This window comes from Aquiluna sp. Uisw_065, assembly GCF_047731275.1.
GTDB lineage: Bacteria > Actinomycetota > Actinomycetes > Actinomycetales > Microbacteriaceae > Aquiluna.
Genome location: NZ_CP159836.1, coordinates 1,151,575 through 1,379,125, shown reverse-complemented (window position 1 = coordinate 1,379,125; position 227,551 = coordinate 1,151,575). Strand labels below are relative to the sequence as shown.

Genomic DNA, 227,551 nt, shown 5'->3' with positions numbered 1-227,551 from the left:
GTTTAGAACCGGTGCCCACATGTAAGGACCAAAGGCGCTTCTGGAGTTCAGGACCTCGCCAAAAACCGAATATATCCCGTAGAAAAACAACTGAGGCAGGCACCAGTAGGCAAAGGCGGTCGCCAGCGCCAGCTGCTGCTCGGTCCACCCGGCCGTGTAGAGCCGAACTAGGAACGGGGCCGCGATGGTAAGAATAAGCCCGACGACAAAAAACACGGTGATGGCCAGTGTGACAAAGCGGTCGATGTAGCCCTTGCCGCCGTCTTTGGCGGCGCGCGCTCGAACCAACTGCGGGACTAACACGGCATTCAAAACGCCACCAACGATTATTGCGTAGACGCTATTTGGCAGCTGATTGGCGACACCGAAAGCATCAGCAGCGTCGGTAGTGACACCGATTGTGGCCGCCAGTAAGACCGCGCGCGCAAAACCCAGTAGCCGGGACACAATTGTTCCGCTTGCCATGATCAGCGAACTGCGGGTCACTGAGGGGTTGATATCACTCACCGGGCTGCCTTCGAAGCTTCGAGGTGGTTCGGATCACACCAATAACAATCAGTGCAAACATCGCCACACCAAAGCTAACCAGCAAAAACAGCTCAATGTCGTAATTTACGATCACTTCTACAATCACTGTGTCGCCGATTTGGTTACCCTCAATGCTCAGCCACACCGAAATTTCGAGAGGCCCATTGGCGATTGCCTTGATTGGAAGTTCGGCAACGGCGCTTGACCTTGCCGGGACGATGAGCGTGGCGCTCTCAATTATTTCTAGGCGAAAGCTGTTGCTTGCCGCCATAACCGTGACTTCCATGTCTTGGTCGGTGGGGTTCGTGACTGTTACCGGTATGCGGGCATCCCTCGCCACAACGTTTATGTTGCTGCCTGGGACAATGCTCGGCTCAGCCGCGATGGCGGCGTTTGGAATGAGTAAAAGCGCTAGCACCAGAAGCCACGCCCGTCTCACTGAATCAGCCTCTGAGCCTTCTCCGCGATGCGCTTTTCCGTGGCGTGAGCCAAAACATCTCCAACCTCGCTGAGGTCGAACCACCGAACATCAACCACTTCACCGGTCGGGTCATTAGTGGCAGAAAGTTCGCCCCCTGTGTGTCTAAGCAAATAGTGATGAACTGTTTTTTTAATTCTTTTTTTACCGACCGTAAACCCGTACTGAATTTCGCCAATTTTAGAGACCACTTCGCAGGCTAAGCCGGTTTCTTCCTCAACCTCGCGTTTAGCGGTTTGCTCTAGGGCCTCGCCGGGTTCAACGTGACCCTTTGGGATTACCCAGTCCATGCCACCACCGCGGTTCCGGTGGCTAATCAGTGCAACTTCGTTTGGGTTTGTGGCGCTAATAACTAAACCTCCCGCAGAGACTTCCGTGACAGTTCTATTACTCGGGGCACTCATAACCCAACTCTACTTGTCGACTGTGGCAAGCTATTGCGCATGCAACAAGTGGCGGATGCTCTCAAGAACCTGACGGACAACACGGATAACCCGTTGTTCACTGTCCTGGGCGAGGCCTTTGCGGCAGCTGGCGAAGAGCTAGCTTTGGTCGGGGGGCCAGTCCGGGACGCCATTATGGGTAGGCGCTCAATTGACTTAGATTTCACTACTAGTGCTAACCCAGACAAGATTCTTAGCATCGTCGGACCTTTGGCGAGCGCAACCTGGGATATCGGCAGAGCCTTCGGCACAATTGCCGCTCAAATCGCTGACGAAAAAGTTGAGATTACAAGTTACCGTGCGGACAGCTACGAGGCCGGCTCGAGGAAACCAACCATTGAATTTGGTGACAATCTAGAGGACGACCTGAAGCGCAGAGACTTCACCGTGAACTCAATGGCGCTTCGGTTGCCATCCAGAATCTTTGTTGATCCACACCAGGGTCTTCGCGATTTGCTTCTGGAAACTCTCAGAACTCCCTCAGCCCCGGAGATTTCTTTCTCGGACGACCCGCTTCGCATGATGCGGGGGGCCAGGTTCGCATCGCAGCTTGGGTTTGAACTGGATCCGGAGGCTTTCACCGCAATGCGTGGCATGGCTGAGCGAATCGAAATCATCTCCAAGGAGCGAGTTCGCGATGAACTGAGCAAGCTTCTGCTGTCAGATAACCCGATTCCGGGTCTGGAGATCTTGGTCGACAGCGGTATTGCAGAACTTGTTTTGCCGGAGCTGCCGGCTCTAAGGCTAGAAATAGACGAGCACCACCATCACAAGGATGTTTATCAACATAGCCTCACCGTTGTTTCGCAGGCAATCGAGCTGGAAGCCGAGTACGGGCTAGAAAAAAACCTCGTGCTCCGGCTAGCAGCGCTGCTACACGATATTGGTAAGCCAGCGACCAGAAAAATGGAGGCCGGAGGCGCGGTCACTTTTCATCACCACGACGTGGTCGGGGCAAAGCTTGCAAAAAAGCGTCTGAGTGAACTGCGCTTCGATAACGACACCGTCAAGGCGGTTTACCGTTTGGTCGAGCTCCACCTAAGGTTCTTCGGGTATTCGGACCAGCAGTGGAGTGACAGCGCGGTCAGGCGTTACGTGAGAGACGCCGAGTCCCAGCTCGCCCAGCTACACGTCTTGACGCGCGCAGACGTCACAACTAGAAATAAGCGCAAGGCTGATCGGTTGGCCCACGCCTACGACGATTTGGAAAAACGAATAACGATTTTGAGCGAACAAGAGCAGCTCGATGCAATTCGCCCCGAATTAGACGGCGCGCAAATCATGGAACTTTTGAAGATAAAACCCGGTCGCGAGGTTGGAATTGCTTACGATTATTTGTTGGAGTTGCGCTTAGATCAGGGGGAGATTGGCCCAGACGAAGCAAAGAAACTCTTGCTCGAGTGGTGGTCGAACCGCTAAGGTTGGAAGGTTGCTTAGGCAATTCCAAAGTAAAAAAAATGCTAATACCCTCCTGTCACGGAAAGACCGTGGCCGTTTTAGACCGAAGGAGGTGGGTTATAAATGCATAACTACGAGCTAATGGTCATTATGGACCCCTCACTAGACGAGCGCATTGTCGCTCCAACACTCGACAAGTTCCTAACGGTAATCACCGCAGCTGGTGGCACCCTGGACAAGATCGACATTTGGGGCCGACGTCGCATGACATATCAGATCCAGAAGCACTCCGAAGGGCTCTACGCGGTGGTCAACATGAACACCACTTCTGCAGCCGTGCAAGAGCTTGACCGTCAGCTAAACCTGAACGAGTCAATCCTTCGCACCAAGGTGCTCCGTCTGGAAGAAGCAATTTTCAGCATCAACCCAATTGAATTCGTTCCCGAAGAGAAGCCTCCTCGCGCAGGCCGTGGCGGCCCTCGTGGTGGCGGCGCTCGCGGCGGCAAGCGTCCAACAGGCGCTAAGGCCGACTAATGGCAGGCGAAGTAGTCATAACGATCGTTGGCAACCTAGCTGATGATCCGGAACTTCGCTACACGCAGGCCGGAATCGCCGTGGCCTCAGTCCGCGTCGGCTCAACTCCGAGAACCTTTAACCGTGCGACAAATGAGTTTGTTGACGGCGAAACCGTTTGGATTCGCTGCACCGCTTGGCGCGAGGTTGGCGAGAATGTTGCTCAGACCCTCACCAAAGGTGCACGAGTTGTGGTTACCGGTCGAATGAAGCCGGCTTCTGCTTACCAAACGGCTCAGGGCGAAGCCAGGGCTTCACTTGAGTTAGAGATAGACGAAATTGGACCATCACTTCGCTATGCAACAGCAACTGTTACAAAGCGCGCCCGTGAAGGCTCTGCTCAGGTTGAATCCCCATGGGGTGGAGCTCAGGCAGAAAAGAAGCAGGCTAATTCTGGAGCGGATGCATGGGCTAACCCAGCAGAAGCCCCATCCGACGAAGCACCTTTTTAGAAAAGACCTAGGAGAAAAACAATGGCAGGAAAGTCAGCTGACCGCCGCAAGCAGATGAACAGTAAGTTCGACAAGCTTGCTCCGGCAAAAACAATCAAGATCGAATTCATCGATTACAAGGACGTCGCAACATTGCGCAAGTTCGTAACCGAACGAGGCAAGATTCGTGCTCGTCGCATCACTGGTGCGACTCCGCAGGACCAGCGCAAAATTGCTAAGGCCATCAAGAACGCTCGCGAGATGGCGATAATGCCATACTCCGGTGCTGGACGCTAGAGGAGATTCACATGTCGAAATTAATTTTGACCAACGAGGTCCAAGGTCTCGGCTCTGCCGGTGACATTGTTGAGGTTAAGAACGGTTACGCACGTAACTTCTTGATACCAACAGGACTGGCAGTTGTCTGGAGCCGCGGTGGCGAGAAGCAGGTCACCCAGATCCGCGACGCCCGCGACGCCCGCGCCATCGCATCTGAAGAAGAGGCATTGGAGATCAAGAGCAAGCTCGAGGGTGCTCTAATCACGATCAATTCAAAGGCCGGCACCAACGGCCGTTTGTTCGGTGCAATCAAGACTTCCGACTTGGCTGAAGCCATTCAGGCTCTTGGTTTCGGTGAGGTTGACAAGCGCAAGATCCAGTTTGCATCTTCAATCCGTACCGTTGGTAACTACGAGGCAAGCGTTCGTTTGAACTCTGACCTTGTAGCACGGGTAAAGCTTCAGGTTGTCGCTGCCAACTAGCACAATTTTGTGAAGAACAACCCACACTTTTTTGTGTGGGTTGTTCTCTTTTAAGTGGGGTGTTCTCCACAACCTTAAGCCTGAGCTTGAGGCTTTTCAGAGTTTTATTTATCCACAGGCGAAACCCAGTAAAACACTGGGCAAAAGCCAGATGTCAATTTATTTATCCACAGGTTATCCACAGGCCGAGACTAAAATCATCGGCGTGTTTCCACAGGGTTATCCACAGTTATCCACAGACTCATTTGTATGCAATGTGTCACTGCCCCAAGCTATACATGTCTTATCTAATTCTGGAGGAATACTATGTCGATGTTGTCAACCGTTACAGCATCTGACCCACGAGTAGCACCGCACAACCTGGAAGCAGAACAATCCACTCTCGGTGGCATGCTGCTGAGCCAAGAAGCTGTCGCGGAAGTTGTTGAAGAAATAGCCGGTGTTGATTTTTACGCAGGCAAACACGAACTTATTTACAACGCAATCTTGAACTTGTTCGGACGCGGTGAGCCAACCGATGTAATCGCGGTTACCGATGAACTTAATAAGCAGGGAAACTTACTGAGAGCCGGAGGCTCCGACTATCTGCACTCCCTAGCCAGCTACGTGCCAACTGCTGCGAATGCCGGCTACTACGCGAAAATCGTTGGGGACAAGGCTATTTTGCGCAGACTCATCGATGCCGGAACCAGAATCGCTCAATCAGGGTATGACAGCCAAGGCGAGGTAGAGGATCTTGTGAACCAGGCCCAGGCAGAGGTCTATAAAGTTTCCAGCCAGTCTTCTAAAGAAGATTACGTGGGCTTGAGCGACTCCCTAGAGGCTGCAATCCACGATATCGAGTTGGCGCAGAACCGTGGCGGGGAGATGACCGGAACCCCAACCGGCTTTACGGATCTCGACGCCTACACCCACGGACTACACGCAGGACAGCTAATAATCGTCGCCGCACGGCCGGCGGTTGGTAAGTCGACCTTCGCGCTGGACATCGCGAGGAACGCGTCAGTTAGGCACAATCAAGCAACTATCTTTTTCTCTCTGGAAATGGGTCGTTCCGAGATCGCAATGCGTATGTTGAGCGCAGAAAGTTCGATTTATCTCCAAAGCATGCGAAAGGGAACAATCTCTGAGGGCGACTGGACCAGGCTCGCAGCCGTTCGCGGTCGAATCAATGACGCTCCGCTATATATCGACGACAGTCCAAACATGTCCCTGGTCGAAATTAGAGCCAAGTGCAGGCGTTTGGCTCAGCAGGTTGACCTGAAACTCGTGGTTATTGACTATATCCAGCTGATGTCCAGCGGCAAGAAGGTTGAATCTCGTCAGCAAGAAGTTTCCGAGTTTTCAAGGGCGCTGAAGCTCTTGGCCAAGGAGCTCGGCCTTCCAGTTGTTGCGCTTTCGCAGCTGAACCGTCAGGCAGAGCAATCAAAGGATAAGCGCCCTGAACTTTCTCACCTTAGAGAATCGGGATCGCTGGAGCAGGATGCTGATGTCGTTGTGCTGCTGCATCGAGAGGGAATTTACGAGCGCGACCACCCCAGAGCCGGCGAAGCGGACCTGATCCTTGCCAAGCAGCGAAACGGACCGACCGGAACTGTCACGGTTGCTTTCCACGGGCAGTACTCACGCTTTGTAAATATGCCAAGCTAAGCCAGTGCAAATTCTCTTTGGCCTAAGGGCCACCATCTCTTTTGGTCTAGGTGTCTTTATAACCTTTAGCCAAGCCCACACTTTCGTTGTCGGCACGGCCGTTATGACCGGTTTTGGACTGGCAGTTGGTCTTATTTCGCTGGCATGCATTTTCATTACCAAAAATCAGAACCAACTCATTCCATTGACGCTGATTGCAACGCTCATTGGCTTATTGAGTGCAGGAACTTTTTTGAATCCAGACATCCAACCACTGGTGTTTTTACCACTGGTTGCACTGTTCGGCCTGTCTTTCGCAGCGTTTGAGGGTTATCTGGCCAAACGGGAGGGATTTCGGATCGGAATCGGCCGAGATTTCGCGGTGAGTGCGGGTTTCAACCTGGTGCTTGGGTTGCTGTTCCTTATCGCTCCACTGGATGAGGTCAGTGCCGTTGGTTTCTTGGGCGCGTATCTGGCGATTAGCGGGGTTTTCTGGGGTATCGCCGCCGCAACACCACAACCGAAGTAGGCTTGGGGCGTGAAGAGATTCGGAAACCTTAAAGGTTATATGGTTATGTCAACCATTGCCGCCCTGTTTGTTGGGGTCATCGTTCTTTTCGGAACCAGATTTGTTGAACAGGCGATTATTTGGGGTCTAGTGACCTTTATAGTCTCGCTTGTAATTATTGCCACGCTTGATCTCAGTTTCAAGCCCGATGACCCGGACCCAAACAAGCCGCGTCTTCGATAACTGCCTCGGGAGCTTAGCTCTCTAGGTGCTTTGTGAGAGCCTCGGCGAGGCCTACGTAAGTTTGCGGCTTGAGCTTTAGCAGTCGGGCTTTTGTTGTTTCGGACACCTCTAGGTCATTAACAAAGGCCAAAAGCTCATCTTCGCCAACACTCTTGCCCCGCGTCAGCTCTTTCAGAAGAGCGTAAGGGTCGACAATCTGCGACTCGCCGCGAGCCACATCAGCTCTTATCGCCGTTTGAATGGCCTCGCCCAGGACTTCCCAGTTTTCAAGAAGGTCAGCCATGAGCACACCTTCGCTAATGGCTATTTCGTCTAGACCGCGGTTCACATTGTCGATTGCTAGCACTGAATGGCCAAAACCAACGCCAATGTTTCGCTGAGCACTGGAATCAGTTAGGTCACGCTGCATTCTTGAGGTGACAAGGGTTTGAGCCAGAGAATCAAGCACTGCGCAGGAAAGCTCGAGGTTCGCCTCGGCATTTTCGAAGCGAATCGGGTTTATTTTGTGGGGCATTGTTGATGACCCAGTGGCCCCGGCAACCGGTATCTGCTTGAAGTATCCAATCGATATGTAGGTCCAAACATCGGTGGCAAGGTTGTGGAGAATTCTGTTGAAGTGGCTGATGGTTGCGTAAAGCTCAGCCTGCCAATCGTGGGATTCGATTTGGGTTGTGAGTGGATTCCAGTCAAAACCTAGGTGTTCAACAAATTCTTTTGATTCTTTGGCCCAGTTAACATTCGGCGCTGCGGCTAAATGGGCAGCGAAAGTTCCGGTTGCTCCGGAAAACTTACCCAGAATCTGCTGACCAGCGGCTTTTGTGGTCTGTCGTTTGAGTCTGTGGGCGAATACCGCCAGCTCCTTGCCCATCGTGGTTGGGGTTGCGGGTTGTCCGTGAGTCCTTGAAAGCATCGGAATGGCTGCCATTTCCTTGGCCATCCTCGAGATCTTTACGATCGTGTCCTTGGCTCGCGGCAACCATACGCGCTCGAGGGCATCGTGGACGGTTATTGCGTAGCTGAGGTTGTTTATATCCTCTGAGGTGCAGGCGAAGTGAACCAGTTCTGCTAGATCGTCACGCTTCATAGCCGTTAGAGCGTTCCTCACGAAATACTCCACTGCCTTGACGTCATGGCGAGTAGTTGCCTCGATTTCGGCGAGTTCCGTGACGGAGGCGTCTGAAAAATTTGTCACTAAATCACGCAGTTTGGTTTTTTCTTCGAGGGAGAGCGTTTTACCTGTTCCGAGAAGATCCCTCTCAACCAGCCAAATCAGCCACTCAACTTCGACTAATACCCTGGCTCTGTTGAGACCGGCCTCACTGAGGTGCTCGCCGAGCTCCCTAACCTGAGATAGGTAGCGGCCATCCAAAGGGCTTAGGGGTTGCGAAGAAAGAGTCACGGCTCTATTTTGCCGTAATTGGGGACTGAGCACACTTCAAGTATCCAAGTGTTGGTTATTTTAAGAGCCCAATTGGCTAGCGGATTTTCAATACCTTCAGTACTGCCCTGGTGAAGAAGCTCGCAATACTCATGACTATCGCAGCCAAAATTGCCCAACCCAGGGACTCAATTTCTAGACCTTCAGAGGTGAATCCATCGATGCTGAAGACATCCACCCCAATTACGGTGCTTAGCCAAGCCACGAGTAACAGCAGAGCGCCATTGATAACAAAAGCGATAAGGCCAAAGGTGATGATGTAAAGCGGGAAGGCAATAATTTTTATTACCGGAGAAATAATTGCGTTAACCAGCCCAAAGACCGCGCCAACCATTAGGAACGAACCTGCTATGTTCCAGAAACCACTGCCGCCGTAGGGGGTTAGTTGAACTTGTGGGACCACCGAGGTGGCAACCCATAGACCGACGGCATTAACAATTGTGCTAACCAGAAATCGCAACATCGGGCAATTCTTTCAGTAAAAGAGCTAAATTAGGGGGCGTGAACCTCGAAAATCAGCCACCAATGTTGCAGCTTTTAGCTCCCGACGGAACCTACGGCGTGCCCAAAGGCTATGAGGCGTACGGAAAAATAATTGAGGGGCTTGATCAAGACACTCTCAAAATCCTCTATACCGACATGGCTCGCATTCGCAGGTTTGACATCGAAGCAACCGCTTTGCAACGTCAAGGTCAGCTGGGTCTTTGGGTTCCAGCCATTGGCCAAGAGGGCGCTCAAATTGGTTCAGGCCACGCCGTCGGTAAAAATGATCACATCTTTCCAAGCTATCGAGAGCACGGTGTCGCTCTGACTCACGGAGTTGAACTGATCTCGATTCTGAAAATGATGCGTGGAGTTAACCACGGCGGTTGGGACCCAGAAGAAACCCGTTTTCACCACTACGCGATTGTTCTTGCGACCCAGGTTCTGCATGCGGTCGGCTATGCAATGGGCGTGAAGCTGGATGGCAAAGTTGGCACCGGAGACCGCGACAAAGATCTAGCCGTCATCTCTTATTTCGGAGACGGCGCAACCGCAGAGGGCGACGTTTCCGAAGGCTTATTGTTTGCAGCGGTCAATGAATCCCCGATTGTCTTCTTTATTCAAAACAATCAGTGGGCAATTTCTTCTCACATTGACAGTCAAACCAAGGTTCCTCTTTACACCCGGGGCGAAGGCTTCGGTGTTCCAGGAATGCGCATAGACGGCAATGATGTTTTGGCCTGTTACGCGGCAACCAGGCTTCACATGGATAACGCTAGGTCCGGACAAGGCCCGTTCTTGCTGGAGGCACTCACCTACCGAATTGGTGCCCACACGACATCGGATGACCCGAGCAAATATCGGGAAGAAGCAGAAGTTGATGAGTGGAAAGCTAAGGATCCGATCAAGCGATTCGAAATCTTCTTGCGCAGGCAAGGCATCGGCGATGACTTCTTCGAAGAGGTAAAAGTCGCTGGAGACGATCTAGCGAAAAAAATTCGCGCAGAGACCTTCGCTCTCGAGGATCCCCCACTAGGAAATATCTTCAACCACGTCTACACAGAGCAGCACCCCGAAATTGACAAACAGCGAGCCTGGCTCGAGGCTTACGAGGCCCGTATGGGTGACCATGAGTAGCTACAAGGACATGGCAATCTCAAAAGCCCTAAACGCAGGCCTTCAGCAGGCGATGATGAAGAACGAAAAAGTTCTAATGTTTGGCGAAGACGTTGCAGAACTCGGTGGAGTCTTCCGGGTTACCGAGGGGCTTTATAAAGAGTTTGGCCAAAGCAGAATATTTAATACCCCCATTGCGGAGTCTGGAATCGTTGGAACCGCAATCGGACTGGCCATGCGTGGTTATCGCCCAGTTGTAGAGATTCAGTTCGACGGTTTCGTGTTCCCAGCCTTTAACCAGATCACAAGCCAGCTCGCGAAACTCACCTACCGGTCCGAGGGTTCAATGCAGATGCCGGTGGTTATTAGGATTCCTTACGGCGGTGGAATCGGCGCTGTTGAGCACCACTCTGAGAGCCCAGAAGCATATTTTGCCCACACGCCTGGCTTGAGAGTTGTCACACCCTCGAATCCAAACGACGCCTATTGGATGATGCAGCAGGCTATCGAGTCTTCGGACCCGGTGATCATGCTGGAGCCAAAACGCCGCTATTGGCAAAAAGGCCCGGTAAATCTTGATACTGCGCCAATGCCCCTTCACAATGCAAGAGTCATGCTCGAGGGCACCCAGGTCACGCTTTTGGCCTACGGACCGATGGTCACGGCTGCACTTCAGGCTGCGGAAATCGGCGCTGAAGAAGGCGTGAGCATCGAGGTGATTGATCTCAGGTCACTGTCTCCTATTGATTACCCAACAATCATGGCTTCGGTGAAGAAGACTTCAAGGGCGGTAATTGTCCACGAGGCTCCAACGAACGTTTCGCTCTCTAGCGAAATAGCGGCTCGTATTTCCAACGAGGCCTTCTACAACCTAGAAGCTCCGGTAATACGCGTCGGTGGTTTTGACACTCCGTATCCACCTGCGAAGCTAGAAGAAGCTTTTTTGCCTGATGCAGACCGTATTCTTGAGGCTATCGACAGGTCTCTGGCCTACTAGGGAGTTTCAAAATGACTATTGCGAAGTTCCCACTGCCTGATGTCGGCGAAGGGCTAACCGAGGCCGAGATGGTTAGCTGGCTCGTAGCTCCGGGAGACCATGTCACGATCAATCAGACGATCTGCGAAATAGAAACCGCGAAATCAATTGTCGAACTGCCATGTCCTTTCGAGGGTGAAGTAGATGAGCTCTTGGTTCAGGTTGGCGACACCGTCGAAGTTGGCACCCCAATCATTTCAGTCCGAGTCACAGGCGATTCGCCGATGCTGGTGGCGGACAAGCCAGGCCCCCATCCTGCGCTTGCTCAAGTAGAGGACACCGGAGCCGAATATAAGATCCCAACTTTGGTTGGCTACGGAGATGCTGGCGAAGCCAAATCCCGCAGAGGACGGCCCGTAAGGCCAGCCGCCACAGCAACTGCGGTGCCGGTGGCTATGGTGAGCGCCGCGGCTATGGCTTCGGACGCAATCATTGCCAAGCCACCAATCAGAAAGTTAGCCAAGGAACTCGGCGTGAACTTGGCGGTAGTTAACGGCTCGGGAACGCGGGGTGAAATAACCAGGGATGACGTTGTTTCCAGTGCTAGTCAGGCCAGCGTTTTCAAAAACCTAACCACGCCGGCAGTTTCCTCCGAACGAGAAGAGCGGATCCCAGTCAAGGGCATGCGCAAGGTGATTGCCTCCGCAATGGTCAAAAGCGCATTCACTGCTCCCCACGTGAGCATCTTTGTTGATGTAGATGCGACTAGAACCATGGAATACGTAAAGCGCCTAAAGGCATCGGTTGATTTTGCCGGCGTCAAAGTAACACCACTTTTGATCATGGCCAAGGCCATAATCTGGGCCGCCAGAAGAAACCGAATGGTGAATTCGACATGGTCAGACACCGAGATTATCGTTCACTACTTTGTGAACCTAGGCATCGCGGCGGCAACCCCGCGGGGTTTGATAGTTCCGAACATCAAAGACGCGGACGCAATGAACATGATCGAGCTCGCAACAGCAATCGAAAAGCTTGCTGCAACTGCCAGAGAAGGCAAGACCACGCCTGAGGACATGCAGGACGGGACAATCACCGTCACCAACATCGGTGTTTTTGGTGTTGACACCGGAACCCCGATTTTGAACCCGGGTGAGGTTGGAATTGTTGCCCTTGGCTCTATTCGCAAAAAGCCATGGGTTGTTGACGACGAGATTGTGGTCCGACAGGTGACAACTATCGGTGCGACTTTTGACCACCGGGTCGTTGATGGTGATGTTGCTTCCAGGTTCGTGCAGGATGTGGCCAGCGTCATGGAGGAGCCAGCCCTACTGCTTGACTAAATGGTATTGACAATCGTTTTCATTAGGCGCTAGTATCGCACCATGAATCCGCTAGTGAAGAAAATCATTTGGGCCGTTCTTGCAGCTGTAGCCGCCCTTGCCCTTGTCATTTCAGCACTGACCTTCTTTTCCAATAGCGAGGAGCCTGAAGCTTCAGCAACCCCCGACCAGGACTCAAGCCTGACTAGAGAGGGAATGACCGGGACCATCAAGGTTGTGGCATCCACCAACGTTTGGGCAAGCATCATAGAGATTATCGGCGGTGACTGGGTGGAAGTAACGGCAATTATTGATAACGTCGCCCAAGACCCTCACTCCTACGAGGCAACCGCCAGAGACCAGCTGGCAATTCAAGATGCCGAGTTAGTAATTGCCAATGGCGGCGGCTACGACGAATTCATGGAGCAGTTAGTTTCTGCAACCGATGGCGACAGAATATTTTTGGAACTAGTTGAAGGCGAGCATGGTCACACCGAAGATGACCACGAAGCCACCGATGCTGAGGCTGCTGAGGCCGCTGCGGTCGATACACATGAGAACGAACACATTTGGTATGACCTTCACGCTGTCGCAGAGGCTGCCGATTTGATAGCCGAGGCGATCAATGAACTCAGACCAGAAGCCTTTGACGATGTGAATCAGAACTACGATTTCTTCGCATCCGAGCTTGAAAACCTTCAGCTTCGAGTCGATTCACTAAGGGATCGAGCTTTGGGCTTAGGTGTGATTGCAGTTGAGGGCGTTGGAAACCTAATGCTTACTGATGCCGGTTTTGAAAATTTGACTCCGCAGAGTCTTGCCGATGCAATTGAGGAAGAGCGCGATGTTCCTCTAACAGCCGCCGATGAGGCCAGAACCTTGATAAAGAACAAGCTTGTGGTGCTACTTGTCACCAATACTCAGGTTCAAGATGCAGTTTCGGCGGACCTAGTGAAAATGGCCGAATCGGTCGGGACTCCAGTTGTTGCACTCAGCGAAGTAATTCCGAGTGAAGACCTGGACTACTTGGATTGGATGGCATCAGTTATTGATCGACTTCAACAGGCGATTTACTAAATGACAGCAGTCCTAAGCGTCCAAAATGCGACTCTCCGGTTCGATGATCGGGTTATCTGGCAAGGTCTAGATTTTGCTATCGAGCCCGGAGAGTTCATTGCGCTAATTGGGGCAAACGGATCCGGCAAGTCGATGCTCTTGAAATCGATCCTTCGCCAACAGGGACTTACCTCGGGCTCGATTGAGTTTCTTGGGAAACGCTCCGCTGCGGGTAGCACCAAGATTGGCTACATCCCTCAACATCGGTCCACGGATTCCCAACTACCGCTTAGAGTCTTCGACTCTGTTCGTCTTGGCCTAGACGGGCATCGTTTTGGTTTGCCACTGTCAAGCAAAAAAACCAAGCAGCTTGTTTTAGGCGCTCTTGAACAGGTCGACGCCCTAGACCTAGCGGACAAGCCAATCGTTGAGCTTTCCGGCGGCGAGACGCAAAGAGTTCGGGTGGCGCAGGCGATTATTTCTAAGCCCAAACTGATCCTGGCCGATGAGCCGCTTAGTGCGCTAGATCTAAACCATCAACAAATAGTTAGCGGTCTGATTGCCGACCAGGCTAAAAAGCAGGGCTCTGCGGTGCTGTTTGTGACCCACGATCTGAACCCAATTGCAGACTATGTCGACCGGGTTCTTTACTTAGCGCAGGGGCGATACGAAATCGGAACAACCGATGAAGTAATGCAGTCCGAGGTGCTCTCCAATCTTTACGGAACCGAGATCGACGTAGTTAGAAACCAAGGACGAATCGTGGTTCTTGGGGCCCACGATCACAACCACCACGATGACGAAGAGTGGTTGTGATGGAGTTCTCCGACGTTTTTGACTTCTCAGACTATGACCGGCTAATCCCGCTGGTTACTAACTCGCTGTGGGCGGGGGTATTGCTGGCCCTTGTGGGTGGCCTGGTTGGTGTTTTTGTAATGAACCGAGAGCTGTCCTTCGCCGTCCACGGAATTTCCGAGCTTTCTTTTGCCGGAGCAGCGATTTTCTTGCTGTTTGGTTTTGACGTGGTATTCGGATCGGTTATCGGGTCGATGATTGCGGCGCTGATTCTTTCTCTGTTGGGAGACAAGTCAAAGGATCGAAATTCAATTGTGGCGGTGCTGATGCCCTTTGGCCTTGGTATCGGAATTCTTGCTCTGGCTCTTTATCCGGGTAGAGCGGCGAATAAATTTGGTTTGCTTACAGGTCAGATAGTTGCCGTGGATGACCCAAAGCTTGCCTCCCTTACGGTCATAAGTGCCGTGGTGCTTACCTTGCTGGTGATTATGTGGCGGCCGCTTTTGTTTGCAACGCTCGATGCCGAGGTTGCCGCCGCTAGGGGGGTAAACACCAAGGCTCTTGGAATTGTGTTTGTGCTGGTTCTAGGTCTTGCTGTTGCAGCTGCGGTTCAGGTTGTCGGGGCGCTGTTGGTCCTCGCGCTCCTTGTCACGCCGGCTGCAGCCGCGCTTCGATTGAGCAAGAGTCAGCTCTGGGTTCCGGTCTTAAGTGTTTCATTCGCACTGGTGGCGATGTTGGGTGGAATTCTGCTTGCCCTTGGCGGTGGATTGCCAATTAGCCCTTACGTGACGACCATTTCGTTCTTGATTTACCTGATTGCACGCCTGATAGCTTTCGTGAAGTCCAAAGGGGTAAAGGAGAAGGCAGTGGTGCGAGCATGACTCAGCGAAGGGCCACTTGGCAGAAAACAGCGGTCTTTGAGGCCTTGAACCAAGATCAAGTCTTTGTTTCCGCCCAAGAACTGCACCACAAACTTTTCTCATCAGGTCAAAAATTGGGACTAACAACGGTTTACCGAGCACTGACGGATCTGGTCGAAGCTGGTCAGGCTGATGTTTTGGCCGGCGAAGACAACGAAATGCTTTATCGGGTCTGCAGTAACGAGCACCATCACCACTTGATTTGCCGAAAGTGCGGAACCGCAGTGGAATTTGACCTTGATGGCTTTGAGTCTGAAGTGACCGCTTTAGCTATCAAACACGGCTACAAAGATGTTGCCCACAGCATCGAACTTTTCGGTATTTGTGAAAAATGTGGCATGTCGGCTTGATTTTCTTGATTCAGGACTTGCTTTTGAGTGCCCGAGCCTCCTAAACTTGCATGGTTGCACGGGCTCCGGCCCGCTCAAACCCAAATCATTAGCTTCGGGAAAACACGCCCTTAGGAGGAAACATGGCAGCGTACTGCCAGGTGACGCAAACAGGACCGCAGTTCGGTCACAAAGTTTCGCACGCCCAGAACAAGACCAAGCGTCGTTTTGACCCGAACATCCAAAAGAAGACTTACTTCGTTCCTTCATTGGGACGAAAGGTTACTTTGACCCTTTCTGTGAAGGGCATCAAGACAATCGACGTTCGCGGTATCGACTCGGTAATCTCCGAGATGGTCTCTCGCGGCCAGAAGATCTAGGAAGTAATAGATGGCCAAGGATAAGGACGTACGTCCAATCATCAAGCTGAAGTCCACTGCGGGCACAGGCTTTACATATGTAACTAAGAAGAACCGTCGTAACGACCCAGACCGAATCAGTCTGAAGAAGTACGACCCAGTAGTGCGTAAGCACGTCGAATTCCGCGAGGAGCGCTAAACACATGGCAAAGAAGTCGAAGATAGCTCGTAACGAGCAGCGCAAGGTAATTGTTGAGCGCTACGCAGTAAAGCGTCTAGAACTAAAGAAGGCTTTGGTTGACCCAGCCTCAACCGTCGCGCAGAAAGAAGCAGCCCGAGTGGGGCTTCAGAAGCTTCCTAGAAACGCAAGCCCAGTGCGCGTTCGTAGCCGTGACCTAATTGACGGTCGTCCACGCGGAGTGCTATCCAAGTTCGGTATCAGCCGTGTTCGTTTCCGCGATATGGCGCACAAGGGTGAGCTTCCGGGTATCACCAAGTCAAGCTGGTAAATACTTTTCATAACTAATCCCGTCTGCCTAGGCCAAAGCCAAGGTGGACGGGATTTTTTGTTTTAGCCGGTGGGCCCGTTGGCGCAGGAGGAGCGGAAACTACTTCCGAATCTTGGTAGCTAAATCCTGAGCGGGGGTAATTTCTCTCCAAAAAGCCATAAAAGTGCCTACATCCCCTAAAACTGGCGGAAATCTAAGCGCGCAACACGCCGAGGCGAGAGCATTGACACCGGCGCAGGGGCTATAAGTTGATTAGGACATAACTGTCCACAAATTGTCCAGGAGGACCATATGAACAAGAGCGAGCTAGTTGCCGCAGTTGCACAACACACCGGAGAATCTCAGGCAGCAGTAAGCCGAGTTATCGACGCAATGTTTGACACCATCGGCGCATCAATAGCATCAGGCGACAAGGTCACCATTCCTGGTTACCTAAGCGTCTCAAAGGGTCACCGTGCAGCACGTGCGGGCCGTAACCCACAGACCGGCGCAACCATTCAGATTGCAGCAGCTAACACCGTAAAGGTTTCAGCAGGCAGCAAGCTAAAGGCGTCAGTCAAGTAACTCAAGTATTTAACCTAGAAGCGGCGTCTTTGATTAGGCGCTGCTTTTTCGTTTCTCTGGAATAGGCTTGTAGGCATGAATAGCAAGTCTCGCTCCTACACTTTGGTTTTTATGCAATTCTTGCTAATTGCGCTGTTGTTGTTGTCACCCAGACAAAGATCTCCTTACGGCGCTGCCAGTGAAATTATTGGCGTGTTTGGAGTGACCCTGATCTCTCTTGGCTCAGGTGTGTTGTTGGTTAGCTTTATCAGTCTGGGCAATTCTCTAACCGCCCTTGCGATCCCTAAAGACAATGGGACCCTTGTTACCCACGGAATCTACTCACGGGTTAGGCACCCGATTTATTTTGGTTTACTTGTGATGAGCCTTGGAGTGATGCTCGATGCCGGCTACTGGCCACAGATCATTGTCGTGATGCTGCTTTATGTGCTGCTTGGAAACAAGGCGGATTTCGAGGAATCGATGTTGCGCGAGCGATACCCAGAATACAAAAAATACTCCGAGAGGACACCGCGGTTTTTCCCGAGGCTCGGTAGGTGACGCTAAAAACCTCTAATCACGCCCTGCAGGCAATAGCTGTCGTCCTTGCTGCGGGTCTACTAAGCGTTGTTGTTGGCCTGGTCATTGCCGGCGGTGCGGGTCCACTTCAGTTCTCTGACCCAGGTCCTGTAGTTCGCTGGGGAGCCCCATTTGCCAAGCTGGTTATGAACTTTGCGATGGCAACCACAGTGGGGTCTTTGGTGCTTTCAGCATTCGCCGGGAACGAAGAGGAGCGGTCGAAACTATCTCGAGTTGCCAGCGCGGCTGCAGCCCTCTGGGTAGGTGCTGCCGCTGTCAACTTCGTTATGACCTACCTAAGCGTCTCGGGCTCAGCTATTTCCTACGGCTCAACATTTTCCGATGGCCTGTGGTTGTTTGCAACCGAGATTGAACTTGGGACACTTTTGGTTTGGAATCTAGGTTTTGCGTTTCTGCTGAGCCTTTCCACACTTGCTTTTAATGGCCGACGGATGAATGCGGTGAATGCAGCAATCGCCATCGCGGGCCTTTACCCCTTGGCTGCATCCGGGCACGCTTCTGCCGATGCGGGTCACGCGCTTGCGGTGAACTCGCTTTTGATGCACCTGGTCGGCATCAGCATTTGGGTTGGCGGGCTTATTGCCTTGTATGCCGTTTTCAAAGGCGATAACCAGCGAACAGCAGTGCTGGTTTCTAGATACAGCACCTTGGCGTTTGTAGCGTTCATCATGGTCGCGGTTTCCGGAGTGACCTCAGGCATCATCAGGCTCTACGAGCCAGCAGATTTATTTTCTAGCTACGGGCTGCTACTGATGCTGAAAGCCTCGCTGTTGGTGGTACTGGGGCTCTTTGGAGCCCGACACCGGCTTGGGCTGGTGAAGAAGCTTGCTGAACGCTCAGTTAGTTTTTGGCGACTGGCAATTTTCGAGTTGGCGGTAATGGGGTTGGCGGTTGGAATGGGGACGGCACTAGCCAGAACCCAGACTCCGCTGGACGCTGCAGAGTTTGTGCCACTAACTCCGGCCGAGATCCTCACCGGTGACACATTACCTCCGGAGCTCACCGACCTTGCTTGGGTCACGGTCTGGGATATTGATGTGTTGTGGATGAGCGTGTCCCTTGGGGCAATTGCGCTTTATCTCTACGGCGTCAGCGTGCTGCATAAGCGCGGGGATAAGTGGCCACTGGTTAGAACTATTTCTTTTGTCTCCGGAATGCTGGTTTTGCTTTATGTAACTAACGGTGCGATGAACGCTTACCAGGAGTACCTATTTAGCGTTCACATGGTTGGGCACATGGTCCTATCGATGATGGTTCCTGTCCTGCTGGTTCCAGGAGCTCCTGTCACGTTGCTATCCAGAGCACAGGCTCCGCGTAAGGATGGCTCATGGGGCATGAGGGAGTGGGTGCTTTGGGCTGTTCACACACCTTTTGCTTGGTTTGTCTCCCACCCATTATTCGCTGGTCTGAACTTCGCACTGTCACTCGTGATGTTTTACTACACGCCGCTATTTCGGTGGGCAACAGAAGAGCACATAGGACATCAGTGGATGTTGATTCACTTCTTGATTACCGGCTATCTTTTCGTGCAGTCTCTGATGGGTGTTGATCCTCAGCCACACAGAACCGGTTATCCGATAAAGCTAATGCTCTTGATCGGAACAATGGCTTTTCACGCTTTCTTTGGGCTCGGTCTTATGAACGAAAAAAGCTTGCTGCTGGCCGACTGGTTTGGCGCGATGGGTAGAACCTGGGGCGATGACCCATTGGCGGATCAGGCCATTGGCGGCGCTTTTGCATGGGGAGTCGGTGAAATACCTACTATCGTCATAGCCCTGATAGTTGTCACCCAGTGGTCAAAGTCTGATGATCGAGAGCGCAAGCGACTAGATCGAGCATCTGATCGCAGTGGTAACCGGGACCTTGAGGATTACAACCAAATGCTTGATAGTCTGAGTAAAACGAGAGACAAGCACTAGTGATTATTGATTTGAGCCAAGAGCAACAGTCTCTTTTTGAATACATCGAGCAATCAAGCAGTAACGTCTTTGTCACCGGCCGCGCCGGCACGGGCAAATCGACCCTTCTTTCACACCTGACAGCCAATACCGAAAAGTCTTTCGCGGTTTGCGCTCCAACCGGCGTAGCGGCATTGAATGTGGGCGGAGTTACCATCCACTCGCTATTCACTTTCCCAATTGGCCTGCTCGGTGAAGTCGAGATTGCAAGGCACCTGAATAAGCGAACTCGTGAAATTCTTCGAGCGTTGGACATGCTGGTAATTGACGAAATTTCAATGGTGTCTGCCGACTTGATGGACGGGATTGACCGGGCTCTTAGAATCGCAAGGGGTAGGAAGAACGAGCCATTTGGTGGCGCCCAAATAGTGATGTTCGGAGACCCCTACCAGCTAGCCCCCGTCCCACCTCGTGATCCTTCGGAAAAAAACTACATCGCTGAGAATTACCAGTCACTTTGGTTTTTTGATGCTCATGTTTGGCGAAACTCTGAACTAGAGCGATTCGAGCTGTCTGAAATCTTCCGTCAGTCGGATGACGACTTCAAAGAAATCCTTAATGCAATCCGAGATGGCTCGGTTACCCAAGCCATGCTGGATGTTTTGAATAAAGCTGGCAACCGCTACCCGCCGCACTTAGATGTAATTCGACTGGCAACAATCAACGAGACCGTGAATGCCGTCAACCACCAGCGCATCGAGCTGATAGAAACTGACCCGAAGATCTTTAAGGCTGTCTACTCCGACGGCGCGGCAAAAGCCTTTGGGCGGGCACTCCCTGCGGAGACAGAATTGACTCTCAAGGTCGGCGCTCAAGTGATGTTTATTAAAAACGATGACGCCAGCAACAATAAGACCTCAAATGGTTCAGCGATCAGACGCTGGGTGAATGGGACCATTGGCCGAGTTGTTGCACTTCCGAAGTCGGGCTTGGTAGTAGTTGATGTTGACGGCGAGCAACTAGAGGTTGGACCTGCGACCTGGGAAAAGATTCGCTACGAGGTCGAAGAAGGCTTTAACGAATCAACAGGCGAGGCCAAAGAGACGCTAGTGCCGGTAACGCTTGCCGAGTTCAAGCAGATTCCGCTTCGCTTAGCATGGGCGGTCACTATTCATAAATCTCAAGGTCAAACCTATGACGAGGTTCAGATCGACATGGGCAGGGGGGCATTCTCACCGGGTCAAACATACGTCGGCCTTAGCCGAGTCAGAACATTGGGCGGTCTCTATCTAACTCGCGCGGTTCTGATTAGAGACGTGATGGTTGATTCAGATGTGGTCCGGTTTATGTCAGGGGCTCAGCTCGAAGCCACCAGTTCAGAGCATCTGCCACCCTTCTAGACCAGTAAAGCTCGTGATGCCCGCTGTTTGGGTAGATTCCGCCAATTAGGTCATCCGGCTCCCGGTAGCCTCGGTCCCTGAGGGCTGCCATTGCCATGTTATGAAACGGTGGGTAGTGCTGGTCCAGTTCAATCGTGCCGGTGTCTGTCCAAACCCGATGCTCTCCGGGCTCCGGCAATAACCCAACGAGTTCCTTCACCATTAGCTCGCTGCCGAATATCCAATGCGTGGAGAAGCAGATCGCGGTGCCAAAGACATCCTGCCGCTTGGCCATGGCATAAAGCGACATCAGTCCTCCCATGCTTCCCCCCATGACCGCAGTGGTCTTGAAGTTGGGTGTGATTCCGTAACGGGTTTGAACAAAAGGCACGATTGCATCGGCCAGCAACGAAACATATTGATCACCGAAGGAGTCTCTGCCAGTGGTCGCGTATCTCTCTGGGACATGTTCCCAGCACTTATTGGTATTTGATTCAACTATTGACTGCGGGCTTAGTTCCCTAATTCTGGTGTCGTCGCTGAGCCCCCAGACCCCAATTACTATCGGGGGGTTCCCCCTCAATTCTTCGCGCAAAGCTGTAAGCATGCCCCAGGTTTTGCCGGTATGAGAATCACCCTCATCGAAGATGTTCTTGCCATCGTGAATCACCAGAATCGGTGTGGAAGGGTGGATTTCCCGTGGCGACCAAACATCAACGCGGTGGTTATCAAACTCGAATTTCTCCATTGAGCCGCCGGCAAGGCGGCGCTCTAGAAGTTTTCTTTCCCTAAAGGCCATGAACAAAGGGAAAGTAAAGGCCATTGCGGTGATTCCCGAGAGCAGGAAATAAAGCCAAACCCGCTTCATGCCCAAACGCCTTGCTTCAACCAACATGAAGGTGATGACCGCGATTCCAACCACTAGCAAATCTAGAGACAGCACCCAATCCACGTAGGACCCAAACCAGGCATTGAGGTAGTCTGCTTCTTGGGTCACCGCGAGTGCATTCAGCACCCAGGCGGTCACTAGACCCAAAGCGGCAACGGCGAAGTAAATTCTTGATCGAACGATGTGTTTTTTGAACATGCTGGAATCATTCCACGAACTACAAGGCTTTATCTTCAAACAAAAGAAGTAAAGGACCAAATGATCTCCCTGGCTAACTTCATTGTGCGTCGTGCCAAGTTTGTACTCTTCGGGTTTATAGCCCTTATAGCGCTCAGCAGCGTTTGGGGATTCCAGGTTTTTGGCAACCTGCAAGGTGGCGGCTATGACGACCCTAACTCGGATTCGGCAACCGTCAGTGAACTCCTTGGCACTGAGTTTGCTCTAGATCCGGCCGAGGTAATAGTCCTAGTTGATTTACCAGGTAATGCCAACGAACTAAATTCCAACGGAGCGCCAAAGTATTTTGAACTGGTCACGGAACTAAGTGATGATCTGGCAAAAATAGATGGCGTTATCTCGGTTGATAACTACTACTCACTTGGTTCACCAGACTCACTTGTTTCTACTGACGGCAAGTTGGTCTATGTACTAGTGGATCTTCAAAATGGTATCAGCCAATCTGTTCCCACTGCCCTGATCATTGATGAATTCACTGGCGATTACCTGGGTGCAGAGGTTCACATCGCCGGCTTCGGCGCCGTGACAAAAGCAATCACAGAAACCATTGAGCAGGACCTAATTAGGGCCGAAATCATTGCAATACCAATTGTGCTTTTGCTGCTGCTGTTTGTCTTTGGATCTCTAGTTGCAGCCGGATTACCGTTATTTGTTGGCGGGCTTGCAATCGTCGGATCGTTCTTCGTGGTCTGGGGCGTAAGTGAGTTCACTGACGTGTCGATCTTTGCAGTGAACTTGATCACTGGTCTCGGTCTCGGTCTCGGCATCGATTACAGCCTGTTGGTAGTGAACCGTTTTCGTGAGGAGCGAGCGGCCGGAAACAGCGTTGAAGAATCAACGGTTGTAACCATTACCACTGCCGGTAAGACCGTGATTTTCTCTGGTCTCACCGTCGCACTGGTCATGATTTCAATGGCGTTTTTCCCACAGTACTTCCTGCAGTCCTTTGCACTTGCCGGGTTCACGGTTGTGACACTGGCGGTCATCGGAGCGGCGATCGTGATTCCGGCTCAGTTAGTCCTTTTGGGCGACAAGGTCGATTCGATAAGAATCTTCAAGCGCAAGTTAGCACCATGTGACAAGGGCATTTGGGAGAAAATTGCTCGCTTCACGATGCGCAGGCCATTGCCAATTTTGTTCGTAACGATTCTTGGTCTCTCAGGCATGTTCTCGCTGTCAACCGATGCCGTGTTTGGTCAGGTGGATGACCGAGTATTGCCCAAGGGTAGCCCTGCTTCGGTTGCCTCTAACCTCTTGAGAGAGCGCTTTGATGGCCGAGAGTCTTCGCCGATAGAAATACTTGTTCAGGGCAGCGATGAGGCGATAAATGACTATGTCGTGCTGGTGCAAGCTCAGCCAGATATTGCCAGGGTCGCTATCGTCCCGACTCGGGAGGACACCTCTTGGGTCAGGATTAATGCGATCACTCTCGTTGAGCCCAGAAGCCCAGCCGGTTACGATCAAACGGTTTTACTAAGGGGTCTTGATTCCGATCTAGATCAAGTATTAATTGGCGGCGGCGGGGCTTATTACACAGACTCGCAGCAGGGCATTGAAGATGCGCTGCCGCTTGCGGTGCTGTGGATATTTATAACCGCATATGTGCTGCTGTTTCTGTTTACCGGCAGTGTACTTTTGCCGCTCAAGGCAATTGCACTTAACGTACTCTCGCTTGGCGCCGTGGTCGGAGTGTTGAGTTACATATTCCAAAACGGTCACTTGCAATGGCTGATTGGCGAGTACTCGGTCACCGGAACCCTCGACACTTCTTCGCTGGTGATGGTCGCGGTCGTGGCATTTGGTTTATCAATGGACTACGAGATGTTTTTGCTCTCAAGAATCAAAGAGCAGCACGACGCCGGCATGAATACCGAGAACTCGGTCGCAATTGGTTTGCAGCGCTCCGGCAGGATTATCACTGCCGCAGCATTTATTTTGGCCGTTACCTTTGGGGCGTTCGCGTCGTCGGGAGTGTCAATAATGAAGATGCTCGGATTTGGAATTGCCTTCGCGATTCTGCTCGATGCCACTGTGGTCAGGGCTCTGTTGGTTCCGGCACTAATGCGGCTATTTGGAGCCGCAAACTGGTGGGCGCCTAAGTGGCTCAAGGCAGTTCATAAAAAAATCGGCCTGAGTCACTAACCTTAGAGCCATGCTGCTTTCAGATAGAGACATCAAAGCCCAAATTGACGCCGGTCGTATTGCTTTAGATCCTTTGGATTTAGGGCTAATGCAGCCAAGCAGCATTGACGTGAGGCTAGATCGATTCTTCCGGTTATTTGATAACCACAAGTATCCATTTATTGACCCTCGTGAGCAGCAGGATGACCTAACCCGTTTGGTTGAAGTGAAATCAGATGAGGCTTTTATTTTGCACCCGGGTGAATTCGTGTTGGGATCGAGCTTCGAATACGTGACCCTGCCGGATGACATTGCAGCAAGGCTCGAAGGCAAGAGCTCGCTTGGGCGTCTAGGTCTCTTGACTCATTCAACCGCGGGCTTTGTGGATCCTGGCTTTCAGGGCCACGTGACCCTGGAGCTTTCAAACGTTGCGAGTCTGCCCATAAAGCTTTGGCCGGGCATGAAGATCGGTCAGCTGTGTTTTTTCCAGCTTTCGAGTGCCAGTCAGAATCCTTACGGGAGTTCGGCTTATGGATCTAGGTATCAAGGACAGCGCGGCCCAACCGCTTCCAGGAGCTACCTGAACTTTCATGTCACCGACACCGGCAACAATCCTCTGTAAATAAGCGTTGCTTCCCTACCTGAACTTGGACCTAGCTTCGATCAGGTCCTTCGAGTAAACACGGTAAATGGCGTATTTATAGGCGCTCAGTTCGCAGAGCCGGTCTATCTCATGAACCAGGGCCCTAGACGCTACAACCCAGGGAAATAGTCGATAAAACAAATGTGCGAACCGCTTTAGGTCTTGGTGACGAAATTTTATGTGCCCGTATTCTTGTCGCATGATTGCCGCGAGTTGTTTGGCCGGTAATTCAAAAACTGACTTGGAAAGATAAATCTGCTTGTCACGGGTTAGCGCAAAGTAACCAGAGACATCTAGCTCCATGATTTGTGCCTTGCGGTAGGCCATGATTTGTCTAGCCGTTCGATCTGCCAGTGGGTCCAGTTTGTCTTTCATGGCAAACAGTGGAGCAAGTCGCTGGTTGGCCAAGGCCAGCAAAATACCCGCTGCACCAAGCAGCACCCAGGGCGCGAAACTTGCTAGCAGCGTTATGCCAAGGTTTTGTCCAGCGGCAAGATTTTGCCAAGTCGTAAAGATCGAGGCCGTGGCAATAACCAAGGAAACAGCAGTTGCCAAAACCGCAGAGATCAGGATTGTGAACCAAAACCAGATGCCGATGTTTGGCGTCTTATTGAAACGACCGGCAAAGAACAACGGTCCGGCGACCGTTACGAGCATTACCCACTCGATCAGAATAATCAGCAGGTATAGAGGAATCTCCATCTTGGAAGACTACTTGGCTAAAACATCTTTTAGTTTTTGAAGCTGGTCTGCTGAGAGCGAGCTTGCAAAGTGGGAGAAAACCAGCGCCGAGCATGGAGTGAACCGTCGAAATGGTGTTGATAGCTGGTTCATCATCGCGCAATATCGCCGAAATCCGTATTGAACTAAGGCCCTCTGGTCGATCCCATAGGCGGCCTCTCGTTGCCGATTCCAGTCTTCCTCAATTGCGCTTTGACATTAGTTAGATGCTACGAGCTGAGGAAAAAGCCTAGCTAGCTGCCGCAGGGGCTGCTATTGCCCTAACGGATATAAGCAGCAGCAAACCAACCACCAAAATCAACATCAAACCGAGAATCCCATAAATTGGTGAGAACAGTCCCACGAAGATTGCCCAGGCCGCTGGCGCCAAAAAGCTGACGGCTCTTCCGGTGGTGGCGTAAAGCCCGAATGCTTCGCCCTGCTTGTCATCGGCCGAGAGCCTAGACATCATCGTTCGAGAAGCTGCCTGAGCAGGACCCACAAAAGTGCAAAGGAACAAACCAAAGCTAAAGAAGGCGATTGTTCCGGCGCTTTCAAAAATAAATACCCCGAAGCCACCGACTATCACTCCAACTAGAGATAGAAAGATAATTTTCCTGGAGCCAACGCGGTCTTCAAAGAACGACCCAACGAATGCCCCAATGCCGGCAACTATGTTTGCCGCAATTCCAAACAAAATTATTTCTGTTAGGTCCAAGCCAAAAGCAATGCCACCCAGCACCGCACCATAGGCAAACACACCGTTTAGGCCATCGCGGTAGACAGCCGAGGCGATCAAGAACTTCAAAAGGTTTGGGTTTTCTTTCCGCATGGTTACAAGCGAGCGAATCAACTTTTTGTAGGCAAGCAGTACGCCTTCATTCTCGGTGCCAGCAATCGGCTTCGCTTCTGGAACCTTCAGCATCAAAGGGATCGAGAAGATAATTACCCAGAACATGCTGATTACCATCACTACTCGTACCGACAGTGCATCAGTGTCCGGGATGCCCAGCAGTTCGGCTCCGCCGAACTGAATGATCCAGAGCGCCATCACCAGCAGGATGATTCCACCGATATAGCCAAGGCCCCAGCCAAACTGGCTTATTTTGCCGCGCTCATGAGGTCTGGCGACCTCATTCAGCATTGAGTTGTAGTTCACGGTTGCAAACTCGAAGAAGATGCCTCCTGCTGCAAGGAGCACCAGGCCAAACACAAAAAAGTCACTTGAGGGTGCCACGAAGAACATCAAACCGATAGTGCCTGCAAATAGATAAGTGTTGACCATCAGCCAGAACTTCTTGCGTCCCGAGGTGTCAGCCCGGCGACCCACAATCGGAGCGATGAGAGCGATTAGCACTCCGGCTACAACGCCGGATATCCCTAGCCAAAAGGCCGTGTATTGGCCGGCTTCCGCAAGCGAGTAGCCAGCAGGAGCGAAGAACTCACTTGTTATGTAGCGGCCGAAGATAAAGGAGGTGACAACTGTAGGGAAGGCCTGTGATGCCCAGTCCCAGAGTGCCCACGAGAATGTTCCTTTTGGCCTAGCTGCTGCAACATCTATGTTGGTCATGGCCCGAGATTACTCCTAAAGGAAGCGTAGCTATGCCTCAACAGACTAAAAATTCACTTTTTGGCAACCAGTTCAGCACGAACTATTTGACTGTTTTCACCCTTATTTGGGGCGAAAACAGCAATCGAGGCAACTCCCTCAAGTTTTACCCAGAAGACAGCGCCCGTAATCGCCTGATCGGCTCTATGGTTCAAGCGATACTCACAACCAAACTCGAAAAGCTAAAACCGCGCTACTCGAGGACCAATTCACCCATAATCTTGTCGCCACCGAGAATCTTGGGTGCAACCTCCAACCAAAGCTTTTCAAAACGTGCCTGAGTAATTAGCCCAGAGTCCCTTAGAAGCTTGGCCGCCAATGCTGGAGCGGCCCGCAAATTGCCATCGGCAATTTTGATTGCCAGCGCTTCTCCGGTTTCTAGTCCGACAACAAAGACACCCTCTGCGCCGATCTTGGCCATGAGTCCATGGCGCAGGAACACCGCATCTGCGGTGCCATGGTCTCCAATTACCCAAGGGTTGGCCTTGGCCGCTTCAAATAGAGAGGCACCCTCACTCATGAACCCGGCAATGGATCTGGCAAGCCCGAGAGTTGAAATGGCGAACAATGGCGCCCCGCAGCCATCGGTTGTAGTCAGTGCAACCTTCTCGCCTACCAACTGCTCGATTTTCTGTTTCATGCCTTGTTGCAGCGGGTGCTCAGGGTTCAAATAGTCGGAGGCACTCCAGTTGTTTATCTTGCAGGTAGCCAGAAAGCTGGCGTGCTTGCCGGAGCAGTTCATGGCCAACCTGGATTTTGGGTCACCCTTAGCGCTCGGGCTAGCCGGATGGGAAATCGGGCACTGTAAATCCGTTTCACTAAAGCCATATTCGGTCAACAGGCTCGCAACTAGTGATCGGTGCTCGGTTGTCCCTAGGTGGCTGGCCATCGAGAGAACTAAATTCTGGCCAGATAGCCACAGACCCATTTCCCGCATGGCAACGGCCTGCACCGGTTTTAGTGCGCTTCTTGGAAAGATCTGCGCCTTGGCGTTTCCAGCTTCCTTCAAGATGTTGCCGTCGGTAGCGAGCAATACCGCAACACCGTGATGAAAAGACTCGGCCATGCCCCCTCTATACAGGGTTGCCAAGGGCGCTAGGTCGTTGAATGCTAGAGGGTTCACGATAAAACTCTACCCTTGCCTCAAAGTTGAGTCATTAACACTCAACTCTCAGCTAACCATTCTTGACAAGCATTCGGCGCTAGGTCAAACTTGAGCACATGTGGCTCAACTTGGGCCATAAGTTCACGAGTTTCGAAAATAGCTTTCACAAAGAAGGAGCAACAAATGGGAAGAGCAGTAGGCATTGACCTAGGAACCACTAACAGCGCGGTTACGGTGCTGGAAGCTGGCGAACCAAAGGTTATCTCAAACGCAGAAGGTTTCCGCACCACCCCATCGGTGGTTGCTTTCACTAAGGATGACAACGTCCTAGTTGGTGAAACTGCGAAGCGCCAAGCAGTCACAAACGTTGACCGCACCGTTTCATCGGTGAAGCGTCACATGGGTACCGACTGGAAGTTCAAGGTCGAAGATAAGGATTACACCCCACAGGAAATCTCAGCGCGTATTTTGATGAAGCTTAAGCGCGATGCTGAGACTTACCTTGGCGAGAGCGTTACCGACGCGGTTATTACTGTTCCAGCATATTTCAACGACTCTGAGCGTCAGGCAACCAAGGAAGCCGGCGAGATCGCAGGCCTAAACGTGCTTCGCATTATCAATGAGCCAACCGCGGCAGCACTTGCCTACGGCTTGGACAAGGGTAAGGAGGACGAGTTGATTTTGGTGTTTGACCTTGGTGGTGGAACATTCGATGTTTCTCTACTCGAGGTTGGCAAGGATGATGACTTCTCAACCATCCAGGTTCGCTCAACCAGCGGAGACAACAAGCTTGGTGGAGATGACTGGGACCAGCGCGTAGTCGACTACTTGGTCAAGAAATTCAAAGAAACCACCGGTGTTGATGTTTCAAAGGACAAGATCGCGTTGCAGCGACTAAAAGAAGCTGCTGAGCAGGCAAAGAAAGAACTGAGCCAGTCAACGACTACTCAGCTTCAGTTGCCATACCTTTCCTTGACTGATGCGGGTCCCGCGAACCTAGATGAAACCCTCACCAGGGCTCAGTTTGAAGACATGACTTCTGATCTACTCGAGAGAACCCGCAAGCCGTTCCTAGACGTAGTAAAGGAAGCCGGAGTGAAGGTGGCTGACATCGCTCACGTTGTCATGGTCGGTGGATCAACTCGTATGCCAGCGGTTACCGAGTTGGTAACCAAATTGCTTGGCGGTAAAGAGCCAAACAAGGGCGTGAACCCGGATGAGGTTGTTTCTGTCGGAGCAGCACTGCAGGCCGGCGTTATCAGAGGTGAGCGTAAAGACGTTCTACTTATTGACGTGACCCCACTCGCACTTGGTATTGAAACCAAGGGTGGAATGATGACCAGGTTGATTGATCGCAACACCGCGATTCCAACCAAGAGAAGCGAAACCTTTACAACCGCTGATGATAATCAGCCAAGTGTTTCCATTCAGGTTTTCCAGGGCGAGCGCGAGTTCACAAGGGATAACAAGAGTCTTGGAAACTTCGAACTAACCGGTATTGCGCCAGCACCACGTGGCGTCCCACAGGTTGAGGTCACTTTTGACATTGACGCTAACGGAATTGTTCACGTGTCTGCCAAGGACAAGGGAACCGGCAAGGAGCAATCAATGACTATCACCGGAGGCTCCTCGCTATCCGAAGAGGACATTGAGCGCATGGTCAAGGATGCCGAAGAGCACGCTGCCGAAGACAAGCTGCGTCGCGAAGAGGCAGAAACCCGCAACCAAGCAGAACAGCTTGCCTATTCAACCGACAAGTTGATCAAGGAAAACGACGAGAAGCTACCCGAAGACGTGAAAACTGAGGTCCAGGCCGACGTTGACGCACTAAAGGCGGCGCTCGCGGGTGATGACGCTGATGCGGTCAAGGCTGCTCAGGAGAAGCTGTCAACCTCTGCCCAGAAGCTTGGTGAAGCAATCTATGCCAACCAACCGGCTGAAGGTGAAGAGCAGGCAGCTCCAGAGGCAGAAGAGGACGTAGTGGACGCTGAAGTCGTTGAAGACGATGAGACTGAAACACCTGCTGCAAAAGACGCTCCCGAAGATGACGCTCCAGACGAGAACACCAAGGACAAGAAGTAATGTCAGATAAGAATCCAAACCCCGAGCACAACGAGGGAGATCAGGCCGAAGAGATGAAAGAGGAGGGCTCCCCGGTGGAGTCAACCTCTGATTCTTCGGCCGATACCGACACTGACGCCAGTGCAGATGTAAAGGATGAAGCAAAGGACGCGGTTGACCGCGAACTAGAGATCTTCCAGGACATGCAGCGCTTGCAGGCTGACTTTGTGAACTATCGATCACGCGTTGAGCGCGACCGAGGTGCTGAACGTCAGTCCGCTATTTCGGAAGCGATTAGAGCATTCCTACCTGCCCTTGATGACCTAACCAGAGCGGAGTCGCATGGCGATTTGCCTGAGGGTTCGCCGATGGCAGCAGTTGCTCAAAAGCTAAGAGCTGCCGGTGAAAAATTTGGGCTTGTAACCTTCGGGGCAAAGGGCGAACGTTTTGACCCGGAGCTCCACGATGCTCTTGTTCAAAACCCAAACCCTGAGGTCACCGTGGCTGAAGTGGCAGATGTTATTGAGCCCGGCTACAAGATTCAAGATCGATTATTGCGACCCGCCAAGGTCGCCGTGTTCTTACCAGCCGAATAAGGGATGAGTTAGATGGCGTCGCAAGACTGGATTGAAAAGGATTTTTACAAAATCCTTGGGGTCACCAAGGGCGTTAGCGATGCCGATCTCAAGAAGGCATATCGAAAGTTAGCTAAAGCCAATCACCCTGACCTGCACCCGGGAAACCAGGCCGCAGAGTCAAGGTTCAAGGACGTCTCCGAGGCTTACGACGTCTTGTCCGATGTCACTGAACGCAAGGAGTATGACGCTGTTCGTGCAATGGGCGGCGGTGCTCGGTTCCAAGCCGGCGGGCGTGGAGGTCAAGGCGGCGGCTTTGAAGATGTGTTTTCAAACTTCTTCGGCGGCGGCGGCGGCGGCTTTGGCGGCGGCGGCTTTGCTCCGCAGCGCGGCCAAGATCTAACTACTTCCTCGAGCGTTGACTTTATTGATTCGATTCACGGCACCAACATCAAGCTAACCGTGTCCGGAAAACCGGTGACCTTGAAGGTTCCGGCTGGTATTCAGGATGGTCAAAAACTAAAACTCAAGGGCAAAGGACAGCCGTCGCCAAATGGCGGCCAAGCCGGAGATCTTGTCGTGACCATCAAGGTCAGACCTCATCCAGTTTTCACTAGAGATGGCGACAATGTCCGAGTGGTGGTGCCGGTTACTTTTGCCGAAGCAGTACTTGGCGCAATTATTTCAGTCCCAGTGCTCGGCGGGGAGCCAGTGAAGCTAAAGGTTGCTCCCGGAACACCAAACGGCAGGACACTGCGCGTAAAGGGTAAAGGCGTGCAGCACGAATCTCACCAGGGTGATTTATTGGCCTCGGTAGATATTCTGGTTCCAAACCGAATCAGCAAGAAAGCCGAAGAGGCGCTTAGGGCGTTCGACAGCGAAATACCGGTCGAAGACCCAAGAGCGACACTTATCAGTAGGGCAGGACTTCTGTAAGGAGGGGTTGTGGATATTAGCCAGGACACACCGCTGTTTGTGATTTCAGTGGCCGCAGAGCTTTGCGGCATGCACCCACAAACTCTTAGGCAGTATGACCGAATCGGATTAGTCTCCCCCACCAGAACCTCCGGCAGGTCGCGTCGCTACACAATGCAAGACGTAGCTCATCTCCGCGAAGTCGCAAGGCTAAGTGCCGAGGGGGTTTCTCTTGAGGGCATTAGACGAGTCCTAGAACTCGTTGACCAAAACACTGCCCTCAATGCTCGCGTCAGAGATCTCGAGCGCGAATTAGCAAATCAAGTAATGAGTCAACCGGGGAACCGGGTGTTTGCCGCTGGCGAGCAAGGCGTAATCAGACTCAACCCCGGACAGCGCCCTGAGCGCTCGGGCTCTGTAGTGCTGTGGAAGAGGCGTTAGATGAGTAAAGAGCAGCAGGGGCAAGAACGGCAAAAAAGTGCTCTTGAACTATTTGGGATTGATCTGACAGCAATTGCAAGATCGGGCAAGCTTGATCCCGTTATCGGCAGAGATGCCGAAATCCGCAGGGTTAGCCAGGTGTTATCGCGAAGGACCAAAAACAACCCTGTGCTAATCGGTGAACCAGGAGTTGGAAAAACAGCAGTTGTCGAGGGCCTGGCCCAAAGAATCGTGGCGGGTGATGTTCCGGAAAGCCTAAAGAACAAGGCCCTGATAAGCCTTGATCTATCGGCAATGGTTGCCGGCAGCAAGTTTCGTGGTGAGTTTGAAGAGCGCCTAAAAGCAGTTCTTAAGGAAATCCAAGATGCCGAGGGCGGCATTATCACTTTCGTTGACGAGATTCACACTCTGGTCGGCGCTGGAGCGGCTGACGGCGCAATGGATGCTTCGAATATGCTCAAGCCAATGCTTGCGCGCGGTGAACTTCGCCTAATTGGCGCAACCACGCTTGATGAGTATCGCGAGCGGATTGAAAAAGACTCCGCCCTGGAGCGCAGATTCCAGCAAGTTTTCGTGGGAGAGCCATCGGTAGAGGACACGGTTGCGATTCTTCGCGGCCTGAAAGAGCGCTACGAAGCACACCACAAGGTCACCATTGCAGACAGTGCCCTGGTTGCAGCAGCCGGGCTTTCCAACCGCTACATCACCGGTCGCCAATTGCCAGACAAGGCAATTGACCTAGTCGATGAGGCAGCTTCGAGGCTCCGCATGGAGATTGACTCTGCTCCGGTTGAGATCGACGAACTTAGGCGGTCAGTTGATCGGCTAAAGCTTGAAGAGCTTGCTTTGAAAAAAGAGAAGGATGAAGCGTCCAAGAGGCGTCTAGAAAAACTTCAAGAGGATTTGGGCGAGAAACAACAAAAGCTTGATTCTCTAAATGTCCGCTGGGAAAAAGAGCGAAGCGAGCTCAATAAAATCGGTGATCTCAAGACCAAGTTGGACTCCCTAAGGATTCAGGCAGAGCGCGCTCAGCGCGAGGGAAACTTAGAGGCAGCTTCCAAGCTCCTCTACGGGGAGATTCCAGCCCTTGAAAAAGAACTCAGCGAAGCAGAGCGAGCAGAAACCGAAACGCAATCTGCCGACAGGATGGTTGGCGATCGGGTTTCCGAAGATGAGATTGCAGCAGTTGTCTCCGCTTGGACCGGCATTCCAACCGGAAGGTTGCTTGCTGGAGAGTCCAAAAAGCTACTGAATTTGGAGCGAGAGCTTGGCAAGAGACTCATTGGCCAATCGAAGGCGGTCAAGGCTGTTAGCGATGCTGTTCGCAGAACTAAAGCGGGCATTTCCGATCCAGATAGACCAACCGGTTCTTTTTTGTTCCTAGGTCCAACCGGCGTTGGTAAGACTGAGCTTGCAAAGTCGCTAGCGCATTTCCTGTTTGACGACGAGCGCTCCATGGTTCGAATCGACATGAGCGAGTATGGCGAAAAACACAGCGTCAGCCGTCTGATCGGAGCACCTCCGGGCTATGTCGGATATGGCGAAGGCGGGCAGTTGACCGAAGCGGTTAGACGCAGACCATACTCGGTGATCCTTTTTGATGAAATCGAAAAGGCCCACCCAGAGGTTTTTGACGTGCTGTTGCAGGTGCTGGATGATGGTCGGCTAACCGATGGTCAGGGCAGAACCGTTGATTTTAGAAACGCGATCATGATTATGACTTCAAACCTGGGTTCACAGTTCTTGATAGATCAAGAGCTATCTGATGACCAGAAGTCACGGGCTGTTATGGACTCGGTGCGAAGTGCATTCAAGCCAGAGTTTCTAAACAGGCTCGATGACATCGTGCTGTTTGATGCACTAAGCGTTGAAGAGCTTGGCTTCATTGTCGATCTCAACATTGAGAAGCTCACCGAAAGGCTTGAGGATAAGCGCCTAACACTCGGTGTAACGCCGGCTGCAAGATTGTGGTTGGCAGAAAACGGTTATGACCCTGTTTATGGGGCCAGACCTTTGCGCAGACTTATGCAGCGTGAGATCGATGACCGGTTGGCAAATCTCCTGTTAGCCGGAGGGCTCATTGACGGCTCGCAAGTGCTTGTTGATGTCTCTCAAGACAAGAGCTCTTTGGTTATAGCTGCTAACTAATCGTCAAAATCACAGGAACGTGATCGCTTGGGAGCTCTCCCTTGCGCTCATCCCGCTCAATTGTGGCGGCGGTGATGCGCTCGGTGAGAGCTTCTGAGGTGAGCATGAAGTCGATTCTCATGCCTTTATTCTTTGGGAAGCACAGCTCTTTGTAGTCCCAGTAGGTATAGGCATTGGGGACTAGTTCACGGACCTTGTCGGCAAGCCCAATTTGCTCAAATGCTTCAAAGGCTTCTCTTTCGGGCTGAGAAACGTGAGTTTCGAACATGCTCAGGTCATAAACGTCTTCATCTAACGGGGCAACGTTGAAATCCCCCACCACCGCAATCTCGAGGCTTGGGTCCATTTCAAGCTGCTCGGCCATCGTCGCTGCAAGACGGTCTAGGAATTCAAGCTTGTATTGCATGTGAGGGTCATCAAGCTCTCGGCCATTCGGCACGTAGATTGACCACACTCGGACACCATTGAAGGTTGCCCCAATTGCTCTGGCTTCCTGGACGTCTTTGAATTCGGGCTGTTGGTAGAAAGAAGTTTCAACATCTTCTGGAACTAAGTCTTCACGGTAGGCAAAGGCCACACCGTTCCACTGGTTTAGCCCGTGAGCCAAGACCTTGTATCCGATTGCTTCGAATGCTTCATAGGGAAACTGTTCGGGTTTGCACTTAATTTCCTGCATCGCAAGCACGTCAACCTTGGTGCGTTGTAGGAATTCGACAATGCGGCCTTGTCGTGCTCGAGCGGAGTTTACGTTCCAGGTGGCGATTTGCATCTCTAAACTCTAACTATGACCATGAACTCAATTCACCTGCCACGTCTAGTTGAGCTGATAAAAGACCTTGCCATTGTCCACGGCAAAGTCACTCTTTCCTCTGGGCTCGAGGCCGATTATTACGTCGATCTAAGAAGAGCAACCCTCCACCATGAGGCGGCGCCACTTATCGGTAAGGTCATGCTGGAACTTCTAGAGGCAAACAGCTTCGGCAACATCGATGCCGTTGGCGGCCTCACAATGGGCGCCGACCCCGTTGCAACCGCTCTGCTTCATCAGGCTGCAGCCAGAGGTATTGAGCTCGACGCCTTTGTTGTCCGCAAGCAAGCAAAAGCCCACGGTATGGCTCGGCAGGTTGAAGGCCCAAGTGTTGAGGGCAAAAGAGTAATTGTCTTGGAGGACACTTCCACCACTGGAGGCTCGCCTTTGACTGCAGCCGAGGCACTGGTTGCAGCCGGTGCGACGGTGGTCGGTGTCGCAACGGTAGTAGATCGTGATACCGGAGCGCGCCAGGCGATCGAGGCGGCGGGGTATCCTTATCTAACAGCAATCACGCTAGGTGATCTCGGTCTGTAGAAGAAGGTGGAAGTGCAGCGTCGCGTTGCGCCCTTTGTCCTAACCCAACTTGCAAACTTTATGAGTGTGACCGCGGGTTCGATGGTGTTTATTGCCATTCCTTGGATAGCGCTTGAAATCAGTGGTTCAGCAGCTCAAGCCGGCTTAGTTGTATCTCTAACAGCGATACCAGGCTTAGTTGTCATACCTGTCATCGGTTCGATTATCGATAAGTACGGCAGAAAACGAGTGGCCGTATGGGCTGAGCTAATCACCGGAGCACTTACGCTGCTCCTGCCTTTGGTTGCCAGTCTGTGGGAGCTAACAATCGCTTGGCTCATAGTGCTTGCGACTCTCAAAAACGTTCTCGCGGCAGCGGGGCCCACCGCAAGAAAGTCTCTGGTTCCAGACATCGCAGTCCCTGCCCGGATGACACTTGACCGCGCTAATTCAATACACGAGGGTGTCTTTGCGACCGGCTTTGCTTTCGGTCCTGCCCTAGCAACCTTCTGTATTGCTGTAATCGGGTCAGCTGAAACTTTCATAGTGGTCGCCGCCTTTGCATTAGCAAGCGGCTTGACGGCGTCGTTCGTGAGAGTTGTTGAACAGCACGAGCCAAACGATGCAACTGAGAAAGAGCCTTTTTATCGCTATGCGTTGCAAGGCTTCAAGATTTTGTTTGCCACCCCTTCTGTTCTGGTGATGATGGTGGCGATTTCGATTTTGGCTGTTATTTATCTTCCAACCGAGATGGTGGTTTTGCCGGCCTATTACAGCTCACTCGGTGACCCAGCAGGCCTAGGCCTGCTGATTTCCGCCATGGCGGCAGCATCGATTATCGGAGCACTGTTCTTCGAACAGATTCATAAGTTCTTGAGCTACTCGACTATTTTGAGAATCGGCATCCTCGGTGTTCCGCTGGCGATGCTGCCAATGAGCCAACTCCCAGCTCAGTGGGCCATGTTTGTTGGGGCATTGGTTTTGGGTCTGGCCTGGGGTCCGCTGTTGCCGCTTCTAAACACAGTTATCCAGCGCAAAATACCAGCCAACAAGCGAGGCCGCGTATTTGCACTTGAAATGGCTATTTGGAATGCCGGACCACTTATCTCAATGGTGGCGGTTGGTTCGGCCGTGGATGGATTCGGGGTTCAGCCTACATACACTGCGTTGGCTGTAACGGTTTTGATCGCTGGCCTACTTGTTTCCTTCAGTCGACACATCAAGTCGATTAACACCTTGGAAGAAACCGCTATAGAAGATTCGCCACCGAATCCATGATTTCGGTTGGGCGGAACGGGTACTTAGCTATTTCCGCGTCATCCGAGATGCCGGTTCTTACAAGAATCGTATGAAGACCGGCCTCAATGCCTGCAACGACGTCGGTGTCCATGCGGTCACCGATCATTGCCGTGGTTTCTGAGTGTGCACCAATTTTTCGCATTGCGGACCGGAACATCATTGGGTTTGGCTTGCCAACAATGTATGGGTCTTTGCCGGTAGCCCTAGTTAGAAGCGCAGCGACGGAGCCGGTTGCTAGCAGAACGCCGTCTTTGCTTGGACCAGTGGCATCCGGGTTGGTAGCGATGAACTTGGAACCTGCGTTTATGAATCTGGCGGCCTTGGTCAGGCTGTCAAAGCTCAAGTTTCGAGTCTCGCCGAGCACCACATACTCAGGCTTCGACTCGGTGAAAACATAACCAATCTCGTGCATTGCGGTGATTAGTCCGTTTTCGCCAATTACGTAGGCTGTGCTTTTTGGTGACTGGTGGTTTAGAAAGTCAGCGGTCGCCATTGCGGAAGTGTAAATCAGGCTTTCCGGAACATCTAGGCCGCCCGATTTCAGGCGAATGGAAAGATCATGAGGCGTGTAGATCGAATTATTAGTCAGAACCAAGAACTTAGTCTCGGCTTCCAACCACTTTTTTATTAGCTCCGGTGCCCCCGGGATCGCCTTACCTTCGTGCCAAAGCACACCATCCATGTCGGTAAGCCAGCTAATAATTTCAGTTCGTTCTCTCATAAGTACAACCATAGCTTTAGGCTTTAGCCCGTGAGTGATGAAAACGTGACCGGAACCCAAGAGCAACCTACCTGGGGAGTCGGACCTTGGCCAGGTAAGCTACCCGGTCCTGGGCACCCGGACTTTGAAAAGTTTGATTTAGAGCTACTTCAGAACGGCGACACCAGAAACGTAGTGGACGAATATCGGTATTGGACCATGCGCGCAATCGTTGCGGACCTTGATACGAAGCGCCACCCGTATCACGTTGCAATTGAGAACTGGCAGCATGATCTAAACATTGGTTCGATCGTCAGAACCGCGAACGCATTTCTAGCAAAAGAAGTCCATATCATCGGCAATAAACGCTGGAATCGTCGCGGTGCGATGGTTACGGATCGCTACCAGCACGTTAGGCACGTGCCCACCATCGAAGAGTTAGTGGCCTGGACAGAGACTGGAGCAGCCGACGGAGGTAAGTTACCGATTATTGCAATCGATAACGTCCCAGGCTGCAGGCAGCTCGAAAATGTAAAGCTGCCTGCCGAGTGCCTTTTCCTGTTTGGTCAAGAAGGCCCAGGGCTCAGTCAATTAGCGCTCGATGCAGCGGACATGGTTTTGGAAATTACCCAGTTTGGTTCGACTAGGTCGATAAACGCCTCGGCTGCGGCCTCAATAACTATGCACACCTGGGTGATGCAGCACGTTTTTGGGTAGACTTGAAAAAGGGTCGATAACCCGAATCTCCCCCTAATTTTTTAGAAAGGGGCCTTCTATGCCTGCAGTAGTTCTCGTTGGAGCCCAATGGGGCGACGAAGGTAAAGGTAAGGCCACCGATTTACTTGGCAGCCGCGTTGATTACGTGGTTCGCTACCAAGGTGGCAATAACGCTGGCCACACCGTAGTTATCGGTGACAAGAAGTTCGCTCTTCACCTCTTACCTTCTGGAATCCTGACCCCCGCCTGCACCCCGGTAATTGGAAACGGCGTGGTCATTGACCTAGAGGTTTTGTTCAAGGAAATTGACAACCTAATCGAAAAGGGAGTCGACACCTCAAAGTTGTTGATATCGGCAAATGCCCACATCATCACGCCATATCACGTCACCGTCGACAAGGTTTCAGAGCGCTTCCTGGGCAAGCGAGCCATTGGAACAACCGGTCGTGGCATTGGCCCGACCTATGCCGACAAGATGGGCAGACTCGGCATCAGGGTTCAGGATCTTTTTGACCCAAGCATTCTTTTGCAAAAGGTCGAAGCCGCTTTGGCTCAGAAAAATGAGCTCCTTGTAAAGATTTACAATCGCGCTGCGGTTAAGCCTGAGGACGTTGTTGAGCACATGTTGTCCTTCGCCGAGCGCCTGCGCCCGATGGTCGCCGACACTTCGTTGGTTTTGAACCAGGCAATCGATAAAGGTCAGACTGTTTTGCTTGAGGGCGGACAGGGCACACTTTTGGATGTAGACCACGGAACCTATCCTTTTGTGACCTCCTCGAACCCAACGGCCGGTGGCGCGACTACCGGCAGTGGTATTGGGCCGACAAAAATCAGCGGTGTCATTGGCATCCTGAAGGCCTACACAACCAGAGTTGGCGCAGGTCCTTTTCCAACCGAGCTATTCGATGACATGGGTGAGTTCCTAAGAACAGTTGGACACGAAGTTGGAGTGACAACTGGTCGCGACAGGCGCTGCGGCTGGTTCGATGCTCCGATTGCTCGGTATGCAACCAGGGTGAACGGCCTTACGGATATCTTTTTGACCAAGCTTGATGTCCTAACCGGCCTCAAGGAAATTCCGGTGTGCGTCGCGTACGACGTTGATGGAACAAGGGTTGAAGAGGTTCCGGTTTCGCAGACCGATTTCCACCACGCGAAGCCGATTTATGAAATGTTCCCGGGTTGGGAAGAGGACATTACCGGCGTGAAGAACTTCGATGATCTTCCAAAGAACGCCAAGGATTATGTCTTGGCTCTGGAAAAGATGTCCGGCACCAGAATCAGTGCCATCGGTGTTGGGCCAGATCGGGATGCGACTCTGGTCCGTCACGACATGCTTGGTTAGCCAGCAGCCGAAATAAAAAAGCTCTTTATAAGCCTGCTGCAAGGGCACTCTTTGGTAGCAGCGCTCAGCCCTTATCAGGCTCGGAAGAGGGTCGCGTAACCGTCGCAGCGCGTTTGCTCTTTTGCTACGTCAGATGAGGACTTTGTATCGGCCTTGCGTTGTTGTGTTTTATTCGCGCAATACCAAAAGAAGCAAATAGGCCAAGGAAGACAACGATTTCCACAATTTCTCATTTTTCAGTTTAAAACTGACCCAATTGGAAGACAATATTAAAGATGAGCAATCCAACGCCTGAAGAACTGGAGCAAATCCCTTACCCGGATGAGGCCTTCAACACTTGGGGTGCCGCGGCTATTGGCGTTGATCCACTTCTTGCTAGCTTCACTTCCAGGCCTTATCAATCGGTTCGTCCTCACGTTCCTTTCTATCGCTTCGCTTCTTACCCGGACATTCTTGACTTGCGTAAGCACGGCTACGAGATGGAACGGTTTGTCCCGATTTTCGATCGTCTTGAAGATGTTCGCTACCGCCAGGCGCTAGAGCTAAGCGACATGTTGCACTACCCAAACCCAATGACTCCTTGGAACCCAAGAAGAGCCAAGGAAATTGAGTTTGAAGTTAGGGCCCAGCTGCATGAGCACGGTTTTGGGGACATGCCAACCCTTCTTCGACGGTTCCTAGGAAAAGCCTTTCCCGGAGACACAATCAGTTACTTGAGCGTTGATCTGATCACGATTTTTTTCTGGGCAGCGATGGCCGAATTGGCTGATGATTTGGCCTGGCGATCAGATGCTTTGCGCTGGAAAGCCGCCTATCTTAGGTTCCCGCTTCTCACCCTGGACTAGCCTGAGTGCTTAGGGACTGATAGGTAGGCACCAACCATGGCAGCAATGAAGCGGGCGCTAAATTCGTACTTTGACAAAATAGAGCCCGTTTTGCTGGTTCTGGGGTTTTCCTTTCTTGCCGTCTACGCCTATCAAGTACTGGCTCAGCCCACTGGTGCTGCCTACGATGCGCTGAGCATCGCTCAGGTTTTTATCTACGCTGTCTTCCTTATCGACCTAGTCCTGCGCCTTATCGGAGCTGGCAAGGAACTGCTCACTCTTGCTGGGTTTCTGCAGTTTTTGAAGCGCAACTGGTTGGCGATTGCCGCCGCTATCCTGCCGGCATTTAGGGCATTCAGGGTCTTTGGTGTGCTGCTAGTCATAAGAGGGGTTGCGCCGCTATTCAGAACCAGAGCGTCAAAGGTTGGCCTAGTAGTCGCGGTTAGTTTGCCGCTGACTCTTTTCACCGCAGCAATCGCGGCTCTGGAGGCCGAGCGCGGGGTTGCCGGCTCGAACATAAACACCTTCGGGGATGCGATTTGGTGGTCAATAGCATCGGTCACGACCGTGGGCTACGGGGATAAGTTTCCGATTACCCCGGATGGACGGTTTATCGCAAGCCTTCTGATGGTGGTGGGGATCGCCCTATTTTCTGCGCTCACAGCACTCATGGCAGCGTGGGTGATGGGAGAGCGTAGGTTAGAACTTGAAAAAGAAAGGCAAAAGAATGAGTAATTGGACCCTGAAGCTACCGGGCAATGAACACAAACTGACTACCGAAGAACTCAAAACATGGGCAAGCGCCGGAAAAATTACAGGCGAATCAATAGTGGCTGATGCAAATGGGGAGCATTGGAATGCCAAGCAGATCCCGGGAGTGTTTTCTAAAAGAGAATGGCTAATTGCTCTTTTGTTGTCGGTGATAATCGGGACGCTGGGCGTTGATCGTTTCTATCTTGGCAAAATCGGCACTGGAATCTTGAAGCTAATCACGTTCGGTGGCCTGGGTATCTGGACAATCATTGACATCATTTTGATTGCGGTCAAGAAGCTAGACGACAAAGAAGGCTTCAAGCTGGCCTAACAAAAAGGCATTGTTAGCTTTTTTACCGCGGGCAAATCGGGAGCCGCCCAATCCAGGCTAGACAGCTCCGTTTCTTTCAGCCATCGAATTTCAGAGTGGTCGCTGGATCCGGTTGGCCTCGGGCTGACTAGAACCGCGCTGAAGCAAACAAGGTCTATTTCAATATCGTCGACAATTGTGGTTGAGCGATCAAAGATACGCAGTGGTTTGACTTCAATCGCGAGTTCTTCTCTGAGCTCACGAATCAAGGCGTCTTCGAGAGGTTCGTTTTCTAGAGGCTTACCCCCTGGAAACTCCCATTTGCCGGCGGCATCTTTCCAGTCTCCGCGCTTAGCGCAGAGCAAGAGACCTTCAGAATCCTGAACGATCCCTGCCACCACCGTTATTGCCATGAGGCAAGATTAGCGCGGCAGGTTTGCCTCAATGGCCGCGATGATGTCTTCTGAGTCCGGTTTGGTTTGTGGCCTAAAGCGCATGATTTTGCCATCTGGCGCCACTAAGAACTTTTCGAAGTTCCACATCACTGGACCGGCAAGACCCATCCCGTCTTTGGCTTTAACTAATTCTTTGTAAAGCGGGTGGCGCTTGCGTCCATTCACGTCAGCCTTTTCAAGCATCGGGAAGGTGATACCCCAAGTCGTGGAGCAGTATTCAGAGATATCTTCGCTGTTTTTTAGTTCTTGCATAAAAGATCCAGACGGAACACCCAGCACGGTGAACCCACGTGAGGAGTACTTCTTCTGCATGGCCTCGAGAGTTTCGTACTGCGGCGCAAGTCCGCAGCGTGAGGCAACATTGACCACCATAAGAAGGTCACCGGAAAATTCGTGGAGGTTCTTTTTAGAGCCATCCAACATTGTCAGTTCGTGATTTATAAGCATGTCAATCAACAACAGCGCTGCGGGCAAACTAATTTCATTACCGCTACTTGCTGACGGAGCCAATTCACCAGCGTCGCCTTGCGGCCTGACCGGATCACCTTATTTACTCCGCCTATTTACTCGACCTACTTACTCGACCTATTTACTAGACCTAGTCGAGAACATCATGCGGCACGGAATCACTCGTATCTGGGTATGTAAGTCTTGGCGGTGGATCCGCTGGCACCTTATGGTTACCCAGACTATGAGCTAGAAGTTCTAAGCGCTTTCGCTATCGCAAGCCTTAGCCCCAGCACGATAAAGCCCAAGATAATAAAGGCAACAGCAATAATCGCAATGTAGGTGAGCATGCCAATCACTCCACCTTCGCTTCCTGGGTTTATAAACCAGTAGGGCCACCAGCCATCATTTAGACCGCGAATAATCGAGAGTCCCAGCCAGGCAAGTGGATAAAGAACTACCCAGAGCGCTTGGCGCAACCTTGGCCTTGGGCCCTTGAGTGAGAATAAGTAGTCAAGCGCAATCAGAACCGGTGCGTAGGTGTGGATTATCGCATTCGGAATCCTTGGCCAGTCATAGCCGACGTCTCTTGGGTCCAGTGCTGTATCACCAAGCAGTGCGTGGTAGACAACCCCAACAATGATCATTGAGACAACCGCAATCAGGCGAATTATGTTCAGCCGCTCAGATTCATTCTTGCCCTGAAGTAACACCAGACCGCTAACCACCAGCACGAAACCAGCGAAGACAGCCGAGGTAATAGAGAAGTATGCAAAGTACTCGGTTGGTCGAAATAAATCGACTCGAATCCTGTCAGCAACCTGCCAGATCACGCTGCCAACCAGCGCCAGCCCAAGCAGGGTTCTTAGAGCCCCAAACACACCTTTAGTAAGCATCTCAAAAACTTACCGCTACTTTGCCAAGAAGCCGATTACCAACTCCACGAACTTCGCTGGCTTTTCTTCATTGGGTACGTGGCCGGAGTCAGTAACAATCTCAAGGGTTGATGCCGAAAGCTTTTTAGAAAGCTTCACTGAGTCAGCGGTTGCAACGATCTCATCGTTGTCACCGGTGATGATCAGGGTTTCCACATTTAGCTCACCAAGCCTTTCTTCTAGCTTAGGTGAACGGGATGCCCTACTGAATTCCAAGAAGGCTCGCTCCCAACCAAGCACAGCTAACGGGGCGGTGTAGTTGGCTATGACCTGGTCGGTGATCAAGTCCTTATTGAAGAAGCTAAGGTTCAAAACCTGCAAACTGCTAGTTGCAATCGAAGAAACTGCCAACGGCCCCAAGTGGTCAACTTGTGGAATATCAAAAATCCGGTTCAACCACTCTGGCGCACCATTAAACCCATAAACAGCCGGCGCCTCAAGAATCAATTTGTCAATTTTGTTTGGGTTGTCAAGCGCGTAACCTAAGGCCAAGGATCCGCCAGCGCTGTGACCAACAACAATTATTTTTTTCCCTGCACCATATTTTTCAATAATTTCATCCAGAACTTGCAGCTGACCGGCTGCAGAGTATGGGTTTATTTCTCCAATTTCAGAAGGTCTTTCGGTGAAGCCGAAAGCCGCCCGGTCATAGGCAACAACAAAGCCAACCGCACTCAGAGGCTCTAGAACCTCTTTCCAAGTAAGCGAACTAGCACCAAAGCCGTGAAGGAGAACGATCAGAGTGTCGGAAGCCGGATCGCCCCTAGTCACCAGATGGACGCTGTGATCCGCAATGTCAACAAACTGCGATTCCCTGCCCCAGCAAAGAGCCGCAGCCTTTTTATTAGAAAGAGTTCCAGAGGTCCTCACCGGAATCGCAAATGGTCCAAATAGAACTACCCCGGCAATGATGCCGAGGATTACTTTGGTCCGAGTTTTCATGTTAGAAGCCAACCACAAAAACCTAGGGTTAGGTTCTTGTGAGTAACTGATTAGGGGCAGGGTGTTAGCTCCGCTAGCATCTAACTAAGACCCAAGGAGACTAATTGTCAAAGACCCACGCCCTCATCGTAAGTGCACCTGGTGCAGCATTTGAAAAAGCGGAAATGCCAGTTAGAGAGCTAACTGCTGACGCAGTTGCTATCAGCATCAAGTACTCAGGAATCTGTCACTCAGATATCCACCAGGCAAGAGATGAGTGGTTCGAGGGCATCTTCCCAATGGTTCCAGGACACGAAATTGTCGGCGAGGTAACAGCCGTTGGTGACGCAGTCACAAAGTTTAAGGTTGGCGACCGAGTGGGCGTTGGAACCTTCGTCGATTCTTGTGGGACCTGTGAGCCTTGCAAGCAAGGCATGGAAAACTACTGCCGAACCGGCAACGTTCAGACCTACAACGGCCGTCACTATGACGGCGAAGAGTCTTACGGCGGTTATGCCAAAGACGTCGTTGTTAAAGAGGCCTTCGTTCTGAGGGTTCCAGAAAATCTTGATTACGCAGCAACTGCCCCATTACTCTGCGCCGGAGTCACCGTCTACTCTCCATTGAAGCACTGGAAAGTAGGACCGGGCATGAAGGTCGGGATCATGGGTCTAGGTGGCCTTGGCCACATGGCAGTGAAGTTTGCTGCAGCAATGGGAGCCGAGACCTATGTTCTTGGGCACAGCTTGTCCAAGGCGCAGGATGCAAAAGACTTCGGTGCCAAGGATTACCTAATGACTACTGAAATCTTCGAAACCCACAAAGACTTCTTCGATGTGATCCTGAACACCACCAGCACCGACCTTGACCTTGATTCTTTGCTTGGCATGTTGAAAGTCGGAGGAACCTTTGTGACCGTCGGGATTTCCCCAAACAAGCAGGAGTTCCACCCATTTAGCGTGGTTACCGGACTGCGCTCAATTGCAGGGGCAAATACAGGCAGCATTGCCGCCACCCAAGACATGCTCGATTTCTGTGGTGAGCACAACATTGTTTCAACCATCGAGATGGTTGATGCCAGCGACCCAAAGACCATTGATAATGCCTACGCAAGAGTTGTGGATAGTGACATTCGCTATCGTTTTGTGATTGACGCGAGCACCATCTGACCCGCACTTAGGAGCCACTAAATGAAGCAGCAAAGGCTTGGTAACAAAGAGGTTTCAGCCATCGGCATCGGTTGCATGAACGTTTCGTGGATTTGGTCGAATGGCGCAGCCCTGGATCCGGTTCAAAGACTCGAATCTGCAATTCCTGCAATCCACGCAGGCCTAGATGCCGGCATTACCCTGCTGGACACAGCCGATATCTATGCCCCCACCTGGGACGATGTTGGCCACAACGAAGTCTTTGTTGCTGAGGCGCTCAGAACCTGGTCTGGCACTCAGGAGCAAAAGGCCAAGGTTCTCATCGCCACTAAGGGCGGAATCACTAGAAGTGAAGGCGAAGCCTGGGGTCGAAACGGAAGTCTTGATTATTTCCTGCGTGCAGCAGAAGCCTCGGCATTTCGACTCGGGGTTGAGCAGCTAGATCTTTGGCAACACCACAGGCTAGATCCAAACATTGACTTCGAGACCCAGTTTGAAAATGTCATGGTCTTAAAAGACCGCGGGCTTGCCAAGCAGGTCGGCGTCTCAAACTATGACGCTAAGCAGCTTCTAAAAGCCATTGAAATAGGCGGGACACCAGACCAAGGTGGCCTGGTGTCAATTCAAAATGAATTCAGCCCCCGCTACCGCCACGATCTGGATGTTCTGGAGATCTGCGAAGAGTATGGAATTGCATTCTTTCCCTGGTCACCGCTCGGCGGAGTAAAGACCAAGGCCGCTATTTCCGAATCGAGCGCGTTTGATGAAATGGGACGCAAGTACTCAGTCTCGGCCTATGCAATTGCTCTTGCTTGGGAGATGAAGACCTCTTCATCGGTGCTACCCATTCCGGGTGCAACAAGGGCAGAGAGCATTCTGGATTGCATCACCGCAACAGAAATAGAGCTCTCGAATGCTGACTTTGATTATCTAAATCAGAACTTGCCAGCAGAGGCCGTTGTTTCTAATGAGCTAACTCCGAAACCTAGTCACCGCGCGTAGCCGACAGGTTCGCAAGCAAACCACGCTCTCAGTCGCCTTGCTGTTCTAGATGCCATTGGCGGAAAAGTAACCCGCCTTGCCAGAATCGAACACCATTGCAAAGGACTTCGCCGGGCATTGAGGAAACCGATCAGCTATTTCTTTACACCCATTCCAGCCAGGACTATCTGGTAGAAGAAATAGATCGATACCACCACGGTTATTCCAATGAACCACAACGCTCCAACGAGGAAGCGTGAAGAAATGTGAATCACAGCACCCCCGGGCGTTACCGGCTGGGTTTTCTTTGAGTCCGTCCAGTAATCGCTAAAGTTTCTAAACATTCTTTCCATGTCTTGATTCAAGTGGAGGGTACTGACACTTTGATCGGCTCTAGAGATCAAAATGTCGGTGCCCCCAGCTAGCTTGTTTATCGAAGGGGGCAACATAATGGGATTTCTAAATTGGATATTTGGCACTTCTAACGAAGAAGCCAGGCGACTAATAGCACTCGAGGTCAAAAAGCAACAGGAACTTAGGCACAACTCTGGTCCGGTGGAACAGATGGACCAAGGTGACTATCACTCCGGGCCAGAAGGATATTCACCTAACACCGCATACCCGGAGACTCAATATGGTTCTGCGTTCGACGAGGATGCCGACTGGAACGAAGAGCACTAGGGCCTGTAGCCTCAGTGCTGCTGCTTTCCGGCTGCACCGCTGCCGCCGAACCTGACCCAGTAGTTGTTGAGCGGTTACCGGTTCAAGGCCTATGCAGCGATCCAGCCGATATGGCGGATCACGTCTACTGGGCTGAACAGGTGACCTAACAAATTCTCTGTGGTGATACTGCCGGATTTGGCTTCGGCATGAGCTCCAAGAGAGATGGCGTTGAATTCGACTTCATAGTCACCAACTACCACGTTGTCGAACAATGCTTGGATGGTAAAGAGATAACAGTGCTGGACAGCTACTACAACGATTTCACCGCCGAGGTCATCTCTGTCGCTTACAGTGAGGGCAGCTATGCGCCTTCTGAGCGGGCAAACGATCTGGCATTACTTCAGCCAAATGTGGAGATCTTTCAGACAATCTCCGACTATTTATACGCTCAACATCTCGGCTCCTGGGTGACGGCGGTTGGGTTTCCTGAAATCTCGAATGCAGTCAAATCAATGGTGATGACCACAGGCGTAATTCCATCCAAGGCCGAGCCCGTCGGTTACACCACCACAGCAGTCATAAACCCCGGCAGCTCAGGCTCCATGCTGACGAATGCTCGGGGTGAAGTAATTGGCGTGGTCTAAGCAAGCTATGAAACCGATCAAGCCCAAGGCACTCGTGTGTTTTTGCCTTTGACCAGAGTCGCTGAGCTGTTGAACGACTTTGAGGGGCGCAAATGATCAAACAATGGAAAACAGAAAAATCGCCGAATTTGACAGACGTATTTTAGATGGGAAAAAAGGGATCAGATGAAGCCAGCAAACTGAACTATCTGGCTGAGATCCCACGGGGTAACCTCGAAGGCTTCTCGCTCTAAGGGTGCCTCGGACTCTAAATTTCCTCAGAAAGAAGAAAAATCTTTTCTAAATTCCCATTGGTATTCTTGTCCTCCCGAGACCAGCCTCTATTAGGCGAATGAAGTCAACCCCGCCAACCTACTTACCGACTTCACATCCTCAATCGACCTAAAGCTTGCTGACAGCAGGTGCTTTGAGAAAACTAGGTAGCAAACACTCTTGCCTCTACTGATTGCAACGTTGAGTCGGTTTCTATCAAGCAGGAAATCAAGACCTCTTGGTGCATCATCGGCTGAGGAGCAGGCGAGACTAACGATTACGACCATTCCCTCTTTCCCCTGGAACTTGTCTACCGTGCCGACCCTGACTTCATCAAACCCTGCCTGATCAAGTGCCTTGCGGAGGGCATTCACCTGGTTGTTGTAGGGAGCAACGATGATTATTTCTCCTGTTCCAACATCAGCAATGTGCTTACCAACAAGTTTGATCACCTCCTCAACCTCCTCTGGGCTGTGGGTCGAGTTACCAGTGTGATCAAGCTCGATCGGGTGCAATCCAGGCTCAACGCCTGGAACGATGTTGAGCTTTGTTTTGTCGATCGAGCGAAGCCGACCCTCATAGGAAAGCCAGGAGACTGCCTCGCTTAGATTGGAGTGCATGCGTCTTGTTGCCTCAACGAAATAGCCAAGGTCATCGGGCAAGATCGCGTGATCTCCGATGAAGTGTCCCAAGGCCGAGTTGTCTACACCCCCTGGGTGAACTGCTTGAACGACCTGAGCGAGTTGTTGGGGGTCGCCAAAGAGGATGATATTGTCCGCAATGCCTGAAGCTGCGATTAGATCGACCAGGGAGTACTGAGCTGCCTCATCAATGATGAGGTAGTCAAAATGATGCTCTCGAATATCCTTGTTGCAAAGACCAAATGAGGTTCCCCCCATCGCAAGACCTCCGCTACTGCGCTTGAGGGCGGTGGCCAGTGTCGATGCGCTCTTGTATGCGCTCCACTTATAGTCGTCTGGTGATCCTGAATTCAGAACCTTGAGAACCTGAAGGGGTTCCATTTTCGCAGCGATGCACTCGTCAAGGAGGTTCTCATTCGCGTCATGGGAGTTGGTCCCGACTGCTACTCTCTTGCCTCTTTCCACAAGGTGCTTGATAAGTCTTGAGGCTAGGTAGGTTTTGCCTGTTCCTGGAGGGCCTTGAACTGCAATGGCTGAACGGTGCATTCGATCGGCAGCGTCAATGAGGGCCGGAAGATAGTCTTCTTTGCCAGGTTGCATGAGCGGCATTAAGTCAACAAGTTCTGGGGGTCTCCTCAGTAGCAGATCGAGAATCGGGTAACCACGCGGTGGTTCTGCGAAAGGGCTGCCCCAAACCGAAGTTATCTCCCTTGCGGTTTCAATGAGGGAATTCTCTTTGCCGACGGTGTTGTAAGTAGTGACGTCAAAGATTGCTGTTGGCCTGTGTTTTAGGTTCTCCGGATCCTTTGGGTTCCATGCAAATACAAGTACCCCAGCCTCTAGGGAAATTACCTTGCCAAACTCCCAGCGAACTATTCCAGGCTCTATCTCGTAGCGGACTGCAAGTGAGGTTCCGGTCTTGGGCTGGAAAAGTTCCTCAGGATCCATCTGGAGCTGGTACTGACCTGAGTGCCCTGCTGTTATCTCAAGGCCGTCAATGCCGACCTGTGTCGCCTCGGTGACCAACATCGCATCGCGATCTTGGGCAATGTCCTCATCGTCTAGAGTCATGCGAACGTTTAGGTCTGCCCAGAACATCACGTCTTCACGCCGGTAGAACAGGACTGAGTGAGCTAAAGCCTCCCAGGCGGCTACTTGAACATCTAGCGCTTTGTCGAGACTCTTTTCATAATCTGCAATTGGGTCAAATAAGTAGGAGGTGATTCGCTCTAGCTCCATCAGCTTCATTTGCTTTGCAGTTAGCTGGCCCGATTCTTCCTCTTCTGACTTGTAGAAGATTGACTCCCAGGGTTTTGTGGCAGCACCATCGAATTTCAAAAGCCAGTCATATAACTCCATGGTGGATTTGACATCCTCGATGTTGTATTCGCGGATGCGATTAAATATCGCCTTTGAGTCGTCAATCGTCTTGGCGCGGTTTTCAATTTCAACGCCGGAGGAGAGCTGCTCCTCAAGATCTCGCCAGTTGACGAACTCCTCAATACTCTCTTCGCCTCCTTGCACGCCGGCTCGTTCGTCGAACCCGTAGTGCCTCTCAAGGTTCTTGATTGAGTACTTCGGTTCTCCGATCCGGACGCTCTTTGTGACCATGGGATAAAGATCAACAAACCTGTGTTCAGCCTCGAGCTGCATCAGCTCTTGCTCCATAACCGCAAAACGGTTGGCGAGTCGTTTTAGTGCAGTTCTCTCGTATGACGCGTAGTGATAGACGTGCGCGTTCGGGTTTTCCATCATGCGCTTATAGAGCCAAGTCATGAAGTTGATGAAGGCAATTTTCTCTGTTCTGCGATCTACCGCCCAGAACTCAACAAACTCTTGTTCTCTCACCCAGTTTCCAAGGAGATACTCAAGGCCCCCTTCACTGAAATATGGGAAGCCCTCCATGTCGAAGAACACGTCGCCATCATCTGGTTTCGGCAAGTATTGAAGCATCGGGTTCGCAAGCGACTCACTCTCAGGACCCTCACTCCCGAGACTCTTTAGCTGCAGTGTGGCCTGAAGTTTTAGTTTCTCAAAGGTCCGTTGAGAGACGTCCGGAACCGAGGCCAACTCACTACTGGCAAGCATCTCTAGGTCCGTGATCTTTGCCCTGATCAGCTTGTCGCGCATGTTTTTGCCTAGCCCTGCAACCAAGAGCAGATCTGAGGTTGCCTCTCGATCGTCCTTGCAAAGCTTTGGATACTCGCAGATCTCGCACTGCTTGTTTCCCGCGCAGTGCCATGTGAAGTTATCGAGCAGCTCAGATCCGTTGCTCGACTCAACTTTTCTAATCGCCTTTTCAAGCTCGGCTCTAGCGAGCCTGGTCGCGGGGACAATTTCTGCGTCTTTTAGGGGAAACAGCGTTCGGTTTCCAAGTATCAAGCCATGGTTTGCGTTAGGTTCGAGGAAACCCACCTGGGATAGGGCCTCTATGTAGATTGCCACTTGAAGGGCATATTCTGGTTTTGGGTGGCTGGAGTACTTGGCATCCCAAACCGTGTATCCGTAGCCAGTAGCCGATGAAGCTTTTCTTGCCGCTAGGCCTTGATCATCAAATAACAGTTCCCAGCCAGCTAGTACTAGGAAGTCTGGCTTCCCACGGAAGACTGTTCCATCTCCGCCGTGTTCTAGGCCTCCCTGGTAGATGACAGGCACCTTTGCCTTCATCAGTTCAAGCGTTTGACCAAAGTCTCCATCTTTTTCTGGTCTGGCAAATTGAGCTGGTTCAAGCTGATCCATAAGTTCTTTGGTTAGCTGAGCCTCAAACTCATCGCCATAGCGCTGGGGCAGACTTTTATCCTTGCCCAGCTCCTTTTCCTTCTTTTGCTCATCAATGTATTTCTTGAGCCTTTCTTCAACGACTGTGTCTTGAAGAACGTGAAATACGGACAGCGTTGTGCAGTGGTCGCAAGTTGAAGCTCGCATCAGATCGCGAGTATTGAAAGACCACACATCCCCAATTTTGTGCATGGCTAACTATTGCACTCGCCACCGACATATTTCTAGTTTCTGTCGGGAGGTTTTTCGTGTGAAGCGCATTTGGCCTGAATTTCAGGACTCAGTGAGGCTAGAGCCTTGAACAAAGGTTCCAGTAATCTCGAAAAATGCGTTTGGGGATAACGATGAAAACTTGCATTGCGTGTGCAGAGGTAATAAGAGAGCGCGCCTTGTTGTGCAGATTTTGCAATACGAGGCAGGATGACCCTTCCTTTCAATCAAGCACAACGCCCTCGTAGAGAACATTGACGAGAGCGAGATCTTGATGGCAGTGGCCCTTGGTCACTTTTAAGCGATTCACTCATCACTAACCTCTTACCCAGTAGAGCTCTAAGGAGAAATAAATGGTTTACATAAACGCAGAAGGCGATTACCCGCTGTACATTTGTCAAAGCCGCAACATGGCATAGACAGCTAAGAGAAAGGCGCACCTAGCTAGTCCTATGTATCAGTCACAGACTAAAAATGTCACCCCCTCCCTTTATGTTTTCTAAATGGGAGGCGCAACGATATGAAATCGAAGACACTGAAGGCACTAGGCAAGACTCGTAACGTTCATTTGATCGATATTGAGAACCTGTGTTGTGAATCAAATTCAACTCTGGAGCACGTGAAGCAGGCTAAGGCTGCCTACTTTGAAGAAGTGGAGCCCGGTGAGAACAATCTGTTCTTTGTAACCGTGAGCTCAAAATCAAACTTAGAAGCCGCCGTATTTGGTTGGGGCCAAGCATCCTTTAGCTGCCTAGAGGGTCACGATGGTGCCGACATATTGCTTGCCAAGATGATGACTGAGGATGACCTTGTAAATCGCTTCGGCAAGGTGTACCTGGCAAGCGGAGATGGGGGGCTCGCTCCGTTTGCCAGGTCTCTGATTGACAGTGGGGTTGAGGTTGAGATTGTCGCTGTTCCAAGGACAATGTTCTTCCAGTACAGGCTTCTAGGAGCCGAGGTCAATTACCTTTGGCTTGAGTTTGAATTGGCGGCCTAAACATGGCATTTCTTATCTCAACCAAGAAAGGCTTCATAAGCGCCTCGATTGAGCCTCAGTTCCAAGCCCATGGAACGGGGTCCATGGTCACAATTCAGCTGTCTGATCATGACGATGTTAGAAAGCTTAAGCGCCATCTGAAGAGCGACATCTTGTTTGATCAGACGAACGACATGTTCCCTTTTACGAGCTTCATCTACTTCGATGACCTGATTAGTGAATTCAAGCGCAAGAACCTGTGGTCTCGACTTCAAGACCACAAGGTTGATTTTTCAAAACGTCCGGTTGCCTATTACTGGGAGGCTTATTACACCGGTGAAAACGCCGATGAAGACGAGGAAATTGATACGAGTCTTTATTGGGGGCATGAGCTTCCCCCGGAGATTGAACACGCAAGATGGGGGTTTGAGCGCACTCCTGACGTATTTCTCGTTTATCCCCTCCATCAGACCCCTAAAGAGCTTGTAGGTGAGGCAATGGCTCACCCAAAGTCATAGCAAGACAAGGGGCCTTGCACTAGCTCTCATTCGGCTCGTAGTGGTCACCATTGAGCACAAGAAGTTTTCTCGATAGCGCAAACTCGAGAGCCTTCTCTGTTCGAGCTCGCACAACTGAACTCAAAGTCCTGTGGCCGAATGCGAGACCGGTTTGCCTGAGCAACTCTTCCTGCTGAAGACCGTGAGTCCTCCTGCACAGATCGACCATAGAGTTGCCAAGTTCAGTGAGTGAGATTAGCCTCAAGTCCCTTGGGTCTCCTGATGTTTTTCGCTTCCACGATGTGAAGGTTGCAACGGTCTTACCTTCCGGGAAGATAAATCCCTCAGTGTCCCGTTGGAAAGTATTGATTGGTACCACTCTGACAATCTCAGCTGCTCTCTCAGATCTCACGTGAGATAGGCCGAAGCACTTGGCAACGAAAGACACTAGACGATCTGGGTGCACTGGACCCTCAATCTGAGTTAGAACTCTAGTCAGGCTCACTATCGAGTCTCTAACCCCTGAATCGTGAACCTTGTGAAGGTCGTCTTTCCCATACGTTACGGCTCTAATTGGAAGCTCAGAGAAAGGCTCGATGTCGTCGACATTTACGCCGACCGAAAGCGCCTTTGTCGGCAATTCCTCGCGAGAATTCTCCACCTGAACGCTAGAAACCAGGTCTCCAACATCGGGAAGTTCGTCGAGGTCGACCTCGGGCGGATTGTCAGCTGCTCGCGACGCCTCACTCATAAGCTCCTCGAGACGGGTTCTAATCCTCTGCTTCTCTCCCTCAGTGTCCCTAATCCAGACGGGCATCCAAATACGCTCGACAGCGTTCCAGCCCATGTTCCTCTCAAGCACACCAACCGGAAGAACATCTCTGTCGTTCGCTGCCGGGCGACTCTTCCACCCAGGTCCGTCTAGAAGAATTGCGAGAATGAACTGGCCTGGCCTATTTGGATCCTCAACAGCAATGTCAACCTTGAAACTTGAGCGACCGTAGTTCTGGGTGACCCTGTAGCCCATAGTTTGAATTTCTGACGCCACATTGATCCTGTGACGGTCGGGCTCTTCAAACGTGGAGCGGTTTCCAATTGACCCCTCTCCATTTAGGTCCTTCGCAAACTTGAGATACTCTTTCAGCCCCTTCATGCCCTCGGAGCTTGTTTCAGATAGCAGCATGTCTTCCGGATCAAAGGAGCAAAAGACATAAACCCTCTTTCGAGCTCGGGTTATGGCAACATTGAGACGCTTCTCGCTGCCGGGCTTCGTAAGTGGCCCGAACGTCAAAGGCAGCTTTCTCTTGTCGGGATCCTTGGGATTAGGAATTGATGCGAACCCAATCGACATGATTATGATGTCTCGTTCGTCACCCTGCACTTTTTCCAACGCGCGAACAAATATGTGATCGTTGCTTTGCTTGGGGTCCAGCATTTTCTTGAGGTCATCATCTGCAGCTTTATCCAGAAGCTCAGCGATTTTTCTCTTCTGACTCTCGTTCATGGTTACAACACCTAGGTTCAACCTGGGTCCGTGCTCCGCGTAGAGCTTGAGAATTAGGTCTACAACCTGTTGAGCTTCTTTGGCGTTCGTGTTTGTTGTAGGAGTGTCAGGGTCGCCCCCTTGGGCTTCACTATCGACGGGGGGTTGGTCCGCGTTTTTAGGGCCGGGTTTTTTGGATGAACGAATGTATTCGGCGCCTTCGACGGGCACAAGAACAACTGCTCGGTCCTCACCTACCTTCTTGGATGGTGAAGGGAACGAGGCCAAGTTGCTGTCGTAGTAGTGGACGTTCGAAAAATGAATCAGGGCCTCATCCTGACTGCGATAGTGCCACTGCAAACGAACAGACGGCAGCTTTGAATACTCAGCCATTGTGAGGATGCTCTCAACATCCGGTTGGGCCAAGTCAGCATCTTCGTCGTACTCATCATCAGAGGAAGAGGCAGCAAAGAATGAGGTTGGTGGCATCTGCTTCGAGTCACCAACGATGATCGCTGACTTACCCCTACCAAGCGCACCAATGGAGTTTGCAACCCTGAGCTGGGACGCCTCGTCAAAAACAACGAGATCGAATTTCGCCAGATTAACATCTAGGAAGCGAGCAACGGAATCGGGGCTGGCTGCAACGCAAGGAGTGATCTCCGTGATCGTGTCCCAGTATTTTTTCATGAGTTGGCGAACCGAGATCTTGCCCTTTTGCTTGTTTATTTCTGCTCGCAAGGCACCCGCCCGACCTGCGATCGCAGTTGGGTCGAAGGAGCGAGCCTTCACAACTGAGCTAGCAATTGTGTCTCGGTTATAAACCCGAAGAGCCTCGACGCTTCGAGTCAACTTGGCAATGCTTGCGGCCTGGGCGCCAGAGTCGAAATTTGTTAGTTCGTGATCGTCTATCAACTTCTCAAGAAGCAGCGAGAGCCGTGCTTTCTCAAAAGACTTGGGCGCGTCTACGAACGAGATTTCACCAGAGAGAATTTGTCGATAGCCATCTATCTGACCTGAGGTCTTCAGGTCCTCAACAAGCCCGACGGTTTTACCCCAGCGGCCAACAGCCAGAAACTGCCCGTCTTGCCAGGCTTGATCCCAAGACTCAACCGCATCTGCGAGGCGACTTCCAAAACCCCCTCCTGCTAGCCATAGAGGAACGGAGTCTTGGTCGGCGGAAAGTGCTTCGAAAAGTTCCAACACGCCTCTGCAGAGGGATATCAGGGCTTTCTGGTCTTCTCCTTGAAGCTGCAGAACTCCACGAATTGCGGAGTCAGGAGAGTCGAACGCCCCACCTAATTGCCCCATTCTCTCGCCAGCGGTCAGGCGGGCCCCAGCAGTGCCGTCAGCGAAGAGTGCAGATGCCTGAACCATGCCAAGGCCGGGCAGGCCAAGGGAGCTCTCCTCAATGCGACGAGCCAAATCGTGCATCTCTCGAACCTGCTGCAAAACAGTGCCCAGCGAATCAGCCGTTACTTTAGACGACCAGAATGTTTGAACTTTGCCCGCCAAGGCATCCAGCTTCTTCTTTTTGAAGAGCTTGGCCTCTCTCGCGACCCGATGCTCGGCTTCAAGATCCGCCATCGGAATTTGCCCAAAGTTGCTGTTCGCCGTCTGACCGCCGCTGAGCTTCATGCTCAGTAACTGAAGCAACTCGAGGTGAGCCCTTAGTTTTAGCTTCACATCCGGCTGGCTAGCCGCAGCCAAGTCCACCGCGCTAGGAAGATCATCTGGTAGTTGAGCCACCTGAGTCAGCCCGGAAAAATCTCGCAAAGAATCAAGCAACGAAAGTGCAGAATCGTGCTGTCTAAGCAACTTGTAGCTGGAAACTACCGCCCGGGCTTTGGATTTCAGGGTATCGCGAAGCTCAGTGCTGGGTGCTTCAACTGCATTGCTAAAGCTCCATGGGTTCTTTGAGGCAATGTTGGAGTCTTGCCCGACTAGCTCAATGTCACGCATGTATGACATGAACCTGACCAGAGCCTCGCCATGGAAATAGCTGAGGGATGCACGACTCAGCTTTAGAGGCTCTACCTTTTCAATTTTCAACAACTTGTCTCGGACTGAATAAACAGACTCTCCGTGGACGTCGTCGACTCGATGGAGACGCTCGGGATACTTCGACAACGCTTTTGTGGCAACATCGAAGTCAAACGCCTCTGCCTCTATGCCAACCTTGTCAACTCTTGGATTCGCGTCTAGAGCTGCCAGCAGCTGTCCTCTAATAGAGTCTGAACTGGTGTTCTTGCTGTGCAGGTCCAGAACAAAGCTGCCAAGGCGGATGTCATCGAGCCGATTCTTGACAACCTGCAAAGCGGCAGGCTTTTCCGACATGAACAAAACCTTTTTCCCCTCTTGCAAACTGCGAGCCAGGAGGTTGGTGATGGTCTGAGACTTTCCGGTTCCCGGAGGGCCCTGAATAATGAAGCTCTCACCACGAAGAGATCTCACGACAGCACGAAGCTGCGTTCCGTCTGTGGGAACTGGCACCACGGCTAGCTCCTTGTCCAACTCCTCCTCGGTAATCTCCGCATCGCTCGCGTTTGGATCCTGGTAGGCAGCAGTGCCATCAGTCTCAATCAAGTGCTTTACAAGAGGAGCTTGGCTGAGTTGTTCCCAGTTGTCATTCAAGTCTTTCCACATGTGGAAAGTGCTGAAGTCGTAAGTGCCAATGGTGGCATTCTGCTGGACAATCCAGCTTGACTGCTTAGCTTCATCGATAGCTATCTGAACGGCATTTATTAACCCTGGAATGTCGAAGCCAGCTGCATCCTCTGCGGGTGCTGTGAGTGCTGGGATAGAGATGCCCCACTCCTGATAGAGCTTCAGAGCCAGAGTCTCATTGGTCGCTACATCGTTTGAATCATCCAACGACACTGCCCACATTCGGCCACGATCAATGGCCCTTAGGGTGACCGGAAGCAAAATCAGTGGAGAGACGGTGTATTCACCCTCTGCCCCTTTGCCATCGTTGCGCTTCCAACGCAAGGAGCCAAAGGTCATGTAAAGGTTGTTAAGGCCTGTCTCATCAATCGAAGTTTTAGCTGCTCGACTCAGACTCCTGACCTTGTTTGTTGACGCTTTAAGAAAGGTCTCCTGGTCTTTGGCGTAAGCACGCTGAGGACCCTCGTATAGCAAGGTCCGGTCTGATTTAAATTTCCCGTCCAGTTTGCTCTGCAATTCGGGGGGTACGACCCCATCCTGTCGGACGCTCGCCGAGGTGAAAGTGCCGTCTTGATCTTGAAGTATGGCCGGGGAAAGTTTGAGTTCACCCTTGTCTTGCTGAAGAAAATCCTCGATTTCACCAAGGCGACCCTTTGGGACAAATAGCTTCAGCTGACTTGATCGCCTTTTCATGTTTAGCAGGGGGTTATTGAACGTCAAGTCAAGAAGTTGACTCTTCCAGTACTGAACTCTCGGAGGAGAGGTGTCCTGACCTAAGCCTACTTTTGCGACCTCGACCTGAATGTTCAGGTCGACTGGAGCGTTTTTGATTTCATACTCAATCACTGAGCTAGTGCCATCGGAGTTTTTAATTCTCCCTGCAAGGGGTCTGTACCCTGCCTGCCGGGCTGACCTAATATCTATAAGTCGCCAGTCCTCCAGTTGCCTTTTGTGGAGAACGTTTCGGTCTTCATCGCTTAGGTTGAAGCCTTTCGCCTCGTATTGTGCGATTTCCTGTTCCGCGTTAGCGGCTCTTGTCAGCGATCCCAGAATTCTTTCTGATGCCAGAGCAACTGCGGCCTCAAAGCTTTTTTGATTTGGGCTGGTGCACATGGTGGTAGTTTCGACGAATAAGAGGTGAGGATTGTCTCTCGCCATCAAGGCGACACCCTCCTCGGCTGGTGCAACCATACTGCTAAAGCTCTTTCCTGAGCCCGTCGTGGTCCAGAATCCAATGAACGCGTGCCCAGGAATTAGGGCGATTATCGGTCGGATGTTTATGTTCTCTAGGAGTGACGCAAATAGAACAGTGCTGTCAAGGCAGGTCGCAGCCTTCGCAAACAAGATCTCCTCGTTGGTGCGAATAAGTTGGCCATGAGTCCAGTCCTCTGAACCAGGGGGGTTTGAGTAGTGAATTCCAGACGATTGGACAGCCTCGTATAGCGCCTTAACCTCAGCAAACACCTCTTCGTCATTACCTTGGTATCCGCTGGTGTTTGGGCTAAACGGACGATCCTTGGAATCCCTGTAAGTGCCCTTTAGTTCACGTGCTTTTGTAAGTAGTCCGTCCAGGCTCGGATCACGAGGTCGAACAAATGTGCTGAGCAGCAGTGCTGCTGAACCAAGCTCGCCTTCATCGGCAAACGACCAAAGCTGCGGCGGAAAAACCTCGGTAGGGATTTCCTGGTAAGCAATCTCCTCTGTACCATCAAGAATTGAAAAGACGAAAGAAGCCGGAGTTGCCTCACGGACCTCAAACAAAAACTCTCCATCTAGTTTGTAAGAAATCGGGGACACATCCCCGTCATAGGAATTACCCAAGGCCACAAAACTTGGCTCGCTGATATCTCGACCTTGGCAGCGAAGCACAACCCGAAGCGTGTACTCGCCAAACTCGGGCTCGGAGAGAATTTGGGATGCAAACCTGACACCATGTCTGGCACTCACAAGACGCTGATTCTGATAATGGGCGTAAGAGACATACGAAGGGGCAATTGCCTCTACTCGAACTTGTCCGGGAGCATCAATTACGGCTGTGCGCTGAACGAGTTTGTTCAGCCCTTCAGGCTGATACTGCGACGCCTCTGAGTTTTCTTCACTCACCTTGTTACCCCCAAGCTAATAACAAATAGTTTATGGCGTTTTGCCGAGGCAGCAGTCAAAGATAGCTGGGTTGCTATGCACAGATGCAATCCTGGCAATTGGATAGTGTTTCCACCTACTATTATGAGGATTCGGGGGTGAGCTATGCGTCTTGTTCTTTACTTTTTTACCTGGTCAATATTGATCGCGACACTGAGCGCTTTGGCACAGGCTGATAGTGAGAACTTTTTCACAGGCCTCTTTCTTTCCGTTCCTATGCTTTGGTGGTCGAAAGTCGTTCGAGACAGGCGCAGACGAAAGCTCGGACTCGATACGTACCCAGTAAAAGTGAGTGATTCCGGTTCGAAGCTCAAAAGAGCAATGCAGGCTGCGAGGATCGAGTGGGCGCGTGTACCAGTCCTTCCTGGCGAAGAAACCAGAGGACCAGTGGGCGGTTTCGATCTGCGGCAAGCTCAAACCGAAGAGGTGAGTGAGAATCTCGCGATAAGTGACCCTCATCAAGAGACGAATTCCTAACCGCCGAACCAGAGCGTTCGGAAGAGATAGTTCAGCCAGAGCCTGTCGCACCACAAGTGGCAGAAAACAAGGTGGAGCCGGACACTTCAGCGGGAACCGATCCAGAGTCAAATGTGCGTGACACGCCCGATGCTTCGACGGGCAACGCTCAAAATCTAGAGTCTGAGGAGAAGCCAGCACCTGCGGGAAAACGTTGGCAAGATGCCAATGGTAAAAGCCTTAACGTCGGAGCTCAGGTTAGCTTCTTGGCTAAGAGCAAGGGTCAGTCTGTTTCAATCCCCGGTTTGCTATTAGGGGAAAGGGAAGGCAAGGCAGCAGTCGAGGTTCAAGGAGGAGCGTTGCTGCCAGCAAACGAATACCTAATTCCTTGGCACGTTGTCAGCTACAGGGCCTGAAGCCTAGTCATCAAACCCGAGTAGCTTCCCGCCCTCTTTATTAGGGTCCGCCCAGTCGCGAAGACTATACAAAGTGGCCGGTTTACCAGGCCGCTTTTGGCGCTCTACCTTGATGCTGCTCTCTGCAATGAAGCTGGACTCGTTCAAGATGTTTCTGCGGAACTGATCAACCTGAGATCTCTCGCCACGACAGATGTCGTTTAGTTCTCGCAAGTCACTCAACCTGAAAGCCTCTGGAAGCGCTGTTGCACCTAGAGACCTAAACGGATCTAACTTTCCACCAAACGCGTACCTAAGTTTGCGCCAAGACAGCAAAACCATCTCATCGTGGTCAATGTCGAGCAACGGACCCCAGCCAAGTTGGGTTGCGGTTGCTAGCTCATGGCCACTTGATTCACCTGGCAGGTAACGTCCACCAAACCGGCAAAGTCCATCAAACTGCTCCAGCCTTCCATCCTTGGACCATCGGTCCAACATGGAAGAGCTGTGAACGATCTCTAAACCAACCTGTTCCTTTCCTCCGAGAACAGGAGCAACGTCTTCTAGGTTGGCAAAGCCCCAGAACGTAATAGAGATGACTCGTTCACCCTGCTGCCTCTCCGGGTTGTCAAAGATTCTTTCTTGACGCAGCTTCACTGGAGCAAAGATCCCCAGCTCTTCGCGAACCAGTCTTTGAGCTGCCTGTTCGATGCTCTCGTTTGGTCTTACGTCGGAGGCTGGCAGAACACGTTTTTCTGTGACGCTTCGTACCGCATCCTCATTGGACTTTCTCGTCACGACAAACAAACCCATACCAAAGCGCTCGTCTTTCGGGCTGCCAATAGAGACCAGCGAAGTGGGGACGGTGAATAGGTTGAAGTCTTCCAAGACGGTGAAGAGTGCAACGGTTACTACGAGTTTTGAGCTTTCCATGCCTAAATTATTGCATAAAAGCTGCTATTAGGGGCGGTTCCCGACCAACTTATTATTAGTTTGCGCAAAAATGACCTAACTCCTGCTATGATAAAGCTCAAGTTCATATTGAAAGGTGAATTATGAAGCACATCGCTCGGTTAGAGGTCCCCAGAATCAAAGCTGGCGCGACCCACAAGATCGGCCTACTGGTCGAGGTGAAAGCCCCAGAGCTTTCCAAATCCAACCTGGTGCGCAAGCCACAGGCCATCATCTTTGTTGTGGACCGCTCTGGCTCCATGGGGGACGGTCGACTTGAGTTAGTAAAGAACACCATTGGTGAAATGGTTGGTCGTCTAGCTCCCACCGACTACCTAAGCATCGTTTCCTTTGACACCGAGATGGAGATCCATGTACCCATCAAGGAGGTCAAAGATTTAAACCCACAGGCCATAAGGCGCGAACTGGTAGCACTCCAGCCAAGAGGTGGCACAAACATCGAGCTCGGGTTCGCAGCTGGCATGACTCAAGCCGGCATGGTGCCCGACGGTGTTGAGTCAAGACTTGTTCTTCTGTCAGACGGTCACGCCAACAGCGGTCACCAAGACCCAGCCGCATTTGCAAAGCTGGCAGCAAATGCGACAGAGCACCTGGTTAGAACTTCTGCCATTGGTATCGGGGAGGGTTATGACGAGCGCATTCTTGATGCGCTCGCCGGAGCCGGTCACGGAAACCACTTTGCTGCCGTGCAACTAGATGAAGCGGTTGCCGGTCTGCAAGATGAGATCGACGGACTCCTTGAGCGCTCCCTAAAAGACATTGAGATCAAGGTCACCGTTGCTGGTGAGATAAAGGGCCTACGAATCAAGCCAGTTGGTTATGTCCGTAGCGTCGAGAGTCTGAGCTCTGGTGTACAGGCCAAGGTTGGCGACCTGGTTTCAGGTGAAACCCGAGGCTATGCCTTCTTGGTATCTCTGCCAGCACTCAGAACCGAACTTGGCACAAGCCTCACCTTTGACGTTGAGGTTGCTGCAATGTCTGTCGAGGGTGAAACCAAGCTCAAGCAGGCCTCTCAGCTGTCATTGGAAATTGCGGAAGCCGCAGGCTTTGTCGCACCACCAAAGGACGAGGATGTTAGCGCAGAGATCATGGCCTACAGGCTCACCGAGATCAAGAACGCTGCCGCAGATGCTTCATATGGAGGTGACCACGAGGGCGCCAAGCGCATCATCCTTGGTGCTCAAAGAGACATCGACGACATAGTTAGAAACATTGGTCGACTCTCTCCAAGACTCCAGGCCCGCATCCTGGCTGAGCGCACGGAGTTGGCTGACATCTTGAACTACCAACCCGGTGAGTTTTCAAAGCGGGTTAGCGAATCGAGCTTCCGCTCGGCACGCTCCAAGTCAGACCCTAGAAGAAAGTCCTAGAGAGGAAATCATGAAAAACACTGACTTCTCCCCCAAAGGGGGCTACGGCCACAACAACGATTTGTGGAGTGAAATCCTCCCTGGTCTTTGGATGGGTGGCACCAGTGACCAAGCAACACTTGGTCACTCAGACGCGAAGCTGGAGATCACCCCGTTCCACTTCGACACCGTCGCAACTCTGTATGCAAGTGCAGTTCCGGTTGACTGGTACGTCAAAGAACTCAGACTTGGGTTTTATGACCACGACCAAGTCGACATAGATCAGCACGATCTAGACCAGCTGGTTGCCTCCCTTTATAGCGACTGGCAGGCCGGAAAGCGAGTTCTTATTCGCTGCCAAGCTGGCTGGAACCGCTCCGGGCTAGTAACAGGACTGGTTCTGATGCGTGAGGGCTTTAGTGCACAGGAAGCAATTGACCTGATTAGGCGCATGCGGTCACCAAACGCACTTTGTAACAGCACCTTTGAGCAATACCTAAAGGAACAGGAGTCCAGCAGTGTGGGTGTTTAGTGGAACCGGCTTTGTCAGTGCCGTTAGGAAAACTGACAGACCAGATGTCATCACCGTGCGCTCAAGGGACCGCAAGTCCCTTGAGCCACTGGCCTCAAGGGCCAATGTTGAAATCAAGGTTTCGCCCTATGGCGACTACCCATACCGGGCCTTTGTTGAACCAGCAGTCTTCACCGAGTGGGTGGGAGAGCAGACAAATGGCATCGACTACGACAACTTCAAAAACCAGGTGTCCCTGACTAGGGGACACCAATACACGAGAGCGCTTCACGATGTTTGGGCAGCAATGCTCGAGACTGAAGATGCCACCCGTGAACAACTAATCGCAAAACAAAACAACTAAAAAAACAGGAGAAGAAAATGAGTAAAGAGAAACATGTGGCAGGTCAGATCAAAGTAAGTGATGGAACCATCACCTTTGTTGATGTAGTTATCAAAGACGCAGTCATAGCCGCCGAATTTACCTCAGCAATCGAGGCGGGAGTCGACCCGGTCGAATTCGCCTATTCACTTCTAGACATTGGTGCGAGAACCGCCTCTCTAAGGAGCAACACTGCTGGAGCTGAAAAGATTGAGGCGTCTATTAACCAGGCGAAGACATCCATCTCCGAGACGGCAAAGACCTTAGAAGAAGCAGTTAAGAAGCAAGTGAAGGACCTTGCCGCGGATGATGGGGTTTTGATCAAGGGCATTCAGTCAATCATTGACACCTACCAAGAAGAGGTTGAGGAACTTGCTTCTGGCGAAGACTCAGAACTTCGTAAGGCCATGCTCAAGTTACTCAAAGACGCCAAGGAAGAGATTTCAAAAGACGTCAAAAACACGGTGGATGCTCAGCGCAAGGCGATTGGCGAGCTACTGGACCCAGCCAACGCCACTTCTCCGCTAAGGTCGCTCGCAGAAAAGATGCAGGGCGTAGTTGATTCAATTGAAGACATCAAGCGTGAGAGCGCAACAGAGGTTGCTGTTGCCGAGGCGTTGGAGACTGGGATCACGGGTGGATTGGATTATGAGTCAGTTGCTGTGAACGCCACTCAGCAGGTTGCCTCTCTAGCCGGGGATGACTGCGAGCACACAGGCGGATTCACCGGCCGAGTTCCCAGAAGCAAAATGGGCGATGGGGTTGTCGATCTCAAAGTTGGCGGCAAGGTCTACGGTCGCATCGTGGTCGAGGCCAAGAACTCCAAGCTCACTAAAAAGGACTGGGAGGCAGAAGCCAAGGGGTCAAAGGAAAACCGCGGAGCAAGTGGCTTCATTGGTTTTTGTAAGCACCCCAATGACATGCCAAACAATTCCAAGATCCTGATTCTCGATCCTCAGACCATAGTGATTCAGTTCAACCCTGAGTTTGAGGACCTCACCTTTCTGGCTCTCGTCTACCAGATTGTAAAAATGAACACCTTAAACAACGCTGGAAAGCTAGATGGCCTGGACATAGCCGAAGTCAACATCAGCCTCCAGGAGGCAATCCGCGCGCTTGGCGAGTTCGATGAACTGAAGAAGACCGCCTCCTCCATTGAAAATGGAGCAAAAAAGGTCAAGAAGCAGGCAGACTCCATCCGGGATGGTGTTCAGGACCGCATCAACAAAGTCCAGCAGGCGATTGCCAAGGAGTTTGAATCTCAGGCACTTGAGTCAGGTACCGACCCTCTCGAGATCGAAGAGTAATCTGCCGCCGCGTCGCTGAGAGCTCGGCGAAAGAGAGAATTCCCCCGCCTGTTTTTACCCCTTTTCAGGCGGGGGATCCCAACTAACATCAAAAAAAGGTCTAGGGGGCCAATCTCGCATCTCCAATGAGAAGGCTCAGGCCGTCAACATCAAGAGGCTGACCAAGAACAATTCGACTATGGCGACAGAGTTAAGAAGATTAGGTCTGCATAATGTCCGGCCCCCGAGCCATGTTCGTAAATGCATCAAGAATGGCAACGCTAAGAACTGGCTAGTTGTCTAGCAACCCGGTCCCACGACCTCGGGTGCTCCAGTAGTAGATGCGGCTCTAGAAACCTCTAGAGCAAGGCGTGGGGCTAAAGCCCCTCAATTACAGGAGGCATCATGATTAACGAAAACACCAGGTATGACCCAAAGCACTGTGGGCTCTATAAGCCAGGCCACAAAACCCACTTTGTGCAGTGCAATGTAATGAGAGACAAAAAGCGATACCCAGCAGAGGTCGAACTTGTGTCCCCATATTCAGTGAGGGTAAAAACCGAAGTGCAAGATGAAATCCTTTACTACCACGATGCAGTGAACCTAGTTCTCAAATGCACGGTGGCAGTGGATGACGATATTGCGTTCAGCCCAGAGGCTCAGCTTCTCTATGTGAAGACCGATGGCCCCGAGGAGGGGATCAAAGGCGCTTGGTTCCCTGCCTACCTAAGCAAAGATGAGCTGATTATGTGTGATGAGGTTGATCGAGATAGCGGATATTTCCAAGTCAGGGGCCATGAGGGTCAGTAGTAAGGCAGCCGAACAAGTCGGCAGTCTTACGAAGATTGCATTGACCGTTGTCGACTGACTAGATCGCAAGCCCGCCAATGAGGTGGGTCGTGAGCAGCCTGAAATAGAAAATAGTTATTTTTTGTGAAACAACAGCGTTGCTGTCAGTACCCATAACTGCAATCAAGATGTTCCGAGCTGAGCAAGATTGGTCCCGAGCGGCTCTAGCTGAAACCCAATTGGCCTACTCGCTCATTTTTCGAGATCTCGAAGTTCAGAATCTCGAAGCCAACAAGATTCTTGACCGAGTAGCCAGTTACTTTGAAGCCGCTGGTGAAATACCAAACGTTTTGCAAGTGAACTCAATCGGGGCGGAGCGACTCATGATCGCCGGTGAATACTCCGAAGCCGCTGCAGTCTGGAGCGACATCCTGCAGCAAGCGCTAGACATCGAGGACCACTACAGCACTCGCTCTGCTCGAGTGAACCTAGCCGAGTGCCTGCTGGAAGCTGGCGAAGTCCAAGCTGCCCAGGTGCAGCTTGGACTAATTGAAGCTACCGACTGGGGAGAGAACAACCTTGAGCTTCAGCGGCTTGAGAGAGTGACGAACCTGATGATGTCAAAGCTCGAAGAGTCGCTAAACATTGAGGTAAGTAAATGACTCGGACAAAAAGTGCGATGAACAGTGAACTTAAACCTAAGGAGAGTAAATGACTAACTCTGCGTGGGGGTCAAAGCCGAAAGCCCGAGCCAGTAAAGGCGAAAACTCGGCAGACTTGACCGACTGGCCTGAGCTGGTTGCTGTGCTGCTCGAGCGGAGCCAATTCCTTGACCCGGTCGATGTATTTACCGTTGAGTTTCGAGATGGTAAGAAGTCAAACCCCCTTGGGGACCACCTATCGTTGATGATCGGCAGAACCCAGGGACTTTTCGATGAGAACTATTCAGCTGTCGAGTACTTTCTCCATGCTGTTGGCGCTCCTCTGCAAGCGAAGGGCGAAACTCAGGCGGAGCTCTCTTGGGAGGGCATTGGGTTCTCCAAGTTTGATAGCAAGGGTAAGGTCTCATTTGCCGTCGGGCCTCTGGAGGAAAATGATCTGGTTAGTAATCTCCACGCAGCTCTTAGTGTGTTCGAGCTCTTCTATGGGGTGGGCAACGAGACGATAGTTCAAGCGATTGGGGACCCCGAGTTAGAGCGCATGCTCGCCGAGTTAGAAAAAGGAACTAGTGTTTCATTTAGTAGAATTCGGCAATAGGGGGAGTTGTGTCGGAGCTGACCACCTATCAGGCGAAGTACTTTGCCCACGAACTTAGGCGAAGTTATGCCAACGATCACGTGGGAAAACTAGCCGGGTTGCTATTCGATGCGCAGGTTGAGCCAAAGCCTTACCAAATTGATGCTGCTCTTTTCGCTTTACAGACGCCATTCCTGAGAGGTGTCATCATGGCCGACGAGGTAGGCCTGGGCAAAACTATTGAAGCTGGCATAGTCATCACCCAGTACTGGGCTGAACGCAAGCGCTCCATCCTAATCGTGACCCCGTCTAGTCTTCGCCAACAGTGGAAGCAGGAACTATTCGAAAAGTTCCTGATACCTGCAAATATTCTGGACACCAAAAACAAAGATACGCTGCTGGTCAGCTCCACCTCAGGGGGGTCCGGAGTCCTGATCTGCTCCTATGAATTTGCTCAAAGATACGAATCAACCTTGCTTCGTGGCTGGGATTTAATCGTTGCGGACGAAGCACACCGTCTAAGAAATCACTGGACCGGTAAAGGCAAGACTGCCGAGGCAATGAGCCACATTTTTGCCGGCTCCCACAAATGCCTATTGCTTACAGCAACTCCACTCCAAAACAAGCTAGAAGAGCTCTACGGGCTGGTTTCTGTCGTTGATCCCGACTATTTCTATTCTCTCAATGCTTTTCGAGAGCGCTACATCAAAGCTGGCAGCATGAGTAACGGCGATGACTTGGCCGATAGAGTCGCGATGATCGCGAAGCGAACCCTCCGCAAGGATGCTGAGAAATACATCCACTTCACCAAGCGAAACCCACTCACGGTCGAATTCACACCGAGTGAGGACGAACGAAGACTCTATAGCTTGGTAAATGAGTACTTGCAACGGGATGCGCTGTTTGCTTTTAGCGGCAGCCAGCGTCACCTCGCCGCACTGATAATCCGCAAGCGTCTTGGATCATCAACATACGCAGTTTCGAGCACTTTGGAGCGCATCTCTAACCGCCTAGAGGCGGAGGCTCTTGAGGGTGTAACTCGAACTAACTCGGGAAAGCTAATTACTGCGGACTTTGAGGCCGAGGACCTAACGGACGAAGAGTTAGAAGAAGCTGAAGTTCTAGAGTTCCGTCCTGGCAGCGCAGAAACAGCACAAACAAAATCAGCCCGCACTGCGCTGATGCTTGCAGAGGTGGCCGAACTTCGTGAGTACTCCGCACTTGCCCGATCAATCACCGTGAATCAAAAAGCGGTAAAGCTCTCTGAGGCGCTTGATAAGGGGTTTGCTCGTCTAAATGAACTAGGTGCTCCCGAAAAAGCAATAATCTTTACTGATTCGACCAAGACCCAGGAGTACATCGCTAGGTCCTTGAAGGAAGATGGCAAAGGCGAAGGGATTGTTCTATTTAACGGTTCGAACGCCGGCCCAGAGCAGACGGCGATATACAGGGCTTGGTTAGAACAGAACAAAGGAAGTGACCTGGTCACGGGAATTCCGTCGTCAGACAGGCGAAAAGCACTTGTTGACTACTTCCGCGATACCGGCAAGATCATGATCGCAACTGAGGCAGCTGCCGAAGGAATCAACCTGCAGTTTTGTTCAATGCTCGTTAACTACGATCTGCCATGGAATCCACAGCGCGTGGAACAACGTATCGGCCGTATCCACCGTTATGGTCAGAAGTTTGACGTGGTCGTTGCAAACTTTTCCAACAAGGGAAACCTTGCAGAGCAAAGAATTCTGGAACTACTCTCAAACAAGTTCAAACTTTTTTCTAGCGTCTTCGGTGCTTCAGATGAAGTTCTAGGTGCCATCGAAGATGGTTTTGACTTTGAAAAGAAAATCAGTGAGATCTTGAACTCGAGTAGAACTGATGCCGAAATCGATTCAGCATTCCACGCTCTTGAGACCCTGTTCGCCACTGACATTACAAAAGAAATGGCCAGCGCAAAAGCCAAAGTCTTTGACGTTCTTGACCCGAATGTCCAGGATCGACTCAAAGCATATGATGCCCAGTCAGGCGATGTTCTAAATAAGTTTGAGCGCTTGCTCCTTGATCTCACCAAGCACGAGCTCTCAGAGGTGGCAACGTTCGAAGGCGACGGCCGCCACTTTGTTCTCAACGAGTCCCCTGTCAAGGATGCAGAACCTGGGCGCTACTTCTTCAAGAGCCAACCGCTAGACAACGCACACCAGTACAGGTATTCAAGCCCACTCGCTCAACATGTCCTGGACTCTGCAATCGCATCAGACACACCTTCCAAGGAGCTAACATTCTCACTATCCGAGTCAACTAGAGCGAGCACATCTGTGAAGGCGCTCGCGGGAGAGAGCGGAACGCTCCAAGTCGATCTAGTGACCTACTCGATGAAGGCTCGGGATGAGAACATCACTGAGTCCTACTTCCTAGCCGGGGCGCTCACCACAGGGGGCCGGTGGCTCGACTCAGAGTATGTTTCAGACATTCTTGAACTTGCTTGTGTAGGCGAAGCCGAACTGACTTCGCCTGTTGCGGTGGGTGGCTTTGCCACTCACCTGGATAAGCAGCGCGAGTCACTCGAACGAGAAGTCCAGGCACGAAACTCTAGGTATTACGACCAACAAGAAGAGCTTGTCTACCGGAACCAACAGGACCGTAAGGCTGAACACGAAGGTCAGATCCGAGAGTTTCGGGCAAAGGAAAAGGAAGCCCGAAAGGGCGCAAACTCCTCGGATGATCCAATGGGGCAGCTGAAACTTAAAAAGGAAGCCAGGCGTTGGGAACAAAAAGCTGAAGATGCCGACGATGAATTTAGAATCCTAAAGAAACAACTTCGCGAAGAAGCCGATAAATACCTTGAGCTCATTGAGCAGTCGCTGAAAGGCACCCAGCACCTCGAGAAGCTGTTCACGATCCGGTGGAGGGTCGACACATGATCTATACAGGAACGATTTCAACCAGAACTATTAACGCGATGATGGAGAACGACCAATGAACGATGATATCTACGAAACACCATCAACCACACCAAACTTCCAGACCGAGCTAGCCGCACAACTGGCCGACCTGATCCCGGAGGCCATCGCCGATGGCAAGGTGGATGTCGCCAAACTTCAGGAGCTACTTAGCAAGGATGCCGCCGACGGCAGCGAACGCTTCGGACTGTTCTGGCCGGGTAGGAAACGCGCCCTCCGTGCCGCCCAGGAGCCAACGACCGCTACCCTGCGTCCCGCCTTTGAGAACTCGGAGAACTGGGACACTACGCAGAACGTCTTCGTTGAGGGCGACAACCTCGAAGTACTCAAGATCCTGCAGAAGCATTACCACGCCAAGGTCAAGCTGATCTATATCGATCCGCCCTACAACACCGGCAAGGACTTCGTCTACCCAGACAACTTCAAGGAGGGGCTTCACACCTACCTTGAGTGGACGCGGCAGGTCAACGAGGAGGGCAAGAAGGTCTCGTCCAATTCGGAGACTGAGGGGCGTTACCACTCCAACTGGCTGAACATGATGTACCCGCGACTCAAGCTTGCACGGAACCTGTTGACCGATGACGGCGTGATATTCGTCTCTATCGACGATCACGAATACGACAATCTCAAGAAGTTACTTGACCTTGTCTTTGGTGAAGCTAACTACCTCAATACGTTCGTCTGGGTGAGCAATTTGAAGGGGAGACAGATTTCGGCCAGCGGTGCGGCCGGGACGAAGGAGTACATCCTCTGCTACGCCCGGCGCGGGGATGAGGCCGGAGAGTTCCGCGCTTCATCCACTCGCTTGAAGGCTTTGATGCCCACCATCTACAAGGGATTCAACTACGTCACACAGAGCGACGAGCGTGGCCCTTTCGTGCTGAAGAATGAGCTTTACAACACAAACTCTGCGTTCAACGAAGTCACTCGCCCCAATCTCGTGTTCGATATTTACTACGACCCGAAGACCGGGGATGTGAAGACCGCGCCGGTTTCTGATATTCACGTACATGCCGAATACATAAAGATCGCGCCAAGGCGAAACAACAACGGGACGAACAAATATCACGCATATCGGTGGAGCACGAGGAAAATCGAAGCCGAGTCCTACGATCTGGAGTTCCTCAAAACGCCAGGAGGCTGGAAGGTTTATACAAAGGTTCGTGACGTGGACTCAACCTCGCTCAAAGACGTTGTTATGGACATAACCACGAGTGAGGGCTCCGCTGATATCGAGCGAATTGGGCTCAATCCCAAGTGGTTCGATTACCCGAAACCCGTCAACTTGATCAAGCTCCTGGTTGAGGCGGGAACCGAAAAGGACTCGACCGTTCTTGACTTCTTCGCGGGCTCTGCGACGACCGCTCATGCTGTAATGCAGCTCAACGCTGACGATGGAGGTAGTCGTAGGTTCATCCAAGTTCAGCTTCCGGAGCCCCTTGACGCCAGCGCGGAGGGCCGCGAAGCAGGATTCGAGACAATCGCAGACGTGGCATTGGCACGCATCCGCGCGGCCGCGAAAAGCATCTCAGGGAAATTGAACGGTCGTCTCGATGGAGGCGAACCGGCGGACATCGGATTTCGCGCTTACAAGCTCTTCGACACCAACTTCTCGAAATGGCGTGTCGCTAGCGACATCGAAGATAACGCCCTCCAGCAGCGCTTCCTTGAGCTCCGCGATAGCAGTAGCGCCGACGATGCGACGTCCGACGACCTCCTTGTGGAGATCTTGCTCAAGCAGGGCTACTCGCTGAATGAGAAAATCGTTTCATCTGCAATCGCAGGCCTCGATGTGCGGGTAGTCGGTGACCAACTCGTGATCGCGTACCTGGACGAGCACGTCAAACCGACCCTCGACCAGCTCCGAGTCATCGTGGGTCAGGACCCGGCCCGCATTATCGTCCTCGAAGATGCCTTCCAGGGCGACGATGAACTCAAGACCAACTTGTCCCAGCTCTGTAGGAGCAAAGGCATAGAGCTCTGGACCGCATAATGTCATCGCATGAGTGTCATTTTGACGCATCTCAGCAACACCAGTTAGATACACTCACTTCTGTGTTCGGACTATTTGACGGCCAACTAAAAGACGTCTATCGACTAGTTGCGAAATTGGCGGGCGCCTGCAAGGTATCCAGAACACCCAGCAGCTGTTCACGATCCGGTGGAGGGTCGCACATAATCGATATACGAACGACCACAACTAGAACTACCAACGCAATGACGGAGAACGACCAATGAACGACGACATCTACGAAACATCTGCAACCACACCAAACTTCCAGACCGCGCTAGGCGCACAACTGGCCGACCTGATCCCGGAAGCAATTGCCGACGGCAAGGTGGATGTCGCCAAACTGCAGGAGCTGCTCAGCACGGATGCTGCCGACCCGACCGAACGATTCGGGCTGTTCTGGCCAGGCAAGAAGCGTGCCTTGCGCGCCTCTCAAGAGCCGACCACCGCGACGCTTAAGCCAGACTTCGAGAACAGCAAAAATTGGGACAACACCAAAAACGTCTTCATCGAGGGAGACAACCTCGAAGTTCTAAAGATCTTACAGAAGCACTACCACGCGAAGATCAAGATGATCTACATAGATCCGCCGTACAACACGGGCAAGGACTTCGTCTACCCCGATAATTTTAGGGAGGGCCTCGACACCTATCTTGAGTGGACACGTCAGGTCAACGAGGAGGGCAAGAAGGTCTCAACCAACGCCGACACCGAGGGTCGCTACCACTCGAACTGGCTCAATATGATGTATCCGCGACTCAAGCTCGCACGGAATCTTTTGATGGCAGACGGCGCCATTTTCATCTCCATCGATGATTCGGAACTTGACAATCTAAAACGCATGGCCAATGAGGTGTTTGGCGAGAACAATTTCGTGGGAACGATGATCTGGGCTGCTGGTCGCAAAAACGACTCAAAGTACATCTCTTCCTCTCACGAATACATCCTCTGCTTCGCTCGAAACCTGGGCTATCTAAAGGAGAGCGGCGTCGATTGGAAGGTCCGTAAAAAAGGACTCGATGTCATCTACAAGGAAGCCGAACATCAGGTTCGGATCCACTCTGGAGATCTTGAGGCCGCTTCCGCAGGCTTGAAAACGTGGTTTAGGACACTGCCAGACAACGATGAAGCTAAACGCAATAGCCATTACTCGCGTATAGATCCACGCGGGGTCTACTTTGCGGACAACATCTCATGGCCCGGGGGAGGTGGACCAAAGTACGAGGTTCTGCATCCTCTTACTGGGAGACCGGTACGCATTCCGTCGCGAGGATGGCTTTTTCAGCCGGACACGATGAAAAAGCACATCGATGCTGACCAGGTGCTATTTGGTGCTGATGAAAACGCGGTTCCAACATTCAAACGCTATTTGAAGGACACGGAGTACGAAGCGCCTTATAGCGTGTTTTATCAGGACGGTCGTGCGGCGACGAAGCGTCTAAGAACCCTGATGGGTGAGAAAGTATTTGACTATCCAAAGGATGAGTTGGTTCTTCAGTCTCTCGCAGAAATGGTGACTTCAGATGAAGACATCGTGCTGGACTTCTTCGCCGGATCTGGCACTACTGCTCACGCGGTGATGGCATTGAACGCCGATGACGGTTGTTCGCGTCGCTTCATTCAGGTTCAGCTCCCGGAACCGACTCCAGGTGACTCGGACGCACGCAAGGCTGGCTTCAAGACGATCGCTGACATTTCTCGCCGCCGCATATCGCTCGCTGCACAGGAGATTGCGCAGGCTCAGGCCACGCAGCTCTCGACTCGCGAAGTACCACTCGATCTCGGCTTCCGTGCCTACAAGCTCGGCGATACCAACTTCTCGAAGTGGCGAGTAACTAGCGACGTCGAGGCGGACGCCTTGCAGCATCGGCTGCTTGGCCTGCGTGATAGCAGTAGTGGCGACGAAGCTACGCCAGATGACCTACTCACTGAGATCCTACTCAAGCAGGGCTACTCGCTGACCGAGAAGATCTCTCCGACCGAGATCGCCGGCCTCGACCTACGTTCCGTGCGCCAGCCAGACGGTGATGTCGCTGTTCTCGCACACTTGGATGAGCACGTCAAGCCAACGCTCGAGCAGCTGCGTGCGATTGTCGATGCCGATCCTTCGCGGATCGTGATCCTGGAGGATGCGTTCCAGGGCGACGATGAGTTGAAGACCAACTTAGTGCAGTTGGCGAAGTCAAGAGACATTGAACTGTGGACAGCGTGATGAGGGGCTCAGGATTTCAGTTCGACCCGAGTCAGCCCTTTCAGCTTGATGCCATCGCCTCGGTAGTAGATCTCTTCGACGGGCAACCGAAGGATGCGGACAAGCTGGTGCTTACCCTTCGCGGTCAGGTTGAATTGAAGGACAACGATCAGGTTGCTTTCGATCTCGATCTCACCCAGGAAGTGGGAGCGGTCGGCAACAACCTTGTGCTCGACAAATTCACCGTGCTAGCTAACCTGCAGCGTGTGCAGGATCGAAACGGCTTGGAAGTTGGGGGCGATCTTCTCGGCGACGCACTCGACTTCGATGTTGAGATGGAGACCGGAACAGGCAAGACCTATGTCTACCTCCGTACCATCTTCGAGCTGGCGCAAAAATATAATTTTACAAAGTTTGTGATCCTGGTGCCTAGCGTAGCTATTCGTGAGGGCGTCACTACCAGCATTCGGCTGATGCGGCAGCACTTCAAAGACCTCTACCCGGGCTATCCATTCGATGCCTCCGTGTACAGCGGTAAGAGCGCCGAAGAGGTGCAGTCGTTCGCCACGTCAACGAACGTGCAGATCATGATTATGACAATTGACTCGATCCGTGGCAACGCGAACACTCGCATCATCCACCAGACCCGCGACAAGCTTAACGGCTTGCGTCCGATCGACTATCTTAAGGCCACGCACCCAGTGGTCATCATGGACGAGCCGCAGAACATGGAGTCGCAGCTCTCGCAGTCGGCCATCGGTGAACTCGATCCAGCATTTACCCTTCGTTACAGTGCGACGCACAAGAAGCAGCGAAACGTTGTCTACCGACTCGACCCGGTGGATGCCCATGACCTTGGCCTGGTTAAGCAGATCGTGGTGGCCGAAGTTCAGCAGCAGGGTGCCGATGCGACTCCGTATATAAAGCTGGTGGGGGTTAGGCGGGAGCCGACGTGGACTGCCCGGTTGGAACTGTCGTGTCGTAAGGCCGATGGGTCGCTGGAACGTCGAGTTGTTACCGTTAAGCCCGATCAGGAGCTGTCTGATGATCGTCTGACCAACAACCCGATCTACGGGGGTTGGCGTGTAAATGAGATGAACATTGCGCCTGCCTTCGTCAATCTGACGATGCACGGGTTTCTTTACGAAGGCGAGAGCATCGGCGGCTCCAGCGGTGCGATATTTAAGGAGATGATTCGCGAGACCGTTCGCGAGCATCTGCGTAAGGAATGGATGCTGCGCGACAAGGGCATCAAGGTGCTCAGCCTGTTCTTCGTTGACAAGGTTGCCAGCTTCCTGGGCGACGGTGCAAGCAACGACGATGCCAACGGAGACTTTGTGAAGTGGTTCGATGAAGTGTTCATCGAGGAACGTGCCAAGTCTGCCCGTTACCAGGAACTGCTGCCTCAGGCACCGAGCGAACTACGACGGGCCTACTTTTCACAGATAAAGCGTGGCAAGACTAAGAGCTTCCAGGACAGCACCGGCATCACAAAAGCCGACGACGATGCTTATGAACTTATCATGCAAGCCAAGGAACGGCTGCTCGACGAGTCCGAGCCAGTGCGTTTCATCTTCAGCCACTCCGCACTGCGCGAGGGCTGGGACAACCCGAACGTTTTCCAGATCTGTACCCTCCGTGAAATGGGTGCCGAGGTTGAGCGGCGACAGACCATCGGCCGTGGACTCCGATTGCCTGTCACCAAGACCGTCGACGGCTTTATCCGTGTGGCCGACCGTGACATCGCCACCTTGACCGTGATCGCCAATGAGTCGTACCTGGCATTCGCTAAGAGCCTGCAGAACGAGTACAAGTTGGCGGGCGTGGAGATCGGCCGAGTGCGTGTGAGCGAGTTCGCCAAGATTCCTCGCCACGCCCAAGATGGATCGGTCACCGATGAGCTATTTGGCTTCAGGCGGTCGAAGGAAGTCTTCGACCACCTGACCTTGAACGGGTTCCTGGCCCACGGTCAGGTGACGTCAAAGTACCTGCCGAACACTTTTGAGTTCTCTTTGGACCTGCCCGTGTATCTCAATGAGTACGAAGCCCAGATCATCGACCTCGTCGGCCGGACGAGCATCGAACGGCACGTCAAGCCCAAGAGCAGTCGCCACCCGCGTGTGCTCAATAAACAGCTCTACGCGACTGCAGAATTCGAGGACTTCTGGCTCGCCATAAGCAGCAAGACGACCTATCGGGTTAGTTTTAAGCGGGACGAGATCGTCGAGAACTCGCTGAAGGCAATCCAGGAGTCGCCCAAGATCGACGCACTTCGCATTCAGATCACCCGAGCCGGGTTGAAGGTCTTGCGTGGCGGCGCGAAAGGCGCAGAGCTTGGCGTCCGGTCAGCGGACCTCAAGGGCAGCTACGACCTGCCGGACATCATTACTGAACTACAGGACGCAACGTCTCTCACGCGCAGGACTATCGTGGACATTCTCATAGGTTCAGGACGTCTCGACGAATTCATAAACAACCCGAACGACTTCATTGCGATGGTCAAGCGTGCCCTGAAAACAGAACTCGCCAAGATCGTCGTCCAGGGAATTCAGTACGAGAAGATCGCCGGCTCGGTCTACGAGTTGCGTGATCTGCAGGCTGACGGTCTGGAGGAGAAGGAACGCTTCCTCGACCAGATGTATCAGGTGCAGAACCGGCAAAAGACCGACTTCGACTACGTTGTCTACGACTCGGATGTCGAGCGCCAGTTCGCCGAGAAGCTCGACACTCGCGAAGACATCAAGCTGTTCATGAAGTTGCCTGCCAAGTTCAAGATCGACACCCCCGTCGGTCCCTACAACCCAGATTGGGCGATTATCAAGCGTGAGGATGGGGAGGACCGGATCTACATGATTCGGGAGACGAAGAGCACTCTCGATGACTCGAAGTTACGCCCGAGCGAGCTTGCGAAGATCAAGGCGGCTAAGAGGCACTTCGCCGCCATCGGCATCGAAGACTACGGTCGCTCCGTTCCAGAGAAGTGGAATCTCTAGTGCATATCGCGGCCGTCACTATTGGACATTATCGACCTGAAGGATGTCACGATTCAGGTTGATAGCTGCGGTGCGTTCATCAGAAACAATTGTCGGTTGCTGCGCGCCCTTTGGGCTGAGAAAACGTCGTGAGCAAGCCGCTCGAGTTGTTGAGCATTCTCAACCTTTATGCATGCATGGAATCTTAGTGGAAGCGGAAGACTAGTTGGATCCAACTGCTTCATCCGGGTTTCGACGTCGTCCGCCGCTTTGAAGCGTATTTTGATGTAGTCGGGCATGGCATCATTCGTGAGAACATAAATTTTTCCTGGCGTTTGGCTAGGTTGCTTTCAACAGTTTCAGTTTGTGAAAATTCATTGCGCTTTAGTGGAGCAAGCCTCCAACAACTCCACTGAGACACCCTGTCGCAGTTCGGAACGACAGTTGAAAGTTACAGTCGCCACTTCTCGAAAAGGCACAGGCGTCCAGGGGTCTAAATCTCCTTTGGATTGATGGCGTGAGGGATTCAGTACCATCGCTTGCTACCTATGGTGGGCTTGTAGATGAACCGAATAATTAGCAAGATGGCGACCAGAATCGTAATCACATACACAGAGATGATCAGTGCGCCTATCAAGACCACTGAAATGATTAGAAACTTTGCCGCAAACCACAGAAAATCAAGCCACAGTGGCATTGGTTTAGGTTGCTGCCCCGAGGATTCAGGTGAGTTGTCATTATTGGTCAAATTTGCCCCTAATTTCTTTTGTCCTACACATAAACCTCATAGCAGTTGGTGACACTGTCACAGGGGGCTAGAAGTAAAAAGCTCTAGTACTCGGTCGCACAGGGCCTGATTAATGTCGATTCGATAGCAGCCAAGCCCCCACCAAATAAAGCTCCCAGTAAACGGTCGGCGTTGTCGGTTAGGCTAAATGGAGAGCGAGAGGGACCGAAGTGACATTAATCTGGCTGGGAGTTATCGCAGCACTGGTAGTCATCGAGCTAGTTACCTACGGCTTATATTTTGCGGCTCTTGCTGCAGCGGCACTAGTTCCGCTGGTGCTTTCTCTTCTTGGTCTCGATATCTGGGTTCAGGCGCTTGGCTTTCTAGCCGCCGCCGTTGTCGCACTGGTATTTGTTAGACCGGTAATCACAAAGCTGCAGGGCGAGAAGCCAGAAACAATGACGAACGCAGCCGCAATGGTTGGCAAACATGCGTTTGTCCTCGAAGAAGTGAGCCAAATCGCCGGTTACGTGAAAATCCAGGGAGAAACCTGGGGCGCAAGGACTGGTTCAGGCACCAAAGAGGTTGGATCCAAAGTAGTCATCGAAAAAATCGATGGCGTGACGTTGATAGTGAGTTGAAATGATAGACATTCTAAATTCCTTTGATTTTGGGAGCTTGGTAACCGCAGTTGTGCTGATTGTTATCGCACTGCTCTTGATCCGATCGATTCGAATCATTCCCCAGGCAACTGCCGGGGTTGTTGAGCGCCTAGGCCGCTTCCATAAAGTCCTAAATGCCGGTGTGAACCTGGTCTTTCCTTTTATCGACGTGATTAGAAGAACAATCGACCTGCGCGAACAAGTCGTTGATTTCCGGCCGCAGTCGGTTATTACCGAAGACAACCTTGTTGTTTCCATAGACACCGTCATCTACTACCAGGTGACCGATTCAAAGTCCGCCACCTACGAGATCAACAACTTTGTTCTCGGTATCGAACAGCTGACTGTCACAACGCTGCGTAACGTAGTCGGAAGCCTTGATTTAGAAAAGGCCCTGACATCCAGAGACACTATTAATAAAGCCCTAAGAAGCGTTCTGGACGAAGCCACTGGTAAATGGGGAGTCCGCGTGAACCGTGTCGAAATCAGGGATATCGTTCCACCGGAGTCAGTTCGTGACTCCATGGAGAAGCAGATGAAGGCAGAGCGAGAAAAGCGTGCCTCAATTTTGCTTGCCGAAGGAACTAAGCAAGCATCAATTTTGACCGCTGAGGGAAATAAGCAGGCGGACATCTTGCGCGCTGAAGGTAGCGCCAAGGCAATGGTTCTAAACGCCCGTGCCGACGCCGAATCTCAGGCATTGGTTGCTGACGGTGAAGCCAAAGCAATTCAAAAGGTCTTTGATGCTCTAGCGGAGGCGTCAGTCACTGACCAGGCTCTTGCCTATAAATACATTGACCAACTCAAGGAGTTGGCACAGGGCGATTCCAATAAGGTCTGGTTTATCCCAACTGAGCTTTCTGCAGCAGCAGCAAGCTTGGCAAGGGCGTTCGGGCCAAAAGCGTAATCGTCAATTTCTTGCTGCAGGCAACGAAACTGGTAATCGAGGGCCTTCGGGACTCGGTTCGACGAGCCAAGCATTTTGGTTTGTTTAGATCTCCTAAAAACCTAATTCAAGCAAAAGCCGAACTGCAAAAAGACATTCACCTGATTGAGCGCGCTCTGGCGCTGCCGCAACCCAGGAGGCCTTTTGGTAATGCTCCGGTAAGGCGCGTTGAGGACATAATCGCAAACTACGGGGATCAGCTAGGAAAGAACCTTTTGTCCCAGGCTAAAACTGTCTTAGACAACCGGAATTCTTGGAACGACAAGGGACTAAGGCCAAAGCAAATAACTTTGCCAGCGGCAACTGGAGTTGAAAAGTTTCTTGTTTCTAGAAGCTCAGTCCGAGCCTTCGGGTCTGATAAGCAGATAAGCGATGTTGAGCTGGAGCGGGTAATTTCACTTGCTGTTCAAGCTCCTAGTGTTTCAAACACTCAGAGCTGGAGCGTTAGGGCCTATCGAGATGCCCAAGACATAAGTGACATTTTGAAGCTTCAGAATGGAAACGTTGGTAACTCACCTATTCCGGTGTTGCTTGTAATCACGGTGGACATAAGAAACTTCACCGGGTCCAATGAGAGAAACCAGATGTGGATTGAGGGTGGCATTTTCTTGCAGCAGCTACTGCTATCAATTCATGCCTTAGGTTGGGCTAGCTGTCCAATGAACTTCTCTTCCACCAACAGCCAAGCCAATAAGCTTCGCGAGCTTGCAGACATCGCAGACTACGAAGAGATCGTTTGCTTTGTATCAGTCGGCGAGGAAGACCGGAACATCATCCCGGCACCATCTATTAGGAAACCAGTTCAAGACGTTCTTCGAATTGAGAGGCTTAGGAACTAGTTAGTTCGCCAAGGACCTGTCGAAAAACTCGGCTAACACGTTGGCATAGCGATCGGTCTCGGTGAGCATGCCCTCGGTGTGATCGGCGTTTGCAAAGCCTTCTAATTCAATGTCAGCGCCTACCGATTTTGCGTAGTCATAAAAGTCCACCGAGCTTTGGTAAGGAAGTCTTTGGTCAATTTCGCCGTGCAGGATGAGCATTGGCCTAGTTCCTGCCGAATCGATACCTTCTTGAGCTGAAGTTTCTGAAAGGTTAGTGCCGTGGAAAACCCGTGCGGAAATGAGTGCAAACTGCCACAGGAACCCAGGGAAACCCTGGAATTCAACCTCCTGAGTGGCAGCGGCATTGAAATCAAAGATCGTGCCCTCCATCGCGAAGGCTGAAACATTATTTGATTTCGCTGGAACCAGCGAGGTGGCGATCGCTCCCCCAGAAACACCAAACATACCTATGTTCGCGGCCGACAGGCCTTTATTGGCGATCAGCCAATCGGCGACCACTGCAAAGTCGCTGGATTCTTCTTGGCCTGCTGAGTGACGACCATCTACGCAGGTGGATTCGCCAGCATCTCTTTGATCAACCAGCAGCACGTTGAAGCCGTTTTTCACAAGCATTGCAGTTGGCAACAATGTGTTGAAGTCTTGTTTAGAAGTGCCGATTCCGTGGGTGACCATGACGGTCTTATTTGAATCGGGGTTCTTGGCATCGATCCACCAGGCGGCTAGCTCGACTTCGTCGGGAACCGGAATTCTTACCGAGTCATACGGGTAATCCTGTAGCCACCAATTGCTTAGGTCATAGCCGACCCACTTTTCCCAACCTGGTCCTGGGTAGGGGCCTTCGCCAGAAGGAGCAGTGAAGAACTGCTCTGGAAAGTTGTTTACATCGTCCGCGTTGACGGCGCAGGCAACTTCAGTACCGGACGTATATACATAGTCGCCAACAGCCAGAGCACCGACGCCTGTTACAACAAGTAAAGAGGCTGCGGTGAAGCCAAGAACACGTTTTACTCGCATTGGTCGAGATTATCAGAGGAGTCAAGTGCGTCATTGCTTGCAGATTCGCTATTTTTGTGTTTTTAGTGTTCTGTGTCTCAGAACAGCAACGAGTTCTGTAGCATGAGAGACACGAAGAGCACCGAGAGGTCTAATTTTGACTGTTCCAGAAGAAGCGCAGCACTGGCGTCGTTCTGGCGAAAACCTTAGGGTTGCCAGAGAGGCATCGGGCGTTAGTGTTCGGGAGCTCTCCAGAAGAATTGAAGTTTCGGCGTCGCACGTTTCTCAGGTTGAGAGAGGCTTAGCCTCCTTCAGTGTTCCAACTCTCTATCGGGTCGCCCAGGAGCTCGGCATTTCAATAGACAGCCTGTTTGAAGACCCGAGCAAACCAAAGGCTTCGGTCGACTTCAAGGAAGAACAACGCGCGGCAGCTGGAGAGGTTTCTCTTGAGGAAGCCGGCGTCATTCAGCGCGTGGAATCAAGGCCAAAGCTTGATCTGACAACCGGCCTGACCTGGGAGCGGCTAACCGGCAGGGTCGAAACAAATGCAGAATTCATTGAGGTTGTCTACGAGCCTTCTGTTCACAAATCCAACCCTCCAAGCGAGGTTGTTAGGCACGTTGGCAGGGAGTACGGAATCGTCATTTCCGGTGAGCTGACTATCCAAGTCGGTCTGAGTATTTCGGTGCTAACCGAAGGCGATTCAGTTGCTTTTGATTGCAGCATCCCGCATCGTTTTTGGAACGCAACCGATAAGCAAGTAAGAGCGATCTGGTTCATTTCCGAACAGGGTGGCGCTTCGAATCCGAGTGCAGCCGAAGCAATGGAAGCGCGACACATTTACTAACCCTTTGGCCTTTGCTTAAAAGCGCCTAAGTCCCTAGTGTTCTCCCAGAGATAACAATTCAGTCACATAATGGTCTCCATTTAACATTGTGTTCTCTCCTTGTTTACACTTGTGAACAAGTTCGAACACCCGGAAAAAGGCAAAGGAGCCGAATCTATGACTTCACCTGTCATTGAGGCGAGAAACATCGTCAAGAGTTTTGGGGGAGTAAGGGCGGTTGACGATGTATCAGTCAGCGTCATGCCAGGGGAAATTCACGCAGTAATCGGAGAGAACGGCGCTGGAAAGTCAACGCTGATGCGAATCCTTGCCGGCGTTGAGACACCAGACAGCGGCTCAGTCCGCATTGACGGTAAAGAAATTGAGAACAGTGCCAAGGCGTCTATTGATGCCGGTATTTCACTTGTTCACCAGGAGCTAAGCCTTATTCCAGAAATGACCGTTGCCGAAAACATCATGCTCGGCGCGTTCCCCACCAACGGTGGTTGGACCAAGACCAAAGAGATGAAAAAGATTGCCGCTGACACCTTGAAGGAAATCGGTGTCGAGGTTGATCTAGATGAGCGCATCTCAAGGCTTTCAGTAGCACTTCGTCAGTTTGTGGAGATAGCACGAGCGGTTGCAAGAAAGCCAAAGGTTCTGATTCTTGATGAGCCAACCGCAACCTTGACTCCCGCCGAAACCGATTACCTATTGAGCATGCTTCAGCGCCTAGCTTCCCAGGGCCTAGCAATCATCTACATCTCTCACCGCATCCCCGAGGTCTTCAAGATCTGTAACAAGGTGACAATTCTTCGAGATGGAAAGTTAGTAACGAACGATTCAATCGGAGATCTCACCCCAGACAAAGTTATTGACCAGATGGTTGGACGTGAACTGCATTTAGACCTAACACAGCGCAGGCCAGCACGAGAGTTGGGCGAGCTAGTCCTGAGCGCCAAGGGCATCAAGGCTCCAAAGGTAAACGGCATTGACTTAGAAGTAAGCAAGGGTCAGATTGTTGGCTTAGGCGGACTTGTTGGAGCAGGAAGAACAGAGCTACTTAGAGCCATCATCGGAGCGGACCCAAGAAGTGCGGGTCGCGTGACCATTACCTCAAATGGTAAAAAGCGCGTTATCACGGGTTACCTATCCGCGATCAAGGCTGGAGTGGCCTATGTTCCTGAAGAGCGCAGGACTGACGGTCTCGCGCTAACCATGACCGTTGCCGAAAACATATTCCTTCCAAACCGCAAAGAGGTATCGCCAACCGGTGTTATGCCCAAGGGCAAGATTGCTGCTTTTGCCAAGGATCTTTCGGAAAAGGTAAATCTTCGACCTCCAGAGGTAACCCGCGAAGCCGGACAGTACTCAGGTGGAAACCAGCAGAAGATTGTTATTGCTAAGTGGCTCGGACGTAAGCCTTCGTTCATCGTTCTGGACGAGCCAACAAGAGGTGTTGATGTTGGTGCCAAGGCCGAGATTCACAAACTGGTCAAGGAACTTGCTGACGAGGGCGCTGCGGTTCTTGTAATCAGCTCCGATCTTCCAGAGCTCTTAGAGCTTTCAGATCTTATTCACGTTGTTCGAGACGGCAAGATTGCCGGGACCCTAACCGGGGCCGAAGCTACCGAAAAGTCAGTTATGTCACTGGCTGCAGGCGAGAAGTTGGTGGGCGCATAATGGCAAAAGAAACTTTCACAGAATCAATGACTGTTGCTAAGGAGCCGCAGGATTCCAAGATCACGAAGCCGAAGACCTCATTTATTGGCTTTATCGCCGACAAGGGCATCTTCGTCTTCACCGGTATTTTGGTTTTGATAGCCGTGCTGTTCGTAGATGGCTTTGCATCGTTGCAAAACGTCACGGACGTTTTTCACCGGGCAGCTCCCATCGGGATCGTTGCTTTGGGCATGACCTTTGTGGTTATCACGGGTAACTACCTGGATCTCTCAGTTGTTGCCCAAGCAGCAGCAGCCGGAGTGATATTGATTGCAGTCAGCAATGCCTACAACTTGATTATCGCTTTCGCAGTGGCATTCGTAGTTGCGATCATCTTCGCGCTTGTAAATGGAATCGCAGTCGGTTATTTCAAGGCAAACGCTGTGATCGTCACGCTCGCGACCACCTATATCGGCTTAGGTCTCTTGCGGTTACTTTCTGGCGGAAGCCAGGTATTTGGTCCAGCAGATGGACCGATCGCAACCTTCGGAACCAGTAAGCTCGGCCCTTTCCCTTACTCAGCTGTTGTTCTAGTAGTAGTCACATTGATACTGACCTTCGTGCTAACCCGAACGAACTTCGGTTTTCTGATTCGATCGTTCGGCGTAAACATTAGCGCAACCAGGCTGGCGGGAACCAACACTGGCTTGATAGTTATCGGGGCCTTCATGGTCACTTCAATGGCTGCCATGTTCGCTGGTTTTGTTCTTGCTGCGTTCTCAAATACTGCCGTCTCAAACATGGCAACGGGCTTTGACTTCCAAGCGCTTGCGGCAATCATCGTTGGTGGAACCAGCGTATTTGGCGGCAAGGGAAGCGTTCCTAGAACACTGCTGGGTGTTGTGTTCGTGAGCATCCTGTCTAATGTCTTGGTGCTAGTTCAGGTTAGTTATGGGTTCCAGCAGGTAGCGATTGGGTCCTTGATTGTGCTCGCAGTCACTGTGGACGCACTCGGCAGAAGGGTGTCCAAGAAATGACCAATCAAACCGTAATTAAGGTCGGCTCAACGGCCACAGGCTTCTGGGGCAAGTTCAGAAGTGTGTTGGCCAGGCGCACTGAAGGCCGCGCGGTCGTATTGTTTGCGATTATCGCGACGTTCGTTACCGTCTCCCAGCCTCTAGTTTTCACCGCATACCAGGTAACACTTGGAAGAATCGCACTTATCGGCCTTGTGGCTCTGGGTCTAACAGCTGTGATTCTGATGGGCGAACTGGACCTTAGCGTTGCTAGCACTCTGGCTGTTTCCGGTGTAATTGCCGTCACGGTGGCAAACCAGACCAACATGGCAATTGGAGTTCTGGCTGCACTGGCCGCCGGAGTCGTCGTTTCGCTCATCAATGCTTTCTTCGTAGCGATTGTTGGAATCAATTCATTCATTGCGACCCTTGGAATGCTTTTCGCGCTCCGAGGAATGGCTTTTGTTATTTCTGATGAGGCGCCCGTGAAGCTTCAGAACACCGACTTGGGAATCGCCTTCGGTCAGCCGCTTCTTGGACCTCTGACTCCTCGAATCCTGATCTTCTTCCTGATTTTCATTGCAATCCAGATTTTTGTTTCTCGCGTCAAGGCAGGTCGAGAGTTCTTGGCTGTGGGTGGTAACCGACAGGCTGCCTACGATGCTGGAATCCCAGTCAAGCGAAGAATCTTCACCGGTTTCATTATTTCCGGGGTCGTAGCTGCAATCGCTGGAATCATCAACGCTGTTGAGCGAACCAGTGCCGATCCAACCTCAGGCTCCACCGTTTTGCTTGCCAGCTTCGCTGCGGCAATCATCGGGGGTAATTACCTGAAGGGTGGAAAGGGTTCGATTATTGGAACCTTAATTGGTGCTGCGTCACTTGGAATGCTCCAGGTTGCGCTGACTATCTCCGGTGTTCAGATTCCGATTCAGGAGATCTTCATCGGTGGCATCTTGCTCATTGCTGTCATCACTGACCCGAGCAGCCTGCGAGCTGTCTGGGGCTCGCTAAGCACCACGTTCCAAGGGATAAAGAATTCTCTAGCCAAATAGGCCAGAGAAAAAAGATCGGCGCCGTCGATCGTGAAATTAAGTGAAGGAAGAGGCAACTATGAGAAAATCTCGTCTAGTACTCGCTCCAGCAGTGATGCTGGCCGCGGCCGCTTTGGTTCTATCTGGCTGCGCAGCAGCTGAAGAAGAGACAACCACAGACGCAGGTAGCACAACCGATTCAACCGAAGAAGTAGCGGAGACCTACGAGGTTTACGCATTGCTTCCTCAGGGTTCAGACCAGGCATACGGTACCTTCTACGTTCCAGCAATGGAAGCAGCAGCAGCCGAGCTAGGTATTAACCTGACCATCACCAACTCACAGTACGACGGTGACAAGCAAGCTTCTGAGTGTGAAATTGCCGTTGCAGCAAAGCCAGACGGAATTATCCTTTGGCCAGCTGTTGGTGACTCTGTTCGTCCATGTCTAGAGGCAGCTGCAGCTGCAGGTATTCCTGTAACCGTAACCAACTCTGACCTATTCGACGCTGACAAGGCTCTATCATTCGGTTACTCAGGACCAGACACTTATGGCCAGGGCGTATCTTCAGCCGAGATCATGTGTGAGCTTGTTGGAGACACCCCAGTAAACATCATTCAGCTAAACGGTGCACCTGGTAACGCAACTGCTATCGACCGCGACAATGGTTTCACTGACACCGTTGCAGCTAACTGCCCTAACGTAACCATCTTGCAGGAAGAGTCAACTGACTGGACCAAGGCTACTGCTCAGCAGGTTGCCTCAGAGATGATCACTGCTCAGGGTATCGACAACATCGGCGGCATCTATGCAGCTGACGACTCAATCGCAGCTGGTGCAATCGCAGCTCTAGAGGCACGTGGCGTAGTCGCAGCTGACTACTTCATCACCTCAATCGGTAACACCTTCCTAGGTAACCCACTTGTTATTGCAGGCAGCCTAGACGGAACCGTATTCCAGTCATCCTCATGGGATGGCGACAACGCGACTCGTTTGATGTATGCAGTACTAACCGGCGAGATTGCTGCTGGAGAGCGTGAAGTTAGATTCATGCCTTCTGTAAAGGTAACCGCTGGCAACGCATCTGACGCTGACGTAGCGCCAGAGTGGTAAACACTAGCCACAAATAGTTTCAAAAACTAAGTAGTTGCAAACCCAAACCGGGCGGGGTCTTGAAAAAGACCTCACCCGGTAAGGGTGCAGCAACAAAAGCAACGCAAATAGGCAGCAAAGCACCAACGAGTTTCTATCCCGTTTTTCAAAATCAGTATTTTTAATTGGAGATTTACATGAGTGACACCGCGTTCGAGCCAAAACCTTTGGTTCCTGCACTCGACTTTGATAACCGCATGATCCCGGCTCACGGAACGACTTCGGTCGATTTTGAAGAACGGGTTGATTACAAGCGCCTCCGCGCCTACCGCTTGGCCCGCGCGATGAAGTCCCTCGAGGGAACCGAGTGCGGCGCGTTTTTGCTTTTTGACTTTTACAACATTCGCTACACAACCCAGACTTGGGTTGGCGGAGCTCTTGGCGACAAAATGTCTCGCTACGCTCTCCTCACACGCGACGGCAAGCCGCACATCTGGGACTTTGGTTCTGCGGCCAAGCACCACCAACTTTTTGCACCCTGGATAGAGCCAGGTCACTCCCACGCCGGAATGCTTGGACTCAGAGGTGCCATCCACCCAGAGGTTGGACTAATGAAGGACGCCGTCAAGACCATCAAGGGCATGCTTGCTGATGCTGGTGTTGACCACCTTCCAGTTGGCGTTGACATCGTTGAGCCAGCATTCTTGTTTGAAATGCAGGCCCAGGGATTGCTGGTTATTGACATTCAGCAGGACATGCTTGACGCGCGATCAATCAAAAATGTTGACGAGATCATGCTTCTGTCTCAGGCCGCTGCAATGGTCGACGGTGTTTACCAGGACATCACCGATGCGCTTAGGCCAGGCATCAAGGAAAATGAAATCGTTGCTCTCGCTTCCAAGAAGCTATTCGAACTTGGTTCAGAGCAGGTTGAGGCAATTAATGCGGTCTCTGGAGAGCGTTGTAATCCTCACCCACACAACTTCACCGATCGCATCATTCGCCCAGGCGACCAGGCGTTTTTCGACATCATTCACTCCTACCAGGGCTACCGCACCTGTTACTACCGCACCTTCTCGGTCGGTCGCTCCACTCCTGCGCAGCATGATGCCTACGCCAAGGCCAGAGAATGGATGGATGCTGCAATCGACAAGGTTGCCGACGGTGTCGGAACCGACGAGGTTGCCAAGCTATGGCCAAAGGCCACCGACATTGGCTTTGCCAATGAGATGGATGCTTTCGGTTTGCAGTTTGGTCACGGACTTGGTCTTGGATTGCATGAGCGCCCGATTATCTCGCGTCTAAACAGCTTGAGCCACCCGGTTGAAATAAAGGCCGGTATGGTTTTCGCTCTTGAAACTTACTGCCCATCACCAGATGGCATTTCGGCAGCCAGAATCGAAGAAGAAGTCGTTATTACCAACAATGGAGCTCAGGTTATAACCAAGTTCCCAGCTGAAAAGCTGTTTGTTACCAACCCTTACTAGTCCTAGCTGTTGGTTCTTAGAGTTATTTGCGCCATCGCGGCCCAGTCTTGATCCGCTAAGGCTGGGTCTGCAATTGCTGCGTTCATTATCTCCATCAAGACGCTAGCTGTTGGCATTTCTAGTTGAGACTCCGCCGCGCTGTCCATGGCCAATTGAAGGTCTTTTCTACCGAGCTCCATTGAGAACATGACCGGCTGATACTCCCGATCTGCAATCTGTGCTCCATAGCCTTTGTAGACGACTGATGAAAAGAGTGTTGAGGTTAGTAGCTCCACGAAGGCTTTGCCTGAAACGCCATTTCTTTCCACGAGAGCCACCGACTCGGCAATAGCTTGAATGGCGTGCAGGATGTTGTAGTTAACGGCAATTTTCACAAGATTGGCTGTGGCCGGATGATTGGAAATATTCCATATTTTGGACCCCATCGCCTCCAGTAACGGCAGCGCCTGTGTGATGGCGGATTCATCACCGCCGGTGAGGATGTTAAGTTCTCCGGCTTCGGCTACATTCGGCCTGCCGAGGACAGGGGCTGAAACATACTTTGCCCCGGCTTCCAGAAACCGTTGAGAAAGCTCAAGGCCCTTTGCTGGAGAGATGCTCGCCATGCCAACATGAATGGTTCCAGCGGTGAGGTTCTCGGCTGCTAAAACGGTGTCATGAACGTCGTCGTTGGCAAGCATTGAGAAGGAAATCGGTTGAGACAGGGCTTCTTTGGCAGACTCGGCAGCGTCACCGCCGGCAGCGACAAGTTTCAGAAGGGGTGACTGGGAGCGGTTCCACCCGAGAACTGGGTGACCTGCCATGACCAAATTACTGGCCATTGCGAGCCCCATAGTTCCAAGGCCAAGAAACCCGACCCGCGGCAAGCGGCTAAGCCTTCCAGACAGTTTTTAGATTGCAGAACTCTTTGATGCCGGCATCGGACAACTCGCGCCCAAAGCCTGAGTCCTTGATTCCACCAAACGCTAGCTCCGGATAAGAAATCGTCATGCCGTTTACGAAGACAGCACCTGCCTGAAGGTGCTGAACAAAGTAGTCCTGCTCGGCAGTGTCCTGGCTCCAAATAGCGGAGGAAAGACCAAAGGTTGTTTGGTTGGCGATTTTGATCGCCTCTTCCTTGTTGGCGACTTTGTAGATGCTGGCAACCGGGCCAAAAGCCTCTTCCATGACAAGCCTCATGTCATCAGTTAGACCATCAATAACGGTTGCTGGATAGAAGAAGCCCGGTCCCTCTGGAGTTTCGCCACCGCAAAGAATGTTTGCCCCTTTGGCCTTGGCGTCTTCGACTAGCTCAATAATGTCGCGCTTTCCGTTGGCTGTTGCCAGCGGTCCTAGCTGGACTGTCTCGTCCATTGGGTCGCCCATCTTCAGCGCGCTCATCTTTGATACAAAACTTTCCACGAACTGGTCGTACACGTCCGCAAAGACCAGGAAGCGCTTTCCTGCGATACAGGATTGGCCGTTGTTGTTGATTCTGGCGGCTACGGCGGTTGTGGCAGCAGCTTCGATGTCCGCATTTGTCGTTACAACAAAAGCATCAGAGCCACCAAGCTCCATAACCGAGGGCTTGATCTGTCGTCCTGCGCGCTCAGCAACTGCACGCCCGGCGGGCTCGGAACCGGTGAGGGTAACGGCCTTTATGCGCCAGTCGTCAATCACGCTTGCAACGCTGGATGCCGAGATCATAAGGGTTATGAAGGAGCCCTCAGGGAAGCCTGCGCGGGTGAAGATGTCATTCAAGTAAAGGGCAGACTGCGGAACGTTTGAAGCATGCTTCAACACTCCAGAGTTTCCAGCCATTAGTGCTGGACCTGCAAACCTAATTACCTGCCAAAGCGGGTAGTTCCAGGGCATAACGGCCAACACGACACCTAGCGGCTGCCAAATGGCCATCGCTTGGCTGGCGTTAACCGTCGATGGGTCCGCTAGCACCTGCGGTGCTAGAAACTCCTCTGCCTTTTCAGCATAGAAGCGCATGCTCTTGGCGCACTTGAGAACTTCTCCTCGGGACTGCGCAATTGGCTTACCCATTTCACGGGTAAGCATGATTGCTGTCTGCTCTACTTCGCTTTCAATCAAGTCAGCGGCTTTGATCATCAAGGCAGCGCGCTCGGCATAGCTCATGGTTCGAAGAGTCTCGTGGGCGGTCTGCGCCAGGGCAATGCGGGTCTCTACCTCGGCCGGTGTGTGAAGGTCTACTTCAAATTCAGTTTCGCCGGTCGTCGGGTTGATGGTTGCCATTGCCATTGGGGCCTCATTCTGGGTAGAGATGGTTTTTCACATGAATTTATCTGTTGCCAGTACCCAACCTACCAACTACTTACTGCAAGTTGAAATCAAGCAATTGGATACATTTTAGCTAATGCAAAGCCTAAAGTCGGCTGAATTGTAGAAAAAATGCAAGGATTGTATGCAATCGAACACTCAATCCAGGCTCATCGTTGGCGCGGATGGTCCAGAAATGGTAGACAGATGAGACTAGCAAACAAGGTAGCGATTGTGACTGGTGGCTCCAGAGGCATTGGACGTGCTACTGCAGAGCTTTTTGCTGAGCAGGGGGCAAAAGTTTATGTCCTCGACCTGAGCCTAGATGAAGCTTTTACTGACCTCGAGATCAGCTTTGTCCCCCACGACGTGACAGACGGTATTGCCTGGGAAAGCGTCGTACGCCAGATCATAGAAGAGGCCGGGCAAATAGACATTTTGTTTAATAACGCGGGCATTGTTGGGTCATACGAAGGTATTGAAACTATTGAGCTGAACGACTGGACCAAGATTTTGGACATCAACCTAAATGGTGTGTTCCTGGGAACCAGAGCGGTCTTGCCACACATGCGTGCTGCCGGCAAGGGGTCAATTGTTCACAACTCTTCTATGTGGGGAGTGGTCGGTGCAGTCGGTGTTGCGGCCTATACGGCATCCAAGGGAGCAGTTCGGGCTCTAAGCAAAAATGTCGCTCTCACCTACGCACCGGATGGTATTCGCTCTAACTCAATTCACCCAGGGATCATCGAAACCCCTCTGGTGATGGCACAGGATAAGTCGATGACCCAGGAGATTGTCGCCAAAACTCCTCTTGGTCGCCTTGGTACCGCGAGGGAAGTCGCTTTCGGGGCATTGTTTCTCGCGAGCGACGAATCCAGCTACGTAACCGGAACCGAGTTGATAATCGATGGCGGCCACACTGCTCAGTAGCTAAGGAGTAAGTAGCTAGATATCTCAGCCAACTGAAGAGGCTAAGATTCTGTCTGATAACCGAAGGAGACCAGCGTGGAGGAAAAAGACCGAGGCTCAAGCGAGAAAATCGCCAATGAGCTCCGTGCGCAAATTCTTTCCGGCGACCTACTTCCGGGGTCTCGAATCTTGCAAGAGCAATTGGCAGTCGAATTTGGTGCCAGTCGGCTACCGGTCCGAGACGCACTGCGTCGTCTGCAAGCAGACGGACTGGTAACAATCGTTGTCAACACCGGTGCCTGGGTATCTAAACTCAATAAAACCGAGTGCGAAGAGGCCTATCTCATTCGCGAGAAGCTGGAGCCGCTTCTCGGACGCAGAAGCGCAGAGCAGATGCATCCAGACACAATTGTCGAATTACAAAAACTCTTAGAGCAGATGGAATCCTGTGACGATGTCGCTCAGTTCCTCAGGCTCGACAGGGAATTTCATCTGCTTTCCTACTCGCATGGACCTGCCGGAATGATCAAAGACCTAGTGGAGCGTCTGTGGAACACCACTCAGCATTACCGTCGAGCATTCGTGAAGCTAAGCGGACTCGAAAAAGACAGTGTCACTCACTTAGAGCACCGATTAATTCTGGACACTTTGGTTCGCGGCGACTTGGATGAGCTAGAAGTAATTCTGGGCGCTCACATTCGACGCACCCGCAAGTCGCTGGTCGCACACCCTGAGATTTTTGACTAAAAATTCGAATCCGATTCCAGGCTTTTTGCAGTCCAACCGGCGACTGAAATCCTAATTTTTCCCTCATTGCATACGGTTTACTAGACTTCAACGACTGTCTCGTTTATCCGATTTTGAGAGGAAGCAATGGCTAGTACTCCGATAATTATTGCCGATACCGGCTCCCCCAGTCAGATCCACGGCGTTCACGGCGGCCGGGGCGTCCTTCGTTGGAAGCGCTTTGTCACAGGGCTGATGATGCACGCCGCCTGGGATTCCTTCGAGCACAACCGTCTTGAGCCGGGCGCAGCGGTCGGCGAGCACGTTCACTCTCGAACCGAAGAGATTTATTTCATTATTCGCGGACGCGGAATGATGAAATATAACGGTGAACACTTTGAGGTTGGTCCTGGGGATTTGATTATGACCCCGCTTCACGGCAAGCATGCAATCGAGACCATTGGCGATGAGACTTTGGAGTTCTTCGTTGTTGAGGCGCTGCCGCCGGAGATTGTGAACGCACTTCCTCAGTACAGCCCTTCCGAAGAATCGGAGCACTAGTCATGACTTATAGCCCGCGAGTAAACCTCTACGAGACCGATGTGACTAACATCACTGAAATCATGGCGGGGCCCTGGAAGGCCATAAAAGTGGTTGACGTAGCTTCTGGTGAAACCCTTGAGTTCTCAACCGACGGTGAAGAGCACGGTGTTTTTGTGATTGAAGGCTCATTTGTTGCGACCATCCCGGATGGCTCAACGTTCGAGTTCAAGAAAGACATGTCGATGACCCTGGCCAGTGGCGGGGCCGCTTCGGTTGTTGCAGGCCCAGAGGGCTTCAAGATCTGTCAGGTAACAATGAGGGTCGACTAAGAAATTACTCCGCAGGAGTCTTTGGAGACCACAGTTTCACCGGAGCAGTCGTCTCGTAGTCCTTACCGTTTGGGTAGCTGACAAGTTCGAACTGCATACCCCAGGGGGCCAAGAAATAAATCCAACGCTGACCGGCGGCAAATGCCTTGCTTGAGATCGGTTCACCCAAAACCTCAACACCATGAGACTTCAGGTGCTCAATTGCAAGATCTAGGTCGTCCACATAAAAGGCAAGGTGGTGACCACCGGCATCGCTGTTTTTAGGCTGAGGCATCGGGGTTTGATCTACCGATTGGTATTCGAAGATTTCAAAGTTGGTGCCGTGGCCTAGACGAAAGTGACGATTCTGCTTGATCACTGTTCTGGGGTCAACGTTTAGTTGTCTTTCCATCCAGTTATCATCGGACTGGAAAGGACCCAGTTTGTAGATGTAATCGCAACCGATTACCTCGACAAAAAACTTGGTTGCCTGCTCGATATCCGGCACGTTGAAACCGACGTGGTCGGTACCCCTTATTCCAGGAATTCCCTTTTTCATGACATGCCCATCTGCTAGCTATTGGATACAAACTACTGATAAAAGGCGCTTTTTGCACGCTTTTTTGGGTTAGTGGTTGTAGTAATGTATCCAATCACGCTAAATTAGTACCAATAGCCAATCAATATTCTTTACGGAGTCATCGATGACCGAACGCATTCAGCTAGATCCCCTCGAGCCATGGGTTGAGATCAAAACCACCAAGCAGGACTATCAAAACGCCGACCCCAAATTACTCGAGACCATGCTCGGTCAGCTACACCTAATCAGAGCATTCGAAGAGGCGATTCTTGACATCGCCGGTGAGGGTCTGGTCCACGGTCCCGCTCACTCGTCTGTCGGTCAAGAAGGTGGAGCAGTAGGTTCCATCGTCGGTATGCGTCCAACCGACGCCATCAATGGATCCCACCGAGGCCACCACCAATTTTTAGCTAAGGCAATTGCCTACGTAGCACCTCAACTAGATGTGACCAACCTTGTAACCAGCCAAGTCCAAGAAGTTTTGCAGAAGACCGCCGCCGAGATCCTTGGGCTCGCCCAAGGATATTGCAAGGGCCGTGGTGGCTCGATGCACCTTCAGTGGCATGAAGCCGGAGCACTGGGAACCAACGCGATTGTTGGCGGCGGTGTTCCGCTTGCAGCTGGTAACGCATGGTCACAGAAGCGAGCTGGAACAACGGATATGACAACCAGCTACTTCGGAGACGGAGCCGTAAACATCGGCAGCGTGCTTGAGAGCATGAACCTAACTGCCGCCTGGGATGTCCCACTAGTGTTTTTCATCGAGAACAACCTCTACGCGGTTTCGACCACGGTTGCCGAGGCAACCAAGGAAGATCGCCTAAGCGGTCGCGGAGTCGGTTTTGGTATTCCTAGCTGGCGCGTAGACGGAATGGACCCACTCGCCGTTTGGCACGTAATGCAAGAAGTTGAGGAGCATGTTCGTTCGGGCAAGGGCCCAGCGGTTGTTGAAGCAGAGGTCTACCGATTCTTCCACCAGAACGGAGCCTTCCCAGGAAGCGCCTTCGGATACCGCTCTAAGGAAGAAGAAGAGCACTGGAGAAGCCGTGACCCACTGGACAAGGTTGCCAACGAGATGATCGAACTCGGTTTGATCACTCAGGAGCAAGTCGCTGACACCAGGAAGCAAGCAGTTGCCGCAATGGAGCTAGTAGCACTTGAATTGCTAGAACCAGATCTTGACGGAAAGCCGGGAGCTAGAAAAATCAAGGCTAACCTTTGGCCTGACGCCGGTTTCGTTGACGTCGGACTGCGCTCGGATCTTTCAGAGCTTGCTGGAGCTAAGACTCTGGAGCAGGACTCTTACACCGGAGAAACAACCGACATTCGTTTTGTTGACGCCATGGCCAAGGGCATGGATCGTCAAATGGAACTTGATGACCGAATCATTATTTTGGGTGAGGATGTTCATCGCCTAAAGGGTGGAACCAACGGTGCGACCAAGGGCCTGCCAGATAAATATGACGGCCGAGTACTTGGAACCCCAATTAGCGAGAACGCCTTTGCGGGCCTTGGCGGCGGAATGGCCATGGACGGCAGATTTCGCCCAGTAGTTGAGTTCATGTATCCGGATTTCCTTTGGGTTGCAGCCGACCAGGTCTTCAATCAAATCGGTAAGGCCAGGCACATGTTTGGTGGTCAGAACCCAGTGCCATTGGTTCTAAGAACCAAGATTGCAATGGGCTCGGGCTATGGATCCCAGCACCTAATGGATCCAGCAGGCATTTTTGCTACCGCCCCTGGTTGGCGAGTAGTTGCAGCCAGCAACCCGTTTGACTACATCGGCCTCATGAACGCTGCGCTAAAGATGGAAGACCCAGTTTTGATGATCGAGCACGTTGATCTCTACACCCAGCGCGGTCTGATTCCAGCCGACGATCTTGACTACCACATCGAATTTGGCAAGGCACGAGTTGTTAGAGAAGGAAAAGACACCACAATTCTCAGCTACCTAAACATGGTCAACATCACCAAGGAAGCACTTGACCAGACCGGCCTAGATGGCGAACTGATCGATCTTCGCTGGCTAGATAGAGCGAGCATTGACTGGGACACCATCGGTGAGAGCATCAAGAAGACCAACAGTGTTGTCATAGTCGAGCAGGGCGTTCAAGGCACCAGCTACGGTGGGTGGCTGTCCGATGAGATACAGCGCAGGTTCTTTGACCACTTGGATCAGCCAGTTCAACGAGTTCACGGACGTGAAGCATCACCAAGCATCTCCAAGGTTCTAGAGCGAGCATCTATCGCAGGCCTTGAAGAAGTGGTGGCAGGCTTGAACCTCGTGAAGGAAGGGTTTGGCAAAAACTAATGGCCACACAAATCAAACTTCCCGAGGTTGCAGCAGGTGCAACTCACGCAGTCATCTCTAGCTGGCAGGTCGCCGTTGGCGACCAGGTTGTCGTTGGCCAGCAAATAGCCGAAATCGAAACCGATAAGGCAGTCGTAGAACTTTTGGCAGAAACCGCCGGAACTATTTTGGAGCTCATTGGCAAGCCAGGCGATGAAATGGAAGTCGGTAGCACCATTGCCATGGTTGGTGAAGCAGGCGAGACTGCTGCTCCAGAGCAAGCGACTTCGGCTGCAGAGGCACCAGTGCCAGCAGCCGCATCTCCGGTTGCTAGCCCTGTCGCTAGCCCGGTTGCGGAGCCAGTCACAACTCCAACTGGCACCGCCGCAGACGCCTCAGCAGCTGTTCCAGCTGAAACCGTTCAGGCTTCCGGGAGACAGCGCGTGTCTCCTATTGCCAGAAAACTAGCCAAGGACGCTGGCGTCGATGTGAGTCAGATCACCGGTACTGGCCCAAGTGGAAGGGTTGTCAGACGCGATGTCGAAGCGAGCGTCGCAAACGCACCTGTTGCGGTTGAGCCAATGGCTGCACCTGTTGCAGCTAACCCAGTAGCCGCACCTGTTGCAGCTAACCCAGTAGCCGCCCCTCAGGTTCCAGCTCCAGTGAGCACCAGTGCTTCTAAGGAGCTTGCGAGCCAGGAGTACTCGTCTACTTACTCAACGGTTCCTCACACTTCGATGCGTAAGGCAATCGCCAGAAGGCTTACTGAGAGCAAGAGCACTGTTCCGCACTTCTACCTAAACGCAGACTGCAAAGTGGATGAACTGCTTGCACTGCGTAAGAAGATAAACGAAAGCTCACAGGTCAAGATATCGGTCAACGACATGGTTGTTAGAGCCGTGGCTGCAGCGTTTGAGGATGTCCCAGAAGCGAATGTTGTCTGGGGACCAGACGCCATGATCAAGTACGAGTCAGTAGACATATCGATCGCAGTTTCAACCGACGGTGGTTTGCTCACTCCGGTTATCCGAGGCGTTGAAAAACGGTCACTTAGCAACATTGCCAGGACCATCACTGACTTGGCCGAAAGGTCACGAGCAGGCAAGCTACGCCAAGAAGAACTAAATGGTGGAAGCTTTGCTGTCACTAACTTGGGCATGTACGGCACCTCAAGCTTCTCGGCGATCTTGAACCCACCGCAGTCAGGTATTTTGGCCGTCGGTGCAGCTGGGCCGAAGGCCGTGGTTGTGGATGGCGAGATAACTATCGCCACCATCATGAGCGTGACGCTATCTGCTGACCACCGAGCGGTTGACGGTGCGTTGGCTGCTCAGTGGCTAGCGGCCTTCAAGGCAAGGATTGAGAATCCTCTAACAATGCTTATCTAGCGCATAAAAAATCCCCCCTAAGGCGGCTACCTTTTGGGGGGATTTTTTTATGGCTTTCTTACGACTTTCGGTTATCAAGTAATGCGAAACACCAACGGCACCGTGGTTTTTGCGACGTTGCCGTTGGTGTTAGTGCCTAGGATCTGATTGTTGGGGCTTTGACTAGATGGCTGTGTAACCACCGTCAACGACGTGCTGCGATCCGGTGATGAAGCTGGCCTTGTCCGAGAGCAAGAAGACCACGAGGTTCGCAACTTCCTCGGCTGTTCCGAGACGGCCAATGGGGTGCAGGTCCACCATGGCAGCGTGTGCTTCCTCTGAAAAACTCGATAGCAGTGGAGTGTCGATGTAGCCGGGGTGCACCGAATTGATGCGCACACCGTCAGCTGCATAGGTGAGCGCTGTTGCCTTGGTGATTCCAGAAATAGCATGCTTTGTAGCAACGTAAGGCGCCATAGTGGAAACGCCTACAAGGCCTGCCACTGATGACGCATTCACGATGGCACCGCCACCGGCCTTGATTATTTCAGGAACTTGGTACTTTAGTCCGTAGAAAACGGAATCAACGTTTACTTCCATGAGCTGCTTATAGTCGTCAATGTCTGTCTCGTGAACAGGGCCTTGTGGGCCAACAATTCCTGCGTTGTTGAACGCCAGATGAAGGGCGCCGTAGGTTTCGACAGCCTTGTCGACGGCTGCTTTTACATCTTCGGGCTTACCGACGTTGCCGGCAACCGCGGTAGCTTTTCCACCCGCAGTTACAATTTCGGTGACGACCTCTTGAGCAACCTCAAGCGTTAGGTCGTTAACTATTACATTGGCACCTTCTGCTGCCAGCCCATGGGCAACAGCCCGTCCAATACCAGATCCTCCACCGGTTACCAGTGCGGTTTTATCTGTAAATTGCTTCATCATAATGTGCTCCTTCTTTCCCATTGTGTGGTCGAGATGTGCACTTTCAGCGTATTCCAACCCAACGTGCAAAGGCCGTTCTCCCAGTCAATGCGGAGGTTGAACCCCTCCCAAAGCCCTGTTTTACGGACTTTTCCCTACCCCGGAGCCGCAGCGAGATCGTGGCTTCTCCTCCCCGGAAGAGTCGCCACAGCAGCTTCAAAACAACGGGTGAAGGCGCCAGGAAGAACTAAACGGCGGCAGCTTTGCTGTCACCAACTGGAGCATGTTCGGCAGCTCAAGCTTCTCGGCGGTGTTGAACCCACCGCAGTCGAGAATCCTCTAATAGTGTCTTTCTAGCGCAAAAAAATCCCCCCAAGGCGGCTACCTTCCGGGGGGATTTTTTTATTGTCTAAATTACTGGATTACCATTCCGCCATCGATCATTAGAAGCTGACCGGTCATGTAGTCAGACTCTGGGCTGGCTAGGAACGAAGCAGTTCCAACTACGTCCTCTGGGTAGCTGTAGCGCTTCATAAGAATCATGTTCTCAGCGATGTCATCCATTGACTGCCCTCGCTTCTCGAACTTGCCGATTTCGACTAAGTCCTTGTCTAGCTGCTCCCACATCTCGGTGCGAACAACTCCTGGGCCGTAGCCGTTGACGGTGATGTTGTGCTCAATAAGCGACTTGGCGCCGGCCTTGATTAGACCAAGAATTGCGTGCTTTGTCATTGTATAAACCGTGACGTCATCGAAAGCCTCGCGAGAAAGAATCGAGCCAACATTGAGAATCTTGTATGGATACTCGCGCTTGCCCTGATCCTTCATCTGCTGAGCAACCTTCTGCATAACGTTTAGGGATCCCCAGGTGTTGACTTTGTTCAGTAGGTCGAAGTTTTCCTTGGTGATGTCCAAGAAGAACAGTGGCTTGTTGATGCCTGCGTTGTTCAGAAGAAGGTTGATTTCGCCAAAAGTGTCAACGGTGTGCTGAACAGCTGCCTTGGCGTCTTCCTCGCTGGCAACATCAAGTTTTATGTAGGTGGCCTTGCCTCCATCGGCAATGATTTCATCGGCAACGGCCTTGATGCCCTCAATGTTTAGGTCGCCGAGGCAAACTTCCGCGCCTTGTGCTGCCCAGTGCTTGGCGATTGCGGCGCCCATTCCTTGCGCAGCTCCCGTAATAAGGGCCTTTTTACCTGCCAGTCTTGTCTTATCCATCGTTGTTCCTTCCTCATTGAAGCTCGATCATTGTGGCGTAAGAAATCTAAGTTAATTTTTACGACGTTTCGGGAATAGTGTAAACCCTTACAGAACAACAAGAGGCTCTCAGAGAACAAACTTTAGGGAATTGTTACCTGTTTTTGAAGGTCATAAATCGCGCAAAAAACCGCGGTCGATTAGGCCCGAAGTCTACTCTCGAGATTTTGCAGTTCCACCTTCAGCTCCTCCGGCATTTTGTCGCCAAAGCTCTCAAAGAAGCCCGCAATTTCAGCGGCTTCGTGGCTCCAAGTGTCCCGATCAACCGCAAGCAATTGAGCAAGCTTCTCCTCTGAGAGCCGCAGGCCTTCGGTGTTTAGCGCCTCGGCTTTTGGAACCATGCCAATTGGGGTTGCGATCGAGGAGTCTTTGCCCTCAATTTGCCCCACGACCCACTGCAGAACCCTCATGTTTTCACCAAAGCCTGGCCAAATGAACTTGCCGTTTTCATCTTTTCGGAACCAGTTCACCTGGAAGATGGTCGGTAAGTTGGCAGGATCTAGTTTTTCGGCGAAAGACAACCAGTGACCGAAGTAGTCACCCATGTTGTAGCCGCAGAAAGGCAACATGGCAAATGGGTCGCGTCGAAGGATTCCAATTGGTCCCTCGGCAGCGGCAGTTTGCTCACTGGCAATGGTTGCCCCTAGGAAGACGCCATGCTGCCAGTTCAGGGATCGAACAGCCAGCGGCACATTGGTAGCTCTTCTGCCACCGAACAAGATCGCGTCTAGTTCGACACCTTCGGGCTCTGCCCAATTGTCACTAAGGCTCGTAACCTGATCGATTGGAAGGCAGAACCTAGCATTTGGGTGAGCGGCAGCTTTTCCACTGTCCTTGTTCCAGGGGTCACCCTTCCAATCAGTCAGGTGGTCTGGGGCTTCATCGGTAAGACCCTCCCACCAAACGTCTCCGTCTTTAGTGGTGGCGACGTTGGTAAAAATAGCGCCCTCGCGCATTGAGTCAACCGCAACCTTGTTGGTGGAGATTCCAGTACCCGGCGCTACTCCAAACAAACCGTTTTCCGGGTTGATTGCGCGGATCTTTCCTCTATCGTTTGGCGCCATCCAAACAATGTCATCGCCTAGGGTCTCGACTTTCCAGCCTGGCATTTGAGACTGCAACATCGCAAGATTTGTCTTACCGCAGGCGGAAGGGAAGGCGGCCGCCACGTGGTACTTCTTTTTTTCAGGGGTGGTAATTCTGATTAGTAGCATGTGCTCTGCCAACCAACCTTCGTCGCGCGCAAGGACCGAACCAATGCGAAGCGCCATGGCCTTCTTGCCAAGCAGTGAATTGCCGCCGTACCCAGAACCGAAGGACCAAATCTCTCGGGTCTCCGGGAACTGAACTACGTAAACGTTTTCCGGGTTGCAGGGCCAGGGGGTATCGGCAACGGTGTTTCCTTGGTCATCAATCAGTGGTTGACCAACCGAATGAATCGCAGGGACCCAGTCGGCACCTGCAGCAATCCTGTCTACAATCTTGTCGCTGACACGGGTCATTATTCGCATCGATGCCACGACATAAGGGGAGTCTGTTATTTCAACTCCGTAGCGAGCAAGCGGTGAGTTGAGTGGTCCCATGGAAAACGGGATCACATACATTTTGCGACCACGCATCGAACCTGCAAATTTCTCATTGAGTTCAGCGCGCATTTTTGCCGGCTCAACCCAGTTGTTTGTTGGCCCTGCGTCCTTTTCTTCCTCAGAACAAATAAACGTTCTGGACTCGACTCTTGCAACATCGGCAGGGTCAGTACGTGCAATAAAGCTGTTTGGTCTGATCTTCTGATTTAGTTTCTCAAAGGTGCCATTTTCAACAAGCAGCGCGTTGATTTTTTGGCCTTCGGGATAAGAGCCGTCACACCAGACTATTTCGGTTGGATCGGTTAGATCGGCAACCTCAGTTACCCAACGCTTCAGTGTCGACAGTGACATAAAAAACTTTCTTGTGCTTCTACGTTTATGCTAACGCTTGCGATAAATGTGTTTGCCCGGGTCAGGGCAGCTGTTTGAGACTCGCATTTGGGTTTCGCGAGATAGAAAAAACCTTTGGGGTTAACCATTATTGTATCCAATCGGGGTCAAAGATTGCAAATATAGGCAGCAATACCAGTAAAAAGGCTTTGGTTGTATACATGAGAACCAAAGGCTGGTGAGTTGCTGGAGTGTTTTACGAGTGGATCGTTGGCGACTAAAGCGCCTTTAAACGGTCAGAAGACCCAAATTTTGATATCGTTTTGCGACAAACGCCCTGGTGGTAAATGAAGGCGCTACTTTGGCCGCGTAAATGCAGCTGGTTTTTGGTGCGCCCGCGGCTGTTGACAGGGAAAGACATTGACTGATCATTTGGCCCCCACAATCATCTTTGATAAAGGTATGACGCAAGTATGCCAGCTAAAACTTCTGAGCCAACTATTCCTCAAGGCACGTTGGTGAATTACCAAAAAGCACATCGACCTAGGTCTAGGAGGTCCTTAAAGTGACTTCAAAACCGCAACCCTTTAGACTTTGGTCCAATGAGAACTATTAGTTGTAAAGAACTCGGCGGGGCGTGCAGTCAAGCGTTTCGAGGCTCTACCTTCGAGGAAGTGGCCAGCCAGAGCCAACAGCATGGTGCTGAGATGGTCGCTTTGGCAGATCAACCGCACCTTGATGCCATGTCAGAAATGATGACCATCTTGGAATCGGGCCACGTTGAAGAGTGGATGAACGCCAAGATGGAGCTCTTTGAGCTTTTGCCCGACGATGGTGAGTAGCTAACTCGAAACTTTACCCAAACAAACCAGACATCACACCAGACCAGCCCTGACGAATATCGTCAAGCTTCAGATCTGCAATGTCTTTGATTTCTACTAATCCTGAGGTTGCATCGGTAACACCGATTCGAAGGCAAGGCACACCTCTTGCTTCACAGAGAGCTTGGAACTTTACATCGTCTTCTCTGCCAACGCTGACTAGCACCCTGGTTTGAGACTCTGAGAACAAAGCTGCTGTCTGGTCGATGTCATCGCGATCAAGAATGTCGCCGAGCCAGATTCTGGCACCGACGTTGAATCGAAGCGATGCTTCTAGTATTGCGATGCCAAGACCACCCTCGGAAAGATCGTGAGCGGATTCAATAAGGCCCTGGATACTTGCCCCATGCAAAAGGTCTGCGAGCAGTCTCTCTTTTGCCAAGTCCACCTTCGGCGGTTGCCCACCTAGGTGGTCATGAATGTCTTTAGCCCAGGCTGAGCCATCCAGCTCGTCATAAGTGGCTCCGAGAAGATAAATGTTGTTTCCATCATCTTGCCAACCGGACGGGATTCTTCTCGCGACATCGTCAATAACACCTAGGACACCGACTACCGGAGTCGGGTAGATGGCTACATCACCCGATTGGTTGTAGAAGCTGACGTTTCCACCGGTGACCGGGATGCCCAGTTCAAGACAAGCATCTGCCAGTCCGGCGGTGGCTTCTTTGAATTGCCACATCACTTCTGGGTTTTCAGGAGAGCCAAAGTTTAGGCAGTTAGTCACCGCTCTTGGCACTGCTCCGGTGACTGCAACGTTCCTATAGGCCTCAGCCAATGCGAGCCTGGCTCCCTCGTAGGGGTTCAGGTAGGCGTACTTGCCGTTGGCATCCGTTGCTAGCGCAACACCAAGGCCCGATTCCTCAGAGACTCGGATCATGCCGGAATCATCCGGCATTGAAAGCGCCGTGTTGCCGCCCACGTACTTGTCATATTGCGCCGTGATCCAGCTCTTGTCAGCCTGATTGGGGGTGGCAATTAGCTGCATGAGCTGAGTTGCCAGCTCGGCTGCGTTTTTAGCTCTTGGAAGCTTTGCCGAGCTGTTTTCATTCAGTTCGTTTTGGTAGGCAGGGTAGGCGACTGGGCGCTCATAGACCGGGCCATCGTGGGCAACGGTTCTCGGTGGGACATTGACGATTTCTTCGTGACCCCAATTAATGTATAGGCGATCTTCGTCGATGACGTCACCAAGTACTGAGTACTCAACTTCCCACTTGTTTACGATGTTCTCGAATTCTTTTAGGCGCTTTTTAGGAACCACTGCGCACATGCGCTCTTGGGACTCTGACATCAGAATCTCTTCTGGAGTAAGCGATTCGTCCCTCAGCAGCACATTCTTTAGCTGCACTCTCATGCCCTTGCCACCGTTTGAAGCAAGTTCTGACGTGGCGCAGGAAATTCCGGCACCACCCAGGTCTTGAATTCCAGCAACTACTCCCGCATGAAACAGCTCAAGGCAGCACTCAATTAGGACCTTCTCGGCAAATGGGTCGCCGACCTGAACTGCTGGCCGCTTGGTTGGGCTGGTTGACTCGAACGTTTCCGAGGCTAGAACCGAAACGCCGCCGATTCCATCGGCGCCAGTTCTTGCTCCGAAGAGAATCACTAGATCGCCTGGGTTTGAAGCCTTGGCAAGTTTTAGGTCTTCGTGCTTCATTGAGCCAATGGATAGAGCGTTCACAAGGGGATTGCCCTGGTAGACCGAGTCAAAGACTGTTTCTCCACCGATGTTTGGAAGGCCTAGGCAATTACCGTAGAAGCTAATGCCATCGACTACGCCGTGGACGACGCGCGCAGTGTCCGGGTGGTTAGGAGCACCGAAGCGAAGCTGGTCCATGATTGCAATTGGTCTCGCGCCCATTGACAATATGTCACGGACGATTCCGCCAACACCGGTTGCTGCGCCTTGGAAAGGTTCTATGAAGCTGGGGTGGTTATGGCTTTCAACCTTGAAGGTGACCGCTAGGCCTTCGCCGATGTCCACTACTCCGGCGTTCTCACCCATGCCGACCATGAGGTATTTTTTCATCTCGTCAGTTACTTTTTCACCGAATTGGCGAAGATAGATCTTTGAGGACTTGTAGCTGCAGTGCTCGGACCACATAACTGAATACATGGCAAGTTCCGAGGAGGTTGGCCGGCGGCCAAGGATATTTTTTATTTCTTGATACTCGTCTTGCTTGAGGCCAAGTTCTTGCCAGGGCTGTTCTTTATCTGGCTCGGTACTGGCATTATCTGTTGTGTCGACGCCGCTTGGCTCTAATGTTTTTGAGTTAAATAACTTCAAGAATTCACCACCATTTTTAGGACGCTTTCAAAGAACAAAAGCCCGTCTATGCCCGAGCGCATCGCCGTTGGAGTGTCTGGACCAAAGCCTGCTTCAACCGCGTGCTCTGGGTGAGGCATCAGACCAACTACGTTGCCGCGTTCGTTTGTGATTCCGGCAATGTCATTCATTGACCCGTTGGGGTTGTTCTCCACGTAGCGGAAGGCAATTCTGTTTTCTTGCTCCAACATCTTTAGGGTGTCGTCGGTTGCGATGTAGCCACCCTCACCGTTTTTAAGCGGGATTAAGATTTCCTGGTCTTTTTCAAACAGGCTGGTCCAAGCAGTTTCGTTGTTTTCAACGCGTAGCTTTTGGTCACGGCAAATAAAGTGTTGCTTTTCGTTCCTGATTAGCCCCCCGGGCAGCAAATGCGACTCAACCAAAACTTGGAAGCCGTTGCATATACCAAGAACCGGCAGGCCCTTTGCGGCGAGCCGAATGACCTCTTTGGTTGCCGGTGCCTTTGCGGCAATTGCTCCGCAGCGTAGGTAATCGCCGTAAGAAAAGCCACCCGGTAAAACAACCGCATCAACTTTCTTTAGATCGTCATCGTCGTGCCAGAGCGGAACTGGTGTTCCACCGGCAAGCCTGATTGCCCTTTGAGCATCGCGGTCATCAAGGGTTCCGGGGTAGGTGATTACACCGATCTTCATCTGTCTTAGTCCTCTTTGATTATTGCGATGACATCTTCGATGACATCGTTTGAGAGGAAGTTTGCGGCTTGATCCTTAGCCATTTCTAGGTCCTGGTCGGTAATCTCGCGATCAAAGTGCAGTTCAATGCGCTTGCCGATGCGGACATCTGTAATTTCCTTCTTGCCCTCACGGTGCAGTGAATTTGCAACCGCTTTTCCCTGCGGGTCAAGCAGATCCTGTTTCGGCATGATCTCGACAATGATCTTTGGCACTTTTCCCCTTCGGTTTTCTTGGGCTGATGCCAAGTTTCGGGTCGGATTGTTGGCTGCTTGCAACCTCGCAACTACCAATAGTTTATCGCCCGATTTGGCATGAATCTAATCGCGCGTATTTGGCCAGGCGGATTGGACCCATTAGCTATCGCTTGAGGTAGCCGGCTGCTGCCTCCAGAACCAGAAGGGCACCGAGTCGTATTGTTCTTTGGTCTTCGGCATCTCTCGATGCATCGATCTCGGTTATGTCTAGACCACGAACTAAGGAATTTGCAGTCAAGAGCCTTGCGGCTTGGCGAAGTTCAAAAGCCGAGATGCCGCCAGGCGCAGCCGCTGGGCAGGCAGGAACCACACTTTGATCACAGACATCGACATCGAGGTCAACGTGAATCGGACCCAGGCCGGCACCCGCGATTTCTAGAGCTTTCTTGCACGCATTAGCTATTCCAATGCTTGCAACCTCGGTTCTAGTTATTACCGTGATGCCGAGTGAATGAGCTAGCTGTTCGTAGTCAGAGGAATTGGAAAAGTCGTTGATCCCGATCTGAACTATTTGTTTAGGGTTTAGTCCGGCCTCGATCAGTCGTCTCACTGGGCTGCCGTTTGAGTTGCCGTCTCTTAGGTCGTGGTGAGCATCGAGGGTAATTAGCCCAGCGGTCGAAAGTCTTTGTCCATAGACACCCAAAGCGGCAGCGTAGGTGATCGAGTTGTCGCCACCCAGAGCGATAACTAGTTCTTTGTTTGCGGCGTTGAGGGTGTTTATTGTCTGCTGTTCGTTTTGCTCTGGGTCTGCTATTTCACCCAAGTCCTGAATCGATTGAACAGCAATGTTTTTGTCTGCGGTGTAGGAGTGGGTGGAAAACCTTCGCAGTGCTTCCCTTATTGCTTTTGGGGTCAGGTGCGCATTGGTTTGGCTAATTGACAGCTTGTGGGCAGGGATGTCAATCAGGCCAATAACTGATTCGGAATTGGTGATGAGCGAGCTCGCTCGCTGCCACTTGGGATCTTCAGCCACTGTGACCAAACCTTCCGGATAGCTCATCGGCTGCTCTTGAGAGTGCCAGAGCTAATTGGTCTAACTGTAGCTTTTCTAGCTCTTGAGATTGCAACGTGATTGCCAAACCAGCGATCGGATGATTTAGGCGATCCAGGATTGCAACCCCAACTGAGGCGTAACCCAGGGTCACTTCATCAACCTCCAGGGCAAAGTCCGATTTTGCTTCGGTTGCAAGCAAGCTGGTTAGCTCCTTGAGGGTTTTTGGTCCAAGTGAAGTTCTTTTAGAAAGCTCACCGCTACCAAAGGTGGCGATGAGCTGTTTTTGATCCAGGTGGGCCAGCATCGATCTGCCGGAGGCTGTTAGGTGGGCAGGGAGCCTCACGCCGACTTCGGTGACCAGCTTGAGGCTTCTTATTGGCCGCTGTTCGATTAGGTAGAGAACATCGGAGCCATCTAGCACGCCAAGATGGCCAACTACGTTCGCTCGTTTGGAAAGTTCGTCCACGAGCTTGGTAATAACTGGTCTAGCAAGCCTCTCTAATGGTTCGTGTCGCTTGTAGGCGCTTCCAAGCTCCCAGGCGGCAAGTCCCAACCCCCAACGCTTGTCTTCGGTGAAGTGAATGGCGAAGCCTTGAGATTCAAGAACCTCCAGCAACTGGTAGCAGCTGGACCTTGGAATTTCGAGCTTTTGGGCGAGGCGGTTTGCCGTTGTCGGCTGGCCCAATTCGGCCATTAGCTTCAGAAGAGACAGGGTTCTGGTAGCCGCGGGGACTTTGCTCATGTTTCAAGTATGTCTGAAATCTCAGACACAACTATTGTTTCTTCGATTGAAGTTATCGGCAGGTAGCGGTGAACTTCAGTTATGAAATCAATGGCGCGTACCGTAAGGGCAGCAACCGGTAATACTTTGACCACTCAGGGCTGGCAGCAAGAAGCTGCACTGAGGATGCTCTACAACAATCTTGATCCCTCGGTGGCCGAGCACCCCGAAGAACTTATTGTCTATGGCGGCAGCGGAAAGGCCGCTAGAAACTGGGAAAGCTTTGATGCTCTGGCCAACACTCTCACCCACCTAAAGAATGATGAAACCATGCTGGTGCAGTCGGGTAAACCAGTCGGTGTCTTCCAAACTCACGAGTGGGCACCAAGAGTGATCCTTGCCAATAGCAACCTGGTTGGTGACTGGGCAACCTGGCCAGAATTTAGAAGGCTCGAGAAGTTGGGCCTAACGATGTATGGGCAGATGACTGCTGGGTCCTGGATCTACATCGGAACGCAAGGCATTTTGCAAGGTACCTATGAAACCTTTGCCGCGGTGGCGGAGAAGAGATTTGGCGGCAGCCTCGCAGGAACAATCACTCTCACCGGAGGTTGCGGAGGCATGGGCGGCGCCCAGCCATTGGCCGTGACCATGAATGAGGGTGTTTGTCTGATTGTTGACATCGATGAGTCAAGACTTCAAAAGCGAGTGCAGACCAGGTACCTGGATGAAATCGCAACCGACATCGACGATGCCATCGAGCGAGTCACCAGATATAAGAGCCAGCGCAAGGCAATCTCGGTTGGGCTGGTAGGCAATGCCGCAACAATCTTCCCCGAGTTACTAAAGCGCGACGTCCCAATCGACATAGTCACCGACCAGACCAGCGCTCACGATCCGCTTTATTACATTCCTGAAGGCGTTGATTTATCAGACGCCAAAGAATATGCCGCAATAAGCCCAGCCGAATTCACCGATCGTGCAGAAACCGCGATGGCCAAGCAGGTTGAAGCGATGGTTGGTTTCATGGCCAAGGGCGCCGAAGTCTTTGACTACGGAAACTCAATCCGCGACGAAGCAAGAAAGGGCGGCTATAAAGACGCGTTTAAGTTCCCGGGCTTTGTGCCGGCATATATCAGGCCACTATTCTGCGAGGGCAAGGGTCCTTTCCGGTGGGTCGCGCTTTCCGGGGATAAAAAAGACATCTATCGAACCGACCAGGCGATTCTCGAGTTGTTTCCAGAAAACAAGCACCTCCACCGCTGGATCAAGCTTGCGCAAGAAAGAGTCGAATTTCAGGGCTTGCCGGCAAGAATTTGCTGGCTGGGTTACGGCGAGCGCGATAAAGCGGGCGCTGCATTCAATGAGCTAGTTCGAACCGGAGAGGTTTCCGCACCGATTGTTATCGGTCGCGATCACCTTGATTGCGGCAGCGTCGCATCTCCTTACCGAGAGACCGAGGCAATGCTAGATGGTTCAGACGCGATTGCCGACTGGCCACTACTAAATGCGATGATCAATGTTGCTTCTGGCGCCAGCTGGGTATCAATCCACCACGGTGGCGGGGTTGGTATGGGCCGCTCTATTCACTCCGGTCAAGTTTCGGTTGCCGACGGCACCGCGTTGGCGGCCCAGAAGCTGCAGCGAGTTTTGACAAATGACCCCGGCATGGGTGTTATTCGTCACGTTGATGCCGGTTACCCGGAAGCCAAAAGCGTTGCTAGGGAGAAGCACGTCCACATTCCAATGCTGGATACCGAATAGATGGCAACCTGCTATCGAAAAATCGCCACTCTTGTTTCGCCGGCCGAGGCAATAGGCGAGCTCACTGTAATTACCGATGCTGCAATGGTGGTTGATGACGGTCGGGTCACTTGGCTGGGTAAAAATAGCGAGGCGCCAGCTTGTGAGACCGAGGTCGATCTAACTGGAAAGACCGTCATCCCGGGTTTTGTTGATTCGCATTCTCACTTGGTATTTGGCGGCGAGCGCTCCGAAGAGTTTGCAAGTCGAATGACCGGAAAGAAATACGAGGCCGGAGGCATCAATTCGACTGTTAGCGCAACAAGGCGCGCAACCGCCGAGGAACTTCGAGCTAACACGGCAGGGTTAGTTCAGGAGCTCTACGCGAGCGGAATTACAACCTTCGAAATCAAATCCGGCTACGGTCTAGATACTGAGACCGAGAAGCTATCGCTTGAAATCGCAAGCGAGTTCACCGAGGAGGTAACTTTTTTAGGTGCTCACGTTGTGCCAGCAGGGAGCGACCCTGATGAATACACCGATCTGGTTGCCGGCAAGATGCTGGAAAGTATCACTGCCAAATGGGTCGATGTGTTCTGCGACACCGGAGCTTTTACTGTTGCCCAAGCCAAAAAAGTCCTAACTGCTGGCATTGCGGCTGGGCTAAGGCCCAGGATGCACGCCAACCAGCTTTCCAATATCGGAGCAATCGCTCTGGCGGTTGAGCTTGATTGCGCATCGGTTGATCACTGCACTTTTTTGGATGACGCGGACATCGAACTTCTAAAAAACTCTAATACCGTGGCGACCTTGTTGCCTGGCGCTGAGTTCAGTACAAGAAGCCCCTACCCACAGGGCGGCAAGCTTATGAAAGCAGGCATTGCTGTTGCGCTTGCAACCGACTGCAATCCCGGTTCGAGCTTCACTACTTCCATGGTTTTTTGTATTGCGGTAGCGGTCAGGGACATGGGTTTTAGCGTTGATCAAGCAATTTGGGCTGCCACCAAGGGCGGTGCGATGGCTCTTCGCGGTAATCAGGGAGTGCTTGAGGTTGGCTCAATAGCTGACTTTGTGGTGCTGGATGCACCAAATCACATCTACCTGGCTTATCGGCCAGGGGTCGCAATTATAAGCCAGACCTTTCTGCAGGGCAGAGAGGTCTACGAGAGGCGCTAAATGAATCAGATAGAAATTTCAACCACTGGGCTGAAGCTTGAAGACGTGGTCGCTGTTGCAAGGTTTGGCGCAAAGATCACTATTTCTGACGCGGCCATTACCGCCATGGATGCTACTCGCAAGCACATCGAAGAACTAGCGAATGCCAAGGAGCCGGTTTATGGAATCTCCACCGGGTTTGGGGCGCTAGCTCAGCGGCACATTCCGCAAGCAGACCGGGTGCAATTGCAGAAATCGCTAATCCGCTCGCATGCTGCAGGCATGGGAGACCCGGTTGAAAAAGAAGTTGTTAGGGCGCTAATGCTGCTGCGACTTAAAACCATGTGCTCGGGTCAGACCGGAGTCAGGTCGGTAATCGCAACAACTTACGCAGCAATCCTGAACGCTGGCATCACACCAAAGGTCTTGGAGTATGGGTCTTTGGGTTGCTCCGGGGATCTAGCGCCACTTGCCCACTGTGCTTTGGTGCTGATGGGTGAAGGCTCTGCTTATGGCCCGGATGGTCAAGAGAAGCCAGCAGCAATGCTCCTGGCAGCCGCCGGCATCGAGCCCGTGGAGCTTAGGGAAAAAGAGGGTCTGGCACTGATAAACGGCACTGATGGCATGCTCGGCATGCTCATAATGGCCTGCCATGACCTGTCAGTTTTGCTTGATCAGGGCGACTTGATTGCTGCAATGAGCGTTGAAGGTCAACTTGGTACAGACCAGACGCTTCGAAGCCAGCTGCATCAGGACCTTCGTCCGCATCCTGGCCAGGCCGTGAGTGCAGGCAATATGTTCAGAGCGCTCTCGGGAAGTGAAATTATTGCTTCACATCGCCACGGCGATGGTGTTGTGCAGGATGCTTACTCGCTTCGCTGCGCGCCTCAGGTTTCTGGTGCTGTCAGGGACACGCTTGCTCACGCTCAGCTAGTCGCAGGCCGCGAACTTTCCGCGATTATCGATAATCCGGTTGTGCTATCCACCGGCGAAGTCAGCTCCAATGGCAATTTTCACGGCGCCCCGGTTGGTTATGTGCTCGACTTTTTGGCAATTGCAGTTGCAGATCTTGGGTCCATTAGCGAGCGCAGGACCGATCGGTTCTTGGATGTTTCCAGAAACCGAGGCTTGCCGCACTTTTTAGCCCATGACGCCGGTGTTGATTCCGGCCTAATGATTGCTCAATACACCCAAGCCGGAATGGTATCTGAAAATAAGCGGCTAGCAGTCCCTGCCAGCGTCGATTCAATTCCCTCTTCAGCTATGCAAGAGGACCACGTCTCCATGGGTTGGCATGCCGGCAGAAAACTAAGGAAGTCCGTCGATAACCTTCGTAGGATCATGGCCATCGAACTTGTTGCCGCCGCACGAGCAGTTGAGTTGCGTGCTCCACTTGCTCCAGCAGGTAAAACCGGAGCGGTTATCTCCTCGTTGCGTGAACAGGTTATGGGCATGGGTCCAGACCGAGAGCTAAGCGTCGAGCTAGAAGCCAGCAATCAGTTTTTGATGAACGGCTTTAGCTGGAAGGCGTCACACTAGGGCCGCTACTTAATTTATCCACGGCTAATTTGACCATCGGGTTAGCAGCCCACGTTCTCACAATGCAAATGGTCGCGAAAATCATAAATGATCAGTTGGTTCTAGGGGCTAGCTAGTCATGAAGCTCTCGATAGGAGGGCAGGTGCAGGTGAGGTTTCTATCGCCAAAGGCACCATCGAGTCTTCTAACCGGAGGCCAATACTTACCCTTTGACTGTCCAGCAACCGGAAACACAGCGGTCTCTCTCGAGTAGGGGTGGTTCCAGTCACCGGTGAGCTGGCTTGCTGTGTGAGGGGAATTTACCAGTGGGTTATCTTCAAGACTCCAGGTGCCGTCTTCAACCTTCTGGGCTTCCTGCCTGATTGCCAACATCGCATCGATGAATCGATCGAGCTCTTCCAAAGGCTCAGATTCGGTCGGCTCAATCATTAGAGTTCCGTTTACCGGGAAGCTCATTGTTGGGGCGTGGAATCCGTAGTCGACCAATCGCTTCGCAATGTCATCATTGCCAATTCCAGTCGAAGCCTGCAGCGGTCGAATATCGATAATTGCCTCGTGAGCAATCAGTCCGTTTTTCCCCGTGTACAAAAGCGGAAAGGCTCCAGAGAGTTTCTTGGCCACGTAATTTGCGCTGAGGACCGCAACTGCGGTTGCACGCATCAAGCCTTCGCTACCCATCATCTGAACATAGGCCCAGGAGATTGGCAGGATGCTCGGGGATCCAAATGGAGCACCGGAAACCGGTCCGTAGTTTGGAAGCTCGATCTGAGCCATTGAGTGCCCCGGCAAAAACTCTTGAAGGTGAGACCTGGCAACGACTGGTCCGACACCTGGTCCGCCGCCGCCATGAGGGATGCAGAAGGTTTTGTGAAGGTTCAGGTGCGAAACATCGCCACCGAACTCACCGAACTTCGCATAGCCAACAACTGCATTGGTATTTGCACCATCGATGTAGACCTGGCCACCCGCGGCATGAACAAGGTCGCAAATTTCAACAACCGCTTCTTCGTAAACACCGTGAGTCGATGGATAGGTAATCATCAAGGCTGCAAGCTTGTCGCCAGCTTCGGAAATCTTTTGTTTTAGCTCAAGAACATCAACGTTTCCCTGAGCGTCGCAGCTGACAACAACTACTTCCATGCCCGCCAATACAGCGCTAGCTCCGTTTGTGCCGTGGGCAGAGGATGGAATCAGGCAAACATTTCTCTGGTAGTCACCTCTAGATCGGTGGTAGCCACGGATTGCAAGCATGCCGGCAAGTTCGCCCTGGCTGCCTGCGTTTGGCTGCAGGGAGACCGCTTCGTAGCCGGTGATGTCGCTTAGCCAGCTGCTGAGTTCTTTGATGAGCTCCATGTAGCCCTGGGTGTCTTCGGCAGGGGCAAATGGATGTAGGTTAGCAATCTCTGGCCAGGTGACAGCTTCCATCTCGGTTACAGAGTTGAGCTTCATGGTGCAGGAGCCCAGTGGGATCATGCCGCGGTCAAGAGCGTAATCGTAGTCAGCCAGCTTTTTGAGGTACCGCATCATCGCGGTTTCAGAGTGATAGGTGTTGAAGACGGGGTGCTCGAGATACGCGCTAGTCCGGTGGTTTCTCAAGCGATCGGTCGCATCCTCTTGCTTAGGAGCCTTGGCCCCAAAAGCGCCGGCGAGTTCCGCCAGGTGATCCCAAGAGGTGCTCTCATCGACTGAGATGCCGATTGTGGTGTCATCAACCCGCAGGACAGTGAGCTCTTTGGCTCGAGCGGCCTGGTAGAACTTTTCCGCATCGGTGTCAGTGATTCTTATGGTGTCGAAGAACTTATCGTTCTGAAGAGTGAAGCCAACTTCTTCCAAAACCGTTGCAAGCGCTGAAGCCTTGTGGTGGATTTCTAGGGCAATCGCCTTCAGGTTTGTTGGACCGTGGTAGACCGCATACATGCCAGCCATTACTGCCAGCAGCACCTGGGCGGTGCAAATGTTGCTGGTTGCCTTCTCGCGTCTAATGTGCTGTTCTCTGGTCTGCAGGGTAAGGCGATAGGCAGGGGCGCCTTCGGCGTCCACTGAGACTCCGACGAGCCTTCCGGGCAACGTGCGCTCCAGCTTTTCACGAACCGCTAGGTATCCGGCGTGAGGGCCACCAAAGCCCATTGGCACACCAAATCTTTGACTGGTACCGCAAACAACGTCAGCACCGGCTTCGCCGGGTGAGCGCAACAGGGTAAGCGCCATTAGGTCGGCGCTCGCAATTGCTAGACCGCCAAATTCGTGGATCTTTGCAAACAGACCATCAAAGTCGATGATGCGGCCGCTCGCTCCTGGATACTGGACCACTGCGCCAAAGCACTCTTGGTCTAGTTGGTCAAGTTTGGTTGGGTCAAAGTAGGTAATGACGATGCCAAGCGGTTCTGCTCGGTGCTCGAGCAATGCCTTGGTTTGTGGGTAGAGATCGTTGTCGACGAAGAAAACGCCTGAGTCGCTGTCGGAGCTGCGCTTAGCCACCATCATCGCTTCAACCACCGCGGTTGATTCATCAAGCATCGAAGCGTTAGCCGTCTTCATGCCTGTGAGTTCGGTGACCATTGTCTGGAAGTTAAGAATTGCCTCAAGTCGGCCCTGGCTGATCTCCGGTTGGTAAGGGGTGTAGGCGGTGTACCAGCTTGGGTTCTCCAGCACGTTTCGCTTGATAACCCCAGGGGTTCTGGTTCCGTAATAGCCCAGACCAATGAACGTCTGAGTTATGTGGTTTTTCGAAACTATGCCCTTCAGGCGGTCAAGAGCCTCGTCCTCGCTGATGGCATCCGGAAGAGTGCTGCCACCGCGGAAGTGAATTGCTTCTGGAAGCGCTGCTTCCATTAGCTCCGCTAGGTCTTTGATCCCAAGGTAATCAAGCATGTGTTGCTGCTGGGCGTCGTTGGGTCCTATGTGGCGGTTACGAAAGTTATGGTGATCTAACAACAGTTACTCTCCAACTAATGCGTCGTATTCGGTCGATGAAAGAAGATCTGGTAAAGACGTATAACGGATTTTTATCAACCATCCATCCCCAAACGGGTCCTGATTTACCTGATCGGGCGCTTGGTCCAGCGCGCCGTTGACCTCGGTGATCTCGCCGTCCATTGGTGCGTAGAGTTCGCCCACTGACTTGGTTGACTCAATCTCGCCACAAATCTTCATGTGGGCGGCAACGCTACCGACCTTCGGAAGGTCCACGTAAACGATTTCTCCAAGCGCGTCAGCCGCATACTTGGTGATTCCGACGGTGGCGATATCATCTTCGATAAGGATCCACTCGTGTTCCTTGGTGTATTTCAGGTTCTCAGGATTTGCCATTTTCTTATTTACCTTCCGCGCTTATAAAACGGTAACTCAACAACTTTGTAAAAAACTCTCGTTCCGCGAACGTCTGCCTCTACTTCAGAGCCAATCTCCAAACCGGCATCGGCGTTTAGAAGCGCTAACGCGATTGGAACTTGCAAGGTTGGTGACAACACTCCAGAAGTAACCATCCCGATTGACGCAGTTTCGCCAGGCAAAAAGATCTCGTAGTCGGCTCTTGCAGCTCTGCGGCCATCACCCTGCAAGCCAAAGAGTTTTTGATTCGGGAGTTTTTGTTCCCCTAGAGCGTCTTTACCAACGAAGTTTGGCTTATCAAAACGGATGACCTTGCCGAGGTTTGCAGCGAAAGGTGTGAGGTTTCTATTTAGTTCGTGACCATAAAGCGGCATGCCTGCCTCTAGTCGAAGAGTGTCCCTGCAGGCCAGGCCGCAGGGCGATACTCCATCTTGAGAAAGCAACAATTGCCAGACATCGCTTGGGTCTCCTTCAACAAAGATTTCAAAGCCGTCTTCGCCGGTGTACCCGGTGCGGGCTAGAAAAACATCTTTGCCATCTAATACCGCACTGGCAATCGAGTAATACTTCAGCACCGTCAGATCAATTTCAACAAGACTCCCAAGTATCTCTTTGGTCTTTGGGCCTTGCATGGCGATAAGAGACCACAGGCCAGATTCGTCGACGACCTTGGTGTCTGGAAAGTTTGCTAGGCGGCTATTTAGCGCCTCAACTACTTGGTGCTGGTTGCCTGCGTTGGCTACGATCATGAACTCGTCATTATCGAGACGATAAACGATTAGGTCGTCGATGATGCCGCCCTGATCGTCACAGATCATGGTGTATTTCGCGCGGCCGTTCTCGATTTCGGACAGCTTGGAAATTAGCGCGTAATCGAGGAACTCTTCGGCCTGGCCGGTCACTCTGATTTCTGCCATGTGGCTGATATCAAAGAGGCCGCAGCTGTTTCTGACGCTGTGGTGCTCGTCGATGTCCGAGCCATATCGCACGGGCATTTCCCAGCCACCGAACTCGGTGAAACTGGCGCCCAGCTTGTCATGCTCTGGTTTTAAAAGTGTATTCAGCACCTAAAAAGAATAGCCACTTTTTCGAAACTAAATTCAGTCTTCACCGAGGTTCCCAGTCAACTTGCCGTGAAGGCGTTCGCTGGCCTTGTTCATGCCTTTGATGTACACGTTTTTATTCATGTTTTCGTACTTTGTTGTGATCGAATCTAGGGCCGCAATTGTCGATGCATCCCAAATATGTGAATCGGTGACATCGATAACAATCTCATCGGGGTCATCGGAGTACTCAAACAAAGTAGTTAGGTCGTTACTCGAGGCGAAGAACAGCTCGCCCTGAACCGTGTAGTAGGCCACTGACACTTCATCATCTCCGCCAACTGTTCTAGTTACCGAGGCGAAGTGGGCAACTCGCCTGGCGAATGCGATCATCGCAACAATCACGCCGACTATCACGCCTATTGCAAGGTTGTGAGTCCAGACCACAACCGCAACGGTTGCGAGCATGATTGCTGTCTCGCTAACAGGCATGCGCTTTAGCGTGCTGATTTGAACGCTGTGCCAATTAAAAGTTCCAAAGGCAACCATCAACATGACCGCTACCAGAGCAGCCATCGGGATCTGGGCCACGATGTCTCCGAGGCTGACCACCAAGATCAAGAGGAACACACCAGCTAAGAAAGTCGAGATTCGGGTTCTGGCGCCGGAGGCCTTAACGTTGATCATGGTTTGACCGATCATTGCGCAACCGCCCATGCCACCAAAGAAGCCCGAAAGAATGTTTCCAACACCCTGAGCCAGCGACTCTCTCGTCTTCTGGCTGTGAGTGTCAGTAATCTCATCAACCAACTTGGCAGTCATCAAGGACTCCAATAAACCGACCAACGCCATGGCAAGGGCATATGGGGCAATGATGTTGAAAGTCTCAAGAGTTAGTGGCACGTTTGGAGTCAATAGCTCAGGCAGTGACTGAGGCAGTTCACCCTCGTCGCCAACGGTAGGAACCGTGATGGCCATTATTAGAACCATTGCGCTAACAAGAACGATTGCAACCAGTGGCGCCGGAATTACCTTGGTAAGTCGTGGCATGCCGATCATTACAAGCAGCCCAAGGGCCACCAACCAGTACACCGCGAACGGCACTCCAATTAGGTGCGGTAGCTGAGCCATGAAAATCAAGATTGCAAGAGCATTAACGAACCCGAGCATCACGCTTCGTGGGATAAAGCGCATTAGCTTCGCGGCTCCGAGAGCGGCTAGCACCAGTTGAAAGACCCCACCGAGGATCACGGTTGCAAGCAAATAGTCAAGGCCGTAATCTCTGGCGACTGGGGCAATCACGAGCGCAATCGCGCCGGTTGCAGCTGAAATCATTGCTGGCCTACCACCGAGAATCGAAGTTGTGATTGCCATTACGAAGCTTGAAAAGAGTCCGACTCGAGGGTCGACGCCGGCCAAGATGCTGAAGCTAATTGCCTCTGGGATTAGCGCAAGCGCAACCACTAAACCAGCCAGGGATTCTCTAAGAAGCAGCTTTGGGCTTCTTAGGGCCTCGCGGACAGTTGGGCGCGGACGATAGCGAGGATCGGGACGCGATACAAGCGCACTTAGCTTTGTTTTTAAATAGTTCAAATTCTGGGCTTCTTCGGTTGCCGGACAGGGTTGGGCGCACGAATTTGCGCCTCGATTAGATGCCAGTCTACGTTAGATGGCTCCCAGACGGCTAGAGAGCTCTTGGTACTTGGCGGAAGTTTCACTAACTATTTGACTGGGCAACACCGGCGGAGCGGTCTTTAGGTCCCAGTTTTCCTTGAGCCAATTTCTAACACCTTGCTTGTCAAAGCTTTGGTCTCTGACTCCTTGGGCCCATAGTTCCTTGTCCCAATAGCGCGAGCTGTCGGGTGTCAGGACCTCATCGCCGAGAGTGAGAGCACTGGTTTCCGGGTCATCGCCAAATTCAAACTTTGTGTCGGCAAGAATCAGCCCAGCGTCACTGGCTATCTGACTTGCTTTTTCGAAGATTTTAGGCTGTATTCGCGAAGCCTTTCGGCAATTGCCTGGCCCACCAGGTTGACCGTCTCTTCGAAATTTATGTTTTGATCTTTTTCACCGAGCTCAGCCTTGAAAGCCGGCGTAAAAATTGGCTCTGGGAGCTTGTCGCCAAACTTGAGGCCTGCTGGCAGTTCGACATCGCAAATGGTGCCGGTGTCCAAATACTCGTTCCAGCCTGAGCCGGATATGTATCCTCGGACGACGCACTCAATCGGATACATGTCCAAGCGCTTGGCAATCATCGCCCGTTCTTTTACGATTTCCGGAACTGCTAGTTCGTCGCTTCTGTGATTTGCGACATCGAGCCGGTCAAACCAAAAGTTAGTGAGCCTCGTTAGGTTTTCGCCTTTGCCTGGAATTTCAGGCGAGTGGACAGTGTCAAAAGCGCTGATGCGATCGCTTGCAACTACAAGCACCAGATGTTGGAGCTCCGGTGCCTCAGGGGTGTAAAGATCTCGAACTTTGCCCGAGTAAAGATGACTAAAGCCTGGAATCTCCATTTAGCCGGCAGCTTTCGACTCGACCTTGAGCGCAATGTCGGTTCGGAAGTGCGAGCCTTCCAGTTTGATTCTGGAGACGCCTTCATATGCAAGAGCCCTTGCTTCTGGAAACGAATCGGCGAGGCCAACAACCGAAAGCACTCTCCCAGTGTCACCGGCCTTACAGATTTCAACATCGTCCATGCTTTCGGCACTTTCAATGCCGGTTACTTCACGAATCGGCGCAGTTGTTCCTGGGTATCCTTCGGAGGCCAGCACCACTGTAACCGCCACCTTGTCTGAAAACTCAGCTACCGGCCCAACATCCAATTTGCCGCTGGCAGCACTCATCAGTAACTCGGCAAGATTTGTTGTCAGCCTTGCCAGCACAACCTGAGTCTCCGGGTCACCAAATCGAGCGTTGAATTCAATGACTCTGATTCCGCGGTCTGTAATTATCAGTCCGCAGTAGAGCAGGCCAATAAATTCGGCGTCTTGTTTTTTTAGCTCGTTGATCGTGGGCTGAGCAATTCTTTTTGTTACTTCCTCGACGAAGCCCTCGGGCAGCCAAGGAAGTGGCGAGTATGCTCCCATGCCACCGGTGTTCGGTCCTTCATCATTATCAAATGCGCGCTTGTAATCTTGGGCGGGACTAAGCGGCATGACGCTCGTGCCGTCGGATAGGAAAAACAGGCTTACCTCTTCGCCCTCCAAAAACTCTTCTACTAAAACGCCTTCGTTGAGAAACTTGGCTGCGTGATCAAGAGCTTCTTGTTTGTCTCGAGTGACAACAACGCCTTTTCCTGCCGCAAGTCCATCGGCCTTGATTACATAAGGAGCGCCAAACTGGTCCATCGCGTCCGTTACTTCAGACATCGTGTCGCAGCGTCTTGACATTCCGGTTGGAATGTCCTGGGCGGCCATTACCTCTTTAGCGAACTGCTTGCTGCCCTCAAGGGCGGCAGCCTTTTGATTGGGACCGAAAACTTGAATACCTTGAGTTCGAAGGGCGTCCGCCACTCCTGCAACCAGCGGCGCCTCCGGGCCAATAACAGCCAAGTCAACTGCTTCTTCCAGCGCTATCCTCGTGACCGCAAGCTTGTCGCAGGCGTCATCCAATGCGCGAACCTCGACCTGTTTTGCAATGTATTTGTTGCCTGGAGCACAAACGATGTCCCCGGCGTCGGTGCCGGTTCTGATAAGCGCCTTGATGATCGCGTGCTCTCTTGCACCGGAACCTACGACCAAAATCCTCATTTGCAAGAGTTTACCAATTCGAATAAGCGCAGCCATAATCGCCATAATTGTTTGATGGCAGGAAAACAGATTTCGCAATTGGACGGTCAGGCTGCCTTAGCCGATTTACCGGCACAACTGCCAACTGCAGTTCGATACTTGCTGCAGCGGATTGAAAAAAATCACCGCGGTGGAACCGTCGAATTGCGAGTGCCTCCATTTGGGGCAATTCAATGTATTGAGGGCATGAATCACCGCAGGGGAACTCCGCCAAATGTTGTGGAGCTTACTCCCGAGGTTTTTATCGCACTTTGCTCGGGTGACATGACTTTTGATGAGGCTAGAGCCACGCTTGGCTGCCATTTCTCCGGCGAAAAAACTAATGAATTAGCAAAGGTTTTTCCAACCAAAAGTTAGTCGTTTAATTCTGATTCGGTAGCGAGCGGCAATTGCGTGATTATATTGAGCCGTGGCCAAAAAAAATCAAGATAACTCTGAGGAAGTAGAAATCCGTCGCGCGCCCAAGGTTTTAGCCTTCGCGCTGACCGGCGCGGTGCTTGGAGTTTTACTAGCTTTTGGCTTGAACCTACTTATTCCGGATGCCACCAGATCTAATGCAAACGTCCTGGGCTTGTTGCTTGTGGCCCTCGGAAGCCTCGGCCTCGGCTTAGGTGTTGCATTTGCAATCGCCTTTGACCTAATTTCTTCGCGTCGCACCAAACGGGCAGTAGTCAATAGAGAGGTCCAGTGATGCGCGGCGACGGAAAGCTAAACCATGACATTCTCCCCGGGGAGAAGGGTCCTCAGGACCAGTGCGGAGTTTTCGGCGTCTGGGCGCCCGGCGAAGAAGTTTCTAAACTTACATACTTTGGTCTTTATGCCCTCCAGCACCGCGGTCAGGAGTCTGCCGGCATCGCGACTTCCACCGGCGAAAACATCTTGGTTTATAAAGACATGGGTTTGGTCTCACAGGTTTTCAACGAGGCAGCACTGGAATCCCTTAAGGGCCACATTGCCGTCGGCCACACACGCTACTCAACCACTGGAGCTTCGCATTGGAGAAATGCTCAGCCAACCCTAGGTAGGACGGCATACGGGACTGTCGCGCTTGGCCACAACGGCAATCTAACCAACACCGCTGAGCTATTGGAACTCCTCGATGAGCGCTACCCGGACCACGAATCAGAACTTCGCGGGGGCAATACCACTGACACCGCTGTGCTGACTGCCCTTCTAACCGGAAACCCGGATAGCTCACTGGAGCAAACTGCCATTGAGCTGCTACCAAAAGTTAAGGGCGCTTACTGCCTGGTGTTCATGGATGAATCAACTTTGTATGCGGCAAGAGACCCTCAAGGCGTCAGGCCGCTTGTTCTTGGCCGGCTGGAGCGTGGGTGGGTAGTTGCATCCGAGTCAGCGGCACTCGATATCGTTGGAGCTTCTTATGTTCGCGAGGTTGAACCTGGCGAACTGATTGCTATTGACGAAAACGGACTGCGCTCTTCTAAGTTTGCCGAGGAAAAACGAGCCGGTTGCGTTTTTGAGTATGTCTACTTAGCCAGACCTGACACTGCTATCAGCGGTCGCGTAGTCTACGAAGCAAGAGTTGAAATGGGTAGAACCTTAGCCAAAGAGCATCCAGTCGAGGCCGACTTGGTAATGCCGACCCCAGAGTCTGGAACACCGGCTGCCATCGGCTACAGCGAGCAGTCTGGGATACCTTTTGGGCATGGACTGGTAAAGAATGCCTATGTCGGTAGAACTTTCATTGAGCCCTCTCAGACAATTCGCCAATTGGGTATCAGGCTGAAACTTAATCCGTTGAAGGCAGTAATTGCGGGCAAGCGCCTAATTGTTGTGGACGACTCAATCGTTAGGGGTAATACCCAGCGTGCTCTAGTAAAGATGCTTAAAGAGGCTGGAGCAGCTGAGGTTCACGTTCGAATTTCTAGCCCACCGATCACTTGGCCATGTTTTTACGGCATCGATTTTGCATCGAGGGCGGAGTTGCTAGCGTCTGGTCTTGCCATGGATGACATTAGGCAATCAATCGGAGCGGATTCGCTCGGTTACCTTTCCAAGGACGGCATGGTCGAGGCCACCAACCAGCCGGAAGAAAAGCTCTGCACCGCATGTTTCACCGGCAAATATCCAATAGCTCTCCCCGCCGCTGATCGCTTGGGCAAGAACTTATTGGAACGCTCAGTTGCAACGATCGAAGCAGAGGGGCATGTGCACAAGTCATGACCAATCCCTATGCAGCCTCTGGAGTTGACACTGAAGCCGGTGACAGGGCAGTAGAGCTTATGAAACAGGCCGTTTCTTCCACCCACAACAACTTAGTTCTAGGTTCGTTTGGCGGCTTTGCCGGCATGATTGATGCCAGCATCTTGAAATCTTACGACCACCCAATTCTTGCAACCTCCACAGATGGTGTTGGCACAAAGGTTGCCATTGCCCAGGCAATGGATAAGCACGACACCATTGGCCAAGACTTAGTCGGCATGGTTGTTGATGACATCGTGGTAACCGGCGCTCGCAGCTTGTTCATGACCGATTACATAGCCTGCGGTTTATTGGAGCCCACTCGAATCGCAGACATTGTTAGAGGAATCGCTAAGGCCTGTAAAGCTGTCGATGTGGCCTTAGTTGGGGGCGAAACGGCCGAACACCCAGGGCTACTAAAGCCGCACGAGTATGACGTGGCGGGAGCCGCAGTCGGAGTGGTTGAAAAGGACAAGATTCTTTCTAGTGAAAAAGTCCAAGTTGGAGACGTCGTTTTAGGACTGCAATCATCGGGCCTGCACTCAAATGGATACTCATTGGTCCGAAAGATTGTCGCTGATAACAACTGGCAATACACCGATCTGATTGCGGAGTTTGGAAGAACTTTGGGCGAAGAACTGCTCGAGCCAACTGCCCTCTACACCGGAGTTCTGAACAAATTGCTTCAAGATATTCGCTACCAAAATAAGTTTTCAACCATGAGCCACATCACCGGGGGCGGCATTGCGGCAAACCTTTCTAGGGTACTGCCCGCTCACGTCTCCTTGGATGTTCAGCGTTCAACCTGGCAGCCACAACCGGTCTTCCAGGTCCTTGCCGAGTCGGCCGGTATCAATTTATTTGACTTGGAATCAACTTGGAACTTAGGCCTTGGCTTTGCGATTGTGGTTCGCGAGGACAGCGCAGCGTCAATCATCGGAAGCCTGAGAGAGCTTGGTGTTTCGAGCTGGCAACTAGGTGTCATCGAGCCAAAGCCTGAAAACGCAGAGTCCAAAGGCTATTTGTCATCGGCCAAAGGCACCCACGGTGGTTCGGTCCGACTAGTTGGGGAGTATGCCAAATAAACAAACTGCCGTTGTTGCAGTAATTGGCCTGTTGTTGGCTTCGGCCGCATTTGTCATTGGCCTCATAACCGGCGCAAGCAACGCTTCAGTCTCAAGCGTTCTCGATTCTCCTAACGAGCTTTGCTTCATTGACACCAGTCCCGATCAATTCTCCGAAAAGCATTCCGAGACCAAGCTAGCCGGGTGCCAAGTAGTTGGAATGAGCAAACAGGAAGCAATTGCTTATCTAAAGAGTGCGGATTTGACGGTTCGAATTGCCTCTGAAGAGGGTGAAAGTTTTCCCATGACCGAGGACTATTCAGATTCCAGAATCAACCTAGAGATTTTAGTTGGGCTGGTCGTTGCTGCAACTGCCTGGTAATTAGGCAGGCTCTTCTTCGGTCTCTTCATCGTCATAAAGGTCAGCCCATTTGTCTTCGTATTGAGGCGTACCCTCTGTTACCTTGCTGAGCTCTGCTTCGAGCGCAGAGTAATCAGTTGCCGGGCTGAAATACTTGAGCTCTCTGGCAACCTTGGTGTTTTTAGCTTTTTGACGGCCACGCCCCATGGCGAGCCCCCTTTTTCTCTAACGAATCTGGATAAAACCGCTACCCAGGGAACCTGTGGGATTATGTCCTCAAATTCTAACAGGGCTAAGTGAACCTCAAGGCCAGTGTGAGGGTAAGTAGTGGAACAACTATGCTGATCGCGCCGGTCAGGAGCATTTGGGCTATTCGGCCACGATGATAAAAATCAAAGCCAGCCCTAGCAATCCCAGAGAAGGTAGATAGGCCGCCAGCAAGGCCAACAATGCCGATAACCAGGTAATCCTGAGCGAGGTTTCCCGCGTGGATGTATCCAACTAAAGCCGCAGCGACGCCATTGGTAAGGAAGAGGCCAAAGGGTAATACTCCGCCCCACCGAATCATAAACACTCGTGCGATGCTCCCAAGGCCACCAAAAATGCCAATCAAAAGCGTCATCAAGAGTGGATTAGTCATTTTGCATCAGCCCTTTGCTGAATCCTTCTGCCAAGGTGCCAACCGGCGCCGTAGCTAGCGATGCCGCCGAACATCATTGCGAAAATCTCCCAGGTCAGCCCGTTTATGTCTGCAAAGAGCGTCACAGCGCTCATGGTGGTAAAGCCACCGGCGAATCCGTAGGCCCAAAGCCACTTGCACCATAGGGTTTGAAAGTAGGGAAGCCTTGCGGTTAGCCCTAAAAAGTGAGCACCAAGTAGGTTAATCGTGGTCAGGGCTATTAGTTCACCGGTAGGAAATTCGGCGCTAACGGAAATCGCTTCCGATAGAAAATACCGAAGCATTGTTCCTAGGGCGCCTCCAATGAAGACGTAACCCGCCATTCTCCAGTTGGTAGACACATTCAAAGCCTAGCCAATGAAAAACGCCCCAGTTATGCCAGCGGCACCTTTGATTTTCTTCCAAGCTTGAAGGTTGACAGGAAGCCCAAGAATAAGAACGCACTTGCCGCCCAAGCTGCCAGTTGAACGCCCTGGGTAAAGGCCTCACCGGACTGGTAGATGACTTCGTCAACCACCTGCTGGGAAACCTGCTGGGGCAACAGAATATCATCGAGTACTGGTATTGCCCCACCAGCCGAGTCAACCACAAGCTCAATAACCTGCGTCTGCTGCTGGGCAGTCAAACCGGTGTCCTGCAATCTGGTTTCCAAGTTCCCCTGAACCCCGGTAAATAGCATCGATCCGAGGACTGCGATGCCCAAGGCTGAACCAACTTGACGGACGGTTGATTGTGATCCAGAGCCTTGACCGTTCTGGTCCATCGGTACATCCTGCATCACAACTCCAGTGAGTTGGGCCGTGGCTAAGCCAATACCTATTCCATAGATAAGCAGCAGCGGAGCAACCGCCACCCAGCCACTTTCGGTGCTGGCTAGGAGTGCGATGCCGATCACGGCTACTAACTCAAGCAGCACACCAGTCTGGACGGCTCTTGCCGGAGGTAGTTTGCCGGTCATTGCGCCACCGATAGCGCTTGCCGAGAAGGCGCCAAAAGCAAGCCAGAGCAAAACCAAACCCGAGCTGACTGGGGAAAGACCGATAACGTTCTGCAGCCAAAGCGGAAGTGCGAACAAGATTCCAAACTCACCCATCGAAATGATTCCCGCAGCGATTGATCCGTTCCTGAATGAAGTAATCGAAAATAGACCAAGATCCAGAATCACGTTTTTGTGGGCTTTTTCTCGCCTGATTTCCCAGCGCACAAACGCAACGCTTGCAATTATCGAAATAGCAAGCGCAACCGGAATAATCGAAATTGTGTCTGCCGGCCACACAAGGTCACCAAGACTGAACTGCTTTTCAGTCTGTGTCCACCAGCCGTAGATGCGTCCCTCAATAAGGCCAAATACCAAAGTTGAGAACATAACCACGGAGATAACTGCTCCGATCCAGTCGATGCCACCGGCACGCTGTGGAGACTTTGACTCTGGAATTAGCCACAAGAGCCCCGCCAGGATAATGATTCCAAGCGGCAGGTTGATCATGAAGGCCCAGCGCCAAGTAAACTCCGTTGCCAGCCAGCCACCGAGTACGGGACCAACGGCCACCATGCCACCGATAGTTGATCCCCAAATTCCAAATGCGATGCCGCGTTCGCGGCCCTGGAAGTTTGCGTTCACTAGCGACAGCGTCGTTGGGAGCACCATCGCACCACCGACACCCTGAGCAACTCTTGCCAAGATCAACTCGGTTGCCGACTCGGTGAGACCGGCCCAAACCGAAGCGATGATGAAAACCACGATGCCGAGGTTCAAAATTCGCTTTCTACCGAATCGGTCGGCAAGTGAGCCAAAGACCAACAGCAAGGAAGCAAAAACCAAAATGTAGCTTTCCTGAACCCACTGAACCTCAGTGGATGATAAGTCAAGCTCATCGATGATGGCTGGGAAAATTGTGTTGACGATGGTTCCGTCGATGATCACCAGGGAAATAGCCAATGAGATAAATACAAGGCCGATCCAACGCTTGCGCGAAGAGGTTTGTGATGTCATGTCGCTCTTTCCTTTTTCATTATCCGATTGCCAGGAGCGCACATGCCCCAAGAGCCAAAACTATTCCTGCCCCCTGGGATAGGGCAATTCTTTCTTTAAGAAACACTCGTGCCAACAATATCGTTCCGACTGGATAAAGAGCGGTCAGCACCGCGGCCACTGCGAGAGCGCCGGATCTTGTAGCAACCAAGAAGGTCACGTTACCAAGCACATCGCCGAGCCCGGCTAATAACAACAGCCCCGCTAATTTATAGTCGGCGACTCTCTCTATGAAGGCATTCTTTGGTGCCCGCAGCCAAAGTGCAAAAAGACCGCCAAGGAGCAGCACCAGCCCAACTACCTTCATCACAACCAAGACTGCGAGCCCCGAATCCGCAGCTGCAGAATCAAGAAATAAGAAGATGCCCGAAAAACCGAGGCCAGCACCAACCGAATAGGCAAGAGCAAGTGGTGAGGGGAGCTTCACATTTTGGCCCGGGACAAAACCAACGAGGACCACCGCGATCAAAATTAATACCACCGCAATGACCACGAAGTTTGACAGTTCTTGCCCAGAGGCAACATCCACCATGACCGGGATGATCGCCGAAATCACTGCAGTCAGCGGGCTAATGATGGAGATCGGACCGATGGCCAGTCCCGCGTAGAGGCAGCTCAGTGCGACGGCTGCCGCGATGCCGGCTAGAGCGCCGGCCTGAATTGTTTGGGTGGAATACTCAGCACCAACAAACAGACTGAAAATGATTGCGAGAACTAGCCCGACGCTAAAAGAGTAGGTAGTTGCTGCGACTGCCCGAATTCGTCTGGCGGCAAGAGCTCCAACGAAATCTGCGTAGCCATAAGAAAAGGCGGATAGTAGGCCAAAAATTATGGTCACTATCCGCCTTCTTCCAATGTGGCTCCGACCGGCGTCGATCCGGTGACCTAACGATTTTCAGTCGTTCGCTCTACCAACTGAGCTACAGAGCCGTGGGGTAATACCCCCCATTCGCACTAGGCGAAGCGACCCTGACGAGACTTGAACTCGCGACCTCCGCCGTGACAGGGCGGCGCGCTAACCAACTGCGCTACAGGGTCAAAATGGTGCTAATGACATCGCCTGGTGACCCCAACGGGATTCGAACCCGTGCTACCGCCGTGAAAGGGCAGCGTCCTAGGCCGCTAAACGATGGGGCCATGAAGTTGGCAACTTCAAAAGCACCGAGGTAAACATTACTGGTCAAATAGCGAGTTGGCAACACACAGAAAACCTTCAGTCATTAGTTGAGGCTTTCAGGTAACCTATTTTCCCGGAGGAATTTTGAAAATAGGTCGTAAACAAGTAGTCGCAGCTCTTGCTGGAGTGGCTATTTTGCTCACCAGCATCGCGCTGGCTCCCGCCTATGCCGTGCCAAGCTATCCAACCGCAGGCGAGGTTGCAGCAGCAAAAGCCAACGTCCAAGAGAAACAAAAAATGGTCGAGCGCATTGAGGGCATTCTGGAAACCATTCGGATTGAGGCAGACGCCCTAGAAATAATCGCTCTTCAAAAAAACGAAGAGTACAACCAGGCGATTGAGGAAGTCGCACAAATGGCCGCCAAAGTTGATGGCCTGCAGTCCAAGGTTGAGCTGGCAGCAACAGAAGCCGAAGACGCGAAGGTTCAACTGGCGCAAATAGTCGGCAAGATGTATCGCGACCAAGCCAGTGGAAACACTTCTCTAGAGTTATTTTTTAATCCCGGTAACGCGGAAGATTTGCTTTATCAGCTGACAATGCAAGACATGCTTGCTCAGCGGACTGGGGCAATCTACGAGGCAGCAATCGATAAGCAGACTCAAGCCAAATCATTGGCTGAGGAGCTATCCAGCGCGAAGGAAGAATTGCAGGGCTTCGAAGTCGAAGCGGAAAAGATATTTGCTGAGGCTAAAGCGGCAGCAGATGCAGTCATCGCCAAGGTAAAAGAGTCTGAGCGCCAGCGCGCCAACATGATGAGCCAATTAGCGACCCTAAAAGACACCGCAGATGATGTTGAGCGCCAGCGTATCGAGGGCCTAGAGGCCGAGCGCAGACAAAACCTAGTGAAGTCCGCACCAACTGCCCCAGAGCTCTACAGCGTGGCTGAGCCAGATTGGTCAAAGGTTGAAACTGCAATTTCCTTCGCCAACGAGCAGCTTGGTGAAAGATATGTTCTTGGAGGCTCTGGTCCAAATGTTTGGGACTGTTCGGGAATCACGATGAAGGCTTATTCGGCAGCCGGCGTCTATATCGGTTGGCACTCAGCCACTGCCCAATTCAACGTGCTGGCCAGTGCGAAAAGACTGGTTCCGTTCCAAGACGTCCAGCGTGGAGATCTAATTTGGTGGAGCAAGGAAACGGCATTTTCCGGCGACAAATATCACGTTGCAATTTACCTAGGTGATGGCATGATGCTGGAAGCTCCAAACCCAGCTAGAACCGTGAGAATTGTGCCGGTTCGCTACGGTGAAATTTGGCCCTATGCCGGAAGACCAACTGCCTAAGGCAACACCAAAGCTTTCGAGTCGCTGGGCCGCAGAGCCTTTATGTCAAGCCGCAGCGTAAGGGCCATGTGCGGCACCGTCAGCGCCCAAATAACGACCAGTAGATACCAAAGCAGGTCTTGCCCAAACTCAAAGCCTTGAACTAAACCAAGCACCACAGTGAAAACGATCACTATGAATAACGCTGGCACTCCTGCCCAGATTGCCTGTCCAAGAGCGGCCATTGGCTTACCCAGCTCGTGGAGTTTGGCCGATGTCTTTAGCTCGAGAGAAAGTCTTCCAGTGTGACGAAGCGCGTGCCAAAAACCAAAGTAAAAGGCAAACGCGACTAGCGGCGGTGCCACCAGTGCCAAAACCAAAAGCAGGCCTAGGTCCAGAGCCTCTTGTTTTCGCTGCCTGACCAGCATCCAAATGATGCTCACAAGAGAAATAGTTACCAGGCCAGAAAAAAGTAACGGTGTTATCGACCCTGCCCAATTCACCAAGGCGGGATTTACCTCATTCAATGCCGCAGCGCTTTCAGAATTTGACAGTGGAATAACCACCGGCGTGAACCCCGAGGCGATTATGTAGGGCACCTTGGGAAACTTCGATTTGTTTTGCTTCCGAGCATCCAGTTCTGAGATAAAAGCTGCATCCCCAATGCCGAAGTGAATCGCGCTCATCAAAACAACGATTTGAAACCCCAAAAGATTAGCGCTGAGAATAGCCCAGATAGCAACCCCAACGACGCTTAGATAACCAATCAGGAACAGAGCCATTCTGCCGCTTGCAAACTTGGGAACTGAGATTATGTGATCTGCGGCACCGTGCGGAATTCCGACTGTAAGAGCGATCAGGGCAAGTGCTACCTGCCAGCCAATTGGCAGTCCGCCAAATCCTAGAAACACAAGCGAGGCAAGGATGCCAAATAAAATGCAGTAGCGTGAGAATGCCCTGAGGTTTTTCATCAGTCTTATCTCGGAAGTCACCATCATTGAAAGCCTAGCGCTGGAGGAGAAGCCGAGTTGTTTGGAGAGTGGTCCTATCTCGCGATGCTTGGGTTCGTTATTCTCGCTTCGTTTTGGCTGGAATTTGTATTTCGTCTTCGTGTGCTTCGGGACCCCAAGCGGCTCCTAAAAACCATCGCACTTGTCGCACCCGTGTTTGTACTTTGGGACGCTTTCGCTATTGCAAACAACCACTGGTTTTTTTCGGAGGAGCTTACTCTGGGCATTTACGGACCCTTTGGGATTCCAGTCGAAGAGTATGGATTTTTCCTTATCATTCCGATTGCCGGCATCTTGACTTTGGAAGGGGTAACAAACTTCTTCCCCACGGTTAAAAGTTGGATCGCCCGCATTAGAAAGGTCAGAAAATGATTACTTATTCGCTGCTGGCAGGGATCGCAGTGATTGTCGTGTTTGTCTTCGGCATAGCCGTAATGAAATCTGGCCTTATTTCTAGACCGCAATTTTGGATTTCGTGGGCGATCATAAGTTTCTTCCAGCTACTTACCAACGGCTATTTGACCAGCCAAAAAATCGTCACTTACAACTCCGAGGCAATTACTGGGACCAGAATCGCCTACGCCCCAATTGAAGATCTCTTTTTTGGATTTGCACTCGTCACGCTGACGATGCTGATTTGGGAATGGGTTGGGCCGACCGCAAAATCTCCTAAGCGGCGATCAGCGCCCCTCAGCTAGCGTTGAAGAATTATTCAGAGATGCGCGTCCGCAAGCTCCCCTGGATCGCTTTGCGGATCGAATCTTTGGAGGGGCTGCCAGCTATCTTTTGGCCATCGCGGTAAATACGACAAGCCAGGTTTGTGGTCTGTTCCGTTCCTGGGACGGCGTCAAGTCCGTCGATTAGGACAGTGGGCGATCCCGCGAATCGGTGCTTGGCGGCCTCTGCCGGAGAGCTAATCAGTGTGAGGGTTACGACGATGTGGCCAAGTTTCAGCTCTGCTAGTAGCTCCGCCAGGGAAGACTTAGTGTCCTCGAGGTTTGGGCACTCATCAATGTGAAGCACTTCTATTTGCATTTGAAAACCCTTCTTCGAAGACGTTACTGGAACTACGCGCGCCAAAGTCTTTAATGCTAGCCCTTGTAGTTTGCGTAAGCTGCGTCGATGACTCTTTGGGTCGCCTCTTTATCTGCCCAGCCTTCAATCTTTACCCATTTGCTTGGCTCTAGATCTTTGTAGTGCGTGAAAAAGTGCTCAATTTCATTTTTGGTCTGAGAAGGAACATCGCTTAGATCCTGAATGTGGTCCCAACGAGGATCCTTGGCAGGAACGCAAAGTACTTTTTCGTCCACGCCTCCATCATCTTCCATGACTAGCATGCCTACAGCTCGAACCTTCACGCCGACACCAGGGAACAGTGGGTGCTCAAGCAGAACGAGGGCGTCCAGTGGGTCGCCGTCGCCCCCGAGGGTTTTTTCAAAGTAGCCATAGTCGGTCGGATAGACAAATGGGGTGAACAAAACCCGGTCTAGGAATACGCGACCCGTTTCATGGTCGATCTCATATTTGTTTCTGGAACCGCGCGGAATCTCAATAACTACGTCGTATGACAATGCTTCTCCTCAATAGGCTTAGCTAAAAGATTAGCGAATTGGGAGCGATGGTTATTAGAAACCGACTGACTCCGGCAGTTGCCGATGTTCGTCGAGCCGTGCGGAACAGTCTTGATGCGCTAAATCTTGAACCAGACTCGAGAGTTCTGGTGGCTTGCTCCGGTGGTCCAGATTCCATGGCGCTAGCCGCGGCATTAATTTTTGAAGGTCCAAAACTTGGCCTTCGGGTTTCGGCAGTCGTGGTTGATCATGGTTTGCAAGAGGCGTCCAGCAAGGTCGCGCAGTCGACAGCTGCAAAACTGGAAGAACTTGGGGTTGACCCAGTTGTGATTGAAACTATTACTGTTGCCGAATCCGGCAACGGCCCGGAAGCAGCCGCTAGGACGGCAAGATACGAGGCCCTCGAGCGTGCTCGAAAGCTGGTTAGTGCCGAGGTTATATTTTTGGGCCACAACCTTGAAGATCAAGCCGAGACTGTTTTGCTTGGACTTACGCGTGGCTCGGGTTTGCGCTCAATTGCGGGCATGCAGGATTTTGATAAAAACAAAAAGCTAGTCAGGCCTTTGCTTGGCATCAAGCGCGAGGTGCTTTTGCAATCCTGTATTGATCAAGACATCGAAGCCTGGCAGGACCCTCACAACAAAGACCCTAAGTTCACAAGAGTGCGTATTCGACAGCTACTTGACACGTTGGAATCCGAGCTTGGTCCGGGGTTCGCGAGCGCTCTTGCCAGAACCGCCGAACTTGCTAGTGAGTCAGATGATGTTTTGCTTTCCATGGCTAACGAGCTTGCTGAAGCGGCAACCGTCTCAAGTTCGAGTAGTGAAATTAGGTTATCGATTGCGACACTCACTGAAGTGCTGCCGGGGCTTCGCCGAAGGACGCTGTTTGAAACGGCAATTGCCGCCGGCGCAAAGACTGTTTCTCGATCTCAAGTGATCGGAATCGATGAACTCATTACTAATTGGCACGGACAAAACAAGCTGGTTCTTTCTGGTATTACAGTAGAGCGAGTAAGCCAAGAGCTTGTCTTTAAGGGCGTCTAGCCATCTATCAATCGGGAGCCGTGAATTGCACCTAAATCACCCAGACATTACGACGGTGCTAGTCACTGCAGATGAAATTGCCGAGAAGGTTTTAGAGCTTGCTGGCGAACTTGATTCCTACTACCAGGACAAGGATCCACTTTTAGTAGGTGTTCTAAAGGGTGCAGTGCCGTTCGTTGCAGACCTTTCCAGGGCAATGCAGCTCTCAACCTCCCAGGACTGGATGGCGGTCTCTTCCTACGGTTCTGGAACGACTTCTTCGGGAGTTGTAAGAATCCTCAAGGATCTCGATACTGACGTGACCGACCGACATGTGTTGATTGTGGAGGACATCATCGACTCCGGGCTGACTCTGTCTTGGCTAACCACTAACCTTGCCAACCGAGGCGCAGCCTCGGTTGAGGTAGTAACTTTGCTTCGTAAGCCCGGTGCAGCAAAGGTTCAGATAAATGTCAGGTGGGTGGGGTTTGATATCCCTAATGAGTTCGTAGTTGGTTACGGGCTCGACTACAACGAGCGTTATCGATCACTAGACGGGGTTGGCGTGCTGTCACCTTCGGTTTACTCTTAAACGAATGGCATTGAATAAAGATATGGCAACTAAAAAAGACACTGCTCCTAAAGAAGACACTGCACCTAAAGAAGACATGACCGAAAAAGACGAAGCTAAACAAGACGAAGCTAAGAAAGACGAAGCTTCTCTAAAGGACATGGCCTCCAAGGACAAGAGCAAAGCGAAAACACCCATGACTTTCAAGAAGTTTTTGCGTGGCCCGTGGCTTTGGATAGCGCTCGCGTTGTCCGTTCTTCTGATCGGAACAAGCCTTATTGGCGCACAGCAGTTCACAAAGGTAGACACCCAGGTTGGTCTGGAGATGATTCAATCTGGCGCCGCTGAGAAAGTCACCATTTTGGACGGCAACCAGCGTGTTGACGTAGTACTGAGAGACGCGGATGCTGAGTATGGCAAGAGCGTTCAGTTCTACTTTGTGTCTGGCCGAGCCGTCACTGTTGCCGAAGTCGTTGCTGATTCTCCAATTTCTGAGGGCTGGACGGACGAAGTGCCCTCTACCCCCTGGTACCTAGCAATCTTGGGCACCTTGCTGCCATTCATCATTATTGGTGCATTGTTCTGGTTCCTAATGAGCTCTATGTCTGGCGGCGGCCGAGGGGTCATGCAGTTTGGTAAATCCAAGGCGAAGATGGTCACAAAAGAGACCTCCAACGTCACCTTCGAAGATGTTGCGGGAATCGAAGAAGCGATTGAAGAGCTCACAGAGTTGAAAGATTTCCTAAAGAACCCTAAGAAGTTTTTGGACATGGGCGCAAAGATTCCGCGAGGCGTGCTTCTTTACGGACCTCCGGGAACCGGAAAGACTCTAATCGCAAAAGCAGTGGCCGGCGAAGCCGGTGTTCCATTCTTCTCGATCTCAGGTTCCGACTTCGTAGAGATGTTCGTAGGAGTTGGTGCTTCTCGAGTTAGAGACCTGTTCGAGCAGGCCAAGCAGGCTGCACCCGCAATAATTTTCATCGACGAGATCGACGCAGTTGGTCGTCACCGCGGAACTGGAATTGGCGGAGGTAACGATGAGCGCGAGCAGACACTGAACCAATTGCTGGTCGAGATGGATGGCTTTGACACCAACGCCAGCGTCATTTTGATTGCGGCAACAAACCGACCGGATGTTTTGGATCCAGCCCTGTTGCGACCGGGCAGATTCGACCGCCAAGTGGGCGTGACCGCACCTGACCTAAAGGGTCGCGCAAAGATTCTGAAGGTTCACTCAAAGTCCAAGCCGATTGCCGAAGACGTCGATTTGAGTCTGATTGCAAGACGCACACCGGGGTTCACTGGTGCTGATCTTGCGAACGTGTTGAACGAATCCGCACTTTTGGCTGCGAGGCTAAATCGAACCGAGATAAATGACGAAATTATCGATGAGGCAATTGACCGCGTGATTGGTGGGCCTCAAAAGAAGTCCTCGATCATGAAAGATCAAGAGCGCCTTGTGACCGCATATCACGAAGCTGGTCACGCACTTGTTGCTGGTGCAGGAAATTACTCGGATCCGGTCACCAAGGTCACGATCTTGCCAAGAGGGCGAGCTCTCGGATACACCATGGTGATGCCGATGGAAGATCGATATTCAATTAGCCGCAACCAGCTGCTGGATCAGATCGCCTACGCAATGGGAGGGCGCATCGCAGAAGAAGTTGTGTTTAAGGACCCAACCACCGGAGCATCTAACGACTTTGAGAAGGCAACGAGCATCGCCCGCCAGATGGTTACCCAGTTTGGTATGAGTCAAAAGATTGGCGCTATTTCTCTTGGCAGCGGAAACAATGAGCCATTTTTGGGCCGCGAACTGGCGACTCACTCGAACTATTCGAACGAAATGGCGCAGCAGGTGGACGCAGAGGTCAGTGCAATTCTGGATCGTGCTCAAGATGAGGCCTATAAGGCCATCACGCTGAATAGAGTTGTTTTGGACAAACTTGCTAAGTCACTGCTTGAGCAGGAGACCTTGAACCAAGACGAAATAGCAAAGATCTTTAAGGCCGTAAAGAAGGTTCCAGCAAGGACCGCGTGGCGCTCCTCAACCAAGCGCACCGGAATAAACAAGGGTCCGATCCCGGTTCCAAAGCGCAAGGCTGTTCAACTAGAGGCTCTTGAAGACAAAACAGAACCGGAAGCAAAAAATGCAGACTGATCGCATCAAGGCGGCCGTTATCGAACTTCTCGAGGCAATCGGCGAAGATCCTAATCGTCCTGCCTTGAAAAATACTCCAACCAAAGTCGCAGAGGCCTACACGTCCTTCTTTCGCGGCATCGGAGTTGATCCTCAAAGCGTTATTGGCGATATGTTCGAAGCAGTCAATGCCGAGGCCGTGATCCTCAAAGACATCGAACTGGTTTCAATCTGCGAGCACCACCTGCTTCCTTTTACCGGTGTCGCTCATATTGCTTATCTGCCGAACAAAAAGCTAGCGGGTCTCGGCAGGCTCGCCAGCGTTATTGAGGTTCTGGCAGCAAGACCCCAACTTCAAGAGAACCTAACCGCCGAGGTGGCGGACGCGCTGGAAAGTGCACTGGATGCCAAGGGCGTTTTGGTTGTTGTCGAAGCAAGGCATCAGTGCGTCGCATCTAGGGGCGCTCGCCAACCAGATGTAAACACCGTGACCTTGGCCTCAAGAGGCCTCTACACAGAGCCCAGCTATCGCGCTGAGGTTCTGGGACTAATAAACAAGAAATCATGACGGACTGGACCAGGCCGCTACTAATGGGCGTGCTCAACGTAACTCCCGACTCTTTCAGTGACGGGGGGCAATTCTTAGACCCGGCGCGAGCTTTGGAGCAGGCGAGCATGCTAAGCGCTCAGGGTGCACAAATCATTGATGTCGGTGGCGAATCGACTAGGCCAGGAGCCGTGAGGGTTACTCCGGCCGAAGAGCAGGCAAGAATTCTTCCGGTCATTAAGGCGATTACGGGCGAACTGAGTATCACCATCTCGGTTGACACAATGAACGCCGCCACAGCAAGAAAGGCTGTAAAAGCTGGTGCAAAGATAGTCAATGACATCTCTGGCGGACTTTCGGATCCTCAAATGTTTGCTGCTATTCAGGACCTAGATTGCAAGTATGTGCTCGGTCACTGGCGGGGCCACGCGGACAAAATGGAATCTATGGCTCAGTATTCTGATGTGGCACGAGAGGTTGTTGCGGAGCTCGCAGAACAAGTCGCCATGGCTGTAGCTTCCGGAATCTCGAGAGATCGGATTGTCGTTGATCCGGGCCTAGGTTTCGCCAAGGATATTTACCAAAACTGGGACTTAGTGAATCGACTGGATGAACTGGAGCAACTGGGTCTACCGGTTTTGGTTGGAGCCTCCAGAAAAGGCTTTTTAGCGCATGCATTGAGCGCTCAAGATCCTGCCTCAGTTTCCATGCCGAGGCGAGATGTTGCCACTGCGGTCTTGACAGCTTTGTTGCTTCAGCGAAAACTATGGGGTGTGAGGGTCCACGATGTCCAAAGCACCAGCGACGCAATCGCCATCGTCTCCTCCTTGAAGAACTTCCAGGAGACCAAATGATTTACAAAATCAGAATCGACGGCCTATCGGTCTTTGGTTATCACGGTGTCCAGCAGCATGAAAAGGACTTCGGGCAAGAGTTTCTGATTGATATTCACCTGGATGTGAATTCTGGTTTGGAGGATTCCATTGAATTTACCGTTTCCTATGCGGCTATCGCTGATCTGGTCACTGAGCTATCAACAAAAATGCGATTTGATCTTATTGAGTCACTTGCGAGGGCTCTGGTAAGTGCGTGTTTGAAATATGATTCACGAGTTCTTCGTTCAACAGTCACTGTTCACAAACCAAATGCCCCCCTAACCCAAAAGTTTCATGATGTGTCAGTAACTCTGGCTGGATCAAGAGATGAAAACTAGGGCCGTCATAGCTCTGGGAGCAAACCTGGGCGATAAGGAAAAAACTATCTCTAAGGCTCAAAAAGAAATCGGAAAACTTCGCGGCGTTGAACTAATTGCGAACTCAAAAAAGTACCGCTCTCAGGCAGTCACCGAACAAGGTGTCGATCCGAGCGAGCCGGAATATCTAAACGCGGTAACAATCATTGACACAACCCTGTCTCCGAAAAAGTTACTCTCGAGGCTCAACGAAATCGAGAATAAATTCGGCAGGATTCGCTCAGCTAGATGGGCAGCGCGAACCCTCGATCTTGACATCATCACATTTGGAACCAGCGTCGTTGAGACGACATCGCTGGTCATTCCGCATCCGAGAGCTCAAGAAAGAGCGTTCGTTCTGATCCCCTGGCTAGAAGTGGACCCTGAGGCGGTGCTCACTGGTGCCGGCCCAGTCAAGGAACTAGCAAAGGGCATGGATTCGATGGTCTGGGTAATCCAGTGAATGGATCGATGGGCAAAGTAATCTTTGGATTTTCAGCTGTCGGTTTAGTCCTAGGCCTGGCTTTGTCACAGCTCTCGGCAGGGTTTGGCTATGTGTTTCCTGCCAGTCCCGCTAGCTTGCCAATAAGTTTGCTTGTGCTGGCGCTTGCAAACCACCTGTTCAGTTATCCGATTTACCGATATCGCAAACAGCTTGGGGGCTATAAAGAAGGGATAAGGCCGGAAAGGCCAAATCCCTTTTACGCCGTTCGAGTCTTAATTCTTGCAAGAGCGTCGGTTTTGGCCGGGGCGTTATTCGCCGGCTGGCACGCCGGCCTGATTATCTGGCTCTTAAGTTTTAGCGTTGCGCCGGAGAATTTGGTGCTTAGTAGCTCCTTTGGGCTAGTCGGAGCCGTAGCCTTAACAGTCGGAGGATTGGTTTCGCAGTGGAACTGCAAAACTCCACCGGGTTCTGATTCGGATTGAAACGGGAAGGCTAACCAGATGAAGATTGGTGTTGTTGGGGATGACCCAGCCGGTCCGGTGCTTGCCAAGGCTTGGGCTGCAGCCGGGCATGAGCTAATCGGAGTATTCGTTGAAAGCCCAGAGGCTATTCAGCGCATCGAAGCACTGATCCCCGATGTGCCGATTGCCAATATGGCCGCGGTTGTTGAGGATGCTGATTTGGTTTTGCTCGCAATCCCTTCCAGTGACTTGGAAATAACTTGCGCGGGCCTGGCCGATCTTGGATTATTTGGACCAAAGAAAATAGTGGTCCACCTTTCGCCACTAGTTGGGTATTCGGTATTAGCGGATGCTGCAAGATTTGGGGCAATCCCAATCGCCATGCATCCGGTCATGCACTTTACTGGCACCTCAATGGACCTAACGGTGCTAAAGAACACTTCAATCGCGGTGAGTGCCCCAGAGCCACTCACTCCTATTGCAGAGGCCTTGGCTATCGAGTTAGGTGCCGAGCCAATGGTGATAACCGAGGACCAGCGAGCTGCCTACGCAGAGGCTTTTGAGGTGGCCAATAGCTTCTCCTCTTTGGTTGTTCGACAAGCTCTTGGCATTTTGGAAGACGCAGGAATCCAAAACCCCGCCAGACTAATAGCACCGGTAGTTAGAACCGCTGTGGAGACCGCGCTGTCGCAGCCGGTTAGCAAGATTGACCCGAAGGATGCGCTCTGATGCAGCTAGCTCAAAAGATTGTGGAATTGCAACAAGCGTTGGCAATCGCCGATGCCGATGGAAGACGAGTCGGATTTATCCCAACCATGGGAGCACTTCACAAAGGGCACCTGTCTTTGGTGAAAAAAGCTCAGGACCAAGGTTTGTTTATTGTGGTTTCGGTTTTTGTGAACCCAAGACAATTCGGGGAAGGCGACGATTTAGAAAAGTACCCGCGAACCCTGGGCGTTGATGCTCGAGTGCTGAGTGACGCTGGTGTCGATGTTTTGTTCGCCCCCAGTAGCAATGAGGTCTATCCGGCCACTGGTGTTAAGGAAATATCCGCCGGTGAACTAGGGAGTCTGTTTGAAGGAACAGTTAGACCAGGCCACTTTGACGGCATGTTGACGGTTGTCAACCGGTTGTTCAATCTTGTCCAGCCCGATGTTGCGTTCTTCGGCTCTAAAGATGCTCAGCAGTTGATACTGGTCACCCAGATGGTTAGACGACAGGTTGCCAACGGGGATCGCGAGCCAATAAAAGTAGTTGCCTGCGATACGGTTCGCGACGACGAGGGCTTGGCCCTGTCAAGCAGGAATCAGCGAATCCCAAAGGAGCTAATTCCTGCCGCGAGGACACTCCATAAAGCCCTGACCGCGGGCTCAAAAAAGAAAACAAAAGTCGACTGCATTGAAGCTGCAATGGCGCAGCTCGATCCAATTATTAGACTTGACTATCTAGAACTAGTTGACCCGGAAACTTTTGCGGTCACCGAAGGCGTAGAAGGCGCCAGAATGGTGATTGCCGGCTGGGTCGGAGAAGTTCGTTTAATCGATAATTTATTAGTAGGTGGTTTCTAAAGTGGGCGAAGAGTACGAGGAGATAGACCTCCCCGAGCAAATTGCAGTGCGCATGGACAAGCGTGAGCGACTAAACGCTCTGGGCTCCGCCTACCCGGTAACGCTGCCAATCACCCACACCATTGAGGCCACCAAGGCCCACTACCCAAATCTTGAAGAAGACATCGCCACCGGTGACCAGGTTGGCCTGGCCGGAAGAATCATGTTTCTTCGAAACACCGGCAAACTTTGCTTTGCCACCTTGCAGTCTGGCTCTGGAGAGCGAATCCAGGCAATGATCAGTCTCGATAGAGCCGGCCAAGAGCAACTTGACAGCTGGAAAGAATTCGTCGATTTGGGTGACCATGTTTTTGTTGAGGGTGAAGTTATTACTTCGAAGCGAGGCGAACTAAGCGTCTTGGCGACCAAGTGGTTGATGGCAGCAAAGACTCTTAGGCCACTGCCTAACCTCCACAACGAACTGGGTGAAGAGTTTCGCGTTCGACACCGCTACATTGATTTGATTGTTCGTGACCGGGCTCGCGAGGTAGTGAAGATTCGCGCTGCAGTGATGCAGTCAATTAGAAACACTTTTGCTAAGCAGGCCTTTATTGAAGTTGAGACACCGATGTTGCAGGTTATGCACGGCGGTGCATCTGCAAGGCCGTTTAAGACCCACTCGAATGCCTTTGACACTGATTTATATCTTCGAATTGCGCCAGAGCTATTCCTGAAGCGCGCGGTAGTCGGCGGTTTGGAGAGAGTGTTTGAAATAAACCGAAACTTCAGAAACGAAGGCGCCGACAGAACCCACTCGCCTGAATTTGCGATGCTCGAAGCCTACGAGGCATACGGGGATTACCACACCATGATGGATTTGACTCAAGCCCTAATCCAGAACGCGGCATCAGATGTTCTGGGAACCCAAGTAGTTCAGCTCGAGGACGGCACAGTGAATGACCTGAGTGGCACTTGGCCAAGGGTTTCGATGTACGAATCTCTTTCTGAGTCCTGTGGTGAGGCAGTCACACCAGAAACTTCAGTCGCGGAATTGAAGAAGCTGGCAGACACTGTCGGCATCGAAATCGATCACCCGCTGCATGGCAAGTATGTTGAGGAGCTCTGGGAGCACTTTGTAAAGCCTGGGCTAACCGGGCCCGCTTTTGTAATTGATTTTCCCGTGGACACTTCGCCTTTGACTAGAGACCATCGCAGTAAAGCCGGCGTTGTTGAAAAATGGGATCTCTACATCATGGGATACGAGCAAGCCACTGGCTATTCCGAGTTGGTGGACCCCGTTGTCCAGCGAGAGCGATTTGTGGCTCAAATGCAATTGGCAGCAACCGGAGACCCGGAGGCCATGAAGCTGGATGAAGAGTTTTTAAAGGCGTTGGAGTTTGGGATGCCACCATCCGGTGGCTTAGGGCTTGGTATTGATCGACTCTTGATGTCGCTCACCGGCCTCGGTATTCGGGAAACTATCTTGTTCCCCTTGGTGAAGTAGGTGGAGATGACTGCTTGGGAGACCTTGCTCGATGTATTGATTTCGCTGATTCCACCAGCCGCAGTCGGAGTGATATTTTGGATCATGATGCGCTCCATTTTGCGTGCCGATAAGGGTGAGCGCGATGTTTACGCGAAGATCGAAGCTGAAGAACGGGCTAAACGCGCTAACGCCTTGGGCGAACAGCGCTAGTTTTGTAGCGAGCACCCACGTAGCATTTTGATTACGGATTTTGAAAGGTGCTTACGTGTTCGAGAAATTTACAGACAAGGCTCGCAGGGTCGTTGTGCTTGCCCAAGAAGAGGCAAAGCTTCTAAACCACAACTACATCGGAACTGAGCACATTTTGCTCGGCCTGATTCACGAGGGCGAGGGTGTTGCTGCGAAGGCGCTTGAGGCGCTGGGCATTAACCTCGAGCAGGTTAGAGAACAGGTCCAAGACATCATTGGTCAAGGCCAGCAATCGCCATCTGGGCACATTCCATTTACCCCAAGGGCCAAAAAGGTTCTTGAGCTGAGCCTTCGAGAGGCACTCCAGCTCGGTCACAGCTATATCGGAACCGAGCACCTACTTCTTGGCCTAATTCGCGAGGGCGAGGGTGTTGCCGCTCAGGTACTAACCAAGCTTGGAGCTGACACAAACAAGGTTCGCCAGCAGGTTATTCAGTTGCTATCTGGTTACCAAGGCAAGGAAAGCGTTTCAGTTGGCGGAGAAGCCCAGCCTCAGGCCAAGGGCTCCACGATTCTTGATCAGTACGGCCGGAACTTAACGCACGCTGCCGCAGAGGGAAAACTTGATCCAGTTGTGGGTCGTGAAAAAGAAACCGAACGCGTAATGCAGATTCTTTCTCGCCGGACCAAGAACAACCCAATTTTAATCGGTGAGCCAGGAGTTGGAAAGACTGCTGTTGTCGAAGGACTGGCTATTGCAATCGTGGCCGGAAACGTGCCGGAAACTCTTCGCGGCAAGCAGCTTTACACGCTTGACATGGGAAGCCTGATCGCGGGCTCACGTTACCGTGGTGACTTTGAAGAGCGACTAAAGAAGGTAACTAAGGAAATCCGTACCCGCGGAGACATCATCACGTTTATCGACGAAATCCACACCCTCGTTGGTGCCGGAGCCGCCGAGGGCGCTATCGATGCGGCTTCAATCTTGAAGCCGATGCTTGCCAGAGGCGAGCTTCAGACCATTGGGGCGACAACCCTGGATGAATACCGTAAGCACTTTGAAAAAGACGCTGCGTTGGCCAGAAGATTCCAGTCCATTCAGGTTGCAGAGCCATCCCCGGCACTTGCAATCAGCATTCTCAAGGGACTGCGCGATCGCTACGAGGCTCACCACAAGGTCTCGATAACAGACGGTGCAATTGTTGCAGCGGTCTCAATGTCCGATCGTTACGTGACCGACAGGTTCCTGCCGGACAAGGCTATTGACTTGATCGATGAGGCCGGTGCCCGGTTGAGGCTCAGCTTCCTTTCAGCCCCTCCAGAGCTCAAGGCGATGGAAGAAAAAGTGGCTGTTGTTCGACAGGCCAAAGAGCAGGCGATTGCTGATCAGGACTTCGAAGCCGCAGCTACCAAGCGCGATGAGGAGAAAAAGCTCACTGCCGAGAAGGTTCGCATGGAGAAGGAATTCCGCGATGGCAGCTTAGACACCCCAGGTGTTGTTGACGAAGCGCTTATCGCCGAAGTTATTGCTCAAGCAACTGGTATCCCTGTATTCAAGCTAGGTGAGGACGAAGGCGCCAAGCTCATATACATGGAGGACGGTCTTCACAAGCGAGTCATTGGCCAAGAGCAGGCAATCGCCGCGCTTTCAAAGACTATTCGCCGCCAGCGTGCAGGGTTGAAAGATCCAAAGCGCCCATCTGGTTCGTTTATCTTTGCCGGACCGACCGGTGTTGGAAAGACCGAATTAGCCAAGGCTCTTGCGGAGTTCTTGTTTGAGGACGAAGACGCACTGATCGCGCTAGACATGAGTGAGTACAGCGAAAAGCACACCGTTTCTAGGCTATTTGGAGCCCCTCCGGGCTTCGTGGGCTACGAAGAGGGTGGCCAGCTGACCGAGAAGATTCGCCGCAAGCCATTCTCTGTGGTGCTGTTCGATGAAATTGAAAAGGCCCACCCAGACATCTTCAACTCGCTGTTGCAGATTCTCGAAGAGGGTCGTCTGACCGACGGCCAGGGACGCGTTGTGGATTTCAAGAACACAATCATCATCATGACCACCAACCTAGGTACTAGAGAAATCACAGGCAGCACGCTTGGATTCTCTCTTGAGGGTGACAGTCAGAACGACTACACCCAGATGAAGGGCAAGGTGAACGAGGAGCTGAAGAAGAATTTCAAGCCCGAGTTCCTGAACCGAGTTGATGACGTAATCGTCTTCCCACAGCTAACTCGTGAGGAGCTAATGCAGATTGTTGATCTGTTTATTTCGAGGCTTCAGCTGCGCCTGGACGACCGCGATTTGAAGTTGACCTTGACCTCATCGGCCAAGGAGAGACTAATCGAGCTTGGCTATGATCCGACCATGGGAGCGAGGCCGCTTCGAAGGGCTGTGCAGCGTGAAATTGAAGACGCAATTTCCGAGCGTATCCTTACCGGGTACATCGGTAACTCTCAGGACATCTTGGTTGATTTCCTTGAGGGCGAGTTTAGTTTCGTTGCGAACTCCAGAGAGATCGAGTCGATAAATAAGGCATGACCAAGGTTCAAAAGTATGAGGTGGTGAAGTCCTACAAGGACTTTGAAGTGCGCAATTATGCGCCCTTCATCACCGTCTCTACTCATGAGTCTGGAAACATACTTTCCGCCGGAAATCAGGGCTTTAGAAAGCTTGCGAATTTCATATTCGGGGGCAATGCGGAGTCAAGGCAAATCCCCATGACCACGCCGGTCACCCAAGTTCCTATTGATAACGGATATGAAGTTTCTTTTGTAATGCCTCATGACACGGCGATGAGCGACGTGCCCAACCCCTCTGGAGATAACCTACAAATCGCTGAGCATCCGGCAGTAAAAATGGCGGCCATCAGGTTCTCTGGAACGGTGGGCGACAACACGTTTTCAAATAATGAAAAAAAACTCAAGGATCTGCTCTTGGCCCAAGGGATTGAGTTTGAACCGACGCCTATTTACGCTCGCTACAACGCACCAACAACGCCGTTCTTTCTGAGGCGCAACGAAGTATTGCTGGTCATCGACAAGTCCTAGTTTAAAAGGGTTAGGCTCAATTCTTCAAGTAGGCTCTAGGAAAACAGCCCAAACTAAGAGGATTCGACAATGACGTCCAACCTGTCTCAAAACTGGGACGATGATCTCGTAACCGCCGAAGAACTCATCCCAATCATCGGCCGGCTCTACCGCCAAAACGGTGTGGTTTTATCAATCCACGGGCGCAGCCTAATCAACCGCAGCCCGATCGAATTACTTAAGGCACATCGCTATGCCAGGCACATCGATGGCCGCCCACTGGATGTTTCAAAGTGCTCAACCCTAGTCAGGTTGCTAGATCAGTTGAACCTGGGGCCAGCCTCAATCGACGTCGCCAGACTGCTCGCTACAAACACTGGAGATCTTGAGGGATTTGTGCGCCAGGAACTGGCCTCAGTGATTGACCACAGCAACGATGCACCGCAGGAAAATGACGTTGTGCTCTATGGATTTGGGCGCATTGGCCGTTTGGTGGCGCGAATTCTGATCGCCCAGGCCGGCGACCACCGAGGTTTGAACCTGAGAGCAGTTGTTGTTCGCCGGGGAAGTGAAGACGACCTGGTCAAGCGGGCAAGTTTACTTCGCCGAGATTCGGTGCATGGACCGTTCGAGGGCACCATCACGGTTGACCAGCACAATGACACGATAATCGCTAACGGAATACCAATTCGTGTGATCTACTCCGACAGTCCAGCCACCATCGACTACACCGCCTATGGCATCAACAGCGCCCTGATCATCGATAACACCGGTCGTTGGCGAGATGAGCAGGGATTGTCGCAACACTTGGAGAGCAAGGGCGCCGCCAAGGTTTTGCTCACGGCACCGGGTAAGGGCGAGCTGCCAAACATTGTTTATGGAATCAACCACGACGAGATAACCCCCGACCAGCGAGTCATTACTGCGGCTTCCTGCACCACCAATGCAATCACCCCGGTTCTGAAGGTTATAGATGATGTCTTCGGAATCAACTTCGGCCACGTCGAGACCGTTCATTCATTCACCAACGATCAAAACCTGATCGACAATTTCCACAAAGGTGAGCGTCGAGGTAGATCAGCGGTGCTGAACATGGTGATAACTGAGACCGGGGCCGCCAGTGCTGTTGCCAGGGTGCTGCCGAGTTTTGCTGGAAAGCTAACCGGTAATTCGATTCGAGTCCCCACCCCGGATGTCTCGATGGCAATTTTGAACCTGACCCTCGACAAGACTGTTACCAAGTTGGAGCTAAACCAAGTCCTGCGGGACGCGTCACTGGAATCCAGCCTTCGAAATCAGATCGACTACATAGAGTCCCCGGAAGTCGTCTCGACCGACTTTGTTGGCTCAAACCGAGCTGGCATCGTGGACGGGCTGGCAACTATTGGCCAGGGCAATCACGCCGTGGTGTACATCTGGTACGACAACGAAAATGGCTATTCCCATCAAGTTCTTCGAGTTGCCCAGGCGGTCGCCGGTGTCAAGCGTGTTCTGTTCCCGCGATAACAAGGCGAGTGCTGCCAAGTTCTCGGTTTAAATTGCCGCAATCAGCGGCCAAAACACCCAGTTTTTCTAAGAACACCCTAAGTTCTACTTTCTGCAACCGGCTAATTGGTTCATAATTACCTAATGTTCCAAATCCGATCAGCCAAAACTACTGACGTCCCAGCCATTAGCAAAATAGCTGCACCCTTGGTCGATAGCCGCGTGCTGCTGGGCAAGGAAATGGTCGAGACCTACGAAGCAATTCAAGAGTTTGTAGTTGCCGAGCAAGATTCCAAGTTGCTCGGCTTCGGTGCGCTTCACGTTATGTGGCAAGACTTGGCTGAGGTCAGGACTTTAGTCGTTGACGAGGAAGCAAAGCGCCAGGGGATCGGCAGAGCGCTTTTGTTAGAACTTGAAGTCAAGGCGCGAGCTCTTGGCGTCACAAGGGTGTTTTGTCTTACATTTGAAAAGGAATTTTTCTCTGCAAATGGCTATCAAGTGATTTCCGATGTTCCTGTCGACCCAGCCACCTACGCGGAGCTGGTTCGTTCGCACGATAACGGCGTCGCCGAATTTTTGGATCTTGCAAGAGTTAAGCAAAACACGCTGGGAAACTCGCGCATGCTCAAGCAGCTCTAGCTAGATTTGTCCCATGGCCCAATTAGACCCAGTGATTATTAGACGAAGAAGACTAGCTGCCTTGGGCATTCTGGCGATTTTAGTAGTCACAATTTGGTCAGTATCTCAGTTTGCAGTGGGCCAAGACCAGGCCGAAGTTGACGCTGGACCTCAGGAAACCGAAGTGGGTATTGCGGCTGAAATCACGGATTGTGCGCCAGGCGTAGTTTCTTTGACAGCAATGATCGGAACCTTCGACGAGGCGACAAAGGCCAACGAAACTCTAAACAATTTCGCAGAGGGTGTGGTTCCCTACCTTTGGTACGAAGTAACCAACACCGGTTTGGTGGACTGCAGGTTCAATGTTGGATCAAGAGTGACTTTTTTCACCATCACATCGGGTGAGCAAACCTACTATTCGTCCAGGGATTGTGATCGGTCCGAAAGTAATGATCTGACAGTTCTGCTTCAGGCAAACGCTCCGCTGAAGGCCGAGCCGTCGGCTTGGGATCGGGTCTACTCATCTTCTGAAGGCTGCAGCGCAGCGCAGGGGCTGCAGGCTGTTCCGGGCGGCGGAGCTACTTACAAGCTAAAAGCTGAGCTCAATGGAGTTATTTCCGAGGACGTTCGCTTCATCCTAAATTAGCTTCGGGCTGAGACGGGTCCGATTGGGCCAGTGCTTGAGTGAGGGCCTTTTTGAGCTGCCCACTTTTTGAATCAATAATTGTCTTGTGACCAAGTCGACTTGCCTCATTGGTTCGTTGCGAGAGATTAGCTACCCCGCGAACCTCTCCTGAAAGCGAAATCTCACCGAAGGCTGCGACTTTGGTTGAAACAGGTTTGTCGCTCACTGCAGAAGCAATGGCAATTGCAATGGCCAGGTCGGCGGCGGGCTCAGTGATCCTCATGCCGCCAACCGTTGAGACATAAACGTCCTTGTCGCTAAGTGAAATTCCTGCTCGGCGCTCTAGCACAGCGAGCAACATTGCCACCCGGGAGCTGTCCACGCCGTTTGTGACGCGTCTTGGTTGCGGGGAGCTGCTCTTTACAACAAGTGCCTGAATCTCCGCCCTCAGCGGGCGCCTGCCTTCGACCGCAACGGTTATGCAGGTTCCAGATACCGGCATGGTGCTGCCGGAAACGAAGAGTGCGCTCGGGTCGCTAACTTCCACGATGCCCTCACCGGTCATTTCGAAACAGCCAACCTCATCGGTTGGGCCAAACCTGTTTTTCAAGGTTCTTACGAAACGAAGTGCTGTTTGACGGTCGCCCTCAAAGTGACAAACAACATCAACCAGGTGCTCCAGCGTTCTAGGTCCGGCAATGGAGCCGTCTTTAGTGACGTGGCCGACCAAGATAACCGGTGTCGAATTCTGCTTGGCGAGTCGAATCAGGTTGGACGCAACCTCTCTGACTTGCGCCGGCATTCCAGCGGCACCATCAATGTCATCAGAGCTAATGGTCTGAACCGAGTCCACGACCATTAGCTCAGGCTTTACCTGTTCGAACTGCCCAAGTACGTGACCTAGATCAGTCTCTGCTGCCAGGTATAGATTCTCGCTCAAGGCATTGGTTCGTTGAGCACGAAGCCTTACTTGGCTGGCGGATTCTTCTGCGGAAACGTAGAGCACTTTTTTACCACTCTTGGCAAGCCTCGAGGCAACCTCCAGCAACAACGTGCTTTTACCGACTCCGGGCTCACCTGAGAGCAGTATTGCGGCGCCGGCCACCAGGCCACCACCTAGTACTCGATCAAATTCAGAAACCATGGTTTTTTGATAGCCATCGGTTACAACTGCCACCTCGGTTATTGGCCTGGCTTCATGCCCGACCGAGATTCTGGCGGCCTTTGCTTTGGTGGTCTGTGCCGCCTCAGCGACTGTTCCCCAGGCTTGGCACTGACCGCACTGGCCCGACCACTTTAGAGTCGTCCATCCGCAATCCGAGCATCGATAATCAATTTTTGTCTTGGCCACAGGAACAAACTACCTTGGGTCACCCCCAGCTAGATAACCTAAGTGAATAAGACTTAAAATTTAGCTTCGAAGAGTTAGGGATCAGATGCGCAAACACTCGCAAGAACTGTGGCTGGTGCTGATGGTCTCTCTCGGTGCCAGCGCGATCTATTCGATTCTTAGTCTTGCCAGAAAACTAACCAGCACCCAAGGTTTAGCCGGCTCAGTAACGACTATCAACCAACCGCTTGCAAAAACCCCTTGGCTAGATTTAGTCAGCCAGCTTGCCTCGATCTCCCTGGCATTAGTGCCAGTGCTACTGGCTCTTTATTTTTTACGGATGGACAACATAAAAATCGGTCTTATCCCGGTAAAAAGGGACTGGCTTATCGGCATCTCGCTGCCTTTGATTATTGGAATTCCCGGCATCGCTCTCTACGCGGTTGCATTGAATCTTGGGCTAACTTCTAGGATTGTGCCGAGCTCTTTGGGTGACTACTGGTGGACGCCGGTCGTGTTGGTACTTGCCGCTCTGCGATCGGGCCTGCAGGAAGAAATTATCGCGGTTGCATTCTTTGCCAAAAAGCTAAAAATCATCAGACCGGAAATAACAATCATTTCGGTAATCATTCTGTCCAGCTTGTTCAGGGCCAGTTATCACCTGTACCAGGGTTTTTCTGCGTTCATTGGCAATTTTGTGATGGGCTTAGTCTTTGGCTACTTGTTCATGAGAACTGGCAGGGTTGCTCCGCTGGTGATCGCCCACACCATTATGAACACTGCAGTTTTCATAGGGTTTCCTCTGGTAGCCGGCTTCTTCTAGTCCTCGTAAGATTTGAAGATGGAGAAACTAAGAGTTTGTTTTTTGGGGACAGGGTCGATGGGCTCAGCCGTGTTAACCGGTTTGATTGCCAGTGGCCACCCGCTAGGGCTAATTTCCGCTACCACTAAGTCAATACTCTCCGCCGATGCCTTGCGCGCCAGGGGAATCAGCGCGATGGCGATCGAGGAAGCGGTTGACGCTAATTCCTTGCTAGCCGGCGATGCCGATTTGATTGTTCTGGGGGTTAAGCCTCATCAAATCAAAGATGTACTCGCTGAAATAAAAGATGAAATTGCCCCAAATGCGGTGGTCATTTCGATGGCTGCAGGAATCAAGCTTGCTTCAATGGCCGAGGTCTTACCGGGAAACCCCAATCTAATTCGCACTATGCCTAACACTCCCGCGCTTGTGGGGATGGGAGTCACAGGGGTGGCACCTGCTCTTAGCGCGTCAGCCGATGCAGTGTCAGCCACCATGGAGCTATTTGACTCTGTTGGCGCAGCTTTGGAGATTAGCGAGGATCAGATTGATGCCTTGAGTGCAATCTCCGGCTCGGGCCCGGCATGGGTTTTCTATATCATGGAACAGTGGGAGCAGATTGCTCAAAACCACGGCTTCACCAGGGAGCAAGCGGCTGTGATGGTTCGCGGCACTTTGGCCGGGTCCATCGACCTACTGGCTCAAAGCGACGAGGAGCCTGGGACATTGCGCTCCAAAGTCACAAGCCCCGGAGGTACTACCGAGCGCATTATCGATACTTTAGAGAAAGCCGACTTGCAGAAAATATTCGAAGCCAGCCTTCAGGCAGCACTTCAAAGGGCTGACGAAATCTCTGCCAGCTAGCTCTAAGCTGTAGTCATGGCAGATATTTTTGAAGCAGTTGCAGACCCTACCCGTCGCAAGCTCCTAGAAAGCTTGCTGAACTCCAATGTTGGTGGCTCCGGTGAGCTCACGGTTTCACAACTTGTTGAAATCACCGGGCTTGGACAACCTACGGTTTCTAAGCACCTAAAGACCCTTCGCGAGGTTGGCCTAGTCTCCGCACGCGAAGAGGGGCAAAAACGTTTTTACTCGGTCACCCCTGAACCACTTGAAGAGATTGAAGATTGGATGATTGACTTCTTGTCGCTTGACTTTGAAAGCGAAGATGAGGTGGTCGATGATCTAGCTCACAGTCTTGCTGGAGCTGGCGAGCAGCTTGGCCACTGGCTAACCGAGCGCTCCAGCTGGCTGACTGGTCAGCTAAAATCAAGGGCCTCCGAGGTCGACATCGACTTCAATGCGGCGGAGATGGGGCGCCGACTGGGTCGCAAGCTCGCCGATGCCAGGTCGGAAGCCGAGAAGTCGGTTAAGGATTTTGAGCGCATTGCTAAGCAAAAGGTTGAAGAAGTTATCGACGATGTGAAATCAGAGGCTCAGCACTTGGCCGAAGAGGTTCGCAACCGAGCTTCGAAGAAGTGACATCATGGCAAAGGGTGCTCAAGGCGACATAAGAGACTTTGCCAGACAACAGCTTAGGAAAAAGCAGGGGTTCAGGACATATCTGGCCGTCTACGCAGGAGTCACAGTTCTGGTCATCGCAGTTTGGTTTTTGACTACTCCAGGGAGTTATTTTTGGCCAATCTGGTTTATTTTTATCATGGGAATCGGAGCGGTGGCGACTGGCCTAGATGCTTATGGGACCAGTTGGTCGAAGCCCATCACCGAAGCAGATGTTGATGCAGAGGTTGAGCGTCTTGGCCGTAGAGGCTAGACTGTTGAGGTTGACCATTCGGGCAATCACAAGTTTTATGAGGTTTTAATGGGTTCAGTTATAAAGAAGCGCCGCAAGCGTATGTCGAAGAAGAAGCACCGTAAGCTACTTCGCAAGACTCGACACCAGCGTCGCAATAAGAAGTAAGTATTAGTAACGAACCCGCCTTCGGGCGGGTTTTGTTTTAACCGCGTTTCAGGTCTCGCTTTTTGAATCTAAGAATGTCCCAGTTCGCTGCTTCGGCATATCTTGTGAGTGCCTTATCAGGATTCACAGCTACTGCGTGCTTTACAAGAGTCAGAAGTGGAAGATCATTTACCGAGTCCGAGTAAGCCCAAGACCTACTCAGGCTAATCCCACGCTCAACGGCTAGTTTCTTGGCGGCATTGCGTTTTGCTCGCCCATGAAGCGCTTCACCAACAAGTTCACCGGTCAACACTCCGTTGTTTCTCGCAACCACGGTTCCAAGCGCTCCGGTGGCACCCAAATCCTTAGCTATTAGCTCTGCAAGTTCGACCGGTGCGGCAGTTATCAACCAGACCTCGTGCCCTTGGGCAAGATGCTCCTTCACAGCGGCAACTGTTTTCGGCCACAGTCTCGGCTTTATTTCGGATTCGTAGACGGTTTGCATCAGCGGTTCAAGAGAGCTTAGGGAGTACCCCTTGGTGACCGAAAGCGCGCGTTCCTTGAATCCAGCCAGGGAGTTGTTTTTCTCTCCTCGACGAATAAACATCATTTGCTCAAAAGCAAATCTCCAGATGTCTCGACGCTTTATGGTTCCATCCCGAAAGGCAATTTTGCCAAATAATATGGTGGTTGCACCGCGGACCAAGGTGTTATCAACATCAAAGAATGCCGCAACTTTTTTCTCATTATTTGTTTTATTTACGGCCACCGCCACAGTCTATTGCCCTAAGCATTTCTAGTAGTGTTTGGGCGTGAACTCAAAAATCAGACTTGAGCTAATTACCAGGCAGGGTTGCCACCTATGTGATGAAGCCCAGGACGCACTGGCCGGGGTAATAGCAAGGTTTAGTGATGAGCACCCGAGCGCTTCATACATCGTTGAAACCGTTGACATCGACCGCAGTCCAGAGCTTCTAGCTAAGTACTCCGAAGAGGTACCGGTACTGCTACTAAACGACGAGCAAATTTCATTTTTCCGTATCGATGCTGACCGAGTTCTAAGAAAACTCAAGGCGCTAGTTTGACCACTAGAGACGGGTTTCCTGACGCCCTGAGGGGCTTTGCTCTCATTGGTATCGTGCTTGTTAATGCGCCTTTCTTTTCGGTAAACACAGTTCTGGGCCTTGGCGGGGCTGATGTCTCCAATGGCTGGAACTCAGTTCCAGTTTTTTTCATCACGAGTCTTGCTTTGGGTAAGTTCTACTTGCTGTTCTCCTTTCTATTTGGCTATAGCGCGGCTTATATCCTCAAGAGCGATAAGGCCAACGTGAGGCGCTTTCTTGCCAGGGCAGTGGTTTTGATTTTCTTTGGTGTTCTTCACGCAGTCTTTCTTTGGCACGGAGACATTTTGTTCATGTATGGAATTCTGGCGATTCTGCTTTTAGCCCTTTATTACCGGAGGGAAAAAGCTATTCGCCTAACGGTTAAAGTTGTCTACATTGTTAACGCGGCGCTACTTTCGCTACTGTCTTTGTTGCTATTTGCAGGGGAAATGTTGGGTGAGGATCTTGGCGAAACGGCAACTTCCAGTTCGCTTGACTCCTCGCTGGCAGTGGGGTCATTTCTGGATAACGCGGGCGCACGCTCCGATTTATGGCTCACCGGTCTACCGGGTAGCTTCGCACTTCAGGCACCCTTTGCTTTCGCGGCAATCTTAGTCGGGGTGTTGGCGGCCAAAAAGCGATTGCTGGCGGATGGAGCTAACGCTTTGACTATGAAGAGGCTTGCGGTGTGGGGTTTTGCTATTGGCCTTCCACTGCAGCTGATTGCAGCTTGGTTCTCACTTGTAAATCAACAGTCGGTCAATTACTCCGTTGGAGCAGAACTTGGCTGGTTCACAGTTACATTCGCCTCCGCTCCTGTCTTGAGTGCGGGGTATGTCGGGGTACTTTGGTTGCTAATGCAGCGTCACAAGCGCGGCTTTGGTTTGCTGGCAGCAGCCGGACGCCATTCACTTAGTGTTTATATCGGCCAGTCGGTTATTCTCGCGTTTGTCTTCTCGGCCTGGGGCCTTGGTTTGTTCGGGATGCTGAACCTAACTTTGGTCACGTTGATTGCTCTTGGTGCTTGGCTGGTGCTTGCTGGCCTTGCGCGTCTGAATTCGAGGTATTTCTCATCGGGTCCGCTGGAGTGGGTCTTGAAAAAAGCCACAGAGCCATTTAGGGCAAGAGCATGAACTTAGAACAGCTCGGATTATTCGGGGTCTTTCTTGCGGGAGCCATTCCCTGGCTAGAGGCAATCGGTGTTGTTCCGGCCGGAATTCTGATAGGGCTGAATCCTTCTCTAACTGTTTTGTTTGCGGTCACCGGAAACGCGATAACAATCTTTTTGTTTGCCTTTGGCGCCAGCAAGCTTCGAAGTGGAATGCGGAAAAGACGCCTGGCCAAGGGTAAGACCGAAGAGTCGCCCAGAATCATTAAGGCCCAACGTTCCTTTGACCGCTGGGGTATTTACGGGCTGGCAATCCTCGGACCCTTGTTCATTGGTACTCAGTTTGCGGCTCTGGTTGCAGTGGCTGGCGGCGTCAAGCCGCTAAAGGCATCAATTGCAATAACTGCTGCGACTATCTTGTGGGCAGCACTAATTGCCCTTGCCTTTGTAGCTGCTGGCTTCGATTGAATTCCCGGTTTTGACGATCCGAATAGCTAGTTGGATTCGGTCCGTTGGGCTTTTTCTAAGGTTCTAGTCGGTTTGGACCGCGGAACAAGAAGCTAGCCTCGCGGATGTTGGAAAGGTTTAGGAGCAACATGACCACTCTTGTTAGGCCCATGCCAAAACCACCGTGCGGCGGGACGCCGTAGCGGAAAAAGTCAAGGTAGGAATTCAGGCCCTCTGGTTCTAGCCCTTTTTCCTTGATCTGCTCTGTCAGAACCTCAACGCGGTGCTCTCGCTGAGCTCCGGTCGTTATTTCGGTTCCCTTCCAAATCAAGTCATAGCTCTTGGTCAGGTCCGGGTTGTCAGCATGCCTCATGTGATAAAACGGGCGAATGTTTTTTGGGTAGTCGGTTAGGAACACAAACTCGTGGTCGTGAGTCTCTTCCACGTGAGCGGAAATCTGACGCTCGCCCTCTGGGTCTAGGTCTCCGTCTTGGCGCGGAACCTTATAGCCGCGTCCCTCGACGATTGAGTGAGCTTCTGCCAGTGGAATTCTCGGAAACGGGATGCTCGGGACCTTTACTTCGAAGCCGTATAGCGCTTCGATTTGGGCTCCGTGCTCGTCTTTGACGGCCTGGATTGCCTTGACCATAAGTTGCTCTTGGAAGTTCATCACGTCTTCGTGAGAATCAATCCAGCTCATTTCCATGTCGATCGAGACAAACTCGGTCGCGTGGCGTGAGGTGAAAGATGGATCGGCACGGAATACCGGTCCAATTTCAAATACTTTGCCGAGGCCTGCGGCCATTGACATCTGCTTATAAAACTGAGGACTCTGAGCGAGGTAGGCGTGTGTTTCGAAGTACTCAAGCTTGAATAGCTCGGCATGAGATTCAGATGGTTGGCCCATTAGCTTCGGGGAGTGAATCTCAACGAAGCCATTTTCAAGCCAGTGCTCGCGCCAGTTTTTTTCGATGGTGGTTTGAATTTTTAGCATCAATGCAACTTCTGGTCTGCGGTAGTCGAGGAAGCGCCAGTCCAATCGCTTGTCGATTGAGGTATCATCCGCAATTGGGCTATCGGCCGATGATGCTCCAACAACCTCTAGCTCTTCTAGCAAAATCTCTACTCCGCCAAGCTTCACGCGCTCATCGTGCTTTAGCTGGCCCTTGATAATTACAAAGCTGCCGTGGCTAAGCGCACTGACTTGATCAGCAAGTGCATCTTCATCGGCCGGTCTCGGGTAAGTCACCTGGACGCTACCGGACTCATCGCGAATGATGATGAACTGGATTCGCTTCTGGTCCCTTAGGGTTTCAACCCATCCGCCGATTGTGACGGGGCCGTCTTGGCCTTGACTAAGTGCGCTGGTGAGTGTGCGGTCTAGCATTATTTAGAATCCTCTGAGTATCTGCAGTCTGGACTAACTAACCCCAGTTTAGCGAGGGTAAACTCGAAGCTATGCCCGCTTCGCGCCTTCATCTAGTTCGCCACGGAGAGGTATTTAATCCTTCCGGTGTTTTGTATGAGCGGATTGAGGGCTTCGAGCTTTCCGATTTAGGCCACGAAATGGCCGAAGCGGCAGCAAAAGCGCTTTTGGCCCAGGGCCGAAAAATCAAGCGACTTATCTCTTCACCGCTTATTAGAGCCCAGCAGTCAGCTGCTCCAATTGCCAAGCAATTTGATGTCGCTGTTGATTTAGACGAGCGAGTTATAGAACCATGGAACAAGTTCAAGGGGATAAAGCTTGCGCCAGTGGCCTTTCTGAAGCGCCCGAGTCTGATTCTAAATCTTGCAAATCCGAAGCTTCCAAGTTGGGGTGAGCCCTACGACGAAATAGCGGCTCGCATGCAGGCTGCAGCCCTAGACGCTTGGGATTCAGTCGATGGCGGAGATGTCGTGATTGTTTCTCATCAGCTACCGATTTGGATGCTTTATCGATCAAGCGCCGGATTAGAGCTTCCTCACAGCCCAAAATCCCGCAGGTGCTCTCTATCCTCTGTAACAAGCTTCGAGATTATCAACGGGAAGCTCACCGAGGTTTCGTATGCCGAGCCTGGCCTAGCTCATGCCGCTAACGCCATCGATGGTGGTGCAGTATGAATCTAAGAACAATCCTCAGAACAGCGATTGGCTTTGGGCTAATCGCGACGCTGCTTGCAGGTTGTGCAAGCGATCCACTGGCCGACCAGTTTCGAGCCGGAGACAATAAAAATTACATTGCGGGCGATGGAACAGTCACTGAGTTCGCCCTAGGCTCCAGGCCGGGGTTTGAAGCTTTTGCCGGTCTCACCGAAAGTGGTCAAGTTTTAGACAGCTCGGCTTTTGAAGGCAATGTCATTGTTATGAACTGGTGGTATTCGGCCTGCGCTCCATGCCGGGCGGAGGCCGGCGATCTGGCAATGCTAAGTGTGGAATTTGAAGACAGCGTTCAGTTTGTCGGCGTGAATGTGCGCGATACCGCGGAAACGGCGTTGGCTTTTGATCGAAACTTTGGAATTGAATACCCATCTTTGATTGATGCTCAATCCGGACAGGTTTCGCTCGCATTTACTGGCGTCGTGTCACCGCAAGCGGTGCCGACAACAATCGTGATTGATCGCGATGGCAAGGTTGCCTCTCGTATTTTGGGTCGAATAGAAGCCTCGATCTTGCGAACGCTTATTCAAACGGTGGTTGATCAGTGAACCCAGGCGAGATTGCACTGAACGGGTCGATGCTCATTGCGGTTCCAGTCGCGCTATTGGCAGGGATAGTCACCTTTATTTCTCCTTGCGTCTTGCCTCTTGTACCCGGTTATCTGGGCTATGTCTCAGGTTCCGCGAACACGAAGACTCGGGTTATGACTGGGGCGATCCTGTTTGTTTTGGGCTTTAGCGCGGTATTTGTCTCGCTCGGTGTGCTGGCAGGAACAGCCGGTCTGTTGGTTCTGGTTAGAAACCCTTGGATACAGGTGGTTTTGGGTTTGATGGTCGTTGTTTTTGGCTTTGCCATGATCGGTCAACTTGGTTTCTTGCAGCGTAACTTTAAGCTCAAACTAAGCCCGAAAATGGGCTTGGCTGGAGCTCCGTTTCTCGGCGTGGTTTTCGCGCTTGGCTGGACTCCTTGTATTGGCCCGACCTTGTCGGCGGTTCTGGTTCTAGCTTCTGACACGGCGGACCCGTTGCGCGGGGGAATCCTAGCCACCGTTTATTCGTTAGGAATTGGGATCCCGTTTATTTTGATTGCGGCTGGGTTTGATTGGGCTAAAACTTCAGTTGGATTCATAAAGCGTCACATCAGAACCTTCAACTTAGTTGGGGGAGCAATGCTGATTGTGGTCGGAATTTTGCTTATGACAGGTCTTTGGTTGCGTTTCAATAATTGGCTTCAGGAGGTGACAAGTGGTATCCAGCTTCCTCTCTAGGCTTTCGTTCTGGCCTCGATTCTTCTGGCGCCAGCTGACCTCGATGCGCAACGCGCTAATACTGCTGCTCTTGCTAGCCGTCGCAGCGGTGCCAGGCAGCGTTTATCCGCAGCGAAGTGCGGATCCAAACGGCGTGAAAGTGTTTTACGATAATGAGCCGGAGCTTGCAGCTGTGCTCGATCAGCTGCAGCTGTTTGATGTGTACACATCCGTGTGGTTCTCGGCTATTTATATTTTGCTTTTTGTTTCGTTGGCTGGCTGCGTGATGCCAAGAACCAAGATTCACTTTGCAGCCCTGAGAGCTCGTCCGGTGCTGACCCCGAAAAATCTAGAGCGGATGCCTGAGTATCTGAGCGAGGCTGGGGATTCATCAGTTCTTGAGAGTGCCATGGTGGTTCTGAAAAAGCGCGGGTTCCGAGTTGATCGCAAGCAAGATTCGATCAGCGCCGAGAAGGGGTACGCAAAAGAAACTGGCAACTTGGTGTTTCACTACTCGCTGGTTGGGGTCCTCTTGGCCGTTGGTTTTGGCGGTGGATTTAGCTTCTCCGGTCAGCGAGTTCTGGTCGAGGGCGACACATTCGTGAACAACCTAGCAAGCTACGATTCATTTTCACCGGGCGCCCTATTTGACGAGGGACAGCTGGAGCCTTTCAGCCTGACTCTAGACGAGTTCGATGTGGTGTATGACCTTGCTAATCGGGCAAACATTGGCCAGCCAATCGATTTCGTCGCTTCGGTGTCTGCAGATTTTGGCCAGACACAAACGGCCAGCGATATTCGAGTGAATTATCCGCTGGCGGCCCCCGGGGCGAACGTGTATTTGACCGGCAATGGGTTTGCACCCGTCGTAACTGTGTTTGACGGCGATGGCAACATCTCTTACCAGGGACCAATTGTGTTTTTGCCGCAGGATTCAAACATGACCTCGCTTGGAGTCATCAAGGCACCAGACGCTATTCCTGAGCAGCTGGGAATTATTGCCTTTTTCTATCCCACTGCAGAGAAGCTAACAACCGGTGCGTATACATCCATTTACCCCGACCCAATCGCGCCGCTGATGACCATGAACGTTTATACCGGAAACTTAGGGTTGGATTCGGGAATCCCGAGAAATGCATATGCGTTGGATACTACAAACATGGAAATGATTGCTGGTCGTGACGGGCCAGTGGCGGCTATCGAGCTCGAGGTCGGACAGTCGGCCGATCTACCAGACGGCCTGGGTTCCGTAAGGTTCGACGGTCTATTGCGATTTGCATCACTGGATGTTGCCCACAACCCGGGCGGAATCTGGGTGTTGCTCTTTGCGGCATTGAGCTTGGTGTCGCTAACGATGTCGCTGATGGTTCCTAGAAGAAGAGTGTGGGTGAGACTGATGTCTGGTGACAGAATTGAGTTCGCAGCTTTATCAAGGCGAGATGATCCAAACTTGCCTCAGATGCTAGAAGAAATAGTTCAAGAAATTAGATCAGGGAGCAAGAAATGACCGAAGTCGTCCTAAACGAGCCGCTATCGCAGGTGTCGCTGCTGTTTGTCTCATCGGCGCTAGCCTTCTTGGCGCTAGCACTGGTGCTTTTTTCCTTTCAGCTAGTGAAACTTTCAACCGTGGAGGCAGTCAGTTCGGAAGCTAAGGCCGCGAGTAGTGGCTCAACGATGGTTATCGAGAAAATCGCCGCTGACAAAATGACCGCCACTGAGCGCGCGGGCTTTATTCTCCTTTGGGTTTCGACCGCCATCTTGGGCGTTGGGGTTGTGCTCCGAGGAGTCGCCGCTGGCCGAGTGCCATGGGCAAACATGTACGAGTTTTCCATCAGCGGTGCTTTTTTGATTTTGCTGGTTTACCTAACCGCTCTAAAGATCAAGGACCTGCGCTTCATTGCGACCTTTATTACGGGCTTTGCTCTCATCACTGTTTTTGCCGCAGTCTCGCTGTTTTACGTAGAGGTCCAAACAATCATGCCGGCGCTACAGAGTTACTGGCTGGTGATTCACGTAGTGGTCGCGATTATGGCAACCGGATTCCTGGCGGTTGCAGCCGGGATGCATATCGCTTACCTGTTGAAGGCGTCCGGTCGCGGAAAGAAACTATTTAGCCACTTTCCGGAGCTACTTCAGCTCGAGCGAATTGCGTATCGGTTTAATGTCGTGGGGTTCGTGCTGTGGAGCTTCACTTTGATTGCGGGTGCGGTCTGGGCCGAGCGCGCATGGCACCGCTACTGGGGTTGGGACACCAAAGAGGTCTGGACTTTCATTATTTGGGTACTTTACGCCGGTTACTTGCACGCAATGGCCACCAGGGGCTGGAACGGCAAGCGGGCCGCATGGCTTGGATTGGTGGCTTTCTTGTCTGTGATTTTCAACTTCACGATTGTTAATCTATTTTTCAAGGGACTGCACGTCTACTCGGGCCTATAAAAGCTTCAGGCAGCGATCTAATCGTTGTTGCCACCAGATCTTGCGCTCGCTGTCAACCGCTAGCTCACTAAGCAGGCCGGGATCAACGTCTGGTTCGTCAAGCCCTAAGTGACCATTTACTGCAACCAGGGGATTACGAGTTATGTCCTTTGCCATCAGTGATGCAGTTCCAAGGCCGCAGTCGTAGTGAAGGTTTGGCAAGCTGGCCGCTAAGTGTAGACCGTGTGAGATGCCGATGCTGCTTTCTAGGGCCGAGCTAACGACACTTTCCAAGCCCGATTCTGAGGCAATCGCCATCGATCTTTTGATGCCACCAAGCGGTTGGACCTTCAAAACCGCTATGTCGGCGGCACCGGCTGCTGCCACTTGTAAGGGGTCGCTTTGTTTGCGAATTGACTCATCAGCGGCAATCTTCATTTGGATTTCGGCCGTAGCTATTTGCCCGCGGAGTTCCACCAGTTCATCGATGGTTGCCACGGGTTGTTCAAAGTATTCAATCGGCAAATGGGCAATTGCCTTAATAATTTTCATTGCTTGTGCCACAGAATAAGTTCCGTTGGCATCGAGTCTGAGACGCGCATCGGGATAGCTTTTGTGGGCTTGGGCTATTCGAGCTAAATCCTGCTCAAGGTCCTGGCCGGGTTCGGCAACTTTTATTTTTATGGTTCGAAACTGGCCGAAGGGTTTTAGGGTTTCGACAACCTGATCGGGCCTGACCGCTGGAAGGGTCGCATTTATGGGTATCAGCTGTCTTACCGGAATTGGAAGCGGATTATTTGCAAACTCGAGAGCCGCCTTCAACCAGGTCGAAGCCTCATCATCGCCGTATTCTAAAAATGGGGAGAATTCGCTGTAGCGCTGGGAGCCTTTAAAAATAAGCGCCTCTCGGTACTCGATTCCTCGAAACCTAGAGCGTAGCGGCAGTCTGACTACCGACACTTGAGTTATTTGAATGCTCTCCACGAGGATTAGTCTAGGTCTATGACAAAATCCGTTTCAGAGCTGTTTGACCCAGAAATCTGGATGACAGTACCGGGGTTCGAAGACCTGACCGACATCAGTTACCACGCGCACAAGCAATTTGGCGTTGTCCGGGTCGGTTTTTCTAGGCCCGAGGTCAGAAACGCTTTCAGACCCCAAACCGTTGACGAGCTTTACCGAGCACTTGATCACGCGCGCTGTCAGGCAAATGTTGGAGTGGTGCTACTTACCGGCAATGGCCCGAGTCAAAAAGATGGCGGCTGGGCTTTCTGCTCCGGCGGCGACCAGTCGGTTCGCGGTAAAGCGGGCTATGAGTATGCCGAGGGCTCTGCGGGCAGACTGCACATTTTGGAAGTTCAACGGCTGATTAGATTCATGCCCAAGGTTGTAATCGCGCTGGTAAGCGGTTGGGCAGCCGGTGGAGGACACTCCTTGAACGTGGTTGCAGATCTTTCAATCGCATCCAAGGAACATGCGAAGTTCAAACAGACTGACGCCGATGTTGGGAGCTTTGATGCCGGCTATGGGTCGGCCTACTTAGCCAAGCAGACTGGCCAAAAATTTGCCCGAGAGATCTTTTTTCTGGGTGCGACCTACGATGCCGACCGCGCCTATGAAATGGGCGTTGTAAACAAGGTGGTTGCACATGCTGATCTGGAGACCGCAGGCCTGGAATGGGCAAAAGAAATCCTTGGAAAGTCACCGACAGCAATTCGAATGCTCAAGTACGCAATGAATGCCGTAGATGACGGACTAGTTGGTCAGCAATTATTTGCTGGTGAGGCTACCAGGCTCGCTTACGGAACCGACGAAGCAAACGAGGGCAAGAATGCCTTCTTGGAAAAGCGCAAACCTGATTGGTCCTCTTTCCCCTGGCACTACTGATGAAGCCCACCCTTACTACTAGCGCGAGTGATCCGTTTGCGGTGCTGAAGATGATGACTCGAGTGGTTGACGGTCAGGTAGCGGGTTTTGTTTCACCTCCGGAGATAACGGGAATTGGCGTTGATTTTGATCCGGTTCCAACTCAGGTCTCTGAAGATGTCGGCTTGATTGTCGAATCATCCGGGTCAACCGGTAGACCAAAGCGAATTGAAATCTCCTTGGCTGCGCTTATCGCAAGTGCTAACGCGTCAGCAAAGTTCCTCGGTGGCCATGGTCAATGGCTCCTTGCACTCCCAGCCAATTACATTGCGGGGGCAAACGTGCTTTTTAGATCTGTCGTCGCAGACACCCAGCCGGTGATCCAAAACACCCGAGTGCCGTTCTCAGCCGAGGGTTTTCTAAACTCGGTTTCCCTAATGCGAGGCGGCAAGCGCTACACATCATTGGTTCCAGCACAGCTTGATCGATTGGCGGCCCTTATCGACCTTGAATCTCAAAACAGTGGGATCATCGCCGCGCTTCAAAGTTTCGATGCGATTTTGATCGGGGGGCAGCTACCAAACCCCGCGACCCTTGAATCCCTGAAAAGTCGTGGCGTGAAGCTAGTTGAAAGCTACGGAATGGCCGAAACAAGTGGCGGGTGCGTTTACGACGGCCAGGCTCTTGAGGGAGTAAATCTTGAAATCATCGACGGTCAGGTCGCAGTTTCCGGGCCAGTACTTGCAAACGGGATTGGCGAAAAGTTTCTAAGTTCCGATTTAGGCGAAATAGTAAGCGGGCGCCTGAAGATTATCGGTAGAGCGGATCGAGTAATAGTGTCTGGTGGCAAAAAGGTTTCACTCGATGATGTCGAGGCCAGGGTAGCGGCCGAGGAGGGTGTCTGGGACGTCATTGCGGTTGCACTCGATTCAAAGTGGGGTCAATCTGTCGGTCTGGTTTTGGCCGTGAGTAAGGGTTTCGATGAGTCGAAGCTTCAAGGAATGCTTTTGGGCCCGGCGAAACCGATTGCGGTGCAAAAAGTTAGCCAAGTACCGAGGCTGATAAGCGGCAAACCTGACTATCAGGCGGCCAGGGCGCTGTTGGCAGATTAGTCTTTATAAAATGTCAACTGTAAAACTTTGGATTGAGGGCGCCAGGCTCAGAACGCTCCCGCTAGCCATCGCACCAATCATTCTCGGAAGTGCAACCGCGGCATCGCTTGATTCTTTTGACCCACTTCTTTCGATTCTGGCTCTACTTGTTGCACTGTCTTTGCAGGTCGGCGTGAATTACGCGAACGATTACTCCGATGGTATTCGCGGTACCGACGAAAACAGAGTTGGTCCGCTCAGGCTTACTGGATCGGGTTCGGCGAAACCGGGATCGGTAAAAATAGCCGCCTTTGCAAGCTTTGGTTTTGCAGGTCTCGTTGGTCTGGCAGTTGTGTTACTGACCGGCCAGTGGTTTTTGGTTTTAATTGGGCTTGTTGCAATCGTCGCTGCTTGGTTCTACACCGGTGGTAAAAACCCTTATGGCTACGCGGGCCTCGGCGAGATTGCCGTTTTTGTTTTTTTTGGCCTCGTTGCGACGGTCGGAACCAATTTTATTCAGACCGGTTTTCTTGACCCACTTGCGGTTCTAGTGGGAGGCGCATATGGCCTCTACGCATCGGCCGTCTTGATGGTCAACAACATTAGAGACATAAAGACTGACAAGGAATCTGGAAAAATCACAGTTGCCGTGAGGTTGGGGGAGAAGAATTCTCGCCGGTTGTTTATCTGGATGCTTTGGATGCCAGTTCTGATAAACCTAATGCTGGTCCTGGTCTACCCGGCAACACTCTTGGGGCTTCTGAACCTGTTACTTGTTATTCCGGCAACATTGATTGCACTCGATGGAAGAGGGGCAAAGGAGCTTATTACGGCTCTGAAACTTGCCAGCTTTGCGGGCCTAGGCTTTGGGGTCTTGGTCGGCGCCGGGATCTTTTTCGTCAGCTTCAGCTTCTGAATCCATTAGATCGTTCTCGAGGTCGTTCTCTTTATCCTCGTAGGTTCCGGATGAATTTCGAGCCAGCTTTTCAGCCACAGATTGGCTCATGGCTTTCCGCTGTCTATCCAAAAACACAAGAGAAATTGCAAAAGAGACCGCCGCGGCAATAATTGCGGCAAAGAATGTGTTGAACTGCAAAGCAAGAAGGGCGAGAAATACGCCTGTAAATAAGCTGAGACGAATTAGTGTGTAGCTGAGCCAAGGGTTTTTCACCTCATCAGTTTAGGCTCAGCTTGGTGAACTAGGGTGGAGTTATGACGAGAGTGGCTATAGGAACGTTGGGATTTTTAATAATCTGGACTATTTTCACGACGGTTTTTGCAGCAAGTGCAGACAAGTCTGAAGTTAGGTTATTGCCGAAATGGGCTTGGGTCGTTCTTTGCGCCTTGCTGCCATTTTTCGGTGGACTTCTTTATCTAATGGTAGGAAGACCGTTGCGAAACAACCAGGGACCATCGTCGGGTGGCCGAGGACGAGTAATTGCCCCCGATGACGACCCGAATTTCCTTAGGGACATTTCAAAATTTATGCGCAATAAAGATCAAGACGACAAAGACAAGAAGTGACCAATCCGTCACAAGAGTTTGCCGCATCGCTAATTGCCGAATTTGTTTCAAGAGGAGTAAAAAACTTCTACCTGGCTCCAGGTGCAAGATCTCAGGCGCTGGCAATTGCCGCGGGCCAACTCGCGCAGGCTGGGAAACTTTCTCTGACTATTCGTCTTGATGAGCGGACACTAGCGTTCACAGCGCTGGGAAGGGCAATGGCAACTGGAGAGCCAAGCGTAATAATTACTACCTCCGGAACTGCCGTTGCTAATTTGCACCCTGCGGTCTTAGAGGCTCACCACAGTGGGGTTCCACTTATTTTGCTCACGGCTGACCGACCGGCTGAACTCAGGGGTGTCGGTGCGAATCAAACTACCGATCAAGTCGGAATCTTCGCTGATGTCCTTCGGGGCTCCCATGATGTTCCAGCGCCAAGGCCGGGCAGCAACCTTTCGACGAGCACATTGGTCGATACCGCCATTTCGCAGAGCTTGGGATTATCCAAACAGTCGGGCCCAGTCCAGCTGAATCTTCAGTTTGTTGAGCCGTTGAGTGCGAGCGAGCCAAGTGCTCTTGGTGTCCTTTCCAAGCTAACTGCAAAAGCTCTGCCAGTAGCGACTGTCTTTCAAGAAGAATTAGAAATTGAAGTCGACAACCACACCGTGGTTATCGCAGGGGCAGGCGCAGGGTCAGACGCGGTCCGCTTTGCTGAAAAGGCGAATCTTCCACTTTTTGCTGAGCCATCTTCAGGCGCCAGGTATGGCTCAAGTGCAATCACTGATTACGTGCAAGCTCTCGGCTCTGATTTGGCGAATCAGGTTCGCAGGGTAGTTATCTTTGGAAAGCCAACTCTTTCTAGGCCGGTCATTGCGCTCATCAAGCGCTGCAATGTCTACGTTGCTAATTCGCGACAGTTTGGCAAGTTCGACGTCGGTAATAATGCTATTGCGACTGCTTGGCAGCTGATCCCAGGCGGCCGAGCCGATAGCGATTGGATTGCCAGCTGGAAGAACTTCGAACCACCAACTGACCAGCGAGCGTTATTGGCCCAAGCGGTTTGGGACGCCACCAGCTCAATACCTTTGCTATTTGGTGCGTCAAACCTGATCCGCGTTGCCGACAGGGCTGTCAAGCCTGCCGCAATAAAAACCTTTGCTAACCGAGGCCTATCTGGGATCGACGGCACCGTCGCCACCGCAATTGGAATTGCTCAGGCCGGAAACGGCGTTCGAGCACTGATAGGCGACCTGACTCTCATTCACGATGTTGGATCGCTAAATAAATCTGGACTTAGAAATCTGAATGTTCAACTAATTGTGGGAAACGATTCGGGTGGTGAGATTTTTAGAGGCCTTGAGGTTTCAAAGAATATTCCGAGCGAGCTATTTGAACAGCTGTTTATTACCCCGCAGCAGTTATCGATAGAAGCGCTGGCCAAAGCCTTTGACTGGGAGTATTTCGAAGTTCACACAGTAACGGAGCTCGAAAAGGCCATGAAGGCCGAGGGTTTCGTGATTATTGACTACAAGCTTTCAGCCGCAAAGGCGTAGCGCACTGCTTTAAATTTCAGGTCAGTTTCGGCAAGCTCTGCTTCGGGGTCTGACTCAGTAACTATTCCGCAACCTGCGATGGCTCTAATCTGATTCGGTTCGATGATTCCGCCGCGAAGGGCTATTGCCAACTCGCCGTCACCGTTTGAACTCAACCAACCAACCGGTCCCGCATAACCTGCTCTGTCAAAAGGCTCCAGCTCATCGATTAGCGCCTCCGCTAATAGAGTCGGGGTTCCGGCGACCGCTGCTGTTGGATGCAATTTGGCTATAGCATCCAGAAGTGTCACTCCATCTCGAAGCTCACCCTTGACATCGGTGGCAAGGTGCCAAAGGTCGGGTAGGGCGAGTGAGAACGGTTCTGAGTCTGCCTGAACAAAATCGCAAAAGGGCTCTAGCGCCTGCACCATCGAGTTGACAGCGAATTCGTGCTCGTGTCTGTTTTTCTGGGAGTTGGCGAGGCCCTCGGCGATGGCCCGGTCTACATCCGGGTCGGTGCCGCGGCCGGCCGTTCCGGCAAGCACTCTGGCTGACACCTCGCCGTTTTGTGCTCGCAGCAGCAGCTCTGGAGATGCTCCGAAGACATCTCCAACCGCGTATGTCCAGCAATCCGGGTATCTTTCGTGAAGTCTTTTTAGCGGAACCGCCAGGTTCGGCCGGGAATCAATCGGCATTAGTAAATCTCTGCCGATCACCACTTTTTCTAAGGTCGTTGTGCTGAACGCCTCAAGGGCTTTGCCGACCGCCGCCTTGAATGCCTCCGCACTGAAACTGCCGTCTTGAAACGACCCAAGCACCGGCTGCAGATTTTTCGGCAAGGCTTCGGCGCCCTCGATTGTCACTTCGAAGCCAACGTTCCCGCGATGAACTCTTGTAACCATTGGGACGTAGAGCACGCTGTCTCGGGAGCTGTTTTCTGAAAAAGTGATTGAGGTAAGCGCAATTAGGCCGGCGCTGCTGATGCCTGATTGATTGTCTATTTCAGCAGTGGCAAGTATCTCTTTCCAGCCAGCTGCCAGCTCTGCAACTCGGTTTTTACCCTTCGCTGCGATTTGGATTGCACTGCCCGTGCCAATAATTTGCTGATCATTACGCAAAAACACCGAGGAACCGGCTAGCTCTAATTGATCCGACGCAGTTATCTTGCGGATTAGTGCCTTCAAAGCCATGGGTCCCTTTGCTCACAGTTCACTGAGATTATGCGAACCAGTAATGCGAGAAATAGATTTCCTCTTTAGTCTTATTGTTCAGTTTAGGTCAGGTGATGAAGTGTTAGTAAGGGTGGTCGCGCTTTCTCTGCTAGCAATGCCCTTTGCCGTCGCTGGATTCGCGGCTGAAGGCGACGATTTGAAGCTGGAAGAGGACTCCCACGTCCAGCATGTAGTTCCACCGACCATGGTCGACACGCAGGTCGGAACCTTTGACAGCAAACCGGTGGATTTCAGTCAGGTTGAAATCACGACCCTTACTCCGGCAGACAAGTATGTTTCTGCAACAACGCCGCTGGTAGTGGGGTTGATGCTCGGGACAGTATCACTGGTGGCCTATACCCTCGTGAGTCAAAGTAACCCCAGCACTCGCGATTAGACTAGGGACGTGTCTAAAGCCGACCTATCCAAATCACCCGAGCAAGTTTCGAAGATGTTCGACGACGTTGCCCATGCCTACGACAAAACCAATGATCTTTTGTCTTTCGGTCAGGCCAAGCGTTGGCGCAAGAAACTAACTGAAAAAGTTGACCCGCAGTCAGGCGAAAAAATTCTAGATATAGCTGCCGGGACTGGGACCAGCTCCATGGCGCTAAAGCTACCGGGGGTTGAAGTTATAGCCGCTGATTTTTCTAAGGGCATGCTGGCCGAAGGCAAAAAGCGCTATCCAGAACTTGAGTTCGTCTTCGCAGATGCAATGAAATTACCTTTTAAGAACAATGAATTTGACGTTGTCACAATGTCATTTGGCCTACGAAACGTTCAAGATCGAGACAAAGCTCTTGGGGAATTCTTGAGGGTTCTGAAGCCGGGTGGCCGATTGGTCATTTGCGAGTTCTCGCACGTGCCCGGGCTGCTGGGCGTTTTCTACCGCGCTTACCTAACACTGATTTTGCCTCATGTCAGCAGATTGGCTAGCAAAACCCCTGCCGCCTATAGCTATCTTTCCGAGTCAATTGTCGCTTGGCCAAAGCAGGCTGAATTAGCTAAGGACATCACTAAAGCTGGCTTTTCTAAAACTCAATGGAAGAACTTGAGTTTCGGCGTGGTTGCTATTCATTCGGCCATAAGGGAGAAATGAAAATCGCACTGCCCAGCCAGCTCAAGTTGGTAACTGACAAAGCCTTGCTTTCTAGCCTCGAATCAGACCTAGCAAAAGTGGAGCAAAGGATTATCGAAGCCACTGCACACGCTGAAGTAATGGTTGAGTCGATGACGAGTCACTTGGCAAGAGCCGGCGGCAAAAGGATGCGTCCAGTATTGACTCTTCTAACCTCACACCTTGGAACCCCTGGCGGTGAAGACGTCCTAGACGCAGCAGTCGTAATGGAGATCACTCATTTAGCAACCTTGTATCACGACGATGTTATGGACCAGGCTTCTACCAGACGAGGCGTAGATACCGCCCACATTGTTTGGGGTAATAACATTGCAATCTTGACCGGCGATCTGCTATTTGCACGGGCATCGAACCTGGTGTCTGGACTCGGCCAAGAGGCACTCCAATTGCAGGCAAAGATTTTTGAGCAACTGGTTCTTGGACAGCTGCACGAAACTATCGGGCCAATTGATCAAGAAGACCCGGTGGATCATTACATTCAAGTGTTGAGAGACAAGACCGGATCACTAATTGCTCTGGCCGCGCAGCTTGGCGCCATGCTCTCGGGCGCCGATTCGTCTTTTCAAAAGCCACTCGAAGAATTTGGGCAAAGCATTGGCGTTGCTTTCCAGCTAATCGATGACATCATCGACATTGAATCCACCGAGTCACAAAGCGGCAAAGTTTCTGGAACTGACCTACTCGCGGGGGTTCCAACGCTTCCTGTGCTGCTTCTCGCCAAGCACGATGACTCTGATTCAGTCAAGTTGCTGGCGGATATTTCATTGGGACTCGATGCCGCTTCGCTTCCGGAGGTTCTTGTGAGGCTGCGAAAGCACCCGGTCATGGAGGAATCCAAATTAGAGACCATGCGTTGGGCGGAGGCGGCGATAGCCGCTATCGCACCGCTCCCAAAGGGCAAGGTTCGAACAGCACTCGAGGCATTTGCATTAGCAGTTGTCGAGCGCAAGGGTTAAGTTACACGGGTTAGAAAACACAGGTTAGAAAACACGGGTTAGAAAACACGGGTTAGAAAACACAGTAAAAAAACAAGGATTAGAAGAAGGAAAAATAAGTAATGTCAAAGCTACGGCTCGCCATAATTGGCGCAGGTCCCGCCGGTATCTACGCGGCAGACTTGATCTTGAAGGCAGAGCGCGACTTTGAAGTATCGATCGACTTATTTGATCACCTTCCTGCCCCCTACGGGCTCGTTCGCTACGGAGTTGCTCCCGATCACCCGAGAATCAAAGGCATCATAAATGCTCTCCACGAGGTTCTTGATCGCGGCGACATTAGGTTTTTTGGCAACGTCCGATACGGCCAAGATGTAGATCTAGAAGATCTAAAAAAGCACTACAACGCAGTCATATTTGCAACCGGCGCCATCAAGGATGCCGCGTTAGCGATACCGGGCATCGATCTTGATGGGTCCTATGGAGCAGCTGACTTTGTCAACTGGTACGACGCGCATCCGGATGTAGCAAGAACTTGGCCTCTAAATGCCAAAGAGGTAGCAGTAATCGGCAATGGAAACGTTGCCCTTGACGTGGCTCGCATGCTTGTAAAGCGCCCAGATGACCTTCTGGTTACAGACATTCCAGATCACGTCTACCAAGGCCTTAGGAACTCACCAGTGACCGATGTGCACGTGTTTGGTCGCCGTGGTCCAGCCCAAGTTAAGTTTTCTCCTCTGGAGCTGCGCGAAGCACTACACATCGAGGGTGTTCAATCAATCGTCTACGACGAAGATTTTCAGTATGACCAGGGTTCTCAAGATGCCATTGCTGGCAATAACCAAATTCGAGTCATGGTGAAAACCCTTGAGCAGTTGCGTGAAAACCCACAGGAGCCTCAGGAGCGTAGGCTCCATCTGCACTTTTTCGCGAGCCCCGTTGAGGTTATTGGCCAGGACGGCAAGGTTGCTTCACTGACCATCGAAAAAACCAAACTTGACGGCTCCGGAGGCGTTGTTACAACCGGGGAAAAAACGAGCTTTCCAATCCAATCCATTTATCGGGCGGTCGGTTACCTTGGCTCACCTGTCGATAAGATCCCTTTTGATGCTAAATCCGGGGTAATACCCAATGATGCCGGTCGGGTAATCGGCGAGGATGGTAAGAACCTGCAGGGTGTTTATTGCACCGGTTGGATAAAGCGCGGACCAGTCGGCCTTATTGGCCACACCAAGGCAGACGCCATTGAAACTATTGGTAACGTCCTCCAAGATCGGGATCGATGGTGGCAACCGGAGTTTGCTGGCGAGGACCAGATTGTTGAAACTTTAGAGAGTCGAAATGTTGACTATATGGACTGGGCTAAGTGGTTGAAGGTTAATTCCAAGGAAAAGGCTATCGGGGAAGCCCTTGGACGCGAGAGAATGAAGCTGTTCGATCGCGACGAGATACTCGAAATCTCCAAAGGATAGATAAGTGAACCGTCTGCCAGGTGCCAGACTGCGGCAAGCGCAGATCGCCACCTTGGCAACCTTCGTGGCCATGGGTCACGCAGCCTTATCTTCGGTGGCTTGGGTGCCGGAATATATTGCTCGTCTGGATGTCTCATTCGCCACCTGGGGAACCATAATTGGCTTCGGTCTCATCGGTTCAATAACGCCACTTTTGTTCGCGTCGAGATTGATTATGAGATATGGCTCTAGGGCGATTATAAGATTTTCAAACTACGGAGCCTTGGTTTTCCTGGTGACGCTTGCCTTTAGTAACGACCCGCTAGTTTGGTTTTTCCTAAACGCGAGCTTCGGCTTTTTCATCTCGCTGATGGGCGTGAGCGTAAATGCCGCTGCGGTCATGCTGCAAAAGCAGATCAGCATCAATGTCATGGGCAGAATGCACGCCGGCTGGAGCCTGGGCGCGGTCGCGGCTGCCATAAGCGGCGGTCTTGGAACTGTTTACCTCAGCCTAGAAATCTACTTGCTGATTGTCGGAGTGGCCACACTCATAATTTTCGAATTCAATCTTCGTTGGCTGCTGTCTCCAACCGAGGATGGGCACCTCGAGGAAAAGGCCAACAGTGTCAAGCGCAGGATATATCAAATGCCGGCTGAGCTTCGCTTACTAGCGGTCGGTCTGTTTTTTGGCATCTATCCAGAGGTGGCGATTATCGACTGGGCGGCAGTGTTTGCCAAAGATGTCCTGAATGCCGACGTGGCACTTCGTTCCATCCCATTCGCAGCCTTCATGACCGGCATGATCGTCGGGCGTTTGTCGATGACTCGCTTGGCAAGAGTCTGGCATCCTCACACAATGGCGTCCCGCGGTGCGTTCTTGGCAGCCATTACTCTTTCAATTTCTGCATTGACAGCGGGTCAGTTGGCGGCGGTCAATCCCGAAATTGGTTTGATAGCCACCGGTATTTTCTGGGGTCTAGCCGGCCTAGGTCTCGCTCCGGTCTCGCCTGCTTTTTATTCGGCCGCCGGCCACATCCCAGGAGTTTCAACCGCCTGGGCAGTTAGCAGCCTAAGTCTTTTCAACGCTGTGATATCGATCGTGGCCAAAACTGTGATGGGTGCACTGTCGGAGGGCATTGGGTTGTCCTTGGCGTTTTTCTTCCCGATTGTTATGGCGGTCGGGTCCGGCTTTATTGCGGCGAGTGTTGTGAAACGGGCTCGCCGTAGCGAGCTCGATGCCGCCTACCCTGCCACTGGTCCGATCTCAATTATCGCCACCGAAGATGGTGCTAGGTAGGTTGGTAACGTGACTATCTTTCGGTTGACCAATGAACCTAAGGCCTACGTTTGGGGCTCGCTTGAACTGATTCCAGCCCTCAAGCGAATCGACTCAAACGGTCAGCCGCAAGCCGAGATTTGGTTTGGCTCTCATCGATTAGACCCTTCAGAAGTTGATGATCACATTGGTGGCAACCTGCTGGAGAGAATCGGAGAACTTCCTTACTTGGTGAAACTGTTGGCGGCTGCCAAGCCGCTGTCGATTCAGGCTCACCCATCGAAACAAAGAGCGATGGAACAATTTGCTCTGGGTGCGCCCGGTTATCAGGACAGCAACCACAAGCCCGAACTAATCGTTGCAGTTTCAGAGTTCAAAGCACTTTGTGGCTTTAGGCCGATTCTGGAAGTTGCCCAGGACATCACCTCGTTAGCAAACATCAACGAGATTTTTTCGGGCTGGCTTCAGGCATTTAATAACGGGGGGCTCAAGGGCGCTACTCAGTGGGCTTTTGATGCAAGCCACACTGAAGTCAATCAGCTTGCTGCATCGAAAGATGTGCTGGGTGAGGATCGGGCTCGGCTGATCGCCGAACTTGATTTGGAGTTTCCAAATGACAATGGGCTCTTGGTGTCGGTTCTGATGAATCAGGTCACCTTGCAGCCGGGTCAAGCGCTATTTTTACCGGCTGGCAACATTCACAGTTACCTGTCCGGCCTCGGGGTCGAAGTCATGGCGGCCAGTGATAATGTGCTGCGTGGGGGTCTTACGAAGAAGCCAATTGATCTTGAGGAGCTAATGCAGTTGCTCATATTTGAGCCTGTTATGGATCCGCTGGTGCAGACCAAAATGCTGTCACAGGGCCTGGAGGAGTATCCGGTGCCGGTAGAGGACTTCAGTTTTTACCGAGTTGCGCCAAGTAGTGACTGCATGCTGGTTGATTTGGCGCTCAATGGTTCCGCAATTTTGGTGTGTGTAGCCGGCGAAATAACGCTGTCTAATTCACTTGATGAGTTGATTCAGCTGGCCCCCGGAGAAGCAGCGTTTATGCGTGCAGCTAACTTCTTTTCGATCACCGGAAGCGGAACTGGCTACCTTGCAATGGGCTAGTCATAACTTGACTAGCGGTAATTTACAAACTGCAGATCAAGCGGGAAGTCCGCACCTCTTAGCAATGCAATTATTTCTTGTAGGTCATCCCTAGATTTGGAGCTAACCCTTAGCTCGTCGCCTTGGATTTGGGCTTTGGCGTTCTTAGGTCCCTCGTCGCGAATCAGCTTCGTCATCTTCTTGGCATTTTCTTGATCAATCCCAGCCTTGAGCGTGGACTCAATTCGGTACTCCTTGCCAGATGGGAAAGGATCACCAGAGTCAAGCGCCTTCATGGAAATGCCGCGCTTGATTAGCTTGGTGTGGAGGACATCTAGAACAGCCTTGGCACGTTCTTCGGAGTTAGCCTTAATCATGATCATTTCTCCGCTCCAGGCAACGCTGGCATCGGTGTTTTTAAAGTCGTAGCGCTGCTCCACTTCTTTGGCTGCTTGATTTAGGGCGTTGTCAGCCTCTTGGTGGTCAACCTTGCTTACTACGTCGAATGAGGAATCTGTCATTTGTCTACTCTAACTAGGGTGCGTGCCCTGCCGTGGTTCTTCTGGTAAGTAGCTGAATCGGCCAGTGGATGATTCCTCTAAATCGTCTGGGTATTTTTTGGTCTTACATTGGAGCAGCACTCCCGGTGGCGGAAAGCGGTTGCCCCGCTGCCTGAAATGCCGCTGCGGATGCTGGAGCCGGCGGAAGGAAAAAATTTCGAATGCGCGATTGATCAGCGCAATTGTTGCGGTGAAACGTTAGTAAAGCAGGACCCGCGATTTCAGTTGGGCATAAACGACCAGGTTTCCAAGGTAGGCAGTTTTACTTGCATTTGGGCCGCCGTCCGTTACAAGGGCAACTCCCTCGTAGCTGAGGTTTGAGAAGAGGCGTGCGGTCGGAAAGTCAGACTTCCGATAAAGCGTCACCTCTGTCACTAAAAAGGTTTTTATCGAATGAACCACGTCGGATTTACTTCGAATCACAATTAGGTCGCCTACAGTTACCTGCCTAAGCTCCCAAAACACTCCGGTGTCGCCCCTGAAGTCGACGGCACCGACGATGACCGTTCTGCCTACGCCGCCGGGTTTTGAGCCTCCTGCGTACCACCCGGCAACATGAGGATCTACAGGAGGGGCCAGCGATTCGGTTTCATCTAATCCGATACTCACAAGCGCTCCCGAGAGCTGAACCCGGTTTATTGAGATGGTGAGCGTTTCAAGTTCGGCTACGTAGCTTTTGTCGGCAGAAGCGGGTGCCACATTTGCGAGCAGGACTATTGCGAGCACAGGTTTTAAGAGCACTTTTCTTTTACGCCTTAGCCACTGCCAATATCTCGTTGCAAAATGACTCACACGCGCCGAGGAAAGAGCTCGAGTTGACTTCATTGCTCCAGATTAGTACTGAGCTGCACGCGATGCGTCTCCGCCCGCTATTGGCCCTGCAGGGACCACAGCGATTTGGAGCACAACATTCTCCAGAGGAGGAGTTATTTCAGCCTCGAGTAAACTTGGGGTGGGAGCGAAGGTCATTTCGGACTTAGGCCCATAGACCCTCACTTCTTCGGCCTCAGCGGCCACTGCCTGCTGCTGAACTAGAGCAGCCTTCTCGGTCGCAGCCGCAGCCGCAGCCGCAGCCGCAGCCGTAGCCTCAGCCTCGGTGGCCTCCGCCGCAGCAGCCTTCGCGGCCTCCGCCTCGGTGGCCAGATCTGCCGCCTCTAGGGCAGCCAAGGCATCGGCAGCCTCTAGAGCAGCCAAGGCATCGGCAGCCTCTAGAGCAGCCAAGGCGGCTATATCGAGTGCATTCCCAGCGGCCAAGGCATCCCTAGCCGATTGAGCGGCAGCGGCTGACGCAGCATTCTGAGAGGCCTGCGCGGCAGCGGCTGACGCGGCATTCTGAGCGGCCTGGGCGGCAGCCTCAGCATCCCGAGCGGCCTGAGCCGCCTGAGCGCGAGCTACTGCGTCATAGCTGAAGATTTTGCTCCTGGCACCCACAGCGACGGCTCCATTAATGCTGAGAAGCCTTCCCCTGACCGTCGAGTCCGCCCCAACGGAAATAGCACCATTAGTTATGACTGTTCCGGCGAAGTCGACGTCGGCAGCAATTGTTGTAGCGCCGGCAACGTGCCAGTAAACATTATCCGCGGAGGCACCGTTTGCATAAGTAACAGTTGCGTTCGCACCAATTGATAAAGCGCCGTCTGTTCGAATCAAGAACACCGCGTCAGGATCGTTGCCGGCGTCAAAAGTTAGGTTTGCAGCTGCTGCATATGCCAGTGCGGCCGCCTGATAATAAGACCCAGGAGTAAAGGTAGTTGGGCTAGCCGTGATGACCGTTGTCGTAATAAAGACTGACTCGGCTGCGGTGTGGACGGCCTGAAGACCTGTCATAGCTTGGGTGTACTCGGCGTCAGCGGGGACGTAGGAGTTTCCCGTCTGAGTGGCACTGGTGAATGCACCTGAGGACTCACCAATGTCACCTAGGACGTTGGTGTCTAACCCGTTAGTAAGGGCTCCGCCGGCAAGAATCGCGTAAGAGTCGGCGTCGGCAAGATTCATTGTCGAAGCGCTCAGGGTAATGACCGGTGGGGCATAGCTGAAGATTTTGCTCCTGGCACCCACAGCGACGGCTCCATTAATGCTGAGAAGCCTTCCCCTGACCGTCGAGTCCGCCCCAACGGAAATAGCACCATTAGTTATGACTGTTCCGGCGAAGTCGACGTCGGCAGCAATTGTTGTAGCGCCGGCAACGTGCCAGTAAACATTATCCGCGGAGGCACCGTTTGCATAAGTAACAGTTGCGTTCGCACCAATTGATAAAGCGCCGTCTGTTCGAATCAAGAACACCGCGTCAGGATCGTTGCCGGCGTCAAAAGTTAGGTTTGCAGCTGCTGCATATGCCAGTGCGGCCGCCTGATAATAAGACCCAGGAGTAAAGGTAGTTGGGCTAGCCGTGATGACCGTTGTCGTAATAAAGACTGACTCGGCTGCGGTGTGGACGGCCTGAAGACCTGTCATAGCTTGGGTGTACTCGGCGTCAGCGGGGACGTAGGAGTTTCCCGTCTGAGTGGCACTGGTGAATGCACCTGAGGACTCACCAATGTCACCTAGGACGTTGGTGTCTAACCCGTTAGTAAGGGCTCCGCCGGCAAGAATCGCGTAAGAGTCGGCGTCGGCAAGATTCATTGTCGAAGCGCTCAGGGTAATGACCGGTGGGGCATAGCTGAAGATTTTGCTCCTGGCACCCACAGCGACGGCTCCATTAATGCTGAGAAGCCTTCCCCTGACCGTCGAGTCCGCCCCAACGGAAATAGCACCATTAGTTATGACTGTTCCGGCGAAGTCGACGTCGGCAGCAATTGTTGTAGCGCCGGCAACGTGCCAGTAAACATTATCCGCGGAGGCACCGTTTGCATAAGTAACAGTTGCGTTCGCACCAATTGATAAAGCGCCGTCTGTTCGAATCAAGAACACCGCGTCAGGATCGTTGCCGGCGTCAAAAGTTAGGTTTGCAGCTGCTGCATATGCCAGTGCGGCCGCCTGATAATAAGACCCAGGAGTAAAGGTAGTTGGGCTAGCCGTGATTGCCGTTGTTTCACTGAACAGTGAATCGGCTGCGGTGTGGGCGGCCTGAAGACCTGTCATAGCTTGGGTGTACTCGGCGTCAGCGGGGACGTAGGAGTTTCCCGTCTGAGAGATACCGGTGACTGTGCCCGAGGACTCCCCAATGTTACCCAGAACGTTGGTGTCTACTCCGTTGGTAAAAGCCCCGCCAGCGAGAATCGCGAAGCCATCAGCTGCGCCGAGTGAAATTGGTTCGACCGCTTGACTCGAATCCGAGATCAGAAAAGTGGCAGGCATAACTAAAGAAAGAGCAACGACCGTGAACATTGACAATCTTGAAGCTCTGGTTCTCCGAGGAAGAGCGTGAATTCTCATGAATTCCTTCCGGCAGCTAGGTCTATCTCGCGACACTCGCGCACAATTTCCCTGCTTCGAAAGCCTACAACACTTATCCCCACTTTGGGGGATATTTGTCCCCTAACCGCCCCACATCTATCCACCAACCAGCCGACACCCGTCCCCCAAGTGTTGAAAAGGCCCTGCTGGCCCCCGGTTCTGCCGCGGCAAATAGCCCCGAAATTCCATGGTTTGTCCGATGGGGATTTTCCTATAAACTTTTCCCGCAACGCATTTGCCTCCACGCAAGTGCGTTGCACTGGCAAGTTACCCAAGCGGCCAAAGGGATCTGACTGTAAATCAGCTGTCATCGACTTCGTGGGTTCGAATCCCTCACTTGCCACCAAGGCCCAGTCCTTCAAGACTGGGCCTCTGAACTTTTACCCTTGGGCTTGTGGCCCTGTAAACCGATCAGCAGGATTCTCAATTTGAGGGCTTATTGGTCGTGAGCTCTGGTGCCGGTTGTCATGGACCATGTAGTTATCGGAAATCAAGTCTCAACTTCCATGCATTTAAGAACGCTCTCTACCGACTCAATGGAGGCTGTGGATTGAAAAACGCATCCTGTTTGTGGATGTTATTGTTCAAAGCAAGCGTTCCCGTGTCGAAAGGGGCTTCATTGAAAACGACTCGAACCGGCGCGCTCCGTGTTTTTGCATCGGCCATTATTTCTTCACTCGCATTTGCTGGATGTTCGTCTAACGAACCAACTCCAGTCGACTCTCAGGCCAGCTCAGGAGCAGAAACCCAAAGTGAGGTTCTTACTGTTTGGTTAGACGAGTCAGAGGCGCTTGGTCTTGAATCAGTGGCACTGCAGTTTGAGGCCGATACCGGGAACAGGGTTGACCTTGTAGTAAAAACAGACATAGCCAACGAGTTTTGGGGTGCCAGTGATAATGCTCCTGACATAGTGCTTGGCCCTCACGGTCTGCAGCGAGGATTTTTATCCGAAGGCCTGATTGCACCCTTTAGCTTGGAAGGTGCTGGGACAGGGTTCAACTCCGGTGCAGTGCAAGCTTTCAATCATGGCGGGCAACAGTATGGTTTGCCCTACGCCCAAGAGAGCATTGCGCTTGTCTGCACGGAGTCCGCGATGCCCAAAGCGCCGGAAACTTTTCAACATGTCGTCGATGTCGGACTTGCGATTTCTCTAAATGATGGAACCGGTGACCCGTATCATTTCTACCCGCTCCAAACATCTTTTGGCTCGAGTGTTTTCGTAGTCGATTCAACCAACCCTGGAATTTTGAATCTAGCTTTAGGCAATGAAGAGGGACTTGCCTTTGCAAATTGGCTGTCTAAAAATGCTGCCCTTTTTGATTTAGAGAGCAATACCGAACTTATCAAGCAACAGCTTGTTGATGGCGCAAAGGGTTGCTGGATAACTGGGCCTTGGAGTGGATCTTGGTTCTCCGCAACCTTTGGCGAGGAAGGCTGGAACGCCTATGAAGTTCCTTCGGCCGGCGGACAGGCAGCAACGCCCTTTCTGGAGGTGCGGGGTGCCATGTTGAGTGCGAGAGCCAATAACCCAAGTGTCGCGATCAAATTCATTGTTGACTACCTGGGAAGTGACCCCGGTCAAATCGCAATGTTTCAAGCAACCGGGCGCACTCCTTCTAATCTGAAGGCCCTAGAAAACGCCAAGGATTTCAAGATCCCATACCAATTTGGCATGGCAGGTTCAAATGCGGTGCCGAGGCCGGTGTCATCAAAAATCGACTCTGTGTGGTTTCCGTTGGGAGAGGCTCAAATGGCAATTTTGCGTAAAGACGATGCCCCAGACCTGCTTTGGAAAATGATGTCAGACGAAATAGCGGAAGCGATCCGAGACTAAAGTCCGATTATCTTGTTGGTTTGTCCCCACATTTTGAGGTTTTCATTGTGCACATCCTCACGCCTGTCCGGCATTCGGCAGGGTAGTTTGTAAGCATGCCCGAACTAGATTTGCAACCGCACCACGATGGCTCGGCACTTTATGTTGCAAATCAGCGCCCGAAACTCGGCGACAAATTAAAGATTCGCATCAGAATCCATAATTCGATCGGAAAACTGAAGCAGGTACTGATTCGGCAAAGCGAATCGGGCCAAGCAGTTTTCTCCCCGGCGCTCAAGCCTCTTGTCCATCGTCACGGCTGGGATTGGTATGAGGGATTACTTGCCATTTCGAACCCGGAAGTGAATTACAGGTTTTTTCTAGAAACCACTAGCGGCGAGAGTTTTTGGTTAAATGCCACCGGGCTTCATGAGCTAGACCAGCCAGACCGCGATGATTTCAGAATCAATGTTCACAACAACGCCCCTAAGTGGGCCACCGGGGGCGTTCTATATCAGGTTATGCCCGACCGATTTTCTCGTTCGACCAAGGCTGATGATCGCGAGGTGCCGGCCTGGGCGGAGCCTAAAACTTGGAATAGTGCAGTGAAAACTAGAGGCACTGGGGTGAACGAGCAGTATTTTGGCGGTGACCTAAAGGGCATTGAAGACCGTTTGGCACACCTGAAAAAAGTTGGCGTCACGATTTTGCAGCTCACACCGTTTTTTCCGGCTGACTCCAGCCATCGGTTAGACGCGACGAGTTTCGACCAAGTTGACTCGGTGCTTGGTGGGAATGCCGCTCTGGCTAGCCTCGTTTCTAAGGCTCACGATGCCGGCATCAAAGTCATCGGGGATTTGAATCTGAATCACTCGGCCGACACCCACGAGTGGTTTACAGCCGCGTTCAAAAAGCCCACTGCTCTAGAGAGTGAGTTTTATTACTTTTCTGAGGGCAACGAGAGCTATGACTCTTCGCGCGCAAGTAATACCCAACCTAAATTCAATTGGGGCTCTGAGGAAATTAGAAAACGTCTGGTCGAGGGCAAGGCATCGATTATTGCCAGGGGCCTGAAGGCACCTTTTCAGCTTGACGGCTGGAGGGTAGCAGCGGCAGGAGCAATTGGTAAAAACCGAATGGATGACTACAACCGTGAGGTTGTAAACCTGGTTCGAGAAACCATGAACAGCTCGAACCCAGATACCTTGCTAATAGGTGATTTCGGCTCGGATTCGGCCGTTTATGCGCAGGGTGATAATTTTTCCGCCATCTTGAGCTTCGCCAATTTCACCAAGCCGACTTGGCTCTGGCTTTGGAACACCAAGCAGAATAAAGAAGAGTCCCAGATTGGATTCGGTCGTAAGGCGATTTCCGGAGATCAATTTCGTCAAACTCACAACTGCCAGTCCGGCACTACCCCTTGGCACTTGAGAATGCATGCTCTCAACGCTCTTGATACTTATGAGACCGGAAGGTTCAAGACCTTCGCTATTTCGGGTGCGCAGCGGGTTGCCGTAGGATTGCAGTTCACCTTCCCCGGAATTCCTCATGTTTATGCCGGAGATGAACTGGGTCTAGACGCCGAAACTGGTCAGGGTTCAAGAACCCCAATGCCTTGGAACGCAGAGCGGGAAACTGACCCCCAAATGATTGAAACCTACGCGAAGCTTTCTCAATTGAGAAAGCACCATCGCGCTTTGGCCGAAGGGTCAATGCGTTGGCTTTACTCTTCGGATGAAGCGATCGCTTTTGTTCGAGAATCAAAGACCGAGTCGGTGCTTGTAATCGCCTCTAGGGGAAGAGATCGGAAACTTCAATTCTCGAGGGACGCCATTAGTGGCGCTGAGGGCGCGAGAAATCTTTTTGGCAATGGCTTGCTTCGAGTGGTGGGTGGAAAAATACGCTACGACGCGGCAGAATTAGATTTACAAATTTGGCGTTTGCCTAGCGCTGTTCGCTAGTGCTAATCTTCTTCGGTTGCAGTTATGGCAGCGCCCCGATAGCTCAGTGGTAGAGCACTTCCATGGTAAGGAAGGGGTCGACAGTTCAAACCTGTCTCGGGGCTCGGTCTTAGGATCAAACGCGGCGGGGTAGCTCAGGTGGTTAGAGCGCACGACTCATAATCGTGAGGTCGCGGGTTCGAGTCCCGCTCCCGCTACCAAGGCATTACCCTTGTATCCATGGTTAACCCAAACATTCAAGGCAAGCGATATCCCAGGTCTGCCGCCTACCTAGTGGGCCGAGAAAAAATTCGCGAATTTGCAAGAGCGACGTTTGCATCCGAAGAATCAATCGATATGGCCGCAGCAAAAGCCGCCGGTCACAGCGACCTAGTGGCTCCTCCAACTTTCCCAATAGTCCTTCAAGAGTTTGGTTTGAAGCTTGTTATTGGGGACCCGGAGGCCGGGCTCGATTTTTCTAGGGTTGTCCACGGCGAACAGAAGTTTGTTTTCCAACGGCCAATCGTTGCCGGTGACCTTTTGACCAGCGAATTATCGATAGCAAGCGTGAAGTCCCTTGGAGGCAACCACATGGTGGTTTTTGACACTGAAATTTTTGATGAGAATCAGGCACTCGTGTGCACAGCTATTTCGACGCTCGTTGTTAGGGGCGAAGATGCCTGAGATCAGTGAACTAGTTATTGGCGATGTAGTCGCTGAAAAAAACTTCAACCTGGACCGAGATTCCCTAGTTCGATACGCCGGGGCCTCAGGAGATTTCAACCCTATTCACTACCGCGACGATGTCGCAGCAAGCGTCGGATTACCTGGGGTGTTGGCTCATGGAATGCTCACCATGGGGCTGTCAATTGACCCAGTGGTTAGTTGGCTTGGAGATTCTGGAAAAATTCTTGAATACGGTGTGAGGTTTACCAAGCCGGTCGTGGTCCCTGCGAAGGGGTGGGCAGTCATAACGGTCGTCGCAAGGATCGCCGAACTAGACCTAGAGGCCAAAAAAGCAAGAATCGATTTGCAAACAAGCTTCGATGGCAACAATGTTCTTGGCAAATCACAAGTTTGGGTTCAGCTTTGAGTAACGCTCCAGTAAGTCTTTCCACGCTCACCACGATGCAGGTTGGCGGAGTGCCAAGTCGGATTATTAGCTGTGGTAACACTCAGCAGTTGTATGACGCAGCTATTGAGCTCTGGCGTAGCGATGAGAAATTCCATGTTCTAGCAGGTGGATCTAATACTGTTTTTGCCGAAGACCTAGCTGACCTAACCATTGTTCACGTGACTAACCGCGGTGTAGAAATTGTTTCCGAGGACGCACAATTTGTTGTTGTTCGAGTTCAGGCGGGGCATTCTTGGGACGAATTTGTGGCCTGGTCGGTAGCCAACGATTATGCGGGCATGGAGGCCATGAGCGGAATACCGGGCAGCGTCGGTGCGACCCCTGTTCAAAACGTTGGCGGTTACGGCCAGGAAGTTTCCGATGTGATTACCCAGATTGAGTTTCTAGAAAAAGGCTCAGTTGCGTCCGTGGTAAGGCCAGCTAGCTACTTCGAATTTTCTTATCGAGACAGCGCTTTGAAGCATGGGCTTGAGGGCCTAGTGGGCTGGGTCGAGTTCAAATTGCAAAAACTAGCTGGCATGAGTGTCCCCATGAAGTCCGGTCAGATTACAGAGTACTTGGGCGCCCAATACGGATCAGCATTGCCCTTGGAGCAAGTTCGAAAAGCAGTTTTAGAGCTTCGTGCCTCCAAGGGAATGGTCATAAGCGAAAGTGACCCAGATAGCGTCGGGTGTGGGAGCTTTTTTACTAACCCGGTGATTAGTGTCGAAAAGAGCCTCGAGTTTCCCGAGGAGATGCAGCGCTGGAGAATGCCAAATGAAGACCAGGTGAAAATCTCGGCCGGTTGGCTAATCGAGAACGCCGGCTTCCCCAAGGGCTACTCGATACCTGGTTCGAAGGCTGGAATTTCCAATAAGCATGCGCTGGCAATCACCAACCGAGGCGGCGCAAGTAGTGCCGAAATTCTAGAATTAGCAAGGCTGATTCAAGAGCGCGTTGCTGCCAGGTGGGGGATCAACTTGATACCAGAACCGAATTTGATTGGTTTTTAGAGCTAACTAAACAGCTTTTGCATGCGGTGAATGCCCTCGAGTAACTGGTCGTCACTTAGCGCATAGCTCATGCGTAAATAGCCACTCGGACCAAAAGCCTCTCCTGGAACTAAGGCGACTTCGGCCTGCTCCAGAATCATGTCTGCAAGTTCCAGAGAACTCGTGATCTGCTTGCCGGCCCAAGTCTTACCCAGTAAGCCACTGACGTCTGGGTAAACATAGAAGGCACCCTCAGGATTCGGTGTCATCATCCCCGGTATTTTGTTCAGTTCGGCCACGGCAAGTTTCCGTCTGCGATCAAAGGCAGCCAGCATCTGTTCGATCGGCTCTTGATCGCCGGTTATCGCGGCAATTGCGGCTCGCTGCGAGATGTTTGAAACATTCGAGGTCAGGTGTGACTGCAAGTTGCCTGCGGCCTTGGCAGCATCGTCAGGGGCAATCATCCACCCAAGCCGCCAGCCGGTCATGGCGTAGCTCTTGGCAACGCCATTGACCATGATGGTGCGGTCTTGGATCTCTGGCACCAGCTCAGTTATTGAGTAAGCGCGAATGCCGTCATAGACCACGTTTTGATAAATCTCGTCGCTTATCACCCAAAGATTGGGTTTGGTTGCGGCCCAATTCCCAATGTCTGTCAGCTCTTGTTTAGAGAACACTGCGCCAGTTGGGTTTGACGGTGAGCAAATTAGCAACGCCTTGGTCCTTGGTGTGTAGGCGGCCTCTAGTTGTTCGACTGTTACTTTGTAGCCCTGGTCGGATCCTGCGAAAACATCGACTTGCTTGCCGCCAGCAAGCTTGATTGCTTCGGGGTATGTTGTCCAGTAGGGAGCCGGTACCAATACTTCGTCACCATCATTGAGGATGACTTGAAACGCCTGGTACACGGCCTGCTTGCCGCCGTTAGTAACAATTACTTGGCTCGGAGTTATTTTGGTTCCGCTGTCCCGGAGTGTTTTTTGAACAATCGCTTCCTTCATTTCCGGCAGTCCAGCGGCCGGGGTGTAGCGATGATTTTTAGCGTCTCGGACTGCAATTGCCGCGGCCTCAACAATGTGCGCCGGAGTGGGGAAATCGGGTTCTCCGGCGGCGTATGAGATGACCGGGCGTCCGTTTGCAATTAGGGCCTTGGCCTTGCTGTCGACCTTTAGGGTCGCAGATTCTGCAATGGCGCTAATTCGCTTGGAAATTCTAGAGTCAGACATACTTCAAGAATAGTTGCGGATTGTGTTGACGGCGGTTGATTCCCCGTTGCAATGCTTGAAATAACCCTCTACACTTACTTAAGTTGACATCTGCCGATAACTATTCTGGCGAAATTCACTTAAATAGATTCAATCTATAAGTGTGTCTTTTCCAGATGGCACTTGAAACCAAGCCTTGTGCTAAGTAACGGTTGGTGGCGATGTCACACACAGGGCGGTGGCTCAATTGGTAGAGCAGCGGTCTCCAAAACCGCAGGTTGCAGGTTCGAGTCCTGTCCGCCCTGCGAAGAAAGAAGGTTATGTTGGCAGAAGAGAACGAGAAGGCTTCAGAGGACTTAGTAGAGAAGGCGCAAGCCGACGCTGCCAAGGCAAAGAACCCTATCCAAAAGGCGACATTGTTTATTCGCCAGGTTCTTTCGGAGCTAGGCAAAGTAACAACACCTACTCGTAAAGAGCTGATCAATTACACCGGAGTCGTTCTTGGCTTCGTAGCGGTGGTAATGGTCATCATCTCCGCTCTTGACTGGGTTTTCTTAAACGTCGTGACCTTCATGTTCGCAGGATAAGAGGTACTAAATGTCAGATCTAAATTTCAGTGACGTCGCAAAAGACGCCAAAGCCACAGAAGAAGTCGAAGCGGTTGAAGCCGTCGACAGTCAGGCCGTGGAAACCCACGCAGCCGAGTCGAACGAAAGTGAAGTCGAATCCACCGATGATGCTCTAGAGGCCGAAGCTGAGGTCGTCGAAGCGGAAGCAGTCGAAGAGGCAGCAGCGGTGGTAGAAGAAGAGCCGATCGTTGAAGAGGCCGACCCTTACTTGAAGTTTCGCGAGGAACTTCGTGGCCTTGACGGCAAATGGTACGTTGTCCACTCCTACGCGGGCTACGAGCGTCGCGTGAAGCAAAACATTGAAACCCGTAAGGCAGCTCTTGCTGGTGGAGATGACATCCTGCAGATCGAAGTTCCAATGGAAGAGTCCATTGAGATCAAAAACGGTCAGCGCAAATTGGTTTCTAAGGTCCGCATTCCAGGTTACGTGCTAGTTCGCATGGAACTCAATGAGGACAGCTGGACCCTGGTTCGCCACACACCAGCCGTAACCGGCTTTGTGGGCAACTCCCAGCACCCAACTCCACTTCGTCCGGCAGAGGCATTTGAAATGCTGAAGCCACTTTTCACTCCAGAAGAGACCGAAGATGTAAAGAACTCCAAGGCTGCTGGAAACGGCCCTGGCGGCAAGGCAAAGTCAAGGTCTATCCCGGTCAATATCGACTTCAAGATCGGCGAAAGCATTTTGATCAAGGACGGTTCTTTTGCCGGCCTTCCCGGCACAATCTCCGAAATCAAGCCAGAAAGTGGCAAGGTTACGGTTTTGGTTTCACTATTCGAACGCGAGACTCCAGTAGAACTGGCCTTTGACCAGGTCGGTCCGCTGAACTAAGGAAAGATAGAAAAATGGCACCCAAAAAGAAAATCACCGGTCTGATTAAGTTGCAGATCCAGGCAGGCGCTGCTAACCCAGCTCCACCTATCGGACCTGCACTAGGTCAGCACGGCGTAAACATCATGGAGTTCTGTACTGCATACAACAACGCAACCGCAGACCAGCGCGGAAACGTTGTACCAGTAGAGATCACCGTTTATGAAGACCGTAGCTTCACATTCATCCTGAAGACACCACCAGCCGCCGAGCTAATCAAGAAGGCAGCCGGAGTTCCAAAGGGCAGTGGCACACCTCACACCGTGAAGGTTGGCAAGCTAACCAAAGAGCAGGTTCACGCCATCGCCGAAGTAAAGATGTCAGACCTGAACGCTAACGATATCGACGCAGCTGCGAAGATCATCGCCGGCACCGCCCGCTCAATGGGAATCACCACTGAGCTGTAAGCAGCAAAACAACTAGATAGTCGTGGGAGGGGTAGTACCCCATAAACCACTACTGTGACCGAAAGGAATAGCAGCATGGCAAAACGTTCGAAGGCCTATACAGAGGCCAAAGCAAAGATTCAAGAGGGCAAGTTCTACTCCACTGCGGAGGCGTCCGCCCTAGCAATCGACACCGCCGGCAAGAAGACCAACTCAACAATTGAGGTTGGACTGAGGCTGGGTGTTGACCCAAGAAAAGCCGATCAGATGATCCGTGGCACCGTCTCGCTTCCACACGGAACTGGCAAGATCGCCCGAGTAATCGTGTTCGCTAACGGTGCAGCAGCAGATGCTGCTCGCGAAGCTGGCGCCGATGAGGTTGGCTCCGACGAGCTAATCGCAAGGGTTGAAGCTGGCTGGACTGACTTCGATGCTGCGGTTGCAACTCCAGACCTAATGGGTAAAGTTGGGCGCCTTGGAAAAGTCTTGGGTCCCCGTAACCTGATGCCAAACCCTAAGACCGGAACAGTAACAATGGACACCGCCAAAGCTGTCACAGACATCAAGGCTGGTCGTATTGAGTTCCGCATCGACAAGCAGTCAAATCTGCACTTTATCGTAGGCAAGGCAAACTTTTCAGCTGAGAAGCTAACCGAGAACCTAAACGTTGCAATGGAAGAAGTTGTTCGCCTCAGGCCATCGACGGCTAAGGGCAAGTACCTACTAAAGGGTTCCGTCGCAACCACTTTCGGTCCTGGGATTCCATTGGATCTTTCGGACTACTAAAGAGTTCTTAACCACCTGGTCAGCGCCAGCGTGCTCACGCAATCGTCTTGGTTGTAGTCGAGCACCTGGCGCTTCAGTGTCTCTGCGGCAGTCGGGTCTGACTCGAGTTTCCCCAGGTAGGACTCGTAGGAGTCCATCGAGCCCATAGCCTCTTTGACCGTTGATGCTCGTTCAAATTTGTAGTAGTTCTCAAGCTTCTTTATCGAGTAACTTTCTTGAGACAAGACAAGCGAAGACTTCACGAGCAAATAAAGATCGACAAATACTCCGTCACTGATTAGTCGTTCTACCTCGTCGATAAAGCTATCGAATCGCTTTGCCAGTCTGCGCAGGGCAGCTAGCTCGTAGTTCGCATAGTGATATACCTTGAGCTCGGGGTAGGTGACTAACCGGGCAAATAAAAACCGGATAAAGCCCTCAAAAGACTCTTTTTCAGCGAGTCGATCATCAGCCCAAGACCAGTGAAATTGCGATCCGGAATCGATGGTCAGATACCCGAATAGGTACTCGAGGCCTCCGGCTGGTGCCGAAAACACAAATCCTTCTAGATCGAAAAACAGGTCTCCCTTGTTTTCTTCTGGCAGCTCGGTTAGCGGTCCGCGGTTCTTTACTTCGTAGACGTGTTCTCCGGTGTCGTAAGTGTGTTGTTGAAGCCGGGCTTGTCTTGCAAACACCGCAACTTTTTCTGAGCTCATCGTTTCAGTGCCACCGTCAAATGCACCAAGCTCACGCACGGTGTTGATTCCGGTTGTCCGAAGTGAAACAACCTGAGCCTTCGAGATTCCAGCAACCAGCTGCAGGCTATTAGTTTCATATCTTTGGTGACTGCAGAGCTTGGGGTATTCACAAATATCGCAATAACTAGTAGCGGTGCAAATCAGCTCTCCGCAGTCGGCTATTGAGGCCGGGTTAGAGTCAATAAAATCGGCTACTTCATCGAGGTATGCGCTGCGCTTTAATTTCATGTTTGCCAAAAGCACATCGCCAGTAAATTCGTTGATTTCCCGGCTACCTTGGATTAGACCATGTGTGCCAGGAGCATTTAGGCCCAGAGTCTCTAGTACGTCAACATAGAGCCCGACTTGCACCTGGTATTCAGGCTTTGGGGTTTTTGAAAGCTTGGCGTCCCAAGCCGTATAGCCGGCAGTTAGGTCGCCAGACTTTTTTGCCGTTAGTCCGGTTTTAGTGAATTCGAACCGATAGTCGGAGCGCAAAAGGAAATCCGGACGGCCGGAAAATATCATGCTTCCCGAGCCCCCTTTGAGGCTTCCTTGGTAAATCACTGGAACATTTGCGAGCATGAGCTTCTGAGTGTCGGCCGGATCATAGCTATCGGGCTTCTGGATTAGATCACCGAGGTTCTCAAGCAACTCTTGTTCGAGAGAGTCCTCAAATCGATTTCCATATCGGATTGGAAGGTTATCGGGTCTCTCGTAAAAAGAGTCCAGCAAACTCTGTAGCTGGGGAAGCTTGAGTTCTCTGGCAACCGAGAGCTTGGTGCAGTGCGGGCACTGAGCGCGCATCAAATCTCTTGAGTCGAAACTCCAGGCTCCATCGCGTAACTTCATTAGAACAAAGAGTGCCACATTTTACGAGTCAAGGAGTCATCTTGTGAGTGGCTCACCAGCAGGAGGCTTGGGGTCCTGATGGGAACTCTTATACCCGATTGGGTCAATTAGCGCCTGACCTATAACGAAAATCATTGCGCTAAGCCTAGGATTTAGCCATGAAGACCGCCCTGAGCATAAAGACCGCAATTCGACTTCCTCTCATTGGCCTAGCCGCCGCTTGGCTACTTTTTATGATTGCCGCCTACTCCCAGTTGTTGGTGCAGCGCACCGTCTATCTGGATGACGGAACTTCGGTTTATCCGGACCCAAGATTTCAGTTAGAGATCTATCTTTTCTTCCTGGGCATTACTGCGTTTGCTCTTGCGGCACTTGCCGGACAGAAACTTGCGCTGAGAATCAGAACGGAATCTGACTCCGGCTTAGCCATAAGCGCCCACCGCCTAAACAACTTAGGCGTCGTACTTTCCTTGGTCGCTGGAGCCATCTTTGCCATCGCAAGTTTCTTCGGTGCTTGGGGCTCCAACAATCCCTCGGACGATCCAGTCGGATTGCGGTTGCTAAATGTCTATGTGCCAATCATCCTCGCAACGGCCCTAGTCGTGTTTGTGATCTTGGCCGCGTTTGTATTCCGAAAAGATGCCCCAGATATTCCAGCGGGGGAAAAGGACGAAGATCGCAAAAAGCTGCAGCGCGCAATTGGCCTTGCTTATGCAAGTCCCATTATCGGGACAGCGATTGCGATTATCTTTGGCCTCGTCGTTTACGACGTCACTCGTACCGGTCTTGATGTTTGGATCTGGGTAATCATTCAGACTCTCATAGCAGTTTCCATAATCACCGGCACCCGGTTCGCTGCACAAGCCAGGTCCTCGAAGCCGTTACCAGTCAAAGAGCGCAGAATCGGTCTGGCCGCTGTAAAGCTAAACCTTGTTTTGGCTATTGTGTTTGGTGCTGTCGTGACACTCATGGCTTTCACGATGGGCTTTCAGGCTATTTCCAGTCTCGAAGTCTTCCCGGACTGGAGAGAAAACATGGCTGCAGTGGAGCAGCAGGCCAAAATTATCGTTCCCTCTATCAGTTGGTTTGTTCGACTAATGCTTCCAGCGCTAGTCTTACTCGCGCTGGCTGCGTTCGGTATCTACCGAACCACTACATCGCGCCACGCTGATAAGGACTAGAAAGCACATGCAAACACCCCTTAAGGGCCTGCTTTTCGATAATGATGGAGTCCTTGTCGACTCTATGCCCGGGGCTTTGCAAGCCTGGGTCTTATGGGGCGAGCGGTACCGTCCGGGCTTTGTTCTAAGTGCCGCATATCATGGCCGACGAGCAAGCGACATCGTCGCAGAATTAGTAGCAGGAGAGCAATTCCAAGAGGCGCTTGAGTACATAAACCAACTTGAGCTTGATCAGGCTCATGCAACCATTGCTCTTTCTGGAACGCTTGATCTTTTGGCTTCACTACCGGAAGGCGCTTGGAACATAGTGACGGGGGCCAATCCCGAATTGGCCCGAGCCAGACTATCTGCGGCGGGAATTTTGGCACCTCAGGCTCTAGTGACCGCCGACGACGGCCAAAAAGGAAAGCCTGATCCGGAGCCTTACTTACTGGGCGCCCAAAAAATCGGGGTAGCGATAGCCGAATGTGCAGTGTTTGAAGACGCCCCAGCGGGTCTCGTGGCCGGTAAATTAGCCGGGGCGGCATTGCTAGTTGGAATCGGAGAACAAACCCTAGATTCGGTTGCGGATCTGGTGATTGCCTCACTAGCGGGATTGAAATACTCCCAAGGGTTGTTAGAAATACCAGATGAAGTTAGGTTGAGGTAATGGCAGAAATAGAATTTTATAGCGCAAACTGGTGCAGCGACTGCAGGCGTTCAAAGTCACTATTGGACACTCTTGGAGTTGAGTACGAGACATTTGATGTTGAAGAGAGCAAGGAGAATGCGGACAAGTCGCAGGCTATTTCCGGGCGCCACAACATACCGGTGATCAAATTCGCCGATGGCAATTTCCTAGTTGAGCCAAGTGATGCCATACTGCACGCAGAGCTTAAAATCCGCGGAATCATAGCCTAGGTCTATCTTTTTTGGCGTTCGGGTCGTAGGCTTTTACTATTGTGAGCTCGGGGTCTCCGGATTCACCAGATAAGGACTCCCCCAACGATGCCAAATAATAACTATTCGCCTGCTCCGACCAAAGAAAACGGTCGAAAGGGCTACGCCTCCAAAAAAGGCGATTACCAATCCAATGATGGAGCTCGTAAGCCCCGTCAGTCACAACGACCTGACCGAGTTCAGCGCGAGGATTCTCGCGACAAGGACTTTTCAAATGCGCGTGCCAAGACCGGCAAAACCTTCCAGGGTGACAAGAAGCTAGACAGACTTGAAGCCACCGAAGTAGGCGAGAGCTTTGCGACTTTCCAGGAGATGGATCTTCCAGAGCGCCTGACTCAAGAGCTAGCGAAGATGGGTGCAGCAACACCGTTCCCAATTCAGTCTGCAACTATCCCTGCAGCCATGGCTGGCCGACACGTATTGGGCCGCGGAAAAACCGGTTCCGGTAAGACAATTGCTTTCGGTGTCCCGCTAGTTGCCTTCCTGGCAAAAGCTGGTAACCAGCCGAGAGTGCCGCTGAAGCCAAAGGCTTTGGTTCTTGCACCAACGCGCGAGTTGGCTCAGCAGATCGACCGCACTCTTTCCCAGCTTGCAAAATCAGTAGGTTTTTACACCACCACCATTTACGGTGGCGTGCCCCAGCACCGTCAGGTCGAAGCTCTAAAGCGCGGCGTAGACATTGCTATTGCCACCCCGGGTCGCTTGGAAGACCTAATGGCCCAGGGCAAAATTGACCTTTCTGGTCTAGAAAGAGTGGTAGTCGACGAGGCTGACCACATGTGTGAACTGGGCTTTGTTGAGCCAGTGAACCGCATTCTGGAAGCAGCAGGAGACAGCCAGAAGCTTCTTTTCTCTGCAACCTTGGATTCTGAGGTAGCTCAACTTGTCAAGAAGTTCATGCCGTCACCTTACGTGTACGAGGTACCGGGCGAAGTAAATGAGTCTTCCGACATCGAACACCGCGTGCTAGTCATGGATCCAAAGGATCGATCGGCAATCTTCCACCGCCTAGTTCAGGGCTCTGGCAAGTCAATCGTGTTTGTTCGCACCAAGCTAACGGCTGAGGCTTTGGCTTCTAGCCTGAATGACGCCGGTGTCCCAACAGCTAGATTGCACGGAGACCTAAACCAGGCTCAGCGAACCAAGAACCTAGAGCGATTCATCAAGGGTTCTGCCCGCGTTATGGTCGCTACCGACGTTGCAGCCCGTGGTATCCACGTTGACGACGTCAAGCTAGTGATTCAGCTCGATTTGCCTGAGGAGTACAAGACCTACCTGCACCGAGCTGGCCGCACCGGCCGAGCTGGACGCAGCGGAACCGTAATCTGCATGGTGCCATCGGGTCGCTCAAGAAAAGTAGAAGATCTACTGCAAAGAGCTGACCGCGAAGCCATCTACAGCAATGTAACCCCGGGTCACGAATTGCTTGAAGAGCTGGCTGGGCCTATTGCGCCACCATTGGTCATGGATTCAATCGACTTCGGTGATTCAAGATTTGCGACTGTAAACAAGGGCAAAGCCAGAACTGACTTGCGGGCACGCCACACGCCTAATAAGATGGGCGGAGCCAAAGACCGCCGGTACAAGTCGCGCTAAAACCTAGAACTAGTTCTAGATCCGCCGCGACTGACGAAGGTTCACGAAAGTGAAAACCAGCGCAGGTGTATGAAGAGATTCTCTTTTTGAGTTTTGCTCCGTGCGCCTAGCGCCGGAGCATTTTTTTGATCCTCTTGTCACCGGCACTAAACAAACAAGGAGCGCCATGGCAGACAAGAAGGAAAAGGTAGCCGAGCTAACCGAAAGGTTCACAAGCTCGAACACCGTTATTCTGACTGAATACCGCGGACTCAGTGTGACGAAGATGAAAGAGCTTCGTCGTGCAATGGTTAATGACGCAACATACGTGGTTGCAAAGAACACCCTTCTGAGAATTGCTGCGAAAAACGCAGGAGTCACCACTTTCGACGACCAGCTGGTTGGACCATCAGCCCTGGCATTCGTTCACGGTGACCCAGTAACAACTGCCAAGGCTCTGAAGGACTTCGCAAAGGCTAATCCACTGCTTCTTATCAAGTCCGCCGTTATGGATGGCATTGACCTGGATGCAGATGAGATTAACAAGCTCGCTGACCTCGAAACCCGTGAGGTGCTATTGGCTAAGGTCGCTAGCGCAATCAAGGCAACGATGTTCAAGGCCGCCTACACCTTCAACGCGCTTCCTTCCGGGGCAGTTCGCGTTGTCGACGCATTGCGTCAAAAGCAAGAGTCCAACTAATTACCCAAACCAAATAGGAGATCAAAATGGCAAAGATGACTGCCGACCAGCTCATTGAAGCTTTCAAGGAGCTAACCCTTATTGAGCTTTCAGACTTCGTAAAGAAGTTCGAAGAAGTATTCGAAGTATCAGCTGCGGCACCAGTTGCTGTTGCAGCAGCCGGTGGCGCTGCCGCTGAAGCAGTAGAAGAGAAGGACGAGTTTGATGTTGTTCTTGAGGCTGCTGGCGACCAGAAGATCCAGGTTATCAAGGAGGTTCGTGCCATCACTAACCTAGGCCTAGGCGAAGCCAAGGCTCTTGTTGACGCAGCTCCCTCAATCATTCTTGAGGGTGCAAAGAAGGACGCTGCTGAAGAAGCCAAGGCAAAGCTTGAAGCCGCTGGTGGCAAAGTAACCCTAAAGTAATCTTCCAAATAGAATCAAGAAACCCTGGTGCTCGCGCACCGGGGTTTCTTATTTGTCATTTGCACACAAACAGCCACAATTTCCTGAAACCGCCTGGATTATTGGCATCGCCGATTTTTGTTAGCTCGCGGAGGAAAACTGCCGTTAGGACGGGCTGAACAAGCCGAAAGAAAGCCAGATCAAAAGAGCATTCAAGATGCTCAGAGTGCCAGCGATAAGGTATCCGAGACCACTAACCCAGGCCTGGCTGCGGAATTTACCCATTAGGTTTGAATCAGAACAAAGCTTTACTAGAGGAAAAAGAGCAAAAGGGATTCCAAAACTTAGAACTACCTGGCTCAGAACCAGTGCCTGTGTGGCATTTACGTTCAAAGACAGAATGATTATTGCCGGAATTAGGGTGACCGATCGTCTCACGAGGATGGACACTCTCTTTTTTATGAGGCCCTCCATAATCACGCTACCGGCGTAGGCACCAACAGAGCTAGACGCTAGGCCGCTTGCGAGCAGCCCGACGGCGAAGAGGAGCGCTATCCCCTCGCCCAAGTTCAGGGAAATCGCGGCGTGGGCGCCGAGGATGGAGTCGGTTTCCGCTTGCCCAAACAGTGTTACTGCACCAACCAGCAGAATACCTACGTTCACAGCACCTGCAATCAGCATCGCGAGGCTCACGTCCCACTTTGTGGCCCTTAGGATTCGCTCCTTGCTTCCTGGTCGGTAAAGATCCGGAAAACGATCTCTGGATAGAGCAGAGTGCGCGTAGATCGCATGCGGCATGATTGTCGCGCCAATGATCCCAACTACTAGGAGTAATGACTCAGTTCCATCAAACTGTGGAATCAGTCCGGCAGCCACTTGGCTTGGGTCGGGAGGAGCAACAAAGAGCCCGGCTAAAAAGCCCACGGCGGTTACTGCAACCAGTCCTATGATCACAAATTCAAAGCCTCTGACTCGTCCGGTGCCTTGAAGACCCAGCATTCCTAGTGAAATTGCTCCAGTGATGAGGCCGCCATAAATTAGGGGGATGTCAAAGATTATGTAGAGGGCTAGTGCTCCACCGATGACTTCAGCCACATCGGTAGCCATAGCGATGAGTTCGGCTTGTATCCAATACAAGATCCTTGCGGGTCTTGATTTAAATCTCTCGCCAAGAACAGTCGGTAGTGACTTGCCTGTCACAACGCCCAATTTTGCCGACAGATACTGGACCAACCAGGCCGTGGTGTTGGCCAAGACGATAACCCAGAGAAGCATGTAGCCGAACTCGGCTCCGGCAGTCAAGTTGGTAGCGACATTTCCGGGGTCAAGGTAGGCAACGCCAGCAACTAACGCTGGTCCCAACAAGTAGAGGCCTTGAGTGCGCTTTTTGATATTGGAAAACATTCTCAGCCTCTCGCTTGGTTACGAAAAAGCCGGGTAACTTATGTCACCCGGCTTGATCAATCTATCTAGTGCTTGCCGTTGCAGTTGCAGCTATCTTTTGAGCAGTTGCAATCCATTTTCGCCTCCTTAGAAGTCCCAGTCGTCATCAGTTGTCGACTCGTGCTTACCAATTACGTAAGAGGAGCCGGAGCCTGAGAAGAAGTCGTGGTTCTCATCAGCGTTGGGTGATAGTGCAGCAAGGATTGCTGGGTTCACGTCACACTCATCTTTAGGGAAGAGTGGGTCGTAACCCAAGTTCATCAGTGCCTTGTTGCCGTTATAGCGGAGGAACTTCTTTACGTCTTCAGTAAGTCCCATTCCATCGTATAGGTCGGCCGTGTACTTGATTTCATTGTCATAAAGTTCAAGTAGCAGATCGTAGGTGTAGCTTTTTAGCTCTGCTTGACGAGCCTCTGACTCTTCAGCAAGCGCTAGCTGGTACTTATAACCAATGTAGTAACCGTGAATAGCTTCATCACGAATGATTAGACGAATCAGGTCAGCGGTGTTGGTTAGCTTTGCTCTGGAGGACCAGTACATCGGCAAGTAGAAACCAGAGTAGAACAAGAAGCTTTCCAACAGAGTGGACGCAACCTTGCGCTTTAGAGGGTCATCACCCTTGTAGTAACCAAGGATTATCTCAGCCTTTTTCTGCAGGTGAGGGTTGTCCTCACTCCAGCGGAAAGCCTCGTCAATGTCGGCCGATGAGCAAAGCGTTGAGAACACCGATGAGTAGCTCTTGGCGTGCACTGACTCCATGAAGGCAATGTTGGTGATGACTGCTTCTTCGTGAGGAGTTCGGGCGTCTGGGAGCAACGCAGCGGCTCCGATGGTGCCCTGAATGGTATCTAGCATCGTCAAGCCAGTGAAGACGTGCATAGTTAGTGTTTTCTCGTGCGGCTTGAGGGTTTCCCACGACTGAATGTCATTGGAAATAGGTACCTTCTCTGGCAACCAAAAGTTGGAGGTCAGTCGGTTCCATACGTCCATGTCAATTGGGTCTTCAATCTTGTTCCAGTTGACGGGTCGGCTTACTAGTTTGATCTTGTTCATAGTTTTCTTTCCTGATTCCTAAAGCATGCAGCTGACGCAGCTATCAACCTCTGTACCTAACAGGGCCTGCTGACGAATGCGGATGTAATAAATGGTTTTGATGCCCTTGCGCCAAGCGTTTATCTGCGCACGGTTTACGTCTCTTGTGGTAGCGGTGTCTTTGAAGAACAAAGTTAGCGACAAGCCCTGATCCACGTGCTGGGTTGCAACAGCGTAGGTGTCAATGATCTTGTCTGGACCAACCTCGTAGGCATCGTCGTAGTAATCCCAGGTGTCTTCTGATAGGAAAGGCGCTGGGTAGTAAACGCGGCCCAATTTACCTTCTTTGCGAATCTCAATGCGAGATGCGATTGGGTGAATTGAGCTTGTCGAGTTGTTGATGTAGGAAATCGATCCGGTTGGTGGCACTGCCTGGAGGTTCTGGTTGTAAATACCGTGAGCCATAACCGAAGTCTTTAGCTTCTTCCATTCAGCCTGAGTAGGAATCTTCGCTCCCGATTTTGCAAAGAGCTCCTTTACCTTCTCGGTTTTGGGCTCCCACTCCTGGGTTACGTACTTCTCGAAGTACTCCCCGCTTGCGTATGTCGAGTTTTCGAAGTTGGCAAATGAGGTGCCTCGTTCGATTGCGATTTTGTTCGAGGCCTGAATTGCGTTGAACACCACAGTGTAGAAGTAGATGTTCGTGAAATCGAGAGCCTCTTCGCTGCCGTAGTGAATGCGTTCGCGGGCTAGGTAGCCGTGGAGGTTCATCTGTCCTAGACCGATCGCGTGACTCTTGTGGTTACCGTCCGAGATTGAGCGAACGCTTACGATGTCAGACTGGTCGCTCACGGAGGTCAATGCGCGGATAGAGGTCTCGATGGTTTTTGCGAGATCCGGACCATCCATTGCCATGGCAATGTTCAGCGAGCCCAAGTTGCAGGAAATGTCCTTACCAATCTGGTCATAAGACAGATCAGCGTTATAGGTGGTCGGTGTGTTCACCTGAAGGATCTCAGAGCAAAGGTTTGACATGTTGATGCGACCTTGGATGGGATTTGCCTTGTTTACGGTGTCTTCATACATGATGTATGGGTAGCCGGACTCAAACTGAAGTTCAGCGATGCGCTCAAACAAAGTACGAGCCTTTATCTTCTGCTTCTTAATCCTTGGGTCATCAACCATCTCCTGGTATTTCTCAGTAACTGAGATGTCACCAAACGGGACTCCGTAGACCTTTTCAACATCGTACGGTGAGAACAGGTACATGTCTTCGTTGTCTTTTGCCAAGTGCATTGTGATGTCTGGAACCACTATGCCAATTGAGAGCGTCTTGATGCGAATCTTCTCATCAGCGTTCTCACGCTTGGTGTCTAGGAAGCGAAGAATGTCTGGGTGGTGAGCATTTAGGTAAACCGCACCCGCACCCTGACGAGCACCAAGCTGGTTTGCGTAGGAGAAGCTGTCTTCCAAGAGCTTCATCACTGGGATGATTCCGGAGGACTGGCCTTCAATCTTCTTGATTGGAGCTCCATACTCACGGACGTTAGAAAGGTTAAGGGCAACGCCGCCACCACGCTTTGAAAGCTGAAGGGCCGAGTTGATGGCTCGAGAAATTGACTCCATGTTGTCTTCGATTCGAAGCAGGAAGCACGAGACAAACTCGCCGCGCTGCTTCTTGCCGCAGTTCAGGAAGGTAGGAGTGGCTGGTTGGAAGCGTCCTGAAATGATTTCTTCAACCATTGAGATCGCAATGTCTTCTTTGCCTTCGGCTAGAGCCAGAGCAACCATCACTACGCGGTCTTCGAAGCGCTCCAGGTAGCGTTCACCATCAAAAGTCTTTAGTGCGTATCCGGTGTAGAACTTGTAGGCACCCATGAAAGCGTCAAAGCGGAACTTCTTGGAGTATGCAAGCTTCTCTAGTTCTTCAATGAACTCGAAGCGGTACTGGTCCAAAACCTCTTTTTCGTAGTACTCATTCTCAACTAGGTAGTCGAGGCGCTCTTTCAAAGAGTGGAAGAAAACAGTGTTTTGGTTCACGTGGTCCAAAAAATACTTGCGAACAGCGAGCTTGTCTTTATCAAGCTGCATCTTTCCATCTTTGTCCCAAAGGTTGATCATGGCGTTGAGCTCGTGATAGCTCATGACACTTTCGATGCCAGTCTTGCCGGTTTCAACTCCGTTGTCGTCTAGTTCTATTACCTGGTTAGCCACAGCTTCTCCAGCCTCTCTTTTACTTGCTCGATATCGTCCGGGGTGCCTAGCAGTTCCGCTTTATAAATCATTGGAACTCCAAGCTTGGCGGCTACCAAGTCTCCAGCTAATCCATAAGAAGAGCCAAAGTTGGTGTTCCCAGTTGCAATCACGGCACGCACGTGTTTGCGGTTTGCAGGATTGTTCAAGAACTTGATTACCTGCTTGGGAACAGTGTTGTTGTCATCTCCAGAACCATAGGTTGGGACCACTAGAACACTTTCGCCCTCATGGACAAAGCTTGCAGCTTCATCGGTTTTGAGGGGGATTCGGATACTTGAGTATCCGAGCTTCTCGACAAATCGCTTAGTGTTCTCCGAAACCGAAGAAAAATAGACGACGTCAAACATTTCGGGTCCCGCTCAGGCGCTTAGTGACTGAATACGGTCCATACGGAAACCACTCCAGTGGTTCTCGCCTGAAACAACTACCGGAGCTGCTGTGTAACCCAAGGTCTTCACCATGTCTAAAGCCACTGGATCCTGGCTCATGTCAACCTCGTCATACTCGATTTGGTTGCGTTGCATCATGCGTTTGGTGCTATCGCACTGCACGCAAGCTGGAAGTGTGTAAACGGTAACCGCCACGGTTGCCTCCTTAGGTTCCTCAAGGGCCTGTTTTAGCCCTTTTTTGACAAAGTTTTAGTGAATTTCTTACCAATTTCAGATTTCTTATAATAGCACTAAACCACTACATCTAGTAATAAATCATAAAGAAATTCACTTATTTAGTTATTTCTCAAACATTAACCCACAACTTGAACTTTAGGGCGTTCAATATGCCAGCGTGTCGCAGGAAGTTTTCAATATTGGATGAATTCTTCGTTCTACGACTCGCTCAAATAGCCTCAACTTCCTGCGAAAGTATGACCTCAGCCACCGACATCTATGAAAAGCCTTGCGAAATTTCGCATTAATTCTTTCCAACTCGCTGCTTCGCGCAGGCCGAATTCAAAGCCGTTCCGATTGGAGCTCTTAAGATTGTTATTGCCGGAGGGGTAACGGAGGGCGAAGTCACAGCGGAGGGACTATTCTCTTAGAGTGTCAGAACCTAAGCCAAACCGGATTCGCGGCAGGGTTATAGATTCTGGAGATCAGCTTTCTAAAAAAATGCTGATTGGCTACGTTGTAATTTTGGCCCTGTCCATGAGCTTGGTGCCGTATGCGATTGACCCCTTCCTTCCTGCTTTCCCTGAGATAGCAACCTACTTCGGCGTTCCAAACGGAACCGTTCAAGCCTCGCTCACTGGTGTCACGGTAGGGATTGCACTCGGACAGCTAGTAATCGGACCGCTCTCGGACGCCTTTGGTCGAAGGCCCCTGATCCTTCTTGCAACCACTGGCTTCGGTTTGAGCGCGGTACTCGCCTTTTTCGCACCGAACTTCGAAACTTTCTTGGGCTTGCGATTTGCAATGGGATTCTTCGCTGCTGGCGCCGACGTGGTAAGCCGCGCCATCGCGAGAGATCTTTACCGTGGGCATCGCATGCAGACAATGCTGGCAAAAATCTTCTTAATTCAATCGCTTTCGCCCATCATCGGGCCAATAGTCGGAGCGCAACTTACTCAAGCGGGCAACTGGCAGGCCATTTTTCTGATCTTTGGATTCGGCGGCATTATCCTTGCGCTTTTCTCATCTGGTTTACTTGTTGAGACCCTGCCCGTCGCAAGGCGACGAAGTAGCACCCCAATGGGTCTGGCTCGGGGTTACCGCGCGGTTTTGAAAGACCGGGTTTACATCGGCTTGATGATATTTGGAGCCTTCCAGATTTCTGCGCTATTTGCCTACCTAAACAACGTCCCATTTCTGTTTCAAGACAGTTTTGGTCTCAGCCCAGGCGACTTTGGATTTTGGATCGCGGCCAATTCGCTGGCTTCTTATGTTGGAGTTCAGGTAGGTGCTTATGCTGCCAGGCATATCAAGGGCCAGTGGCTACTGGCAATCTACTCAAGCATCGGAATCTTCATCGGCGCTGGGCTATTTGCAACCGCAGGATCCGGGTTGATTGTTGCAGAAGCATTTTTCATGCTTCAGCTGTTTATCTTTGGCGCTGGAATAACCACTATCCCGACCATCGCGCTTTACAATCATGGCTCTGAGGCCGGCACGGCCGCCTCATTGCTGGGAGTGGTGAACTTCACAACCGCAAGCGTTGTCTCGATTGCTTATGGCTTTATGGATAATCAAGACACTCGCGACATTGGAATCTTGATCGGGCTGCTATTCGTGGTTTCACTTTCCAGTTTGATGTTTATTACTAGACCGTGGAAAGTTCCGGATCTAAGAAGCGGCAATTAGCTAAGTCTTTTGATGCCGAAGTTTTAGCCGGCGTCCTTGGGCAAAGAACGCACCTATTAGAACCAAAATTGCCCCCGCCGGTTCGTACCAGTGCAGGCCTTCGCCCAATAAAAGCACTCCCCAAACTGTCGCAATCACTGGGTTTGTGTAGGTGACGGTCGCGGCCACTGCGCTGCCGGCGGTTGCCACCACCTGATGAAACAGCCAGTAGGAAATTCCGGAACCCAGGACGCCAAGCAGCACTAAAGCTCCCGCGCTCTGGAAAGTTGGTTCCGCGACCAATAGCGGGCCGGTAAACAGGTAAACCGGTAACAGAATTACCGCACTGGTCAATACCTGAACGCTTGCGGTGACAGTTGCAGGCAGCTTCATCGGAGTTACATATTTTCTTATGTATGGCGTTCCAATTCCGTAGGAAATTGAGGCCGCGATTAAAGCCAAGATTGCTATCGGCTCACTTGCGCCAAACCCTTGCCAAATTCCAAGAGTTATTCCCACACCAACTAGGCCAACCAACAAGCCGATGATTGCGGTCGGATTTTGCTTTTGAGCCCTGAAGAGCGTGAAGGTGGCCAGCAAAGTAAACATCGGTGTCGTGGCATTCAGAATGGCAGCCAAGATACTCGTCGTGTATTGCTGGGCAAAGGCATACATAGTGAAGGGGAACGCGGACATGAAAAAGCCCGCGACTAAAAGATGCAGCCATTGCTTAGCCTCACTCGGGAGCCTAAGACCGAGGCTGTAGGTGATGATAATCATGGCAAGAGCACCGAGTGCTGTTCGCCAGAACGCAACACCAACCGCGGTTGTCAACTCGAGCGAAAGCTCAATAAGAAAAAAGCTAGAACCCCAAATTACAACTAGCGGAATGAACTTGATAACCCAGTTATCTCGCATCACTGATTAGTCGGTCTGAATCTCGGATTTATCGCCGGACCAGAGGGTGTGGAAGGCCCCTGGCATATCCACTCGTTTATAAGTGTGAGCTCCAAAGAAGTCACGCTGACCCTGCACCAGTGCTGCCGGTAAGCGCTCGGCACGCAATCCATCAAAATAGCTCAGCGAAGAAGCAAAGGCTGGAATCGGAATGCCGGCCAGTGAAGCTTTGGATACAACCTGACGCCACGCTCCAGCAGCATCTTCGATTGCCCTTATGAAGTAGCCGTCAAACAGCAACGAAAGTAGCTTCGAGTCTTGCCTGTAGGCATCAGAGATGCGGTTTAGGAACTGAGCTCGGATTATGCAGCCTCCGCGCCAGATCTTTGCGACCTCTCCCAGATTTATGTCCCAGTTATTCTCGAGCGCCCCGGCTCCAATGGCGTCGAAGCCTTGGGCGTAGGCCACAATCTTGGAGGCGTAAAGCGCTTGTCTGACATCTTCAATAAATGCGCCTTGGTCGGCAATTTCCCAGATGGTGTCGCCAGCTGAGTATTCCGGCGCTCCAGCGCGCTGAGCTGCTTGCGAGGAAAGCGAACGAGCGAAAACTGCCTCGGCAATACCCGATACCGGGGTGCCTAGATCGAGTGCATTCTGAACAGTCCAAACGCCGGTGCCCTTAGAGCCCGCGGCATCCAGAATCACATCGACCAGCGGCTCACCAGTCTTCTGATCGACCTGGGCTAGCACTTCGGCGGTGATTTCAATCAAGTAGCTCTCAAGTTCCCCGGCATTCCATTCGGTTAGAACCCTTGAAATCTCAATGGGGTTTAGACCGCCGGCTTTACGAAGGATGTCGTAGGCCTCGGCGATTAGCTGCATGTCGGCATACTCAATGCCGTTGTGAATCATTTTCACAAAGTGTCCGGCTCCGTCGCTGCCAATGTGGGTAACGCATGCCTCATCTTCGGCAACGGCCGCGATTGATCTAAGAATGGGACCTAGGTGCTCATAGGCCTCTTTTGAGCCGCCGGGCATAATTGAGGGGCCTTTCAGGGCCCCCTCTTCGCCACCCGAGATTCCGGCGCCAACAAAGTGAATATTTTTGGCCGAAACTTCTTTTTCTCGTCGAATAGTGTCCGTGTAAAGGGCGTTCCCACCGTCCACGATGATGTCGTCTTTTTCGAAGCGCTCGCTGAGGGCTGTAATTACAGCGTCGGTGGCGAAGCCTGCCTGCACCATGATTATCGCGATGCGGGGCTTGGCCAGGGAGGCTACGAACTCATCGATTGAATCGCTGGCGATGAAGTTTGCCTCCGGGTGGTTAGCCACAAGATCATTAGTCTTCTCAACCGAGCGGTTATAAATGGCGACCTTGTTGCCGGACCTGGAAGCCAAGTTTCGGGCGAGGTTTGAACCCATTACTGCCAGACCAACCACGCCGATGTTTGCAGCTGCACTCATGCTTAGATTTCCTGGTTCTCTATATCTAGCTGACTAGATGCGATGCGAGGGCTTCGTTGGCCTGCGGAATTTTCCTTTAGATTAGCGCAAGGTGCAAATCTTTAGGGTTTTAGGGTCTCGCTGATGATCCCAACAAAGCGCTCAACATCAGCCTCGGTAGTATCAAAAGCACACATCCAGCGCACTTCGTTTGTCTTCAGGTCCCAGTCGTAAAAGTGAACCTGCTCACGAATCTTTGCGATTGCTTCTTTGGGAAGGCAGGCAAATACCGCATTGGCATCAGTGGGGTTGGTAAACCTGAGGCCTACTATTTCACCACTTTCCATCTTGGCTTCGAGCAAGTGACGCAAGTGACTTGCCATCTTGTTGGCGTGAGCGGCAGAGCGCATCCCTAGACCGTTTTCCAAAAGCGCCAATAACTGAGCCGAAGCAAAGCGCATTTTGGACATAAGTTGCATTGAGAGCTTTCTTAGGAAAATCAAACCATCTACTGCCTCGGGGTTTATCACCACAACCGCCTCGGCGGCAATCACGCCGTTTTTAGTGCCGCCAAAGCTCACGACGTCGACACCGGTATCGGTAATCATCTCCTTGAACGTGACGCCGAGCGCTGCAGCGGCATTCCAGATTCTGGCGCCATCCAGGTGGAGAAGCAGTTTGTTTTCGTGGCAGTAGTCGGCTATCGCTTTTATTTCGGCAACAGAGTAGACGGTCCCGACCTCGGTGCTCTGGGTGATAGATACCACCAACGGCTGTGCTCGATGCTCAAAGCCAATGTCGTAAACCTGAGTGGCGATTGACTCCGGGGTTAGCTTGCCGTGCACGTGCTGAACATTGAATAGCTTCAAGCCACTGACGCGCTCTGGCGCACCGCCTTCGTCGGTTTCAATGTGGGCAAGGTTTGAGCAAATCACTGCGCCCCAGCGCGGCATCATTGCGGTTAGCGCGAGTACGTTCGCGCCGGTTCCGTTGAATACTACGAACGTTTCGGCTTGCTGGCCAAACTCATCTCGCATCTTTTGCCGAAGGGCTTGGGTGTAGTCGTCATATCCGTAAGCACTCTGATGTCCATCATTGGCGCTGGCAATTGCGGTAAGCACTTCCGGGTGAACTCCGGCGTAGTTATCGCTTGCGAAACTGCGAAGTGTTTGATCGTGAGTTACCAATGAAGCTCCCAAAATTGTTTGTACTTGATTGAACCACATTTTTGTTTATTCACGGTTAGATCAGGCCGCCTTGTCGAGGCTATCCTTGAGCCATGGCCCGAAGTATATATCTTGCCTCAGTTGAAGGGCACACAGCCAAATCTGTCGTTGCGCTTGGAGTTTTGGAGGCGCTAAAGACAAAGCACAAAACTATTGGCGTTTTTCGGGCCGTGGTGCCATCGAGAGACAGCAAAGATCGCGTTCTAGAGCTTTTGTTATCAAACCTTCCTAACAAGCTTGATTATCAGGCTTGCATCGGTGTGGGCTACCCAGAGCTTCATGAGTCATCAGATCGGGCGCTCGAGGTAATTTCACAGCGCTACCAAAAGCTTGCCGCTCAGTGCGACGCCGTTCTGGTCATCGGGTCCGACTACACCGATGAGGCTGCACCCGCCGAACTCTCCTTCAACGCCCGGGTCGCTGCAAACATTGGTGCGCCATTACTAATGGTCTTCAGCGGTCGAGAACTGGATGGATCAGACACCCACCTTGGGCAGGCGCCTCCAAGAACCCCAAAGAAATTAGCCCGGATCGCCGAGGTGGCACTTCGGGAGATAAGGGGCTATCACGCAACGCTTCTGGGCATTGTGGTGAACCGTGCCGAAACCGAAGACATGGCGAAGATTGAATCAGCTGTCATGGCCTCTACAAAGACCAAAAACGTCTTTGTGGTTCCAGAAGATCCCTATCTAATGGCGCCCACACTGGGCGAAATCCAAACCGCAATTGGGGGAAAGCTCGTACTGGGCTCCGAAGATCGGCTGGATTCGGCGGCTCTAGATGTTGTAGTGGCCTCGATGTCGGTACCAAACGTGTTGACTCAGTTGATGCCGGGTGCAGTAGTTGCGGCCCCGAGCGACAGAACAGACGTGTTACTAGCACTCCTAATGGCGGATAGCTCGGAGACTTTCCCCAAGCTCGCTGGCGTAGTGATAAACGGCGGCTTCGAGATGCCAGAACCAATAACAAGACTGATCAATGGCTTGAAATCCACTTTGCCGGTGATTGCGGTTCCCACCGGAAGCTTTGACAGCATGATGGGCATAATCCAAACTCGTGGAAACGTGTCCCTAAAGGACACCGAGAAAACAGCCAGGGCCCTGAAGCTTATTACTAAGCACTTACCAAAGGCGGCGCTCGCAAGACTAGTGGCGGACTGTGTCATCAAGGTTGTGACTCCGCTGATGTTTGAGCAGCAGTTGGTGCTGAGGGCGTCACAGAATCTCCGGACCATAGTTTTGCCGGAGGGTTTCGATGACCGCATTCTTCGGGCCGCCGCCGAGGTGCTGGAACGAAAAGCGGCCAAGCTGATAATCCTTGGCTCTAAAGAGGACATCAAAAACCGCGCAGAGCAGATGAAGCTGAATCTTTCAGCCGCAAAAATCATCGATATAGAAACTTCGCCCGAGAAAAAGCGTTTTGCGGAAAGTTATGCAAAATTACGCCAGCACAAAGGTGTTACCAGTCAGCATGCGCTTGAAACCATGAGCGATCTTTCGTATTTTGGAACGATGCTGGTTCACGAGGGGCTCGCAGATGGCATGGTCTCCGGTGCTGCTCACACCACTGCCCAAACAATCACGCCGGCCTTCGAGATCATCAAAACAACCCCCGGGGTAATGGCTGTTTCCAGCGTCTTTTTGATGGCACTGGAAGACCGGGTTGTTGTTTATGGCGATTGCGCAGTCATTCCAGAACCAACCGTTGAGCAGCTTGCCGACATTGCAATTTCTTCGTCGGAGACTGCGAGACAGTTTGGAATCGAACCCCAGGTTGCGATGCTCTCTTATTCAACTGGCGATTCTGGCGCTGGAGCCGAAGTTGATCGAGTGAGGCAGGCAACCAAGTTAGCTAAAAAGCTTGCTCCCAAGTTGCCGATAGAAGGCCCCATTCAGTTTGACGCAGCCGTTGATGCAGCGGTAGCGCTCGCTAAGCTTCCAGGTTCTTCGGTCGCCGGCCGTGCCACAGTCTTTGTTTTCCCAGACCTGAACACTGGCAACAACACCTACAAAGCCGTCCAGCGAACCTCCGGTGCTCTAGCCATTGGTCCGGTTCTACAGGGTCTTAGAAAGCCAGTGAACGATTTGTCTAGGGGTGCGACCGTAAAGGACATCGTCAACACCATTGCGATCACCGCGATCCAGGCTCAAGGTAATAACCAATGATGCCCATCCTGGTTGTGAACTCGGGTTCAAGCTCGGTGAAGTATCAGGTTCAAGATGTCCATTCTGGCGACTCCTTGCTAGAGGGTCTTATCGAACGAGTTACGGATCACGATGAGGCTTTCAAGAAAATGCTTGCGGAGATAGCCGACTCCAAAATCGAACTAAGCGCTGTTGGTCACCGGGTCGTTCACGGCGGAGCAAAGTTTTCGAGCCCCACGGTCATCAGTGAAGAAGTATTGGCCGAGATTGAAGCCTTGGTTCCACTTGCCCCACTCCACAATCCCGGTAACTTGGCTGGGATTCGTGCCGCCAGAGGCGCTTTTCCGGGGCTTTTGCAGGTGGCGGTATTTGACACGGCGTTTCACCAGACCATGCCCGCCAGCTCCTATCGCTATGCGATTGATCAAAAGCTGGAAAAACGGTTCGGGGTCAGAAAATATGGCTTTCACGGGACTTCTTATGCTTTCGTTGCAAACCAGAGTGCCAAGTTCCTGGGCATCAAACAGCAGGACCTCAATGCGGTTATTTTGCACCTTGGCAACGGCGCGTCTGCTTGTGCGGTGAAGTCTGGTATTTCCTTCAATACCTCAATGGGCATGACGCCGCTTCAAGGTCTCGTTATGGGGACTAGGTCTGGAGACGTTGACCCCGGCATTATTTTCTATTTAGCCAATGAAGCCGGGCTGTCAAATGCCGAAATCGACAAAATGCTAAATACCGAATCCGGTCTCAAAGGCCTAACCGGCATCAGTGACATGAGGGACATTAGTGCTCTGGCAGCAGCTAAAGACCCTCTGGCCCAGGAAGCTTTAGAAATTTACACCCAGCGAGTCAGGCACTATCTCGGGGCTTATTTTGCAGAGCTCGGACAGCTGGATGCGATTGTTTTCACTGCGGGCGTCGGTGAGAATTCAGCGGAAATTCGAAGCATGGTTTGCGCAAACCTCAATGCACTCGGCATTGAAATAGACGAAGATCTGAATCAGGCCAAGGCAAAAAATAATCGTGATATTTCCCTATTAGGTTCAAGAATTAGAGTGTTAGTGATTCCCACTAACGAAGAGCTAGAAATAGCGAATCAAACCGCAGCACTTCTTAAATAAGGCAGGGCATGACATGAGCGCACCGACCCCGTGGGTAATAGAAGCACCGGTTGCTGGCTATCACTGGAAGGCCAAGAATCCAAGGGCGCAGCTCTTATTGCAGCACGGCCTCGGCGAGTACTCCAAACGCTATGTGACTCAGTACTCGCAATTGATACCCAAGCTTGTCGCGAGCGGCTTGGATGTTTATGCAATTGACCTTAAGGGTCACGGCAACACCGCCGGTATTCGCGGACTAGTTGATGTTGTGGCCGCAGTTGATGACCATCTGGTCGCACGAGCTGCAATGCCAAAGAAGCTGCCAACTTTTTTGCTTGGTCACTCACTCGGTGGGCTGGTAACTGCTGGCAGTATCGTTCGGGATCAAGCCAACATTGAGGCTGCCATAATTTCAAGCTCTGCAATGCAGGCACCCTCAAGCGCAGGCCTGAGAGCTCTTACCAAGGTGCTAGCCAGGATTGCTCCGGAAGCACCGGTGCCAGTTCCAAGACCAGGCATCGAGGCCTTTACTAGAGACAAAGAACTTTTAGAAGTAATCGCGAACGATCCCGAAATGTTTTTGGGTAAAGCAAGAAACCTAGTTGGCAGAACCACACTTTTGCTTTCCGATGAGGTTTGGTCGAAGGCGAGCGTCTGGAATGTCCCAACATTGTTTATCCACGGCGACAAAGACACATCAACAGAAGTTGAAAACTCCGTGAAGCTTCACGCGGCCATTTCCTCCAAAGACAAAACACTGAAGGTTTATCCTGGCGGCTACCACGAGCTACTAAACGACAACAGCAGCCAAGAGGTGCTCTCTGACCTGTTTGCCTGGCTGGATAAGCGCAGCTCAGTCTCGAAATAATTCGCAACAAACGGCAACTAATAGGTTATGCACTTGACATGGCAATGATCTCAATACATACTTCTGCGTAATGAGTACTCGATCAGCATTGAACGCGCAGCCAAGCTGCGCAATGTTCTGCTGCTCGATGGCAATGTGCATGGGCTCGTGCCTTCGCTAATTAGCGCCCCAATTAGCTCTTAGGCACCAGCACCCCGACAAACGCACGTGATTCGTGCACTAATCGATCGCAAACTTGCCAACTAAGGACTCCTAGAATGCCCGCTATCCAAACCAAATCAATAAATGTCGCAAAAGGTTTCGCCCTCTACGTGGGCATTTCGGAACAAGACGCTCAAGAGGCCGGCCTCACGCTGGCCCAGATTGCTCAGGCCCTGAAGCAAACACTCGCCACTCTTGTGCCAACAAAAGCAACTGAGACTTATGCCGCCGTTGCCCTGGCTCCGGAGGGCTCGACTGGTAGAAATCTAGACATCACCAGGCTTGCCCTGAGGGAGCCTCGAGCAACCAGTACTCCAGCAAATACTGAGGCTGACGAGAAGACCGCGGCCAAGGGGCTCGTGGTCGATTTGACCAGAAAACGACTCTTCGTAGACGGAGCCAATGCGCAGCTGACCTGCAAAGAATTTGAACTCTTTGCGTTTTTGATCGAGAACACCGGTGAGACCGTGAGCCGAAAGCAAATTGCGGATATCTCCGATCGCTGCGGCGAATCGACTCCAAATGCTAGGACCATCGATGTTCACGTCCGCAGGCTGCGGGCCAAAATCGCGGGCTACGAAGACGTAATTCGAACCTCGCGGGGAGTCGGTTACCGCTTTGACAAACATCCAGATGTCCTAGTTCAGCAGTTCTAGGTCGGGTCAGGCGATCAAATAAGTTATGGCACCTATCTTTTGATGACGACCATTGAGGCGCCGAACACAACCAGCACCACGCCCAGGTAGGTTAGAAGGCCGAAGCTGGAAGCTGTTATCGGTGCTATTAGGTCAAGAACCAGTGACGCTATTACTTGCCCTAAAAGTAAGGAAAGCCCCAGCGCCAAGACTCCAATTTGTCTGACTACCGTCACCTGAATAAATATAAATATGCCACCTACTAACCCACCCAAATAAAGAACTGGGTTTGTTGGCAAACCGTTTGAAAGATCTGGCACACCCTGGAACGCGAGCACGACAACGGCGATAAGTGCAGTACCGGTAACGAAATTCAGAAGGGTCGAGATCAAAACCGAGTCGGTCTTGGTTGCCAGTCTTCCATTAATTGCCTGCTGGAAACCCGAACCAAAGCCCGCAAGAAAAGGCAACACTATAAGTCCACTGACGGCTTGGACGCCGAGGCCAGAGGAAAGAACTAGCCCGATAATCGCGATTCCAGCACCGGCTAGTCGCGCCATGGATAGCTTCCGTTTTGCCAATCCCAGCATTCCAAAAGAATCCACCATTAGCGCGGCTGCTGCTTGGCCCGAAACGATAGCGAGCGTGAAAAGAGTCACTCCTATTTCTGGGGCAACTAAACCCTGCGTCATGACAAAGAACCCACCGAAGAAGCCACCCAAGGTCATCCAAATCGGTAGCTGACGGCCAAGCGCCTTAGTGGAAACCAGAAGCTTGATGCGCTCGCTTCGGCTTACGAAAAAAGGCAGGGCCACCAGCGCTGTTCCGATTCCAAAGGAAAGCAGCGCTGCAAACAGTCCATCCTGAAGAGCAATCGCAAGCTCACCATTCACTCGAGACTGAACCGCGATCAGCGCTCCGGCGATCACGCTGAGGGAAATTGCGAGGGGTCTTGGCATTGTTAGCTGCACTGTTATCAGGGCCTTAGGTTCATTGATTCGAAAATCCTGCAATTGCCAGTGGATCGTTGTGGCAATCGAATTATAGAACTGCTTTAGTGGCCATGCCATCGGTAGCGGGCCAACTAACTAAATGCTCGGCTAATCTTGGCTAACTATGACAAAACAATCTGAAGCTTTTTCCCCAAAGAACCTGTTTTCCTATTTCGCACTTGGTGAAGCCATTACCTGGGGTTTGCTGATAGCAGGGTTGTTGGCAAGGGAGTTATTGCAGGCTCCGGGTATGGTCATCACGGTGGCTGGTGCTACCCACGGGTTTATGTTTTTGAGCTATGCGACAACGGCGGCGCTGGTCGGGATAAACAACCGCTGGAGTCTGGCTCAAACCTCCATTGGTGTCATTCTGGCAGTGGTGCCATTCGCGACAATACCGTTTGAAAAGTGGCTACTCAAGCGCAAGATGCTCGACGGTTTGTGGCGCAGGCAAGCGACAAAAAATCCTAGGGACAAGACTAGTTCGGATCGACTATTTCGCTGGTTTATCAACCGCCCGCGCACTTTGATCCTTGTAATAATCGCGTTCGTCGGAACGTTATTTTCAGTTTTGCTTGCCCTCGGTCCACCGGATCAATGGGGCAACTAGAGCCACACGGTGCCTGACTAGCTTTTTTTGAAAACACGCCTAAGCTAAGAGGCATCTGAATTGGGCAACAACTTAGTTGCTGACAGAAATCAAGGAGCGATACCCGTGCCCGCGACATTGACGTCAAAGCATGATTCCGCCGGATGGCGAAAAGTACCAACATCATCAACACCCATAAATCAAGATCGAGTCCAGGAACTTCTAGTTCAAGAGTGGGCGAGATTCGAGGAGACCACTAAGGCCTCTGGTGTTCACAACAAAAAAGCTATGAAGGCTCTCCCCATGGGCGTTACTTCTAGTTTTCAGCACTGGGACCCATACCCAATTTCTATCGTCTCGGGCAAGGGCGCTTACCTCACCGACGTTGATGGCCGCAAGCTTTTGGATCTTTCCATGGGCTTCGGGGCAATGCTGGTTGGGCACCTTCACCCCAAGATAATAAAAAGAGTAAAAAAGGCGCTTCGCTCAACTGGAACGCTGTTTGTAACACCGTCGCCAGACGCGACCGATGTCGCTGAGAGGTTCAAGGCAAGATTCGGCCTTGACATGCTTCGATTCACAAACTCCGGCACCGAGTCGACTATGTATGCGATTAGAACCGCAAGGGCGGTCAAGCAGAAAAATGGCGTTATCAAAATTGAAGGTGGCTACCACGGTGGATACGACCCTTTGCAGGTCTCGGTAAAGCCCGATTTGAAAGACATCGGGTCACCCGATTACCCAACGGCCCATGTGCCACCCGAGGTTGAGGCCGGCGATGTCTATGTCGTTCCCTACAACAACCTAGAACGCCTCGAAGAAATCATGAAAGATCACGGGCATAACATCGCTTGTTTTATGATCGAACCGGTAATCGAGAACCTCTCGATTATTCTGCCCGATGCCGGTTATTTGCAATCGGTAAGGGACCTTTGTGATGAGTACGGCATTTGTTTGATTTTTGACGAAGTCAAGACCGGACTTACCGCTGGAGTCGCCGGAGCCGCAGCAAGATTGGGCGTTAAGCCGGACTTGATTACCCTTGCCAAGAGCATCGGTGGTGGATTTCCGCTTGCTGCATTTGGCGGCAAGCTGGAATATATGGAAGCCGTGGTAGATGGTCGTATGGCGCACTTTGGAACCTATAACGGCAACCCTCTCGTGATGGCAGCAGCGCTCGCCGTTGACGAAATCTGCACTCCGGCAGCTTTGGCAAAAGCAGAGGCAATCAACAATGCAACGCTTGCCAAGTTGGATGAGATTATCAATGAGTTTGAACTTCCAGCCCACACCGTTGGGTTGGGGGTAAAGGGCGCGATGATTTGGTCACCCAACCCGGTCAGAAACTACCGGGACTACAAGGCAACCGACTTTGAAACTGCAGAGCTGTCATGGCTCTGGGGAATCAATAGGGGCGTGCTAACCCCTCCGGGTCTGGATGAGCAGTGGCTCGTGTCACTTGCTCACAATCAGAAGGATATGGACAAGATGGTCGAGAGCACCAGGCAGCTAGCAGTGGCGCTTCGGGCCTAGAGGCTTTTTCAAGACCAAGGAACGTAATGCCTAGAGAATTGCGCTTTTCCAAATAGATGAACTAAAGTTCATAGAAGTATTATTCTGTAATTCAGATTACTTTTTTTTGAGGAGAGCAATGAGCGAGCGATGGACCTTTCTAACTCACCATGCCCATCTAATGCTGATGCTACAAAGAGACCAAAGCGCCAAAATCGAGGATCTTGCCCAGGTGCTGGGTGTTACTCCCAGATATGTAGTCAGCATTTTGAATGACCTCACCGACGGCGGCTATCTCACCAAGGAAAGAGTTGGCAGGCGTAATCACTACTCAATTAATCGTGAAGCAGAGCTGAGGCACGAAACAAGTCTGCACAAGTCAGTTGGGGATCTAATCGATTCACTCGGAGTGGTAGGCAGGTAGAGCTATGGATATTTTGTCGGTAGCAGTTCAAAACCTAACCAGCGCCCCGGTGCTCGCTTTCGCACTGGGATTGCTCGCGGCTGCAATTAAGACTGATCTTCGGTTACCCGAGCCGATTTACCAGGCAATTTCTATTTACCTATTGCTGGGAATCGGAATCAAGGGTGGTGTCGCTTTATCGAATGCGGAGTTCCAAGAGGTGGGCCTGCCCATTTTGGGAACTCTGCTACTTGGTCTAACAGTTCCGGTGCTCGCATTTTTCTTGCTGAAGCTTCTAAAGAAACTCTCGGTTGTTGACCGCGGGGCACTAGCTGCGCATTACGGCTCGACATCGTTGGTGACCTTTACCGCAGCGGTAATTTTTTACGAATCTGTGTCGATTTCCGTTGAGGGTTACCTAACCACCTTGCTGGCAATCTTGGAGATCCCTGGAATTATCGTCGGTTTGATGCTGGCCTCTCGGGGGCTTCGCCGGGAAGTTTCCTGGGGAGAATCTTTCAGAGAGATTTTGACCGGCAGGTCAATCTTTCTGCTTGCCGGTGGTCTAGTAATAGGCTTCCTGACTAAATCGACTGGATTCGCTGGAATAGAATTTTTCTTCGTCGCGCTGTTCCCTGGGGTGCTCACACTGTTTTTGCTGGAGCTTGGAATTGTCGCCGGTAGAAGGCTCAAGGATCTAAAGAAAGCTGGCATTGGCCTAGTCGTATTTGGCATTGTGTTCCCGTTGCTCTCTGGCACTCTAGGAGTAATGACGGGGCATCTAACTGGGCTTGGCATAGGCGGCGCTGCAACATTGGGGGTTCTAAGTGCCTCGGCTTCTTACATTGCAGCTCCAGCAGCAGTTCGATTGGCATTACCGGAGGCGAGCCCAGGAATCTATCTGACCGCGAGCCTTGGAATCACGTTTCCGTTCAACCTCACTCTGGGTATCCCTATCATGTTGGAAATAAGTAAGTTCCTAGAAAGCGCAGGCCTTTGATGCTGAAAGATCGAAAACTAATTGTTGTCGTGGTCGAAGCCGCTCTTGAGCAGCGACTTTCAAAGGACATACTCACGCGGGGCGCAAAGGGCTTCACCATCACTCACGCCAACGGCCTCGGGCCGAGAAACCAGCGTGCAGGCGATTTGGAAGGTGGCAATATTCGTCTGGAGACAGTGGTGCCAGAAGAGATTTCACTGAAGATCCTAGAGCTACTAAAGACAAGCTATTTCCCGCACTATGCCTGCAGCGCTTGGGTGTCGGATGTGCAGATATTGCGTGAGGACAGGTACTAGTTCGATCCGGTAGCTGAGACAATTATTCTTTGGAAACTTTAGAACGGATGGCTTGGGGTGAGTGAGCTAGAGATTAACTATCCTCCAGACCTTCCCGTTGCGGCTAGACGTCAGGATATTCTCGAGGCCATCACTAACAATCAAGTCTTGATTGTTGCCGGTGCTACCGGTTCCGGTAAGACAACGCAGCTTCCAAAAATGTGCCTAGAGCTTGGACGAAAATCGATTGCCCATACTCAGCCCAGAAGAATTGCGGCGCGCTCGGTGGCCGAGCGCATCTCCGAGGAGCTGAAGGTTGACCTGGGTGGTCTGGTCGGTTACCAGGTTCGCTTTACTGATCAGGCAAGCAAGGCGACCAGGGTGAAAGTCATGACTGACGGCATCTTGCTGAATGCTCTGCAGCGAGATCGAATGCTCAAGCAGTACGACACCATAATCATCGATGAAGCTCACGAGCGGAGTCTAAATATTGACTTTCTGCTTGGCTTTTTGAAACAACTATTACCGATGCGTCCCGAGCTCAAACTAATAATCACTTCCGCGACAATTGATCCCGGTTCCTTTTCAAAGCATTTCAACGATGCTCCAATTATCGAGGTTTCGGGAAGAACCTTCCCGATTGAGATTCGCTATCGCCCCGTAACAAGAGATGGATCGCAGGATGCCGACCCGGATATTGAAACCACTGCAGCGGACTACTTGGACGGAGTTATTTCGGCGCTCAAAGAACTTGAGGGCGAACAAGATGGAGACGTGCTGGTCTTTCTTTCTGGAGAATCAGAGATAAAAGATGCTCAGGATGCAATCGAGGGCAGCATCACTCAGGGCGCACTCAAGGGAAACACCGAAGTCTTGCCGCTTTATGGCCGACTGAGCTCCGCCGAGCAGCATCGAGTGTTTGAAGTTAGCAAAGTAGCCGGACTGCGAAAGCGCGTGATTCTTGCAACCAATGTTGCCGAAACCAGTCTTACTATCCCGAATATCAAATACGTTATTGACGCTGGCACCGCCAGGATCTCTCGCTACAGTCCCAAGGCAAAGGTTCAGCGGCTACCGATTGAAGCAATTTCGCAGGCAAGTGCTAATCAGCGAGCAGGGCGTGCTGGGCGAACAAGCCCGGGTGTAGCAATCAGGCTTTATTCCAAAGAGGACTTTCAATCTCGTCCAGAGTTCACTGATCCAGAGATTCTGAGAACTAACTTAGCCTCGGTTATTTTGCAGGCCGCAACTATCGGGCTCGGGGATCTAACCAGGTTTCCATTTCTTCAGGCTCCTGAACCCAGAGGAGTCAAAGATGGCATTGGGCTTCTAAAGGAGCTTGGGGCAATTGACCAGGATTCCAACGAGGTTGAGCTCACCAAGCTTGGTAAACAGCTGGCCAGACTTCCGATCGAGCCTCGATTCGCAAGAATGCTGCTGGAATCAAAACGACATAATGTCGTGCGCGAGGTAATGGTCATCGTTGCAGGGCTCACGATTCAGGACCCCAGAGAGCGTCCACTTGAAAAGCGCGAGAAGGCGGATCTCCTGCATGCACGCTTTCTTGACCCAAGCAGCGATTTTCTTTCCCTAGTGAATCTTTGGAATCACGTTGAGGATCAGCAAGAGAAGCTGTCATCTTCTGCGTTCCGCAGGCTCTGTAAACAGGAATTTCTAAACTACCTTCGCGTCCGAGAGTGGCAAGATCTGGTCCGGCAACTCAAAAGCGTTAGCAAGCCGCTGAATCTAAGTTTCGGAAATCGTAGGGTTGACCCCGAAGGAATCCACAAGGCCTTGCTGTCGGGGCTGCTCAGCCAAATCGGTTTGCAGCAAGAAAACGAAAAAAAGGTTTTCAAAAACGGCAAACTGCAGAAACAAAAGCGAGTTCAGAGTGAGTACTTGGGCTCCGGTGGCAAAAAGTTTGTAATTTTTCCAGGCTCCGCTTTGGCCAAGAAACCCCCAGAGGCCCTAATGAGCGCGGAACTTGTCGAAACTAGTCGGTTGTTTGCCCGCATGAATGCTGCGGTCGATCCGGCGTGGGCGGAAGAGCTGGCTGGTGATCTTGTCCGGAGAAGCGTTTCGGAGCCCCACTGGGAAAAGAAGCTTGGAGCAGTCATCGGGCTTGAACGAGTAATGCTGTTTGGGTTGACATTGGTAGCAAACCGCAAGGTTCAGTACTCGCGCATTGACCCGATGCTCTGCAGGGAGTTATTTATTAGGCATGCCCTGGTTTATGGAGAGTGGGACTCAAAGCAGGTCTTTGACCAAAAGAACAAGGACTTACTTATCGACATGGAAGTTGCCGCCGATCGGGCTAGGTCACCTCAGCTTGCAGCTGGCGAAGACGATGTCTTCCGCTTCTACAACAATCGGATCCCGCTGGATGTTTTTTCCACCGGCAGCTTTGAGGGTTGGTGGAAAAAGGCCAAGCACGAAAAGCCGGAGTTTCTACACATGACCAAGGCTGAGTTACTAGGTGCCGATGAGACTCAACTTGACGAAGACGACTACCCCGGGCAACTGGTTGTCGACGGTCAAGAATTTAGCCTCAGTTATTTGTTCGACCCCGGTAACGAACATGACGGGGTTTCAGTGGAGGTCCCGATTTCACTTTTGGCAAGCATCAGGCCAGAGGGCTTCGAGTGGCTGATTCCAGCGATGCGTTTGGAGCTGGTCACCGAATTGATCAGGAGCCTGCCAAAGGCGGTTCGCAAAAACGTAGTCCCTGCCAAAGACTGGGCAGTAAAGGTGCTGAGAAATCTACCCACAGAACCCACGGGCAAGATCACGGAAGTTTTGGCGACTCAGCTTCAGTCATTGAGTGGCGTCAGGGTTCTCCCGGAGGATTTCAAGCCCCAGGAATTGCCGGCCCAACTAAGGGTCTCTTATCGAGTCCTGGATTCCAAGGCGAAGCAGCTTGAAATCGGCAACGATTTAGCCGCACTTCAACAGAAACTTGCGCAAAGCTCGATCGAGGCGGTGTCGAACATGATTCAGTTCGACGGGCCGTCGATCGAGCGAAGTAATTTACAGACTTGGGATTTTGACGAATTACCTAGGCGGCTAGACACAAAGCAGGGCAGCAATAAAGTAAGCGCGTTCCCGGCACTGGTTCTGGATGAAAAAACAAACACCGTTGGTATAAAGCTGCACTCCTCGGAAGCCAAACAATCCTTGGAGCATCCAATCGGTGTCGTGGAGTTAGTTCAGCTGAGTATTCCATCACCGGCGAAGTACATCGAGGCCCACTTAACTCAGGCCGAAAGGCTGGCCATCGCGAGTTTGCCCTACCCAAGCCTCAGTTCTTTTGTTTCCGATGTGATTAGGGCGGGGGCTAAAAAACAGCTATTTATTCTTGATTCCAAAGGTCTAATTTTTACTGCCAAAGAATTTGAAAATCTCAGACAACTTGTCGAGGCTATTTCGATTGAGCTCATTTTCGACGTTGCCAAAATAATGCTGAAGATATCCCAAGCTGCGAGTGAGGCGAATAAGGCGATCTCCGGCGCCAAGGCGATTGATTTTCTCACGGTGCTTGCCAGTGAGAAGCTCCACATCCAACAACTTTTAGTCCCGAAGCTGGTCTCCTCAACTGGTCTCGATCGGCTGTCGCGAATCGAAATATACTTACGTGCTATCACGCAGCGGGTGGCGAAGCTCCAGGAGAGCCCGGAGCGCGATCGAATTAGCGCGATTGAATTAGCGATAGCACTCGAGGTCTTCGAAATCGCAGGAGGAAGGTTGCCGTTACCCCAAAAATCCAGCGAGAAACTTACTTCTGCAAGATGGTTGCTTGAGGAACTGAGGGTGAGCCTGTTTGCTCAGTCGCTCGGAACCCAAGAGGCGGTTTCTCTAAAGCGAATTCAAAAACAGCTGTCCTAGTTCTGTGGAAAGCCCAGGTTCACTCCGCCGTGGCTAGGGTCTAGCCAGCGCGAGGTGATCACCTTGGTTCGTGTGAAAAACCTAAAGCCTTCTTCGCCGTGTGCCCGGCTGTCGCCGAACAGCGAGTTTTTCCACCCTCCGAAGGAGAAGTACGCAACTGGTACTGGAATTGGAACATTCACGCCGATCATGCCGGCTTCAACTTCGTTCTGGAATCGTCTTGCTGCGCCACCGTCGTTGGTGAAAACGGCGGTGCCGTTGCCATAAATTCCGCCGTTTATAAGAGCCAATCCCTCTTCAAAAGAACTCACTCGAAGCACGCTTAGTACGGGTCCAAAGATTTCGTCTTGGTAGGCCTTAGAACTCGTCGGCACTTTATCTAGCAGGGTTGGGCCCAGCCAAAAACCGTTCTCATCGCCGTCTGGAACAACGGACCTACCGTCAACTACAACCTTCGCTCCGTCAGCCTCCGCAATTTCTATGTAGCCGGCAACTTTGTCGCGGTGCTCCTTGGTCACAAGTGGCCCCATGTCACAGGCGCGACGACCATCGCCCACTTTGATTTGAGAGATACGAGACACAATCTTCTCGATCATTTCATCGGCCACGGGCTCAACGGCGACAACCACTGAGATTGCCATGCAGCGCTCCCCAGCAGAGCCAAAGCCGGCATTGATTGCTGAGTCTGCAACGAGGTCTAGATCAGCGTCTGGTAGCACGAGCATGTGGTTCTTTGCCCCACCCAAAGCTTGGACTCGCTTGCCGTTTTTGGCACAATTCTCATAAATGTATTGAGCAATCGGTGTTGAGCCGACAAAGCTTATTGCCGCGACATCGTCGCTATTAATCAGACCGTCAACCGACTCCTTGTCACCTTGAAGGACATTGAAAACTCCCGCTGGCAAGCCAGCCTCAGTCCAAAGTTTTGCCATCCATAGGGCAGCGGAAGGGTCTTTTTCGCTTGGTTTTAGAATCACGGTATTGCCGGCGGCAATAGCTATGGGGAAAAACCACATCGGCACCATTGCTGGAAAATTAAATGGGCTTATGATTCCAACGACCCCAAGGGGTTGCTTGGTCGAGTAAACATCAACATTGGTTGATGCGTTTTCCGATATTCGCCTTTTAGTAGATGAGGCATACCGCAGGCAAACTCCACAACTTCTTGGCCTCTAGTTATCTCTCCAAGGGCATCTGATAAAACTTTTCCGTGCTCGGCCGTGATTATGGCTGCAAGCTCCGGCTTCCGCTCATTTAGTAGCTCGCGGAATTTGAATATTATCTGTTGGCGCTTAGCCAATGAAGAGTCGCGCCAGGCCGGGTAAGCATGCTTTGCAGCGTCGATGGCAGCTTTGATATCTGTCGCATCAGCCAGAGCCACTCGGCCAGACTCTATTCCAAGTGCTGGGTCATAAACCGGCGCCGTCCTTGTTGAGGAAGGCTTCTGTTCGGCACCAGAAATGTAGTGGGAGATCAGGTTCATTTGGCATCCTTACTTTGATGCTAGCTGCAGGGGCTCGATAGCTTGAAATTATGACTTTCTAGTTGAAGCTAACACTATCTAGAGTCACTCAGTTGCCCTTTTAATTAGCTCGATCATGGGAATCTCTTTTATGCCTGTGTTTGATTTTGACAATTACTTCTGCCTCTGCGGCAATCTGATAATTCTTATCCTTCTACATTGCGGCTAATTCTTGCGTCCCTTTTTGCTCATCCGCGGTGAAACCAGTTGTGTTGCCGGTCACAGACAGCCCGTCCATGCAGCGGCGCAAATGGGTCAAGTTACCCATAGTCGCTTTGGTGCGGGATGATTTTTGGTTGATGGGGTGTTTGCACAGTGGGCAAAGTTTCACGCCCAGCTACCTATCAGGCTGGACTTCTAACCTGAGGGAGCTTTGAAGGCCCGCGCATGTGCGTGCCGCAAATTATTTAGGAAACAAATGGCCCAGCTGCTTTACCGTCTTGGAAAATTTTCTGCCAGACGAGCATTCGCCGTCATAGCAATTTGGCTGCTACTAATTAGCACTGCCGGAGCAGCGGCGTTGCTCTCAGGTGGCAAACTCGGAACCACAATGACCCTAGATGGCATCCCATCTCAGGACCTAGCGACTTCGCTTCAGGAGACATTCCCCGAGGCGGCCAGAGCGTCCGGGCAAGTTGTATTTCATAAGGCCGACGGCGCTGAGTTTTCAATGGCGGAGATTTCGGGAATTTCAGCGGTCTTGAGCAGCGTCAAGGCCCTCATCGCTGTGGACGATGTTGCTGATCCGTTTGTCACTCAAGCCACTCTCGACGGTCAGCGCGCCGACTTGGCCGCTGGCCTAGTGGCCATCTCAGATGGCAAGGCTGAAATCAGTGCAAATCAAGCTTCGTTAGACGCCGGACAAGATCAACTGAATGCCGCCAAATCCGATCTGGAGGCCCAGGCTCAAGAGTTACAGCAAACTCTTGAGGCCATGTTTGCCAATAATGCCCCCGGAACTGATCAGGTCATAGCCGGGTTAGCTCAGATTCGAGCTGGTCTCGATCAAATTGCATTTCAGCAGATCGAGCTAACCAGCGGCCAATTGAAGCTCGATGCGGGCAAGACCGAACTTGCGAGCAATGAGGTTCAGCTCGTGGCAGGCGAAAAGCTTCTTGGTACCGCAAATAACTTCCGCACCGTGTCAGTTGATGGCCAGACGGCTTTCGCCACAATTTACTTTGATCAGCCGACTGGTCAGCTAGATGAGGTTGCAGCCTCCGAAGTTGTAGCTCTCATAGAAGCCCAGACCTCAGCCGGAATGCAAGTCGAATACTCACAATCCTTGGTGTTCTCACTCGATGGACTTCTGGGCATCGGGGAAATAATTGGCTTGGCGATCGCAGCTCTTGTTCTTGCAATAATGCTTCGAACCTTCATCGGTGCCGGCCTTCCAGTGATTGCGGCTATCACTGGGGTCGCTATCTCTGCTGCTATAACCTTTGCTCTGTCTTCCGTGATTGAAATGACCAGCACCACTCCGTTGCTGGGAATCATGCTTGGACTTGCGGTGGGAATTGATTACTCGTTATTTATTTTGAATCGTCATCGACGCCAGCTAAAAGCTGGGGTTGAACTTCAAGAATCCATCGGACTTGCCAATGGCACCAGTGGTAATGCCGTCGTCTTTGCAGGGATCACGGTAGTCATTGCCCTCTTGGCTCTGAACTTAACCGGTGTGGGCTTCCTAGGCCTGATGGGTAGCGCTGGAGCGTTGGCGATTGTGGTTGCAGTTTCGGTTGCACTGACACTGGTCCCTGCGGTGCTGGGTCTCGCAAAAGAAAAAGTCCTGACCCAAAAAGAGCGCGCAGTGCGCGCAGCAACAGGCCTTTCGAGCACCCCAGAGCAGGTTTACGAGCTCGAAGAGGCAAACGCTAGCCACAAGCCCGTGTTTGCCAACAAGCGTCCCTGGGTAGTCATTATTGGTGTGGTGACGGTTTTGATGATCGTGGCAGTGCCTGCCTTGAGCATGCGTCTGGCTCTGCCAGACGGAGGGGCCGAAGCCAGTGACTCAACCGCATTCAAGTCCTACACGCTAATTTCCGAAGCCTTCGGTCCCGGCACCAACGGCAGCCTGGTTGCAATAGTCGATGTTCCAGAGAAACTGGACGAGATTGCAGAGCTTGAGATGCAAGCCGAGGTCACCGAGCGTCTATTCGCTTTGGATAACGTTTCAGCGGTGCTTCCTGGAGGAGTTTCGACTTCCGGACTTGATTTGATGTTTGTGCTGGTGCCAGAATTTGGCCCAACCAGTGCTGAGACTGAGCAATTGGTGTTCGACATTCGAGAACTTGAAACAGTATTTCCAGATGAGCTCAACGCAAACATTGAGGTCACCGGTATCGCGGCTGTAAATATAGACATTTCTCAGAAGTTGGCCGATGTATTGCCGCTTTACCTCGGCACAGTGGTTATTTTGTCGTTCTTGCTTTTGATTCTGGTGTTCAGGTCGCTCATTGTTCCTTTGGTCGCAACCGGTGGCTTCCTGCTAACCGTTGGAGCGACTCTGGGTGCGGTTGTCGCGGTCTATCAATTTGGTTGGTTGTCCGAGGTTTTGGGTGTTACGCAAGCCGGTCCAATACTTAGTTTCTTGCCAATTCTTTTGATCGGAATCCTGTTCGGCCTTGCAATGGACTACCAGCTATTCGTGGTTTCGGGCATGCGCGAGGCCTACGTTCATGGCAAGAGCGCAAAGGACTCCATTGACTCCGGTATCCACTTGGGCAGGCCGGTCGTTATCGCTGCAGCGATCATCATGGTCGCGGTGTTTGGTGGCTTTGCCTTCTCACACATCACCATGATTAAGCCTATGGGCTTCGGGTTGGCGATCGGCGTCCTGATCGATGCGTTCCTGGTTCGACTGTTGCTGGTACCGGCTCTGATGAGCGTCATTGGAAAAGCGGCTTGGTACTTGCCCAAGTGGCTCGACAAGCTTTTGCCTGATGTCGATGTTGAGGGAGCAAAGCTCGAGCGTTCTCGTTCGCAGGCCTAGACTGAAAACAACTTAGAACTAAGGAGTTCTCATAATGGCAAAAACTATACAGCCGGCTAAAACACCGGACCGGCAAATTGGGGGACTACGAAAGTACAACGTAGTTGCCGGGTTCTTGCATCTAATCCAAGCGCTTGGGTTTTCATACGTTTTGACAATGCTTGATTATCAGATCCTGTATCCGGTAAAAATTGAATATCCAACGGGTCCTCCGGGAGTGGCGAGTCCAGTCGACGTGGTGACCCTTTTCGACATCAACATTGGTGCCGGAATTGTTGGATTCTTAGCGCTATCTGCGCTGTTCCACTTCATTATCTCTTCGCCAATGTTCTTCCAGCGCTACAAGGCTGGTTTGAAGGTAAACCACAATTACTTCCGCTGGGTTGAGTACTCGCTGAGCTCCTCAGTCATGATCTTCTGCATCGCGTTGCTAAACGGTATTACCGACATTGCGGCCCTGGTGGCAATCTTTGCGGTGAACGCATCCATGATCATGTTCGGTGCCCTACAGGAGAAGTACGAAACTCCTGGAAACGGCAAGGGTCTGCCGTTTATCTTCGGATCAATGACCGGAATCATTCCTTGGCTAATTCTCGTTCTCTACATCTGGCAGCCGGGTGCAACAAACGCATCCGAAATCCCAGGTTTTGTCTACGGCATCGTTATCGCATTGTTTTTGTTCTTCAACACCTTTGGTTTCAACCAGGCATTCCAGTACAAGAAAATTGGACCTTGGAAGAATTACCTATTCGGTGAGAAGAGCTACATCACTCTCAGCCTCGTTGCTAAGACGGTCTTGGCATGGCAGATATTTTCCGGCGCCATCATTCCGGCTTTGGTGAGCTAGCCAATAAGTAGGTAAAGAGTCCCGTTGGTCTTGTGAGGCCAGCGGGACTATCTGCATGACAAGGAATCCGGTCGTGCCAGCGGTAGTCGAACTGCCTGTGTGACGGCTGGAAATTGCCCTAAACAAGGAACAAAACTTCGACCAGCCAAGTTTTCTTTTCGTAATAAATAAAGGAAGATTCCATGACCCGAGTTCTGACGCGAATGTTTGCTTTTCGCGCTCTTGTTTTAGTAGCGGTTTTGTCGGTGACAGGCTGTGCCGGAATGCCTATGTCAATGATGAATCATGGCGACACTCGAGTCGAGTCGGCTAGCGGAGTGAACACATCTGACTTTTCTGGGGTGGACATAATGTTCGCCCAGATGATGATTCCACATCACCAACAGGCCATCGACATGTCTTCGCTCGCCGTATCTAGGGCGCTGAGCCCAGAGGTGAAGGCATTAGCGTCAAAGATTAGCGCTGAGCAAGGCCCCGAAATTGAGCAAATGCGCTCTTGGCTAAAGGCTGCAAACGCGGCAACCGAAATGGGTCATCAAATGTCCATGGATGGCATGCTTTCGGATGCCGAGTTGGAGCGCCTAACCAATGCCAGCGGTGAAGAGTTTGATCAGCTTTTCATTTTAGGAATGATTGCACACCACGAAGGTGCCATCGAGATGGCTCAAATGGTTGTGGACTCTAAAAATCCTGAAGCCCGCGAACTGGGAACGACCGTCATCAAAATACAGTCACTAGAAATTGCCGAACTAAAGGCATTGCTCACTAATTAGATGCGACTTGTGACCTTTGAGCGGTATTGGCACTCTTATTTCACTCGAGTTGCATACCTTGTCGGGTCAGCAATCGCCTCTTGAAAAACCAACTCGGATGCGCCGATGGCAAGTGAGTTTGCGCCAAGCTCATTAACAAAAACCTGCATGCCTTCCAGCACTGCCGGAATGGCGTGTTTTTTGATTACTCGGTGGAAGTAGTTCTGGTCGAATCGGTACAAGAATCTAAGGAAACCAGCCAGCACGAACACCTCTGGATTAAAAATGTTCGCAAGGTTTGCTGTCGCTATGCCCAGAGCTTCGATTTGTTTTCTAGCCAAGGCGGTTGATTCTGGAGTTCGGTTGTTCAGTAGCGCGACCTCAAGATCCTCATCGGACACGTTCTTCAATCCCAACACAGCTTCTAGGTCATCTCTTCTGACCAGGGCCTCAAGAGTTCCCTGAATTCCCGAGTAGTCCAGCTCTTTGCCCGAACTGATTCTCATGTGGCCCAGTTCTCCGGCGTAGCCGCGAAAACCCTTTAGCTCGGTGCCATTCATGAACACACCTCCTCCGATACCGGAGGTGCCGTGCATGTAGACAACATCTGTGGCGCCCTTGGCTGCCCCATAAGCCATCTCGGCCTTGCAGCCTAAAGATGCATCGTTTGCGACAAAAACCGGCATCGACAGCCGCTGAGTTAGTAAGTCGCGAATTGGGAACTCAGACCATTGCAGATGGGGGGCCTGTCTAACGATTCCGGTCGAGGAGTTGATTTGGCCCGGCACAATGACACCAATTCCGAGAATTCGGTAGGAGGTGTCGCTGGTTTGAAGCTCAACGATGAGGTTGTCAATAACCTGAACCATGTCTTCGACTGCTTGGTGCGCGCCGATTGGCTCATCGTAGAGGCGTTTTTCCGAATGAACGATGGTTCCGTTGAAGGCAACGGCCTTGACCTCAAGATAGTCGACCTCGGGGTGGACTGAAATTGCAAGCAATTCTTTGGAGGCGTCAACGCCCATGCTAGGTCGACCTACTCGATCAATTTGTTCAGCTCCGGTGTCCGAGGCAAATCCTAAATTCACCAGCGTTGTTACGAGCTTGGCAACCGTGGATCGACTTAAGCCCGTAATGCTGCAAATCTCAGAGCGGGTAATTGCGCGGTGCTCATGAATCAGACCAAGGACGATTGAGAGGCTCGACTGTCCTGAGGCTCGGGCCTCAAACATCGGGGTCGCTTTGGAGGTCATCTCAGTCACTGATACTTTCGTTTAGTTTGTCTAGGTAGCATACAAACAAGCCTATTAAATGAATAGAGTCGCAGAACAATCACGCGGCACCACCTTAAATAGACCCCGTATATGGCAATTGTTATCGAATCTTGATAAAAATGATCTATATTCATTTGTTTCGTGTGGAAACATAAGGGAACCTACTTCAGCCGACTTGGCTCGAGCCGGGTTGAGACAAACTACTTAGAAAAAATAAGGGGAAAAATGAAGAAGTTCAGAATTGCTTCTCTAGCTGCAGTTGCAGCCGCATCTTTGGTGCTGGCAGGCTGTGCAGCAGACACTGCAACCGAAGAAACCTCCACTGCAGCTGCTGGTGAGACCGTAGCCGAAGCGCTACGCGCTTGCGTTATCCTTCCAGATGCTGACGCAGGAACTCGTTGGGAGCCGGGCGACCGTCCAGCCCTAGAGACCGGCCTAACAGCTGCTGGCTACGAGGCTGACATCCAGAACGCTCAGTCCGACACCGCAAAGTACGCAACCATTGCTGAGGCTCAGCTAACCAAGGGTTGCGATGTAATGCTTCTAGTTGACTACCAGGGTGCTGGTGCAGCTGTTGCCGAGAAGGCAAAGGCAGCTGGAGTGCCAGTTATCGCCTATGACCGTCCAATTGCTGGAGCGGACTACTACGTATCATTCGACAACTTCACAGTTGGTGCCCTTCAGGGACAGATGATCGTTGACGGACTTGTGGCTGCGGGCAAAGACCCAGCAACCGCTAGCATCATCTACTCATCGGGTGACCCATCCGACGGTAACGCAGCTATGTTCTTCGATGGTGCCAAGAGCGTTCTTGACGCCGCTGGTGCATCACCTGCTTTCACCATGGAGGGAACCTGGGACGGCGCAAAGGCTGGAACATTGTTCGAGCAGGCTTTCACCGCAGTTGGTGGAAATGTTGACGCAGTTCTAGCTCCAAACGACAACAACGCAGCCTCGATCATCTCAATCCTGGACAAGAACGGCCTAACCGTTCCAGTGTCAGGTCAGGACGCATCAACAGCTGGTCTTCAGAATGTACTTTTGGGCAAGCAGTACGGAACGGTTTACAAGCCATTCCAGCTTCAGGTTGCTGCGGCTCTAAAGATCATTGAAGCGATCCTTTCGGGCGAAACCGTCACAGCTAACAAGACTCTTGACGACGGAACCCCGTTTATCGCGATCGATCCAATCATCACAACTGCTGAGTTGGTCAAGGACGTCGTAGCCGACGGCCAGGCCACCGCAGCGGACCTTTGCACCCCAGAAGTGGCAGCAGCTTGCGCCACCTACGGCGTAGAGTAATTAGCAACTAGTAATTAGTAACTAGCTCATTCCCGGGCGGTTTCCGCCCGGGAATGAGCTTCTAATAAGAGCAAGAGGCCCCACAATGTCGCAGGCACTCGTTCAGCTCAAGAACGTTAAAAAGAGCTTCGGTCCAGTAGACGTTCTAAAGGGCGTCGACCTAGAAGTTTTTGCAGGAAAAGTAACAGCCCTTGTCGGAGACAACGGAGCCGGTAAGTCAACTCTCATCAAGGGCCTGGCTGGAGTTCAGCCTTATGACTCCGGAGAAGTTAGATTTGACGGCGAGCTTCAGCAGCTTCATTCACCTCGCGAGGCATCGGCACTCGGCATTGAAGTCGTTTATCAGGACCTAGCGCTCTGCGAAAACCTCGACATCGTCCAAAACATGTTTTTGGGTCGCGAGACCCTTAAGTCTGGAACTCTGAGCGAAGCAGAAATGGAAGCCGCAGCGGCGAGAGCCCTGCAATCCTTATCGGTAAAAACCGTTCGGTCGGTCAGGCAGACGGTTTCCTCGCTATCCGGTGGCCAACGCCAAACCGTGGCGATTGCCAGAACCGTCTTGCGCGACGCGCGACTAGTGATTCTCGACGAACCGACCGCCGCTTTAGGTGTCGCTCAAACCGAGCAGGTTTTGAACTTGGTCCGCCGCTTGGCGGATCAGGGCTATGGCGTTCTAATGATTAGCCACAATCTCTACGATGTTTTCAAAGTAGCGGACGACATTGCCGTTCTGTATTTAGGGAACATGGTTGCACAGCTGGAGACCGCAAAGACCACCAGCAATGAGGTCATCGGTTATATCACCGGCATTGCAACAAATGTTAAGGAAGGCTGATCGTGGCTGAGAAGGTAACACTGCAAACCGGTCACGAAGGTGGAGTTAAAGGACAAGTTTCTGCTTATTTCTCCAGGCTCAAGGGCGGCGACATGGGTGCGCTACCAGCGATGGCAGCGGTTATCGTCCTGATGGCGCTATTTGCTAATCTTTCCCCCTATTTTTTGACTGAGATAAACATCGCAAACCTGTTTGTTCAGTCGGCAGTGCTGATGGTTACTGCCATGGCACTTGTGTTTGTTCTACTGCTTGGAGAGATTGACCTAAGCGCCGGCGTCACCGCTGCCACCGGTATGGCTCTGTTCGTGAAACTAACAAACACCGGCTGGGACTGGCCTGTGGCTTTAGCGCTTGGATTCCTGGTTGGGCTCGTAACTGGCTGGGTATTAGGTATGTTCGTAGCCAAGATCGGTGTGCCGTCTTTTGTGATCTCACTTGCTTTTTATCTTGGTTTTCCAGGTGTGATGTTGATTATCTTGGGTTCTGGTGGAATTCTTCGACTAGAGGTTGAGCCAATCAAGGCAATTATGAACGTGAACCTTCCGGTGTGGGGCGGTTGGGCTGTTCTTGCCGTCACCGTCATAGTTGCACTTGTGCTATCAGTTTGGGATAGATCCCGCAGGCTACGTGTCGACCTTCCAGTTCGACCAATGATTTTCCTGGTCGCCAAGATTGTGGCGTATTTGGTTGTTGGTGGCGGAATAGTGTTCATGCTCAACTTGCCTCGCAGCTTGGTTGCCGCTAACCCAATTCGGGGAGTTCCAATCGTGGTCCCCATTGTGATTCTCTTGATGTTCGCCGGAACCTTCGTTTTGAACAGGACACGATTCGGTCGCTATTTGTATGCGGTGGGTGGGAATCCGGAGGCCGCACGACGTGCCGGAATCAATGTCGCTCGTATCCGCATCTATGCCTTCATGATTACTTCGACACTTGCCACCATGGGCGGGCTGATGCACATCAGCCGAATTGGAGCCGTTGAGGCAGCCGCCGGAAAGATTATCGTTCTATCGGCTGTAGCGGCGGCTGTGGTGGGTGGCGTTAGCCTCTTTGGTGGAAGAGGAAAATTATTTAATGCTGCCATTGGAGCCATTGTGATTTCAATAATTGACAACGGCTTGGGCCTAATGGGCTTCCCTGCTGGCGTTAGCTTCATCGTGACCGGAGTAGTGCTTGCACTGGCCGCGACCGTGGATGCTTTAGCCAGAAAACGAGCCCCTGGGATGCGAATCTAAAAACCATAAAGTTTGATTTGGTTTTGTAGTTTGACCAAGTACGTTTCCGTTTGGCCATGGCACTGCGCTTATTGCTAGAAACCAGCCTTATCGAAGAATTTTATGCTTACCATTTATAAATGACTGTAACTCTAAAGCTAGGCAGCTTGGATGACCCGAAGGCTTTTAAGCGGCTACTTTTGGTTCCTTTTGACCATCTAAACCTCGACCGCGGGGTTCTAAAAAACGCGGACTCGGCAACCGATGTCGTGCTGCTTGTGCAGAGTGAACGAATGGTCACTGGCCGGCCGTTTCATAAAGAACGGCTATTTTTCCTGATCTCTTCTGCCAGGCACTTCGCTCTGGAACTTGAAAAATCTGGCTTTGCGGTTTTATTTATCGAGGCCGAGACCACAACTGCGGGAATCGCCGAGGCCAGAGAGGCCGTTGGGGAATTGCCTGTCTTGTGTGCAGAGCCGTCTTCTTTTAGGCAGCGATCTCAGCTTGCCAATTTCGGTGTCGAGTTTGTGGAGAATGATTTTTTCTTGACACCAAGGACTTTATTTCAGGAGTGGGCCGGTGGCCAAAAGAGCTTTGTAATGGAGAACTTCTATAGGGCTCAAAGAGTTCGTCTTAACCTG

226 protein-coding genes, 7 tRNA genes, 2 pseudogenes and 1 riboswitch (2 of these 236 running past the window's edge) are annotated in these 227,551 nt (G+C 51.8%); of the genes and pseudogenes, 162 read left to right on the top strand and 73 right to left on the bottom strand.

Annotated elements, in window-relative coordinates; genetic code table 11:
- The 3 genes in view from murJ to ABXT50_RS06975 are tightly spaced (each overlapping or abutting the next) and all read right to left on the bottom strand, a layout consistent with a single transcriptional unit that may run on beyond the window.
- Positions 1-507, bottom strand: partial view of a murein biosynthesis integral membrane protein MurJ gene (murJ, locus tag ABXT50_RS06985; RefSeq protein ID WP_415274136.1) — the 5' portion only. Its footprint begins 1,143 nt before the window's first position; only the first 507 of its 1,650 coding nucleotides appear in the window; the start codon lies at positions 505-507; the stop codon falls past the left edge of the window.
- Complete coding sequence (locus tag ABXT50_RS06980; RefSeq protein ID WP_415274135.1) at positions 500-967, bottom strand: DUF6049 family protein; 468 nt, start codon at positions 965-967, stop codon at positions 500-502. The genes murJ and ABXT50_RS06980 overlap by 8 nt, the downstream gene beginning before the upstream one ends.
- On the bottom strand, positions 964-1,410 hold the full coding sequence (locus tag ABXT50_RS06975) for an NUDIX hydrolase (RefSeq protein WP_415274134.1): 447 nt from the start codon (positions 1,408-1,410) through the stop codon (positions 964-966). The genes ABXT50_RS06980 and ABXT50_RS06975 overlap by 4 nt, the downstream gene beginning before the upstream one ends.
- 39 nt (positions 1,411-1,449) lie before the next feature.
- Between ABXT50_RS06975 and ABXT50_RS06970 the strand changes: the two genes are divergently transcribed.
- From ABXT50_RS06970 to ABXT50_RS06935, 8 genes are all read left to right on the top strand, one after another.
- A complete protein-coding gene (locus ABXT50_RS06970) occupies positions 1,450-2,868 on the top strand; it encodes a CCA tRNA nucleotidyltransferase (protein WP_415274833.1) in 1,419 nt (472 codons plus the stop codon).
- Between the two features lie 102 nt (positions 2,869-2,970).
- Complete coding sequence (gene rpsF, locus ABXT50_RS06965; RefSeq protein WP_007540415.1) at positions 2,971-3,381, top strand: 30S ribosomal protein S6; 411 nt, start codon at positions 2,971-2,973, stop codon at positions 3,379-3,381.
- Entirely contained in the window at positions 3,381-3,872 is a 492-nt protein-coding gene (ssb, locus tag ABXT50_RS06960; protein WP_415274133.1) for a single-stranded DNA-binding protein, read from the top strand. The genes rpsF and ssb overlap by 1 nt, the downstream gene beginning before the upstream one ends.
- Positions 3,873-3,893: 21 nt before the next feature.
- Positions 3,894-4,148, top strand: a complete 255-nt coding sequence (rpsR, locus tag ABXT50_RS06955; protein ID WP_007540411.1) for a 30S ribosomal protein S18 — start codon at positions 3,894-3,896, stop codon at positions 4,146-4,148.
- A gap of 11 nt (positions 4,149-4,159) precedes the next feature.
- Complete coding sequence (rplI, locus tag ABXT50_RS06950; RefSeq protein WP_415274132.1) at positions 4,160-4,612, top strand: 50S ribosomal protein L9; 453 nt, start codon at positions 4,160-4,162, stop codon at positions 4,610-4,612.
- Positions 4,613-4,918: 306 nt separating this feature from the next.
- The gene (dnaB, locus tag ABXT50_RS06945) at positions 4,919-6,262 is read left to right on the top strand and encodes a replicative DNA helicase (protein ID WP_415274131.1); all 1,344 of its coding nucleotides are present in this window, start codon (positions 4,919-4,921) and stop codon (positions 6,260-6,262) included.
- A 4-nt stretch (positions 6,263-6,266) separates the two neighbouring features.
- Positions 6,267-6,770: a hypothetical protein gene (locus ABXT50_RS06940; protein ID WP_415274130.1), complete on the top strand. Its 504-nt coding sequence runs from the start codon at positions 6,267-6,269 to the stop codon at positions 6,768-6,770.
- A 45-nt stretch (positions 6,771-6,815) separates the two neighbouring features.
- Positions 6,816-6,992, top strand: coding sequence for a hypothetical protein (locus ABXT50_RS06935; RefSeq protein ID WP_415274129.1), 177 nt, complete (start codon positions 6,816-6,818; stop codon positions 6,990-6,992).
- Between the two features lie 13 nt (positions 6,993-7,005).
- On the opposite strand, the gene purB is transcribed toward ABXT50_RS06935, so the two are convergent.
- Positions 7,006-8,391 (bottom strand): adenylosuccinate lyase, encoded by a 1,386-nt coding sequence (gene purB / locus ABXT50_RS06930; protein ID WP_415274128.1) that lies wholly within the window; start codon positions 8,389-8,391, stop codon positions 7,006-7,008.
- 76 nt (positions 8,392-8,467) lie between these two features.
- Positions 8,468-8,893, bottom strand: a complete 426-nt coding sequence (locus ABXT50_RS06925) for a phage holin family protein (protein WP_415274127.1) — start codon at positions 8,891-8,893, stop codon at positions 8,468-8,470.
- Positions 8,894-8,931: 38 nt separating this feature from the next.
- Here ABXT50_RS06925 and ABXT50_RS06920 point away from each other — a divergent pair, with 38 nt between their 5' ends.
- The 14 genes from ABXT50_RS06920 (at position 8,932) to ABXT50_RS06855 (ending at position 20,736) form a co-directional block, all read left to right on the top strand.
- Positions 8,932-10,050 (top strand): thiamine pyrophosphate-dependent dehydrogenase E1 component subunit alpha, encoded by a 1,119-nt coding sequence (locus tag ABXT50_RS06920; RefSeq protein WP_415274126.1) that lies wholly within the window; start codon positions 8,932-8,934, stop codon positions 10,048-10,050.
- The gene (locus ABXT50_RS06915) at positions 10,043-11,026 is read left to right on the top strand and encodes an alpha-ketoacid dehydrogenase subunit beta (protein ID WP_415274832.1); all 984 of its coding nucleotides are present in this window, start codon (positions 10,043-10,045) and stop codon (positions 11,024-11,026) included. Before ABXT50_RS06920 ends, ABXT50_RS06915 begins: the two co-directional genes overlap by 8 nt.
- 11 nt (positions 11,027-11,037) lie before the next feature.
- Positions 11,038-12,348 carry a dihydrolipoamide acetyltransferase family protein gene (locus ABXT50_RS06910; RefSeq protein ID WP_415274125.1) on the top strand — a complete coding sequence of 437 codons (1,311 nt, stop codon included), beginning with the start codon at positions 11,038-11,040 and terminating at the stop codon, positions 12,346-12,348.
- A 42-nt stretch (positions 12,349-12,390) separates the two neighbouring features.
- Positions 12,391-13,404 (top strand): metal ABC transporter solute-binding protein, Zn/Mn family, encoded by a 1,014-nt coding sequence (locus ABXT50_RS06905; RefSeq protein WP_415274124.1) that lies wholly within the window; start codon positions 12,391-12,393, stop codon positions 13,402-13,404.
- Positions 13,405-14,199, top strand: coding sequence for a metal ABC transporter ATP-binding protein (locus ABXT50_RS06900; RefSeq protein ID WP_415274123.1), 795 nt, complete (start codon positions 13,405-13,407; stop codon positions 14,197-14,199).
- On the top strand, positions 14,199-15,059 hold the full coding sequence (locus ABXT50_RS06895) for a metal ABC transporter permease (protein ID WP_415274122.1): 861 nt from the start codon (positions 14,199-14,201) through the stop codon (positions 15,057-15,059). Before ABXT50_RS06900 ends, ABXT50_RS06895 begins: the two co-directional genes overlap by 1 nt.
- The gene (locus ABXT50_RS06890; protein ID WP_415274121.1) at positions 15,056-15,448 is read left to right on the top strand and encodes a Fur family transcriptional regulator; all 393 of its coding nucleotides are present in this window, start codon (positions 15,056-15,058) and stop codon (positions 15,446-15,448) included. Before ABXT50_RS06895 ends, ABXT50_RS06890 begins: the two co-directional genes overlap by 4 nt.
- A gap of 122 nt (positions 15,449-15,570) precedes the next feature.
- Entirely contained in the window at positions 15,571-15,807 is a 237-nt protein-coding gene (gene rpmB / locus ABXT50_RS06885; protein WP_415274120.1) for a 50S ribosomal protein L28, read from the top strand.
- Between the two features lie 10 nt (positions 15,808-15,817).
- On the top strand, positions 15,818-15,985 hold the full coding sequence (gene rpmG / locus ABXT50_RS06880) for a 50S ribosomal protein L33 (protein WP_007540378.1): 168 nt from the start codon (positions 15,818-15,820) through the stop codon (positions 15,983-15,985).
- Between the two features lie 4 nt (positions 15,986-15,989).
- Positions 15,990-16,295, top strand: coding sequence for a 30S ribosomal protein S14 (rpsN, locus tag ABXT50_RS06875; protein ID WP_415274119.1), 306 nt, complete (start codon positions 15,990-15,992; stop codon positions 16,293-16,295).
- Between the two features lie 291 nt (positions 16,296-16,586).
- Complete coding sequence (locus ABXT50_RS06870; protein WP_415274118.1) at positions 16,587-16,859, top strand: HU family DNA-binding protein; 273 nt, start codon at positions 16,587-16,589, stop codon at positions 16,857-16,859.
- A 75-nt stretch (positions 16,860-16,934) separates the two neighbouring features.
- Complete coding sequence (locus ABXT50_RS06865) at positions 16,935-17,399, top strand: methyltransferase family protein (RefSeq protein WP_415274117.1); 465 nt, start codon at positions 16,935-16,937, stop codon at positions 17,397-17,399.
- On the top strand, positions 17,396-19,357 hold the full coding sequence (locus ABXT50_RS06860) for a cytochrome c oxidase assembly protein (RefSeq protein WP_415274116.1): 1,962 nt from the start codon (positions 17,396-17,398) through the stop codon (positions 19,355-19,357). The genes ABXT50_RS06865 and ABXT50_RS06860 overlap by 4 nt, the downstream gene beginning before the upstream one ends.
- On the top strand, positions 19,357-20,736 hold the full coding sequence (locus ABXT50_RS06855; protein WP_415274115.1) for an ATP-dependent DNA helicase: 1,380 nt from the start codon (positions 19,357-19,359) through the stop codon (positions 20,734-20,736). Before ABXT50_RS06860 ends, ABXT50_RS06855 begins: the two co-directional genes overlap by 1 nt.
- On the opposite strand, the gene ABXT50_RS06850 is transcribed toward ABXT50_RS06855, so the two are convergent.
- Entirely contained in the window at positions 20,681-21,802 is a 1,122-nt protein-coding gene (locus ABXT50_RS06850) for a DUF2834 domain-containing protein (RefSeq protein ID WP_415274114.1), read from the bottom strand. The two genes, ABXT50_RS06855 and ABXT50_RS06850, sit on opposite strands and share 56 nt — an antisense overlap.
- Before the next feature lie 60 nt (positions 21,803-21,862).
- Here ABXT50_RS06850 and ABXT50_RS06845 point away from each other — a divergent pair, with 60 nt between their 5' ends.
- Together ABXT50_RS06845 and dcd are read left to right on the top strand one after the other, a co-directional pair.
- Positions 21,863-23,983, top strand: a complete 2,121-nt coding sequence (locus ABXT50_RS06845; RefSeq protein ID WP_415274113.1) for an MMPL family transporter — start codon at positions 21,863-21,865, stop codon at positions 23,981-23,983.
- A 10-nt stretch (positions 23,984-23,993) separates the two neighbouring features.
- Entirely contained in the window at positions 23,994-24,584 is a 591-nt protein-coding gene (gene dcd / locus ABXT50_RS06840; RefSeq protein ID WP_415274112.1) for a dCTP deaminase, read from the top strand.
- A gap of 15 nt (positions 24,585-24,599) precedes the next feature.
- Here dcd and ABXT50_RS06835 read toward each other — a convergent pair whose 3' ends face one another.
- The 4 genes from ABXT50_RS06835 to ABXT50_RS06820 all read right to left on the bottom strand — a co-directional run bounded on the left by ABXT50_RS06835 (position 24,600) and on the right by ABXT50_RS06820 (position 28,057).
- On the bottom strand, positions 24,600-25,307 hold the full coding sequence (locus ABXT50_RS06835) for a hypothetical protein (protein WP_415274111.1): 708 nt from the start codon (positions 25,305-25,307) through the stop codon (positions 24,600-24,602).
- Between the two features lie 268 nt (positions 25,308-25,575).
- The gene (locus ABXT50_RS06830) at positions 25,576-26,895 is read right to left on the bottom strand and encodes an MFS transporter (protein WP_415274110.1); all 1,320 of its coding nucleotides are present in this window, start codon (positions 26,893-26,895) and stop codon (positions 25,576-25,578) included.
- A 53-nt stretch (positions 26,896-26,948) separates the two neighbouring features.
- Complete coding sequence (locus ABXT50_RS06825; RefSeq protein WP_415274109.1) at positions 26,949-27,089, bottom strand: hypothetical protein; 141 nt, start codon at positions 27,087-27,089, stop codon at positions 26,949-26,951.
- A 38-nt stretch (positions 27,090-27,127) separates the two neighbouring features.
- Positions 27,128-28,057 (bottom strand): asparaginase, encoded by a 930-nt coding sequence (locus tag ABXT50_RS06820; RefSeq protein ID WP_415274108.1) that lies wholly within the window; start codon positions 28,055-28,057, stop codon positions 27,128-27,130.
- Between the two features lie 165 nt (positions 28,058-28,222).
- Between ABXT50_RS06820 and dnaK the strand changes: the two genes are divergently transcribed.
- From dnaK to ABXT50_RS06795, 5 genes are read left to right on the top strand one after another with little or no spacing between them, the layout of a single operon-like run.
- On the top strand, positions 28,223-30,121 hold the full coding sequence (dnaK, locus tag ABXT50_RS06815) for a molecular chaperone DnaK (RefSeq protein WP_415274107.1): 1,899 nt from the start codon (positions 28,223-28,225) through the stop codon (positions 30,119-30,121).
- Positions 30,121-30,696: a nucleotide exchange factor GrpE gene (locus ABXT50_RS06810; RefSeq protein ID WP_415274106.1), complete on the top strand. Its 576-nt coding sequence runs from the start codon at positions 30,121-30,123 to the stop codon at positions 30,694-30,696. Before dnaK ends, ABXT50_RS06810 begins: the two co-directional genes overlap by 1 nt.
- A 12-nt stretch (positions 30,697-30,708) precedes the next feature.
- Positions 30,709-31,611, top strand: coding sequence for a DnaJ C-terminal domain-containing protein (locus ABXT50_RS06805; RefSeq protein WP_415274105.1), 903 nt, complete (start codon positions 30,709-30,711; stop codon positions 31,609-31,611).
- A 15-nt stretch (positions 31,612-31,626) separates the two neighbouring features.
- Positions 31,627-32,031: a heat shock protein transcriptional repressor HspR gene (locus ABXT50_RS06800; RefSeq protein WP_415274831.1), complete on the top strand. Its 405-nt coding sequence runs from the start codon at positions 31,627-31,629 to the stop codon at positions 32,029-32,031.
- Positions 32,032-34,179 (top strand): ATP-dependent Clp protease ATP-binding subunit, encoded by a 2,148-nt coding sequence (locus tag ABXT50_RS06795; RefSeq protein WP_415274104.1) that lies wholly within the window; start codon positions 32,032-32,034, stop codon positions 34,177-34,179.
- On the opposite strand, the gene ABXT50_RS06790 is transcribed toward ABXT50_RS06795, so the two are convergent.
- Positions 34,172-34,948: an exodeoxyribonuclease III gene (locus tag ABXT50_RS06790; protein ID WP_415274103.1), complete on the bottom strand. Its 777-nt coding sequence runs from the start codon at positions 34,946-34,948 to the stop codon at positions 34,172-34,174. The genes ABXT50_RS06795 and ABXT50_RS06790 overlap by 8 nt on opposite strands.
- A 15-nt stretch (positions 34,949-34,963) precedes the next feature.
- On the opposite strand from ABXT50_RS06790, the gene pyrE reads away from it, so the two are divergent.
- Both pyrE and ABXT50_RS06780 read left to right on the top strand, forming a co-directional pair.
- Complete coding sequence (gene pyrE / locus ABXT50_RS06785) at positions 34,964-35,524, top strand: orotate phosphoribosyltransferase (RefSeq protein WP_415274102.1); 561 nt, start codon at positions 34,964-34,966, stop codon at positions 35,522-35,524.
- A 12-nt stretch (positions 35,525-35,536) separates the two neighbouring features.
- Entirely contained in the window at positions 35,537-36,781 is a 1,245-nt protein-coding gene (locus ABXT50_RS06780) for an MFS transporter (RefSeq protein WP_415274101.1), read from the top strand.
- On the opposite strand, the gene ABXT50_RS06775 is transcribed toward ABXT50_RS06780, so the two are convergent.
- Positions 36,753-37,523 (bottom strand): HAD-IIA family hydrolase, encoded by a 771-nt coding sequence (locus tag ABXT50_RS06775; protein ID WP_415274830.1) that lies wholly within the window; start codon positions 37,521-37,523, stop codon positions 36,753-36,755. The genes ABXT50_RS06780 and ABXT50_RS06775 overlap by 29 nt on opposite strands.
- A gap of 30 nt (positions 37,524-37,553) precedes the next feature.
- Here ABXT50_RS06775 and ABXT50_RS06770 point away from each other — a divergent pair, with 30 nt between their 5' ends.
- From ABXT50_RS06770 to ABXT50_RS06750, 5 genes are all read left to right on the top strand, one after another.
- On the top strand, positions 37,554-38,219 hold the full coding sequence (locus ABXT50_RS06770) for a TrmH family RNA methyltransferase (RefSeq protein WP_415274100.1): 666 nt from the start codon (positions 37,554-37,556) through the stop codon (positions 38,217-38,219).
- Positions 38,220-38,277: 58 nt separating this feature from the next.
- Positions 38,278-39,564 (top strand): adenylosuccinate synthase, encoded by a 1,287-nt coding sequence (locus ABXT50_RS06765; RefSeq protein WP_415274099.1) that lies wholly within the window; start codon positions 38,278-38,280, stop codon positions 39,562-39,564.
- 275 nt (positions 39,565-39,839) lie between these two features.
- A complete protein-coding gene (locus ABXT50_RS06760; RefSeq protein ID WP_415274098.1) occupies positions 39,840-40,409 on the top strand; it encodes a hypothetical protein in 570 nt (189 codons plus the stop codon).
- 36 nt (positions 40,410-40,445) lie between these two features.
- Positions 40,446-41,123 carry a potassium channel family protein gene (locus ABXT50_RS06755; protein WP_415274097.1) on the top strand — a complete coding sequence of 226 codons (678 nt, stop codon included), beginning with the start codon at positions 40,446-40,448 and terminating at the stop codon, positions 41,121-41,123.
- The gene (locus ABXT50_RS06750) at positions 41,116-41,472 is read left to right on the top strand and encodes a TM2 domain-containing protein (protein ID WP_415274096.1); all 357 of its coding nucleotides are present in this window, start codon (positions 41,116-41,118) and stop codon (positions 41,470-41,472) included. Before ABXT50_RS06755 ends, ABXT50_RS06750 begins: the two co-directional genes overlap by 8 nt.
- Here ABXT50_RS06750 and ABXT50_RS06745 read toward each other — a convergent pair.
- The 4 genes from ABXT50_RS06745 to ABXT50_RS06730 all read right to left on the bottom strand — a co-directional run bounded on the left by ABXT50_RS06745 (position 41,469) and on the right by ABXT50_RS06730 (position 44,230).
- Complete coding sequence (locus tag ABXT50_RS06745) at positions 41,469-41,864, bottom strand: (deoxy)nucleoside triphosphate pyrophosphohydrolase (protein WP_415274095.1); 396 nt, start codon at positions 41,862-41,864, stop codon at positions 41,469-41,471. The two genes, ABXT50_RS06750 and ABXT50_RS06745, sit on opposite strands and share 4 nt — an antisense overlap.
- A 9-nt stretch (positions 41,865-41,873) precedes the next feature.
- The gene (locus ABXT50_RS06740; RefSeq protein ID WP_415274829.1) at positions 41,874-42,353 is read right to left on the bottom strand and encodes a glutathione peroxidase; all 480 of its coding nucleotides are present in this window, start codon (positions 42,351-42,353) and stop codon (positions 41,874-41,876) included.
- Positions 42,354-42,595: 242 nt separating this feature from the next.
- Positions 42,596-43,249, bottom strand: a complete 654-nt coding sequence (locus ABXT50_RS06735; RefSeq protein ID WP_415274094.1) for a Pr6Pr family membrane protein — start codon at positions 43,247-43,249, stop codon at positions 42,596-42,598.
- 15 nt (positions 43,250-43,264) lie between these two features.
- On the bottom strand, positions 43,265-44,230 hold the full coding sequence (locus ABXT50_RS06730; protein WP_415274093.1) for an alpha/beta fold hydrolase: 966 nt from the start codon (positions 44,228-44,230) through the stop codon (positions 43,265-43,267).
- A gap of 104 nt (positions 44,231-44,334) precedes the next feature.
- On the opposite strand from ABXT50_RS06730, the gene ABXT50_RS06725 reads away from it, so the two are divergent.
- Entirely contained in the window at positions 44,335-45,378 is a 1,044-nt protein-coding gene (locus ABXT50_RS06725) for an NAD(P)-dependent alcohol dehydrogenase (RefSeq protein WP_415274092.1), read from the top strand.
- Between the two features lie 21 nt (positions 45,379-45,399).
- On the top strand, positions 45,400-46,359 hold the full coding sequence (locus ABXT50_RS06720) for an aldo/keto reductase (protein WP_415274091.1): 960 nt from the start codon (positions 45,400-45,402) through the stop codon (positions 46,357-46,359).
- A gap of 134 nt (positions 46,360-46,493) precedes the next feature.
- Here ABXT50_RS06720 and ABXT50_RS06715 read toward each other — a convergent pair whose 3' ends face one another.
- Positions 46,494-46,787 (bottom strand): hypothetical protein, encoded by a 294-nt coding sequence (locus ABXT50_RS06715; protein ID WP_415274090.1) that lies wholly within the window; start codon positions 46,785-46,787, stop codon positions 46,494-46,496.
- Position 46,788: 1 nt separating this feature from the next.
- On the opposite strand from ABXT50_RS06715, the gene ABXT50_RS06710 reads away from it, so the two are divergent.
- Genes ABXT50_RS06710 through ABXT50_RS06700 form a run of 3 tightly spaced genes read left to right on the top strand, consistent with a single transcriptional unit; the run spans position 46,789 to position 47,645 of the window.
- The gene (locus ABXT50_RS06710; RefSeq protein WP_415274089.1) at positions 46,789-47,019 is read left to right on the top strand and encodes a hypothetical protein; all 231 of its coding nucleotides are present in this window, start codon (positions 46,789-46,791) and stop codon (positions 47,017-47,019) included.
- Between the two features lie 14 nt (positions 47,020-47,033).
- Positions 47,034-47,168 (top strand): hypothetical protein, encoded by a 135-nt coding sequence (locus ABXT50_RS06705; protein ID WP_415274088.1) that lies wholly within the window; start codon positions 47,034-47,036, stop codon positions 47,166-47,168.
- Between the two features lie 39 nt (positions 47,169-47,207).
- Positions 47,208-47,645 (top strand): trypsin-like peptidase domain-containing protein, encoded by a 438-nt coding sequence (locus ABXT50_RS06700; RefSeq protein ID WP_415274087.1) that lies wholly within the window; start codon positions 47,208-47,210, stop codon positions 47,643-47,645.
- Between the two features lie 323 nt (positions 47,646-47,968).
- Here the strand turns inward: ABXT50_RS06700 and ABXT50_RS06695 are convergent, their stop codons facing one another.
- Positions 47,969-51,463: a TM0106 family RecB-like putative nuclease gene (locus ABXT50_RS06695; protein ID WP_415274086.1), complete on the bottom strand. Its 3,495-nt coding sequence runs from the start codon at positions 51,461-51,463 to the stop codon at positions 47,969-47,971.
- A gap of 583 nt (positions 51,464-52,046) precedes the next feature.
- Between ABXT50_RS06695 and ABXT50_RS06690 the strand changes: the two genes are divergently transcribed.
- On the top strand, positions 52,047-52,523 hold the full coding sequence (locus tag ABXT50_RS06690) for a hypothetical protein (protein ID WP_415274085.1): 477 nt from the start codon (positions 52,047-52,049) through the stop codon (positions 52,521-52,523).
- A 2-nt stretch (positions 52,524-52,525) separates the two neighbouring features.
- Positions 52,526-53,020, top strand: a complete 495-nt coding sequence (locus tag ABXT50_RS06685; protein WP_415274084.1) for a hypothetical protein — start codon at positions 52,526-52,528, stop codon at positions 53,018-53,020.
- 19 nt (positions 53,021-53,039) lie between these two features.
- On the opposite strand, the gene ABXT50_RS06680 is transcribed toward ABXT50_RS06685, so the two are convergent.
- Positions 53,040-59,252: a DUF4011 domain-containing protein gene (locus tag ABXT50_RS06680; protein ID WP_415274083.1), complete on the bottom strand. Its 6,213-nt coding sequence runs from the start codon at positions 59,250-59,252 to the stop codon at positions 53,040-53,042.
- Between the two features lie 144 nt (positions 59,253-59,396).
- Between ABXT50_RS06680 and ABXT50_RS06675 the strand changes: the two genes are divergently transcribed.
- Together ABXT50_RS06675 and ABXT50_RS06670 are read left to right on the top strand one after the other, a co-directional pair.
- Positions 59,397-59,768, top strand: coding sequence for a hypothetical protein (locus ABXT50_RS06675; protein ID WP_415274082.1), 372 nt, complete (start codon positions 59,397-59,399; stop codon positions 59,766-59,768).
- 56 nt (positions 59,769-59,824) lie between these two features.
- Positions 59,825-60,163, top strand: coding sequence for a hypothetical protein (locus tag ABXT50_RS06670; RefSeq protein WP_415274081.1), 339 nt, complete (start codon positions 59,825-59,827; stop codon positions 60,161-60,163).
- Positions 60,164-60,166: 3 nt separating this feature from the next.
- Here the strand turns inward: ABXT50_RS06670 and ABXT50_RS06665 are convergent, their stop codons facing one another.
- Positions 60,167-61,075 (bottom strand): NUDIX domain-containing protein, encoded by a 909-nt coding sequence (locus ABXT50_RS06665; RefSeq protein ID WP_415274080.1) that lies wholly within the window; start codon positions 61,073-61,075, stop codon positions 60,167-60,169.
- 122 nt (positions 61,076-61,197) lie between these two features.
- On the opposite strand from ABXT50_RS06665, the gene ABXT50_RS06660 reads away from it, so the two are divergent.
- The 11 genes from ABXT50_RS06660 (at position 61,198) to ABXT50_RS06610 (ending at position 76,819) form a co-directional block, all read left to right on the top strand.
- A complete protein-coding gene (locus ABXT50_RS06660) occupies positions 61,198-62,484 on the top strand; it encodes a vWA domain-containing protein (protein WP_415274079.1) in 1,287 nt (428 codons plus the stop codon).
- A gap of 10 nt (positions 62,485-62,494) precedes the next feature.
- On the top strand, positions 62,495-62,995 hold the full coding sequence (locus ABXT50_RS06655) for a dual specificity protein phosphatase family protein (RefSeq protein WP_415274078.1): 501 nt from the start codon (positions 62,495-62,497) through the stop codon (positions 62,993-62,995).
- Positions 62,982-63,338: a hypothetical protein gene (locus ABXT50_RS06650; protein WP_415274077.1), complete on the top strand. Its 357-nt coding sequence runs from the start codon at positions 62,982-62,984 to the stop codon at positions 63,336-63,338. The genes ABXT50_RS06655 and ABXT50_RS06650 overlap by 14 nt, the downstream gene beginning before the upstream one ends.
- Before the next feature lie 17 nt (positions 63,339-63,355).
- A complete protein-coding gene (locus ABXT50_RS06645) occupies positions 63,356-64,663 on the top strand; it encodes a hypothetical protein (protein ID WP_415274076.1) in 1,308 nt (435 codons plus the stop codon).
- Positions 64,664-64,906: 243 nt separating this feature from the next.
- Positions 64,907-65,020: riboswitch (SAM riboswitch) on the top strand.
- A gap of 27 nt (positions 65,021-65,047) precedes the next feature.
- Positions 65,048-65,452, top strand: a complete 405-nt coding sequence (locus tag ABXT50_RS06640) for a hypothetical protein (protein ID WP_415274075.1) — start codon at positions 65,048-65,050, stop codon at positions 65,450-65,452.
- Positions 65,453-65,589: 137 nt separating this feature from the next.
- Positions 65,590-66,093 (top strand): hypothetical protein, encoded by a 504-nt coding sequence (locus ABXT50_RS06635; protein ID WP_415274074.1) that lies wholly within the window; start codon positions 65,590-65,592, stop codon positions 66,091-66,093.
- Positions 66,094-66,142: 49 nt separating this feature from the next.
- Positions 66,143-66,688, top strand: coding sequence for a hypothetical protein (locus ABXT50_RS06630; RefSeq protein WP_415274073.1), 546 nt, complete (start codon positions 66,143-66,145; stop codon positions 66,686-66,688).
- Positions 66,689-66,696: 8 nt separating this feature from the next.
- Positions 66,697-69,585 carry an SNF2-related protein gene (locus ABXT50_RS06625; protein ID WP_415274072.1) on the top strand — a complete coding sequence of 963 codons (2,889 nt, stop codon included), beginning with the start codon at positions 66,697-66,699 and terminating at the stop codon, positions 69,583-69,585.
- A gap of 55 nt (positions 69,586-69,640) precedes the next feature.
- Positions 69,641-71,617, top strand: a complete 1,977-nt coding sequence (locus ABXT50_RS06620; RefSeq protein ID WP_415274071.1) for a site-specific DNA-methyltransferase — start codon at positions 69,641-69,643, stop codon at positions 71,615-71,617.
- Positions 71,618-71,858: 241 nt separating this feature from the next.
- Entirely contained in the window at positions 71,859-73,847 is a 1,989-nt protein-coding gene (locus ABXT50_RS06615) for a site-specific DNA-methyltransferase (protein ID WP_415274070.1), read from the top strand.
- A complete protein-coding gene (locus ABXT50_RS06610) occupies positions 73,847-76,819 on the top strand; it encodes a DEAD/DEAH box helicase family protein (protein WP_415274828.1) in 2,973 nt (990 codons plus the stop codon). The genes ABXT50_RS06615 and ABXT50_RS06610 overlap by 1 nt, the downstream gene beginning before the upstream one ends.
- Before the next feature lie 53 nt (positions 76,820-76,872).
- On the opposite strand, the gene ABXT50_RS06605 is transcribed toward ABXT50_RS06610, so the two are convergent.
- Complete coding sequence (locus ABXT50_RS06605; RefSeq protein ID WP_415274069.1) at positions 76,873-77,097, bottom strand: GIY-YIG nuclease family protein; 225 nt, start codon at positions 77,095-77,097, stop codon at positions 76,873-76,875.
- A 227-nt stretch (positions 77,098-77,324) separates the two neighbouring features.
- The gene (locus tag ABXT50_RS06600) at positions 77,325-77,546 is read right to left on the bottom strand and encodes a hypothetical protein (RefSeq protein ID WP_415274068.1); all 222 of its coding nucleotides are present in this window, start codon (positions 77,544-77,546) and stop codon (positions 77,325-77,327) included.
- 209 nt (positions 77,547-77,755) lie between these two features.
- On the opposite strand from ABXT50_RS06600, the gene ABXT50_RS06595 reads away from it, so the two are divergent.
- Genes ABXT50_RS06595 through ABXT50_RS06585 form a run of 3 tightly spaced genes read left to right on the top strand, consistent with a single transcriptional unit; the run spans position 77,756 to position 79,972 of the window.
- Positions 77,756-78,166, top strand: coding sequence for an NfeD family protein (locus tag ABXT50_RS06595; RefSeq protein WP_415274067.1), 411 nt, complete (start codon positions 77,756-77,758; stop codon positions 78,164-78,166).
- 1 nt (position 78,167) lies between these two features.
- Entirely contained in the window at positions 78,168-79,094 is a 927-nt protein-coding gene (locus ABXT50_RS06590) for an SPFH domain-containing protein (RefSeq protein ID WP_415274066.1), read from the top strand.
- An 11-nt stretch (positions 79,095-79,105) separates the two neighbouring features.
- On the top strand, positions 79,106-79,972 hold the full coding sequence (locus ABXT50_RS06585) for a nitroreductase family protein (RefSeq protein ID WP_415274065.1): 867 nt from the start codon (positions 79,106-79,108) through the stop codon (positions 79,970-79,972).
- Here the strand turns inward: ABXT50_RS06585 and ABXT50_RS06580 are convergent, their stop codons facing one another.
- Complete coding sequence (locus ABXT50_RS06580) at positions 79,973-80,989, bottom strand: alpha/beta hydrolase (protein ID WP_415274064.1); 1,017 nt, start codon at positions 80,987-80,989, stop codon at positions 79,973-79,975.
- 136 nt (positions 80,990-81,125) lie between these two features.
- On the opposite strand from ABXT50_RS06580, the gene ABXT50_RS06575 reads away from it, so the two are divergent.
- The 6 genes from ABXT50_RS06575 (at position 81,126) to ABXT50_RS06550 (ending at position 88,083) form a co-directional block, all read left to right on the top strand.
- Positions 81,126-81,815 (top strand): helix-turn-helix domain-containing protein, encoded by a 690-nt coding sequence (locus ABXT50_RS06575; RefSeq protein ID WP_415274063.1) that lies wholly within the window; start codon positions 81,126-81,128, stop codon positions 81,813-81,815.
- Positions 81,816-81,971: 156 nt separating this feature from the next.
- Positions 81,972-83,477: a sugar ABC transporter ATP-binding protein gene (locus ABXT50_RS06570; protein WP_415274062.1), complete on the top strand. Its 1,506-nt coding sequence runs from the start codon at positions 81,972-81,974 to the stop codon at positions 83,475-83,477.
- Positions 83,477-84,493: an ABC transporter permease gene (locus ABXT50_RS06565; RefSeq protein ID WP_415274061.1), complete on the top strand. Its 1,017-nt coding sequence runs from the start codon at positions 83,477-83,479 to the stop codon at positions 84,491-84,493. The genes ABXT50_RS06570 and ABXT50_RS06565 overlap by 1 nt, the downstream gene beginning before the upstream one ends.
- Complete coding sequence (locus ABXT50_RS06560) at positions 84,490-85,527, top strand: ABC transporter permease (protein WP_415274060.1); 1,038 nt, start codon at positions 84,490-84,492, stop codon at positions 85,525-85,527. The genes ABXT50_RS06565 and ABXT50_RS06560 overlap by 4 nt, the downstream gene beginning before the upstream one ends.
- A gap of 58 nt (positions 85,528-85,585) precedes the next feature.
- Positions 85,586-86,617 carry a sugar ABC transporter substrate-binding protein gene (locus tag ABXT50_RS06555; protein WP_415274059.1) on the top strand — a complete coding sequence of 344 codons (1,032 nt, stop codon included), beginning with the start codon at positions 85,586-85,588 and terminating at the stop codon, positions 86,615-86,617.
- Between the two features lie 164 nt (positions 86,618-86,781).
- Positions 86,782-88,083 (top strand): M24 family metallopeptidase, encoded by a 1,302-nt coding sequence (locus tag ABXT50_RS06550; protein WP_415274058.1) that lies wholly within the window; start codon positions 86,782-86,784, stop codon positions 88,081-88,083.
- A 2-nt stretch (positions 88,084-88,085) separates the two neighbouring features.
- Here the strand turns inward: ABXT50_RS06550 and ABXT50_RS06545 are convergent, their stop codons facing one another.
- Positions 88,086-88,904, bottom strand: coding sequence for an NAD(P)-dependent oxidoreductase (locus ABXT50_RS06545; protein WP_415274057.1), 819 nt, complete (start codon positions 88,902-88,904; stop codon positions 88,086-88,088).
- A 49-nt stretch (positions 88,905-88,953) separates the two neighbouring features.
- Positions 88,954-90,330, bottom strand: coding sequence for an aldehyde dehydrogenase family protein (locus ABXT50_RS06540; protein WP_415274056.1), 1,377 nt, complete (start codon positions 90,328-90,330; stop codon positions 88,954-88,956).
- 225 nt (positions 90,331-90,555) lie between these two features.
- On the opposite strand from ABXT50_RS06540, the gene ABXT50_RS06535 reads away from it, so the two are divergent.
- The 4 genes from ABXT50_RS06535 to ABXT50_RS06520 all read left to right on the top strand — a co-directional run bounded on the left by ABXT50_RS06535 (position 90,556) and on the right by ABXT50_RS06520 (position 92,855).
- The gene (locus ABXT50_RS06535) at positions 90,556-91,278 is read left to right on the top strand and encodes an SDR family NAD(P)-dependent oxidoreductase (RefSeq protein WP_415274055.1); all 723 of its coding nucleotides are present in this window, start codon (positions 90,556-90,558) and stop codon (positions 91,276-91,278) included.
- Between the two features lie 75 nt (positions 91,279-91,353).
- Positions 91,354-92,004 (top strand): GntR family transcriptional regulator, encoded by a 651-nt coding sequence (locus tag ABXT50_RS06530; protein WP_007542658.1) that lies wholly within the window; start codon positions 91,354-91,356, stop codon positions 92,002-92,004.
- A gap of 126 nt (positions 92,005-92,130) precedes the next feature.
- Complete coding sequence (locus tag ABXT50_RS06525) at positions 92,131-92,544, top strand: cupin domain-containing protein (protein ID WP_415274054.1); 414 nt, start codon at positions 92,131-92,133, stop codon at positions 92,542-92,544.
- A 2-nt stretch (positions 92,545-92,546) separates the two neighbouring features.
- Complete coding sequence (locus ABXT50_RS06520; protein WP_415274053.1) at positions 92,547-92,855, top strand: hypothetical protein; 309 nt, start codon at positions 92,547-92,549, stop codon at positions 92,853-92,855.
- A 4-nt stretch (positions 92,856-92,859) separates the two neighbouring features.
- Here ABXT50_RS06520 and ABXT50_RS06515 read toward each other — a convergent pair whose 3' ends face one another.
- Positions 92,860-93,393, bottom strand: a complete 534-nt coding sequence (locus ABXT50_RS06515) for a VOC family protein (protein WP_415274052.1) — start codon at positions 93,391-93,393, stop codon at positions 92,860-92,862.
- Positions 93,394-93,538: 145 nt separating this feature from the next.
- On the opposite strand from ABXT50_RS06515, the gene ABXT50_RS06510 reads away from it, so the two are divergent.
- Positions 93,539-95,725, top strand: a complete 2,187-nt coding sequence (locus ABXT50_RS06510; RefSeq protein WP_415274051.1) for a thiamine pyrophosphate-dependent enzyme — start codon at positions 93,539-93,541, stop codon at positions 95,723-95,725.
- Positions 95,725-97,092, top strand: coding sequence for a dihydrolipoamide acetyltransferase family protein (locus tag ABXT50_RS06505; RefSeq protein ID WP_415274050.1), 1,368 nt, complete (start codon positions 95,725-95,727; stop codon positions 97,090-97,092). The genes ABXT50_RS06510 and ABXT50_RS06505 overlap by 1 nt, the downstream gene beginning before the upstream one ends.
- Before the next feature lie 162 nt (positions 97,093-97,254).
- Here the strand turns inward: ABXT50_RS06505 and ABXT50_RS06500 are convergent, their stop codons facing one another.
- Positions 97,255-98,004 carry an SDR family NAD(P)-dependent oxidoreductase gene (locus tag ABXT50_RS06500; RefSeq protein ID WP_415274827.1) on the bottom strand — a complete coding sequence of 250 codons (750 nt, stop codon included), beginning with the start codon at positions 98,002-98,004 and terminating at the stop codon, positions 97,255-97,257.
- 265 nt (positions 98,005-98,269) lie between these two features.
- Here ABXT50_RS06500 and ABXT50_RS06495 point away from each other — a divergent pair, with 265 nt between their 5' ends.
- Positions 98,270-98,329, top strand: a complete 60-nt coding sequence (locus ABXT50_RS06495) for a hypothetical protein (protein ID WP_415274826.1) — start codon at positions 98,270-98,272, stop codon at positions 98,327-98,329.
- A gap of 71 nt (positions 98,330-98,400) precedes the next feature.
- Here the strand turns inward: ABXT50_RS06495 and ABXT50_RS06490 are convergent, their stop codons facing one another.
- Positions 98,401-99,204 carry an SDR family NAD(P)-dependent oxidoreductase gene (locus ABXT50_RS06490; protein WP_007542646.1) on the bottom strand — a complete coding sequence of 268 codons (804 nt, stop codon included), beginning with the start codon at positions 99,202-99,204 and terminating at the stop codon, positions 98,401-98,403.
- 179 nt (positions 99,205-99,383) lie between these two features.
- Positions 99,384-101,180: a phosphoenolpyruvate carboxykinase (GTP) gene (locus ABXT50_RS06485; protein ID WP_415274049.1), complete on the bottom strand. Its 1,797-nt coding sequence runs from the start codon at positions 101,178-101,180 to the stop codon at positions 99,384-99,386.
- 581 nt (positions 101,181-101,761) lie between these two features.
- Here ABXT50_RS06485 and ABXT50_RS06480 point away from each other — a divergent pair.
- Positions 101,762-102,001 carry a hypothetical protein gene (locus tag ABXT50_RS06480; protein ID WP_415274048.1) on the top strand — a complete coding sequence of 80 codons (240 nt, stop codon included), beginning with the start codon at positions 101,762-101,764 and terminating at the stop codon, positions 101,999-102,001.
- Positions 102,002-102,014: 13 nt separating this feature from the next.
- Here ABXT50_RS06480 and purL read toward each other — a convergent pair whose 3' ends face one another.
- The 5 genes from purL to ABXT50_RS06455 all read right to left on the bottom strand — a co-directional run bounded on the left by purL (position 102,015) and on the right by ABXT50_RS06455 (position 107,048).
- Positions 102,015-104,324, bottom strand: coding sequence for a phosphoribosylformylglycinamidine synthase subunit PurL (purL, locus tag ABXT50_RS06475; RefSeq protein ID WP_415274047.1), 2,310 nt, complete (start codon positions 104,322-104,324; stop codon positions 102,015-102,017).
- A complete protein-coding gene (gene purQ, locus ABXT50_RS06470; protein ID WP_007542636.1) occupies positions 104,321-105,016 on the bottom strand; it encodes a phosphoribosylformylglycinamidine synthase subunit PurQ in 696 nt (231 codons plus the stop codon). The genes purL and purQ overlap by 4 nt, the downstream gene beginning before the upstream one ends.
- A 5-nt stretch (positions 105,017-105,021) precedes the next feature.
- The gene (locus ABXT50_RS06465; protein ID WP_415274046.1) at positions 105,022-105,270 is read right to left on the bottom strand and encodes a phosphoribosylformylglycinamidine synthase subunit PurS; all 249 of its coding nucleotides are present in this window, start codon (positions 105,268-105,270) and stop codon (positions 105,022-105,024) included.
- 145 nt (positions 105,271-105,415) lie between these two features.
- Positions 105,416-106,285 (bottom strand): arginase family protein, encoded by an 870-nt coding sequence (locus ABXT50_RS06460; RefSeq protein ID WP_415274045.1) that lies wholly within the window; start codon positions 106,283-106,285, stop codon positions 105,416-105,418.
- Positions 106,278-107,048, bottom strand: coding sequence for an IclR family transcriptional regulator (locus tag ABXT50_RS06455; RefSeq protein ID WP_415274044.1), 771 nt, complete (start codon positions 107,046-107,048; stop codon positions 106,278-106,280). The genes ABXT50_RS06460 and ABXT50_RS06455 overlap by 8 nt, the downstream gene beginning before the upstream one ends.
- Before the next feature lie 81 nt (positions 107,049-107,129).
- Between ABXT50_RS06455 and hutU the strand changes: the two genes are divergently transcribed.
- From hutU to hutH, 3 genes are read left to right on the top strand one after another with little or no spacing between them, the layout of a single operon-like run.
- A complete protein-coding gene (hutU, locus tag ABXT50_RS06450; protein WP_415274043.1) occupies positions 107,130-108,791 on the top strand; it encodes a urocanate hydratase in 1,662 nt (553 codons plus the stop codon).
- Positions 108,792-109,946: an imidazolonepropionase gene (hutI, locus tag ABXT50_RS06445; protein WP_415274042.1), complete on the top strand. Its 1,155-nt coding sequence runs from the start codon at positions 108,792-108,794 to the stop codon at positions 109,944-109,946.
- A complete protein-coding gene (gene hutH / locus ABXT50_RS06440; RefSeq protein ID WP_415274041.1) occupies positions 109,947-111,464 on the top strand; it encodes a histidine ammonia-lyase in 1,518 nt (505 codons plus the stop codon).
- A 108-nt stretch (positions 111,465-111,572) separates the two neighbouring features.
- Here hutH and gcvP read toward each other — a convergent pair whose 3' ends face one another.
- From gcvP to purD, 6 genes and pseudogenes are all read right to left on the bottom strand, one after another.
- On the bottom strand, positions 111,573-114,335 hold the full coding sequence (gene gcvP / locus ABXT50_RS06435) for an aminomethyl-transferring glycine dehydrogenase (RefSeq protein ID WP_415274825.1): 2,763 nt from the start codon (positions 114,333-114,335) through the stop codon (positions 111,573-111,575).
- A 66-nt stretch (positions 114,336-114,401) separates the two neighbouring features.
- Positions 114,402-114,773 (bottom strand): glycine cleavage system protein GcvH, encoded by a 372-nt coding sequence (gene gcvH, locus ABXT50_RS06430; RefSeq protein WP_415274040.1) that lies wholly within the window; start codon positions 114,771-114,773, stop codon positions 114,402-114,404.
- Positions 114,774-114,781: 8 nt separating this feature from the next.
- The gene (gcvT, locus tag ABXT50_RS06425; RefSeq protein WP_415274039.1) at positions 114,782-115,861 is read right to left on the bottom strand and encodes a glycine cleavage system aminomethyltransferase GcvT; all 1,080 of its coding nucleotides are present in this window, start codon (positions 115,859-115,861) and stop codon (positions 114,782-114,784) included.
- A 33-nt stretch (positions 115,862-115,894) separates the two neighbouring features.
- Complete coding sequence (locus tag ABXT50_RS06420; protein WP_415274038.1) at positions 115,895-117,430, bottom strand: SulP family inorganic anion transporter; 1,536 nt, start codon at positions 117,428-117,430, stop codon at positions 115,895-115,897.
- 72 nt (positions 117,431-117,502) lie between these two features.
- Positions 117,503-118,269 (bottom strand): annotated as a pseudogene (locus tag ABXT50_RS06415) (phosphoribosylaminoimidazolesuccinocarboxamide synthase).
- 81 nt (positions 118,270-118,350) lie between these two features.
- On the bottom strand, positions 118,351-119,586 hold the full coding sequence (purD, locus tag ABXT50_RS06410; protein WP_415274037.1) for a phosphoribosylamine--glycine ligase: 1,236 nt from the start codon (positions 119,584-119,586) through the stop codon (positions 118,351-118,353).
- A 54-nt stretch (positions 119,587-119,640) separates the two neighbouring features.
- Between purD and ABXT50_RS06405 the strand changes: the two genes are divergently transcribed.
- From ABXT50_RS06405 to ABXT50_RS06385, 5 genes are read left to right on the top strand one after another with little or no spacing between them, the layout of a single operon-like run.
- Complete coding sequence (locus ABXT50_RS06405) at positions 119,641-119,982, top strand: sterol carrier family protein (RefSeq protein ID WP_415274036.1); 342 nt, start codon at positions 119,641-119,643, stop codon at positions 119,980-119,982.
- A 52-nt stretch (positions 119,983-120,034) separates the two neighbouring features.
- The gene (locus tag ABXT50_RS06400) at positions 120,035-120,316 is read left to right on the top strand and encodes a hypothetical protein (RefSeq protein WP_415274035.1); all 282 of its coding nucleotides are present in this window, start codon (positions 120,035-120,037) and stop codon (positions 120,314-120,316) included.
- Positions 120,316-121,812, top strand: a complete 1,497-nt coding sequence (gene purF / locus ABXT50_RS06395; RefSeq protein WP_415274034.1) for an amidophosphoribosyltransferase — start codon at positions 120,316-120,318, stop codon at positions 121,810-121,812. Before ABXT50_RS06400 ends, purF begins: the two co-directional genes overlap by 1 nt.
- The gene (gene purM, locus ABXT50_RS06390) at positions 121,809-122,915 is read left to right on the top strand and encodes a phosphoribosylformylglycinamidine cyclo-ligase (protein WP_415274033.1); all 1,107 of its coding nucleotides are present in this window, start codon (positions 121,809-121,811) and stop codon (positions 122,913-122,915) included. The genes purF and purM overlap by 4 nt, the downstream gene beginning before the upstream one ends.
- A complete protein-coding gene (locus ABXT50_RS06385; protein WP_415274032.1) occupies positions 122,905-123,276 on the top strand; it encodes a hypothetical protein in 372 nt (123 codons plus the stop codon). Before purM ends, ABXT50_RS06385 begins: the two co-directional genes overlap by 11 nt.
- Here the strand turns inward: ABXT50_RS06385 and ABXT50_RS06380 are convergent, their stop codons facing one another.
- The 8 genes from ABXT50_RS06380 to ABXT50_RS06345 form a co-directional block, all read right to left on the bottom strand.
- Complete coding sequence (locus ABXT50_RS06380; RefSeq protein ID WP_415274031.1) at positions 123,277-123,462, bottom strand: DUF3073 domain-containing protein; 186 nt, start codon at positions 123,460-123,462, stop codon at positions 123,277-123,279.
- 85 nt (positions 123,463-123,547) lie between these two features.
- Complete coding sequence (locus tag ABXT50_RS06375; protein WP_415274030.1) at positions 123,548-123,895, bottom strand: CrcB family protein; 348 nt, start codon at positions 123,893-123,895, stop codon at positions 123,548-123,550.
- On the bottom strand, positions 123,892-124,275 hold the full coding sequence (locus tag ABXT50_RS06370; RefSeq protein ID WP_415274029.1) for a fluoride efflux transporter FluC: 384 nt from the start codon (positions 124,273-124,275) through the stop codon (positions 123,892-123,894). Before ABXT50_RS06370 ends, ABXT50_RS06375 begins: the two co-directional genes overlap by 4 nt.
- Positions 124,276-124,307: 32 nt before the next feature.
- Positions 124,308-125,927 carry an MFS transporter gene (locus tag ABXT50_RS06365; RefSeq protein WP_415274028.1) on the bottom strand — a complete coding sequence of 540 codons (1,620 nt, stop codon included), beginning with the start codon at positions 125,925-125,927 and terminating at the stop codon, positions 124,308-124,310.
- A 19-nt stretch (positions 125,928-125,946) separates the two neighbouring features.
- The gene (locus ABXT50_RS06360) at positions 125,947-126,804 is read right to left on the bottom strand and encodes an EamA family transporter (protein WP_415274027.1); all 858 of its coding nucleotides are present in this window, start codon (positions 126,802-126,804) and stop codon (positions 125,947-125,949) included.
- 19 nt (positions 126,805-126,823) lie between these two features.
- Positions 126,824-126,896: transfer RNA gene (locus ABXT50_RS06355), tRNA-Phe, on the bottom strand.
- A gap of 34 nt (positions 126,897-126,930) precedes the next feature.
- Positions 126,931-127,004: transfer RNA gene (locus ABXT50_RS06350), tRNA-Asp, on the bottom strand.
- A gap of 23 nt (positions 127,005-127,027) precedes the next feature.
- Positions 127,028-127,103, bottom strand: a tRNA-Glu gene (locus ABXT50_RS06345).
- A gap of 124 nt (positions 127,104-127,227) precedes the next feature.
- Between ABXT50_RS06345 and ABXT50_RS06340 the strand changes: the two genes are divergently transcribed.
- Complete coding sequence (locus ABXT50_RS06340; protein ID WP_415274026.1) at positions 127,228-128,427, top strand: NlpC/P60 family protein; 1,200 nt, start codon at positions 127,228-127,230, stop codon at positions 128,425-128,427.
- Here ABXT50_RS06340 and ABXT50_RS06335 read toward each other — a convergent pair.
- Positions 128,424-129,404: a beta-carotene 15,15'-dioxygenase, Brp/Blh family gene (locus ABXT50_RS06335; RefSeq protein ID WP_415274025.1), complete on the bottom strand. Its 981-nt coding sequence runs from the start codon at positions 129,402-129,404 to the stop codon at positions 128,424-128,426. The two genes, ABXT50_RS06340 and ABXT50_RS06335, sit on opposite strands and share 4 nt — an antisense overlap.
- 30 nt (positions 129,405-129,434) lie before the next feature.
- On the opposite strand from ABXT50_RS06335, the gene ABXT50_RS06330 reads away from it, so the two are divergent.
- Positions 129,435-129,788: a lycopene cyclase domain-containing protein gene (locus ABXT50_RS06330; protein ID WP_415274024.1), complete on the top strand. Its 354-nt coding sequence runs from the start codon at positions 129,435-129,437 to the stop codon at positions 129,786-129,788.
- On the top strand, positions 129,785-130,114 hold the full coding sequence (locus tag ABXT50_RS06325; protein ID WP_415274023.1) for a lycopene cyclase domain-containing protein: 330 nt from the start codon (positions 129,785-129,787) through the stop codon (positions 130,112-130,114). The genes ABXT50_RS06330 and ABXT50_RS06325 overlap by 4 nt, the downstream gene beginning before the upstream one ends.
- Positions 130,115-130,124: 10 nt before the next feature.
- Here the strand turns inward: ABXT50_RS06325 and ABXT50_RS06320 are convergent, their stop codons facing one another.
- Positions 130,125-130,451 (bottom strand): hypothetical protein, encoded by a 327-nt coding sequence (locus ABXT50_RS06320; RefSeq protein WP_415274022.1) that lies wholly within the window; start codon positions 130,449-130,451, stop codon positions 130,125-130,127.
- Between the two features lie 56 nt (positions 130,452-130,507).
- Positions 130,508-130,987, bottom strand: a complete 480-nt coding sequence (locus tag ABXT50_RS06315) for an inorganic diphosphatase (protein ID WP_415274021.1) — start codon at positions 130,985-130,987, stop codon at positions 130,508-130,510.
- Between the two features lie 47 nt (positions 130,988-131,034).
- Here ABXT50_RS06315 and tilS point away from each other — a divergent pair, with 47 nt between their 5' ends.
- The 17 genes from tilS to ABXT50_RS06230 all read left to right on the top strand — a co-directional run bounded on the left by tilS (position 131,035) and on the right by ABXT50_RS06230 (position 146,405).
- The gene (gene tilS, locus ABXT50_RS06310) at positions 131,035-132,033 is read left to right on the top strand and encodes a tRNA lysidine(34) synthetase TilS (RefSeq protein ID WP_415274824.1); all 999 of its coding nucleotides are present in this window, start codon (positions 131,035-131,037) and stop codon (positions 132,031-132,033) included.
- 25 nt (positions 132,034-132,058) lie between these two features.
- A complete protein-coding gene (hpt, locus tag ABXT50_RS06305) occupies positions 132,059-132,604 on the top strand; it encodes a hypoxanthine phosphoribosyltransferase (RefSeq protein ID WP_415274823.1) in 546 nt (181 codons plus the stop codon).
- 175 nt (positions 132,605-132,779) lie between these two features.
- Positions 132,780-134,744, top strand: a complete 1,965-nt coding sequence (gene ftsH, locus ABXT50_RS06300) for an ATP-dependent zinc metalloprotease FtsH (protein WP_415274822.1) — start codon at positions 132,780-132,782, stop codon at positions 134,742-134,744.
- A complete protein-coding gene (folE, locus tag ABXT50_RS06295) occupies positions 134,734-135,291 on the top strand; it encodes a GTP cyclohydrolase I (protein ID WP_415274020.1) in 558 nt (185 codons plus the stop codon). The genes ftsH and folE overlap by 11 nt, the downstream gene beginning before the upstream one ends.
- Entirely contained in the window at positions 135,288-136,124 is an 837-nt protein-coding gene (gene folP, locus ABXT50_RS06290) for a dihydropteroate synthase (RefSeq protein WP_415274019.1), read from the top strand. Before folE ends, folP begins: the two co-directional genes overlap by 4 nt.
- A complete protein-coding gene (folB, locus tag ABXT50_RS06285) occupies positions 136,121-136,483 on the top strand; it encodes a dihydroneopterin aldolase (protein WP_415274018.1) in 363 nt (120 codons plus the stop codon). The genes folP and folB overlap by 4 nt, the downstream gene beginning before the upstream one ends.
- Positions 136,473-136,964: a 2-amino-4-hydroxy-6-hydroxymethyldihydropteridine diphosphokinase gene (gene folK, locus ABXT50_RS06280; protein WP_415274017.1), complete on the top strand. Its 492-nt coding sequence runs from the start codon at positions 136,473-136,475 to the stop codon at positions 136,962-136,964. The genes folB and folK overlap by 11 nt, the downstream gene beginning before the upstream one ends.
- Before the next feature lie 8 nt (positions 136,965-136,972).
- Positions 136,973-137,428 (top strand): DUF3180 domain-containing protein, encoded by a 456-nt coding sequence (locus ABXT50_RS06275; RefSeq protein ID WP_415274016.1) that lies wholly within the window; start codon positions 136,973-136,975, stop codon positions 137,426-137,428.
- An 18-nt stretch (positions 137,429-137,446) separates the two neighbouring features.
- Complete coding sequence (locus ABXT50_RS06270; protein ID WP_415274015.1) at positions 137,447-138,136, top strand: DUF2520 domain-containing protein; 690 nt, start codon at positions 137,447-137,449, stop codon at positions 138,134-138,136.
- A complete protein-coding gene (gene panC / locus ABXT50_RS06265) occupies positions 138,136-138,975 on the top strand; it encodes a pantoate--beta-alanine ligase (protein ID WP_415274014.1) in 840 nt (279 codons plus the stop codon). Before ABXT50_RS06270 ends, panC begins: the two co-directional genes overlap by 1 nt.
- A 52-nt stretch (positions 138,976-139,027) precedes the next feature.
- Complete coding sequence (lysS, locus tag ABXT50_RS06260) at positions 139,028-140,458, top strand: lysine--tRNA ligase (RefSeq protein WP_415274821.1); 1,431 nt, start codon at positions 139,028-139,030, stop codon at positions 140,456-140,458.
- 6 nt (positions 140,459-140,464) lie between these two features.
- On the top strand, positions 140,465-140,650 hold the full coding sequence (locus ABXT50_RS06255) for a hypothetical protein (RefSeq protein WP_040325565.1): 186 nt from the start codon (positions 140,465-140,467) through the stop codon (positions 140,648-140,650).
- Between the two features lie 55 nt (positions 140,651-140,705).
- Positions 140,706-143,168, top strand: a complete 2,463-nt coding sequence (locus tag ABXT50_RS06250) for an ATP-dependent Clp protease ATP-binding subunit (protein WP_415274013.1) — start codon at positions 140,706-140,708, stop codon at positions 143,166-143,168.
- Positions 143,165-143,677: an SOUL family heme-binding protein gene (locus ABXT50_RS06245; protein ID WP_415274012.1), complete on the top strand. Its 513-nt coding sequence runs from the start codon at positions 143,165-143,167 to the stop codon at positions 143,675-143,677. The genes ABXT50_RS06250 and ABXT50_RS06245 overlap by 4 nt, the downstream gene beginning before the upstream one ends.
- Before the next feature lie 69 nt (positions 143,678-143,746).
- Positions 143,747-145,162 carry a glyceraldehyde-3-phosphate dehydrogenase gene (locus ABXT50_RS06240; protein ID WP_415274011.1) on the top strand — a complete coding sequence of 472 codons (1,416 nt, stop codon included), beginning with the start codon at positions 143,747-143,749 and terminating at the stop codon, positions 145,160-145,162.
- Positions 145,163-145,285: 123 nt separating this feature from the next.
- A complete protein-coding gene (locus ABXT50_RS06235) occupies positions 145,286-145,780 on the top strand; it encodes an amino-acid N-acetyltransferase (protein ID WP_415274010.1) in 495 nt (164 codons plus the stop codon).
- Between the two features lie 13 nt (positions 145,781-145,793).
- Positions 145,794-146,405, top strand: coding sequence for a hypothetical protein (locus ABXT50_RS06230; RefSeq protein WP_415274009.1), 612 nt, complete (start codon positions 145,794-145,796; stop codon positions 146,403-146,405).
- On the opposite strand, the gene radA is transcribed toward ABXT50_RS06230, so the two are convergent.
- A complete protein-coding gene (radA, locus tag ABXT50_RS06225) occupies positions 146,392-147,735 on the bottom strand; it encodes a DNA repair protein RadA (RefSeq protein ID WP_415274008.1) in 1,344 nt (447 codons plus the stop codon). The genes ABXT50_RS06230 and radA overlap by 14 nt on opposite strands.
- An 85-nt stretch (positions 147,736-147,820) precedes the next feature.
- Here radA and ABXT50_RS06220 point away from each other — a divergent pair, with 85 nt between their 5' ends.
- From ABXT50_RS06220 to ABXT50_RS06200, 5 genes are read left to right on the top strand one after another with little or no spacing between them, the layout of a single operon-like run.
- Complete coding sequence (locus ABXT50_RS06220) at positions 147,821-148,537, top strand: CPBP family intramembrane glutamic endopeptidase (RefSeq protein WP_415274007.1); 717 nt, start codon at positions 147,821-147,823, stop codon at positions 148,535-148,537.
- An 18-nt stretch (positions 148,538-148,555) separates the two neighbouring features.
- On the top strand, positions 148,556-149,380 hold the full coding sequence (proC, locus tag ABXT50_RS06215) for a pyrroline-5-carboxylate reductase (protein WP_415274006.1): 825 nt from the start codon (positions 148,556-148,558) through the stop codon (positions 149,378-149,380).
- Between the two features lie 15 nt (positions 149,381-149,395).
- Positions 149,396-149,998 (top strand): ArsR/SmtB family transcription factor, encoded by a 603-nt coding sequence (locus tag ABXT50_RS06210; protein ID WP_415274005.1) that lies wholly within the window; start codon positions 149,396-149,398, stop codon positions 149,996-149,998.
- Positions 149,999-150,002: 4 nt separating this feature from the next.
- The gene (locus ABXT50_RS06205; RefSeq protein WP_415274004.1) at positions 150,003-150,290 is read left to right on the top strand and encodes a 2TM domain-containing protein; all 288 of its coding nucleotides are present in this window, start codon (positions 150,003-150,005) and stop codon (positions 150,288-150,290) included.
- A 48-nt stretch (positions 150,291-150,338) separates the two neighbouring features.
- Positions 150,339-150,437: a 30S ribosomal protein bS22 gene (locus tag ABXT50_RS06200; RefSeq protein WP_005504750.1), complete on the top strand. Its 99-nt coding sequence runs from the start codon at positions 150,339-150,341 to the stop codon at positions 150,435-150,437.
- A 37-nt stretch (positions 150,438-150,474) separates the two neighbouring features.
- Here the strand turns inward: ABXT50_RS06200 and ABXT50_RS06195 are convergent, their stop codons facing one another.
- Positions 150,475-151,185: an HAD family hydrolase gene (locus ABXT50_RS06195; protein WP_415274003.1), complete on the bottom strand. Its 711-nt coding sequence runs from the start codon at positions 151,183-151,185 to the stop codon at positions 150,475-150,477.
- Positions 151,186-151,228: 43 nt separating this feature from the next.
- Here ABXT50_RS06195 and ABXT50_RS06190 point away from each other — a divergent pair, with 43 nt between their 5' ends.
- Genes ABXT50_RS06190 through ABXT50_RS06180 form a run of 3 tightly spaced genes read left to right on the top strand, consistent with a single transcriptional unit; the run spans position 151,229 to position 153,095 of the window.
- Entirely contained in the window at positions 151,229-151,501 is a 273-nt protein-coding gene (locus ABXT50_RS06190) for a glutaredoxin family protein (protein WP_415274002.1), read from the top strand.
- On the top strand, positions 151,498-152,652 hold the full coding sequence (locus ABXT50_RS06185) for a DUF418 domain-containing protein (protein ID WP_415274001.1): 1,155 nt from the start codon (positions 151,498-151,500) through the stop codon (positions 152,650-152,652). Before ABXT50_RS06190 ends, ABXT50_RS06185 begins: the two co-directional genes overlap by 4 nt.
- Positions 152,649-153,095 (top strand): small multi-drug export protein, encoded by a 447-nt coding sequence (locus ABXT50_RS06180; protein WP_415274000.1) that lies wholly within the window; start codon positions 152,649-152,651, stop codon positions 153,093-153,095. The genes ABXT50_RS06185 and ABXT50_RS06180 overlap by 4 nt, the downstream gene beginning before the upstream one ends.
- Positions 153,096-153,150: 55 nt before the next feature.
- Here ABXT50_RS06180 and aspS read toward each other — a convergent pair whose 3' ends face one another.
- Positions 153,151-154,461 carry an aspartate--tRNA(Asn) ligase gene (gene aspS / locus ABXT50_RS06175; RefSeq protein ID WP_415273999.1) on the bottom strand — a complete coding sequence of 437 codons (1,311 nt, stop codon included), beginning with the start codon at positions 154,459-154,461 and terminating at the stop codon, positions 153,151-153,153.
- 71 nt (positions 154,462-154,532) lie between these two features.
- Between aspS and ABXT50_RS06170 the strand changes: the two genes are divergently transcribed.
- The 5 genes from ABXT50_RS06170 to ccsB are packed head-to-tail and all read left to right on the top strand — an operon-like array spanning position 154,533 to position 158,892.
- Positions 154,533-155,174, top strand: a complete 642-nt coding sequence (locus tag ABXT50_RS06170) for a histidine phosphatase family protein (RefSeq protein ID WP_415273998.1) — start codon at positions 154,533-154,535, stop codon at positions 155,172-155,174.
- Positions 155,171-155,758 carry a TlpA family protein disulfide reductase gene (locus ABXT50_RS06165; protein WP_415273997.1) on the top strand — a complete coding sequence of 196 codons (588 nt, stop codon included), beginning with the start codon at positions 155,171-155,173 and terminating at the stop codon, positions 155,756-155,758. Before ABXT50_RS06170 ends, ABXT50_RS06165 begins: the two co-directional genes overlap by 4 nt.
- Positions 155,755-156,477, top strand: coding sequence for a cytochrome c biogenesis CcdA family protein (locus ABXT50_RS06160; protein WP_415273996.1), 723 nt, complete (start codon positions 155,755-155,757; stop codon positions 156,475-156,477). The genes ABXT50_RS06165 and ABXT50_RS06160 overlap by 4 nt, the downstream gene beginning before the upstream one ends.
- Before the next feature lie 43 nt (positions 156,478-156,520).
- A complete protein-coding gene (locus tag ABXT50_RS06155; protein ID WP_415273995.1) occupies positions 156,521-157,963 on the top strand; it encodes a cytochrome c biogenesis protein ResB in 1,443 nt (480 codons plus the stop codon).
- Positions 157,960-158,892, top strand: a complete 933-nt coding sequence (gene ccsB, locus ABXT50_RS06150; RefSeq protein WP_415273994.1) for a c-type cytochrome biogenesis protein CcsB — start codon at positions 157,960-157,962, stop codon at positions 158,890-158,892. The genes ABXT50_RS06155 and ccsB overlap by 4 nt, the downstream gene beginning before the upstream one ends.
- Here the strand turns inward: ccsB and ABXT50_RS06145 are convergent.
- On the bottom strand, positions 158,887-159,855 hold the full coding sequence (locus tag ABXT50_RS06145) for an o-succinylbenzoate synthase (RefSeq protein ID WP_415273993.1): 969 nt from the start codon (positions 159,853-159,855) through the stop codon (positions 158,887-158,889). The genes ccsB and ABXT50_RS06145 overlap by 6 nt on opposite strands.
- Positions 159,856-159,873: 18 nt before the next feature.
- Between ABXT50_RS06145 and ABXT50_RS06140 the strand changes: the two genes are divergently transcribed.
- From ABXT50_RS06140 to ABXT50_RS06130, 3 genes are read left to right on the top strand one after another with little or no spacing between them, the layout of a single operon-like run.
- Positions 159,874-160,758 carry a 1,4-dihydroxy-2-naphthoyl-CoA synthase gene (locus ABXT50_RS06140; RefSeq protein ID WP_415273992.1) on the top strand — a complete coding sequence of 295 codons (885 nt, stop codon included), beginning with the start codon at positions 159,874-159,876 and terminating at the stop codon, positions 160,756-160,758.
- Positions 160,758-161,849, top strand: a complete 1,092-nt coding sequence (locus ABXT50_RS06135) for an AMP-binding protein (RefSeq protein ID WP_415273991.1) — start codon at positions 160,758-160,760, stop codon at positions 161,847-161,849. The genes ABXT50_RS06140 and ABXT50_RS06135 overlap by 1 nt, the downstream gene beginning before the upstream one ends.
- 10 nt (positions 161,850-161,859) lie before the next feature.
- Complete coding sequence (locus ABXT50_RS06130; protein ID WP_415273990.1) at positions 161,860-162,744, top strand: 1,4-dihydroxy-2-naphthoate polyprenyltransferase; 885 nt, start codon at positions 161,860-161,862, stop codon at positions 162,742-162,744.
- Here ABXT50_RS06130 and ABXT50_RS06125 read toward each other — a convergent pair.
- The gene (locus ABXT50_RS06125) at positions 162,688-162,999 is read right to left on the bottom strand and encodes a DUF4229 domain-containing protein (RefSeq protein WP_415273989.1); all 312 of its coding nucleotides are present in this window, start codon (positions 162,997-162,999) and stop codon (positions 162,688-162,690) included. The two genes, ABXT50_RS06130 and ABXT50_RS06125, sit on opposite strands and share 57 nt — an antisense overlap.
- A 65-nt stretch (positions 163,000-163,064) precedes the next feature.
- Here ABXT50_RS06125 and ABXT50_RS06120 point away from each other — a divergent pair, with 65 nt between their 5' ends.
- The gene (locus ABXT50_RS06120) at positions 163,065-163,352 is read left to right on the top strand and encodes a PLD nuclease N-terminal domain-containing protein (protein WP_415273988.1); all 288 of its coding nucleotides are present in this window, start codon (positions 163,065-163,067) and stop codon (positions 163,350-163,352) included.
- Positions 163,349-164,884 (top strand): 2-succinyl-5-enolpyruvyl-6-hydroxy-3-cyclohexene-1-carboxylic-acid synthase, encoded by a 1,536-nt coding sequence (gene menD / locus ABXT50_RS06115; protein WP_415273987.1) that lies wholly within the window; start codon positions 163,349-163,351, stop codon positions 164,882-164,884. Before ABXT50_RS06120 ends, menD begins: the two co-directional genes overlap by 4 nt.
- Here the strand turns inward: menD and ABXT50_RS06110 are convergent.
- Positions 164,857-166,053 carry an isochorismate synthase gene (locus ABXT50_RS06110; RefSeq protein ID WP_415273986.1) on the bottom strand — a complete coding sequence of 399 codons (1,197 nt, stop codon included), beginning with the start codon at positions 166,051-166,053 and terminating at the stop codon, positions 164,857-164,859. The two genes, menD and ABXT50_RS06110, sit on opposite strands and share 28 nt — an antisense overlap.
- Before the next feature lie 100 nt (positions 166,054-166,153).
- Here ABXT50_RS06110 and ABXT50_RS06105 point away from each other — a divergent pair, with 100 nt between their 5' ends.
- From ABXT50_RS06105 to manA, 6 genes are all read left to right on the top strand, one after another.
- A complete protein-coding gene (locus tag ABXT50_RS06105; RefSeq protein ID WP_415273985.1) occupies positions 166,154-166,471 on the top strand; it encodes a hypothetical protein in 318 nt (105 codons plus the stop codon).
- A gap of 9 nt (positions 166,472-166,480) precedes the next feature.
- Positions 166,481-167,173, top strand: a complete 693-nt coding sequence (ubiE, locus tag ABXT50_RS06100; RefSeq protein WP_415273984.1) for a bifunctional demethylmenaquinone methyltransferase/2-methoxy-6-polyprenyl-1,4-benzoquinol methylase UbiE — start codon at positions 166,481-166,483, stop codon at positions 167,171-167,173.
- Entirely contained in the window at positions 167,170-168,168 is a 999-nt protein-coding gene (locus ABXT50_RS06095) for a polyprenyl synthetase family protein (protein WP_415273983.1), read from the top strand. The genes ubiE and ABXT50_RS06095 overlap by 4 nt, the downstream gene beginning before the upstream one ends.
- A gap of 101 nt (positions 168,169-168,269) precedes the next feature.
- Complete coding sequence (locus tag ABXT50_RS06090) at positions 168,270-169,619, top strand: FAD-dependent oxidoreductase (protein WP_415273982.1); 1,350 nt, start codon at positions 168,270-168,272, stop codon at positions 169,617-169,619.
- Between the two features lie 4 nt (positions 169,620-169,623).
- Positions 169,624-170,895, top strand: coding sequence for an MFS transporter (locus ABXT50_RS06085; RefSeq protein WP_415273981.1), 1,272 nt, complete (start codon positions 169,624-169,626; stop codon positions 170,893-170,895).
- Positions 170,896-170,904: 9 nt separating this feature from the next.
- On the top strand, positions 170,905-171,984 hold the full coding sequence (gene manA / locus ABXT50_RS06080) for a mannose-6-phosphate isomerase, class I (protein WP_415273980.1): 1,080 nt from the start codon (positions 170,905-170,907) through the stop codon (positions 171,982-171,984).
- A gap of 11 nt (positions 171,985-171,995) precedes the next feature.
- Here the strand turns inward: manA and ABXT50_RS06075 are convergent, their stop codons facing one another.
- The 3 genes from ABXT50_RS06075 to ABXT50_RS06065 form a co-directional block, all read right to left on the bottom strand.
- Positions 171,996-172,484 (bottom strand): YajQ family cyclic di-GMP-binding protein, encoded by a 489-nt coding sequence (locus ABXT50_RS06075; protein ID WP_415273979.1) that lies wholly within the window; start codon positions 172,482-172,484, stop codon positions 171,996-171,998.
- A gap of 237 nt (positions 172,485-172,721) precedes the next feature.
- A complete protein-coding gene (locus ABXT50_RS06070) occupies positions 172,722-173,264 on the bottom strand; it encodes a class F sortase (protein WP_415273978.1) in 543 nt (180 codons plus the stop codon).
- A gap of 93 nt (positions 173,265-173,357) precedes the next feature.
- Positions 173,358-175,898 carry an ice-binding family protein gene (locus ABXT50_RS06065; protein WP_415273977.1) on the bottom strand — a complete coding sequence of 847 codons (2,541 nt, stop codon included), beginning with the start codon at positions 175,896-175,898 and terminating at the stop codon, positions 173,358-173,360.
- 282 nt (positions 175,899-176,180) lie between these two features.
- On the opposite strand from ABXT50_RS06065, the gene ABXT50_RS06060 reads away from it, so the two are divergent.
- From ABXT50_RS06060 to ABXT50_RS06025, 8 genes are all read left to right on the top strand, one after another.
- Positions 176,181-176,265 (top strand) — tRNA-Tyr (locus tag ABXT50_RS06060).
- A gap of 273 nt (positions 176,266-176,538) precedes the next feature.
- On the top strand, positions 176,539-177,753 hold the full coding sequence (locus tag ABXT50_RS06055) for a sugar ABC transporter substrate-binding protein (protein ID WP_415273976.1): 1,215 nt from the start codon (positions 176,539-176,541) through the stop codon (positions 177,751-177,753).
- A 95-nt stretch (positions 177,754-177,848) separates the two neighbouring features.
- Complete coding sequence (locus tag ABXT50_RS06050) at positions 177,849-179,693, top strand: alpha-amylase family glycosyl hydrolase (protein ID WP_415273975.1); 1,845 nt, start codon at positions 177,849-177,851, stop codon at positions 179,691-179,693.
- A gap of 32 nt (positions 179,694-179,725) precedes the next feature.
- A tRNA-Thr gene (locus ABXT50_RS06045) sits at positions 179,726-179,797 on the top strand.
- A 19-nt stretch (positions 179,798-179,816) separates the two neighbouring features.
- Positions 179,817-179,893: transfer RNA gene (locus tag ABXT50_RS06040), tRNA-Met, on the top strand.
- 19 nt (positions 179,894-179,912) lie between these two features.
- Positions 179,913-180,356 (top strand): MaoC family dehydratase N-terminal domain-containing protein, encoded by a 444-nt coding sequence (locus ABXT50_RS06035; RefSeq protein WP_415273974.1) that lies wholly within the window; start codon positions 179,913-179,915, stop codon positions 180,354-180,356.
- A complete protein-coding gene (locus ABXT50_RS06030) occupies positions 180,349-180,765 on the top strand; it encodes a MaoC family dehydratase (protein WP_415273973.1) in 417 nt (138 codons plus the stop codon). Before ABXT50_RS06035 ends, ABXT50_RS06030 begins: the two co-directional genes overlap by 8 nt.
- Positions 180,762-181,799, top strand: a complete 1,038-nt coding sequence (locus ABXT50_RS06025) for a UDP-N-acetylmuramate dehydrogenase (RefSeq protein ID WP_415273972.1) — start codon at positions 180,762-180,764, stop codon at positions 181,797-181,799. The genes ABXT50_RS06030 and ABXT50_RS06025 overlap by 4 nt, the downstream gene beginning before the upstream one ends.
- A 2-nt stretch (positions 181,800-181,801) precedes the next feature.
- On the opposite strand, the gene ABXT50_RS06020 is transcribed toward ABXT50_RS06025, so the two are convergent.
- Positions 181,802-183,001: a pyridoxal phosphate-dependent aminotransferase gene (locus ABXT50_RS06020; protein WP_415273971.1), complete on the bottom strand. Its 1,200-nt coding sequence runs from the start codon at positions 182,999-183,001 to the stop codon at positions 181,802-181,804.
- A 211-nt stretch (positions 183,002-183,212) separates the two neighbouring features.
- Between ABXT50_RS06020 and ABXT50_RS06015 the strand changes: the two genes are divergently transcribed.
- The 5 genes from ABXT50_RS06015 to rplA all read left to right on the top strand — a co-directional run bounded on the left by ABXT50_RS06015 (position 183,213) and on the right by rplA (position 185,652).
- Positions 183,213-183,285 (top strand) — tRNA-Trp (locus ABXT50_RS06015).
- A 15-nt stretch (positions 183,286-183,300) separates the two neighbouring features.
- The gene (secE, locus tag ABXT50_RS06010; RefSeq protein ID WP_415273970.1) at positions 183,301-183,567 is read left to right on the top strand and encodes a preprotein translocase subunit SecE; all 267 of its coding nucleotides are present in this window, start codon (positions 183,301-183,303) and stop codon (positions 183,565-183,567) included.
- A gap of 10 nt (positions 183,568-183,577) precedes the next feature.
- Positions 183,578-184,441 carry a transcription termination/antitermination protein NusG gene (gene nusG / locus ABXT50_RS06005; protein ID WP_415273969.1) on the top strand — a complete coding sequence of 288 codons (864 nt, stop codon included), beginning with the start codon at positions 183,578-183,580 and terminating at the stop codon, positions 184,439-184,441.
- A 14-nt stretch (positions 184,442-184,455) separates the two neighbouring features.
- Positions 184,456-184,887: a 50S ribosomal protein L11 gene (rplK, locus tag ABXT50_RS06000; RefSeq protein ID WP_415273968.1), complete on the top strand. Its 432-nt coding sequence runs from the start codon at positions 184,456-184,458 to the stop codon at positions 184,885-184,887.
- Between the two features lie 75 nt (positions 184,888-184,962).
- Positions 184,963-185,652, top strand: a complete 690-nt coding sequence (gene rplA, locus ABXT50_RS05995) for a 50S ribosomal protein L1 (protein WP_415273967.1) — start codon at positions 184,963-184,965, stop codon at positions 185,650-185,652.
- Here the strand turns inward: rplA and ABXT50_RS05990 are convergent.
- On the bottom strand, positions 185,649-187,220 hold the full coding sequence (locus tag ABXT50_RS05990) for a TM0106 family RecB-like putative nuclease (protein ID WP_415273966.1): 1,572 nt from the start codon (positions 187,218-187,220) through the stop codon (positions 185,649-185,651). The two genes, rplA and ABXT50_RS05990, sit on opposite strands and share 4 nt — an antisense overlap.
- Positions 187,221-187,378: 158 nt before the next feature.
- On the opposite strand from ABXT50_RS05990, the gene ABXT50_RS05985 reads away from it, so the two are divergent.
- The 6 genes from ABXT50_RS05985 to rplL all read left to right on the top strand — a co-directional run bounded on the left by ABXT50_RS05985 (position 187,379) and on the right by rplL (position 192,019).
- Entirely contained in the window at positions 187,379-188,401 is a 1,023-nt protein-coding gene (locus ABXT50_RS05985; RefSeq protein ID WP_415273965.1) for a hypothetical protein, read from the top strand.
- 7 nt (positions 188,402-188,408) lie between these two features.
- A complete protein-coding gene (locus ABXT50_RS05980; RefSeq protein ID WP_415273964.1) occupies positions 188,409-189,050 on the top strand; it encodes an HAD-IA family hydrolase in 642 nt (213 codons plus the stop codon).
- A complete protein-coding gene (locus ABXT50_RS05975) occupies positions 189,050-189,301 on the top strand; it encodes a glutaredoxin domain-containing protein (protein WP_415273963.1) in 252 nt (83 codons plus the stop codon). The genes ABXT50_RS05980 and ABXT50_RS05975 overlap by 1 nt, the downstream gene beginning before the upstream one ends.
- A gap of 87 nt (positions 189,302-189,388) precedes the next feature.
- Positions 189,389-190,936, top strand: a complete 1,548-nt coding sequence (locus ABXT50_RS05970) for a DEAD/DEAH box helicase (protein ID WP_415273962.1) — start codon at positions 189,389-189,391, stop codon at positions 190,934-190,936.
- Positions 190,937-191,102: 166 nt separating this feature from the next.
- On the top strand, positions 191,103-191,615 hold the full coding sequence (rplJ, locus tag ABXT50_RS05965) for a 50S ribosomal protein L10 (protein WP_415273961.1): 513 nt from the start codon (positions 191,103-191,105) through the stop codon (positions 191,613-191,615).
- A 26-nt stretch (positions 191,616-191,641) separates the two neighbouring features.
- On the top strand, positions 191,642-192,019 hold the full coding sequence (gene rplL / locus ABXT50_RS05960; RefSeq protein WP_415273960.1) for a 50S ribosomal protein L7/L12: 378 nt from the start codon (positions 191,642-191,644) through the stop codon (positions 192,017-192,019).
- Positions 192,020-192,163: 144 nt separating this feature from the next.
- Here rplL and ABXT50_RS05955 read toward each other — a convergent pair whose 3' ends face one another.
- From ABXT50_RS05955 to nrdH, 5 genes are all read right to left on the bottom strand, one after another.
- Positions 192,164-193,402, bottom strand: coding sequence for an Nramp family divalent metal transporter (locus ABXT50_RS05955; RefSeq protein WP_415273959.1), 1,239 nt, complete (start codon positions 193,400-193,402; stop codon positions 192,164-192,166).
- A gap of 126 nt (positions 193,403-193,528) precedes the next feature.
- Positions 193,529-194,494, bottom strand: coding sequence for a class 1b ribonucleoside-diphosphate reductase subunit beta (gene nrdF / locus ABXT50_RS05950; protein ID WP_415273958.1), 966 nt, complete (start codon positions 194,492-194,494; stop codon positions 193,529-193,531).
- An 18-nt stretch (positions 194,495-194,512) separates the two neighbouring features.
- A complete protein-coding gene (gene nrdE / locus ABXT50_RS05945; protein ID WP_415274820.1) occupies positions 194,513-196,618 on the bottom strand; it encodes a class 1b ribonucleoside-diphosphate reductase subunit alpha in 2,106 nt (701 codons plus the stop codon).
- 53 nt (positions 196,619-196,671) lie between these two features.
- Complete coding sequence (gene nrdI / locus ABXT50_RS05940) at positions 196,672-197,076, bottom strand: class Ib ribonucleoside-diphosphate reductase assembly flavoprotein NrdI (RefSeq protein WP_415273957.1); 405 nt, start codon at positions 197,074-197,076, stop codon at positions 196,672-196,674.
- Positions 197,077-197,088: 12 nt separating this feature from the next.
- The gene (gene nrdH, locus ABXT50_RS05935; RefSeq protein ID WP_415273956.1) at positions 197,089-197,313 is read right to left on the bottom strand and encodes a glutaredoxin-like protein NrdH; all 225 of its coding nucleotides are present in this window, start codon (positions 197,311-197,313) and stop codon (positions 197,089-197,091) included.
- A gap of 453 nt (positions 197,314-197,766) precedes the next feature.
- On the opposite strand from nrdH, the gene ABXT50_RS05930 reads away from it, so the two are divergent.
- Entirely contained in the window at positions 197,767-199,023 is a 1,257-nt protein-coding gene (locus tag ABXT50_RS05930) for a multidrug effflux MFS transporter (RefSeq protein ID WP_415273955.1), read from the top strand.
- Here the strand turns inward: ABXT50_RS05930 and ABXT50_RS05925 are convergent, their stop codons facing one another.
- The 3 genes from ABXT50_RS05925 to ABXT50_RS05915 all read right to left on the bottom strand — a co-directional run bounded on the left by ABXT50_RS05925 (position 199,024) and on the right by ABXT50_RS05915 (position 202,568).
- A complete protein-coding gene (locus ABXT50_RS05925) occupies positions 199,024-199,920 on the bottom strand; it encodes a DMT family transporter (protein WP_415273954.1) in 897 nt (298 codons plus the stop codon).
- A gap of 6 nt (positions 199,921-199,926) precedes the next feature.
- The gene (gene gndA, locus ABXT50_RS05920; RefSeq protein ID WP_415273953.1) at positions 199,927-201,363 is read right to left on the bottom strand and encodes an NADP-dependent phosphogluconate dehydrogenase; all 1,437 of its coding nucleotides are present in this window, start codon (positions 201,361-201,363) and stop codon (positions 199,927-199,929) included.
- A 101-nt stretch (positions 201,364-201,464) separates the two neighbouring features.
- Complete coding sequence (locus ABXT50_RS05915) at positions 201,465-202,568, bottom strand: threonine aldolase family protein (RefSeq protein ID WP_415273952.1); 1,104 nt, start codon at positions 202,566-202,568, stop codon at positions 201,465-201,467.
- Positions 202,569-202,621: 53 nt separating this feature from the next.
- Between ABXT50_RS05915 and pta the strand changes: the two genes are divergently transcribed.
- From pta to ABXT50_RS05895, 4 genes are all read left to right on the top strand, one after another.
- Positions 202,622-204,733: a phosphate acetyltransferase gene (gene pta / locus ABXT50_RS05910; RefSeq protein ID WP_415273951.1), complete on the top strand. Its 2,112-nt coding sequence runs from the start codon at positions 202,622-202,624 to the stop codon at positions 204,731-204,733.
- The gene (locus tag ABXT50_RS05905; protein WP_415273950.1) at positions 204,730-205,836 is read left to right on the top strand and encodes an acetate/propionate family kinase; all 1,107 of its coding nucleotides are present in this window, start codon (positions 204,730-204,732) and stop codon (positions 205,834-205,836) included. The genes pta and ABXT50_RS05905 overlap by 4 nt, the downstream gene beginning before the upstream one ends.
- Before the next feature lie 13 nt (positions 205,837-205,849).
- Positions 205,850-206,683 carry an alpha/beta fold hydrolase gene (locus tag ABXT50_RS05900; RefSeq protein WP_415273949.1) on the top strand — a complete coding sequence of 278 codons (834 nt, stop codon included), beginning with the start codon at positions 205,850-205,852 and terminating at the stop codon, positions 206,681-206,683.
- 257 nt (positions 206,684-206,940) lie between these two features.
- Positions 206,941-207,540: a winged helix-turn-helix domain-containing protein gene (locus ABXT50_RS05895; RefSeq protein ID WP_415273948.1), complete on the top strand. Its 600-nt coding sequence runs from the start codon at positions 206,941-206,943 to the stop codon at positions 207,538-207,540.
- Positions 207,541-207,572: 32 nt separating this feature from the next.
- Here ABXT50_RS05895 and ABXT50_RS05890 read toward each other — a convergent pair whose 3' ends face one another.
- Positions 207,573-208,589 carry a DMT family transporter gene (locus ABXT50_RS05890; RefSeq protein ID WP_415273947.1) on the bottom strand — a complete coding sequence of 339 codons (1,017 nt, stop codon included), beginning with the start codon at positions 208,587-208,589 and terminating at the stop codon, positions 207,573-207,575.
- 46 nt (positions 208,590-208,635) lie between these two features.
- Between ABXT50_RS05890 and ABXT50_RS05885 the strand changes: the two genes are divergently transcribed.
- The 6 genes from ABXT50_RS05885 (at position 208,636) to hrpA (ending at position 216,172) form a co-directional block, all read left to right on the top strand.
- Positions 208,636-209,121 (top strand): DUF3817 domain-containing protein, encoded by a 486-nt coding sequence (locus ABXT50_RS05885; RefSeq protein ID WP_415273946.1) that lies wholly within the window; start codon positions 208,636-208,638, stop codon positions 209,119-209,121.
- Between the two features lie 60 nt (positions 209,122-209,181).
- The gene (locus ABXT50_RS05880; protein WP_415273945.1) at positions 209,182-210,633 is read left to right on the top strand and encodes an aspartate aminotransferase family protein; all 1,452 of its coding nucleotides are present in this window, start codon (positions 209,182-209,184) and stop codon (positions 210,631-210,633) included.
- Between the two features lie 118 nt (positions 210,634-210,751).
- Complete coding sequence (locus tag ABXT50_RS05875; RefSeq protein WP_415273944.1) at positions 210,752-211,036, top strand: AsnC family transcriptional regulator; 285 nt, start codon at positions 210,752-210,754, stop codon at positions 211,034-211,036.
- Between the two features lie 4 nt (positions 211,037-211,040).
- On the top strand, positions 211,041-212,015 hold the full coding sequence (locus tag ABXT50_RS05870; RefSeq protein ID WP_415273943.1) for a sodium-dependent bicarbonate transport family permease: 975 nt from the start codon (positions 211,041-211,043) through the stop codon (positions 212,013-212,015).
- Positions 212,015-212,311 carry a P-II family nitrogen regulator gene (locus tag ABXT50_RS05865; protein WP_415273942.1) on the top strand — a complete coding sequence of 99 codons (297 nt, stop codon included), beginning with the start codon at positions 212,015-212,017 and terminating at the stop codon, positions 212,309-212,311. Before ABXT50_RS05870 ends, ABXT50_RS05865 begins: the two co-directional genes overlap by 1 nt.
- Before the next feature lie 57 nt (positions 212,312-212,368).
- Complete coding sequence (gene hrpA / locus ABXT50_RS05860; RefSeq protein ID WP_415273941.1) at positions 212,369-216,172, top strand: ATP-dependent RNA helicase HrpA; 3,804 nt, start codon at positions 212,369-212,371, stop codon at positions 216,170-216,172.
- On the opposite strand, the pseudogene ABXT50_RS05855 reads toward hrpA, so the two are convergent.
- Positions 216,169-217,655 (bottom strand): annotated as a pseudogene (locus ABXT50_RS05855) (CoA-acylating methylmalonate-semialdehyde dehydrogenase). The gene hrpA and the pseudogene ABXT50_RS05855 overlap by 4 nt on opposite strands.
- Before the next feature lie 457 nt (positions 217,656-218,112).
- Between ABXT50_RS05855 and ABXT50_RS05850 the strand changes: the two are divergent.
- The 3 genes from ABXT50_RS05850 (at position 218,113) to ABXT50_RS05840 (ending at position 222,306) form a co-directional block, all read left to right on the top strand.
- Complete coding sequence (locus ABXT50_RS05850; RefSeq protein ID WP_415273940.1) at positions 218,113-220,686, top strand: MMPL family transporter; 2,574 nt, start codon at positions 218,113-218,115, stop codon at positions 220,684-220,686.
- A gap of 34 nt (positions 220,687-220,720) precedes the next feature.
- Positions 220,721-221,533, top strand: coding sequence for a heliorhodopsin HeR (heR, locus tag ABXT50_RS05845; protein ID WP_415273939.1), 813 nt, complete (start codon positions 220,721-220,723; stop codon positions 221,531-221,533).
- A 182-nt stretch (positions 221,534-221,715) separates the two neighbouring features.
- Positions 221,716-222,306 carry a DUF305 domain-containing protein gene (locus ABXT50_RS05840; RefSeq protein ID WP_415273938.1) on the top strand — a complete coding sequence of 197 codons (591 nt, stop codon included), beginning with the start codon at positions 221,716-221,718 and terminating at the stop codon, positions 222,304-222,306.
- Between the two features lie 35 nt (positions 222,307-222,341).
- Here the strand turns inward: ABXT50_RS05840 and ABXT50_RS05835 are convergent, their stop codons facing one another.
- Positions 222,342-223,538: an ROK family protein gene (locus ABXT50_RS05835; protein WP_415273937.1), complete on the bottom strand. Its 1,197-nt coding sequence runs from the start codon at positions 223,536-223,538 to the stop codon at positions 222,342-222,344.
- A gap of 246 nt (positions 223,539-223,784) precedes the next feature.
- Between ABXT50_RS05835 and ABXT50_RS05830 the strand changes: the two genes are divergently transcribed.
- The 4 genes from ABXT50_RS05830 to ABXT50_RS05815 form a co-directional block, all read left to right on the top strand.
- The gene (locus tag ABXT50_RS05830; protein WP_415273936.1) at positions 223,785-224,861 is read left to right on the top strand and encodes a sugar ABC transporter substrate-binding protein; all 1,077 of its coding nucleotides are present in this window, start codon (positions 223,785-223,787) and stop codon (positions 224,859-224,861) included.
- An 85-nt stretch (positions 224,862-224,946) separates the two neighbouring features.
- Positions 224,947-225,696 carry an ATP-binding cassette domain-containing protein gene (locus ABXT50_RS05825; protein WP_415273935.1) on the top strand — a complete coding sequence of 250 codons (750 nt, stop codon included), beginning with the start codon at positions 224,947-224,949 and terminating at the stop codon, positions 225,694-225,696.
- Positions 225,697-225,698: 2 nt separating this feature from the next.
- Positions 225,699-226,931, top strand: a complete 1,233-nt coding sequence (locus tag ABXT50_RS05820; protein WP_415273934.1) for a sugar ABC transporter permease — start codon at positions 225,699-225,701, stop codon at positions 226,929-226,931.
- Between the two features lie 119 nt (positions 226,932-227,050).
- Positions 227,051-227,551, top strand: the 5' end (the start) of a protein-coding gene (locus tag ABXT50_RS05815) for a cryptochrome/photolyase family protein (protein ID WP_415273933.1). 1,017 nt of this gene lie beyond the right edge of the window; only the first 501 of its 1,518 coding nucleotides appear in the window; the start codon lies at positions 227,051-227,053; the stop codon falls past the right edge of the window.

Bases quoted from the DNA above. Each gene is read 5' to 3' on its own strand.
- ABXT50_RS06975 (WP_415274134.1), bottom strand. From the start codon at position 1,410: ATGAGTGCCCCGAGTAATAGAACTGTCACGGAAGTCTCTGCGGGAGGT.
- ABXT50_RS06970 (WP_415274833.1), top strand. From the start codon at position 1,450: ATGCAACAAGTGGCGGATGCTCTCAAGAACCTGACGGACAACACGGAT.
- rpsF (WP_007540415.1), top strand. From the start codon at position 2,971: ATGCATAACTACGAGCTAATGGTCATTATGGACCCCTCACTAGACGAG.
- ssb (WP_415274133.1), top strand. From the start codon at position 3,381: ATGGCAGGCGAAGTAGTCATAACGATCGTTGGCAACCTAGCTGATGAT.
- rpsR (WP_007540411.1), top strand. From the start codon at position 3,894: ATGGCAGGAAAGTCAGCTGACCGCCGCAAGCAGATGAACAGTAAGTTC.
- rplI (WP_415274132.1), top strand. From the start codon at position 4,160: ATGTCGAAATTAATTTTGACCAACGAGGTCCAAGGTCTCGGCTCTGCC.
- dnaB (WP_415274131.1), top strand. From the start codon at position 4,919: ATGTCGATGTTGTCAACCGTTACAGCATCTGACCCACGAGTAGCACCG.
- ABXT50_RS06935 (WP_415274129.1), top strand. From the start codon at position 6,816: ATGTCAACCATTGCCGCCCTGTTTGTTGGGGTCATCGTTCTTTTCGGA.
- ABXT50_RS06925 (WP_415274127.1), bottom strand. From the start codon at position 8,893: ATGTTGCGATTTCTGGTTAGCACAATTGTTAATGCCGTCGGTCTATGG.
- ABXT50_RS06915 (WP_415274832.1), top strand. From the start codon at position 10,043: ATGAGTAGCTACAAGGACATGGCAATCTCAAAAGCCCTAAACGCAGGC.
- ABXT50_RS06910 (WP_415274125.1), top strand. From the start codon at position 11,038: ATGACTATTGCGAAGTTCCCACTGCCTGATGTCGGCGAAGGGCTAACC.
- ABXT50_RS06905 (WP_415274124.1), top strand. From the start codon at position 12,391: ATGAATCCGCTAGTGAAGAAAATCATTTGGGCCGTTCTTGCAGCTGTA.
- ABXT50_RS06900 (WP_415274123.1), top strand. From the start codon at position 13,405: ATGACAGCAGTCCTAAGCGTCCAAAATGCGACTCTCCGGTTCGATGAT.
- ABXT50_RS06895 (WP_415274122.1), top strand. From the start codon at position 14,199: ATGGAGTTCTCCGACGTTTTTGACTTCTCAGACTATGACCGGCTAATC.
- ABXT50_RS06890 (WP_415274121.1), top strand. From the start codon at position 15,056: ATGACTCAGCGAAGGGCCACTTGGCAGAAAACAGCGGTCTTTGAGGCC.
- rpmB (WP_415274120.1), top strand. From the start codon at position 15,571: ATGGCAGCGTACTGCCAGGTGACGCAAACAGGACCGCAGTTCGGTCAC.
- rpmG (WP_007540378.1), top strand. From the start codon at position 15,818: ATGGCCAAGGATAAGGACGTACGTCCAATCATCAAGCTGAAGTCCACT.
- rpsN (WP_415274119.1), top strand. From the start codon at position 15,990: ATGGCAAAGAAGTCGAAGATAGCTCGTAACGAGCAGCGCAAGGTAATT.
- ABXT50_RS06870 (WP_415274118.1), top strand. From the start codon at position 16,587: ATGAACAAGAGCGAGCTAGTTGCCGCAGTTGCACAACACACCGGAGAA.
- ABXT50_RS06865 (WP_415274117.1), top strand. From the start codon at position 16,935: ATGAATAGCAAGTCTCGCTCCTACACTTTGGTTTTTATGCAATTCTTG.
- ABXT50_RS06850 (WP_415274114.1), bottom strand. From the start codon at position 21,802: ATGTTCAAAAAACACATCGTTCGATCAAGAATTTACTTCGCCGTTGCC.
- ABXT50_RS06845 (WP_415274113.1), top strand. From the start codon at position 21,863: ATGATCTCCCTGGCTAACTTCATTGTGCGTCGTGCCAAGTTTGTACTC.
- dcd (WP_415274112.1), top strand. From the start codon at position 23,994: ATGCTGCTTTCAGATAGAGACATCAAAGCCCAAATTGACGCCGGTCGT.
- ABXT50_RS06835 (WP_415274111.1), bottom strand. From the start codon at position 25,307: ATGGAGATTCCTCTATACCTGCTGATTATTCTGATCGAGTGGGTAATG.
- ABXT50_RS06830 (WP_415274110.1), bottom strand. From the start codon at position 26,895: ATGACCAACATAGATGTTGCAGCAGCTAGGCCAAAAGGAACATTCTCG.
- dnaK (WP_415274107.1), top strand. From the start codon at position 28,223: ATGGGAAGAGCAGTAGGCATTGACCTAGGAACCACTAACAGCGCGGTT.
- ABXT50_RS06810 (WP_415274106.1), top strand. From the start codon at position 30,121: ATGTCAGATAAGAATCCAAACCCCGAGCACAACGAGGGAGATCAGGCC.
- ABXT50_RS06805 (WP_415274105.1), top strand. From the start codon at position 30,709: ATGGCGTCGCAAGACTGGATTGAAAAGGATTTTTACAAAATCCTTGGG.
- ABXT50_RS06795 (WP_415274104.1), top strand. From the start codon at position 32,032: ATGAGTAAAGAGCAGCAGGGGCAAGAACGGCAAAAAAGTGCTCTTGAA.
- ABXT50_RS06790 (WP_415274103.1), bottom strand. From the start codon at position 34,948: ATGCAAATCGCCACCTGGAACGTAAACTCCGCTCGAGCACGACAAGGC.
- pyrE (WP_415274102.1), top strand. From the start codon at position 34,964: ATGACCATGAACTCAATTCACCTGCCACGTCTAGTTGAGCTGATAAAA.
- ABXT50_RS06775 (WP_415274830.1), bottom strand. From the start codon at position 37,523: ATGAGAGAACGAACTGAAATTATTAGCTGGCTTACCGACATGGATGGT.
- ABXT50_RS06765 (WP_415274099.1), top strand. From the start codon at position 38,278: ATGCCTGCAGTAGTTCTCGTTGGAGCCCAATGGGGCGACGAAGGTAAA.
- ABXT50_RS06760 (WP_415274098.1), top strand. From the start codon at position 39,840: ATGAGCAATCCAACGCCTGAAGAACTGGAGCAAATCCCTTACCCGGAT.
- ABXT50_RS06755 (WP_415274097.1), top strand. From the start codon at position 40,446: ATGGCAGCAATGAAGCGGGCGCTAAATTCGTACTTTGACAAAATAGAG.
- ABXT50_RS06750 (WP_415274096.1), top strand. From the start codon at position 41,116: ATGAGTAATTGGACCCTGAAGCTACCGGGCAATGAACACAAACTGACT.
- ABXT50_RS06745 (WP_415274095.1), bottom strand. From the start codon at position 41,864: ATGGCAATAACGGTGGTGGCAGGGATCGTTCAGGATTCTGAAGGTCTC.
- ABXT50_RS06740 (WP_415274829.1), bottom strand. From the start codon at position 42,353: ATGCTTATAAATCACGAACTGACAATGTTGGATGGCTCTAAAAAGAAC.
- ABXT50_RS06735 (WP_415274094.1), bottom strand. From the start codon at position 43,249: ATGCTTACTAAAGGTGTGTTTGGGGCTCTAAGAACCCTGCTTGGGCTG.
- ABXT50_RS06730 (WP_415274093.1), bottom strand. From the start codon at position 44,230: ATGAAAACTCGGACCAAAGTAATCCTCGGCATCATTGCCGGGGTAGTT.
- ABXT50_RS06720 (WP_415274091.1), top strand. From the start codon at position 45,400: ATGAAGCAGCAAAGGCTTGGTAACAAAGAGGTTTCAGCCATCGGCATC.
- ABXT50_RS06715 (WP_415274090.1), bottom strand. From the start codon at position 46,787: ATGTTGCCCCCTTCGATAAACAAGCTAGCTGGGGGCACCGACATTTTG.
- ABXT50_RS06710 (WP_415274089.1), top strand. From the start codon at position 46,789: ATGGGATTTCTAAATTGGATATTTGGCACTTCTAACGAAGAAGCCAGG.
- ABXT50_RS06700 (WP_415274087.1), top strand. From the start codon at position 47,208: ATGAGCTCCAAGAGAGATGGCGTTGAATTCGACTTCATAGTCACCAAC.
- ABXT50_RS06695 (WP_415274086.1), bottom strand. From the start codon at position 51,463: ATGCGAGCTTCAACTTGCGACCACTGCACAACGCTGTCCGTATTTCAC.
- ABXT50_RS06690 (WP_415274085.1), top strand. From the start codon at position 52,047: ATGAAATCGAAGACACTGAAGGCACTAGGCAAGACTCGTAACGTTCAT.
- ABXT50_RS06685 (WP_415274084.1), top strand. From the start codon at position 52,526: ATGGCATTTCTTATCTCAACCAAGAAAGGCTTCATAAGCGCCTCGATT.
- ABXT50_RS06675 (WP_415274082.1), top strand. From the start codon at position 59,397: ATGCGTCTTGTTCTTTACTTTTTTACCTGGTCAATATTGATCGCGACA.
- ABXT50_RS06665 (WP_415274080.1), bottom strand. From the start codon at position 61,075: ATGGAAAGCTCAAAACTCGTAGTAACCGTTGCACTCTTCACCGTCTTG.
- ABXT50_RS06660 (WP_415274079.1), top strand. From the start codon at position 61,198: ATGAAGCACATCGCTCGGTTAGAGGTCCCCAGAATCAAAGCTGGCGCG.
- ABXT50_RS06655 (WP_415274078.1), top strand. From the start codon at position 62,495: ATGAAAAACACTGACTTCTCCCCCAAAGGGGGCTACGGCCACAACAAC.
- ABXT50_RS06645 (WP_415274076.1), top strand. From the start codon at position 63,356: ATGAGTAAAGAGAAACATGTGGCAGGTCAGATCAAAGTAAGTGATGGA.
- ABXT50_RS06640 (WP_415274075.1), top strand. From the start codon at position 65,048: ATGATTAACGAAAACACCAGGTATGACCCAAAGCACTGTGGGCTCTAT.
- ABXT50_RS06630 (WP_415274073.1), top strand. From the start codon at position 66,143: ATGACTAACTCTGCGTGGGGGTCAAAGCCGAAAGCCCGAGCCAGTAAA.
- ABXT50_RS06620 (WP_415274071.1), top strand. From the start codon at position 69,641: ATGAACGATGATATCTACGAAACACCATCAACCACACCAAACTTCCAG.
- ABXT50_RS06615 (WP_415274070.1), top strand. From the start codon at position 71,859: ATGAACGACGACATCTACGAAACATCTGCAACCACACCAAACTTCCAG.
- ABXT50_RS06610 (WP_415274828.1), top strand. From the start codon at position 73,847: ATGAGGGGCTCAGGATTTCAGTTCGACCCGAGTCAGCCCTTTCAGCTT.
- ABXT50_RS06605 (WP_415274069.1), bottom strand. From the start codon at position 77,097: ATGCCCGACTACATCAAAATACGCTTCAAAGCGGCGGACGACGTCGAA.
- ABXT50_RS06590 (WP_415274066.1), top strand. From the start codon at position 78,168: ATGATAGACATTCTAAATTCCTTTGATTTTGGGAGCTTGGTAACCGCA.
- ABXT50_RS06580 (WP_415274064.1), bottom strand. From the start codon at position 80,989: ATGCGAGTAAAACGTGTTCTTGGCTTCACCGCAGCCTCTTTACTTGTT.
- ABXT50_RS06570 (WP_415274062.1), top strand. From the start codon at position 81,972: ATGACTTCACCTGTCATTGAGGCGAGAAACATCGTCAAGAGTTTTGGG.
- ABXT50_RS06565 (WP_415274061.1), top strand. From the start codon at position 83,477: ATGGCAAAAGAAACTTTCACAGAATCAATGACTGTTGCTAAGGAGCCG.
- ABXT50_RS06560 (WP_415274060.1), top strand. From the start codon at position 84,490: ATGACCAATCAAACCGTAATTAAGGTCGGCTCAACGGCCACAGGCTTC.
- ABXT50_RS06555 (WP_415274059.1), top strand. From the start codon at position 85,586: ATGAGAAAATCTCGTCTAGTACTCGCTCCAGCAGTGATGCTGGCCGCG.
- ABXT50_RS06545 (WP_415274057.1), bottom strand. From the start codon at position 88,904: ATGGCCAGTAATTTGGTCATGGCAGGTCACCCAGTTCTCGGGTGGAAC.
- ABXT50_RS06540 (WP_415274056.1), bottom strand. From the start codon at position 90,330: ATGGCAATGGCAACCATCAACCCGACGACCGGCGAAACTGAATTTGAA.
- ABXT50_RS06535 (WP_415274055.1), top strand. From the start codon at position 90,556: ATGAGACTAGCAAACAAGGTAGCGATTGTGACTGGTGGCTCCAGAGGC.
- ABXT50_RS06525 (WP_415274054.1), top strand. From the start codon at position 92,131: ATGGCTAGTACTCCGATAATTATTGCCGATACCGGCTCCCCCAGTCAG.
- ABXT50_RS06520 (WP_415274053.1), top strand. From the start codon at position 92,547: ATGACTTATAGCCCGCGAGTAAACCTCTACGAGACCGATGTGACTAAC.
- ABXT50_RS06515 (WP_415274052.1), bottom strand. From the start codon at position 93,393: ATGAAAAAGGGAATTCCTGGAATAAGGGGTACCGACCACGTCGGTTTC.
- ABXT50_RS06510 (WP_415274051.1), top strand. From the start codon at position 93,539: ATGACCGAACGCATTCAGCTAGATCCCCTCGAGCCATGGGTTGAGATC.
- ABXT50_RS06505 (WP_415274050.1), top strand. From the start codon at position 95,725: ATGGCCACACAAATCAAACTTCCCGAGGTTGCAGCAGGTGCAACTCAC.
- ABXT50_RS06500 (WP_415274827.1), bottom strand. From the start codon at position 98,004: ATGAAGCAATTTACAGATAAAACCGCACTGGTAACCGGTGGAGGATCT.
- ABXT50_RS06490 (WP_007542646.1), bottom strand. From the start codon at position 99,204: ATGGATAAGACAAGACTGGCAGGTAAAAAGGCCCTTATTACGGGAGCT.
- ABXT50_RS06485 (WP_415274049.1), bottom strand. From the start codon at position 101,180: ATGTCACTGTCGACACTGAAGCGTTGGGTAACTGAGGTTGCCGATCTA.
- ABXT50_RS06480 (WP_415274048.1), top strand. From the start codon at position 101,762: ATGAGAACTATTAGTTGTAAAGAACTCGGCGGGGCGTGCAGTCAAGCG.
- purQ (WP_007542636.1), bottom strand. From the start codon at position 105,016: ATGAAGATCGGTGTAATCACCTACCCCGGAACCCTTGATGACCGCGAT.
- ABXT50_RS06455 (WP_415274044.1), bottom strand. From the start codon at position 107,048: ATGAGCAAAGTCCCCGCGGCTACCAGAACCCTGTCTCTTCTGAAGCTA.
- hutU (WP_415274043.1), top strand. From the start codon at position 107,130: ATGAAATCAATGGCGCGTACCGTAAGGGCAGCAACCGGTAATACTTTG.
- hutI (WP_415274042.1), top strand. From the start codon at position 108,792: ATGGCAACCTGCTATCGAAAAATCGCCACTCTTGTTTCGCCGGCCGAG.
- hutH (WP_415274041.1), top strand. From the start codon at position 109,947: ATGAATCAGATAGAAATTTCAACCACTGGGCTGAAGCTTGAAGACGTG.
- gcvP (WP_415274825.1), bottom strand. From the start codon at position 114,335: ATGCTTGATTACCTTGGGATCAAAGACCTAGCGGAGCTAATGGAAGCA.
- gcvH (WP_415274040.1), bottom strand. From the start codon at position 114,773: ATGGCAAATCCTGAGAACCTGAAATACACCAAGGAACACGAGTGGATC.
- purD (WP_415274037.1), bottom strand. From the start codon at position 119,586: ATGAGGATTTTGGTCGTAGGTTCCGGTGCAAGAGAGCACGCGATCATC.
- ABXT50_RS06405 (WP_415274036.1), top strand. From the start codon at position 119,641: ATGGCAGGAAAACAGATTTCGCAATTGGACGGTCAGGCTGCCTTAGCC.
- purF (WP_415274034.1), top strand. From the start codon at position 120,316: ATGCGCGGCGACGGAAAGCTAAACCATGACATTCTCCCCGGGGAGAAG.
- purM (WP_415274033.1), top strand. From the start codon at position 121,809: ATGACCAATCCCTATGCAGCCTCTGGAGTTGACACTGAAGCCGGTGAC.
- ABXT50_RS06385 (WP_415274032.1), top strand. From the start codon at position 122,905: ATGCCAAATAAACAAACTGCCGTTGTTGCAGTAATTGGCCTGTTGTTG.
- ABXT50_RS06380 (WP_415274031.1), bottom strand. From the start codon at position 123,462: ATGGGGCGTGGCCGTCAAAAAGCTAAAAACACCAAGGTTGCCAGAGAG.
- ABXT50_RS06375 (WP_415274030.1), bottom strand. From the start codon at position 123,895: ATGACTAATCCACTCTTGATGACGCTTTTGATTGGCATTTTTGGTGGC.
- ABXT50_RS06365 (WP_415274028.1), bottom strand. From the start codon at position 125,927: ATGACATCACAAACCTCTTCGCGCAAGCGTTGGATCGGCCTTGTATTT.
- ABXT50_RS06335 (WP_415274025.1), bottom strand. From the start codon at position 129,404: ATGATGGTGACTTCCGAGATAAGACTGATGAAAAACCTCAGGGCATTC.
- ABXT50_RS06325 (WP_415274023.1), top strand. From the start codon at position 129,785: ATGATTACTTATTCGCTGCTGGCAGGGATCGCAGTGATTGTCGTGTTT.
- ABXT50_RS06320 (WP_415274022.1), bottom strand. From the start codon at position 130,451: ATGCAAATAGAAGTGCTTCACATTGATGAGTGCCCAAACCTCGAGGAC.
- tilS (WP_415274824.1), top strand. From the start codon at position 131,035: ATGGTTATTAGAAACCGACTGACTCCGGCAGTTGCCGATGTTCGTCGA.
- ftsH (WP_415274822.1), top strand. From the start codon at position 132,780: ATGACTTTCAAGAAGTTTTTGCGTGGCCCGTGGCTTTGGATAGCGCTC.
- folE (WP_415274020.1), top strand. From the start codon at position 134,734: ATGCAGACTGATCGCATCAAGGCGGCCGTTATCGAACTTCTCGAGGCA.
- folP (WP_415274019.1), top strand. From the start codon at position 135,288: ATGACGGACTGGACCAGGCCGCTACTAATGGGCGTGCTCAACGTAACT.
- folB (WP_415274018.1), top strand. From the start codon at position 136,121: ATGATTTACAAAATCAGAATCGACGGCCTATCGGTCTTTGGTTATCAC.
- folK (WP_415274017.1), top strand. From the start codon at position 136,473: ATGAAAACTAGGGCCGTCATAGCTCTGGGAGCAAACCTGGGCGATAAG.
- ABXT50_RS06275 (WP_415274016.1), top strand. From the start codon at position 136,973: ATGGGCAAAGTAATCTTTGGATTTTCAGCTGTCGGTTTAGTCCTAGGC.
- ABXT50_RS06270 (WP_415274015.1), top strand. From the start codon at position 137,447: ATGAAGATTGGTGTTGTTGGGGATGACCCAGCCGGTCCGGTGCTTGCC.
- panC (WP_415274014.1), top strand. From the start codon at position 138,136: ATGCAGCTAGCTCAAAAGATTGTGGAATTGCAACAAGCGTTGGCAATC.
- lysS (WP_415274821.1), top strand. From the start codon at position 139,028: ATGGACAAGCGTGAGCGACTAAACGCTCTGGGCTCCGCCTACCCGGTA.
- ABXT50_RS06255 (WP_040325565.1), top strand. From the start codon at position 140,465: ATGACTGCTTGGGAGACCTTGCTCGATGTATTGATTTCGCTGATTCCA.
- ABXT50_RS06245 (WP_415274012.1), top strand. From the start codon at position 143,165: ATGACCAAGGTTCAAAAGTATGAGGTGGTGAAGTCCTACAAGGACTTT.
- ABXT50_RS06240 (WP_415274011.1), top strand. From the start codon at position 143,747: ATGACGTCCAACCTGTCTCAAAACTGGGACGATGATCTCGTAACCGCC.
- ABXT50_RS06235 (WP_415274010.1), top strand. From the start codon at position 145,286: ATGTTCCAAATCCGATCAGCCAAAACTACTGACGTCCCAGCCATTAGC.
- ABXT50_RS06230 (WP_415274009.1), top strand. From the start codon at position 145,794: ATGGCCCAATTAGACCCAGTGATTATTAGACGAAGAAGACTAGCTGCC.
- ABXT50_RS06220 (WP_415274007.1), top strand. From the start codon at position 147,821: ATGCGCAAACACTCGCAAGAACTGTGGCTGGTGCTGATGGTCTCTCTC.
- proC (WP_415274006.1), top strand. From the start codon at position 148,556: ATGGAGAAACTAAGAGTTTGTTTTTTGGGGACAGGGTCGATGGGCTCA.
- ABXT50_RS06210 (WP_415274005.1), top strand. From the start codon at position 149,396: ATGGCAGATATTTTTGAAGCAGTTGCAGACCCTACCCGTCGCAAGCTC.
- ABXT50_RS06205 (WP_415274004.1), top strand. From the start codon at position 150,003: ATGGCAAAGGGTGCTCAAGGCGACATAAGAGACTTTGCCAGACAACAG.
- ABXT50_RS06200 (WP_005504750.1), top strand. From the start codon at position 150,339: ATGGGTTCAGTTATAAAGAAGCGCCGCAAGCGTATGTCGAAGAAGAAG.
- ABXT50_RS06180 (WP_415274000.1), top strand. From the start codon at position 152,649: ATGAACTTAGAACAGCTCGGATTATTCGGGGTCTTTCTTGCGGGAGCC.
- aspS (WP_415273999.1), bottom strand. From the start codon at position 154,461: ATGCTAGACCGCACACTCACCAGCGCACTTAGTCAAGGCCAAGACGGC.
- ABXT50_RS06170 (WP_415273998.1), top strand. From the start codon at position 154,533: ATGCCCGCTTCGCGCCTTCATCTAGTTCGCCACGGAGAGGTATTTAAT.
- ABXT50_RS06165 (WP_415273997.1), top strand. From the start codon at position 155,171: ATGAATCTAAGAACAATCCTCAGAACAGCGATTGGCTTTGGGCTAATC.
- ABXT50_RS06155 (WP_415273995.1), top strand. From the start codon at position 156,521: ATGCGCAACGCGCTAATACTGCTGCTCTTGCTAGCCGTCGCAGCGGTG.
- ccsB (WP_415273994.1), top strand. From the start codon at position 157,960: ATGACCGAAGTCGTCCTAAACGAGCCGCTATCGCAGGTGTCGCTGCTG.
- ABXT50_RS06140 (WP_415273992.1), top strand. From the start codon at position 159,874: ATGACAAAATCCGTTTCAGAGCTGTTTGACCCAGAAATCTGGATGACA.
- ABXT50_RS06135 (WP_415273991.1), top strand. From the start codon at position 160,758: ATGAAGCCCACCCTTACTACTAGCGCGAGTGATCCGTTTGCGGTGCTG.
- ABXT50_RS06130 (WP_415273990.1), top strand. From the start codon at position 161,860: ATGTCAACTGTAAAACTTTGGATTGAGGGCGCCAGGCTCAGAACGCTC.
- ABXT50_RS06110 (WP_415273986.1), bottom strand. From the start codon at position 166,053: ATGGCTTTGAAGGCACTAATCCGCAAGATAACTGCGTCGGATCAATTA.
- ABXT50_RS06095 (WP_415273983.1), top strand. From the start codon at position 167,170: ATGAAAATCGCACTGCCCAGCCAGCTCAAGTTGGTAACTGACAAAGCC.
- ABXT50_RS06090 (WP_415273982.1), top strand. From the start codon at position 168,270: ATGTCAAAGCTACGGCTCGCCATAATTGGCGCAGGTCCCGCCGGTATC.
- ABXT50_RS06075 (WP_415273979.1), bottom strand. From the start codon at position 172,484: ATGACAGATTCCTCATTCGACGTAGTAAGCAAGGTTGACCACCAAGAG.
- ABXT50_RS06065 (WP_415273977.1), bottom strand. From the start codon at position 175,898: ATGAGAATTCACGCTCTTCCTCGGAGAACCAGAGCTTCAAGATTGTCA.
- ABXT50_RS06050 (WP_415273975.1), top strand. From the start codon at position 177,849: ATGCCCGAACTAGATTTGCAACCGCACCACGATGGCTCGGCACTTTAT.
- ABXT50_RS06035 (WP_415273974.1), top strand. From the start codon at position 179,913: ATGGTTAACCCAAACATTCAAGGCAAGCGATATCCCAGGTCTGCCGCC.
- ABXT50_RS06030 (WP_415273973.1), top strand. From the start codon at position 180,349: ATGCCTGAGATCAGTGAACTAGTTATTGGCGATGTAGTCGCTGAAAAA.
- ABXT50_RS06020 (WP_415273971.1), bottom strand. From the start codon at position 183,001: ATGTCTGACTCTAGAATTTCCAAGCGAATTAGCGCCATTGCAGAATCT.
- secE (WP_415273970.1), top strand. From the start codon at position 183,301: ATGTTGGCAGAAGAGAACGAGAAGGCTTCAGAGGACTTAGTAGAGAAG.
- nusG (WP_415273969.1), top strand. From the start codon at position 183,578: ATGTCAGATCTAAATTTCAGTGACGTCGCAAAAGACGCCAAAGCCACA.
- rplK (WP_415273968.1), top strand. From the start codon at position 184,456: ATGGCACCCAAAAAGAAAATCACCGGTCTGATTAAGTTGCAGATCCAG.
- rplA (WP_415273967.1), top strand. From the start codon at position 184,963: ATGGCAAAACGTTCGAAGGCCTATACAGAGGCCAAAGCAAAGATTCAA.
- ABXT50_RS05990 (WP_415273966.1), bottom strand. From the start codon at position 187,220: ATGAAGTTACGCGATGGAGCCTGGAGTTTCGACTCAAGAGATTTGATG.
- ABXT50_RS05985 (WP_415273965.1), top strand. From the start codon at position 187,379: ATGAAGACCGCCCTGAGCATAAAGACCGCAATTCGACTTCCTCTCATT.
- ABXT50_RS05980 (WP_415273964.1), top strand. From the start codon at position 188,409: ATGCAAACACCCCTTAAGGGCCTGCTTTTCGATAATGATGGAGTCCTT.
- ABXT50_RS05975 (WP_415273963.1), top strand. From the start codon at position 189,050: ATGGCAGAAATAGAATTTTATAGCGCAAACTGGTGCAGCGACTGCAGG.
- ABXT50_RS05970 (WP_415273962.1), top strand. From the start codon at position 189,389: ATGCCAAATAATAACTATTCGCCTGCTCCGACCAAAGAAAACGGTCGA.
- rplJ (WP_415273961.1), top strand. From the start codon at position 191,103: ATGGCAGACAAGAAGGAAAAGGTAGCCGAGCTAACCGAAAGGTTCACA.
- rplL (WP_415273960.1), top strand. From the start codon at position 191,642: ATGGCAAAGATGACTGCCGACCAGCTCATTGAAGCTTTCAAGGAGCTA.
- ABXT50_RS05955 (WP_415273959.1), bottom strand. From the start codon at position 193,402: ATGTTTTCCAATATCAAAAAGCGCACTCAAGGCCTCTACTTGTTGGGA.
- nrdF (WP_415273958.1), bottom strand. From the start codon at position 194,494: ATGAACAAGATCAAACTAGTAAGCCGACCCGTCAACTGGAACAAGATT.
- nrdE (WP_415274820.1), bottom strand. From the start codon at position 196,618: ATGAGCTATCACGAGCTCAACGCCATGATCAACCTTTGGGACAAAGAT.
- nrdI (WP_415273957.1), bottom strand. From the start codon at position 197,076: ATGTTTGACGTCGTCTATTTTTCTTCGGTTTCGGAGAACACTAAGCGA.
- ABXT50_RS05925 (WP_415273954.1), bottom strand. From the start codon at position 199,920: ATGCGAGATAACTGGGTTATCAAGTTCATTCCGCTAGTTGTAATTTGG.
- gndA (WP_415273953.1), bottom strand. From the start codon at position 201,363: ATGAGTGCAGCTGCAAACATCGGCGTGGTTGGTCTGGCAGTAATGGGT.
- ABXT50_RS05915 (WP_415273952.1), bottom strand. From the start codon at position 202,568: ATGTGGTTCAATCAAGTACAAACAATTTTGGGAGCTTCATTGGTAACT.
- pta (WP_415273951.1), top strand. From the start codon at position 202,622: ATGGCCCGAAGTATATATCTTGCCTCAGTTGAAGGGCACACAGCCAAA.
- ABXT50_RS05905 (WP_415273950.1), top strand. From the start codon at position 204,730: ATGATGCCCATCCTGGTTGTGAACTCGGGTTCAAGCTCGGTGAAGTAT.
- ABXT50_RS05900 (WP_415273949.1), top strand. From the start codon at position 205,850: ATGAGCGCACCGACCCCGTGGGTAATAGAAGCACCGGTTGCTGGCTAT.
- ABXT50_RS05895 (WP_415273948.1), top strand. From the start codon at position 206,941: ATGCCCGCTATCCAAACCAAATCAATAAATGTCGCAAAAGGTTTCGCC.
- ABXT50_RS05890 (WP_415273947.1), bottom strand. From the start codon at position 208,589: ATGGCATGGCCACTAAAGCAGTTCTATAATTCGATTGCCACAACGATC.
- ABXT50_RS05885 (WP_415273946.1), top strand. From the start codon at position 208,636: ATGACAAAACAATCTGAAGCTTTTTCCCCAAAGAACCTGTTTTCCTAT.
- ABXT50_RS05875 (WP_415273944.1), top strand. From the start codon at position 210,752: ATGAGCGAGCGATGGACCTTTCTAACTCACCATGCCCATCTAATGCTG.
- ABXT50_RS05870 (WP_415273943.1), top strand. From the start codon at position 211,041: ATGGATATTTTGTCGGTAGCAGTTCAAAACCTAACCAGCGCCCCGGTG.
- ABXT50_RS05865 (WP_415273942.1), top strand. From the start codon at position 212,015: ATGCTGAAAGATCGAAAACTAATTGTTGTCGTGGTCGAAGCCGCTCTT.
- ABXT50_RS05850 (WP_415273940.1), top strand. From the start codon at position 218,113: ATGGCCCAGCTGCTTTACCGTCTTGGAAAATTTTCTGCCAGACGAGCA.
- heR (WP_415273939.1), top strand. From the start codon at position 220,721: ATGGCAAAAACTATACAGCCGGCTAAAACACCGGACCGGCAAATTGGG.
- ABXT50_RS05840 (WP_415273938.1), top strand. From the start codon at position 221,716: ATGACCCGAGTTCTGACGCGAATGTTTGCTTTTCGCGCTCTTGTTTTA.
- ABXT50_RS05835 (WP_415273937.1), bottom strand. From the start codon at position 223,538: ATGACCTCCAAAGCGACCCCGATGTTTGAGGCCCGAGCCTCAGGACAG.
- ABXT50_RS05830 (WP_415273936.1), top strand. From the start codon at position 223,785: ATGAAGAAGTTCAGAATTGCTTCTCTAGCTGCAGTTGCAGCCGCATCT.
- ABXT50_RS05825 (WP_415273935.1), top strand. From the start codon at position 224,947: ATGTCGCAGGCACTCGTTCAGCTCAAGAACGTTAAAAAGAGCTTCGGT.